The following is a 230686-nucleotide window of genomic DNA, read 5'->3' on the forward strand; positions in this document are numbered from 1 at the left end:
GGTGGGGCGGTGTGGGCTTGCAGGACCGCAGGCGCCATGGATGGCGCCTACGAGCCCCCATGGACGGGTTTACGGCGTGTCCTGCAAGCCCACACCGCCCCGCCATCCCACGGAATGCCGCTCTTGATCTTGCTTCGGCTTCGGCTTCTGCAGGTGCAGGGCTGCAAGCCCTGCCGAACACCCACCTACTTCCGCGGCAGGTAGGTCACCAGCGAAAGGTCATGCCGGCTCTCCGGCACCAGCGCCACGTACTGCAGATCCAGCAGGCCGCGTGTGGGATGCATCAGCTTCTTCGCGCCCTCGTCGAAACGACGGACGTCGTGCTCCGGCCACCACAGGCGGAACGTCTCGCTCTGCGCCGAGATGTCCTCGGCCAGCGCCAGGAACGGCGCCTTGTCCGGCGCCTGCGCCATGGCCGCGCGGAACCCGGCCAGCAGGCCGCGGCTCATCTCTTCCCAGTTGAGGATGCGCTCGCGGTAGGGGGCATACAGGAACATCAGCCACAGCGTGTTGCGCTGGTTCGGCGGGAACTGGCTGTAATCCACGAACAGATCGGCGATGGCCGCGTTCCAGGCCAGGATGTCGAACCGCGTGTTGCGTACATAGGCCGGAAGCGGCTGCATCGCCTCCACCAGCTGGCGCAGGCCGTCGGTCACGCTCTCGTCCGGCGACTCCAGCGGGACACCGTAACCGGACAGCGCAAAGGCATAGGCGCGTTCGTCATCACTCAGGCGCAGCACCTTGGCCAGGCGCTCCAGCACCTCCGGCGAGGCGCGCACTTCGCGCCCCTGCTCGATCCAGGTGTACCAGCTGACGCTGACCCCGATGGCCAGCGCCACTTCCTCGCGCTTCAGCCCGGGGGTGCGCCGGCGCCCGGCCGGCAGGCCGAGCGTGGCGGGATCGACACGGGCACGGCAGGCTTTCAGGAAGCCGCCAAGTTCCTTGCGTTCACTCTCGCTGCGCATCATCGCTACCGCCGCACTGGTTATCTGCTAGCCCGCGAAAAGCAGCCAAGCATGGCTTGGCTCTACAGAAAGCCGATTCAGCCGCCCTCCGTTGCGGAAGGCGGTGACCTCCACGCAGGCGCGTGGATCAGGCATCGATGCGCTTGGAACCCACCGCCAGGCCGGCCTTCAGGCTGGCCTCGACGAACTCGTCCAGATCGCCGTCAAGCACCTTCTGCGTATCCGAACGCTCGATGCCGGTGCGCAGGTCCTTGATACGACTCTGGTCGAGCACGTAGTTGCGGATCTGGCTGCCCCAGCCGATGTCGGACTTGGTCGCTTCCACGGCGTCCTTTTCGGCGTTGCGCTTCTGGATCTCCAGCTCGTACAGCTTGGCGGCCAGCATCTTCATCGCGTTGTCGCGGTTCTGGTGCTGGCTGCGGCCGGTCTGGCAGGCCACGACGATGTTGGTCGGGATGTGGGTGATACGCACCGCCGACTCGGTCTTGTTCACGTGCTGGCCACCGGCACCGGACGAGCGGTACACGTCGGTACGCAGGTCGGCCGGGTTGATGGTGATATCGATGTTGTCATCGATTTCCGGCGACACGAACACCGAGGTGAAGCTGGTGTGGCGGCGATTGTCCGAATCGAACGGCGACTTGCGCACCAGGCGGTGCACGCCGGTCTCGGTCTTCAGCCAGCCATAGGCGTAATCACCTTCCACGCGCAGCGTGGCCGACTTGATGCCGGCGACGTCGCCACCCGACACTTCCATCAGCTCGGTCTTCCAGCCGCGCGACTCGCACCAGCGCAGGTACATGCGCAGCAGGATTTCCGCCCAATCCTGGGCTTCGGTGCCACCGGCACCGGCCTGGATGTCGACGAAGGCCGCCGCATTGTCCATTTCGCCGGAGAACATGCGCTGGAACTCCAGCTTCTCCACGTGGGCCTGGTGCTTGTCCAGATCGGCAACCACGGCCAGGGCGGTATCTTCGTCCTGTTCGGATTCAGCCAGTTCCAGCAGTTCGGTCGCGTCGGTCAGGCCGTCCAGCACCGAGGCGATGCCGCCCACGGTCTTTTCCAGGCTGGAGCGCTCGCGGCCCAGGTTCTGCGCGTACTCGGCGTTGTTCCAGACGTCGGGGCTTTCCAGCTCCCGCGTTACTTCTTCAAGACGCTCTTTCTTGGCGTCGTAGTCAAAGATACCCCCTGAGCGACACCACACGATCGGTCAGATCGGTGATGCGCTGGCGGACAGGATTCAATTCGATCATGTCGGCGGTTATGCACTAAATAGATGACTGCCAATGATACCGCAGGCGCCGGGCCTCCGGCGAGGCAGGCCGGGGGCTGGGGCCAGCACTGGACATCCCGCCACACGATCCCGGTAGACTTCCCCACCACCGCGGGAACAGGGGCCACGCGGGCCATCCCAACCAAGGAGCACCATTTCAATGACGATCATCCGTTCCACCCTGTGCCTGGCCGCCTGCCTGCTGGCCGCCAATGCCTCGGCCATCGACCTGAAGGGCCTGTCCAGCACCGGCCTGAAGGCCGGCAAGGCCCTGACCCTGTCCGACGCGGAAGTCTCGGCGGCCGCCGACCAGGCCTGCACCTACATGGACAAGGAAAACCAGGTGGTGTCCGGCAACGATCCGTATGCCCAGCGCCTGGCCAAGATCACCCAGGGCCTGGCCAACGAAGACGGGCTGAACCTCAACTTCAAGGTCTACCGCACCGCCGACGTCAACGCCTGGGCGATGGCCAACGGCTGCGTGCGCGTCTACACCGGCCTGATGGACATGGCCAGCGACGACGAAGTGCGTGGCGTGATCGGCCACGAAATTGGCCATGTGAAGCTCGGTCATAGCAAGACCAAGATGCGCACCGCCCTGCTCGCCTCGGCCGGCCGTGAAGGCCTGGCGGCCTCCGGCAACGGCAACCTGACCCAGCTCAGCCAGGGCCAGCTCGGTGAACTGGCCGAAGGCTTCGTCAACGCCCAGTTCTCGCAGAAGGAAGAGAGCGCGGCCGACGAGTACGGCTACCAGTTCATGAAGCGCCACAACTACGATCCGGCAGCCCTGGCCAGCATGTTCCGCAAGCTGTCCAGCGACGGCGGCCTGATGTCCTCGCACCCGGGTTCGGAAGCCCGCGCCGGGCGCATCGACGCGATGATCAAGAAGGACAAGAAGTAAGCCACGGGCGGGCGGACTTCCGGGTCCGCCCGTTCACACGCCTGCCAAGGCCTGCCGCAGCAACGGCAACTGTCGCCTGCTGCATGGCACTTTGACGCCATCAGCCATGTGCAGCAGGGCTTCCCCGCCGTCCAGCGGCTCGATCGAGCGCAGCTGGGCGCGGTGGATCAACCAGCTGCGGTGCGGGCGCAGGAACTCCGCCGGGTCCAGGCGCTGCTCCAGCGCCGCCATGGTGGTCCGCAACGGGTAGTCGTGACCGCGCACCCGCAGGTTCACGTAGTTCCCGGCCGCCTGGGCGTATTCCACATCGCCGGTGGCCACCAGGAACTCCTTGCCCAGCTTGCGCACCAGGAAATGCTGCGGACGCTCGACCGGCTCCACCGGCGGGCCTTCATCGGGCGGGGCCAGCAGGTGGGCCTCGCCCTGCCGCTGGCGGCCGAACCAGGCCACCGCGTGCACCGCAATCACCAGCAGGCTGTAGGTCTGCACGTCCTTGAAGAACTCGTAGAACCACTGCGCCGGCCAGGCGCCGTAGGTGTAGTGCTGGCCGGCCAAGGCGAAGGCCACCTTGCGCAGCAGCACCATGGCACTGACGTGCAGCAGCCACCAGGCGATGCCACCCATCACGTAGAAACCGATCCGGCGCCGCCAGGTGTCGGCATGCAGCGGCCAGCGGCGCGCGGCCGCATGCAGCAACGCCAGCAGGCCCAGGCTGGCCAGCGCACTGCTGAACTCCTCGATCGAGGTCGCCGCCACCGGAAAGGGCTGGCCGTCACGCAACGCCCGCATCCACTGCGCCAGAACGTTGCCCGCCGCGGTGCCCAGGAACAGCAGTGACCAGAACGCGGCGGCAAGCCGAGGCCGCCGCGACCACTGCGACCGCGCTGCAACAGGGGCGGTCGAGGCCGCCGGATCTCCATTTTCCATGCCGCCATTGTTGCCCATCCGGCCGCGCGCGCATCCGCCATTGGTCCCAGCATCCCCACCACTGGCCCCTGCGCACCCGCCACTGCGCCCCATCCGCTGGCAGCCCGGCGCTGGCAGGCGGAGGGTGCAGCTTCCTCCTGAAGGCCGCCCCCATGCACCGTCGCCATGACCTGGACACCCTGCGCGTCGCCGCCTTCGGGCTGCTGATCCTCTACCACGTCGCCATGGCCTACGTGGCCGGCTGGGATTTCCATCTCAAGAGCGCCTACACCGCCGAGTGGCTGCAATGGCCGATGATCGCGATGAACCGATGGCGCATGCCCCTGCTCTTCGCCATCAGCGGCATCGCACTGGGCCTCTCCCTGCCCGACCGGGGGCGGCTGCGGCACACCCTGCGTCGCTGTTGGCGCCTGCAGTTGCCCCTGCTGTTCGGCATCGTCGCCGTCGTCTCCCTGCAGGTGTACTGCGAAGCGCTGGACAAGGGCGACGTGGCGCCGGGCCTGTTCCGGTTCCTCTGGCGCTACTGGCAATTCCGCCCTTGGCCGGGCGGGCACTTCAGTGGCGCCGAATACGGCTTCACCTGGAACCACCTCTGGTACCTGGCCTACCTGCTGCCCTACACCGTCCTGGCCGTGGCGCTGGCCAGCCTGCTGCGACCGCTGCGCAGGGCACTGCCACGCTTGCAGCCGAGTGACCGCCTGCTGGGCAGCCTGCTGCTGGTGCTGCCGGTCGCCTGGCTGGGCTGGGCACTGCTGGTACTGATGCCACGCTGGCCGCCCACCCACGCTCTATTGAACGACGTCTACGTGCACGCCGAATCGCTGCCCCTGTTCCTCGGCGGCTTCCTCGCGGCACGCTGGCAACGCGGTTGGCATCTGCTGGTGCGCGGGCGCCGCCTGACCCTCGGCCTGGCCTTGCTGGGGCTGTGCCTGGAACTGGGCATCCGTGCACTGGCCCGGCTGCCGCATGTGGGCGACCTCGACGCCTGGGTGCTGGCACTGCCGTGGGCCCAGACCGAGCGCATCGGCCGCGCCCTTTATACGTGGTGCATGCTGCTGGCCCTGTTCGGCTGGGCGCGGGTGCTGCTGTCCCGCCCCTGGCCCGGCCTGGACTACTGCCGGGAGGCTGTTTTCAGCTGGTACATCCTGCACCAGACCGTGCTGATCGTGCTCCTGTATGCGTTGCGGCCGCTGCAGCTGGGTCCGTGGCTGGAGCCTGCGCTGCTTGTGGCCGGCACCGTCAGCGGTTGCCTGCTCATCCACGAGCTGCTGATCCGCCGCGTACGCTGGCTGCGCCCCCTGTTCGGCCTGCGTGCCGGATCGTCAGCGCTGCCCACGGCACGCGTTGCGCCGGTGTAGTGCCGAGTCCACACTCGGCTGCTCTGGCCGTGAGCCGAGCATCGGCTCGGCTCTACATAAATCGCCAGCGCTGCCCGTACCCCGTGTTGCACCGCTGTAGTGCCGAGTCCACACTCGGCTGCTCTGGCCATGAGCCGAGCATCGGCTCGGCTCTACATAAATCGCCAGCGCTGCCGGTACCCCGCGTTGCGCCGCTGTGGTGCCGAGTCCACACTCGGCTGCTCTGGCCGTGAGCCGAGCATCGGCTCGGCTCTACCTGGCCTGACTACCCACGGACGATGAGGACAACGGATGTTCCAGACGCAATGGCACCTGTGGTTGCAGCACACCTTCGACAGCGGCTGGGTGCTGTCGCTGATGCAGTTCATCAGCCTGCTGGGCTACGAGATGGCCTATACCGCGCTGATCCTGGTGTGCGCCTTCGGGGCACGCCTGCGCGCCGGCCTGTGCGTGATGCTGGCGGTACTGCTGATGGCCTGCGCCACGCATGCGATCAAGCAGAGCGCCGCCCTTCCCCGCCCTACCGATGTGGATGCAGCAGTACTCGACAAGGGCGAGCCATCGCATCCATTCGTGGTGGATGGCGGAGGCCACACCTTCTGGGCACTGCCGGACGCGCAGGCCACCGCAATGCTGCGGGCACAGCCCGACGCCGACTACGGCTTCAACAGCGGCCATGTCGGCGTGGCGACGGCCGCCTGCGCGGGGCTGCTGCTGGCCTTCGGCATCCGCCGTCGCTGGCTGCGATGGACACTGGCGCTGGGCTGGCCACTGCTGATGGCACTCTCGCGCATGTACCTGGGCCGGCACTTCCTGGCCGACGTACTGGCAGGCTGGTTGATCGGCCTCGGCGTGGCCATGCTGGCCTGGCAGTTGATGCCAGGGTTGCACGGGAATCGGCGCTGGCAGCTGCCGGTACTGCTGGGCCTCGGCGCAACCCTGGCCTGGGCCTCGCTGTGGACACCGCTCGTGCCGCTGGACGAAGCCGCGCGCCTGCTGGCGCTTGGCCTGCTGGTGGCGTGGCTGCAGTGGCGCGGCTGGCCAGCCGATCCGCGCGGCATCGTGCAACGGGTGCTGCGCGTGCTGGGCGTTGTGCTGGTCTACCTGCTGGCGCGGCCCATCATCGAGTGGCTCGCGCAGAGGATTCCGTTGCCGGATGCACCGATCACCGAGTTGCTGTGGCATACCGTCGGCACACTGCTGATCCTCGGTGGCGGCGTTGCGCTGGCACGGTGGATTCCGCGGCAGACGCAGCCCGGAGCATCACGATGACCGCGTCCCCTCGCCCCCTGATCCAGCTCACCGACGATGTACTGAGCCATGGAACCGTCTTCCGCTTTCCAGCGGCATGGCCTTATGAAGCGTTGGTCGACCTCATGCTGTTCGACAACCCTGATGAGGCACGACCCCATGGGCTGATGGTCAGCACGGGACAGAAAGCCGGACTCATCCTGGTCCTGCTCCCGCCGGAATCCGCGCATCCGCACCTGCGCGGCGTGCGTACCGAATGGCTCGTCGCGCAATGGGCGCATTGGATATACCCGGAGTGCCCGGTCGAGCAGGTCCAGGTCCTCCGCCGCTATCCCGCGCCGGTTCCGCACGCACCCGCGATGCCGGACGGCACCCGGTAGATCCACGCCCTGCGCGGATCGACCGTTCCTACCCCGTGCGACAGCCACGCGTGGCGTGGCGCTACCGCACCTCGAACTCGCCCACCAGCACGGTCTCGGCACGGTCCTTCAGCCGCAGGGTGACTGCCTGGTCTTTCTGCTGCGGCGTACCCCAGTGGGTGGTCAGGCGCAGCATCAGGGTGGTGGCGCCGGTCACCAGCTGCTGGCGGCTGCCGAAGTAGTTGGCCTCCACCTTGTACTTGCCCGGCTTGGCATCGCGCAGCGAGAACTGCTCGGGACCATAGCCGCCGGTGAAGTCCTGGGACATCTGGCCGCCCTGGTAGGTCAGGCGGTTGCCGTAGTAGGCGCGCTCGCCGTTGGGGTCGGTCACCCACAGGTCCATGTCACTGTTGTCGGCATCCCAGGCCAGCACCACCCGCAGGTCCAGCGGCATGGCCTGCAGCAGGCGCGGGTCGATGCCCCGGGTGTCCAGCTTCGGCCGGCTGCGCGATACCAGGTTGGTCAGTTCATCCAGCGCGATCAGGGCGATCCCATCGAAGCGGCCATCCCACGGGCGTACGACAACCTGGTACAGCGGTTCCAGCGCCTGCTGCGGCTTGCCGGCCGCCGCCAGCGCCAGGCCCAGATCGCGGAAGCTCTGCGGCTCCTCCTGCCCCATCGCCAGCACCTGCTCGAACACCGGCACGGCCAGTGCCGGCGCGTCGGCCTGCAGCAACCGGTAGCCGAGCACGCGCAGCAGATAGCGGTTGTCCAGATCCATCTCGGCCAGGTTGGAGAGCACGCGCAGAGCCAGCTCACGCTGGTTCTGCTGCAGCAGCAGGTCTGCCACGTCCAGGAAGAACGCGCTGCTGTCGGCATTCGCGGCGCGCTCGGCCAGGTAGCGGTCGTACAGCTGGGCGGGCGGACCCTGCCGCAGGCGGCGGGCCACCGGCGAGTCCGGCTGCCACGCTGCCAGCTGGATGCCGAGCTGACCGCCGTTGGCGGGCGAGGGTGCTGCCTCCGCAGCCGATGCACTCGCACCCGTGGCATCCAGTGATGCGGCCTCCGCCGACGGGGCCTGCCGGCGCGCACGCGCGGCCTCCATCCGCGACTCGGCAGCCATCATCGGCGCGGGCGGCGGCGGTGCCGCGGGTGCTGGCGCGGCAAGCAGCCCCATCGGCGCACTGGCCGCTGCATCGTTGGTCAGGATCTCCTTGGCTGCAGACGGCGGCGCCTGCTTCGGCCAGCTGCGGTTCCACCACTGCTGGCGCTCCTTCCACTGCGCGGCAACCTTGTCGAGGCGGCGGCGATCCTCGGCCGCACGATCGGCGACCTGGCGGGCATATCCACGGTCATAGTCGGCGCGCAGCGCGCCGGCGGGGCGGATCGCATAGCGCAGGTAGTCCTGCAGTGTCTCCAGAACGATCAGCGACGTGTCCGGCCCGACCATCCCGAACTGCTGGGACAGACGGTGCATCGCCTCGCGGTTGCTGCGCGCGTCCACCGCCAACTGCTGCAGGCGCGCCTGCGCCCACAGCCCGGCCAGCAGATCACCTTCATCACTGCGGCGGGTGGGCGGCAGCGCCTGCCACTCACCACCGGCAACCCGCACGCGCATCGGCACGCCGTCGGCGGCGAGGCGCGCATGCACCCACAGCCAGCCCTGCGCTTCACTGCGGCGATCGATCACCACATCCTGCACACCACGCCCGGCGTCGATCTGGATGTCCAGCGGTGCGGACAGCAGTTCGCGGGCGGCGGCATCCACGTCCGTACCCACGGGCACGAAACGCCCACCATGCGCCTCGCTCCAACCCCGCAGGCGGGTGCTGTCGGTGCGGGCGCCAGCGCTGCTGATTGCGAACAGGCGCTGGCCCGCAGCCAGAGCCGGCAGCGTCTCCGGCCCGTAGGTCAGCAGGCCGTCGCTGAGCAGCAGATATTCCTTTACGGTCGGCTGCGGCTGCCATCCGGCCAGCGCACTGGCGCCATCCGGGCGAACCGCCTGCAGTGCCGCGCGCAGCGCACTCCAGTTGCCACCCTGGATACGGAAGCGACGCACCGGCTCGGCGCGGTCGCGCAGCACGGTCAGCGCGACCGTGCCATTGCCCATGGCAGCGAAGTACCGATCCAGCAATGCGAACTCGCGGGTGCGGTCGCGCTGTCCGGACGATCCCGAACCGTCCCACAGCAGGCCAACCTCGCCTGGCACGGTGCGCGGCGCGCGGCTTACCGGCACCGGCAGCTGCGCCAGCAGGTAGTGGCCCTCCTCCCACTTCGCCACCTGCACGTCTGCCCGGCGTGCTGCGGGCAGGTTCCATTGAAGCTGCGCCGGCAACTGCGCCCCCTTGCCCCGCCACTGCAACCGGCCCGCGTCGATGCGGAACGGGGCGGTTCCTGCTGTGACTTCGCCCGGCGCCTGCAGCTTCAGCTCAACCGATGCGGCGCTGGCCGCGAACTGCAACGGCAGCGTCCACCGCCAACCTTGCTTGGAGAAGGCCAGCGGCTCACGCAGCACGAGCTGCACGCGACGACTGCCACCGGCCGGCAACGGATAGATGCGCAGGCGGAACTGGTTGCCGGCTGTCTGCTCAAGCAGACCCGGGTCAACCCCGCGACGGGCGATCTCCTCGAAGACCTGGCGGCCACGATCCTTGGGTACGGGCACTGCATCGCGCAGCTCGCCATTGATGTCCAATGCAAAGCCGCTGATCTGCTGGCCGTCGGCCAACGGGAACTGCAGCTCGCCTTCCATCGCGCGCCGGTTCGGGTTGTGGAACTGCAGGGTGATGCGGGTCTGGGCGATGCCGGCGCGGACCTCACCCTCGATGCTGGCCTGACGCAGCTCAATGGGCTGCTCGGCACCCGCAACCTGCAGCAGGGGGGCTGGAGCAAGCGGCCGGACGGCGGGGCGAGACTGAGCGTAGGCAGACCCGGCCAGGGTGCCGAGCAACAGGGCCAGCACGCAGGGGGCGCGGCGGAGGACGAGGGGCATTGGACGGCTCCAGCGGGAGGATGGATGGTTCAACGCCTGGGTGGGGGGAATGGGGTTGCTGGGGAGGCAGTGGGCGCGTATGCCCCTTTTCAGGACCGCCGCCTGCCTTGACCTGATTCAGAATCGCCTCCCGTCCAGTCATCCTTGCAGCGCCATGCGACGCCCCCCTGCGTCACGCAACATCAGATCTGGCCGTCTTCCAGCTGCTCCAGCACAACAGACCACCACGCGTCTTCCACGAGTGCAGCAGGGTCAAGCGTGGTCCATTCCGCCGCCATCGTGCTGATTGCAGCATCACGATTGAACCGTTGCTCTGCTGGACGCGCTTGGAACTCGCCTCGCCTAAAGGCCTCAAGCCTAGCCTGCATCTCTGACTGGGAGTAGACAACGGGACCGGAATTACCTGACCTGGCCTGCTCCTGAAATGCCTCATACAACGACAGAAACCCGAGGAAGCTGGACAAGCGACTATTGACGAACTGATGCATGCCATCACCCGCCGCAATCACCTTCCCGTCTGCTGATAGGCAGAGCAGAAGCTTCCCTCCCCACGGCTCGTGCGCGACGACGAGAAGCCCCTCCCCGCCGCATTCGGCCCTCTGCGGCGTCTCGAACTGCACAAGGGGCATTTCGCCGGGCAGTTTTGAAGGCAACCCGAGGCGCAACATCAGCTCGCTGGACAAAGGATCAAGACCAAAGTCGCTCAGTACTTTGGCACTTACCTCCAGAGAACCCGCATCGTAGATGCGAGGGAAGGAATTTCCAGTCACGTCCAGACCTCACAGGCAGGAAGACGCTGTCCGATAAATGGATGAACCACGCGTCGGAGAAAGCTCTCGATTCGATCATCAGTCAGATGGGCAGTCATCATCTACCCGCAGCTTCCCGCAATTCGTCCACCACATCAGTGAAGAACGCCAAGATGGGCTGAGGTAGGGAGAGCATCCTTCCCACGGTGACTCCGTCATCACAATCGATGCGAAGCTCGCTTCCCCTCATTGTCAGGGAGGTGACGCGGGCTTGGTATCGAGGACTCGGGATGACGACATGAAGGCCTTCGTTTTTACGAACAATGCGCAGCGACCTGGGAGCATCCCCTTCGAACACGCGGGTGATGTAGCACGTTCTTATCAGGCCGTTCTCGCAGGCCACATCAATCTTGTCATCGGCAGCGCCTGCTGTCAGGCCCGAGTTCTGCGAAAACGCAGACACAAGTCCGAAAATCAGATGGTCGAAGACACTCATTGCAGATACGAGATAGTCGACAGGCTTGTCCTTGACGCCGAACGTCAACCTCAGTGCGCCACCCGGCTGGTCGACCACCACATCTGCAACAGGAACCAGGGCGCGATCTCCTCCCGGATTCTGATCGACAAAGAAGCTTGAACTGGTGCACATATAGTAGAGCGCAGGGACAGCTCCCAGGCGGATCTCTTCCCATCGAGGATCATATGAGAATACAGATGTACTTGGATAAATCACCCTCTGCACGCGCTTTCCGACAAGGTCCATGATCGATCTGATCTCTGCTTGCTTGACCCACATTCGATGAACTGATTCAACGGCGATGTCACGATATTGAAAGAACAGTATCTCGACCAAGCCTGCTTCGTTGCAACTATAGCGCTGCGGCACCGTCCGTGCGGTCGGCTGGGCCGTAGCTCCAACCGCCCTCTTTCACTGACCATCGAGCAAGGGTGCGCTCCTATCGTAAATATTCCTGAGGCAAGGGCATCGGGCCAGCTTGCCACATGTTGTTCATACTGCCGGAAAAGCTTCCGGTGAATCATAGCGACACTTCACCGGATTACGCAGATCGAGAGTCTGCCACGGCATACCGCGGACGCAGCCTTCCCGTTCCTCATAGGAAAGATGACCTACATCCGGCAGGACCTTGCGGGCTACATGCCCAGCATTTTGGCTGCTGGAGCAACGCGCGCCCCCAGCAGTTCCGGGTCGCAGCCAGTCGTCCGACAACATCGCAGCTTTGATGCAGCGATTGCCTGGGGATGCATTTCCTCGGCAATCCGGCCCAGCGCATTACATAGTGGACCGCATGCGTTGAAATTACCCCCAAAGCAAGCGCTATCGCCGCCTTTTACATCCCCTCAAACACCAAAGGCAACGGCCCATACCCCGGCCCCATTACCTCACGAATTGCATCCCCCGACAAGCGCTCTAAAAGTTCAAAGAGATCGGCTGCAGCATATTTCATTCCACCCATTCGGGCACTGATGCAGTAGATAGGATACTCCCCATCGTTCGATTCACGCATATCCCACACAAAGTACTCGCCATTCTCACTCGCGGCAAACGGAAACAGATCACACACCTGACTGCTCCTGCCATCTGGCTCAAATTCGAAGTAGCCCTCCGCCACAGCCTCCTCCATGAAACCCCTCACCCTCAGCCCTTGATCAAAAACGGAGTCCTGATGATCCCCAATGGCAGAATAAATTATCAATAATTTCCCAAAACGACCGTAACCAAAGGAACTGGCAAACCTGCAGAATGAATCAGGCAAATATCTCCCCGCAATCACCGAAGCCCTTGCCTGCTCCAGCGGCGTTACGAATCTAGAATCACCCCTGATCTCAATATTCATTTTTCACCTGACGCTTCTTCATCCAGGGAAAAGGACGCCTACTGCGTCTGTTTGCACCTGACCACCCGCCATCTCAGCCGGTCATAGCCGTGAGTTGCACTCGACGTTTTCGACGGTTAGCGCAAGGTGCACCGGCAAGAGATCCGTAGACACTCACGAGCCGCATCGCGCGTAGCGCCGTTCGAACTCTACAGCGGGCAAGTCGCCAGCGGAAGTATGCCGGCGGATGGGGTTGTAGAACATCTCAATGTGTTTGAGTACGTCAGACTCAGCTTCGTCCCGGGCCGGGCAGATCCGTCGCTTGATCCATTGCTTCTTCAGCGCACTGAAGAAGCTCTCGGCCACTCCATTGTCGTGAGAGTTTCCTTGCCGGCTCATGCCCGGAACACTGCCAAGCTGCTTCAGCAGCGATAGCCAATCGCTGCTGGTGAACTAGCTGCCCTGATCGGAGTGAATGTTCAAGCCCGCAGCAGGCATCCGCATTGATACCGCCGATACAAGCGCTTGCAACACAGTTGGGTCCAGAGGGTGAGAGGTCACGGTTGGCGACCTTTTCAACCACTCCGGGTGGCCCGCCTCGATGTCGCGGCTTCCTTCCGTAGCCAATCTCCGCCCTCATGTCCTCCGCTCCATCAGGCGTCGAACTCGGTGGCGACTGCAGCGCTCGCCAGTCTCCCGTAGTTCACGGGTGATCTTGCGGAAGCCGTAGACCGTCCCGCTTGCCAGCCAGGCGTGGATGATCAAACTGCGGATACGATCATTTTCGCGACGACGCGACCTGTCTGGATTGCCCGCCCATGCGCAGTGTCCATTACGGCTAACGCCAAGGACTCGACACATTGCAGTCAACCTGAATTGCTTCAGATACTCACGCACGTGCTAACACGTTCCTACGGGAAGAACCCTTCAATCTGTCGTATTCGCCCTACTTTCAGCACGCCTCGCAGTATGCGCTGCTGGGGAATTTTGTCTGCCTTTCAGGACGGGCTAGGCCGCGTCCGGCAAGGCTTTCGGCTCGATTCCGAGTTATGCGACAATGCCGAATGCGTCACCGGGATTGGCGGATTTGACCCCAACCCCTTGGCATGTCGTGTAACCGGGCGTAATCCTTGCCGGGCCACCGAAAAAAGGTGGTCGGGGCTCGAAATCCCGGGAACACGACTGTAGTTAGCGCTTGCCAGCCGGCACCACCTCACGTGGTGCCGGCTGGCAATCCGTCGGCCGGCTATGGCGGGCGGTGCGTGGGGGCCTCGTGCCCGCCCGGGCCTAGTCGTGTTCCGGATTTCGAACCACGCATCGTCCGCCACCTTTATCGGTGGCGGCTTCTGCCTGCACGTTAGGAGCCACACCATGAGCAAGCCCTACTCCGCTGCCCCCACGTCCATCCGTGAAGCGGCCGCTTCCGATCCCGCCCTCGATCCCAACAGTCTCATTGCCATCCTGCACAGCATTGGTGCCGGTGGTGCGTCCGATGGCCGACCCTGGCCTGAGCGCCAGTTGGTGCCGGGACGGAGAATTGCCTTGGCAGATGCCGATTGCGCGTTGGCGGGCCAACGCGTGGTGCAAGAGATTCTGCTGGCTGCGGAACGCGCCCGCCAGAATGGTGATCCTGATCAGTATGTCGGTGATCGTGTGATGGAAGGTCTGGCGATGGCTTGCCTCGCGCTGACCGTTTTCATCCAGGAACGCGTGCGGCCGGCTACCTGACGAGCTGATCGTATGAGCTCGCGAACAAGTGAGTGGTGCAGTCGAGCAAGCTCGACTGCGTTGCTGGGGTTGCTGATACTGCTGACCCTGGCGTCGGTCGAGGCTCGGCCTGTGCCTGCGCATTGAGACGATGCGGATTCTGCACACCAGGGAGTTCGAGATTCTGCAGAGCCATGCGTAGGCATTCGTCAGTGCCAAAGCCCATGAAGGGTATGCGCTGGAATCGGGTGAGACGCCAAAGGCGTGGTTCCAGGTTCGTCACCGCGGGCGGACTGTGCTGGTGGCCGAGCATGCGCCAGGTGGGCTGGTGATTCGAGTGCCGGCGGGGGCGGAGCCGCTGGCGCCGGATGTTCTACGGTTGCGTGAGCATTTCCGGATATGGGTGGTGCATTCGAGGCCTTTGGTGGAGAAGTAGTCGCCTCGAGAATATTTCAAAGGCCAGTAACTCCTTCACGGATCAGCTCCAAAGATCTACTTCTTCCTGGCAATCTTTGCCACGAAAAGCGCATGCAGTCCGTTAGCAAGATAGGCTCCCTTTGCGCCGTCACATTTCCGCGCGGCATCTGGCCACGCGATGAATCTCCGATCTGTCCTGGTACCGCGCTGACCACTTTCAGCATCAACTTCAACCACCCTTTCCCCATGTAACTTGGCCGCATTCAAAACGATCTCTACGAACTTCTCGGTGCGCTGGTCACCCACGGGAATTGAAGCCCTTAGCTCTCCGTTGATCAGGGAATTCGGCAGGAAGTCCGCAGTCCTTGCCTTTAGGAGGCTCATGAGGCCTGAACCAACCAAGGCATAAATCCAACCATTGCCCGATGGATGAGGCTTGACGTAACGCACATGGAAGTCATCTTGGGAAACCAATGAGGAATCCACGATAGTTACATGAGCACCCTTACATTCATCGATCCGACTTCTGAATATCGGCTGCCCGGTCTCTGACTGCTCGCCCATGCTTACGAATCTAGTCGACGGATGAATCGCAAGCAACGCCTCAGCAAAATTCACCTCATCAAGAGCTGTCATAAATACACACTGTTGAATCAATTTCGAACCAGCCACTGGTTACCCCACTCAGGCCCTGCAGTGCGTGTATTGGTCGAGTCTACCAATGCCAAGCGATTCAAGCGTTGGCCCGGCACCCTTGACGCCCTGGTCGTGCAAAGCACACCAGCCTAGCCCCCCCCCCAGTACCTACTCAAGAACTTCCGCTATGTACTCCGCAAACTGCGGCATGGACGATGTACAGCTTCTTTCGGGGCATGCCGGCACAGTCTCTCCGCTGAGGTCAACGTAGGCGCGCTTTCCGCCAAGCCCCCGATAGAAGCGAGTGTTACCGGCGCACACCCAATCGCTAGCGCCCAAATAACAGATCGTCACACTGCCCCTTTATCGCTGCAGAAATAAAATCGTCGAATGTATCGGCGATCTTAGTGACACTTTCAAACTCGGGCTCAATACCGTACACGACCGCACCAGAATTCCGTCCCAAGCCAACGAACTGATAGTCCCCGCCGACAGCCATTAATATCGGCAGGTGCTCATCCCAGAATTTTCGAATATCTTCGACATCAGCATCACTGATTGCGGAGCCTAGACTCATCTTCTCAAACTCATTCCAGGAGAAAGCGCCGACCGAACCGCCTGCGAACTCATCTATTGAAACAAACCACCTTGACTCATCCTCATTCGTGAGCGAAATGAAATTCAACATAAATTCCAAGTATGAACTTGGAATACCGGGATTCACCGAATCATCGAGAACCGGCGATGCCGCATGGCCATCACTTCTCCTGACCAAAATCCAGCCGTTTCCCACCAGATAATTCACGAAGTTCGAATACAGAACTTTCACATCAACACCTGCGGCAAGCCAGTATTTTTTCCAATCTACATCCGGAGAGGATGCGCGGCGACTGCATCTCACGTAAGCCTTTCCCCCGCACCAGCCCAACAGGTACACCTGCGCATCCAAATGGTCAGGCGGCGATCGTCGGCACACCCTTGCGCAGTGCGCGCGTCAGTTTAGTAAACCACTACGTTCGACGTCGCAATGCATTTCAAACGAGTGGGCCGAAAGCTTAGCATGCAGGCGCCTGTCGATCTCGGGGTGAACAGCAAACGGCGATGAACGCGACTGGCAACGTCAAAACTGTCGGACAATTTCCTCCAGACAATATCGAATCCCCAGCAAATGGCTCGCGCCTGCCATCAGACCAATCCCGCCTCACAACTGGATACTCGCGGTCGTTAAACCCGTCGCTCGCATCAAAATAGAAGGCCCATGTCCGATGCAAATCCCACTCATTTCCCTGCGCCAGCGATAGATCGTTCCGATGGCGCGGACAGGGTGCGAAAACCACGCTATCCGGCCTGACGGACAACCTCCATGAGGAACCCGAAAAAGGATTCTGAGAAGGGCTCGAATTCGCCGGTGTTGTAGTCGAACCTTAGAACTGGATACTCCCCATCCTTCAGGCCACCGCGTGTATCGAAGTAGAAGGCCTCATCGGAATCCGGAGCAAAAATGGGAAGAATTCCTGAGGGAGAAAATCCATCCTCCCCGACCAAGCGAGCATTGTAGATCAGATCATCATCTGCCACATCTCGATTTTCCGGCTCTGCAAGGCCGAACACCGGGTCTGGACCGATAAAAAGGTTCCCATACTCAGCAAGCCAGGATCTATAGGAAGCCGGCAGAGGCAGTCCAAGCTCTCTCTCCGCATCCTCAATGAGATCTGGAGATGCAACACGACCGGGAAAAACCCTAACGCGCGATGACCCTGCGATCATCTCATCAAGACGTTCAAACATTTGTTGTTCCTCATTGCCTGCATGCAATTATATCTGCCGCCCTGGCCTTCCAGTATGAAGTCCGGAAGGCATCAAATTGACCAGAGAGAACGGAAGGGGTGCCGTCGGTATTCATTCGGAAACTAGGGTAGCGCGGCAATGTCTGCCTTTTATTATTTGGATTACGCGGAAAGGGAATGTGGAGAATCGACGTGTGCTTCTTATGTGTCGATTCCTTGATCTCGGCGAGAGACCCCCTTCGGCCGTTCATGCCCGGCGCCTCTGTCATGGTCAGGTGATGCAACTGCACGGGCCTCCCATCCTTACCGATAGGCGCAAACCCTTCCGACATTCGCTCCACATTGGTGCCGTACTTGTACTCACCTGTTGACTGATCCGTCCACCTCACTTTTCGATCGGGGTTGAAGAGGTCATCATTCTGATAGACCGTTCGCCCATCACTCGCCGTAGTTTTCCTATAAGCTAGGCCCAGAGGGTCACAGTACGTCTGCGAGTTGAAGGAAAACTCGTAGATGCCGGGACCCGCATCCAATCCCAGAGGATCTTGCGAAATGAAACTGCCAATTTGAGGATCGAAGTACCTGTTCCGATTGTGACAGAACCCCGTCTCTTCATCCCGATACTGACCTTGCAGTCTCAGGTTGAGGTCCAGGCTTCCAACCTCCGTATGCTCCTGCCCCCCCCACCCTCCATAGCATATGCTCCAAAGTACTGTTCCCGTTGCGCTTATGGCACGATTTGGCGCACCACTCAGCTCTGTGCCGTAGAAGTGAACGGTGCTGCGTACAGAAGATAGCGGCCCGCCTTCTGACAATATAGCGGTTACGCTAGGCTCGCATATGGATGGGGTTGAATGGGTTGTGTCGGCGGCAGCTGCAAGTCCGATCCGACCGTCTGAAGTTTGACATGCAGGCAACAAGATAGGCGGAGGGACTGCGGTTTTCCCTCCTAAGGTTGACGCCCCCAAGCGACCCATTCCCCCGTCATTACCGGTGCTGGGAGCACGCGAAGCGGCAGGATCCGAGGCCTTAATCTGTGAACTGGAAGATGTCGCAGACGTGCTCTTCTTCGGGAGGCGACTGATAGCACCGGACCTTTCCAGCGTGGCCGCGCCCTTGCTCGCCTCTTGAGTTGTCGGCAGAAGCCCGGCCAACGGCACAAACGTCCCCGGGTAGTACACATACTCCCGCACCCGCTCATGCAGCTTTTCCAGCCGCCGCTGCCGACGCCTTACCTCCACCAGGCTCGCCACATTACCCACCCAGACCGGCGCCGCCTCTTCGGAATCGTTGGCCTGCTGTACCTCACCCAGCAACGCATCTCCATCCCAGAAGAACCACGTCGTCTGCGTCGGATTGCGCTTGAACACCCGCCGTCCCAGCGGGTCGTAGCCGTAGTACGTTGACTGCCCGTTGCGGCGGCTCTCGGCCAACCGATGGTTGGCATCCCAGATCAGCGTCAGGTCTTCCGGCGCATCTCCATGCGGTACGCCCTTGCGCACCAGGTCGCCTGCCCGGTCAAACACGTAATGCATGCCCTGGTAGGAGCCCTCGCGCGTCCAGGTGGTCAGGTCGTCATCATCGCCGCCCACCACCTTGCGCGCCTGCACCTGCTTCACCTCGGTGCGCAGCCGGTCGCCCGCCGGGTCGTTGAAGTAGCGCTCCACTTTCCCCTTGGGGTCGATGTGCTGCAACAGGCGCCCGATCGCGTCGTAGCGGTACTCGTCCACGCCCTGTGCGCTGTCGCTGCGCCGGGTCAGGTTGCCACTGCGGTCATAGTCATAACGCGTTTCGAACAGCGGCGCGGCATCCTTCAGTACCGACTGCGAGGTCAGCAGGTTGCGGCTGTCATAGGTGAAGTCGCGCTGTAGATGCGGGCTCAGCTGCTCGCGCGTTGTGCGACCTAGCGCGTCGCGCTCAATGGAGATCGGCGACTCGTCATTGATCGCCACCGACACCGTCTGGTCCCGCAGGTCGTAGCCAAACGCCACGCGGTTACCCGCCGAGGTCTCGCGCAGGACCTCATTTCCCACTTCATCGTAGCCATAGCCGACACGGAAGCCATCCTGCAGCTCTTCCAGCAGCTGGCCCAGCGGGTCATAACGGCGCTTGACCGTGCGCGCCGGATTGCGCAGCTCGACAATCTGCCCCTGCACGTCGTAGACAAAGTGCTCCTGCACCTGCTGGCCGGGATGACGTACATCCGGCAGCGTCTTGCGGGTGATGCGCCCAAGCTTGTCGGTGGTAAAGGCGATGCGCTGGCCCAGCGGATCCAGGGTCGCCGTCAGCCGCCCGGCAGCATCGTAGCTGTAACGCCGTGATTGCCCCCAGTAGTCCACTTCCTCGACGATGCGGCCCAGCGCATCGCGTACAAGCTGGTAGGTCTCGCCGCGCTGGTTGACGACCGCGATGAGCTGTTCTTCGGTGTCATAGCGGTACTCAACGCTGTGGCCATCGGCCTGCAGGCGCTTGCCGATCTGTCCGATGCCCACGTACTGCAGCCGCGTCTGCGCGCCCACTTCATCGGTGTAGCGGACCAGCTGATCTTCGGCATCGTACTCGCAGCGCACACCGGCGCCATCGGGGCCAGCGGTGGCCAGCAGGCGTCCCTTGGCGTCGTACTCGTAGCGGCTGGCCTGTCCCAACGGATCCACCTGGCGCAGCAGGTTGCCGAGCGGATCGTGCTCGAAGCGGCTCTCATGGCCGAGCGCATCTATGACGGCAGCCACCAGCCCATGACGGTCATAGCGCAGGCGTGTGACTGCCTGCCGCGCGTTGGTCTGCGACTCCAACTGTCCCCGTGCGTCGTACTCGAAGCGTGTCGTTGCACCCAGTGGATCGGTCTGGCTGACCAGCAGGCCCCGGCCGTCATACGCCTGTTGCCAATCGACACCATCCGGCGTCCGCAGCGACACCATATGGTCGTCCAGGTCGTACTCCATCTGGATCGACGTGCCATCGGCGCGGGTCAGGCACACCAGGTTGCCCTGCGCATCATAGGCAAACGCCGTACGCAGCCCCTCCGGATCGGTCACCGCCACGGTCCGCCCAAAGTCGTCGTACTCGAACAGTGTCACGCCATCCAGCGGATCGATCTCGCACAGAGGCAGCTGGTTCTCGTCGAACTTGACCACGCTCAGATGGCCCAGCGAGTCGGTCACCCGGGTTTCGCGCAGCAGCGCGTCGTACTCGAAGTGGTAGTCGTACAGGCCGCCATCGCCCCACGAGTGCACTACCCTGCCCTGTGGGTCGAACGCGTAGTGGAATGACAGGCCGACGCGGTCGGTGTGCCGCACCAGGCGATGCTGTTCGTACGCGAAGGTGCGCGGCGCACCCAGCGCATCGACAGCCGCCAACAGATCACCCTCGCCACTGTAGCGGTAGCTCACCAGCGGATGCACCAGGCCGGTGGCCGGGTCATGCAGCGCCATCCGATCGATGCGGCCGTGGCGTGCCTCCACCTCGATGAAGCGCCCCTGCAGGTCGCCGACGCCACTTTCAACAATGCGCACCAGATGGCCGTCGCGGCGCTCGAACCGCCAGTGGTTGCCGTGGGCATCCTCGATGCGCTCGATCGGCCACGACTGCGGATTCGGCAGCGCGCTGACGCCTGCCGGCAGTTCGCCGCCAAACATATATTTCAGGCCGCTCTTGAAGCGCACCTGCCATTGCCCGCGCCGCCGCAGCAGGCGCGCGCCGTCGACGAAATCGAGGATCGCCCCGGCCTCGCCGTCGGCCGGTGGCAGCTCGGGGAAGAACGCAGCCTGGTCCGGGCCGGACAGCCACACGCTGCCGTCGTCCAGCAGTTCCAGGCGGATATCGGCCGGCGTCTGCCAGCCGGCACCGCACAGGCCCGGCTCACCCGCCCGGCGCGAGCCGTAGCTGCGCTGCCAGGCGAAGGACAGCCGCCCCGGAATGTCGAAATCCTGGTGGCTGACCACTACACTGCCATCGCGGATATCCACCGGCTCGGCACGCAGCACCTTGCACTTGAGGAAGCTCGAGGGCAGATGGCCCCATTTGCCACGCCGCCAGTTGGCAAAGGCATCCATCTTCTTGCGGAAAAAGGCGCTCTTGCGCAGCTTGCCCAGCCCGGCAAACGCGGCGCGGAACGCCAGCGCAGTCCAGGACACCGTGGGCGGCCCACCGATGGTGACGCTGGTGGGGATGGCCACGTTCAGGCCGGTGGGCAGCGACATCGCGCGCAGCGGCTTCTTCGGCTTCTTCACCCGGAACGGGTTGATCATGCCAGCCAGGTTGCAGTCCAGCACCGGCATGGCCAGCCGCGAGAACGGCTCGCCATCGGCCGACACCGTGCGGCTGCCCATGAAGATCTCTTCACCGTCGAACTGCGGTCCCATCGGCGCAGCCAGCGGCGGGCCCCACACGCCCAGCGGAATGTGGATGTCCAGGCCACCGGTACCGGCAGTGCCGCGGTGCACGCCATTGACCTTGATGGTCGACCCGATGAACGGGATGTAGTCGAACGGATCCAGCACCAGGCCGATGTGCGGCGTCGGCAGCGGGCACGGCGGCACCGCGTACATGTGGATGTCGATGCCCAGCTGCGGATCGAAATGCTTGGCGGCGATGCTCACGGCAACACTCCTTGTTGCTTTACAAGGCGCGGAACAACGCGCGCAGGAACGCCTTTACTTCGTCACGGTACTCGGCGCTGATCCAGGTCACGACGATGATGCCCAGCACGATGGCTACCAGCATCACCACGGTCTTGTTCGACTTCATGCAACAGCAACTCCTGTAACGGTCGTCCCGGCGGGTGCGGCCACGGGCGGCTGCAGCAGGCCCGATGGGTCGGGCAGCGGCTGCATCGCCGGCGGCTCGCTCCACACCGGAATGTCATGGTCGAGCGGGTGCTCGATGGCTGGCAGGCCATTCCAGCCCGGGTCGAGGAAATCGCGACCGACAGCCACGATCTTGCGGAAAAACTCATCGCCACCCTGGATCAGGTGCTCGCGCTCCTGCTGGGCACGGTGGAAACCACGCTCCAGCGTGGCATCCAGCTCGGCGTCGATCGCATCCAGTGCCGGGCGTGGCGGCTGCGGCCCGAGCGCACGCCCCTGCGCGTCGGCCTTCTCCAGCAGGCCGGTACTGGCCTGCAGGTAGTCGGCGGCCACCTGCTGCAGTGATTCGCAGCGGCGCGCATCCTGCAGCTGCAGCAGGTCCCACAGCGCCTGCGGCAGCGTCGTGGCCTTGCGGTCGGCCGGTGCCAGTGGCTTGGCGATGCGGATGGCCTCCAGCAACTGGGTACGCGCGGCCTCGCGCTGGCCGGCCTGCAACTGGCACCACCCGGCCATGCGCTGGCCTTCCAGCGCGAACATCGGGTGCGGAATGCTCGCCGCCGACGTTGATGCCTGCAGGTAGGTCTGTGCGGCGCGCTCGGGCTGCTTGGCGGCCAGCCAGCAGCCGGCCTCGCCGAACCAGCTCTGCATCACCAGCTCCGGTGCAGCCGGGTTGCCGCTCATGCGCGCGCCCTCGGCCGCGCTTCGCGCCTGCCGGTAACTGTTGATCGCCTGCCCGTGGTCGCCATGCTTCAGCCACGCGCCGGCCACCATCATCTGCACCACCGACTGCTGGTCCTGCCAGCCATGCCGCTGCGCCAGCCCCTGCGCGCGCCCGGCGCGGGCAACGACCTGCGAGGGGCTGCCGCGCTCAAGCAGCAGCATCAGGTCGGCAAGCAGCTGCCGGTACAGCACTTCCGGGCCACGGCCGCCGGACTGCGCTGCGGTGTCGCGGGCGATGCCGAACATGTCGACCGGGGCGCTGACCACACGCGCCAGCGCGCCGTGACGGTCCAGCAGCGACTGCCAACGCGGATCTTCTTCGGTATCCACCAGCACCAGGCGCAGGCGTTTGCCGGGGCCGGCGGCCAGCGCCGCGTCCACCCAGCGTTCGAAACCCTCGCCCGGCACGCTACGCTCCGGCTCAAGCACCGCCGCCAGCAGGCGCAGGTGCTCACCGTGGTGGTCGATGAAACTCTCCAGCACCTGCACGACGCCATGCGCGCTGTCCGGGTGGGCCTCATGCGGGCCCCGCCACCCAAGCGGCACCTGCTGCGAACGCAGATCGTCCTGGCTGGCCAGATAGCGGTCCAGCAGATCCTGCTTCACCTGGCGGCTGTAGCGGAAGCCCAGTTCATAGGCGGTATCGATGCGCAGGAAGTAATCCGGCGTATCGCGACCCGCGTCGTTGCGCTGCATTTCGAAGAACGCGGCCAGCAAGCGGCTGGCGGCGGCCGGCAGGCGCCAGACCAGCAGCCGCCGGCTGCTGTCGGCGCTTGCGTCCAGCCAGGCATCGCGCAGTGCGTTCAGGCCACGCAGCATGGGGGTGTCCTGCATCGTGCTTCTCCCTTGCGGCTCAGCAGTTGAGCTTGATCTCGCTGCCGTTGACCGAAACACCACCGGCGTCGATCACCACCTCCGAACCGCCGGCGGTGATCTTGATCGCGCTGTCGGTGATCTCGATGACCGAACCGCCGACCTTGCTGGTGAGCTTGACCGCCGACTCCAGGCTCATCGCCCCGTCCGAGCCCTGGCTGTGGGTGCCGGTGGCATCCTGGCTGAAGTTGCCGGTGACATCGATGACGCGCTCGCCGACGTTGCTGTCGTCGACCTTGCCCTGCACCTTGCGCTTGTCCTGTCCGGTGATCGTCACTTCACGAGCGGCCTGCAGGGTCTCGGTGACCAGCCCACCCACGGTGCGGCTGGAGGTGGAGGTCACGGTTTCGGCCCAGGTGCCGGTGCGCTGGCTGGTGTAGTTGCCGGTCAGCGTGGTCTTGAAATCACCGGTGATGGTTTCGGTGTAGCCGGCAGCGGAGATCGTCTTGGTTTCGCCCGCTTCGTATTTCTCGGTGAGCGCACCAGTGACATTGGTGGTACGGGTGCCGGTAACGCCGAGCGTATCGGTGCCGGTAACGGTGATGCCGCGGTTGCCGCCGACAGTGATGTCCTGGTTGGCGCCAACGCCCATGGTGTGGTTCACCGCCACCGTGGTCGACTTGTTGTTCTTGATGCTGGCGTTCTGGTCGTTGAGCACGGTGGTGACCATGTCACGCTGGGCGCGCATGTTCAGCAGCTCGCCGCCGGCACCATCGTGCATGGTGATTTCGTTCCAGCCTGCACCCTTGACGGTCTTCGACTTCAGGCCGCTGACCTCCATGCCGAACGGCGGCATGTTGTCTTCGTTGTAGACGCGCCCGGTGATGATCGGCCGGTCCGGATCACCGTCGAGGAAATCGACGATCACTTCCTGGCCCACGCGCGGCGGTGAGACGCCACCCATGTCGGCGCCGGCCCAGGGGCTGGCGCTGCGGATCCAGCACGAGGCGTTCTCGCGGCGGTCCAGCTGGCGGTCCCAGTGGAACTGCACCTTTACCCGGCCATAGCGGTCGGCATGCAGTTCCTCGCCCGGCGGGCCGACCACGGTGGCGGTCTGCGGGCCCGGCATGCGCGGCCAGGGGGTGAGCCGCAGCGGGCGGTACGGAATGCGCCGGCGCAGCACTTCGGCCTGCACTTCCACGCTGGGCGCTTCGGCACTGCCGAAATCGGCGGCAAAATTGTTGTGGCCTTCGCGCTGCACGCTGACCACGAAGAAGCTGCGATCGGTGTCGTCGCGGCCGATGAAATCCGGATGGCGTTCCAGGTCGAAGCACCCGCCCGCCTCCATCTCGCCGGCATTGCCCGCGCACTCGAACAGCTTGGTCGGCCAGGTCACTTCTTCGTTGCGCACGGCGGCCAGCGCCGTGCCGATACGGCTGTTCATGAAGCGCGCTGCACCGTCGTAACGGTACTGCTCCAACGGCGGCAGCAGGCCCATCGGCACCTGGTTGCCCTGGTTGCCATCCAGTCGCTCGCCCGGCTGCTTGAAATCGAAGCTGCGCAGCGTCTGCACGCTCGGGCCGACCCGGCGCCGCGCACCCCAGCGATGCAGGCCCGTGCTGGCCAGGGTGCCCTGGTCGGACACGTAGGCAATCGGCTGCGGCTCGCCGTGGGCAGTGCTCAGCGTCGAATCGTCGCTGATCACCATCTCGTGGCCTTCATCGTCGTGGACGAAGCTGTAGTACAGGCCAGCGTCTTCCAGCAGGCGGCTGACGAAGGCGAAGTCCGATTCGTTGTACTGCACGCAGTACGGCAGCGGCGCAAGCTTGCCGGGGTTGAGGTCGTAGCGGTACCGCGCCAGCTGCGCATAGCCCTCGAAGACTTCCTCGATGATCTGCAGTGCAGTGCGATCCTGGAAGATGCGGCAGTTGCAGGTGTAGTCGAGGAAGGCGAACCACGGCGCCAGTTCGGCGCGGTAGGCGCTGAACTGTGCCTGCTGCCCGGTGCTGGCGAACTCGCGCACATACCCATGCACGCTGCGGTCGCCGAATTCATCCCCCAGCTGCAGGCGCAGCGGCTGGCCGACCAGCTGCTTCAGCTCCAGCCGTGGCTGGATGGAAAGCAGGTCGATGCGGTAGGTGAACGGGCTGGAGACCGAGGCGATGCCATCGAAGCGCTTGACCAGGAAGGTATCCGGGTCCAAAGCGGTTTCGACGCGGATCAGGCGTCGGTCCTGGTGCAGGCGCTGCAGTGCGGCGCCGGGGAGCAGTGATTCGGCGTACATCGGGCGTTCCGTCGTCCCATGTTGGTCGTGGCCCGACTGTGCCATCCAGACGTGACGGGCGCCAGCTTTTTGACGGTCACATGGTCATATAACGAGATGAATTCATTAAGGTTTTCCGTCGTAATGTGCTTCGCGTCACATATATTCCGTCACAGAGCGGCTGGTCAGCCCTGCACCTGCGCGGCACCATAGCGTCCGGTTTTCCCCCATAAGGATGTGCATGCGCCCGTTGTTCCTGTCCGTGCTGTTGGCTGTTTCGTTGCCTGCCGCCGCTGCCCCGACCTCGCCTTTCCCGTTCACCCACAACGACTGGACGCTGTCGTGCGACAACACGCGTACCTGCCGCGCAGCGGGCTACCAGTCCGATGAGGGCGACGGCCCGGCGGTGTCGGTGCTGCTGACCCGCGCGGCCGGCCCGCAGCAGCGCGTGCAGGGCCAATTGATGCTGGGCCAGTACGATGAGGACGCGCCGAAGCTGGCGCCAGGCGCGAACGTCCATCTGCAGATCAACGGCACCGACCTGGGCCGCCTGGCACTGAAGGAAGGCACCGGCGCACTGACGCCGGCACAGACCGATGCGCTGCTGGCGGCACTTACCCGCACCAGCCGCATCGAGGTGGTGGGCGGGGCCAACCAGCGCTGGACGCTGTCCGACAGCGGCGCGTCGGCGGTGCTGCTGAAGATGGACGAGTTCCAGGGCCGCCTCGGCACCCCGGGTGCACTGGTGCGCAAGGGCAATGGCAGCGAGGACAAGGTGCTGCCGGCGCTGGCACCGCCGCTGGTGACACTGCCGAAGCTGCCCGCTACGCGCCCTGCCGACACCGCGATGGCACAGACGCAGGCCACGGCGTTGCGCCGTGCTCTGCGCGCGGCGACGCCGGCCGATGACTGCGCGGCCATCAGCCCGGAAGGCCACCCCATGATCGATGAGCCGGAGGAGCTGACGATCACCCGCCTGTCCGGCGACAAGGTGCTGGTGTCCACGCTGTGCTGGCGCGCGGCCTACAACGAGGGCTACGGCTTCTGGGTGGCCAATGACAAGGCGCCGTTCAATCCGGTGCTCGTCACCACGTCAGGCAGCGACAGCGATGGCCGGGTCATCAGTGCCGCCCATAAGGGCCGCGGCCTGGGTGACTGCTGGCACACCACGGACTGGAGCTGGGACGGCAAGCGCTTCGTGAAGACCGGCGAAGCCACCTCGGGCCTGTGCCGCCTGGTGGCAGCCGGCGGCGCCTGGGACATGCCGACCGTGGTCAGCAAGGTCCAGCCCTGAACGAGTGACAGAAGGTGCGCGGCCTGTGCATCGGCATGGGCCGCACTCCAGGTTCAGGCCGGCAGGCAATGCTCGATGATGAGCTGGATCGCCGCACCGCCGCGGTAGTCATCGCAGGCCAGACGGTAGGCCAGGTGCACGTGCCGTCCCGGTGCATTGCCGTGCCAGCCGCCAAAGTGGATGGCGTTGACCGTGCCCGGCAGGCCGGGCAGGCGCAGTTCCAGCTTCAGGTGGCGCTCTTTCAGCACGCGCCAGTTGGCCACTTCGAAGTGGCCATCGAACATCGGCTCGGGGAAGCCCTGCCCCCACGGACCGGCCAGGCGCAGGGCATCGGCATGGCGATGGTCGAGCTCGTGCACGGCCAGTTCGCCATCGCTGAGCACATGCTGCTGCAGCGCGGCCGGGTCCAGCACTTCCTGCACGATGGCGACGAAAGCCGCCTCGAACGCCGGCAGATGCTCCAGCCGCATGCTCAGCCCGGCCGCCATGGCGTGCCCACCGAAGCGTTCGACCAGGCCGGGATGACGCGCGTCGACCAGCGCCAGCGCATCACGGATATGCAGGCCCGGGATGGAACGCGCCGAGCCACGCAGGGTGTCCGCTCCCGGTTCGGCCGGAGCGAAGGCGATCACCGGACGGTGCAGGCGATCCTTCATCTTCGATGCGACCAGGCCGACCACGCCGGGATGCCAGTCGGCATCGAACAGGCAGGCGGCCACCGGACGCTCGCCTTCGGACTGCAGTACCACGCGCGACAACGCCTGTTCGGCATCGTCGGTCATCGACTGCTGCACCGCGCGGCGTTCGGCGTTGATCTGCTCCAGGGTCTGGGCGATGTCGCGTGCTTGGCGCGGGTCTTCGGTCAGCAGCAACGCAATGCCCAGGGCCATGTCCTCCAGGCGACCGGCAGCGTTCAGGCGTGGGCCGAGCGCAAAACCAATGTCGGTGGCGGTCAGTCGCGCGCTGTCGCGGCCACTGGCTTCGATCAGCGCCTTCAGGCCGACGCAGCCGTGCCCGGCGCGCAGGCGACGCAGGCCAGCACTGACCAGGGCGCGGTTGTTGGCATCCAGGACCACCAGGTCGGCCACGGTGCCCACGGCCACCAGATCCAGCAGCGTGGTCAGGTCCGGGCCCTTGCCATCGGCGAACACACCGGCCTCGCGCATCTGCCGGCGCAGGGCCATCAGCACGTAGAAGATGACGCCGACACCGGCCAGCGATTTGCTGGGGAAGTCATCACCTTCCAGGTTCGGGTCGACGATGACATCGGCCGGCGGCAACTGCGGCCCGGGCAGATGGTGGTCGGTCACCAGCACCTGCCAACCCCGCGCCTTGGCCGCGTTGACGCCCGCATGGCAGGCAATGCCATGGTCGACGGTGACCAGCAGGTCCGGCTGCAGGGCAGCCAGTTCCTCGACCAGCGAAGGCGACAGTCCATAGCCGTGCACCATGCGGTTGGGCACGGCATGGAACACGTGCTGCGCGCCGAGCATGCGCAGGCCGCGCACACCGACCGCACACGCGGTGGCGCCATCGCAATCGAAATCGCCCACCACCAGGATGCGCTTGTCGTTGGCGATGGCCTCGACCAGCAGCGCGACCGCCGCGTCGATGCCGGTCAGCAGCTCCGGCGCGTGCAGGTTGCCCAGCCGCGGCAGCGCCAGTTCCGGCGTGGTCGCGCCACGGCTGGCATACAGGCGGGCCAGCAGCGGCAGCGTGTCGTCGGGCCACGCACCGGGCTGCACCGGCTCGCGGCGGCGGATCATCGGCGTATCGGACACGGGAGGCGCACCATCGGCGGCAAGGGACATCGGCATCGCCGGGTTGCGGAAGACGCCGCCATGATAACGCGGGGCTACATACGGGGTCAGAGCCCTCTGCAGGCAGAGGAATCTGACCCCACCCCGACATTTGGATTATTCGGCCACATCTTCCATGCTTGCCGGCCCCGAAACGGACTTCCACACATGCGCCACACCTTGCTTCCCGCCCTGCTGGGCCTCGCCCTCGCCCAGACCGCCCACGCGGCTACGCCCGAGCCGAAGGCCGGTGTGAAGTTCGAGCACAACGACTGGTCGCTGGCCTGCGACAACACCCGCACCTGCCGTGCCGCGGGCTACAGCCCGGAAGAACCCGCCAACGTGCTGAGCCTGATGCTGGAACGCGCGGGCGGCCCGAATGCACCGGTCATCGCGCGCCTGCGCAATGGCGAGGGCGATGACCCGGCGCCGACCGGTGCGCTGCGCCTGCGCCTGAATGGCAAGGACCTGGGCCCGGTGCAGGACACCGGCGAAGCGGAAAAGGTGCTGTTGAAGCAGGCGCAGACCGATGCGCTGGTCGCCGCCCTGCCCCGCCAGGCGCGCATCGAGATCATCGATGGCAAGGGCAAGGCGTGGCCGATCTCCGACAGCGGCGCCACCGCAGTACTGCTGAAGATGGACGAGGCGCAGGGCCGGCTGGGTACGCCCGGCGCGCTGGTGCGTCGCGGCGACAAGGCCGAAGCGAGCGTGCCGGCGGCACTGCCGGTGCCGGTGATCGTGCACGGCAAGCTGGTGGCACCGCGCAGCACGGATGCGGCGCTGGGCAAGGTGCCGGCACTGCGCAAGGCGATGATTGCCAGCCTGCCCACGGCGGACGAGTGCACGCGCCTGAGTGATGGCGAGCAGGATGAGATCGAGATCCAGCGGCTAGATGGCAGCCACGTGCTGGCCAGCACCAGCTGCTTCATGGGTGCCTACAACTTCAGCAGTGGCTACTGGGTGGTGCAGGACAAGGCACCTTACCAGGCGCGCTTCGTGACCTCCGACGCGGAGGACTTCGACCGCGACGACGCCATGCTGCGCGGGCGCTTCCGCGGCCGCGGCATCGGCGACTGTTTCTCGGGCCACGACTGGGCATGGGATGGAGCGCGCTTCGTGAAGAGCAGCGAGTTCACCACCGGACAGTGCCGCGGCGTGGCGGGCGGGCATTGGCAGCTGCCGACCGTGGTCAGCACGGTGAAATGAAAACAGCCGAGCATGGCTCGGCTCTACAGTAGATCCACGCCATGCGTGGATGACCCCAGTAGATCCACGCCATGCGTGGATGACCCCAGTAGATCCACGCCATGCGTGGATGGCCCCGCTCAGTCGTGCAACTGGCGGGGCTTCTTCCAGAACTGCCAGCGCTGGCGCTTGTCCAGCTGGAACTGCAGGCCGTCCTCGAAATCCAGCACCAGGCGCTGCAGCTCACCGCGCTGCAGTGCCACCAGCAGCGGACGGATGGCATCGTTGCCCAGCTGCTGCAGCGAGCGCAGCTGGCGCAGGTCGACCAGGGCATCAACGGACTGGTCGCCATCCACCGATACGCCCGCGGCCAGTGCCAGGCCCTGCAGCAGGGCATCGCGGCTGCGCACCTGCACGTGCGGGGTGGTCACCGACACCGGCATCACGCCGCCGCCCCAGAACCACAGGGAATTGATCGGCTGCTGGCCCTGCGCCGCGCGCTGCTGGTTCCAGGAATGGTGGTGCAGCAGCACCTGCGCTTCGGTCATCAGCGCACGCCAGCGGCGGCCGGCCTCGCCTTCGGGCAGGTGCGAGAACAGGTCATCGCCCAGCACCTCGTCGGGGCTGTCGAAGGACGGCAGTTCGGTATCGATGGGCAGGCGCAGGTACCAGCGCGCCGGGTCCGGCGCATCCAGCACGAAGCCCGCATCGGCAAACAACGGCTGCAGCACCGGCAGCAGGGCCAGGCTGTCGGCCAGGGTCGGCCGTAGCGTTTCGCCATGCCCCATCATCCGCGCACCGTGCATGTCCGGGACCATGCAGGCCGGATCGGCACGCAGCCAGCAGGCACCGGCGGCATCGCCGACATCACGCTGGCGGGTCAATGCAGCGACCGGCCACTGCGGCGCGGCCACGGTGAAATGACGCTGCAGCTGGGGGCGTTCGCCCGCCTCCTGCTGCACGGCGGTGGCGCGGCCCAGGGCGCGCGCCACCTCGTCAGGCAAGGCAGCCGCTGCAAAGCGGCTGCGTGCCGGCAACAACAGGGTCGCCGTTGCCACCCGGTCAGGCCACGTAGCTGACGCTGACGATCTCGTACTCGCGCTGGCCGGCCGGGGCGTCGATCACGATCGAATCCCCTTCCAGCTTGCCGATCATCGCGCGGGCCACCGGCGAGGAAATGGCAATCAGGCCCAGCTTGATGTCCGCTTCCAGGTCACCGACGATCTGGTACTTCTTCTCTTCGTCGGTTTCCACGTCGGCCAGGGTCACGCTCGCACCGAACACTACCTTGGAGCCGGCGTTGAGCTTGCTCACGTCGATGATCTCGGCGTGCGACAGCTCACCTTCCAGCTGCTTGATGCGGCCTTCGATGAAGCCCTGTTCCTCGCGCGCGGCGTGGTACTCGGCGTTCTCCTTCAGGTCGCCGTGTTCACGTGCTTCGGCGATCGCGGCGATCACCTTCGGGCGCTTGACCGACTTCAGGTGATCCAGTTCGTCGCGCAGCTTCTGCGCGCCCTTCATCGTGATGGGGGCTCTCATGCATTCAACTCCTTGTGCAGCTCCTGCAGCGACCAGACGGGGCCGGTGCCGCGGAATTCCAGTGAATCCACCAGCGCCTTGGCGCCGGCAATGGTGGTCGAGTAGGTGACGCGGTGCTGCAGCGCCTCGCGACGGATCGAGAACGAGTCGTTGATCGCGGCACGGCCTTCGGTCGTGTTGACGATGTAGACGATCTCGCCGTTCTTGATCGAATCGACGATGTGCGGACGGCCTTCGACCACCTTGTTGATGATCTCGCAATCCATGCCGTGCTGCTGCAGCCACGCAGCGGTGCCACGGGTGGCGACCAGGCTGTAGCCACGCGCCAGCAGGGCCTTGGCCACCGGCAGCACGCGCTTCTTGTCCGGGTCACGCACCGAGACGAAGGCCTTGCCAACCGGCGGGGCCTTGATGCCGCCCGCTTCCTGCGCACGCGCGAAGGCGGCGTTGAAGGTACGGCCGACGCCCATCACTTCGCCGGTGGAACGCATTTCCGGCCCGAGGATCGGGTCGACGCCCTGGAACTTGGCGAACGGGAAGATCGCCTCCTTCACCGAGTAATAGTCCGGCACGATCTCTTCGGTCGCGCCCTGCTCGGCCAGGGTCTTGCCGGCCATGCAGCGCGCGGCGATCTTGGCCAGCGCCATGCCGGTGGCCTTGGACACGAACGGCACGGTACGCGAGGCGCGCGGGTTCACTTCCAGCAGATAGATGGTGTCATCACCGTCGTCGTTGGTCTGGATCGCGAACTGGGTGTTCATCAGGCCGACCACGTTCAGGGCCTTGGCCAGTTCCACCACCTGGCGGCGCAGCTCGGCCTGGGTCTTGGCCGACAGCGAGTACGGCGGCAGCGAGCAGGACGAGTCACCCGAGTGCACGCCGGCTTCTTCGATGTGCTCCATCACGCCACCGATCAGGACGTTGCCATCCTTGTCGGCGATGATGTCCACGTCCACTTCCACGGCGTTGTCCAGGAAGCGGTCCAGCAGCACCGGCGAATCGTTGGACACCTTCACCGCGTCGCGCACGTAGCGGGCCAGGTCGGATTCGCCGTAGACGATTTCCATCGCGCGGCCGCCCAGCACGTAGCTCGGGCGCACCACCAGCGGGTAGCCGATCTCGCGGGCCAGCAGCAGGGCTTCCTGGTCGTTGCGGGCGATGCGGTTCGGCGGCTGCTTCAGCTTCAGCGAATCAACCAGCTGCTGGAAGCGCTCGCGGTCTTCGGCCAGATCGATGGAATCCGGGCTGGTGCCGATCACCGGCACGCCGTTGGCTTCCAGCGCGCGCGCCAGCTTCAGCGGGGTCTGGCCGCCGTACTGCACGATCACGCCCTTCGGCTGTTCCAGCTCGACGATTTCCAGCACGTCTTCCAGGGTCAGCGGTTCGAAATACAGGCGGTCGGAGGTGTCGTAGTCGGTCGACACGGTTTCCGGGTTGCAGTTGACCATGATGGTTTCATAGCCATCCTCGCGCAGGGCCAGTGCCGCGTGCACGCAGCAGTAGTCGAACTCGATGCCCTGGCCGATGCGGTTCGGGCCACCGCCCAGGATCATGATCTTGTCGCGGTTGGTCGGTGCGGCCTCGCACTCGTCCTCGTAGGTCGAGTACAGGTAGGCGGTACCGGTAGAGAATTCACCGGCGCACGAGTCCACGCGCTTGTAGACCGGGCGCACCTTGTGGGCACGACGCAGCGCGCGGATGGCCGCTTCGTTGGTGCCGGTCAGCTGGGCCAGGCGGGCGTCGGAGAAGCCGGCGCGCTTGAGCTTGCGCAGGCGCGCAGCATCCAGCGCATCGATGCCACCGGCAGCGACTTCAGCTTCGGCCGCGATGATTTCCTCGATCTGGTCCAGGAACCAGTGGTCGATGAAGGACAGCGCGTAGATCTCTTCCACGCTCATGCCGGCGCGGAACGCATCGGCCACGTAGAACAGACGCTCCGGGCCCGGGGCCTTCAGTTCGCGGCGCAGGGTCTGCAGGTCGTCTTCGCTGGACAGGTCCAGGCCGGTCGGGTCGAAGCCGACCTTGCCGGTTTCCAGGCCACGCAGGGCCTTCTGCATCGACTCCTGGAACGTGCGACCCATCGCCATCACCTCGCCCACCGACTTCATCTGGGTGGTCAGGCGGGCATCGGCGGCCGGGAACTTCTCGAAGGCGAAGCGCGGAATCTTGGTGACGACGTAGTCGATGGACGGCTCGAACGAAGCCGGGGTCAGGCCGCCGGTGATTTCGTTCTTCAGTTCGTCCAGGGTGTAACCCACGGCCAGCTTGGCGGCGACCTTGGCGATCGGGAAGCCGGTGGCCTTGGAGGCCAGCGCCGAGGAACGCGACACGCGCGGGTTCATTTCGATGACGACCACGCGGCCGGTGGTCGGGTTGATGCCGAACTGCACGTTCGAGCCACCGGTGTCGACGCCGATCTTGCGCAGCACGGCGATGGAGGCATCGCGCAGGCGCTGGTATTCCTTGTCGGTCAAGGTCTGCGCCGGGGCCACGGTGATCGAGTCACCGGTGTGCACGCCCATCGGGTCCAGGTTCTCGATCGAACAGACGATGATGCAGTTGTCCGCGGTATCGCGGACCACTTCCATCTCGAACTCCTTCCAGCCCAGCACCGACTCTTCGACCAGCACTTCGGTGGTCGGCGACAGTTCCAGGCCGCGGCTGACGATGTCAACCAGTTCTTCGCGGTTGTAGGCGATGCCGCCACCGCTGCCGCCCAGGGTGAAGCTCGGGCGGATGATGGTCGGGTAGCCGACGCGGGTCTGGATTTCCAGCGCTTCGTCCAGGGTGTGGGCGACGGCGGCGGTCGGGCACTCCAGGCCGATCTCACCCATGGCGACGCGGAACAGCTCGCGGTCTTCAGCCATGCGGATCGCTTCGCGCTTGGCGCCGATCAGTTCGACGTTGTACTTCTCCAGCACGCCGTTGTCGGCCAGGTCCAGCGCGCAGTTCAGCGCGGTCTGGCCCCCCATGGTCGGCAGCAGAGCATCGGGCTTTTCCTTGGCGATGATCTTCTCGACCGTCTGCCAGTTGATCGGCTCGATGTAGACGGCGTCGGCCATCTCCGGGTCGGTCATGATGGTGGCCGGGTTGCTGTTGACCAGCACCACGCGGTAACCCTCGTCACGCAGGGCCTTGCAGGCCTGGGCGCCGGAGTAGTCGAACTCGCAGGCCTGGCCGATGACGATCGGGCCAGCACCGATGATGAGGATGGTCTTGAGGTCAGTGCGCTTGGGCATTTTCTTCTCTAAGTCAGTACAGCGTGACAAGGGGGGTGATCGCACGCTGTCGATCAGGAATCTTGATCCGCAGCGCCGCGCCAGGGGCAGCAGCGATGCGGCGGCTTACGGTCCATCGCGACGCCACCGGCGGGCCGGCGGCGTACTGATCACGCCTTGCTCTGTTCCATCAGGGCCACGAAACGGTCGAACAGCGGACCGACGTCGGTCGGGCCGGGCGACGCTTCCGGGTGACCCTGGAACGAGAACGCCGGCACGTCGGTGCGGGCGATGCCCTGGTTGGTGCCGTCGAACAGCGAACGGTGGGTCACGCGCAGGGTCGCCGGCAGGGTCGATTCATCAACCGCGAAGCCGTGGTTCTGCGAGGTGATCATCACCCGGCCGTTGTCCAGGTCCTGCACCGGGTGGTTGGCACCGTGGTGGCCGTGGCCCATCTTCATGGTCTTGGCGCCCGAGGCCAGGCCCAGCAGCTGGTGGCCCAGGCAGATGCCGAGGGTCGGGATCTTCACATCGATGAAGGTCTTGATCGCTTCGATGGCGTAGTCGCACGGTTCCGGGTCACCCGGGCCGTTGGACAGGAACACGCCGTCCGGCTTCAGCGCCAGCACTTCAGCGGCCGGGGTCTGCGCCGGCACCACGGTCACTTCGCAGCCGCGCTCGGCCAGCATGCGCAGGATGTTGGTCTTCACGCCGAAATCGTAGGCCACGACCTTGAACTTGGCCGGCACGCTGACGAACGCGTTGGCGTCCAGGTCCAACTGGCCTTCGGTCCAGGTGTAGGTCTTCTCGGTAGTGACGACCTTGGCCAGATCCATGCCCTTCAGCCCCGGGAACTTGCGGGCGGCTTCCAATGCCTTTTCCACGTCGATGTCGCCCGCCATCAGCGCACCGTTCTGCGCGCCCTTCTCGCGCAGGATGCGGGTCAGCTTGCGGGTGTCGATGCCGGCGATGGCGACCACGCCACGCTGGATCAGCCAGTCCTGCAGCGACACCTGGCTGCGCCAGTTGCTGGGACGGCGCGGCACGTCGCGCACGATCAGGCCGGCCGACCACACCTTGGACGCTTCATTGTCCTGGTCGGTCATGCCGGTGTTGCCGATATGCGGATAGGTCAGCGTGACCATCTGCCGGGCGTAGGACGGGTCGGTCAACACTTCCTGGTAACCGGTCATGGCGGTGTTGAACACCACCTCACCGACGGACAGGCCGGGCGCGCCTACGGATTCGCCCTCGAATACGGTGCCGTCTTCGAGGACGAGGATTGCGGCTTGGGTCACGGAAATCTCACTTTGGCTACCGAGGGGGCTGCCGAAGTCACGCCTGCGCTTCACGGAAATCCGGTTGCAAAAAAGCGCGGACGTACGGTCTGGGACCGGTCCGGCTTTCGTGATTCGGCGAGTGCGAATTGTAGCGCTGCCGGGGCGCTCGCGCCAGCGGTTATATCGCTTCATGAACAGGCGATTGCGTATTCATTTCAATCCGGCGGCGTATGCAGCGCCCGCCGGTAGCGCCGGGCCATGCCCGGCGGAACTGACACCGACGCCGGGCATGGCCCGGCGCTACCGTTTAACGGGGGCCGTCCAGCAGGTCCCGCACCCGGTAGCTGCCCGGCGCGCGGCCGTGCACCTGGCGGGCGGCAAACAGCGCGCCGCGGGCGAAGATGTCGCGGTTGGTGGCCCGGTGCACCAGCTCGATGCGCTCGCCCAGGCCGGTGAACTGCACCAGGTGCTCGCCGACGATGTCGCCCGCACGCAGGCTGGCGTAGTGCGGCTCCGCCCCGCCCCGCTGCGCGGCCGCACCCAAGGTCAATGCCGTGCCTGACGGCGCATCCTTCTTCTGCGTGTGGTGCGACTCGACCACGTCGCAGTCCCAGCCGGCCAGTGCCTGTGCGGCGCGTTCCACCAGTTCGTCCAGCACGGCCACGCCGAGGCTGAAGTTCGACGCCCAGACCAGCGGGATCGCGCCTGCGGCGGCCTCCAGTGCCTGCCGCTGCACCGCGGAAATGCCGGTGGTGCCGGACACCAGGCCCGCACCGCGCTCCACGCACAGCGCCAGCATCGGGTCGAAGCCCTCGGGCAGGCTGAAATCGATGGCCACGTCGAACGCCGGCGCGCCCGGCAGCTCGCTGGCGGCAAAGTACGGCACGCCATCGATCACACGCTGCGCCGGCGCACGGCCGGTCACCGCCGCCACGACCTGCAGGGTTTCGGGATGTTCGGCGGCCAGGCGCAGCAGGGCCTGGCCCATGCGCCCGGAAGCGCCATGGATGAGCAATCGAAGGGGAGTCTGGTTCATGCACGCAGGCTAGCGGCAGCGCGGTCGATCCGGCAAGCACCATCACTGCTACGCTGCATGCCCTTTCAGGCAATGGAACGCATTCCCATCATGCAGATCAGCGAACAACTGGTCCTGGTCACCGGTGCAGGACGCGGCCTGGGCACGCACATCGCCCGCGCATTCGCCGCACAGGGCGCGCGCGTGGTCATCAACTACCAGCACAGCGAGGCCCCGGCGCGCATGCTGGCAAGGGAACTGGGCGGGCAGGCCGTCGCCCTGCAGGCCGACGTCACCGATCGCGACCAGATCGCCGCCCTGCTGCAGCAGGCGCAGGCGCATTTCGGCCAGGGCGTGACCACCGTGGTGAACAACGCACTGGCCGCGTTCTCGTTCAACGGCGATGCGCGCGACAAGGCCGCTGACATCGGCTGGCCGGCATTCCAGGCGCAGTTCGAAGGCAGCGTGCGCGGCGCACTGAACTGTGTGCAGGCCGCGCTGCCGGGCATGCAGGCGCAGCGCTTCGGGCGGATCATCAACATCGGCACCAACCTGTTCCAGAACCCGGTGGTGCCGTACCACGATTACACCGCGGCCAAGGCAGCCCTGCTTTCGCTCACCCGCACCCTGGCCGGCGACCTGGGCCCGCACGGCATCACCGTGAACATGCTGTCCGGCGGCCTGCTGCGCAGCACCGATGCCAGCGCCGCCACGCCCGAAGCGGTGTTCGACTACATCGCCGCCAATACCCCGCTACGCAGCGTCACCACCCCGGCCGAGTTTTCCGATGCGGTGCTGTTCTTCGCCAGCCCGTGGGCACGCGCGGTCACCGGGCAGAACCTGGTGGTCGATGGCGGGCTGGTCAGGGACTGAGCGGCGCTACCGGCAGGCAGTCCGGTAGATCCACGCCCTGCGTGGATGAATCACGTGTCGCATTCGCCAATTGACGGTAGTGCCCTGCCCCTCAACGCTGTCCGGCACCTTCCCGACCAGGACAGCGCCCATGAAATCTTCGACAGTCTTCAGCAAATGTGCGCGGAAGACGGGCTTTGCCGGGACCACCACCACCCGCTACCGGCTGCTGGAAGGCGCCTCGCTGGTCGTGAACCACCAGGCCGCGACACCCAGCAGGGGCTTCTATGTGAATGCCGGACTCTATTTCCCGGAACTGCTCGAGCAGGCCCTCACGCCCACCGATCTCGAAACGGCGTTCAGGTATCGCAGCACCATCCCCACGCCACATGTCGACTGGCGGATCGAAGAGACCCCCGGCCTGCGCCGGGCCTTCATCCAGCAGGATCTTGATGACCTGCTCGCCGCCGGCGATCGCGCCCAGCTGCAGTGCCTGCTGCTGGGCGCCCTCGGCGATGTCGTGGGCTTCGTGGCAGCCCATGGGAACCGGGAATCAGTGAGGCGGCTGTCGCAGCACGGAGGCTTCCGGGCGATCATCCGCAAAGAGGTATAGATCCACGCCATGCGTGGATGACGTTCCCGTAGATCCACGCCACGCGTGGATGACATCCCAGTAGATCCACGCCCTGCGTGGATGACATTCCAGTAGATCCACGCCATGCGTGGATGGGCGCCAACCAACGCAGTCGAGCAAGCTCGACTCTACCGCTTTGTCGGTCCGCAGCTGTCGCAGCCACCACACGCCCCGCCACCGCCGCTGGCCGGCGGAGCCACCTTACGCCCCAGCGCCTGCATCCAGGCGGCGCGGCCGGGCTTGAGCAGGGCCAGCGCCAGCGTGCCACGCAGCTTGCGCGCCGTGCCGGGGAACTGCTTTTTCAGCACCACCCACGCGCTGACCAGCACCGCCACCGCGATGATGAGGTACTGGACCAGCAGGCCGGCGTCCATCAGCCGCCTCCCAGCGCCACGGTCACCTGGTAGGTGATCAGCGCCGCCACGTAGGCTGCCGCGAACAGGTACAGCGCCGAGAAGCCCATCGTCTTCCACGAATTGGTTTCGCGCTTGATGGTGGCCAGGGTGGAAATGCACATCGGTGCGTAGATGAACCACACCATCAGCGCCAGGCCGGTGGCCAGCGACCAGCCATCGGCCACCACTGGCGACAGCGCCGAGATGGCCGCATCATCGTCCGCCGCCGACAGCGCATAGACCGTGGCCAGCGAGGACACCGCCACTTCGCGCGCGGCCAGGCCCGGGATCAGCGCGATGCAGATCTGCCAGTTGAAGCCCAGCGGCGCGAAGATCGCGGTCATCGCATGGCCGATCTGGCCGGCATAGCTGTAGTCGATGGCCGGCATGGTGGCGTCGGCCGGGGCGCCCGGGAAGGTCAGCAGGACCCACAGCAGGATGGTCAGGGCCAGGATGATGCCGCCCACCCGGCGCAGGAAGATCATGCCGCGCTCGTACAGGCCCACGGCCAGGTCGCGCACGTGCGGCAGGCGGTAGGACGGCAGTTCCAGCATCAGCGGGTGCTCGCTCTTGTCGCGGCGCCACTTCTTCATCACCCACGACATCACCAGCGCACTGAGGATGCCGGCCACGTACAGGCCGAACAGCACCAGGCCCTGCTGGTTGAAGATGCCGACCTTGCCGGCCGGGATGAACGCGCCGATCAGCAGCGCATACACGGGCAGGCGTGCCGAGCAGGTCATCAGCGGCGCCACCAGGATGGTCGCCAGGCGATCGCGCGGGTCCTGGATGCTGCGGGTGGCCATGATGCCGGGCACCGCACAGGCGAAGCTGGACAGCAGCGGGATGAACGAACGGCCCGACAGGCCGGCGCCGGCCATCATGCGATCGAGCAGGAAGGCCGCGCGCGGCAGGTAGCCCGACTCCTCCAATGCAAGGATGAAGGCGAACAGGATCAGGATCTGCGGCAGGAACACCACCACGCCACCGAGGCCGGCGATGATGCCGTCGGTCAGCAGGCTGGTCAGCGGGCCTTCCGGCAGCACGCCGCCAACGAACTCGCCCAGCCAGCCGAACCCGGCTTCGATGCCGTCCATCAGCGGCGTCGCCCAGGCGAACACCGCCTGGAAGATCAGGAACATGACCACCACCAGGGTGATCAGGCCGAACACCGGGTGCAGCAGCCAGCGGTCCAGCGTGTCATCGATCTTCGCGGTGCGCGCCGGCATGGTGACGGCGGCCGAAAGAATGCTGCGCACCTTGGCGTGGTAATCGATGCCGCCCTCGACGCCGGCCAGCGGCGCATCCAGGTGCGGCACCATCGCATCGAGGCGATCGACCAGCGCTTTGGCGCCCTGCTTGCGCACGGCTACGGTTTCCACCACCGGCACGCCGATCTCGCGTTCCAGCGCGGCCACGTCGATGCGGATGCCACGGCGCTGGGCCGCATCGACCATGTTCAGCGCGATCACCATCGGCTTGCCCAGCTCACGCAGCTCCAGCGCGAAGCGCAGGTGCAGGCGCAGGTTGGTGGCGTCGATCACGCACAGCAGCACATCCGGTGCAGCCTCGCCCGGGTAGAAGCCCCGGCACAGGTCGCGGGTGATCGCCTCGTCCAGGCTGGCCGGCTGCAGGCTGTAGGCGCCGGGCAGGTCGAGCACGGCGAACTCGCGGCCGGACGGCGCACGCAGGCGGCCTTCCTTGCGCTCGACGGTGACGCCGGTGTAGTTGGCGACCTTCTGCCGGCTGCCGGTCAGCTGGTTGAACAGCGCGGTCTTGCCGCTGTTGGGGTTGCCGACCAGCGCGATGCGCAGCGGGGCGGCGTTGACGGCAGCATTCATGCACGGAACTCCGGACGGGCGGTGTCGATGACGATCCGCTTGGCCTCACTGATACGCAGCGCGAAACGGGTGAACCCGACCTGCACCAGCAGCGGCTCGCCGCCGACCGGCCCCTTGGCCACCAGGCGCACTTCCTCGCCCTTGACGAAGCCCAGCTCGCGCAGTCGCCGGGCGATGGCATCGTTGGCGTGCAGGTCCTGCACGGAATCGACCACGGCCGGGGTATGCAGGGGCAGTTCGGACAGCGTCATCTAGCGCGATCTCAGCTGGATGTAAATGGTTCTCGATTCTAACATTCCCGCGTCGCGTCATGGCCCATGACCAATGGCCCGCTATGATCCATACAGGTATGGAGTAACCCCGGATTCCCATGAACGATGCTTTGCTGATCGAGCGCGATGGCGCCGTCCTGACCCTCTGGCTGAACCGGCCGGAGCTGCACAATGCCTTCGATGCCAGCCTGATCGCCCGGCTGACCGCTGCCCTGGAGGCCGCCGGCCGCGACCCCGCAGTGCGGGTGGTGGTCCTGGCCGGCCACGGCGCGTCCTTCTCGGCGGGTGCCGACCTGCAGTGGATGCGCGGCATGGCCGCGGCCAGCGAGGCCGAGAACCGCGAGGATTCGCTGGCGCTGGCGCGGCTGATGCGCACCCTGGACGAGCTGCCCAAGCCGACCCTGGCCCGGGTCCATGGCGCGGCCTTTGGCGGCGGCGTCGGCCTGGTCGCCTGCTGCGACATCGCCATCGCCACCAGCGCGGCCCGGTTCGGCCTGACCGAGAGCCGCCTGGGCCTGCTGCCGGCGGTGATCTCGCCCTATGTGATCGAGGCCATCGGCCCGCGCCAGGCCCGCCGCTGGTTTGCCACCGGCGAGCACTTCGACGCGGAAACCGCCCTGCGCATCGGCCTGGTCCACCAGCTGGTCGAGCCCGAGCGCCTGGACGACGCCGTGCAGCGCCAGCTGGCCCTGCTGGACAAGGCCGGCCCGATCGCCTCGGCTTCGGCCAAGGAGCTGGTGCGCCAGGTCCGCGACAGCCACGACCGTGACACCCTCGACCGCGACAATGCCGCCCTGATCGCACGCCTGCGCGTGTCGGCCGAGGGCCAGGAGGGCCTCGGCGCCTTCCTCGACAAGCGTGCCCCGCACTGGGTGACGGAGGCCTGATCTGCCCCGACGGCAACTACGTCGTGGCCGTCTGCCACCCCTTCGACTGATTCCCGCGCAGGAACGTGGCCGCTTTCGCGGCCGACCTGCGTATCCCTGTTGGCAGCCCGGTGGAGACCGCGCTGCCCCCGTTCTCCAGGAACCCTCGTGATCGCACCCGCTTCCGCCCCTGCCGCCCGCCCCACCCTGCCCGCCACGGAGGTGCGTCGATGAGCGATTTCGTCCGCATCGTCGAAGTGGGCCCGCGTGACGGCCTGCAGAACGAAAAGCAGGCGGTGGCCACCGCCGACAAGATCGCGCTGATCAATCGCCTGTCCGCCACCGGCCTGCGCACCATCGAAGCGACCAGCTTCGTCAGCCCGCGCTGGGTGCCGCAGCTGGCCGATGCGGCCGAGGTCTACGCCGGCATCGACCGCCGCGCCGGCATCGCCTACCCGGTGCTGGTGCCCAACGAGCAGGGCTATGACCGGGCGCGTGCCGTCGGCGTGCAGGAAGTGGCGGTGTTCACCGCCGCCTCCGAGGCCTTCAACCGCACCAATACCAATGCCGGCATCGACGAGTCGCTGGCCCGCTTCGCGCCCATCCTCCAGCGCGCCGCCGAGGACGGCGTGCGTGTGCGTGGCTACGTCTCCACCGTGCTCGGCTGCCCCTACCAGGGCGACGTGCCGCTGGCCGACGTGGTGCGCGTTGCGCGCGCCCTGCATGACATGGGCTGCTACGAAATTTCGCTGGGCGACACCATCGGCGTCGGCACCCCGCACAAGGCGCGGGCCATGCTGAAGGCGGTCGCTGCCGAGATCCCGATGGACGCACTGGCCGTGCACTTCCACGACACCTATGGCCAGGCCATCGCCAACATCGCCAGCTGCCTGGAAGAAGGCGTACGGGTGGTCGACAGCGCGGTGTCCGGCGCGGGCGGCTGCCCGTATGCCAAGGGTGCCAGCGGCAACGTCGCCAGCGAGGACGTGGTCTACCTGCTGCAGGGCCTGGGCCTGGAGTGCGGCGTGGACCTGCCGGCCCTGGCTGAAACCGGCCGTTGGCTGGCCGGGTTGCTCGGCCGTGCCACTGCCAGCCGGGTCGGGCAGGCCCTGGCGGCGACATGAACGACAGCGGCCCGCGCGACGTTCCGGTTTACGGCGAACCATCCGCCGTGACCGACGACGCGCTGGCCGCACTGCAGGCCGCGCTGGCAGGCGCCCCGCCCGCCGCCCAGGCCCGCCTGCTGCGGCAGGCGATGGAGGCACTGATCGACGCCCGCCTGCGCATGGGCGAAGCACAGGAACGCTACGCCGCCCTGTTCGATTCGGTGCCCGACCCGGTCAGCATCCTCAGCGCCGACGGCGTGGTGCTGGACGTCAACCGCGCCGGCGTCCACGCCTACGACCGCCCGCGCGAGGCCATCGTCGGCCAGCCGATCGAACTGCTCAATCCCGACCTGCCCAGCGACCACCTGCAGCCGGTCTGGGAAGCACTGAACCGCGGTGACACCTACGTCATCGAAGTGACCAACATGCGCGGCGATGGCAGCCGCTTCCCGGTGGAAGTGCACTCGGCCGGCTTCCAGGACCATGGCCAGCCCTGCATCGTGGCCGTGGCGCGCGACCTGAGCGGGCGCTGGCGTGCCGAATCGCGCTACCGCCTGCTGATGGAATCGATCGACAAGGGCGTGATCCTGTTCGACCGCAACCTGCGGGTGATCTCGGCCAACCCGGCCGCGCACCGCATCCTGGGCATCACCAGCAACGGCAATGCGTTTGACGCCCTGCTCGACCCCGAGGCCTGGCTGATCGTCGACGAGCACGGCAATACCCTCACCCAGGCGCAGTGGCCGACCATCCGCTGCTTCCAGGCCGGGCGGGTCATCCGCAGCACCATCATCGGCCTGTACCACCGCCCGCGCGGGCGCATGCTGTGGCTGTCGACCACCAACGTGCCAGTGTTCGGCACCGGCTGCGACCAGGCCGACCATGTCTATTCGATGTTCAGCGACATCACCGAGCTCAAGCGCAACAACCTGCTGTTCGCGCGCGCGCAGTCGCTGGCCCACATCGGCGGCTGGGAATGGGACCGCAGCCTGCAGCGCCTGTACCTGACCGACGAGGCGCGGCGCATCGTCGGCCAGCCCGACGACCTGCAGGACATGACCGACCTGCTCGACTGCCTGCGCAGTGATGACCGCACCTCCCTGCAGCAGGCGCTGGCCGACACCATCGAGCACCGCAGCAGCTTCGGCCTGGAACTGCAGGGCCAGCGCCGCGACGGGCATTCGTTCTGGATCCGGATGATCGGCGAGGTGTCCACCGGCGATGTCGATGCCGCCCGCATCACCGGCACCGTGCAGGACATCACCGAACGCAAGCAGGCCGAAGAGACCCTGCGCGTGCAGGCGCGCACCGACCCGCTGACCGGCATCATGAACCGCGATGCGGTGCTCACCGATCTGGGCGTACGCATGGGCAGCCCCGGCCACGACCGGGTGGCGGTGCTGTACATCGACCTGGACCGCTTCAAGGTCGTCAACGACCTGCTCGGCCACAACGCCGGCGACGAGCTGTTGATCGAAGCGACCCGGCGCATCGCCACGGCCATCGGCACCGAAGGTCTGCTCGCCCGTTTCGGTGGCGACGAGTTCCTGGTGATCTGCGACCTGCGCGACCAGCCCGACCAGGCCGAGCAGCTGGCCGAGCGCATCACCGCCGCGTTCTCCTCCCCCTTCCAGCTGGGCAGCGATGAATTCCAGGTCACCGCCAGCATCGGCATCGCCAAGGCCCCCGGCGATGGCGACCGCCCGCAGCAGCTGATCCAGAACGCCGACACCGCCATGTACGAGTGCAAGCGTCGCACCCGCAACGGCTGGCACGTGTTCTCGCAGGAGCTGGCCGAGCGCCAGAACGACCGACTGCAGATCGAGAGCCGCCTGCACAAGGCGCTGGACGGCGACGAGTTCCGGCTGGTCTACCAGCCGCAGATCAACCTGCGCACCGGGACCATCACCGGCTGCGAGGCCCTGATGCGCTGGCACAACGGCCAGCTTGGGCAGATGCGGCCGGACCTGTTCATCCGCCACGCCGAGCACACCGGCGACATCGTGCGGATCGGCCAGTGGGCGCTGCGCGAGGCGTGCCGCCAGATACGCCAATGGCAGGACGATGGCCTGGAGACGATGCGGGTGGCGGTCAACGTCTCCTGGCGGCAGTTCGTCGGCGAGGACCTGGCCCGCTGGGTACGGCAGGTGCTGGACGAGTTCGAGCTGCCCGGCACGGTGCTGGAACTGGAGTTCACCGAGCGGGTGCTGATCGAGGACGCGCCGGACACCCTGCGCACCTTCGCCCGCCTGCGCGAGATGGGCGTGATGCTGACCATCGACGATTTCGGCGAGGGCTACAGCGCGCTGAACTACCTGCGGCGGCTGCCGATCCATGGCCTGAAACTGAGCCAGCTGTTCGTCGAGGGCATCCCGCGCAACCGCTCGGACGTGGCCGTGTGCGAGGCGGTCTGCGCGATCGCCCGCAGCCTGGGCCTGGGCGTGGTGGCCGAAGGCGTGGAAACCGAGGCCCAGCGCCAGTGCCTGCTGGGGCTGGGGGTGACCATCGGCCAGGGCTTCCTGTTCGCCCCGGGCCTGCCCCCCGATGAGTTCAAGCGGCGCCTGCGCGGGCGCGAGCCGCCGGAGATGGCCCGGGACCTCGCCGGGTAGAGCCAGGCCATGCCTGGCTGCGGGGCACCGGGGCGCATACCGCTTTGCAGCGGCGCACAACGGCGCGCGCCGTGGCTTCCGTTAGAATCGGCGGTTCTCGAACCTGCAGGACCGTTCAATGCAGCTGTCTTCCGTACGTGCCGTGATCACCGGCGGCGTTTCCGGCCTCGGCCTGGCCGTGGCCCAGCACCTGGTCGCCAACGGCGGCAAGGTCGCCCTGTTCGACCTCAATGACGACAAGGGCGCGGCCGCCGTGGCCGGGCTTGGCGCCGACGCGGCCCGCTATTTCAACGTCAATGTCAGCGATGAGGCGGCCGTTGCCGCAGCCATCGACCAGGCCCACGATTTCCTCGGCGGCCTGAACGTGGCGATGAACTGCGCCGGCATCCTCGGCGCCGGCCGCGTGCTGGGCAAAGAGGGTCCGATGCCGCTGGCCGGCTTCCAGGGCACGGTCATGGTCAACCTGGTCGGCAGCTTCAACGTCGCCAAGGCCGCGGCCAACCGCATGCAGCACAACGACGCTGGCGAAGACGGCGAGCGCGGCGTGATCATCAACACCGCCAGCATCGCCGCCTACGAAGGCCAGATCGGCCAGGCCGCCTATGCCGCCAGCAAGGGCGGCGTGGTGTCGATGACCCTGCCGATGGCCCGCGAGCTCTCGCGCTTCGGCATCCGCGTCAACACCATTGCCCCGGGCGTGTTCTGGACGCCGATGGTCGATGGCATGCCCGAGGCCGTGCAGCAGTCGCTGGCCGCGTCCATCCCGTTCCCGTCGCGCCTGGGCAAGCCGGACGACTTCGCCAGCCTGGTCGGCTTCATTCTCGGCAACACCTATCTCAACGGCGAGACCATCCGCCTGGACGGCGCTACCCGCCTCGCTCCGAAGTGATTCCCCCGGGCGCCGGGACGGCGCCCACCCCCAACGACCAACAACATCATGAAAGCCAACGACATCAAGAAGGGCAACGTCGTCGAGTACAACAACGGCGTGTACCAGATCCGCGACATCGAACGCAGCTCGCCGCAGGGCCGCGGCGGCAACGTCCGCTTCCGCTTCATCATGTACAGCGTGCCGGGTGGCAACAAGCTCGACGCCAGCTTCGATGCCGACGACAACCTGGTCGAAGTCGAACTGCTGCGCCGCCAGTCCACCTATTCGTACAAGGACGGCGATGCGTTCGTGTTCCTCGATGACGAGGACTACACCCCCTACACCCTCGACGCCGACGTGATCGGCGACGACGCCGGCTACATCACCGACGGCCTGACCGGCATCTACGTGCAGGTCATCGACGAGCAGCCGGTGGCGATCCAGCTGCCCGCCTCGGTGGTGCTGGAAGTGATTGAAACCCCGCCGGAACTGAAGGGCGGCACCGCCACCAAGCGCCCGAAGCCGGCCAAGCTGAACACCGGCATTGAAATCATGGTGCCGGAGTACATCGCCAACGGCGAGCGCGTGCTGGTGAACACCGCCACCGGCGAATTCGCTGGCCGCGCCGACTAAGCACCACGCGCCGGGCATGGCCCGGCGCTGACGCCTTCTGTAGAGCCGAGCCCATGCTCGGCTGCTTCTGTTGATGCATCGCGGCGAAGCGCAGCCGAGCATGGGCTCGGCTCTACAGAACCGCGCTTATCTGCCGCCGAAATTGCCGCAACCGTGGTACTGGCGAGCACCGACGGTCAGCATGGCTTTGGCTTCGAACGATTCGCCGCTCATGCTGTCCTGGCAGGTGGTGCGCTGGAAGCTCAGCTTGATGTCGGTGCCATCGGCAGCCTTGCCCGCCCAGCCATCCGCACCCGCAGTGGGCGCGGCCACCTCGAAACGGCGCTCGCCGTAGTCCACGTCCACCTGCAGGCCCGGCGCATCGCCGTCGACCACGGCCAGCCAGCCGGGCTCGTTGCCGGTGGCGCGAAATGCGGCCTTGCCCGCGCTGCCATCGCCTTCGATGCCCTGCTGGGCCTGGCACTCGCGATCGGGCTCACCCTTCAGGCTCAACAGGCCATCATCGCTGCCCTTGGCCCAGAAGCTGTTGCCCTTGCCATCGCTGTACTTCGCCCCGGACGCCACCCGTTCCGCGTGCAGCGCGAAGCGGCGTTCACCGATCGTCACCGTCGCCGCGTCCTCGCCCACGAAGCGCGCCTGGACATCCAGGTCGCCGCAGCGGTAAGCGGTTTCGCTGGCGGCTGCGGCCTCCGTCGCCGGCTCGGGCACGGGTGGCGGCAGATCGGCGGCGGTCGCCGCTGCGGGAGGTGCCGCCGCAGGCTGGCAGGCGGTGAGGAGGATGCCCAGGGAGGCTGCCAACAGGCCGGGAACTACACGCATGGCTCGACTCCTTGTCGATACTGCTGAGGACACCTGACCGTACCACCTTGGCACCGGCAGGGCCTGAAAGCCGCCTGACCGCAGCCGCTTCGCGCCCGGATCAGGGAACGGCCACGCCCGCGACCGGTGCGGCGGCCTGCTCGCGCAGCCGCCGGCCGAGGGCCGCGAGGTTGGCGTCGATGTCATCCAGTTCCTGCTGCTGCCCGGCAGGCAGCTGCACGCGCAGCTGCTGGCGCAGCGACTGCCAGGCGGGCACGGCCGCTGCACTGGCGGTGGCCACGGCCCCGGCTACCACGGCCTGCTCTTCGGCCAGCGGCACCCCATAGCCGCCATCGGCCAGCAGCCGGCCCGGCCGCAACCACTGCCCGCTCTGTTCCAGCAGGCCGCGCAGCTGCGCGGTGGCCTCGCTTTCCGGCGCGGCCAGCAGGCGCCGCTTCAGGGTGTCCCGCGCCCGCAGCTCAGCACGGCGCTTTGCGGCCTGTTCCAGCAGCAGCAACCCGGCGCTGGCACGCACATCCCCCTGCAGCAGCCACGGCGCACGCTGCCGCGCGGGCAGCTTCAGCCAAGCCTGCACATCGTACGCCGGCAGGGAGTTCTGCGCGGCAGCAACCGCAAACAACTGCTGGTAATGGTCGCGTGCCGATGCGAAGTAATAGCCCTGGGCCTGCGCGCCAGCACGGTCGTCCAGCACCCGCTCATCCAGCGCATCCAGCCGCACCAGTCGCCGGCGCAACCCGCGCGGGGTCAGCTGGGCCAGGCCGGCCTCGCCCAGCCGCGGCACCCCGGCCTGCAGCAGCTTGGCGGTTTCCACCGCACAGTTGTTGCTGACGAAGTAATAGCGCCCGTCATAGCTCCAGTGCACCTGTGCGGTGCGCTCGAGCAGGCTGGCGATTTCGCTGCGATCAAGCGCCAGCGGCAGCGATTGCAGCCCGCGCAGTTCGACCTTGGTGTACTCGTCCACCACCTGCTGCAACGGCAACACGAACAAGCGCGACGGATAGCCGCCAGTCAGCCCCCGCCAGTTGGAAATCTGCACGTCGCCGACGAAGGCGCGGAAGGACAGGACGCGGTGATACTCCAGATCCAGCCGGCAATCCGGCCCCGGCACGCGGCCCGGGCGGCAGATGACCAGGCGCAGCATGCTGTGGCCCCAGCGGCTCATCGGCTGCGCACTGCCCTCGGCGAACAGGTAATCCACGGCGAAGACGCGGGCAGGATCCAGCTGCAGCAACGACGCCGCGCCCTCCTCCGCCTCAGCCTGCAGCAGCGGCACCGTGCCGTCGCACTGCACCGTCGGCAAGGAGGGCGGCGTGCCGAAATGCTGCTGGTACCACTGCGCCAAGGCGGGACGGCGGCAGGCGAATTCGGCGTCGAGCACGAAACGCTCGGCATTCACCGCCAGGTATTCAGCCGGGTCCGTCAGTTCGTAGCGATCCGGGCTGCGGTCGCTGAAGTGGTTGTCGCCGCGCCCCAGGTGCCACGGCCTGCGCTGCCAACCGGCCAGATCACGCCAGCGCGCGCTGTGCGACCAGTTCGCGCCGCCGCGGTCTGCTACATGGGTGAGTTCATGGACCAGCGCGCTGCGACGCGCACGGCGCGCCCCCGCCCCGCTGTCATCCAGCAGATCCAGGCGCAGCGCAATGCGTCCGGCGAATGCGCGGCCGTGCACCTGCACCGGCAGGTCATCGCGCCACGACACCCGCACCTGCGCAGGCAGCGCGCGCAGCAGGCCATCCGGCAGCAGTGCCTGCACATCGTCCAGCGTCTGCCGGGCCAGCTGCTGCTGCGGCTCGCTCAGTCCGGCGGGATCAAGCTGCAGGCGATCGGCCGCATGCGCGGCGTGCGCGATCAGCAATAGAGCCACGCCCTGCGTGGCTGCGTTCCGTGCAGATGTCATGGCGTTGCCGGCCAGCGGCCGGCACTACCGGAAGGCCGGTTCAGCGGGCCAGCAGCGCGCGGGCCAGCTGCAGATCGCTCTGCTGCTGGGCAGCGGCATCCTGCTCGCGCAGGTGCACCAGCGCCGCCTGCAGGCGCGCACCGCGGATCTGGCCGTCGCTGGCCACGAATGCGGCAGCATCATCGCGCGCAGCCAGCACCACCTTGTCATCACCCGAGCTGCTGCCCGAGGAACCGGAAGACGCACCGGTGGCCGAACCCGCCGAGGTGCCAGCGAAGCTGGAAGCGAAGCCGGCCAGCGGCAGGGACAGCAGGGCGAGCAGCAGGAGCGGACGGGTCATCGTGGTCAGGCCATCAGTGGAGTTGCAGGGAGCGTAATGGTTGCGTGAAGTCTTTGCCTGCATCATGCGTCGAACAGCTTGCCTGGATTCAGCCGCGCTTCGGGATCGAAGGCGCGCTTGACCGCCTTCATCAGCGCAATTTCCGCCGGGCCGCGCGTGCTGTCCAGGTAGCCCTTCTTGACCAGGCCGATGCCATGTTCGGCCGAAATGCTGCCATCGAAGCGGGCCAGCACCTGCGCCAGCAGCTTGGTCACGTGCTCGCACTGGGTTACGAAATCGGCGTCACTGGTGTCGTCCGGCTTCAGTACGTTGATGTGCAGGTTGCCATCGCCGATGTGGCCGAACCAGACAACATCGAAGTGCGGATACGCCTGCCCGATCAGTGCCTGGGTCTCGGCCAGGAACGCCGGCATCGCCGAGATCCGCACCGAGACATCGTTCTTGTACGGCTTGTAGCGGGCCACCGCTTCGGTGATGCCCTCGCGCAGGCGCCACAGCTGCGCCGCCTGTGCATCGCTGGCGCTGATCACACCGTCGCTGACCCAGCCGTTGCCCATGCAGTCCTCGAAGGCCGCCATGGCCGCCGCTTCATGCGCCTCATCGTTGGCGGCGAATTCGGTGACCACGTAATACGGGTGCACCTCGTCGAACGGGGCCTGCGCGCCGTGGGCCAGCACATGCTCGAGCGCGCGCTCGGTGAAGAATTCGAAGGCCTGCAGCTGCAGGCGTGCGCGGAAGGCCGCAAACACCTGCATCAGCACGTCGAAGCTCGGCACCGCCAGCAGCATCACGTTGCTGGCCGGCGGCGGATCGGTCAGCTTCACCGTGGCCTCGACGATCACGCCCAGCGTGCCCTCGGACCCGATCATCAGCTGGCGGAAATCGTAGCCGCTGGAATTCTTGATGAGGCCCTTGTTGAGTTCCAGCAGTTCGCCACTGGCGGTGACCACCTTCAACCCGGCGATCCACTCGCGGGTGTTGCCGTAGCGGATCACGCGGATGCCGCCGGCATTGGTGGCGATGTTGCCGCCGATGGAGCACGAGCCGCGCGCGGCGAAATCCACCGGGTAGATCAGGCCGTGGTCCAGCGCGGCGTTGTGCAGCGCCTCCAGCGGCATGCCCGCCTGCACCACCAGGGTGCGGTCGACCGCATCGTAGGCCAGCGCCTTGTTCATCCGCTCCAGGCTCAGCACCAGCTCGCCGTTCGCCGCCACGGCGCCGCCGGACAGGCCGGTGCGGCCGCCGGAAGGCACCACCGCCACGCCTTCCGCCGCGCTCCAGCGCATCAGGGCCTGCACCTCCTCCACCGATGCCGGCAGGGCGATGGCCAGTGGCGCCGGGGTCCAGCGCCGGGTCCAGTCACGGCCGTAATGCTCCAGGTCGGCAGGGTCGGTCTTCAGCTTCAGGCCGGGACAGGCCTGCTGCAGCGAGGCGATGCGGGAATCGGTCATGACGGTCCAGCGCGGTGCGTGAAGAACGGGCAAGCGTGCCAGCGCCGCGGGCCAGCGTCCAGCCCCGGCAATCACCCGGAATGGCTACGGATGCAACTATTTCCGCACTGCACCATGGCCGCGCCGATCTGGCATAGTGGTCAGCCCCTGTCCCACTGGCCGTGCCGTACCATGTCGCCGAAGAAGACCTCGTTCCCGAAGCAGGATATCCGCGTGCTGTTGCTGGAGGGGGTCAGCCAGACCGCCGTGGAGGTGTTCAGCGCCGCCGGCTACAGCCAGATCGAAGCGCACAGCAAGGCGCTGCCGGAGGACGAACTGAAGGCGCGCATCGCCGAGGCGCACATCGTCGGCATCCGCTCGCGCACCCAGCTCAGCGCCGAGGTGCTGGCCGAGGCCAAGCGCCTGATCGCGGTGGGCTGCTTCTGCATCGGCACCAACCAGGTCGACCTGGACGCGGCCGAGCTGGCCGGCATCCCGGTGTTCAACGCGCCCTATTCCAATACCCGCAGCGTGGCCGAGCTGGTCATCGCTGAGGCCATCATGCTGACCCGTGGCATTCCGCAGAAGAACGCCGAATGCCACCGCGGCGGCTGGTCGAAGTCGGCCAGCGGCAGCCACGAGGTGCGTGGCAAGACGCTGGGCATCATCGGCTACGGCCACATCGGCACCCAGGTCGGCGTGCTGGCCGAATCGCTGGGCATGCAGGTGATCTTCCACGACGTGGAAACCAAGCTGTCGCTGGGCAATGCCCGTGCCGCCGCCAGCCTGGACGACCTGCTGGCGCGCGCCGACATCGTCACCCTGCACGTGCCGGAAACCCCGTCCACGCAGTGGATGATCGGCGCCACCGAGCTGGCGAAGATGCGCCGCGGCGCGCATGTGATCAATGCCGCGCGCGGGACCGTGGTCGATATCGACGCACTGGACGCGGCCCTTGCCAGTGGCCACATCGGCGGCGCGGCCCTGGACGTGTTCCCGGTCGAGCCCAAGGGCAATGGCGATATCTTCGAATCGCCGCTGACCCGCCACGACAACGTCATCCTGACCCCGCACGTGGGCGGCAGCACCCTGGAAGCGCAGGACAACATCGGCATTGAAGTGGCGGCCAAGCTGGTGCGCTACAGCGACAACGGCAGCACCCTGTCGGCGGTCAACTTCCCGGAAGTGACCCTGCCCGAACACGCCGACAGCCTGCGCCTGCTGCACATCCACCAGAACGTGCCCGGCGTGCTGTCCAAGGTCAACGAGATCTTCTCGCGGCACAACGTCAACATCGACGGCCAGTTCCTGCGCACCGACCCGAAGGTGGGCTACGTGGTGATCGACATCACCGCCAGCGAGGAACAGGCCGGTGCCGTGCGTGACGAGCTGGCGGCCATTCCGGGCACTCTGCGCACCCGCATTCTGTATTGATGAAGGCGTCGCCGGGCATGGCCCGGCCCGCTCGACGGTAGCGCCGGGCCGTGCCCGGCGGGAATGCATCCGACACCGCGCCATCCACGCATGGCGTGGATCTACTGCAGTAGAGCCACGCCATGCGTGGCTGCCCCTGTCAGCGCGCCAGCCAGCGGCGGGCCATGCGCTGCATTGATGCGTCCGATTCCGGATCTTCGGCAACCTCGGCCACCGGGCGCCAGGCCAGATCGAGCGATTCCTCGCTGAGCACGAACGCCTCGCCGCCCACGGCACGGATCACGAAACGCACGTCGTAGTGCCAGTGCCCCGGCACGTCGGTGCGCTCGGGAATCCAGTGCTTGTCCAGGTCGAAGATGGCCGGGTCATCCAGCACCAGGCCGGCCAGGCCGGATTCCTCTTCCGCTTCCTTCAGCGCCACCCGCCCCAGGTCGCGGTCGCCATCGGCATGGCCGCCCAGCTGCAGCCAACGCTGCAGCTTGCGATGGTGGGTCAGCAGCAGGCGCTGGCCGTCGGCACTGACCAGCCAGCAGCTGGCCGTGAAGTGCCCGGCCAGACGTTCACGACAGAAAGGATCCTGCGGATCGTCAATCAATGTGCTGAATTCGGCAGCCAGCGCGTCGTGGGATGGCTCCCGGCGGGCGTAGTCATGCAGCAGGCCACGCAGCTGAACATCAAGCGCGGCAAGGGATTCGGCAGGTTGATTCATGAATGCGGGACAATCGGAAAAATACTGCCCATTATCGCCGGTCATTGTTGCGATTGCGCTTGTGCGGTGGCTTCAGCTTTGGCTAAGGTACAGCGGGCCGTTCGCGCGGCCTTCACCATTCCAGGCCGCCGGCAACGCATCGGCGGCCCCAATCCGATCATCAGGAAAGTTTTGCATGCTGAAAGCACTGTTGAGGGTCAAGCCGGTTCAACCGGCCGGGCACGTCGATGCTGGCGAACCCATCGAAGGCAGCCTGGACGGCGAAGCCACGTTGAAACGGACCCTCACGGCGAAACACCTCATCATGCTCGGCATCGGTGCGGTGATCGGCGCAGGCATCTTCGTGCTGACCGGCCAGGCCGCGGCCAATCACGCCGGCCCGGCGGTCATGCTCTCGTTCGTCATCGCCGGCTTCGCCTGTGCGCTGGCGGGCCTGTGCTACGCCGAGTTCGCGGCGATGATGCCGGTCTCCGGCAGCGCCTACTCGTACTCCTACGCCACCCTCGGCGAAGGCATGGCCTGGTTCATCGGCTGGTGCCTGGTGCTGGAATACCTGTTTGCCTCGGCCTCGGTCGCAGTGGGCTGGTCGGCCTACCTGATCAGCTTCCTCACCAGCACCCTGAACATGCCGTTCCCGGACGCGCTCAGTGCAGCGCCGATCGCCTGGACCGGCAGCGAGTTCGTCGCCTCCGGCAAGCTGTTCAACCTGCCGGCGGTGCTGATCATCGCGGCGGTGTCGGGCTTGCTGTATGTCGGCGTCACCCAGTCCGCCTTCGTCAACGCGATCATCGTGGCCATCAAGGTCACCGTCATCTGCCTGTTCATCGGCATCGGCGCGGCGCATATCGATCCGGGCAACTGGCACCCCTTCATCCCTGAAAACACCGGGCCGGGCGAGTTCGGCTGGAGCGGCATCTTCCGCGCCGCCACCATCGTGTTCTTCGCCTACATCGGCTTCGACGCGGTTTCCACCGCCGCCGGCGAAACCAAGGACCCGCAGCGCAACATGCCGATCGGCCTGCTCGGCTCGCTGGCCGTGTGCACCATCGTCTACATCATCGTCTGCGCGGTGCTGACCGGCATGATGCCGTACCACCTGCTGGGCACCGACAAGCCGGTCGCCACCGCGCTGGAAGGCTACCCGCAGCTGGCCTGGCTGAAGACCGCCGTCGAGATCGGCGCCATCGCCGGCCTGTCCTCGGTGATCCTGGTGATGATGATGGGCCAGACCCGCATCGCCTACACGATCTCGCGCGACGGCCTGCTGCCGAAGTTCTTCGGCAAGGTCCACGCCCGCTTCCGCACCCCGTACTGGGCCACGATCGTGGTCGGCGTGATCGCCGCTGCACTGGCCGGCCTGGTGCCGCTGAACGTGCTGGGTGAACTGGTCTCGATGGGCACCCTGCTGGCCTTCGCCACCGTCTGCATCGGCGTGCTGGTCCTGCGCTACAGCAAGCCGGACCTGCACCGCCCGTTCCGCGTGCCGGCGGTGTGGATCATCTGCCCGCTGGGCGCGGCCACCTGCCTGTTCCTGTTCTGGCAGGCGTTCGTGGTGCATTGGCACCTGTTCGTCGGCTGGACCGTGCTGGGCCTGCTGATCTACCTCGGCTACGGCATCCGCAACAGCAAGCTGGCCAAGTCTCCCTGATGTGCCTACGGGCCGGCCTCGCGCCGGCCCGTCCGTTTCTCCCCGCGCGCCATCCGCGGCGCGCTTCGAAAAGATCGACACACATGTTCAAGCAACTGTGGGCCACCAAGCACCCGCATGCCGCCCATGAAGACGCCAACGGCCTGAGCCTGCGCCGCCACCTCGGCCCCTGGGGCCTGACCGCGCTGGGCATCGGCGCGGTCATCGGCGGCGGCATCTTCGTCATCACCGGCCAGGCCGCGGCCAACCATGCCGGCCCGGCCATCATGCTGTCCTTCGTGCTGGCCGCGGTCTGCTGCGCCTTCTGCGCGCTGGCCTATGCCGAGTTCGCCTCGATGGTGCCGGTGTCCGGCAGCGCCTACACCTACACCTACGCCACCTTCGGCGAGCTCTCGGCCTGGTTCATCGGCTGGATGCTGGTGCTCGAGTACGGCGTATCGGCCTCGGCGGTGGCGGTCAGCTGGACCGGCTACTTCCTCAGCCTGCTCAGCCAGTTCGACATCCACCTGCCAGCGGCGCTGGTCAGTGCGCCACTGGACGCGCAGCTGCGCCCCACCGGCGCAATCGCCAACCTGCCCGCCGCCATTCTGGTACTGCTGCTGACCTGGCTGTGCTACGTCGGCATCAGCAAGTCCTCGGCGATGAACATGGCGATGGTCGTGCTGAAGACCGGCCTGATCGTGCTGGTCATCGTGGTCGGCTGGAAGTACATGGACACCAGCAACTGGACCCCGTTCATCCCGGCCAACGAAGGCCCGGGCAAGTACGGGATGGAAGGCGTGCTGCGCGGCGCGGCCATGGTGTTCTTCGCCTACATCGGCTTCGAGGCGGTGTCGGTGGCGGCGCAGGAATCGAAGAACCCGCAGCGCGACATGCCGATCGGCATGATGCTGTCGCTGGTGATCTGCACGGTGCTTTACATCGCCATGGCGGCGGTCATGACCGGCCTGGTGCCGTACCAGCTGCTGGGCACCGACGAACCGGTGGTGACCGCCGTGGCGGCGCACCCGCAGCTGGGCTGGCTGCGCTGGGTGGTCGAGGCCGGCGCCCTGGTCGGCCTGTCCTCGGTGGTGCTGGTGATGATCATCGGCCAGCCTCGCATCTTCATGATCATGGGGCGCGACGGCCTGCTGCCGCCGGTGTTCACCAAGATCCACCCGAAGTACCGCACCCCGCACATCAACACGGTCATCACCGGCATCGGCATCGCCCTGCTGGCGGCGCTGTTCCCGCTGGACATCCTGGGTGAACTGACCTCGATGGGCACCCTGATCGCGTTTGCAGCCGTGTGCGCGGGCGTGCTGATCCTGCGCCGCACCCAGCCGGACCTGCCGCGTCCGTTCCGCATGCCGATGGCATGGCTGATCTGCACCCTGGGCGTGCTGAGCTGCCTGGCGCTGCTGTCGGCGATGACGATGCACAACTGGATGCTGATGGGTGTGTGGACGTTCGTCGGCTTCGTGATCTATTTCTGCTACGGCTTCAAGCACAGCCGCCTGCGGGGCCAGTAAGGGTTTTCTGTATTGCAGGGCCTGCGGCCCTGCACCCGCTGGAGCCGGAGCAACGTCCAGAGCAACAGCTGGGTTGAGGGTTTGGCGGGGAGGCATGGGTTCGCGGGGGACGCCGTGAATCCATCCCTGGAGGCTTGGCCGCGGCATCCATGCCGCGGACACCCCCGCGAACCCATGCCTCCCCACCCCTGACACTCTCCCGGCACGTCCGGTAGATCCACGCCATGCGTGGATGAAGTCCATCTGGGGAATGAATCTTCTGTAGAGCGGAGCCATGCTCCGCTCCGAGCAAGCGCAGCGCCGCGACCCGCTTCTGCCTTTCCTTCTTCACTCCGTGGCTGGCGCGCACGGAGCCTGTCCGAGGCCGGGCGGGTGGGTTGCGCGGGGGGCCCTGCGCTATGGATACCGCCCAGTAGATCCACGCCATGCGTGGATGAATTCGTCCGGGGAATGAATTCTCTCCGGTCGATGGGTTCCCTGTAGAGCGGAGCCATGCTCCGCTCCGAGCAAGCGCAGCGCCGCGACCCGCTTCTGCCTTTCCTTCTTCACTCCGTGGCTGGCGCGCACGGAGCCTGTCCGAGGCCGGCCGGGGTGGGCTGGCGGGACCGCAGGCGCCATGGATGGGTTCACGGCGTGTCCCGCCAGCCCACCCCGGCCGGCCAACCCAGGGACTCAACCCGAACAACCCGCCACGAGGGGCTCAGCCGTTGGCCGAATCCAGTAAAATCGACCGCATGAACGCCCCCACCTTCCCCTACGACACCGCGCGCCTGAGCGAACTGGCCCAGCTGCTGATCGACAACGTCCGCGAACTGGCCCACGCCGGCTGGACTCCGGCCACCAGCAGCAACTTCTCCCACCGCCTGGACGACCGCCACGCCGCAATCACGGTCTCGGGCAAGGACAAGGGCCGCCTCATCGAGGACGACATCATGGTGGTGGATTTCGACGGCCTGGCCGTCGGCCGCCCGCTGCGCCCGTCCGCCGAGACCCTGCTGCACACCCAGCTGTACCGCCGCTTCCCGGAGATCGGCTGCGTGCTGCACACCCATTCACCAGTGCAGACCATCGCCTCGCGCCTGTACGCGCCGCAGGGCCACATCCGCATCGAAGGCTACGAGCTGCTGAAGGCCTTCGCCGGCAACAGCACCCACGAAATGGCCATCGACGTGCCGGTGTTCGCCAACACCCAGGACATGAACGTGCTCTCGGCGCAGGTCGATGCCCTGCTCGACACCCAGCCCCTGTGGGGCTACCTGATCGACGGCCACGGCCTGTATGCCTGGGGCCGCGACATGGCCGAAGCGCGCCGCCACATGGAAGCCTTCGAGTTCCTGTTCCACTGCGAGCTGGAACTGCGCAAGCTGCGCGGCTGAACCGGCGCCGGGGTGCAGATTCCAATCCGGAATCTGCCACCCTTCACCACCCTGTTACCCTGTCTTCCCCCCGAGACGTTCAAGCTGCCGCCATGAGCCGACTGCGCATCTACGACGACACCCATCCCGAATCACCGCTGCTGGATTCCCAGGACGGCGCGATCATCGCGGCCGAACTGCAGAAGATCGGCGTCACCTTCGAGCGCTGGCAGGCCACCGCGCCGGTCGCGCCGGGCGCCAGCCAGGACGAAGTGTTCGCCGCCTACCGTGCGGACATCGACCGCCTGGTCGCCGAGCGCGGCTTCAAGAGCGTGGACGTGGCGTCGATCGCCCCGGACAACCCGAACCGCGCCGAACTGCGGAAGAAGTTCCTCGACGAACACTTCCACAAGGAAGACGAGGTGCGCTTCTTCGTCGCAGGCTCGGGCCTGTTCACCCTGCACGTGGGTGACAAGGTCTACGAGATCGAGTGCGTGAAGGATGACCTGATCGCCGTGCCCGACGGCACCACCCACTGGTTCGACATGGGCGATGAGCCGAGCTTCGTGGCCATCCGCTTCTTCACCGAGCCGGACGGCTGGGTCGGTCACTTCACCGGCACCGACATTGCGCAGAAATTCCCCCGTTACGTTCCCACCCAGGCGTCCTGATCCATGCAGCCCCGCGTCATCCTGACCGACATCGAAGGCACCACCAGCAGTATCTCATTCGTCAAGAACGTGCTGTTCCCTTATGCCCGCCAGGCCCTGCCGGCCTTCGTGGCCGAACACGGCCAGCAGCCGGAGGTGCGCCGCTGGCTGGATGCGGTGGCCACCGAGATCGGTGGCGCCTGCCAGGACAGCCTGGTGGCCGAGACGCTGCAGGGCTGGATCGACCAGGACCGCAAGCACACGGCGCTGAAGGCCCTGCAGGGCCTGATCTGGGATGCCGGTTACCGTCGCGGTGATTACACCGCTCACTTCTACCCGGAAGTGGCGCCGGTGCTGAAGGGCTGGCATGCCTCGGGCCTGCCGCTGTACGTGTACTCCTCCGGCTCGGTGCCGGCGCAGAAGCTGTTCTTCGGCTTCAGCGATGCAGGCGATCTGAGCCCGCTGGTGTCGGGCTGGTTCGATACCGAGATCGGCGGCAAGCGCGAGGCGGACAGCTATCGCAACATCGTGCAGGCGATCGGCGTGCCGGCCGGTGAGATCCTGTTCCTGTCGGACGTGGTGGAAGAACTGGATGCCGCCCGCGAGGCTGGCCTGCAGACGCGCCTGATCGACCGCCTGGATGACTACCCGATGCCGCGCACCGGCCAGGCCGCCAACGGCCACGACCGCGTCGAGAATTTCCAGCAGATCCAGCTGTAACCCGTAAGGCGTGCGGACCAACGGTCCGCACCCACCACCAACGGTCCGCACCCACCCGACCACGCTCAACGATCGTTGAGGGTCTTGATCTTCAGCGCTTCGCGCAGCGTCGCCAGGTCCACCGGGCCGCGTACGGCGATGTCACGGGTCTCGCCCGGCAACAGGTCCAGCAGGTTGTCTTCCACCTGCACGTCCAGCGCGCCAAAGTCGATCCACGCCGCGCGCACGTAGGCCGCGCTCTGCAGGCGCAACCGGTAGTGGTCACCGTCGATGGCCAGCACCGCCTTCAAAGCCTGCCGCGGCAGTACCTGGTCCTTGGCCTCCACGAAGCCGACCACCTGGCGTGCACTCACCTTGCCCTCCTGCAGCAGCTCGAACACCGCCACGGTGCGCTTGGGGTCTGCGCCTGCCAGCAGTTCGGCATCGGCGAAGTCACCCACGCGGGTGACGCCCGCCGCGGCCAGGCTCACCGGCACCTCGTGGCGGCGCAGTACCTTGCCATCCACGTCCATCACCCGCAGCCGGCAGCTCGCCTGCACCGCCGCACCATCGTTGATCAGGCGCACCCGCGTGCTGCCTTCATCACGCAGCGCTGCCACGGTCACCGGCGCGAAGAAGCGCCGTGCCGCGAAATGCAGCGCCTTCCAGCGCCCGTAGTAATCGACGCTGGACCACGATGCGCCCGGCCACACGTCGTTGAGCTGCCAGTACAGCGAACCCATCGTGTACGGCCGCGATGCGCGGTGGTGCAATGCCGCCAGGGCAATGCCATCGGCCTGCATCACCTGGCTGAGGTAGACGAAATCCTCGAAGTCCTTCGGCGTGCCATAGCCCAGCGCGATGTAGTGCAGCAGCCGGCTGTTGCCCTCGCCTGCCATGAACTTCTGGTGGGCACGGATCACCGGACTGTCGATGCCCTGCTCGTCGCGGCTCGCGATCTGGTCCACCGTCGCCACCGCCGGCCAGGCCTGCAGGCCGTACTCGGACATGAAGCGCGGGGTCTCGTGCAGATACGCCTGCACCGGCAGCGCCGGATTGCCCCAGACCTGCCAGTAGTGCTTGTCGCCGCGGGTGGAATCGTTGGCCTTTTCGTCCAGGTCGTTGCTGGGCGAGCTGGACCAGTACGGCACGCCCAGGCCCTCCTCACCCACGACCTGGCGCAGATCATGGCCGAACAGGTCCACATAGCCCTGCCACACCTTCGCTGCGAATGCCGGGTCGGCCGCCTTCAGGTCACGGCCGTGGCCCCAGTCCTTCCAGGCGGTTTCTTCCTCGTTGTTGCCACACCACAGCACGATGCTGGGGTGGTGCCGCAGGCGGCGCACGTTGTCGCGAGCCTCGGCCACCACGCTGGCGCGGAACGCGGGATCGTAGCCGGGCTGCATGCCGCCGCCGAACATGAAGTCCTGCCAGACCAGCAGGCCCAGCTCGTCGGCGATGTCGAAGAACGCGTCGTCCTCGTAGTAGCCACCGCCCCAGTTGCGCAGCATGTTCATGTTGGCGTCGCGCGCGGCGGTCAGCACCTGGCGCAGCCGCGCGGGATCAACGCGGGCGGGGAACGCATCGAACGGAATGACGTTGGCGCCCTTGGCGAAGATCTCCACGCCGTTGATGACAAAGGCAAAACCCTGGCCACCCTTGCCATCTTCCTCGCGGCGCAGCTCGACGGTGCGCAGGCCGATGCGCTGGTCGCGCGCCAGTTCAGCGGAACGTCCGCCCTCCAGGCGTGCCTGCACGCTGTAACGGTCCTGCGCGCCATGGCCCACCGGCCACCAGCGCCGCGGATCAGCCAGTTCAACGGGAATCTCGACAGTGTTCGCGCCCGGCTTCAGCAGCACCGAACGCTGCAGCTGGGCCACGCTGCGGCCCTCGGGGTCGCGCACGTCCACATCCACCACGGCTGAACCGGCGGCATTGCCCTGCTCCACCTGCAGCAGCACCGCCAACTTCGCCTGCCGGCTGTCCAGTGCATCGGTGCGCACGGCCAGGTCAGTCAGCCGGTGCGTATCCCAGGCCTGCAGATCCACGCCACGCCAGACCCCGGCGGTGACATAGCGCGGGCCCCAGTCCCATCCGAAGTGATAGGCCGGCTTGCGCGCGAAGTTGCCGACCATCGCATCCTTCGGCTCATCACCATAGGGCGAGGGATAGTTGCCGGCGATCCTGTGCGGCATCGCCTGTACGCCGGGCAGCAGCGTGCGGATGGGCGAGCGGAACACGATCAGCAGTTCATTGCCCGTGGCCTGCAGGCGCCCTTCCACGCGCGCGTGCCAGGTGCGGTGTGCATTGTCCGCGCGCAGCAGCGGCTTGCCGTTGAGGGTGACCTCGGCGTAGGTGTCCAGCCCGTCGAAGCGCAGTTCGGCATTGGGCTTGGCCAGGGTCGCCGCATCCACGTCGAAGCGTGCGCGGTACTCCCAGCTGGCCAGGCCGATCCATTGCAGCTCCGCCTCGGCCGCGCCCACGTAAGGATCGCGGATCAGGTCGTGGGCGAGCAGGTCGGTGTGCACGCTGCCAGGCACCGTGGCCGCACGCCACTGCTGAAGCCCGGGGTGGGCGGCACCCTGGGCATCGCCCGGCAGCAGGCGGAATTCCCACTGCGCCTGCAGCGGCGCGGCAGCGGCAGGGAATGCAGCCGCCACGACCAGCAGCAGGAGCAGACGGACAACGAGGGAAAGACGATGCACGTGATGCTCCTGGTGTTCCGCCGGGCGTGGCCCGGCGCTACCCATTTCCATGCGTCATGCGTTCGGCGAAACGTGCCTCAACGAACGACGTTCAACACTTCGTAGCACGCGCCCATGGTGTGGTAATCCACCTTGCCGGCCGGGCTCTTCTCATCGCTGTACTTGCGATTGTCGGCATCGAGGATGCGGAACCAGGCGCCGTACTGGTGGTCGACGAAGTCCTCCCACGAATACGCCCAGATGCGCTCGTACCACTGCCAGTAGCGGTCATCGCCGGTGCGCTTGGCCATCAGCGCCGCGGTGGCCAGCGTCTCAGCCTGCACCCAGAAGTACTTGTCGTCGTCGCAGACGAAGCTGTCGCCGCCGATCGGCGCGCCGTCCATGCCCGGCTGGCGGCGCGACTCCGGCGCGAAGCCGTAGTACAGGCCACCGCGTGCCTCGTCCCAGCTGCGCTCGACGGCCACGTCGAACAGATGCTGCGCGGTCGGCACCAGCCAGTCGGCCTGCACGTGGCGGTCAAGGATCAGCAGCAGCTTGGCCCACTCGGTCTGGTGGCCGGGCTGGAAACCCCACGGGCGGAACAGGTGCTTGGGATTGTCCAGGTTGTAATCCCAGTCGATCTCCCAGTTCACGTCATAGTGTTCCCAGACCAGCCCGCCGGCCTTGGCGGCCTGGCGGCGGGTCATGTTGTCGGCCAGCTGCAGCGCGCGCTCGACATAGCGCTGCTCGCCACTGGCCTCGAAGGCGGCCAGCATCGCCTCGCACATGTGCATGTTGGCGTTCTGCCCGCGGTAGCCGGTGAAGTTCCACTGGCCATCGGCTTCGTCCTTGTACAGGCCGTGCTGCGGCTCCCAGAAGCGTGCTTCCAGCAGCTGCCAGGTTTCGTCCATCCACGTGCGGGCCTGCTCGACACCGGCCTTCAGCGCACAGCTGTAGGCCAGCAGCACGAAGGCCACGCCGTAGCAGTGGTTCATGTCGTCCTCGACCTTGCCGTCGCGCAGGGTCCAGGCATAGCCGCCGGTGGCCGGGTTGCGGTGTACCTCGCGCAGGTAGCGCACGCCGTGCTCGACCGCCTCGCGGTACTCGGCATTGCCGAATTCGCGGTAGGCCATCGCATAGTTGAAGACAAAACGCGTGCTGCTCACCAGGTGGCGGTGGCTGGTATCGTAGATGCTGCCGTCATCACGGAAGTAGTGGAAGAAACCGCCGTTCGGATCGATGCAGCGCGGGTGGTAGAACGCCATCGTGTCGGCGATGTGTGCACGCAGGAACGCGGGCGAACGGAAATCGGGCGAGGTGCTCATGCGGGAAGGTCCTGTGCCTGCAGCAGCTGCTGCACTTCATCGAGCGAGGGCATCGCGGCGAACGCGCCCTTGCGGGTAACGGCCAGTGCGCCGACCGCAGCGCCGAAGCGCAACGTGGCAGCGATGGCCTGCGGGTCCTGGCAGAACGCGGCGAAGCCCGCACCGGCCCCGCCCCGCTCCAGCAGGCCGACCAGCACGCCACCGACGAACGCATCGCCGGCGGCGGTGGTATCGACCGTGGCCACGTTGAAGCTGGTGACCTGGCCCTGCTGCTCACGGGTGTACCAGTGCAGCGTGGCGGCGCCATCGGTGACGATGACCCAGCGTGCCTGCGCAGCCAGCAGGCGCTGCAGGACGATCTGGTCGCCCTCGGCACCGTGCGGCGCGGCCAGGAAGTCCAGTTCCTCGCGCGAGAGCTTGACCAGATCGGCGCGCTCCAGCGCCTGCCACAGCCACGGCGTCGGATCGACATCGGCCGGCCACAGCGCCGGGCGCAGGTTGAGGTCCAGGCTGACCACCGCGCCGGCGGCGCGGGCGCGGTCCATGCCGGCGAAGGTCGCCTCGGCAATGGCCGCTTCGGTCAGGCTGTTGGAACAGACGTGGAAGCACTGCGCGTTGTCCAGGCACGCGGCCTGGAAATCGCTGTCACGGAACAGCAGGTCCGCCGCCGGCGGGCGGTAGAAGCTGAAGCTGCGCTCACCTGCGGCATCCAGCGCGACGAAGGCCAGCGCGGTCTTGGCCGCATCGGTACGCACGATGTAGTCGGTACCCACGCCGTGCTCGACCAGGCTCTCGGCCAGGAAGTCACCGAACATGTCGCGGCCGAGCATGCCCACGAACTGGGTCTTCGCACCCAGCCGCGCCGCGGCCACGGCCACGTTGGCCGGCGCACCGCCGGCGTACTGCAGGAACGCGCGCGGGGTGTCGGCCGAAGCCGGCGGCTGCGCTAGTAGATCGATCAAAATTTCGCCGAAGCAGACAATGGCACCCATTCTGGACTCAGCCTCCCTGCGTTGCGGAGGCCGGCGTACGCGCGCCGACCAGACCGTAGAAAATGATGTAGCCGTAGCACAGCAGCGGCAGGATGAAGCTGGCCTGGACCCCGATGTGGTCAGCCAGGACGCCCTGCAGGTACGGCACCACGGCACCGCCGACGATGGCCATGATCAGCAGGCTGGAGCCCTTGTTGGTCAGCGGACCCAGGCGCTCGATGCTGAGCGCGAAGATGGTCGGGAACATGATCGAGTTGAACAGGCCGATCGCCACCACCGAGTACAGCGCGACGCTGCCGGAGGTCATCATCGTCGTTGCCAGCAGGCCCACGTTGACCAGCGCGAAGATCGCCAGCAGGCGGCTGGGCGAGAAGCGCGCCAGCAGGGCCGAGCCGGCAAAGCGGCCGACCATCGCCATCGTCCAGTAGGCCGACACGTAGTGGGTCGCCTGCTGTTCGCTGAAACCGCCGATGCTCGGCATCGACAGGTAGTTGACCAGGAAGCTGCCGATCGACACTTCCGCACCGACGTAGAAGAAGATGCCCAGCACGCCCAGCAGCAGGTGGCGCTTGCGCAGTGCATCGAAGTAGCTGTGGTGATGGCCCTGGTCGGCCTGTTCGGTCGCATCGCTCAGCGCCGGCAGGCGGAACAGGAACACGAACAGCGCCAGCAGCACCAGCGCCACCGCCAGGCCCACGTACGGGCCCTGCACGGCCTGTGCTTCGGCGGTGCGGTAGGCCAGCTGTTCGGCAACCGGCAGCGCTTTCAGTTCATCGGCGCTCTTGACCGTGTTGGACAGGATCAGCATGCCGCCGAAGATCGGCGCGATGGCCGTGCCCAGCGAATTCAGCGCCTGGGCCAGGGTCAGGCGGCTGGAGCTGGTCTGTTCCGGACCCAGCAGCGCCACATAGGGGTTGGCGGCGACCTGCAGCACGGTGATGCCGGTAGCCAGCACGAACAACGCACCCAGGAACGCGCCATATTCGCGCAGCTCTGCCGCCGGCCAGAAGCCCAGCGCGCCGATGCCGGCGATCACCAGGCCGGCCACGATGCCCTTCTTGTAGCCCAGCGCCGCCACCAGGCGGCCTGCCGGCAGCGACATCAGGAAGTAGGTGCCGAAGAAGGTGAACTGCACCAGCATCGCCTTGGCATAGTTCAGCTCGAACACCGCCTTCAGGTGCGGGATCAGGATGTCATTGAGGCAGGTAAGAAAGCCCCACATGAAGAAGATGGTGGTGACCACGGCCAGTGCCTTGCCGTTGGTGACGGCCGGTGCGTTGCCGGGGGAACCCGATGGGCGGGGCGTTGCGGAGATCGGCATGCGGTTCGCGCCTCGATGCGCGGAAGGTCGTTGTTGCGTGGAAGGAGTGTGCGTTGAAGGGAATCAGTTGGGTCGGGCGGCGCTGCTTTCGCGGATGCGCAGCTGCACCGGGGCGACGGTGCGCCGTGGCGGTGCATCCGGATCGTCCAGGCGCTGCAGCAGCAGTGCGGCCGCCTGCCGGCCGCGCTCGCGCGGGTCGGCGGTGAGGGTGGTCAGCGGCGGCACCGCCACGGAGGCTTCGGAAATGTCATCGAAGCCGGTGACTGCGAAATCGCCACCGGGGCGGATGCCGCGCGAGTTCAGGCCCAGCATCAGCCCCAGCGCGACGGTGTCGTTGTAGCAGACTGCTGCACTCGGCCGGTGGCCATCGACGAACAGTTCGTCGGTGCGCGCAGCGGCTTCCAGGCGGTTCGGCGCCGATTCGATCATCCAGCCTGGCGGGAGCGTCAGCCCGGCCTCGGCGAGGGCCTGCTGGAAACCGGCGCGACGCTGGTGGCACGAGCTGGAATCGGCATGGCCGCCGAAGAACGCGATCTGGCGATGGCCGCGCTCGATCAGGTGCCGGGTGGCCAGGTAAGCGCCGTGCTGGTTGTCCAGGGTCAGGAAGTCCCAGTCGGCACCGTCCAGTTCGCGGTTGAACAGCAGCACGTTGGCGTTGGCGCCCAGCGCCTGGCGTACCAGGGTGGCATCGCTGCCCTCGGCCGGCGACAGGATCAGGCCAGCCGGGGTGTGTTCCATCAGTGTGGACAGCACGGCCTGCTGGCGCTCGGGCGATTCGCCGGTGCTGCCCAGCAGGGTGACGTAGCCGCGCCCGCCCAGCGCCTCGTCCACCCCGGAGGCGAATTCGGCGAAGAACGGGTTGGACAGATCGTTGATGACCAGCGCGATGCTCGACGAGGTGCGCCGGCGCAGATTGGCCGCGGCACGGTTGTAGACATAACGCTGGCGGCGCAGTTCGGCCTCGACCTTGGCCCGGGTATCGACGTTGACCAGCGGGCTGCCGCGCAGCACCAGCGACACGGTCGCGCGCGAAACGCCGATGGCACGGGCGATGTCGGTCACCGTCACCGCCTTGCCGGAACGCTTGCTGGAACTGCCGCCGTTGTCGTTCATCGTCTTCCCGGACTCCGCTTGAGCCTCAAGCCTAATGGATCGTGACGCTGTCGTGCCGTGCCGTTCGCTGGGTTGCCTCGAACGGCACAGCACCGATCATCGCAGCTGGCTGCCTGGTGCAGCGCACCAGGAGACCGGCAGATCGGCCACCGCGGTGCCCCAGCCCTGCGTCGGCGCCTGGCCGTCCAGGGCGAAACGCACGCGCGGGCCCTGCTGCAGGCGGTTCCAGTCCAGCCACACCGGCGCATGGGCCTGGCCATCGACCTGCACGCCCTGCACGTACTGCAGGCGGCGGCCGTCGGCGCCCGGTGCGTCGATGCGCAGGGTGCGGCCGTTGCCCATGTCCACTTCCACCTTGGCAAAGCGCGGCGTGTGCAGCAGGAACTCACCGCTGCCCGGCACCGCCGGGTACACACCGATGGCGCTGAACAGGTACCAGGCCGACATCGTGCCCAGGTCATCGTTGCCGGTCACGCCGTTGGGCGCATTGGTGAACAGCTGCTGCGCGGCACGCACCACGGCGGCGGTCTTCCACGGCTGGCCGATCAGCGTGTACAGCCACGGCGAGTGCAGGTCCGGCTCGTTGTTGGGGTTGTAGCGGAACTGGTTGTAATAGCTGTACGGGCCGACCACCCACTCCTTGCGGGCGGCGTTGAGCGGGTCGGCCTGCAGCGCGTCCATCGCGAAGAACGCATCCAGGCGGCGGCCGGCCTGTTCGCGGCCATCCATCGCTTCCACCAGGCCCGGCACGTCCTGCTGCGCCAGCCACTGGTACTGCCACGCGGTGCCTTCATGGAACCCGTGGTGCGAGCGCGGGCTGTAATGGCCGTCGGCCGGGGTGTACCACTGGCCGTCTTCGGTGCGCGGGCGCGGGAAACCGGTGAAGCCGGTTTCGGCATCACGCACCTGCGGGTCCCACACCTTGCGCCAGTTGCGGCCGCGCTCGCGCAGCGTCACCGCATCCTGGGCATGGCCCAGGCCATCGGCCATCTGCGACAGCGCGCAATCGGCAACGGCGTACTCCAGCGTTGCCGAACCGCCGTGGTGCGGATCGACGTCCATGCCCTTGGACGGGAACGCGCGGTCATAGACCACGTAGCCCTTGTCCAGGTAGGTCGGGTTGCCCGAGCGGCCGGCCATGCGCGAGTTCAGCGGCGGCGTACCGAAGGCGTTGCGGCGCAGCGCATCCCAAGCCTGCGATTCACGGCGCTTGAGCGCACCGAAGCGCCACAGGTCGACCATGAAGGGCGTGACCGGGTCGCCGGTCATGATGTTGGTTTCGAAGTTGGCGTAGCCCCAGCGCGGCAGCCAGCCGCCCTGCTCGTCGATGGCCAGCAGGGTGCGGCCGATGTCGCGGGCCACGTCCGGGCGGGTCAGCGCCAGCCACTGGTTCTGCGCACGGTAGGTATCCCACAGCGAGAAGTACTCGTAGTAGGTCCAGCCATCGGCGCGGTGGATGCCATCGTCGTAACCCCGGTAGCGGCCATCGGCATCGCTGCCGGTCAGCGGCTGCAGCAGCGCGTGGTACATCGCGCTGTAGAAGACCGTGCGGTCATCGCCGTTGCCGCCCTGCACGCGCACCCGCGCCAGCTGCTCGCGCCAGGCCTGCTGGGACAGCGAACGCATCCTGTCGAAACCGATCAGCGCCCCACCCTGCATGCCCTCGGCGCGCAGGTTGGTACGTGCGCCTTCTGCATCGACGTGCGAGATCGCACTCACCGCAGTGACCGACTGGCCCTTGGCCAGGTCGAAGGTGAGCCAGGCGCCATTCGGCTTCTGCTCGCCTTCCATGCTGTGCCGCGCGTTGGGCAGGCCACCGGTTTCGCCCCAGGTGCCATGCGCCTTGAACGGACGGTCGAACTCGACGCGGAACCAGGTGGTGTACTGGTGGCCACCGCAGAAGCTCTTGGTGACCAGCTTGCCTTCCACCACGCGGTCGCCGACCACATCGACCACGCTGCCGATGACCGAGTGGCGCTCGTTGGCCTGGCCGACGTTGATCATGACGTGGCCATCGCCACTGCGCTGGCTGAAGGTGTAGCGCTCGGCTGCGGCGCGGGTACGTGCGGTGGCTTCGGCGTCGATGCCGCCGTAGCTGGTCAGCCGCACCTTGTAGTAGCCGGCCTGGCCGACCTCGCCATCATGCGTGTAGGCCGAGGCGTAGGCCTTGTGGTCGAACTGCTTGGGGTTGCCGGTATCGAAATCGCCGCCCGGGCCGATGCTGCCGGTGACCGGCAGGATCGAGACCTGGCCGCCCTGCTCCCAGCAGCCGGCGCCGGACAGGAACGAATGGCCGAAGCCGCGGATCTTTTCGTCGTCGTAGCGCCAGCCGGAATAGTGGCTGCCGATCGGGCTGACCTGGATCAGGCCGAACGGGGCCGAGGCGCCGGGGAAGGTGTTGCCGTCATCCTTGCTGCCGATGAAGGTATTGACCTCACGCTCCAGCGCGGCCGGTGCAGCCTGCAGCCAGGGCGTGACGGCCAATGCCAGCAGGCAGGCGACGCGCGCCAGTGGGCGATGGGACAGGGCCGGCGAGCGGCGGGCAGACAGACGGCGGGACAACCTGGTCACGGACAGGACTCCTTGGCGGCAGGGCGGCAGCGGGGCGCCGGCCACGGTGGGCCGAACTCCTCGTTTCCATCGGTACAAATCCGCACCCCGGCGGATTTAGATCGATTGAAGTAAAGCAGGCAGCGCCCATCCATGCATTCTGCGCCGCAGCAAAGAGGGGGGATTTCGTGGCAGGGCTTGCAGCCCTGCACCTGCTGCGAGCCAGGGCAACGTCAACTTCAAAGGCCTGCATCCCGTGGGTTGGCGGGGTGGGTCCGGTTGAGGGGGACGCCGTAAATACGTCCATGTAGGCTCGGTCGCGGCATCCATGCCGCTCACGCCCCCTCAACCGGCCCCACCCCGCCTTCGACAGTTTCCCGCGGCTGTCGGAAGCTGCTGCTGATGGTGGTGGGTGCCGACCGTTGGTCGGCACGAGGTTGGATATCGATATCTGACAGACGTGCCGACCAACGGTCGGCACCCACCAACAGCCGCGTGAACCTGTCGGAGGCGGGGCGGTGTGGGCTGGCAGGACCGTTGGCGCCATGGATGGCGCCATCGAGCCCCCAGGGGTGAGGGCGCTTTGCTTGCGAAGCACCGCTTCGCAAGCGCCCGAACGCACAGCCGCCAGCGGGTGGGCCGGACCCCGGAGGGGGGTTTACGGCGTGTCCTGCCAGCCCACACCGCCCCGCCCAACCAGCAGCAACCCAGAGCCGCTTTTGATGTTGACGTTGTTTGAAGCTGGTGCAGGGCTGCAAGCCCTGCCGAACCCCCTCCCCTTTTTGCGCATGTAAACGATTCCAGCGCATTTCAGCGAATCATCATTCGGCAGACACGTCACTGCAATATTGCGCAGCAGCATGCGCAACCCCTCCAGCCATGCTAAAAATCGCCCCGCCATCGCTTAGATCGATCCAAGCGGATTCAGGGGATGGCCCGGCGTTGGAGACCGGAACAAGTACGTACCCGAGCACCAGCGCGCCGCACCAGGCAGCCGCGCGGCTCAAGCAAAATCGGCATCACACATTAGATCGATTCAAGTTCCGCGTCAGTCACCGGATCAATCCAGGAGAGAGGGAGAGATGGCAATCAAGCATTCAACTCGTACGCACGGCCGCGACACGTTGTCGCTCGCCGTCGCGCTGGCACTGGCCGCAGCCGTCGCGCCCCTCGGCGCCGCTGCCCAGCAGGCCACCGCACAGCCGACCACCGGCAGCAGTGATGCCACCACCCTGGACAGCGTCCAGGTCACCGGCTACCGCTACGCCATCGAGAAGAGCCTGCAGCAGAAGCGCGACGCCAATGCCGTGGTTGAAGTGATCACCGCCGAAGACGTTGGCAAGTTCCCTGACAAGAACGTCGCCGATTCGCTGCAGCGCGTGCCAGGCGTGGTCATCACCCGCGACGGCGGCGAAGGCAAGAGCGTCAGCGTGCGTGGCCTCGATCCGGATCTCACCCTGACCCAGTTGAACGGCAACTACATCGCCACCTCCGAAACCAATGACGAGGCCAGCCGTTCGTTCAACTACACCCTGCTGCCGTCGAACATGCTGTCCAGCGCAGAGCTGTTCAAGTCGCCGGAAGCACGCATCGACGAAGGCGGCATCGGCGGCACGGTCATCCTGCACACCCGCCGCCCGCTGGAGATGGAATCCAACTCCGGCTACGTCACCCTGGAAGGCGTCTCGTCCGATACCCACCAGGACGTCGACCCGCAGGCGTCGGCGCTGTACTCCTGGCACAGCAAGGACGAGCGCTTCGGCGTGCTGGTCGGCGTGACCCAGCAGAAGCGCACCAGCCGCACCATGGAAGTGAGCACCGAGAACTACCAGTGGTACGGCACCGACGTCGACGCGCGTGATGTCAACGGCAACGCCCTCACCCAGGGCGGCATCAACTACTGGTGGGGCAACTCCGGCTTCAACGACCAGTTCGGCCACAACTACAGCGACTTCTTCATGCCCACCTCGGTGAACTTCGCCGTGAAGGAAGAGAAGCGCGAGCGCAAGGGCGGCCAGCTGACGTTCCAGTTCAAGCCGATCGACAACCTGACCCTGACCGCCAACTACTTCCGCTTCCAGCTGGACGGCGATTATTCGCAGAACATGCTGAAGGTTCCCGAATGGAACATGGCGCGCTACAACGGTGACGGCAACTGGGCCGGCGGGCGCCTGCTCAACGGCCTGACCTTCGATCCCAGCGGCACGGTGGTCACCGGTGCGCAGTTCGAGAAGCTGCCGGGCAAGGCCTACTACTGCAGCGAAGACGAAGCCGCCGCCGCCGGCCTGGCCCCGGGTGGCTGGGGACCGGACGACTGCACCATTCCGACCCCGCAGCTGACCGGTGGCTACAGCCGCGAAAAGGCGCTGTCGCAGACGGCCGACCTGACCATCGACTGGGACATCAGCCCGCTGTGGAAGGCCTCCTTCAGCGGTGGCCGCACCTGGTCCGAGGGTGGCCCGTCGATGAACTTCCGCATGTCGGCCAAGCCGCGCCGCCGCGTCAACGGCGTATGGGAGTCCGGCAACCAGTACACCGCATGGGACCTGACCGGCACGCCGACGCTGACCGTCTCGCCGAACCTGCAGGAGGTGCTGATGAATGGCATCGCCGAGGTCGACACCGGCTCGACCGATTCGTCGTGGATGCAGACCGAAGTCAAGCAGAACCACTTCCAGGCCGACGTCACCAAGATGTTCGAAAGCGGCTGGCTGGACTCGATCCAGTTCGGCGCCAAGTACCGTGACGGCAAGGTCCACCGCAACACCGGCAACACCTACTGGGTGTGCCAGGGCGCCGACCCGACCGACTACGACAGCCGCTACCAGGCGGGCTGCGACAACACGGCCGGCATCGCCCAGCCGGGCTTCTTCCTGTCCAACCCGATCAGCGGCATCGCCGGTGGCTTCAACGCGAACGTGTTCCCGGGCATCAACTTCCCGGCCTACATCGACCACCTGAACAATACCTACGGCCAGTCGTACAACCGCGTCGAGGACGACTTCGTCTACAACGTCAACGAGAAGATCTACTCGGGCTACTTCCAGGCCAACTTCCGTACCGAACGCCTGCGCGGCAACGTCGGCGTGCGCGTGGTGCGTACCGAGCAGTTCGCCCAGTCCAGCGATTCCATCGAACGCTTCAACGACTACTTCCTGGACAACGCCTCCGGCGCACCGATGTCCTGCGATGATCCGGCGGCAGCGGCCTACCCCACCTACGGCTGCGAAAGTGGTTTCGTGCGCCTGCCCGACAACCTGGCCCGCGAGAAGAGCTTCGAGCTGATCGGCTCGGACCGCACCTATACCGACGTGCTGCCCAGCTTCAACATCGCCTGGGACATCACCGACAACCTGGTCCTGCGTGGCGCAGCGTCGAAGGTCGTGGCTCGCCCGAGCTACACCAGCATCGCCGCACCGGGCAGCCTGAGCTACTACAGCCCGGAGTACGTCAATGACCGCCGCGTTGCGGGCGGCGCACCGACCGAAGGCTGGGCAGGCAGCGGCAGCAACAAGAACCTCGAAGCCTTCAAGGCCACCCAGTACGACCTCGGCGTGGAGTGGTACTTCATGCCGGGCGCGGTCGCCGGCGTCGGCCTGTTCCGCAAGGACATCAGCAACTTCACCGTGCCGATCGTGCGTGACGTGCAGATGGAAGTCGGCGGCGAGATGGTGACGGTGCAGAACTACAGCACCCAGGCCAACGGCCGTGACGCAGTGTCGCAGGGCGTGGAAGTGTACGGCCAGTACACCTTCGATTTCGGCCTGGGCGTGCAGGCCAACTACACCTACAACGACACCAACCTGGCCTCGATCGAGCTCAATGGTGAGAACCTCGGCGCATCGCCGCTGGTGGGCAGCGCCAAGAACCAGGCCAACCTGACGGTGTTCTACGAAACCGACCGGTTCCTGGCCCGTGCGTCGTACAACCGTCGTGGTGAGGTGGTCGGCGGCCTGGTCAATGGCATGACCCAGTACACCGAACCGTACGACCAGCTGGATCTGAACGTGGCCTACAACTTCACCGAAGCGCTGACCTTCACCGCCTCGGTGCTAAACGCCACCAAGTCCGAGCAGCGCATCTACCTGGGCAACGACACCCAGTCCCGCCTGATCTCCAACCTGTACTCGGGCCGACAGATCTACTTCGGCGCCACCTACAAGTTCTAAGGTTCCAAACAACGGTCCTCCACGGCAGCCACGCTTTTACAGGTGGCTGCCGTTCTTTGTTGTGCTCGACCGCGCGCAGGCCATGTAGAGCCGAGCCCATGCTCGGCTTGGCAAGCACTACGTGTTGGACAGCAGTCTTGACTCACTCTGCTTCAGCGGTAGAGGCCTGCAGAAAGAAATGGCCATTCCGAATCAGATATCTGCGTTTGAACGCGCCGCCCTGCCCCGTGTCGGCCCACGAAATGGTCAGCTCGTCAGCGAGCAGGACAACCGACGAGAAGTCGAACTCGCTACCTGCGCACCCCGTCTCCTGACTCGCAAGCGACAACGATTGAAGGCAACTGCTGACCAACGTTCTGATGCGCTCAACAGGCACCAGTTGGCCCACATCGTAGACACTCAGGTAGATCTCGCGCCCAGCCCCACAGAACCCCATTGGACTCGCAGCTCGCGAATCAAAGACGTGATAGATGAGCCGAAAATGGCGATTCCCGATGACGTACGGGCGGCTATCGACAAATGCCCCCCGCGCTTCGGGATCAAGCGCCACGCCGGGCACGGAGGTGCCTGCCGGGTTGGAAGCATCCGCAGCGAACCACACCCACGGCGCAGGAGACGCGCGGCCGGCACCGCTCGCACTGATGGGCATCAGAATGACCAACAACAGAAACAGGTAATGCATGCAGTGGCGTTCATCGTCGAGGAGCCATTGTCTCCAGTGTCGGCAATGCCCCCCATTGCCACCACGCGCAAGTCCCGCCGGCATGGGTTTTCAATCACATACGGGCTGTGCCACCGGATCGGCGCAGGCCGGATGCGACACACAGCGCGTCCAATGCTCTTCGTGTAGAGCCGAGCCCATGCTCGGCTGCTGTTGTTCTGCGCATAAAGCAGCCGAGCATCGGCTCGGCTCTACAGAAAACCGGGTTACCGCGCGGCGTCCAGCGCCTTGCGCAATGCCGCCACCGTCGCGGTGCTGGTCTGGCTCCAATCCGGGTCAAGCCCGCGTAGCACTGGGTTCTGGAACTGCATGTCCGAGCGACGCAGGCCCTTGGCCGAGGCGTGCAGTTCGGTGCAGCCGGTCTGCCGGGCCACGGTAGCCACGTTGGACGGGACCAGGCCCGCGCCCGCCATCACACTGATGCGGCCCGCGGCCTGGTCCACCAGCGAGGCCAGCACCTTGCTGCCCGCCTCGGCGCTGACCTGCCCGCCCGACGTCAGCAGCCGCTGGCAACCCAGGCCGACCACCTGCTCCAGCGCCGCGGACAGATCACGGGTGGCATCGAACGCGCGGTGGAAAGTGACCTGCAGCGGCCCGGCGGCCTGCACCAGCTCACGGCACAACGGCAGGTCGATATCGCCCTGCGCATCCAGTGCGCCGACCACCACGCCATCGCAGCCGAGCGCGCGGCACTGGGCGATGTCACGCAGCATCAGCTCGGTTTCCAATGCGTCGTAATGGAAATCGCCGGCACGCGGGCGCACCAGCACGAACAGCGGAATGGTCAGCCGCTCGCGGGCCATGGCGATGCTGGCAAACGACGGCGTGGTGCCGCCCTCGGCCAGGTTGTCGAACAGTTCGATGCGGTCTGCACCACCGGCCTGCGCGGCAAGCGCCGAGGCCACCGAGTTGCTGGCGATTTCCAACCCCAGGCGCGCGCTCACGCCTGGGTGCTCGTGTAGATCGACGGCGAATCGCGCAGGTCATCCTGGCGCTGCGCATCGCACACCGCGTAGACGAAGCCGCGATGCAGCGCGTACGCGCCCACTTCGCCCTGCTTGTTCATTGCCAGGAAGCAGACCTGCAGCGTTTTGCTGGCCTCAGGGCGCTTGCGCACCACCCGATCGATCGCCTCGCGGCAGGCCTGTGCAGGCGTGCGTCCCTGGCGCATCAGCTCGACCACCAGGAACGACGCAGCATTGCGGATCATCTCTTCACCCACGCCCGAGGCCGTGGCTGCGCCCACCTCGTTGTCCACGTACAGGCCGGCACCGATGATCGGGCTGTCGCCGACCCGGCCGTGCAGCTTCCAGGCCATGCCGCTGGTGGTGCAGGCACCGGCGAGGTTGCCCCTGGCGTCCAGCGCCAGCATGCCGATGGTGTCGTGGTTGTCACTGTTGCCGGGGAGGGCGCGGCGTTCGGCGTTGATCTGCGGCTGGTACTTCTCGGTCTTCAGCCACTCGCGCCAGGCCGCCTCGGCCTGCGGGGTGAGCAGGTGCTGGCGCTCGAAGCCCTGCTGCACCGCGAACTGCTGCGCGCCCTCGCCCACCAGCAGCACGTGCGGGCTGTTCTCCATCACTTTGCGGGCCACCGACACCGGGTGCAGGATGTCCACCAACGCGGCAACCGCACCGCAGCGGCCGTCGCCATCCATGATGCTGGCGTCCAGGCTCAGCACGCCGTCGCGATCAGGATTGCCGCAATGGCCGACGGTGGGGTTGCACAGCTCGCTCTCGGCCCAGCGTGCGCCGGCTTCCACCGCATCCAGTGCACTGCCGCCGCTGCCCAGCACTTTCCACGCCGCCTGGTTGGCGGGGACGCCGAAATCCCAGGTTGAAACGACCTTCGCTCCGCCCTGCGTGCGTGCCTGTACGCCCGGCATTGCCGCCATGCCTGCGGCCAGTGCTCCGGCCTGCAGGAACTGCCTGCGATCCACCATGTTCGCCTCCGTCGTCCGATCCGCCGCCGGCAGGCTGCCAGCCGCCTTCTTGGTTGCTATGCCGGCCTGCGCGCCGCGTGCCAGACGGCTGCGCCCAGCACGCCCAGCTGGCCGTGCTCGACGCGCCACACCGGCACCTGCCGCAGCACGTCGGTCAATACACCCTTGTTGAGGAAGCGCTCGCGGAAGCGGCCATCGGCAAGGAAATCCTGCACGTGGGCAGAGATGCCACCGGCCAGGTACACCGAGCGCGCACCCACGGCGATGGCCGCATCACCGGCCAGGCTGCCCAGCCACGCGCAGAAGACCTGCAGGGTTTCCACCGCCAGTGCATCCTCGCCGCTGCGGGCCGCACCGATCAGGGCCTCGGTGCTGGTCCACTGCGGCGTCACGCCCCGCAGCTCGCACAGGCACGGGTAAAGGTTCATCAGGCCACTGCCGGACAGCACGCGCTCGTTGTCCACATGCGGCCAGCGCTGCAGCAGCTTGCCCAGCACCTGCAGCTCCAGCGCATTGCCGGCGCCCAGTGCGGCGTGGCCGATCTCGCTGGCCAGCACCGGGCGCTCGCCATCGGCAAAGCGCAGCGCAGCGCCCAGGCCGGTGCCCGCGCCCAGCACCAGGGCGGGGAACGCCTGCGCCGGGTCCGCATCACCGTTCAACGGCACCAGCGTGTCGGCCTGCAGGTAGGGAATGGCCAGCGCCACTGCCTCGAAATCGTTGATCAGCTGCAGTTCCTGCAGGCCGGACTGCGCCCGCGTGGTGGACAGCGAGACCGTCCACGGCAGGTTGGCGTTGATCAGCACATCGCCATCGAGCAGCCCGGCGATGGCCACCACGGCCGTACCGACCGGCTGCGCCAGGCTGGCGGTGAAATCGGCCAGGATCGCGGCCAGGCTCGGATGATCGGCACAGGCGTAGGTGCGGTAGCTGCCAAGCCGCGGGGTCTGCCCCGGCATGGTCTCGGCCAGCGCCAGGCGGGCAAAGGTGCCGCCGACATCGGCCACCACCAGGCTGCGCGAGTCACCACCGCGGATGGCACTGTTGCCAGCGGTGTTGCTGGCCAGATCGGGAATAACCGGGGACGCTGCTGCAACGTTCACACTGGCCTGCTTGAATCGATTGAATCGTGTCGATTCTCAGGCATTGACCGCGCTTTGCCAACGCTGCTTTGCCAACGCTGTGGGACCGGGTGCAGTCGATCCTGCACCCGGCCCGAGCCCCATCAGGGCTGCGCCGCCTGCAGGCTGTAACGGGTGGTGGCGGTGAACACCGCACCGTCAGGCTGGGTCGAGCGTACCTCCACCTTATGGCTGCCCACCTCGAGGTTGGTCGGCAGGGCACCACGCCACAGGTGCGGCGATGCGGTGGCCTCCGGCGAACGATCATAGCCGCGCAGCGCGTCGGCCGTGTCATCAGCCACGTTCTCGACCAGCAGGCGCGGATCCGGCTGGCTGACCTGCTTCATCGGCTGCCACGCGCCGCCGTCGACACGGAACTCGACCACGCTGGTGTCCTCGCCCATGTAGACGTTGGCGTACACGCCCCACGCCGGGTAGGCGCCCTGGCGCAGCACCTTCGGCGCATGCAGGCCGATCTGGTCGCTGACCGGGGCACCGGCCACGCGGTACTGCAGGCGGTAGCTGCCGTTGCCGGCCACGTCCAGCAGCGCGTAGCCCTTCGGCGTGCCATCGCTCATGGTGCTGTCCGGCACGCCCGCCGCGTTCTTCACGCCCGACCAGAACGCGCCGCAGTTGGCACCGACGTTGTACTCATGCAGTGGCTTCTCACCCTGCCAGCCCTCGGCCTTGCCGTGGTAGACGTGCTGCTGGGTGTGGCTGTGGCCGCTCAGCACCAGCACGTTGCGGAAATCCTTCAGCAGGTCGAACAGGCGCTGGCGATCGGCGTGGCGGAACGTCTCGCGACCGGGTGCGGCATCGAACAACGGGATGTGCATGCCCAGCACCAGCAGGCGGTCCTTGTGCAGGCCCTTCAGGTAGCTGGCGAGGAAGGCGAACTGGTCTTCGCGCAGGCCACCGACGTACTTCGGCTTGGCGTTGGGGTCGTACACCACGTCATCCAGGAACACGAAGCTGGCGCCGCCCTCCTCCACCGCATAGGTGTCCGGGCCGTAGATGTTGCGCCAGCTGTCCAGCGAGTGGTCGTCGTTGGCGGCGTCGAAATCCAGGTCATGGTTGCCCGGCACATGGAACCACGGCACGTCCAGCTGGGTGGTGACCTTGTTGATGGCCGGGTACAGGGCCAGATCGTCGTTGACGATGTCGCCCAGGGTGGTGCCCAGGCGCGCCTTCGTCTGGCCCACCAGTGGTGCCACGATGGACTGCTGGTAGTAACCGATGTCCTTCAGGGTGGCCGTCTGCGAATCGGTGAACACCAGCATCTGGAAGCCGCGGCGGCTGTCATGGCGGTCGGACTGCAGGGCGAAATCCCAGCCGCGGTCCGCTGCCCCGGTGGCGGCGATGCCACCGTACTTCAGCGCCGGCGATCCATCCGGACGGTAGTGGCGCCAGAACGTGGGCAGGCCATCGGCCGCCTTCGGGAACGAGTACGCATCCGGCTTGATCACGAACACCGTCTGCCCGTCGCGAACCGGCAGGCTGTAGCTGCCATCGGCGGCGGTCTTGACGATGGTTTCGCCATTGGAGACCTGCACCCCGGCCAGGCCCGGGTCGGTCGCGCCGCGGCCGGGCTTGCCGTCGCGTTCAAGATAGACCTTGCCGCTGACCACCGTGTCGGCGGCCCAGGCCGGCGAAGTCAGCAACAGGCAGCACAGCCAGGCGGCGGGCAGTTTCATGGGGGCGGTCCGGGGAAGAAAGACCGCCCATTGTAGATTCCGTTGATGACATCGCGCACGCGGTGTCGCCCGGTAGGTGCGGACCGTTGGTCCGCACGCCCCCCTCAACGATGGCGCATTTCCAGTACCGCCCGCGCATCATCCAGCGACAGCCCCCGCGCGCGCAGCAGCACCAGCAGGTGGTACAGCAGGTCGGCCGACTCGCCCAGCAGGGCCTCGTCATCCTGGGCGACGGCAGCCAGCGCGGTTTCCACGCCCTCCTCGCCCACCTTCTGCGCGATGCGGCGGATACCACCTTCGAACAACGACGTGGTGTAGCTGCCTTGCGGGCGCTGTGCTTCGCGCACTGCCACCAGCTGGCCCAGGCCGCCCAGGAAGTCCTTCGGCGCGCCATCGAAGCAGCTTTCGGCACCGGTGTGGCAGGTCGGGCCAGCCGGGCGGGCCAGCACCAGCACGGTGTCGGCATCGCAGTCCACGCTGATCGACTGCACCGCCAGCACGTGGCCGGACTGCTCGCCCTTGGTCCACAGGCGCTGCTTGCTGCGGCTGTAGAAGGTCATGTGCCCGGTCACCTGGGTGATGTGCAGCGACTCGGCGTTGACATAGCCCAGCATCAGCACCTGCAGGGTGTCGGCATCCTGCACCACGGCTGGCAGCAGGCCATCGCCCTTGGCCCAGTCCAGCGATTCCAGCGCCTGCGGCGACGGGCGTACTTCAATAGACATCTCGAACCTCGATCTGCTGTTCGCGCAGGTAGCGCTTCAAATCCGCAATGGCAATGGCACCGCTGTGGAAGACGCTGGCGGCCAGCGCACCGTCCACGTCGGCCTGGTCGAAGGCCTGCGCGAAGTGCTCCATCGCACCGGCACCGCCGGAGGCGATGAGCGGGACGTTGCACACGGCCCGCGCCTGGCGCAGCTGTTCAACATCGTAGCCACGGCGCACGCCATCGCTGTCCATGCAGTTCAGTACGATCTCGCCGGCGCCGCGGCGCTGCGCCTCGGCAATCCAGTCCAGGGTGCGCAGCGGCACGGCCTGGGTCTTGCTCGGGTCGCCGGTGAAGCGGCGCACGCGCCACTGGCCATCAGCCTCGCGCACCGAGTCGACGCCGACCACCACGCACTGCACGCCGAATTCACCGGCCAGCTCGCTGATCAGCTCGGGGCGCCCCAGTGCGGGCGAATTGATCGATACCTTGTCCGCACCGGCGAACAGCACGCGGCGCGCGGTTTCAACGCTGTCGATGCCGCCGGCCACGCAGAACGGGATGTCGATCAGGCGCGCGATGCGCTCGATCCAGGCCACGTCCACCGAGCGTGCCTCGGGGCTGGCGCCGATGTCATAGAACACCAGCTCGTCGGCCCCCTGGTCGCGGTAACGCTGGGCCAGCTCGGCGATGTCGCCCATGTCGACGTGGTCGCGGAACCGCACGCCCTTGACCACGCGGCCATCGCGCACGTCCAGGCAGGGAATGATGCGACGGCTCAACATGCCAGTGCCTCGCCCAGGTCCATGCGCTGTTCCAGCAGCGCCTTGCCGAGGATGGCACCGCCACAGCCGGCGGCCCGTGCTTCGGCCACGTCGGCTACGTCGCGGATGCCACCGGAGGCCTGCACCGCCACGCCCGGCAGCAGCGCCGACAGGTGCGTGTAGAGGCTGATGTTGGGGCCGGCCAGCATGCCGTCGCGGGCGATGTCGGTGCACAGCAGGTGGCGCATGCCTGCCCGCGCGTAGCGCTGGGCCAGGTCGTCGAGGGTCACCCCGGCATTCTCGGTCCAGCCGTGTACCGGCAGCTGCCACTGGCCCTGCGCGTCCTGGCGGGCATCCAGGGCAACGGTGATGCGCTCGGCGCCGAACTCGTCCAGCCAGCCCAGCACTTCATCGGGGCGGCGCACGGCCAGCGAGCCGACCACCACGCGGTTGGCGCCGGCATCGAGGATGCGTGCCACGTCGTCACGGCCACGCACGCCGCCACCGGTCTGCACCTGCAGGGGCGTGTGCTGGCGGATCGCCGCCAGCAGCGGCGCCAGGGTGTAGCCACCGGCACGCGCAGCGTCCAGGTCGACCAGGTGCATCCACTGCGCACCCTGCGCGGCAAAGGCCTGCGCACGCGGCAGCGGGTCGTCGCCGTAGGAGGTTTCCTGCGCGTAGTCGCCCTGGCGCAGCCGCACCACGCGGCCTTCGCGGATATCCAGTGCGGGGTAGACGGTGAAACTCATGCAGCAGTGCCCTCGAGGAAATTGCGCAGCATCAGCGAACCGGTATCGCCGGAACGCTCGGGGTGGAACTGGGCGCCGAAGTAGCGGCCCTGCTCGATCACGGCAGTGAACAGGCCACCATGGTCACAGGCGGCCACGGTATGGGCGTTCAGCGGCGCGGCGTAGCTGTGCACGAAATAGGCACTGGATCGGTCCGGCACGCCCCGCAGCAGCAGCGAGGGGCGCAGCGCCAGCAGCCGGTTCCAGCCCATGTGCGGCACGCGGATGCCACAGGCCGGCACCAGCTTGCGGACCACGCCGGGAATCAACCCCAGGGTGTCCACGCCGGCTTCCTCTGAACGTTCGAACAGCAGCTGCATGCCCAGGCAGATACCCATCAGCGGCACCTCCAGGCGGCGCAGCGGCTCGACCAGCCCCTGTGCATGCAGGCGCTGCATGCCCGGTGCGGCCGCACCGACGCCGGGCAGGATCACCCGCTGTGCGCCGGCCAGGCCATCGGCATCGCGCACCAGGCGCACGCTCGCGCCCAGCCGCTCGAGTGCGTACCGCACCGAACCGAGATTGGCGCCGCCGGCATCGATCAGAGCGACTTCAGTCACAGCGCCCCCTTGGTGGTCGGCAGCGCGGTGCCCTGCCGGGCCAGGGCCGGGCGCAGTGCGCGCGCCAGCGCCTTGAAGCAGGCTTCCACCTTGTGGTGATCGTTGTCCCCACGCACCTGCAGGTTGAGATTCAGCCCGCTTGCATCGCACAGCGAACGGAAGAAGTGCGGCACCAGCTCGGTCGGCATGTCGCCCACCCGCTCGCGCTTGAACTCGCCTTCGAACACGAAATACGGCCGGCCGCTGAAATCCAGCGCGGCGCTGGCCAGCGTCTCGTCCATCGGCAGGGTGAAGCCGTAGCGGCCGATGCCACGCTTGTCACCGAGCGCCTCGCGCAGCGCCTGGCCCAGGGCCAGCCCGGTGTCTTCGATGGTGTGGTGCTCGTCGATGTGCAGGTCGCCCTCGGCCTGGATGTCCAGGGCGAAGCCGCCGTGCTTGCCGATCTGTTCCAGCATGTGGTCGAAGAACGGCAGGCCCGTGGAGATGTGGGCATCGCCAGCACGGTCCAGGTCCAGTTCGACGCGGATCTTCGTTTCCTTCGTGTTGCGCTGGACCACGGCGGTACGCGGTGCGTCGGCCAGCGTATGGGCGATGCCCGCCCAGTCCCACTCGCCGCCGAACTGCTCGGTGCGCAGCTGGAAGCCGCGGATGTTGAGGTTGTCGGCGAACTGCAGATCGGTGATGCGGTCGCCGACCATGCCCGAACGCGCCCAGTCGATGCTGCGGTCCTGCAGGTAAGCGGTCATCAGGCCGATGCCCGGCTTGCGGGTGGGCGCGTTGTCCTGCGGCCAGCTGCAGTCCACCAGCACGTCACGGAAGCGGATGCCCTGGCTTTCGAAGATCTGCAGCATCAGGTCATTGGGGCCGTCGAAACTGGCGCGCGGATAGCTTTCGCTGCCCAGGCCGTCCTGGTTGGTGACGATCACGAACTGGTAACCGGCGTCGCGCAGCTTCAGCAGCGCCGGGATCACGTGCGGCACGAAGCGCAGCTTCTCGTAGGCGTCGATCTGGAAGTCGGCCGGCTCTTCGATGAGGGTACCGTCGCGGTCGATGAACAGGATGGGGGTCATGCAGCAGCCCTCCGGGCCGACAGGGCCGCGAGCACGCGGTCGTTCTCTTCGGGGCTGCCGATGCTGATGCGCAGCGCATCGCCCAGCTGAGGCGCGGCGCGCTGGTCACGCACCACCACTCCGGCAGCCAGCAGCGCATCGAAGGCGGCCTGCGCATCGGCGAAGCGGACCAGCAGGTAGTTGCCGGACGAGCGGTACACGCGGCGCACGCCGGGCAGACCCGGCAGGGCGGCGGACAGGCGCTCGCGCTCGGCGATGACCGTGGCCACGCGTTCGGCGGTACGCACAAGGGCAGCCGGTTGCAGCGCCTGCACGGCCAGCTCGGCGCACGGCGTCGGCACCGGGTACGGCGCCTGGCAACGGCGCAGCACGGCGATCAGCTCCGGCGCGGCAATGAGGGTGCCGATGCGTGCCGCAGCCAGTGCGTGCGCTTTGGACAAGGTACGCAGCACCGCGAGGTTGGCATGCGCGTCCAGCAGCGTGGTCGCCGAGGCACGCTGCGCGTATTCGACATAGGCCTCGTCAACCACCACCAGCGCCTGCCCACGAAGTGCAGTCGCCACGCGTTCGATCTCGGCCAGGCTGATATCGCTGCCCGCCGGGTTGGAGGGCGCGCACAGGAAGACCAGCCTCGCACCCTGCTGCCGTGCCGTGCGGATGACCGCATCGAGATCGGCGCGCAGGCCGTCCTCGCCATCGACCAGCGGCACGTCGATCAATGGCGCGCCCTGCAGGCGCGCGCAGACGGCATACATGCCGAACACCGGCGAGGTCACCAGCACGCCATCGCGACCCGGCACGCACAGGGTGCGCACCAGCAGATCGATGGCCTCGTCGCTGCCACGGCCGACCAGCAACTGCTGCGGCTGCACGCCATACAGCGCTGCCAGGCCTTCGCGCAGCGCCAGCGGCTGCGGCTCGGGGTAGCGCCGGCTGCTGCCGGCAGGATCAGCCGGGTTGGCCCAGGCCGATTCATTGGCGTTCAACCAGACCTCACCCTGCACCGCGGCGCTGCGTGCCGAACTGTAGCCGGCAAACGCCTGCAGGTCCGGGCGCACCAGCGCCAGCACGTCATCGATGCCGGCGCTCATGCCGCGGCCTCCATGCGCAGGGCCACCGCACGTTCGTGTGCGTCAAGGCCTTCGGCGCTGGCGATGATGCGCGCGCAACCGCCGATCGCGGCCAGGCCAGCGGCGCTGGCGCTCTGCACGCTGATCAGATTCTGGAAGCTGGCGACGCTGACGCCGCTGTAGGCGCGTGCGGCACCGGCAGTGGGCAGCACGTGGTTGGTGCCGCTGCAGTAGTCGCCCAGTGCCTCGGGGGTGTAATCGCCAAGGAACACCGAGCCAGCGGCCTGCACCTGGCCCAGCCAGTCGCGCGGCTCGCGCAGGGCCAGGATCAGGTGCTCGGGGGAGTAGCGGTTGCTGATCGCGAAGGCATCTGCCAGCGCATCCACCTGGATCAGGCGCGAGGCCGACAAGGCTTGGCGTGCGATGTCCTGGCGCGGCAGCAGTGCGACCTGGCGCTCCACTTCCGCCTCGACCGCAGCGACCATCGCGGCATCGTCGGTCAGCAGCAGCACCTGCGAATCCGGGCCGTGCTCGGCCTGTGACAGCAGGTCAGCCGCTACGAACGCCGGATTGGCACCGGCATCGGCGATGACCAGCACTTCCGAAGGACCGGCCGGCATGTCGATGGCGGCGGCGCCGTCCTGTGCGACCTGCTGCTTGGCTTCGGTGACGAAGCTGTTGCCCGGCCCGAACAGCTTGTCGCAGGCCGGAATACTGGCCGTACCGTAGGCCATCGCAGCGATGGCCTGGGCACCGCCCAGCTTGAACACGCGCTGCACGCCGGTCAGGCGCGCAGCCACCAGCACCGCCGGATCGGCCGTGCCATCGGTGCGCGGCGGCGTGCACAGCACCACCTGCGGGCAGCCGGCCAGTTGCGCCGGCACGCCCAGCATCAGCGCGGTGGACGGCAGCGGCGCACTGCCGGCCGGCACGTACAGGCCGACGCGGCCGATCGGCCGCAGCATGCGTTCGCAGACGACGCCGGGCGCGGTTTCCACCGAATAGCCCTTGCCCATGCCCGCTTCGTGGAAGCGCGTGATGCGCTCGGCGGCTTCGACCATGGCCTGGCGCAGCTCGGCCGGAACGGCGGCCTCGGCGGCGGCAAATTCGGCATCGCTGACTTCAAACGATGTCAGTTCGACCCGATCGAAACGGGCGGTGATGGCGCGCAGCGCCTCGTCACCCTGCGCGCGCACCTGTGCGATCAGCGCAGCCACGGCATCCCGGGTCTGCTGTGCCACCGTCTGCACCGGGCGGGTCAGCGCCGCGCTGCGCGCGGCTTCATCAAGTTGCGACCAGATCAGACGATTCATGCCAGCGACCGCTCCACGCTCAATACCATCAGGCCCTGTGCGCCGGCGCGCTCCAGTTCTTCCATGCGCTGCCAGGTCAACGGGCCCGGGCACATGGTCTGCAGGCGCAGTGCACCGCCATCTGCAGGCAAACGCACCAACGGTTCGGCATCGGCCAGCAGCTGCGCCAACGCATCCACGCGGTCTTCGCTGGCACGGAACATCAGCAGCTTGCGGTCCTGCTTCTGCACCACGCCGTCCAGGCGCCGCAGCAGCATGCTGCGCAGCCCGGCACGTGCGTCGTCGGGCACGCGCACCGCACCGGCCAGCACGGCTTCACTGTCCAGCAGGTTGTGCACCGGGGTGAGCTGGTTGGCACGCAGGGTGGCGCCGCTGGACACGAGGTCGCAGATCAGCTCGGCGGTGCCCAGGCGCGGGGCGATTTCCACCGAACCGGAGAGCTCGACCACCTGTGCGTCCACGCCCTGATCGGCCAGCCACTGCTTGAGGATCGCCGGATAGCTGGTGGCGATGCGCGTGCCGGCCAGCTGCGCCGGGCCTTCCCACTGCCATTCCTCGGGCACGGCCAGCATCAGCCGGCACTGGCCGAAGCCGAGCCCGCGCAGGGCCTGATAGGCGTCGGGCAGGCCGATCTGGCGGCGCGCGGCGGCCTGTTCGTCCAGTTCGTTGCGGCCGACGATGCCAAGGTCGCAGACGCCATCGGCGATCAGGCCGGGGATGTCGTCGTCGCGCACCAGCAGCAGGTCCACCGGCAGCGATTCGCCGTAGCAGAACAGCTTGTCGCGGCTTTCGCGCCAGCTCAGGCCGCAGGCGCTGAGCAGGTTGCGGGCGGGTTCGGCCAGACGGCCACTCTTCTGGATGGCGATACGCAGCCGGTCTCGCGCCGGCGCTGCCTGGGTTGCACTCATGGGGGAGGTCTCGAAGTTCGGTACGGGGCGCGGGTCAGCGCGAAGCAAGGCGGTCGATGGCAGCCGCATAGCCTCGATGGCCATGCTCAAGCGTGCGTGCGACCCGTCCGGTGGTGGTCACGCTGACGCCGGTGCGTTCGTGGATCTCGCGGTAAGGCACGCCCTGCTGCAGCAGCGGCACCACTTTCCAGCGGTCGGCCATGGCTTCCAGCTCGGCCGGGGTGCAGAGGTCACGCAGGAAGGCCTCGACCTGGGCCGGTTCGCGCAGGGCAGCGAAGGCCTGGGCCAAGGCTTCCAGGTCGGCCTGCGGATCTTTGGCGGTGATGTCGGGGCGGGCTTTCACGGGCGGATTTCTTGCATCAATGTAATAGCGTGTTAGTACATTAGCGCATTCTTGCGCAGTGCGTCAAATCGAGGGATCCCTCTACCCACGGTAGTGCCGGCCGCTGGCCGGCAGCCTCAAAGGCAAAAGCTGGGCTACTGAGGCTTAGCGGGCCGGATCCGGCTTTTGTAGAGTCGAGCCATGCTCGACTGCCTTCCCGGAAACGAAAACGCCCACCGGGAGGTGGGCGTTCTACGTTGAAATCACGCCGCTGGCGGCGCTCAGGGCTGGCAGCGGACCTCCGCCTGCAGCGCGCCGCGCCGCAGGCACTCCCCGAACAGGCTGCCCTGCCGGCTCGGCAGGGGCTGGATGTTCTCCAACGCCCCTGCGCCTGCAGGACACGCCCCCGAGGCCAAGGCCCGCAAGTCCGCCTCAAGCTGCGCGCGGTCGATCACATGGCAACGATCGGCCTGCAACCGGTACTGCGCCTTCCCGATCCGGGCGCTGTGCAGCGCGGGATCACTCTGGCAACCCGCCAGCAGGAGCACGCTCAGCGCCCCTGCGGCGGCCCGTATCACGCCATGACCTTCGACTGCTCCAGCTCGACCTGCAGGGTGCTGGCCAGTTCATCGCGGGAAACTTCGAACTGCTGCTCGCGCACCAGGTCCTTCACCGCGACCACGCCACGGGCGAGTTCGTCTTCGCCAGCCAGGACCACGAAGCGGATGCCGGCCTTGGCCGCGTACTGGAACTGCTTGCCGATCTTCTTCGGCTCCATCTGCACTTCGGTGTTGATGCCACCACTGCGCAGGCGGCGGGCAATGTCCAGCGACTGCGCCATTCCCTGCTCGTCCATCAATGCCACCAGTGCCTGCACGCTGCTGGCTTCGATGCCATCGATCAGGCCGGCTTCGCGCAGCTGCCAGAACAGGCGCGACAGGCCGATGGAGATGCCCACGCCCGGCAGCTTGGACTTGCTGTAGTGGCTGGCCAGATCTTCATAACGGCCGCCCGAACAGATCGAGCCGATCTGCGGGTGGTCGGTCAGCGTGGTCTCGTAGACGGTGCCGGTGTAGTAATCCAGGCCACGGGCGATGGAGAAGTTCAGGCAGTACGCGGTTTCCGGCACGCCCAGCGCCTGCACCAGCTGCAGCACTTCGCGCAGCTCGGCAACGCCATTGCGCAGGGTTTCCGACGAGGCGCCACCGGCTTCCAGCGCAGCCAGCTGCGCCAGCGCATCCTCATGGCCCTTCGAACGCACAGCAACGAACGCCAGGATCTTCTCGACCTGCTCGGCCGGAATGTCAAAGCCCTCGCCCACCAGCGTCTCGCGCACGTAATCGGCGCCGCGCTTGTCCAGCTTGTCCACCTCGCGCAGCACGGCCAGCTGGCGCTCGCCTTCGGCCACGCCCAGGCTTTCGAAGAAACCACGCATCAGCTTGCGGTTGTTCAACTGGATGCTGAAATCACCGATGCGCAGCTCGGAGAACACGGCGTGGATGACGGCCAGCACTTCAGCGTCATAGCGCACGCTCAGGCTGTCCTTGCCGATCACGTCGATGTCGCACTGGTAGAACTCGCGGAAACGGCCGCGCTGGGCACGCTCGCCACGGTACACGCGCTGCATCTGGTAGCGGCGGAACGGGAAGGTCAGCTCGTGCTCGTGCTCGGCCACGTAACGCGCCAACGGCACGGTCAGGTCGAAGCGCAGCGCCATCTCCGGCAGCGAACGGTCGCCCGATTCGGCAGCATTGGCCAGCGCGCCGGTGGACTGCACGAAGTACACCTGGCGCTCGGTTTCGCCACCGGACTTGGTCAGCAGCACGTCGGACAGCTCGAACACCGGCGTTTCCACCGGCAGGAACCCGAAGCGCTCGTAGTTTCGGCGGATGACGTCCAGCATGCGCTGGAACGCAATCTGCTCGCGCGGCAACAGTTCAAGGGTGCCGGGCGGGGTACGGGGCTTGATCACGGGCGGAACTCCTGCAGGAACGGGGACGTGGGAGGGGGCGACATTCTACCGCCCCGCATGGCTCAGCCGCCGATCAGGGGCCATAAGGCCGCATGAAGTATCATAAAGCCCTCTCCCGCCCGTGATACGCCCCCGCACCATGTCCCGGCCTTCCGGCGCCCCGTCCGCCGCCCACGACGCCGCCGCGCCGTCCTGCACCACGCTGGACTGCCTGCACTGCTCGGTCCGCCACCTGGCGGTCTGCTCGGCGCTGTCGCCCGATGAAGTGCAGGCGCTGGAACAGGTGACGGTGTCGCAGCAGGTGGCCATCGGTGCCACCCTGGCCCGCACCGGCGAAGAGCGCCAGCATGTCTATACATTGACGGCCGGCGCGCTGCGGCTGGTGCGCACGCTGGCCGATGGCCGCCGCCAGATCAACGGTTTCGTGCTGCCCGGCGACTACCTGGGCCTGAGCGGCAGCGACCACCACCGCCACGATATCGAGGCCATCGCCGACAGCCGCGTCTGCCGCGTGGCCCTGCCGCAGATGAAGGCGCTGCGCGGCCGCTACCCGCACCTGGAGCGCAAGCTGCTGCAGCGCGCCTGCCAGGAACTGGATGCCGCGCAGGACGCCGCGCTGGCACTGGCCCGCCTGCAGCCGGCGGAAAAGCTGGCCGACTTCCTGCTGCGCCTGGCTGCACGCGAGGCCAAGCTGGGTGGCGATGGCCTGCGCGTGTCGCTGCCGATGGGCCGCGGCGATATCGCCGACCACCTGGGCCTGACCATGGAAACGGTCAGCCGCACGTTCACCAAGCTGCGCCAGCAGGGCCTGATCGCCCTGCCCCATCTGAGCGTGGTGGAGATCCTCGACGAGGACGGGCTGCGCGAGCTGGCGGGCGAAGGCCTGGCCTGACCGTTTCGCAGTTGACGGCGTTGCCGGCCAGCGGCCGGCATTACCCGCCGGGCGTGGCCCGGCGCTACCGACGCAACAACACCTCGCGCAAAGCGTCGTAATCGGCCGCCAACGGTTCGGCATGCGCCGGCCGCTGCAGCAGTGCCGCCAGCGCCGGCGGCACCGCCACGGCTTCGCCGATCAGCGGCTCCACCACTGCCTCGAACTTGGCCGGGTGCGCGGTGGACACGACCGCCCAGTCCCCCTTGGCACCGCGCGCCCGCAGATCCTGCAACACCTTCACCGCAGTGGCGGTGTGTGGGCAGAACAGTTCGCCGCTGCTGGCATGCGCACTGGCAATGGTCGCGCGGATGGTCACATCGTCCACCGCGAATGCCCGGAACGCGGCACGCAGTTCGGCATCGTCATCGGCATACAGCCAGCGCAGGCGCTCGAAGTTGCTCGGCGCCCCCACATCCATCGCGTTGGCGACGGTCGCGACGCTGGCCTGCGGCTGGTACGCGCCGCCATTGAAGTACGCCGGCAGCACCGCATTGGCATTGGTGGCCAGCACGATCTGCCCGATCGGCACGCCCAGCGCACGCGCCAGCACGGCCGCCATCGCATTGCCCAGGTTGCCGGTCGGCACCACCAGGTTGAGGCGACGCCGCGTGCGCGCGTGATGGGTCAGCGCAGCATGCGCGTAGTAACTCATCTGCGGCAGCAGCCGGCCCAGGCTGATGCTGTTGGCCGAACTCAGCGGCACCTGTGCCTGCAGGTCCGTATCGGCCAGCGCCTGCTTGACCATCGCCTGGCAGTCGTCGAACGAACCGGCCACGCGCAGCGCCTGGATGTTGTCGCCGAAACAGCCCAGCTGGTGCGCCTGCCGCGGTGAAACACGGCCATCGGGATACAGCACCACCACGCGCACGCCCGGCTGTCGATGGAACGCCGCCGCCACGGCAGCACCGGTATCGCCCGACGTCGCCACGACGATGGTCAGGTCACGGGCCTTGCCCGCCTGCAGGCGCGACAGCGTGCCGGCCAGGAAGCGCGCCCCGATGTCCTTGAAGGCGGCGGTCGGGCCATGGAACAGCTCCAGAACATGGTCGCCGTCGCGCCCCAGCGGACGCAGCGGCACCGGAAAATCGAAGGCGTCGCGGCAGATCTCCGGCAATGCCGCCTGCAGCGGGTCGCCTTCGAAGAACGGCGCCAGCAGCGCGGTCGCAGTGTCGGCCAAGGTCGCACCGGCATGCAGGTCGCGCGGCGCGGGCAGCACGTCAGGCACGTACAAGCCGCCATCCGGCGCCAGGCCGGCGGCAATGGCGGCGCTCAGCCCAACAGCGGGCGCGTGACCACGGGTCGAAACGAATTGCATGAGCTCGGTATCCAGCAAGGGGGAAGGATTCAGCACAGTCGCGCTCCAGCAGCGTCCAGCGGGGAAACCCAGGCATCGCTGTCGAAGCCGGCGGCGGCGAAGGCCGCACGAACGGGCGCCACTGCGGCATGGGCCTGGTCAGCCTCTTCAAACCACGCAAACACACTCGGGCCGGCACCGGAGATGCCCGCGCCCATCGCATTGGCTGCCAGCGCAGCATCGCGCGCGGCCTCGAAGCCAGCGATCAGCGCGGCCCTGCGCGGCTCCACCAGCACATCGCGCAGGCCGGCACGCACCAGGGCTGCATCGCCGCGATGGCAGCCACTGAGCACCAGCGCCAGGTTGGCGCTCTGCGCCACGAACTCGCCCAGCGCATAACTGCCCTGCAGCGCCGCCCGCGCACGCCGCGTCTCGAGCACGGCATGCGGATGCACCAGCAGGCTGTGCCAGCGGGCCGGCACCGGAATCGGCACCAGACGATCGGCCGTACACAGCGCCAGCCCGCCCAGCAGCAGCGGCCCGACGTTGTCGCCGTGGCGGCCGCCGCTGGCCACCGCCTCGCCATCCAGTGCGTGCGGATACAGCGCCTCGCGTGGCAGCGGCGCGTCCAGCAACGCGTTGGCGGCCACCAGTGCGGCCACGCACGAGGCCGCCGAACCGCCCATGCCGGAGCCGAACGGGATGCCCTTGTCGATCTCGATGGCAAAGCCATGGGAAAGACCGAGCCCTTCGCGCAGGGAGATCAGCGCCGCGCCGGCCGTATTGCCCGGCGCGTCCAGCGGCAGGTCCACAACGCTGCCGCGGATGGCGTCGATGCGCACGGCCGGTTCATCAATGCGGCGCACCGTCACGGTATCGCCGATACCGGCGATCGCATGGCCGAGGATGTCGAAGCCCACCGCCACGTTGGCCACCGACGCGGGGGCGAATGCGCGAGCAATCACAGCCGCGCCCCCTCGCCGGCCGCCACGCGCAGCAGGTCGGCGAACACACCGGCGGCAGTGACTTCCGGCCCGGCGCCCGGTCCCTGCACCACCAGCGGGTTGTCGCAGTAACGGCGCGTGCGGAACTGCACGACGTTGTCGGTCAGGCGCAGGTTGGCGAAGGTGTGGTTCGCCGGCAGCTCCTGCAACCCCACCGACGCACCGTCTGCGCCGAGCCGGGCGACATAGCGCAGCACCGCACCACGCGCCCGCGCCTCGTCCAGCCGCTGCAGCAGGCTGGCATCGGATTCGCCCAGGCGGGCCATGAAGTCATCCACGCTGCCATCGCGCAGCAGCGCCGGCACCAGGCTTTCCACCTGCACCTGCTCCAGGCTGAGCGCATGGCCGGCCTCGCGGGCAAGGATCACCAGCTTGCGGGCCACGTCCACGCCGGACAGATCGTCGCGCGGGTCCGGCTCGGTGTAGCCCATCGATCGCGCCTGCGCCACCAGCGCGGAGAACGGCTGGCTGCCATCGAAGCGGTTGAACAGCCAGGCCAGCGTGCCGGAGAAGATGCCTTCCACGGCGAGCACTTCATCGCCGGTGTCGACCAGGTCGCGCAGCGTGGTGATCACCGGCAGCCCGGCACCGACGGTGGCCTCGTAGCGGAAGCGCGCGCCACTGGCGGCGGCAGCGGCATGGATGCGCTGGTAGCGCGACAGCGGGCCCGAACCCGCCTGTTTGTTGGGAGTGACCACATGAATGCCAGCCGCCAGCCAGCCCTCGTAGCGCTCGGCCACTTGGGCGCTGCCACTGCAGTCGATCACCACCGCATGCGGCAGGTGTGCGGCCAGCAGGTGTTCGGTGAACGCGTCCAGGTCGCTGGCCTGGCCATCGCCGTGCAGCGCCTGCCGCCAGTCGGCGTGCAGGACATCGGCTTCCAGGCGCATGCGCGAGCGCGAGGCCAGCGCACGCAGGCGCAGATCGACGTTGGCCTTGGCCAGCAGCTGCGGGCGCGCGGCCAGCAACTGGTCCAGCAGCGCGGCGCCGACATTGCCCGGCCCGATCACCCCCACCGCGAACGTCTGCGGCGACAGCCAGAAGCCGGCATGCGCGGCACGCAGGGCACGCGTTGCATCGACACTGGCCACGGCCACCGAGATGTTGCGCTCGGACGAGCCCTGGGCGATCGCCAGGATGTTCACCTGGGCACGGCCGAGGGCCTCGAACAGGCGCGCGGCCACGCCGGGCTGACCGGCCATGCCATCACCGACGGCAGCCAGCACGCTGACGCCCTCGCCGACCTGCACGCGCTGCACCTGGCCCACCGCCAGTTCGTGGGCAAAGGCCTGCAGCAGCGCCTCACGGCCACGTGCAGCTTCACCGGCCCGCACCACGCAGCAGATCGAATGTTCGGACGAACCCTGCGAGATCATCACCACCGACACCTGCGCCTGGCGCAGTGCCGAGAACACCCGCTCGGCCGTGCCGGGCACGCCCATCAGGCCGGTGCCTTCCAGATTCAGCAGGGCCAGGTCCGGGCTCAGGGTCAGGCCCTTCACCGGCCCGCGCGGCGAGCGCTGGGCGCTGATGCGCGTGCCCGGGTGCGCCGGGTGGAAGGTGTTGCGGATGAAGATCGGCAGGCCGAGGCGGATGGCGGGCGACATTGTCTGCGGGTGCACGACCTTGGCCCCGAAGTAGGCCAGCTCGCAGGCCTCGTCGTAGCTCAGCGCCTCCAGCTGGACCGCCTCGGGTACCAGCCGCGGGTCGGCCGAGAGGACGCCGTCGACGTCGGTCCAGATATGCAGCTCATCGGCGTTGAACAGCGCGGCGAAGATCGCGCCGGAGTAGTCGCTGCCGTTGCGGCCCAGCGTGGTGATGCGATCCTCGCGGTCACGGGCGACGAAGCCGGTGGCGACCACGCGCGACTGCGGGTGCTGCAGGCGCCATTTCGCCAGGCGGTCGGCACTGGCCTCCCAGTCCACGTCCACGCCCAGCTCGCCGTGCCCGACCACCAGCACATCGCGCGCGTCCAGCACTGCACAGTCCTCGCCGAGCGCCTGCAGGTGCGTGCCCAGCAACTGCGCGGAAAACACTTCGCCCAGCCCCTGCACGCGGTCCAGCACCTCGCACGGCAGTTCGCCGATCACCGCCAGCGCACCCAGCACTTCGGCCAGCTGGTCGAACCGCACGTCGATCCATTCAACGGTCTCGCCCACCTGCTCACCGAGCAGGGCCACGGCGGCACCACGGTGGCGCGCGCGCAGCGCATGCCAGGCTTCGCGCCAGCCGGCGTCACCACGCGCCGCCAGCTGGGCCAGCTCGATCAGCGCATCGGTGACACCCTTCATCGCCGAAACGACGGTGACCTGCAGCGGCTCGGCCCGCGCCAGCAGCAGGCCGGCCACATGGCGGTAGCGTTCGGCGCTGGCCACCGAGGTGCCACCGAACTTGTGCACGACAGTGGACGGTGCGGCCAGGTCGGCCGGGGCAGCGGGATGGGCGGGGGCGTGGGAAGACATGCAGACCTCGGTAGGAGGCCCCGTCGCACGCAGGTGTTGGGTCTCCCCGTCACCTGGATGGTGCGGGGCCGTTGTTTTCGGGAGTTACACGAAGACGACGGGCCGCACCAGGGCAGTGGTGGCGGTGGTGGTAATAATGGTGGTGATGGTGACCTGCGCAGTCGAACCGCCCGCGGTGGCGGGGGCAATCAGGCTGGCGAGGGCGGCATCGAAGACCATGGCGCACAGAAAACACCGTGCGCCGGGGGGCTGTCAAGTGCTGCGATGCAAAAATCGTTTGTTTCGATCATCGCCCAACGTGCAGCCATTTGGTTGCAATTGAGACAAAGCACGCATCAGAGCGCTTGACGCTGGCAATCAGCCGGCATGTTCGGCGATTGCACGTGGTGCGCGGTGGGCGTGCGCGCACAGCAGGACGCCGGCAACCAGGAACACGATCGCCAGCGCCTCCAGCAGGCTCGGCCACCGCCACTGCCACGCAAAGGCATAGAGCAGCGCGAACAGCGTTTCGAACACGATCATCTGCCCGGTCAGGGTCAGCGGCAGCAGGCGGCTGGCGCGGTTCCAGAACGCGTTGCCGATGATCGAAGCGATGACCGCAACGCCGGCACTGATCACCCAGAACAGGGTCCACTGCGCAGGCGTGTGGCCCGCGGTCTGGCCGATGAACGCCATCGGCACCAGCAGCAGCGACAGGCCACCGGTGGTGACGCCGGTCAGCAGCGACCAGTCATGGCTGGACAGATCGGCGCGGCGGGCCAGCCAGCGGCTGTTGCCGACCGAGTACAACGCCCAGGAGAACAGCGCACCGAAGGCGCACAGCAGGCCGATCAGGCGCTGCCGCCAGGGCGTGGCCAGATGCTCGGACATCAACGACTCCCAGCCCACCAGGGCCACGCCCAGCACGCACAAGCCCAACGCGGGCAGCAATTGTTTGAGCGGCACGGCGCCCTTTTCGCGCACGCCCACCAGGGTCACCACCACCGGTATCAGGCCGACGATGAGCGAGGCGGCCGCGCCACCGGCCCACTGCACGGCCGTGGCCAGCAGCAGGAAGTAGACCAGGTTGCCGGCCAGGCTGAGCCAGAGCAGGCCGATCCATTCGGCGCGCCCCAGTTGCGGCGCCAGCCGCCTCCAGCGCGGCAGCAGCAGGATCACCGCGATCAGTCCGTAGACCAGGTAGCGGCCGGCGGACAGTTGCAGCGCGTTGAAGGAGTGGAGCACAGCGGGGGCGAGGAAGACCACGCCCCACAGCGCGCCAGCGGCAACGCCATTGGCGATGCCCAGGGCCATCGGGTTGTTGCGCATGTCAGTTGCTTCGGGGGGAGGGAACTGGCCGCGCAGTGTAGGCGGCGACCGGCACGGCGTCTTGACCGAGGCTACTGCCCAATCTGTTCGTAGAGTCGAGCTTGCTCGACTGGCTCATCCGCGAAGCGCAGTCGAGCAAGCTCGACTCTACAAAAGTGCGTCACCGCGCCGCCAGGCGCTTGGGGTCAGGCCGGTCTCGCGGCGCAGCGCACGGGTCAGTGCACTCTGCTCGGAATAGCCCGCTGCCAGCGCGATATCGCTGATCGTCGCCGCGCTGGTCAGCAACGCATGCTTGGCCCAGCGCAGCCGGCCCGCGCTGAGCCAGGCCTGCGGGCTGACCCCGAATTCGCGCTGGAACAGTGCATGCAGCCGGCTTTCGCTGACGCCGACAAAGGCCGCCATGCGCGCCACCGGCCACCCCTGCCCGGGCTCGGCATGCACGGCCGCGCACAGCCCCTGCAGCCGCGCACCACTGCCGGCCGGGGCAAACACGCGCAGCAATTCGGGCAGCAGTCCCGGCATGGCACCACCGCCGTTCACCTGGGCCAGGCGCTGGCGCAGCGACAGCGGCAGGTGCAGCCAGCGCTGGCGCCACAGGTGCTCCTGGGTCAGGTCATCGAGCACGCCCGGGCCACAATCGACGATCACGAAACCGTTCGGCCCGTGCGCCATCTGGTCGTGCGCCTCGCCGGCGGCCACGAACGCGCCCTGCAGCAGATCCAGCCGGCCGCCTCGACCTTCCAGCTCGAACTGCAGCTCGCCCTGCAGCGGCAGGACCCACTGTGCGTAGTCGTGGCGGTCCAGGCCCGTTGACTGGCCGTAGTGCCGCAGGTGGAAGATGGCGCCCATGGCGCTAGTGTGCGCATGTAACACTCGGCGTGCAAAGCGCTGCTATAGTCGGCCTGTCATCCAAAGCAGGGAATGCAGGACATGACCCATTCATACGCACCCGCAGTGCTCGCCGCCACTCTCGGCCTGGCGTTTGCAGCCTCGGCCCAGGCCCAGGAACGCGTGCCACCCGCTCCGCACTGCATGGATGCCGTTGGCGTCCAGGAAGTCGAGCAGGCCTCCCCCCGCTCCATCGCGTTGCGCGCGGCCTCCGGCCAGGCCTATCGCATCGACTTCAGTGAAGATTGCCCGGGGGTCCGCTCTGCCACGACACTGAAGCTGGACGCACCTGCAGGCTGGGCCTGCGGTCGCCCCAGCGAGCGCGTGGTGGTCGACGGCCGCAGCTGCGCCGTCAGCGCGGTCACTCCGGTAGAGGATCGTGACTATGCCAGCGTTGCCCGCGAAAGCGACCGCCTGCTCACCGCCACCCTGCCCGCACTGACCATCAGCGAGCGCAAGGAAGTCCGGCGCGGTTTCGGCGGCTCTCCGTCCTACTGCTTCGCCATCCGCAACGTGCGCTCCTGGTCGTCCGATCAGCAGGGCCTTCTGGTCGAAACCAATCCCCGCCGCAACGGCGGCAACCGGTACTACCGCGTCGACCTTGGCAGCCACTGCCGCCAGCTCGACCGCACGCCGGAAGTGAGCTTCACCTCCGGCATGCAGAATGGACTGATCTGTGGCAACCCCGGTGACCGCATCGTCGCCGCCGAGTTCGTGCAGGGCGACCTGCGCCGGGATGAGTTGGCGCCCCTTCCGCAGTACACCCGCCAGAGCTGCACGATCCAGGCGGTTTACCCGGCCTCCAGCCAGGCGTCCAACTAACCTCCCGTACCGAGGAAGTCAAACGGCTTGCTCGGTACGAACCGGGACAGCGCATCACCGGCGAAGGTGTTGCGCTGGTCCGGGCCGAGGTCGAGCTTGAGGACCTGGCCGCCAAAATCGACCTTGTTCAGATCCACCCAGAACGTATTGGGCGTCAGCGCCGATTCGAAGAAATACAGGCGGCGTTTGTGGTCGGCCACCGTGCGCCAGCGGGTGGACGAGATGTTCGGCTGATCCGGCGTGGTGATGCCGAAGGGAACCGACACGTTGCGGATCACACTGAACACGCTGGCCAGCGCCTCCACCGGGTCTTCGGCCTTGGGAATGGCGTTGATGTAGAACGACGCGCGCGCGAAGCGATCTGCCGAGCGATTGGTGCCCGGCAGCATCACCGTACCGCCGATCTCCTTCCAGTACGCATTGAGCGCCAGCTGCTGGTCGAAGATCGGCGAGTTGGTCATGACCTGGTAGCGGCGGTCATGGTGGATGACCTGGCGGCCACCGATGTATTCGACGATGGCACTGTCGCCGCTCGCATCGGACAGCGACAGATGCAGGGTGGCCTGGCGGTCCTCGCCCGGCACCTTGTCGGTGACGATGGCGAACGGCTCGCGCTCCAGTGCAGCCACCGCCTCGGCCACGCTGCCGAAGTTGTCCAGCACGTACTGCGCCCACAGCGAGATCGCCAGCCCCGGCTTGTTGCCGCGCTGCTGCGGGTACTCCGATTCGACCAGCCACAGCAGGTTGGCGACCAGGCCCTTTTCGTTCATGCCGTCGGTGGTGGACACGTCGTAGCCGGTGGCGACCACGCTGCCGTAGCGCGCGGTCCATTTCGCCGATTTCGGCCCGGCCTGGCCGGTGCGTTCGATGCCACGCGGCAGGACATAGAGGTTGGTGGCCACGTCCACCTTCCAGTCCATCGAGCGGGCGGTGATCACATCGCCGTTGTCGCCCAGATAGACCGCGCGCGTGCAGGCCAATGTTGGCACCGTTGCTGCCGCCAGCACCATGGCCAGCGCCGCCCTGCCCTGCCACTTCATCCGCTTCATGACGTGCTCCCTTCCCCAGGAAGCCCGATGGGAACCCGCTACGGGTGACAGCGAAGTGAAGCTCGACGCTACCCGGCGCTGAGCACCGGCCGCACGATGGCGCTCAACAGATCCACCGCGGTCGGCACGGCAGGATCGCCCTCCACGGTGCGCGAGAACCCGGACCAGTCACTGGTGGCCAGTTGGCGCAGCTTCAACGCATCGACCGGCAACGCACGCATCGACCAGTACGGGAACTGGCGCTGGCCCAGTCGCCCGCGTGCCAGTTCGACGATGTCCACATGGCTGCCGGCCTGCAGGATGCGCTCGTACACCGAGTCGATGCCATCGGGCGGGCCTTCGATGTACTGCAGGAAACGCTGTCCATCGTGCAGCAACACGCCCGTCACCCCGGCCATCCGGTTGAACCGGGTGGCATCGTTCACCAACGTCTGCAGGCGTTCGGCGGAAAGATCCGGCCGGGCCTGGCTGACGTAGGCAATGGCGCGTAGTGGCATGAAGCATCCTTGGCAACGTGAGTCGCCACGGTAGCAGCTACGGACGAGCCCGTCTCAGTTCGTTCCGGCACTCCCTGAAGAATTCAGTTAACGGCCAATGCGGGTGTCGGCGCGGCGTGGCAGCACCGCTTCGAACACCACCTGGCCCTGCTCGTTGCGCGCACTCAGGCGTCCGCCATGAGCAGCAACGAACTGGTCGACGATGTACAGGCCAAGGCCGAGGCCCTTGCTCTGGTGGAAGCTGGCCTTGAACGGCTCGAACAAGCGCGGCAGCAGCGCTTCCTCGATATGCCCGGCATTGCGCACGCGCAGCGTCACCACGCGCGTATCGCTGCCATCGACGGCAACGCGCACCACGTCATTGCCACCATGGGTGATGGCATTGCCCACCAGGTTGGCCACCACCTGCCCAAGGCGATCCATGTCGCCGTGCAGCGTGGCATCACCGCTTGCATCGAAGGCGATGCGATCGCTGCCGTGTGCGCTGCCGGCCTCGGCGATCACGGCACGGGCCAGTTCCTCCATGTCGCAGGCACTGGCTTCCAGGCGCAGGCCACCACTACGGATGCGCGAGAAATCCAGCAGCTGCTCGACCATGCGCGCCATGCGCACGGTGCTGGCCTCCAGGTGCTGCAGGGTCTGCTGCGCGCTGGTGTTGCCCGGCGGCAGCTCCAGCGACAGCTTGTCGGCGCACAACAGGATGGCCGACAGCGGCGTGCGCAGGTCATGGGTCAGCACCGCCGCCATCGTCTCGTTCAACTTCAATGCGCGCTCCAGCGCGTCGTTGCGCGACTTCAGCAGCTGGCGCTGCTGGTAGAGCTCGATGAAGACATTGACCTTGCTCAGGATCACCTGCGGCGCCACCGGCTTGTGCAGGAAATCAACCGCACCGCTTTCGTAGCCCTTGAACGCACGCACCGGGTCATCCGGCGAAGCAGTCAGGAAGATGATCGGCACATCGCGGCTGCGCTGCGAGCCACGCATCAGCTCGGCAAGGGTGAAGCCGTCGATCTCCGGCATGTGCACGTCCAGCAGCGCCAGCGCCACCTCGTGTTCCAGCAGCAGTTCCAGCGCCTGCGCGCCCGAACCAGCCAGCAGCAGGTTGACGCCCTCGCGGCGCAGCAGCGCCTGCATGGCCACCAGGTTCTGCGGCACGTCATCGACGATCAGCAGGTTGACCGGGGTCTGCGACTGCGCAGGGTCCGGTGGCAGCAGGTTCATGCAAACAACTCCTTCAAGCGACGGCACATCAATTCAAGAGGCAGCACGGCGTCAGCGCCGGCGTGCTGCAGGGCGGAGGCCGGCATCATCGATGCCTCAGCCTCCTCGGGGCATTGCAGCCAGGCGCGGCCACCGGCGGATCGCACCGCAGCCACGCCTTCACTGCCATCGCTGCTGGCGCCGGTCAGCAGCACCGCCAGCAGCTGCGGCCCGAAAATGGCCGCGGCGGACTCAAACAGCGGATCGATGGCCGGGCGCGAAAACAGCACCGGTTCATCCATCGACAGCGCGATGGTCTGCGCGTCTTCCACCAGCAGGTGGTAGTCAGGTGCGGCGAAGGTCACCGTCGCGGGCTGCAACGGCTGCTTGTCCTCCGCCTCGCGCACGTCCAGCGCGCAGTACGGCGCCAGCACCTCGGCGATGCGGCTGCTGCGGTCGCGCGGCAGGTGCAGCACCACCAGCACCGGTATCGGCAGGCCGGCCGGCAACGCGCCCAGCAGCGCCTGCAGTGCCGCCACGCCACCGGCAGAGGCACCGACCACCAGCAGGTGCGGGCGCGGGGCGGCCATCACACCACCTTCCGGTACAGCCGGTGCTCGCGCGAGCAGGCTTCGAACGCATCATGGTGGCGACCGAACTGCAGCGACTCCTTGCTGCCCAGGCCGAGGAAGCCGCGATGCACCAGCGCCTCGCGGAACAGGCCCACCGCGCGGTCCTGCAGGTCGCGGTTGAAATAGATCAGCACGTTGCGGCAGGACACCAGGTGCACTTCGGAAAACACCGTGTCGGTGGCCAGGCTGTGGTCGGCAAATACCACGTTGCGGCGCAGCTGGCGGTCGAACACCGCACCGTCGTAGGCAGTCGCGTAATAGTCCGACAGCGAGCCGGTGCCACCGGCGGCCAGGTAGTTGCGGCTGAACTGCGCCAGGCGGTCGATGCTGTAGGCACCGGCTTCGGCCGTGGCCAGCGCCGCCGGATTGATGTCGGTGGCGTAGACGATGCTGCGCTCCAGCAGTCCTTCCTCGTGCAGCAGGATGGCCAGCGACCAGACCTCTTCACCGGTACTGCAGCCGGCCACCCACAGCTTCACCGACGGGTAGGTGCGCAGCACCGGCACCACCTGCTCGCGCAGCTGCTTGAAGTAGGCCGGGTCGCGGAACATCTCCGAAACCTGCACGGTGAAGAACTGCATCGCCTGGGCGAACAGGTCCGGCTCGTGCAGCAGGCGGTGCTGCAGGTCGACCAGGCGCTCGCAGTCGTAGCGCTGCATCGCCTGGCGGATGCGCCGCCGCAGCGAAGACACCGCATAGCTGCGGAAATCGTAGTGGTAGCGCTGGTACAGCGCCTCCAGCAGGACCTTCAGCTCCAGGTCGAACAGCGCCTGTTCGTTCATTGGCGCGAGCACCAGACCCGGCACAGCGACACCAGCTTGTCCACGTCGATGGGCTTGGCGATGTAGTCGTTGGCACCGGCCTGCAGGCAGCGCTCGCGGTCATCGGGCATGGCCTTGGCGGTCAGCGCAATGATCGGCAGGTCCTGCAGGTGGCGCTGTGCCCGGATCTCGCGCATGGCGGTCAGGCCATCCTTCTCCGGCATCATGATGTCCATCAGCACCAGGTCGACCTCGCGCTGGGCCAGGCGGTCGACCGCCTCCTGCCCGTTGCGCGCGATCTCCAGCGTCACGCCCAGCGGTTCGAGCACGCTGGACAGGGCGAAGATGTTGCGCACGTCGTCCTCGGCCAACAGCACGGTGCGGCCATCGAGCACGGTGTCGCGGCGGCGGGCCTCGCGCAGCAGGCGCTGCTGGTCGCTCGGCAGGCTGGCCTCGACGCTGTGCAGGAACAGCGTCACCTCGTCGAGCAGGCGTTCGGGCGAACGCGCGCCCTTGATGATGATGCTCTTGGAATAGCGGCGCAGGCGCTGCTCTTCCTCACGGCTGAGCGCGCGGCCGGTGTAGACGATCACCGGCGGGAAGCCGACCTCATCGTTGCCGGCCATGTGTTCCAGCAGGTCGTAACCGCTGCCATCGGGCAGCGACAGGTCCATCACCATGCAGTCGAACGTGACCGTGCTCAGCTGCTCCACTGCGGCGGCCAGGGTACCTACCGCGACGATCTGCAGCTGGTCGCGGCCCAGCAGCAGTTCCAGGTTGCGGCGCAGGTCGCTGTCATCCTCGACGATCAGCAGGCGGCGCACATCGCGCTGGCTGGTCTGTTCCAGCTGCTCGATGGCTGCGGCCAGCCGCTCGCGGGTGGCCGGCTTCACCGCATAACCAATCGCGCCGAGCTCGCGTGCGACCTGGCTGCGGTCCATGGCCGAAACCACATGCACCGGAATATGGCGGGTTTCCGGGTTGCGCTTGAGGCGTTCGAGCACGCTCAGCCCGGATACGTCCGGCAGGCCGATATCCAGCAGGATGCCGTTCGGCCGCAGTTCGCTGGCCAGCGTCAACGCCTCTTCCGCCGTCGTTGCCACCACGCAGTCGAAATCAAGTTCGTGCGCCAGCGACACCAGCGCCTCGGCGAAGCTGGCATCGTCTTCCACCGCCAGGATCAGGCGCCCGGCGCGCTGGCGACGGCCGCGATCATCGGCGACGCTGCCGCTGGCACTGGTCATCGCCGGCGCGGCGGCCATGGCCAGTGGCGCGGCAGCGGCCACGTTCTGCACCGACGCCATCGGCACCGGCACCCTCTCGCCCGGCTCTGCCGGCACTTCGCTGGCCGGTGCGCCCTGCAGCGGCAGTTCCAGGATGAAGCAGCTGCCGCGGCCCGGCTCGCTGTCCACCTGGATGTCGCCCCCCATGCGCACGGCCAGGTCGCGCGAGATCGACAGGCCCAGCCCGGTGCCACCGTAGCGGCGACGGGTGCTGCCGTCGGCCTGGCGGAACGCTTCGAAGATCACCTGCAGCTGGTCACGGGCGATGCCGATACCCGAATCGCAGACTTCAAAGCGGATGCGTCCATTGCCGGCGGCACGCACGTGCAGGCTGACCTTGCCGTGTTCGGTAAACTTCAGCGCGTTGGCCAGCAGGTTCTTCAGGATCTGCTGCATGCGCTGGTTGTCGGCCACCAGCTGCGTGGGCGCCAGCGCATCGGCTTCGATCTGCAGGGCCAGGCCCTTCTGCCGGGCCATCGGCTCGAACGTCTCGCGCAGGCGCTGCAGCACGCTGTCGACCACCACCACTTCGTCGGCCAGTTCGACATGGCCGGCTTCGATGCGCGACAGGTCGAGGATGTCGTTGATCAGCGCCAGCAGGTCGTTGTTGGACGACAGGATCGCGCGGGCGTATTTGACCTGCTCCTCGGTCAGCGTGCCGTCCTTGTTGTCGGCCAGCAGCTTGGCCAGGATCAGCGAACTGTTCAGCGGCGTGCGCAGTTCGTGCGACATGTTGGCCAGGAACTCGGACTTGTAGCGCGAGGTCGCGGCCAGCTCGTTGCTGTTGCGTACCAGCTGGCCCTGCGCCACCAGCAGCGCCTGCTTCTGCGCCTCCAGTTCGTGGGTGCGCTCTTCCAGCTGCACGTTGCTCTGTTCCAGTTCGGCCTGCTGTTGCTCCAGGTGGCCCTGCGACTGCATCAGGCTGCGGCTCTGCTCTTCCAGCTCCTCATTGGCCACGCGCAGCTCTTCCTGCTGCGCCTGCAGTTCCTCGCCCTGCCGCTGCGATTCTTCCAGCAGCACCACCAGCTGCGCGCGCAGCAACGAGGCGCGCAATGCCATGCCGAGCGTCTCGCCACAACGTTCCAGCAGCTCCGCATCGAGGGTGCGCTGGCCCGCTGCCTGCGAACGGCCCAGCTCGACCACGCCCACCACTGTGCCGTCGCTGCTGATCGGCGCCAGGATGCGCTCGCGCACCGTCACCTGGCCCAGGCTGGATTGCAGCTGCAACGCATGCTGGTCGTCGCCCTGCACGTGGCGGATCTGCTGGTCGCGTGCGGTCTGGCCAAGCAGGCCTTCCTGAAGCGTGACCGAGGACGGCAGCCCGCTGGGCAGGGAGACGCCGCCGGTCAACTGCAGCCGGCCACCCTCGATGCGATACATCACGCCCACGTCGGCCTGCAGCTGGCCGGCCAGGCTGGTCATCGCCGCATCGGCAATCTGCTCCGGGCCCAGGTCGCCGCGCAGGCTCATCGACACGGCGTTTTCCGCTTCCTGCAGCCACAGCGCCCGCATGGCCTCGCGCCGCGCGGTAATGGCGCGCGAGACAATCAGCGCGATCATCAGGAAACCGACGCCGCCAATGGTGCGGTTGACGAAGGAGAACGAGGAGTTGGTGCTGGCCGGGGCGACGTTGTAGCCGATGGCCAACAGGCCGCAGGCGATCACCGCCACCACGAACGGTGCCCGCGCACTGCGCTGGAACACGGTGACGCCAATAGCCATGAAGTACAGCAGCCACACCGCATAGCCCAGCGGAACCACCAGCTCCATTCCGATGGTCGCAGCCAGCAGCACGGCGGCAGCCACCCAGATCCAGCGGTCACGCGTTGTTGCACCAGGACGCATGCGGTTCGGTTCCAGAGCACGAAAGGTCGATGATGTTACTCCCTGTCGCATTCAGCCGCATACGACCAATGGCACACGCACCGCGTGCACAAATCCTTCACGCTCGCCTGCCTACGGTCGCATCCCTTACAGGGGTATAACTGATTTCTACGTGGACGCTCTTGCTTCTACGCCTTCCGTGCTGACGGACACGTCCCGCCAACTACGATTGCTGATCGACAGCGTTCGTGACCATGCCCTGTACCTGCTTGACCCCCAGGGCATCGTCTGCAGCTGGAACCCGGGCGCCGAACGGATCAAGGGCTACCGTGCCGACGAAGTCATCGGCACCCACTTCAGCCGCTTCTACCTGGCCGATGAACGCGATGCCGGAGAACCGCAGCGGCTGCTTCACCTGGCTGCACAGAACGGCCACGTGGCCAGCGAGGGCTGGCGGGTACGCCGCGACGGCTCATCGTTCAGGGCCAGCATCGTCATTGAAGCGGTGCGCGAGAACGGCGAGCTGCTGGGCTTCGTCAAGATCACCCGCGACATCACCGAGCACTGGCAGGCCCAGCGCCTGCTGCGCGACGCCCAGCGGGCCCTGCGCCAGACCCAGCAGTTCGAGACCGTGGGCCGGCTCAGCCGCGGCCTCTCCCACGAGTTCAACAACCTGCTGACCACGGTTGGCAACGCACTGGACCTGTTGTCGCTGCGGCTTGGCAGCGATGCCCGCGCCGCCGAGCTGCTGGCCACCGCACAGGCCGCGACCGACCGTGGCTCGCTGCTGACCCGGCAGCTGCTGGCCTTCAGCACCGGCCAGACGCTGATCCGCGAGCCGCTGGACATCAACCAGCAGATCCGAGAATGGCTGCCCGGCCTGCGCAGCGCCTGCCCAACCGGCGTAACCGTGGAAGCCGACCTGGCCCCGGGCCTGCCCCTGCTCAGCACCGACCCGCTGCAGCTGCAGACCGCGCTTGCCAACCTGGTGGCCAACGCCGCCGAAGCCACCCTCGACGGTGGCCGCGTCCTGGTGGCCACCGCGCTGGAGCACCGCCTGGATCCGGACGCGGACACCGCGCTGCAGCGTCGATATGTGACACTAAGCGTCTGCGACGAGGGCCATGGCATGGCCCCGGACATCGCTGAACGGGCCACCGAGCCCTTCTTTACGACCAAGGACATCGGCAAGGGCAGCGGTCTGGGCCTGAGCCAGGTGTTCGGTTTTACTACCCAGAGCGGCGGCTTCGTTGATGTGTCCACCACGCCCGGTGTCGGCACCACGGTCAGCCTGCTGCTACCCGCAATGGAGGACCCTGCCCATGACTGATGACACGCTCCGCGTATTGATGGTGGAGGACCAGTCCGATCTGCGCGAGATGATCGGCCTGGCGCTGCGCGATTTCGGCATCGATGTGGCAACCACGTCCGACGGCCACGAAGCGGTCGCCCTGATGCAGGGCGGGGAGCGCTTCGACGTGGTGTTCAGCGACGTCAGCATGCCCAATGGCATGTCCGGCATCGAGCTGAGCGAACACGTGGCGCGCGACCAGCCGCACGCGCGGATGATCCTGTCGTCCGGCTATGCACGCTCGCAGCTGCCGCCGCTGCCCGACCAGGTGGAGTTCCTGCCCAAGCCTTACCGGCTGCGCCAGCTGGTGGAGTTGCTGCAACAGAGCTGAAGCATCCACGCATGGCGTGGATCTACTGGGCGATCACGCATGGCGTGGATCTACTGGGCGACCACGCATGGCCCGGGATCACCCCCCGAAGGTCTGCTGGTTCAGGTCCACCCAGCCGGTCCACATCAGCTGGATGCCGATGCACAGCAGCACGAACGCTACCAGCTGCTGCATGACCACCGCACCGGTCGGCCCCAGCCGGGCAACCAGCACGATCGAATTGCGCAGGATCAGGTAGATCACCGACACCACCAGCAGTGCCCCGCCCACGGCAACAACCACGCCGGACAGCAGGTGCAGCGGCGTCACTGATTCGACATGGGTGCCCAGGGTGATACAGGCGGCAATCGTGCCCGGCCCGGTGGTGAGCGGGAACGTGAGAGGAAAGAAGCTCTTGCGCTGCAGCTCGTGGTCGGCCATCGCCGAGGCCTGCTCTTCCGCCGCGCTGGGCGGATCGTCCACGCGCGCCCCCAGCATGCGCCACCCCGCAGCCGCCACCAGCAGGCCGCCACCGATGCGCACCACTGGCAGCGAGATGCCGAACAGCGACAGCACGTAAGTGCCGACCAGCATCGCCACCACGATCACGATGAAACTGTTGAAGGCAATCTGCCGGGCCAGGCGCTTGGCCACCTGCCGCCGGCCGCCCACGGTCGACACGAAGATCGACGCCGTGCTGAGCGGATTGATGATCGGCAACAGCGTGACCGGCACCAGGATCAGCTCACCGGCCACCGTAGCAAGCACATCGGGCAAAGGCATCATGCGCTCCGCTGGAATCGGGCCCTGCAGGGTCGAGCATGCTCGACTCTACAAAGGCCGGCCAAGCGTTACCAGTACTGGGTGACCAGGATCAGGGCGATGACCGCCGCGACCCCCGCCACGATCCACAGACCGTGCCGCTGGCGAAAACTGGGCTTGGGAGTGCCTGGGGTATTCATTGCACGCATCCAGAGTGGGGAATGTGCATCCACCCTGCTGCAGCGCTCGTGCAATGCACGTGCATGCAGCGCAGCCGCGACGTGAGGCCTCAGCCGACTTCGTCGCGCTCGCGGTCCACCCGCAGGCGGCTGACCCGCCAGCCCCCGTGCGAATTGAAGCGCCCGGTGTCACCGGTCAAGCCGTAGCGCAGGGCCAGCCAACCGGCCCGCACCGCCCCTACATGCCACTCGCGGACTTTCCTGTACGCATACCGAAAACGACGCGCTTGCATGGGCACACCCCAAGTGTGATGTTCATCACGAATTTCGGACAATAGCGCGAATTCATTTCCGCCGGAAGACAGCCCCGCCCTGCCGCCTTCAGCGCTTCCGGCGGCGCCATACCCGGTCGGCGACATGCACCAGGCCGAGCAGGCAGGCGAACACCAGCGCTACCTCACCGATGGCGAGCAACAGGTCCACGGGATACTCCGGCCGACGGGAATGCAGGCAGGCTACTGCCGTGGAAAAGACGGCCAACCTGTACTGCAGGGTCACCGTAAGCGCAAACAGGGTTCCCGTTCTGCAGTGTGATGCGCATTTCCGGCAATCGGGTGCGGATGAATGCGGGGACGGGCGGCGGAGCGTGGATGAGTCCGCCAGAACCGCGCAGATTTTTCCCGCTTCAGCGGGCCCTCCTGGCACGCGTAAACGGGCGGCCGGACTCCGCAGATCGGCGCACGGATGAAGTGCGAACGGGAATCTCAGCGAGCAAGGCCGCGCATCTTTTCATGGCGCGCGACAAGATCCTCGATCTCCATCGCATACAGCGCCGGAATGGTGGCAGCCAGAACGTCCACCTCGCCATCCGTAACGAGCACCGACTCACCCTGACGATTCACTCCCCATATCCGCCCGGCGTCACCGAGGACTTTGAAAACTGGCGCAATGCCTTCGATGCCAAAGTCATGGAGTTGTTCTGCCGCTGTGGCAATGCTCGCCCACCGGGGCAGATCTTCTGTGTCGAAGCCAAGCAGGACAACGCCACGCCAGAGTGTCCATGCAGCACAAACACTCCCTTCCTCCGGCTCGGGCCATGTTTCGTCGCGAGCTACGACAAGCAGTCCGTTGCTCCTGCCTGAGAAAGCGACGAACTCAACGGGCAATGGTGCGCCGACCAGGGCCTTGACGGCTTCCACCTCATCATCCGTCGGAGATCGGGCCGCAATCGCTTCGAAATCCGAACCATCCAGCGGGGATAGCGCAGACCATATCTGGCTGTGAAACGCTTCAATCGATCCCATCATCGCCTCACCGATGTCGCAGTCACTGGGAAACCAGCAGGGGCGTGACGGTACCCCGGGAAGGAAAACAGCGTGAAGACCGGGTCGTGTTACCTGATGCGAGCTACTGACTGCCGCGGAGGTTCGCCAAGTACGCATTGGTGACCCCGGCCCGATTCGAACGGGCGACCTTCCCCTTAGGAGGGGGACGCTCTATCCAGCTGAGCTACGGGGCCATTGGCAGCACGCAAGGATACCGCTTCTTGCTGAATGGACCAAGCCACGGGCAGCCGCCGAAACGGCCAACGCCGCTATCCTGTCCGCCCCACCCCGTTCCCGCACCGCCGCCACATGATGATCCTCTGGGAGAGCCTGTCCGCCATCGGCGACAGCCGCGCCCTGTTTCCCCTTGCCTTCGTCCTGGCACTGTTCGTACCGTCCACGCATCGCCGCCTGCAGTGGCGCTGGGCAGTGGCCATCGCCGTGGTGGCCAGCGCCACGCTGGCCAGCAAGATCGCCTTCATGGGCTGGGGGCTGGGCGTGGAGTCGCTGGATTTCACCGGCATCTCCGGCCATGCCGCGATGTCCAGCTCGCTCTATCCAGTGGTGTTCTGGCTGCTCGCCAGCGGCCGCAGCCCGCGCCCCTGGGCGTGGGCCATCGCGGGTGCTGCACTCGCCGTGGCGATCGCCTGGTCCAGAGTTCCGCTTGGGGCGCATTCGCTGTCGGAGATCATCATCGGACTCGGCCTGGGCATGACCGCATCCGCCTGCGTGCTGCGTGGCATTCGGGTGCCGGCGGGCGTGGTCGCCGCGCGCACCCACGCTGCGTTGCTGGCCATTGTCGCTGGCGTGACCGTGCCGATACTGATGGCTGACCTGCACACACATGACATGGTGAAGGCCACGGCGAAGGCGCTGTCCGGGCGCGAGCGGGCGCTGGAACGTGACGACCTGCGCAGTTATTCGTCGCCAATCAAACGCGATGAATGAGATGGCGTGCCCTAAACCTTGACAGCCAAGGTTCATCCACCGAACATACGGGTGGAATTTTCCCTGACGGAGCAGGCCTCCCCATGTTCAAGAAGACGATCGCAGTTGTGGCACTGGCGGCCTTTTCCGCCTCCCCTATGATGAGTTTCGCGCAGGAAGCGCAGGCTACCACCGGCGCAGAAACCTCCTCGGAAGCAGCCGCCGCTGAAGTCGCCGGCGCAGAAGCTGCGGGCGTCTCGACCGCTGCAGTGGTTGGTACCACCGTGATTGCTGTTGCTGCGGCTGCCGTGGCTTACAGCGTTGGTGGCGACAGCACCAGCGGCAGCAACGATGGCGGCGGCGGCACCGATCCGGGTGGCCCGGGCCCGGGCGGCCCCGGCACCGGCGGCACGGGTGGTACCGGTGGCACGGGTGGTACGGGCGGCACCGGCGGCTGATCGGCGCACTGCGTACCACACAGGCCCTCGCCGGGCGCGACCCGGCGGGGGTTTTTTATGCCTGCCAGAATCCCATTCTCATGAACAACACCACCCATCGTCTTCTTGCCGCTGCACTCACCGCACTGGCACTTTCCGGCTGCGCGCTTGCACCGGGCCAGCACCTGCGCCGCGGCGACGTTGCCGTTGACCGCCACAGCGGTGACGGGCAGCTGGAAATCGTCACCATCACTCCGAAGCTGATCGCCCAGGAGAATGCCGCGCGGGGGCAGAAATCGCTGCCGAACGCACTGTTCGACTACCAGCCGGAACCCTACAAGGTCGGCATCGGCGACATTCTCTATGTCACCGTCTGGGATCACCCGGAGCTGACCGTGCCGGCAGGCTCGCAGCAGGCAGGCGCGCTCGCCGGTCGCCTGGTGCAGAGCGATGGCACGTTGTTCTACCCCTATATCGGCAAAATCAAGGCCTCGGGCAAGTCGCCGATGGAAATCCGCGAAGAGATCAGCCGCCGCCTGGCCCAGTACGTGGAATCGCCGCAGGTGGACGTGTCCGTCCTGACCTACGGCAGCCAGCGCGTCTGGGTTACCGGTGCCGCCGAGCGGTCCTCGCCCATCGCACTGGGCACCTCGCCACTGACCCTGGCCGACGCCATCAGCCAGGCGGGACTGAACAGTGCCCAGGCCGACCTGTCGGGCATCCAGCTCAGCCGTGACGGCACCACCTACACCATCAACCTGGAATCCCTGGCCCGCCAGTTCGGCGGCCGCCAGCTGTTCCTCAAGGATGGCGACTCCATCTTCGTGCCCTACCTGGATCGCAAGGAGATCTTCGTGGTGGGCGAGGTGAACCTGCCGGGCGCCTACAGCTTCCGCACCGGCGATGTCTCGCTGAACCAGGCACTGGGCCGTGCACGCGGCCTCCTGCAGCAGACCGCCAACGGCAACGCCGTGTACGTCATCCGCGGCAGCACCGACCTGCTGCAGGAGCCGTCCATGGTCTACCAGCTGGAGGCGCGCTCGCCCACCGCATTCGCCGCCGGCAGCCAGTTCCACCTGCAGCCGGGCGACGTGGTGTTCGTCGGTGCCGCCGGCGTCAGCCGCTGGAACCGCTTCGTGAACCAGCTGCTGCCGTTCACCAGCATCCTGTACAACGCAGCGCGTACCGGAACCGAAGTCAGGGACAACTGATATGGCGCGCATGGACGCCGCCAGCCAGCGGCCGGCACACCGCGCGCTTGCCGCGCTGCTTCCCGCCGTCGTCGCCGCCCTGCTGTTCACCGGCTGCACCACCGGCAGCCGGTCCACGGCAGAAACCTTCCGGCTGATCACCCATCGCCCGGCCCAGGCTACCGCCGAGGGCGTGGCCAGCAACCGCTTCCCGCAGATGCAGGTGGACACACCTGACATCGTGGCCGTCGCCGTGCTGGGCTACGTCGATGGTGGCCGCCAGCAGTGGTATGCCGGCGCGCACGCCGTGTTCGAGCTGGACCGCCACGGCCTGCTGCTGGGAGGCAGCGGGCTGGGGCAGCAGTGGCGCGCGCGCATCGACGGCCCCTCGCCGTTCGACGACCTGCGCAGCGTGACCACGCCGGTGAAGGTACAGCGCCGCTATGACTGGGTTCCTGCGTACCAGGTCGACGTGGCCGTGACCGGCACCCTGAGCCGTGGCGCACTGGAGGAAGTGAACATCCTCGGCACGCGCCGCACCCTGCAGCGTTACGACGAACAACTGCAGGGCGGCATGCACGGCCGCAACGTCTACTGGGCCGATCCGGCCACCGGCTTCATCTGGAAGAGCCGCCAGCATCTGGCGCCCGGCCGTGTCGCGGAGCTGACCCAGCTCAAACCCTATCGCCCGGCCAAGGACTGAGCCATGACGTTTCGACTTTCCGGCCCGGTGATCATCGCCGCGTTGTTTGCAGCCAGCGCCGCCCAGGCAACCGAGGTGCGCATCGAAGGCGCGGCCGCGGCGGCCGGCACGCGTGAGCTGCCGGCCAACGCGCGCCTCGCCGACGCCCTGCTGCTGGCCCGCCCAAGCGCTGACGCCTACCTGCTGGGCACCAGCTTCGAGCGCCCGCAGGCCATGGAAGACCAGGTGCGTCTTCGCGCCGGCCTGCAGTACGGTGCCGGGCAGCTGGCAGAGGCCAGCGACACACAGCTCTCGGCCTTGGCACGGACGCTGCAGGGGTGGCTCGACGCACATCCGGCCACCGGGCGCATGCCCATCGCCAGTTCCGCGCGCCTGATCCAGGTCCAGCCCGCGAACAATCCGGTGCTCGCCAACGGCGATACGCTGCGCTTCCCGCAGCAGCCGCGCACGATCACCGTGATGGGCGCGGTCGGGCAGGCCTGCGTCCTGCCCCACGTCCCGCAGCGCGATGCACGCGACTACCTGCGTGACTGCCGGCCCAGCGCCCTCGCCGACCGCAATGACATCTTCGTGATCCAGCCCGACGGGCGGGTCCAGCAGCTGGGCATCGCCCTGTGGAATCGCGCCGATCCCCAGGCCATTGCTGCCGGCGGCACGCTGTTCGTGCCGCTGCGCGCCCCGCTCCTCAAGCGCCTCGATCCGCTGTTCAACAGCGACTTCGCCGCGTTCATCGCCACCCAGCCTGTCAGCCCGTGATGACCCAGCCCTGCACGCGCGCGCGCCTGGCGCGCCCCGCCCGTTTCGCGCTGAGCGCGCTTGCCCTGTCACTGTCCTGCGCACTGCATGCCCAGGAAGCGCCGCCGCCCACTGCCAACGAGTGGGGTGGCATCGGCCTGCTGCAGACGCCGACCGCACGGATGGCTGATGATGGCGACCTGAGCTTCACCGCGTCCTACAACTCGCCGTACGCGCGCTACAACCTGACGCTGCAGCCGTTCCCGTGGCTGGAGACCTCCTTCCGCTACATCAACGTCAACAACCTGTATTACGGGCGCAGCTACGCCGGCAACCAGCACTACAAGGACAAGTCGATCGACTTCAAGCTGCGGCTGTGGGAAGAGTCGCGCATGCTGCCGGAAGTGGCCTTCGGCGTGCGTGATCTCGGTGGCACCGGCTTCTTCTCCAGTGAGTACCTGGTCGCCAACAAGAATTTCGGTCCCATCGATGCATCGATCGGCCTGGCCACCGGCTACATCGGCAACCGTGGCGACTTCTCCAACCCGCTCGGCCTGATCGATGATCGATTCAAGGATCGGCGTCCAATTGGCACCAGCATCATCTCCCAGGCCGGCAAATTCGGCCTCAGCAACATGTTCAAGGGCCCGGTCGGCATCTTCGGCGGCATCACCTACCAGACGCCGATGGACGAACTGCTGCTGAAGGTCGAGTACGACGGCAACGACTATCGCCGCGAACCCCGCAACAACAACCTGCGCCAGCGTACGCCCATCAACGTGGGCTTGGTCTATGTCCCCAGCCCGAACGTCGAGCTGACCGCCGCCTGGGAGCGCGGTGACGCGGCGATGTTCTCGCTCACCCTGCGCGGCAACCCGGGCAACACGCCTGCCGCACCGAAGCCGTTCGACCCGCCGCCGCAGCGACTACTGCCCGCGACCGCCGTCGCCGAGCAGCGCGCAGCCGTCGCCAGCAGCGACGCCTCCGGTGCCGGCGACGCACCCGCCACCAGCACCGACTGGGCCGCGGTCACCGCCGAACTGCAGCGCAATGCCGGCTTCCGTGTCGAGCGTATTTCGCGCCGCGGCGACGAGCTGTACATCGACGGGTACCAGACCCGCTACCTGCATGCCGCCAAGGGCCTGGGGCGCGCCACGCGCATCCTTGCCAATGCGACCGGCGATGACTACGACTGGTTCACCCTGCGCACCACCCGCGTGGGCATGCCGATCGCCGATCTGTCGATCAACCGCGAAGCGTTCGCCGGCTACCTCGATGGCACGGTCAGCGAAGACGTCCTGCGCCGGAGCACGGAACTGCAGGCACCCGACGCGCGCGCGCGGGAGACGCTGTACAAGCCCAAGCGCAGCCCCTTCGGCGGCGGTTTCAACGTCGGCTACCGGCAGAACCTGGGCGGCCCCGATGGCTTCATCCTGTACCAGGTCGCAGCCAACTACACCGGCAGCCTGTTCCTGCGCGACAACATCTGGCTGACCGGCACCGTCAGCGCCGATATCACCAACAACTACCACAAGTTCAAGTACAACGCGCCCAGCCGCCTGCCGCGCGTGCGCACCGACATCCGCCAGTACCTGACCACCTCCGACGTGATGCTGCCCAACCTGCAGGCCAATATCGCCGGGCGACTGGCGCCGGACCTGTATGGCATTGCCTACGCCGGTTACCTGGAGTGGATGTATGCCGGCGTCGGCGGCGAACTGCTGTATCGCCCCAGTGGCGAGCGCTGGGCGGTGGGCGCCAACCTCAACCGGGTGCAGCAGCGCGACTACGACCAGCACTTTGGCCTGCGCGACTATCGCATCACCACCGGCCATGCCACGTTCTACTATGCGTTCGACGCCCAGCAGCGCGTCATCGGCTCGCTGTCGGTCGGCCAGTACCTGGCCGGCGACAAGGGTGCCACCCTGGACCTGGCCCGCGTGTTCGACAACGGCGTGACCATGGGCGCCTATGCGACCAAGACCAATGTCTCGGCACGCGACTTCGGCGAAGGCAGCTTCGACAAGGGCATCTACTTCAGCATTCCGCTCGACGGCTTCCTGCCACGCTCCACGCGCGGCCGTGCAGCCTTCAACTGGAACCCGCTGATCCGCGACGGTGGCGCCATGCTCGGCCGCAAGTATGGCCTGTACGGCATGACCGGTGACCGCGACGAGCGCTTCTTCTACGACAACCTGCGCAACGTCGGCGAATGAAAAAAGCCGGGGGCCTGACGGCTCCCGGCTTTCTGCCTGAAGCGCGCCTTCAGCAGGCGCGGGCACTCATAGGTAGCGGACCCAGCTCTTCACGCCTTCATCCATCAGCGTGTAGACGTGTTCGAATGCCGCCCGTTGCTGGCGATACGGATCGGGAATCTCGCGGTCGGACTGCCACTTGCCCAGCAGGAAGGTCTTGCCCGACGCCTCCGGCGCGATCTCGATGATGCGATGGACGTGCTTGCGTTCCATCACCAGCACCAGATCCGAGGCCCCCAGGATGCTGCGGTCGATCTGCCGCGCACGATGGCTGCTGCCATCCAGGCCATGCTCGGTCAACAGCGCCTGCGCGGTCGCATCCACGCCATGGTTGACCAGGGCCCCCAGGCCGGCCGAGGACACCGTGATGCCCTTGCCCTGCACTGCCTCACGCAGCATCACTTCAGCCGACGGACTACGGCAGATGTTGCCGACACACACAACCAGAATATTCTTGAACACGGACAACGGCTTCCATCAGTTCTTCGGTACATGAAACGCAGCGCCCGGCCGCTGCTGCAGACCGGGCGCTTCCACGCGGGCACGGCCGGCACATCGCCGGCGACAGCCTCGGTGCCTAGTATGCCGATTTCTGGCCCAGTACCTTGAAGGCCGTCATCACAATGATGCGCACATCCAGGGTCGGACTCCAGCGGCGGATGTAATCGATGTCGTACTGCACGCGCTTCTTCATCGAGCGCAGTTCGGGGGTTTCCCCGCGCAGCCCGTGCACCTGCGCCCAGCCGGTGATGCCCGGCTTCACGTAGTGGCGGTGCATGTAACGGTCGATCAGCCGCTCGTAATGGTTGTTGTGCTGCACGGCGTGCGGCCGCGGTCCCACCACCGACATGCTGCCACCCAGCACATTGAAGAACTGCGGCAGCTCATCCAGGCTGCTGCGGCGCAGGAAGGCGCCAAAGCGGGTGACACGCGGATCGTTGCGGGTGGCCTGGGTGATCTTGTCCGAGGAACCTTCCGCATGAACCCGCATCGAGCGGAACTTCAGCATCGAGAATTCCTTGCCCCCCAGGCCATGGCGGCGCTGGCGGAACAGCACCGGGCCAGGCGAGCTCAGCTTCACACCGATCGCCAGCACCGCAAACACCGGCGCCAGTGCAATCACTGCCAGCCCGGCGACAAGGATGTCCTCAACGCGCTTGGCCAGGCGGAAATTGTGGTCCGACAGCCCCTGGCGCACACCGATCATCGGCACGTTGCCGACCTGGTGCACGCCCGGATTCAGCGTGCCCCAGCCGGTGGTGTCAGGAATGAGCCGCACCGGCACCGGGAAGCGCTCGATCTGCTTCAGCATCGCCTTCATGTCACCGGCGTCGCCCGGGGTCATCGACACCCACAACTGGTCGAATTCACCGCGATGCTGGTCCATGTAGCGCGGCAGGTCACCCAGCGCACCCAGGCAGCGCGGCGCGTCGCCACCGCGACGGACCGCCAGATCGCCCTTGGCGGAGAAGTAGCCGATCACTTCCTTGCCCAGCTCGGGCTTGCCGCGCAGCAGGCGGTGCAGCTTCAGCCCGGAAGAGCGCAGGCCGACCAGCAGCACGCGCTCGCGATCCAGGCCGCGCGAACGCAGTCGATGCAACTGCACCCGCAGCGCCACGCGCGTGCCGATCATCAGCATCAGTCCCGCACCGAACCAGCCGAGCAGCCAGCGCGTAGGCACGGAACCTGCCATGTCGACAAGCACCGCATAGACCGAGAACAGCGCGAAGGACGCGGACCAGGCCAGGAACAGCACCCACAGATCGGTGATCAGGCCGCGCGCGCGCCAGTTGCGGTACACGGGCGCGATCATGAAACAGACCATCGCACTCAGCAGCAGCGCGCCGAATACGACACGCTGGGATGGGCCCGGCACGGCCGAACCATAAAACATGAGATGAGAGAGAACGGCGGTGAGCGGGACGACCGCAAGGTCGCCCAGGCGCAATGCCAGTTCAAGTGCAGCGCGGGCCTCTACGCGGCGGCGCGCCCGGCTGGGGTGGCTGGAAAGGCCTTCTACGGATCCATGTAGCACAAAACATCTCCTCAGACGATTCCGCGGATCCGGACATGATCCCCAGCAGCACCGATCTCCCCAGCCGGTGCACACATTTGATTGCGGTTTGATTGACTTCGTGCCGATTGTGTCCGAACTCCGTCACAAAAGATAGCCGCCATCTGGCAATCATTTGACGCGATCCGCAAAGTAAGCGAGACATAGGGCACTGATTTCTATCACTTTCGCCTCGCCAGGCCCGTCCTGAAATCGTGACGCAGGCCCGTCAAGCCTTTGGCGTCCCCACCCCGCACTGCACCAAGCCCGGCCACATCCCTCTGCTACCATCGCCGGCTCAGTCCGCCGCGTCCCCCACCTGCCCGCGGCGGCACCAACTACGTAACGAAATACAGGAGTCTGCATGTCTTCCGAGCTGCTCAAGTCCCTTGGTCTGGACGCGATCAACGCTGGCACCTACCTGGGCAACGGGGAATGGTCCAGCGCCACCGGCGGTGAGCTGATCACCCCGGTCAACCCGACCACCGGCGAGCCGATCGCGCAGGTCCGCGCCACCACCGAGGCCGAGTACGAGACGGTCATCACCCGTGCGCAGGAGGCCTACAAGACCTGGCGCACCACCCCGGCCCCGCGCCGCGGCGAAGCCGTGCGCCTGTGCGGCGAAGCGCTGCGCAAGAACAAGGACGCCCTGGGTTCGCTGGTTGCCCTGGAAATGGGCAAGAGCAAGCCCGAAGGCGACGGCGAAGTGCAGGAGATGATCGACATCGCCGATTTCGCCGTGGGCCAGAGCCGCATGCTGTACGGCTACACCATGCATTCGGAGCGCCCCGGCCACCGCATGTACGAGCAGTACCACCCGCTGGGCCTGGTCGGCATCATCTCGGCCTTCAACTTCCCGGTCGCGGTGTGGAGCTGGAATGCCTTCCTGGCCGCCATCTGCGGCGACATCTGCATCTGGAAGCCGTCCAACAAGACCCCGCTGACCGCCATCGCCTCCATGCGCATCTGCAACGACGCGCTGCGCGAAGCTGGCCTCCCGGACATCTTCTTCCTGGTCAACGACGCCGGCACCGCCCTGTCGGAGAAGCTGGTGGACGACCGTCGCGTGCCGCTGATCAGCTTCACCGGCTCGACCCAGGTCGGCCGCACGGTCAATGAGAAGGTCGCCCGCCGCCTGGGCCGCTGCCTGCTGGAACTGGGCGGCAACAACGCCATCATCCTGGACGAGACCGCCGACCTGAAGCTGGCCGTGCCGGGCATCGTGTTTGGCGCGGTCGGTACCGCCGGCCAGCGCTGCACCACCACCCGCCGCCTGATCGTGCACCGCTCCATCTACGCCGACGTGCTGGCCACGCTGGTCAAGGCCTACAAGCAGGTGGAAGGCAAGATCGGCGACCCGACCGATGCCGCCAACCTGATGGGCCCGCTGAACAGCGACGGCGCCGTGCAGCAGTTCCTCGATGCCATCGCCCAGGCCAAGGCCGCCGGCGGCACCATCGAAACCGGTGGCACCCGCATCGATCGTGCCGGCAACTTCGTGCTGCCGGCCATCGTGTCGGGCCTGAAGAACAGCGACGCGGTGGTCCAGCACGAAACCTTCGCGCCGATCCTGTATGTCATGCCGTACGACAGCATCGATGAGGCCATCGACATGCAGAACGGCGTGCCGCAGGGCCTGTCGTCCTCGATCTTCACCCAGAACCTGAAGACCGCCGAGAAGTTCCTCTCGGCTGCCGGCAGCGACTGCGGCATCGCCAACATCAACATCGGCACGTCCGGTGCGGAGATCGGTGGCGCCTTCGGTGGCGAGAAGGACACCGGCGGTGGTCGCGAGTCGGGTTCGGATGCATGGAAGGTCTACATGCGCCGCCAGACCAACACCATCAACTATTCGGACTCGCTGCCGCTGGCCCAGGGCATCAAGTTCGACCTGTAATGGCGAACATGCCGGACATGGCTGTGGGTCGGATCCCCGCAGGGGCTCCGACCCTCGACTTCAGCGGCCGCCGCGTGCTCATTGCCGGCGGCAGCAAGGGAATCGGCCGTGAGCTGGCGCTGGCATTTGCCGGCGCCGGTGCAGCGGTGTCGGTCTGCGCCCGCGGCCTGCCCGGGCTGCAGGCACTGCAGGCCGATGCCCAGGCACACGGCACGCCCCTGCACGTATTCACCACCGATCTGGCCGACACCGGCCAGATCGGCGGCTGGCTGCAGGCCTCCGCCGACGCACTCGGCGGCATCGACGTGCTGGTCAACAACGCCACCGGCTACGGCATTGCCGATGACGAAGATGGCTGGGCGGCAAGCCTGCAGATCGACCTGATGGCCGCCGTGCGTGCCTCGCGCCTCGCGCTGCCCTGGCTGCGGGCTTCGGCGGATGCCTGCATTCTCAACCTGTCCTCGATCGCCGCCCAGCAGCCCCGCCCCGGCGGTGCCCCCTATGCGGCGGCCAAGGCCGCGCTCTCCCACTACACCACGTCGCAGGCGCTGGCCCTGGCAGCGGACCGCATCCGGGTCAACGCCATCGCGCCGGGTTCGATCGAGTTTGCCGACGGCCTGTGGGACCGTCGCCGCGTGGAAGATCCCGATCTGTACCACGCGACCCTGGCCCGGATCCCGTTCGGCCGCTTCGGCCACCCACGCGAGATCGCCGATGCCGCGCTGTTCCTGTGTTCGCCGCTGGCGCGCTGGATCACCGGGCATGTGCTCAACGTGGATGGTGGCCAGGTGCTGATGGGCTGAGTCTGTAGAGCCGAGCCCATGCTCGGCTGCTTTTGCGGCAATGGAAAGCAGCAAGGCCAGCCGAGCATGGGCTCGGCTCTACACGATGCTGGCGGCCTGGTCTCGAGCATGGACCGGCACCGCACTGCTGCCCATGGGCTTGGCGGCCCGCAGGCACTATCATGTGCGCACTGCCAAGGAGGACCCCCATGAGCGTGGCACCCCGACAGACAAGTGCCCTGGCCGTCCTCAGCCTGGTGCTGGGCATCGCCAGCTGGACCGTGCTGCCCTTCGTGGCCAGCCTCGTCGCCATCATCACCGGGCACATGGCGCGCGGCGAGATCCGCCGCCGCCCCACCGAGCTGGAAGGCGACGGCCTGGCCCTCACCGGCCTGATCCTGGGCTGGTTGAACGTGATCATGCTGGGCCTGGGCCTGCTGGTCATCGTCCTGTTCTTCGGCGGCCTGGCCTGGCTGGCCGCGATGTCGAACTGACGGCCATGAGCGCGTCGGACAGCACTGAACGCTTCAGCAGCCGGGTCGCCGACTATGTGCGCTACCGCCCGGATTACCCGGCAGCGCTGATGGACTGGCTGCACGGCCCGATGGCAGTGCCCGCCTCTGCCCGGGTTGCCGACATCGGCGCCGGTACCGGCATTTCCAGTCGTGCCCTCCTGGCCGCGGGCCATCCTCTGCTCGCGGTGGAACCCAATGCCGCCATGCGCGCCGCTGCCGAACAGTGGCTGGCGCCGCAGTATCCGCAGTTCAGCGCCGTCGATGGCCGCGCCGAAGCGACCGGGCTGGCCGATGCCAGCGTGGACCTGGTCAGTGCCGCGCAGGCCTTTCACTGGTTCGACACCGTGGCCGTGCGCGCCGAATGGCAGCGCATCCTGCGCCCCGGTGGCATGGCGCTGGTCTACTGGAACTCGCGCCTGCTCGATGCCAGCCCGTTCCTCATCGGCTACGAGCAGCTGCTGCTGGATTACGGCACCGATTACACCGCTGTGGCCGAGCGCTACCAGGACGATGCCACCATGCAGGCCTGGTTCGGCCCCGGCCTGCGCGGGATGATCGAGCTGCCCAATGTGCAGCATCTGGACTTCGACGCCCTGCGCGGACGCCTGCTGTCTTCTTCCTACGCACCGCAGCCGGGACACCCGCGCCATGCGCCGATGCTGGCTGCGCTGCAGGACCTGTTCAACGCCCATGCGGTGGATGGACAGGTCGCCTTTGAATATCGAACCCGAGCCTTCCTCGGCACGCTGGACTGAACCGACGCATGTATTCGCTTGCCCGCCCCTTCCTGTTCTCGCTCGACGCCGAGCGCGCCCACGGCCTCGGCCTGTCCGCACTGGACCTGGCCTACCGCACCGGCACCACGCCGCTGCTGGCCGCACGCATCGCGCCGATGCCGAGCACCGTGTTCGGGCTGACCTTCCCCAATCCGGTCGGCCTGGCCGCCGGCCTGGACAAGAACGGCGAGCACATCGATGCACTGTTCGCGCTGGGCTTCGGCTTCGTCGAGATCGGCACCATCACCCCGCGCCCGCAGGACGGCAATCCCAAGCCGCGCCTGTTCCGGCTGCCGGCACACCAGGCCATCATCAACCGCATGGGTTTCAACAATGCCGGTGTCGATGCGCTGGTGCGCAACGTCGAGCGCGCGCGCAACCGCCGCGGCCTGCTGGGCATCAACATCGGCAAGAACAAGGACACCCCCAACGAGCAGGCAGTCGATGACTACATCACCTGCCTGGACAAGGTGTACCCGTTGGCGGACTACATCACCGTCAACATCTCCTCGCCCAATACCGCCGGGCTGCGCGAACTGCAGGAAGAGACCGCGCTGCGCCTGCTGGTCAGCCAGCTGCGCGACCGCCAGGAAGAACTGGCCGCGCAGCACGGCCGCCGCGTGCCGATGCTGGTGAAGGTGGCCCCGGACCTGAGCGAGCGCGATATCGATGCCGCCGCGCGCGTCCTGGGTGAGCTGCAGGTGGACGGCGTGATCGCCACCAACACCACCATCGATCGCAGCGGCATCGCCGGCGATCCGCTGGCCAGCGAAGCCGGCGGTCTGTCCGGCGCACCGGTGCTGGACCAGTCGACGCTGGTGCTGCGCCGCCTGCGTGCGCGCCTGCCCGAATCGGTGCCGCTGGTGGGCGTGGGCGGCATCCTCTCCGGCGCTGACGCGGTGGCCAAGATGGCTGCCGGCGCCGCCCTGGTGCAGTGCTACAGCGGCCTGATCTATCGCGGCCCGTCGCTGGTGTCCGATTGCGTGGAAGCGATCCGTCGCCGCCGCGAAGCGCCCAGCCGTGGCGCGGTGGCGCCGCTGTGAGCGCGCCCATGGACAGCCACGACACCTCCGCCGCACCGCTGCGCTGGACCCTCACCTCGAATGCCCCGCTGCAGGCGTTGAACACCTTCCACGTGCGCGCCGAGGCGGCGCAGCTGCTGGAACTGCACGACCCCACCCTGCTGCCCGACGTGCTGGCCCTGCCCAGCGTCGCCACTGGCCCGCTGCTGGTGCTGGGCAGCGGCAGCAACGTGCTCATCGCCGACGACCTGCCGGGCACGGTGCTGGTGTTCGGCAACCGCGACATCAGTTTCCTGGAACACCGTGCCGACCACGCAGTGATCCGCGCCGGTGCGGGCGTGTCCTGGCATGGCCTGGTGATGTGGTCGCTGCAGGAGGGCCTGTCCGGCCTGGAAAACCTCGCGCTGATCCCCGGCACCGCCGGTGCCGCACCCATCCAGAACATCGGCGCCTATGGCGCGCAGGTGGGCGAGTTCATCCAGACCGTGGAAGCCTGGGACTGCCAGGAGCAGGCCTGGGTGCGGCTGGACAACGAACAGTGCGGCTTTGCCTACCGCGACAGCGTGTTCAAGCAGCAGCCCGACCGCTACCTGATCACCGCCATCGAACTGAAGCTGCCGCTGCTGCACGACCTGCGCATGGATTACGCCGGCATCCGCGAGGAACTGCAGGCACAAGGCGTGGAGCTGCCCAGCGCGGTGGACGTGGCCAACGCGGTCATCGCCATCCGCCGCCGCAAGCTGCCCGACCCGGACGTGCTCGGCAATGCCGGCAGCTTCTTCAAGAACCCGGTGCTGCCACTGGAACAGGTGGAGGTGCTGCAGCAGCACTTCCCCGAGCTGCCGGTGTTCCCGGCCGAGCGCGATGACCAGCGCAAGGTCTCGGCGGCATGGATGATCGACGCCTGCGGCTGGAAGGGCTTCCGCGACGGCGACGCCGGCGTGGCCCCCAGCCATGCCCTGGTGCTGGTCAACCATGGCAACGCCAGCGGCGCCGAGCTGCTGGCCCTGGCCCGGCGCATTTCCGCATCGGTGCTTGAGAAGTTCGGCGTGCCGATCGAACCGGAGCCGCGCCTGCTCGGCGCCCAGTGGTGAACGCCAGCACCCGGCCGCCGCTCGCCACCCCGGCGCGGGCGGCGCTGCTGATGCTCGCCAGCACGATGGCCTTCGGCCTGATGGCTGTGGCCATCCGCTACGCCACCCGTTACGTGCCGACGCAGGAAGTGGCGTTCTTCCGCAACGCCTTCGGCCTGCTGGCGCTGCTGCCGATGCTGCTGCGCCCGGGCCGCGCACCGCTGAAGACGCAGCAGCTGCCGCGCTACTTCGTGCGCAGCGCGATCGGCCTGGGCTCGATGCTGTGCGCGTTCTGGGCCCTCGGCCACCTGCCACTGGCGCAGGCGGTGTCGCTGTCCTATTCCACGCCGTTGTTCGTCACCATTGCCGCCGTGCTGTGGCTGGGCGAAACCGTGCGCGTGCGCCGCTGGGCTGCCGTCGTGGTGGGCTTCATCGGCGTGCTGGTGATCGTCCGGCCGGGCACTGCGGGATTCTCTGCGGGCAGCCTGATCGCGGTGGCCGCGGCGCTGCTCAGTTCGCTGGTGGCCATCCAGATCAAGCAGCTGACCCGCGTGGACAGCGCCGACACGGTGGTGCTGTACACCTACGTGTTCTGGGTACCGTTGTCGCTGGTGCCGGCGATATTCGTCTGGGTCTGGCCCGCCGGGCTGGCCTGGGTATGGCTGGTGGCGACCGGCGTGATGGGCACGGTCGGCCAGCTGCTGTGGACGCGCGCGTTGCGCCTGGGCGAAGTATCGGCCCTGACCCCGATCAGCTTCCTGCAGCTGCCGCTGGTGACGTTGTGCGGGTGGCTGCTGTTCGACGAGAGCGTGGATCGCTGGACGCTGATCGGTGCGGGCATCATCCTGGCGGCGAATGCGTACATCGCGCACCGTGAGGCGGTGTTGGCACGACGGGCCGCGAGCGTAGCAGCGACGGCGGCGGCCAAGCCGGCTGAGTAGGGGGTTGCTGGGCAGGGCTGCGCCCCGCCCCCGACAGTTCCCTGGTGACGGTTGGTGGGTGCCGACCGTTGGTCGGCACATCTGTCAGATATCGAATGAATTCATCCGTGTCGACCAAGGTCGACACCTACCAAAGCAGAACGCCGTCCCAGTAGATCCACGCCATGCGTGGATGAAATCTGTCAGATATCGAAATTGATTCCGGATCCGACCCCGTGCCGACCAACGGTCGGCACCCACCACCATCAGCAGCAGGCTCCAACAGATCGCAGGAAACTGTCGAAGGCGGGGTGGGTCCGGTTGAGGGAGCGTGCGCCGCATGGGCCCGAGGCATGCCTCGGGCGGGTTGGGCAGGACGCCCAACCCCGGTCTTGCCGTGTGCGCAGGACAGCGCACACGAGCAAGCGGCGACCGAGCTTGCATGGACGTACTTGCAGCGTCCCCCTCAGCCGGACCCACCCCGCCATCCCACGGATAACCCGCTTTTGACGTTGACGTTGGCGTTGACGTTGCATTGAGCGGGTGCAGGGCGCAGCCCTGCCGAACACCCTTACACCGCGCTGTAGGCCCGTTCGGCCGCGCAGAACACATTCCCCGGTGCAAACAGCTCGCCCAGATGATGCAGCGCCTGCCGCCGCTGCTGCGGTGGCCGGTAGTCGCCCCCTGCCCCCATCAGCATCTGCTGGAACTCCACCAGATCCTGCAGGATGCGCACGTGCCGGTACCAGGCAATCCACTGTGGATCGCCCAGGTCATCGCCGTAACCATCGGCAAACCCCTGCGGGCGCTCACGCCCCCAGCGGCCGCCCACCGCCGCACCGACAAACATCAGGTCGCGTTCGCGGGGCGCCAGAGAAAGGCCGTCCCAGTCGATCAGGTGCAGTGCGCCGTCGTGACCCATCAACACGTTTCCCGCATGCAGATCGGTATGGCACAGGTACAACCGCGGCACGCTGTCATGCAACGCCTGCTGCAACTGCCGGGCCCGCGCGTGCAATGCGGCGATGCGCGGTCGCTGCCGCCCCCACATGGCCAGGAAGGCACGGCTCCAACGGTCCTGTGCCACTGGCAGCGCTGCCGGTTGCTGCAGCCACTGGCCAACGGTCTGCAGCGCGGACGCATCCAGCACCCTGTGTGGCAGCCCTTCCGCCAACGTGGCGGGTACCTTTGCATCGTGCAGCTGGCGCAGCACTTCCCCCAGCCGGCGCCACTGCGCCGCGCTCAGCGGTGCCTCGAAACCGGATTGCCCTTCGATATAGGGGAACAGGGTGAACTGCAGGCCCCAGCGCGTAACCGAGGCCCCCCCGGTCAGTGCCGGCCACGGCGCCACCACTTCTTCGATGCCCAGCGGGCCGCGCATCCAGTGCAGGCCCTCCCACACCACCGCGCCCACCTCGTAGCTGCGGCACTTCAACCACCACTGGCTGCCGCGTGCGTCGATACGGAACACGCCTGCATTGGCGTCGGCACCCACCGCACGCGGCACCACGGCGGTGGCCGTGACGCCGTAGGACTGTTGCAGGACTTCGCCGATCTGCTGCGCCGAAGCGAATGGCATGGTTGAGCGCGTACCGTGGGGTTGGATCCAGTGTCGCATCAAGCCCAGTGAACGCGCAGGCAATCCGGTCACAACATCAACATGCATCCCTCGCCAGGGGCATCGGAGGAAGCGCTGGAAGCCAAGACGCGTTTCATCGGCGGTCGCCCCATAGCGATCAAGGAACGGTTTCACCGAGCGGGCGTTCCCGAAGCTGTCCACCACGCTGAGAATCGCCGTGGGTGACCATGCAGTGCTCGCCCTGCTGCCGCTGCCGCAGCAGCGCAGCACAGGCATGCGCCGCGCTCAGCCCAGCCGCATCGACAATTCCACATCCTCGGCGAACGGCAACGACAGGTAGCCGCTGCCCGGCGCACGCACGCGCTGCAGGTAGGCCGGGCTATCGTCGGCATTGTCGGCCACAATCAGCGCCCCCGGGCGCAGGTGCGGCTGCAGCAGGTCCAGCACCTCGGCATACAGCACCTTGGCGCCATCCAGCAGCACCAGATCGATCGGCGCGGGCAGGTCCTGCGCCAGCGTCTGCAGGGCATCGCCGGCACGCAGGTCCACCAGGTCATCCAGTCCGGCCTCACGCAGGTGCGCGGCGGCGCGCTGCAGCTTGCCCGGTTCGAATTCGGTGGTGACCAGGCGGCCGCCGCCGTTGTCGCGCAGCGCTGCGGCCAGGTGGATGGTGGAAATACCGAACGAGGTACCAAATTCAACGATGTGGCGCGCGCCACTGCTCCGCGCCAGCAGGTACAGCAGCTTCCCGGTGTCGGCCGACACCGGCAGCCACAGGTCCTTCAGCAGCTCGCCATACAGCCGGGTGTACTCGCCGCGGCTGCCCAGCAGGCGCTGCCGTTCGGCCGGCGGCACCGCAGTCAGGGCCGGGCTGAGGGCGCTGTCGGCTTCATCGAACAGGCGCTGCAGCAGCGGCGCCACGGGGGAGGATGTCAGGGTGGTCATGCAGGGCTTCCAGAGAGGGGTCAATGACGTTTCACGGGCGCCAGCCGGCGGCTAGAATGCGAGTAATCCGTCGCAAACAAGATTAGGCGCCCTCCCCTGGGCTGACTATTCGCATTGGAACCGACTCATGTCCGAGCGCCGTCCGCCGCAGATTTCCTCGAGAAAACAGCCTCGCCAGGCTCGTTCCAACGACCTGGTCGGAGCCATCCTGCAGGCCGCTGCTCAGGTTCTGCGCGATGAAGGCGCGCCCCGTTTCACCACCGCGCGGGTAGCCGAGCGGGCCGGCGTCAGCATCGGGTCGCTGTACCAGTACTTCCCCAACAAGGCGGCGATCCTGTTCCGGCTGCAACACGATGAGTGGCAGCAGACCAGCGCGATGCTGCGCGACATTCTGCAGCGCACCGACGGCCCGCCGCTGCAGCGTCTGCGCGCGCTGGTACAGGCGTTCATCCAGTCCGAATGCGATGAGGCGCAGATGCGCGGGGCGCTGGTTGACGCCGCGCCGCTCTACCGCGATGCGCCGGAAGCCGAGCAGGCCCGCAATGGCGCCGACGCGGCCATGCTCGCATTCATGACCGAAACACTCCCCGATGCCAGCGCAGCGCAACGGCAACTGGCGGTCGATCTGATCCACACCACGCTGGGTGCCACCGGCCGCGAGTTTTCCAGCGTGCCGCGTACGGCGGTGGAGATCAGCACCTACGCCGATGCGGTCGCTGACATGTTCTGCGCCTATCTGCAGCAGCTTGGCGCGCGGTGAGCGCGCCGTGACTCAGCGCGCGTAGAACCCGAGGAACATCGCCACCGCCGACTCGGCGACCTTGCGCCTTTCGGCGGGCCCCAACGGTGGCTGGCCCATGGTCACCTGCGGCCAGAACGCGAAGCCCTTCACCAGGCCCTGCAACTGGTGGTCGGCGAATTCCGGATCGACCTCCCGCAGCCGTCCATCGGCGACGGCCGCGCGGATCCACGCGCTCACCCCCCCTTCCTTCTCGCCCATGCGGCAGACGATGGCCTGCGCGCGCTCCGGCGAGTGGATGATCTCGGCCATCGCCACGCGGGCCAGATCGATGAAGTTGGCATCGCCCAGCAGTTCCAGCTTCTGCCCCAGCAACTGCAGGAGCTGCACGTCCAGCGGCAGATCGGCGCGGTAGGGAAGCACGACAGCGGCCATGCTGCTTTCCCAGAGTTCTTCCAGGATGTGGCCGAAGAGTTCTTCCTTGCTGGGGAAATGGTTGTAGACGGTGCGCTTGGAGACGCCTGCGGCTGTGGCGATGCGGTCCATGCTGGTCGCCTCGTAGCCGGCGCTGCGGAACTCCTCCACCGCCGCGCGCACGATGGCTTCGCGTTTGCGGTCGGTCAGGCGTTGCGGGGCACGGGACATGGCGGGAACCAGGAAACTTAACGGATGCGCACATTTTACACCGTGCGGTGTACTTTTCTGAAACTGGAAACTACACTGTGCAGTGTACCCAGCGGACGTCACCGATGAAGCGCCTGCTCCTTGTCCTCCTGTTCGGAACCCTTGCCGTGACTGCCTATACCTTCTGCAAGTCCTGGTCCCTCCCCGACTTCCCCGATTCACCGCAGTACAGCGATGGCAAGTTCCGCAACGCCCTGCCGAAGCCGGCAATGGGCCTGCGCGCCGGCGCCGAGCTGTGGTGGACGTTCCTCTTCAACCGGCCCAAGGGCACCGTGCCGACGGCGCCCATCCCGGTGCAGGCACTGGACCGTGCGGCGCTGGATGCCGCGCCGGATCGCAGCCTGTTCCGGCTTGGCCACTCCACCCTCCTGTTGAAGCTGCGCGGCCAGTACTGGCTGACCGACCCGGTGTTCTCCGAGCGTGCCTCGCCGGTGCAGTGGATGGGCCCGGCCCGCTTCCATGCGCCGCCGATCAGCATCGAGGACCTGCCGCCGATCGCCGGGGTGATCCTCTCGCACAACCATTACGACCATCTCGACCATGCTGCGGTCATGCAGCTGGCCGGCAAGACCGCTCGCTTCATCGCGCCGCTGGGCGTGGGCGACCAGCTGATTGCCTGGGGCGTGGATGCGGCCAAGGTCGAACAGCTGGACTGGTGGCAGTCGACCGAGGCCAACGGCCTGCGCCTGACCGCCACCCCGGGCCAGCACTTCTCCGGTCGCGGCCTCGGCGACAGTGACCGCAGCCTGTGGGCATCGTGGGTCATCCAGGATGACGACTTCCGCATCTTCTTCAGCGGCGATACCGGCTACTTCGATGGCTTCAAGGCGATCGGCGAGAAGTACGGTCCGTTCGACCTGACGATGATCGAGACGGGTGCCTACGACAAGCGTTGGGCGTTCGTGCACATGCAGCCCGAACAGACCCTGCAGGCGCACCTGGACCTGCGTGGCAAGTGGCTCCTGCCGATCCACAACGGCACCTTCGATCTTGCCCTGCACGAATGGCAGCAGCCGTTCGAGCGGATCACCGCACTGGCGGCGGCCAGGAACGTCGCTGTGACCACGCCGATCATGGGCGAGGCCTTGGACATGCAGGCGCCGCACGCCGGCTCACGCTGGTGGGAGCAGGTGCAGCGGTAACGCGGTGGGCGCCGATCCAGGCCGGCGCTACGCCTTCGGCTGCAGCCTGCGCCCTTCCCGCGCAAGATTGAGCTGCAGCGCGGCGGCGGCGAGTTCGGTCATCTCCGTGGTGACCTTCGCGCTGCCCCGCGCCCGCAGCCAACCGAGAATGTCGTCGAGATGCCAGATCGAGGTCGACCCCTCATGGACCGGAGACGGAAACGACTGCGGGTTGGCGAGCATCAGCTTGCGCATGTTCTGCCGCGACATTCCCAGCAGGTCTGCAACGTCGGTGAGCCCCACCAGGTCGGGGCTCACTTCGACCAGCTCGGCACCAGGCACCGCCCGCTGCGCGTCATCCAGCGCCGAACGCAGGGCAGCCCCTGCGCTGCCCGCCTCGCGGCAGAACGCCAGCGCCAGTCGTCCAGGCAGACCGATGCCCACAAGTGCATCGTCACACCCGGCTTCAGCCAGGCGCTGCTCGAGGACATCGATTTCATCGCAGGTATCCGGCAAGCGGTACTTCAGCGTGAAGTTGAATTCCATGATTGACCACCTCGCTTCTGACGAAGCCTGAGTTCATTGCTCACGACTGCAGTTCTCGACTACGCGCCGCAAGGCCCTTGCATGATTGCCTGCACTGCGGGGCGTGCTCCAGATGCTGACGATGCAGAACTCTCCGCATCGGCAATCGGTGTCGTTGAACGGGCAATACATCCGGCCCCACGCATGGCCGCCCGCCACGCGAAGCCTCCACCCTCGATCCTCCGCGAACTGCAATGCCGCTTCGATGTCCTTGTCGGGATGACGCGCTCGAGACATTCCCTGTTCTCCACAGTCTGCACACGGCATGGACAAGTTGTCAACTGACAACCCAATGAAATCCAACACCCGATCTGACGATAGCCGGTCCCATCCACGCGTCCAGAGCCACACACGTCAGCGCGACGGGATGGCCCCGCCTGGAGATTCGTTGACCCACGTCGCTGACACCCCGAAGAGCTATTGCAGCGCGTCATGTAACCGCTTACATCCCTTGCTAGCGTATCCCTCGCCCGCTTACGGCCGAACCCGCGAGGTTGCCCGCAATGACGTTGTGCGCCGAACGCTCCAAGGTCTCCCGCCCTCTTTTCCTGTGCCGTCCCGCCACTGCCCTGCTGCTCGCCGCGCTCGCAGCGTCCGCCCAAGCCCAGACCCTTCCCCCGCGCAGCCAATGGCAGGCCAGCAGTTCTTCGCAGCAGGTGCCGGCAATGGCCATCGGCCACCTGATCGACGGCGACCCGAAGACCGTCACCGGCGGCGCCTTCAGCCCCGGCCATTGGTTCCAGATCGACCTGGGCGCACCCGCACTGCTGGCGGGCACGCGCCTGACCTGGGATGTCTCCAATCCTGAGGGCTACTCGCTGCAGACCTCGGTGGACGGCACGCAGTGGCAAACCGCATACGCCATGGCCGACTCGCTGGGTGATGTGGAAACCCTGTACTTTTCGCCACGGCACGCGCGCTACCTGCGGCTGGCCAGCCCGCAACGCACGTCCGACTGGGGCGTCTCCATCTTCGAGATGGAGCCGCTGGACGCCACGCTCAGTGCACGCATCGGCGGTCTCGATGCAACGCAGGCAGCAGCACTCTGGCAAGGCGGCAGCGCCGTGGCGATCCCTCGTGGGAAAGGCGGCTCCCCTGTGCTCGAGATCACGCTGCCGCAGGCCCAATCCACCGCCGGCCTGGTGATCGACTGGGCCGATGGCGCGCGCGGCCCTGCCCGCCTGCAGGCGCAGGATGCACACGGCCAATGGCAGGAACTCGCACATGATGCGCAGGCAGCCCACCATCGGCAGAGCTGGCTGGCCGCCGGCACAGCGCAATCCCTGCGCGCGTTCCGGCTGAGCGTGGACGGCGCTGCACCTCAGATTACGCGTCTACGGCTGCTCGGCCCGAAAGCCGTGATGACGCCGATGAAGCGGTACCAAATCGCCGCCAGCGGCGCGCAGCGCGCGTTGTTCCCCGCCTCGCTGCAGATGCAGCAGACCTACTGGACCGCGGTCGGCATCCACGGGGGAAGGCAGAAATCCATCTTCAACGAGCATGGCAATCTGGAGGCATTCAAGGGCGCGCCGCTGGTGCAGCCCCTCTGGCGCGATGCCGATGGCCATACCGCGGGCGCCGCCGGCCAGTCGATGCAGCATGCCCTGCGCGATGGCTGGAAGCCGATGCCGTCCGTCACCTGGGTGCCGCAGCCTGGCCTGGAGCTGCGCAGTGAAGTGTTCGCCATCAAACGCGATGGGCAGCCGGTGACCTTCCTGCGCCATCGCCTGCACAACACCGGCAGCACCCCGATCGACGGCACGCTGAGCCTGGTCGTGCGCCCGATGCAGATGAATCCACCGTGGCAGAACGGTGGGCTCTCGCCGATCCGTGAGGTGGCCGTCGACGGACACACCGTGCGCGTCAACGGCCGCACGCTGCTGCGGTCGCTCACGCCGGTAGCGGCGTCCGGCGTGGCACCTTTCGGCAAGGACGGCGCAACGGAGATCACCGCCACCCTCGCTGCTGGCCAACTGCCCGCCGCGCAGCAGACGCAGGATGACCAGGGCCTTGCCGCAGCCGCCCTCAACTACCACGTCTCGCTGGCACCCGGCGCGAGCGATGCCATCGTGGTGGCATTCCCCTTGGGTACGGCCGCGGCGGATGCGAATGGCGTGCTGCCCGAGGCACCAGCGCTGGACCTGGCCACGCTTCCGCGCGATGCCAATGCGGCGTTCGAGACCCTGGCCACGAAGGCATCGGCAGACTGGCAGGCACGGCTGGGCACGGTCGGCCTGCGCCTGCCCGATCCCTCCCTGGTCGACATGCTGCGCGCACAGGCCGCCTACATGCTGATCAACCAGACCGGTCCGGCCATGCAGCCCGGGCCGCGCAACTACAACCGATCCTTCATCCGCGACGGCATGGCCACTTCGGCAGTGCTGCTGCGCATGGGCGAAGCAGCCGTCGCACGCGACTACCTGGCCTGGTACAGCACGCACGGCGTGCATGCCAATGGCCTGGTCTCGCCCATTCTCAACGACGATGGCAGCGTCAACACCGGCTTCGGTTCGGACATCGAGTACGACAGCCAGGGCCAGTACGTTGCACTGGTTGCCGATGTCGCGCGCCTGGATGGTGGGCCGGAATCGGTGCGTGAGTACCTGCCGAAAGTGAAAGCAGCGCTGCGCTTCCTGCAGGAACTGCGCGAGCGCACGCTGGTGCCGGGCTACAAGGCCGACCAACCCGCGCCGGAACGTTTCGCCGGCATCCTTGCGCCGTCGATCAGCCACGAGGGCTACCCCTCGCCTACCCACAGCTACTGGGACGACTACTGGGGCCTGAAGGGGTGGCACGACGGTGCATGGCTGGCCGAAGCACTGGGCGATCATGAAACAGCCGCGTGGGCACGCGAGCAGTACAGGCTGCTGTACGACGCGCTGCATGCCTCGATCCGCGCGACGATGGCGTGGAAGGGCATCGACTTCATTCCATCTTCGGCCGACCTCGGTGATGGCGATCCCACCGGCGTATCGATCGCGCTGGACCCGACCGGGGCGCAGAGCGTGCTGCCTGCCGAAGCATTGAGGACCACGTTCGCGCGCTATCTGGACGACGTGCGCAAGCGCAACCAGCCCGGCGCGCTGTACGCCTATACGCCCTATGAAATCCGCAACGTGTTGAGCTATGTGCATCTGGGCCAACCCGAAGCGGCCGATGAACTGCTGCAGGGACTGCTGCACGATCGGCGCCCGCTTGAGTGGCAGGTATTGGCCGAAGTCGTGCATTCCCGCCTTCGCTTCCCGCGCTACCTGGGCGACATGCCGCACACCTGGATTGGTGCCGAGTACGGTCGCACGCTGTTTGGCATGCTGATGCGCGAAGACGACGATGCGCTCTCATTGCTGCCGGGCACGCCGCCGTCGTGGGTGGCCGGTGACGGGTTGGCGGTGGAGCGCCTGCCAACGGCTTACGGCACGCTGCAGATGCAGGCGCGGCAACGCGACGGAGTGCTGACGATCACGCTGGCTGAGGGGCTGCACCGCGGGACGGCAGTGAAGGTCTGGTGGCCGGAGCGCACGATGCCGAAGACGGTGCGTGTGGATGGGCGTAGCGTTTCCGACTTCGATGCCGAGGGTGTGCGGCTGGCGAAACCGTTCAGGACACTGGAGGCTCGTTGGTAGAGCAGCCGAGCATGGCTCGGCTCTACAGAAGGCAGACACCGCCAGTAGATCCACGCCATGCGTGGATGCTCTTATAGCGTCACAGCGTCGGCAACCCCGGTGGATTGGTCTGCGATTGCGGCACGGCTTCCTCGGCCAGGTTCCAGCGTGCCAGCGCCTGCGCATAGGTACCGCTGCGGATCTGTGTGTTCAACGCGGCGGTGATCGCATCGGCCAGCCCACTGCCCTTGCGCGTGGTCGCCGAAATCGCCGCAGCATCCGGCCAGCCGCCGGGGAACAGGCCCACCCGCCGCACCTTGCCATCACGTGCCGAGTAGGCACCCGTGGCGTTCGGCTCGAACGACACATCGGCACGGCCGGTGATCACCGCCAACCGCCCCACCACCGCATCATCGAAGTACTGGTACTCCACGGGCTTCAGGCCCGCCGCGATGTTCTGCTGGTCCCAGTGCCGCAGGATCTGGTCCTGGTTGGTGCTGGCGCCGACCACCACCTTCAGCCCGGCCACGTCGGCCGGCCTCTCGATCTTGCGGATCGGCCCATCGGCGCGCGTGTAGATGCCCAGCAGGTCGAAGCGGTAGCTGGAGAAGTCGAACTTCTTCTTCCGCTCTTCAGTGACCGTCACATTGGACAGCACCGCATCGTACTTGCCTGATTCCAGCCCCAGCGGCCAGTCGGCCCACGCCACTGGAACCAGCACCAGCTTCAAGCCCAGGCCATCGGCAATCAGCTTGGCGATGTCCGGCTCCACGCCCACCACCTGCTTGCTGTCAGCACCATAGTCAGCCAGCGGTAGTTGTGCCGGATGGGTCGCGACGGTCAGCGTGCCGGGGGTTACGAAACGGTAGCCGGCGGGAATCAGCGACTGCGCCTTCGGGTCGGGCGTGCCAACCAGTGCAGGCGCATCGGCACCGGCCAGCGTCACGCTGGCGCCGGGCGCGGCGGCCGGCGCCTGCACGCGCGAATAGACGATGCCGGCAATGCCGATGACCAGCACGGCGCCGATCAACAGGGTGCTGCGCGAGGGACGGCGCGATGCTGCAGGGCTCATGGTGCTCCTTGGGGAATTACAGGGTCTTGGCCAGGAAATCGGCGGTACGCTGCTGGCGCGGCCGTTCAAACAGCGCCTCGGGATTGCCCTGCTCGATCACCCGGCCCTGGTCCATCATCACCACGGTATCGGCGACACGGCGGGCGAAGCTCAGTTCATGGGTGACGATCACCAGGGTGGTGCCCGAGCGGGCCAGCTCTTCGATCACGCTCAGCACTTCGGCCACCAGCTCCGGGTCCAGCGCCGAGGTCGGTTCATCGAACAGCAGTACCTTCGGCTGCAGCGCCAGCGCGCGGGCAATGGCGATGCGCTGCTGCTGGCCACCGGACAGCTGTCGTGGGAAAGCGTCCGCCTTGTCAGCCAGGCCAACGCGCTGCAGCAGATCACGCGCCTGCTGTTCGGCCTGCGCACGCGGCAGGCCACGCACCGCGATCGGTGCCTCGATGATGTTCTCCAGCGCCGTCAGGTGCGGGAACAGGTTGAAACCCTGGAACACCATGCCGACCTCGGCACGACGGCGGCGGATCTCGCGCTCGGGCAGTTCGTACAGGGTGTCACCGTCGCGGCGATAGCCGATCAGCTGGCCACCGACCGTCACGAAGCCACTGTCGGCGCGTTCCAGGTGATTGATCAGCCGCAGCAGGGTCGATTTTCCCGCACCGGAAGGACCGATCAGCACGGTCACGCTGCCGGCGCGCAGCTCCAGGTTCACGTCTTCCAGCACGGGCTGCTCACCGAAGGCCTTGCCCACGCCCTGCAGCACGACCGATGCGCCCTGCCCGGCCTCGACCTGGGCGGCGATGCGCGGGCGGCTGGCCACGGGCGCGACGCTCTGCACAACGGGCCGTGGCGGTGAAGAGACGCGGGAGACACTGCGCTCACGCTGCAGCTGGCCGCGCGCAAAGCGCTGCTCCACGCGCCGCTGCAGCAGCGAAAGCACGGTGAGGATGACCAGGTACCAGACCGTGGCCACCATCAGCAGCGGCACCACCTCCAGGTTGCGGCGGTAGATCACCTGCACGGTGTAGAACAGTTCGGGCAACGCCAGCACGTAGACCACCGAGGTGCTCTTGGCCAGCCCGATCACATCATTGAAGGCCGCCGGCAGGATCGAGCGCATCGCCTGCGGCAGGATGATGCGGCGGACCTGGCGGCCGCGCGGCAGGCCCAGCGCGGCCGCAGCTTCGTACTGGCCATGGTCGACCGAGAGGATGCCGCCACGGATCACTTCGGCCGAGAACGCCGCCTGGTTCAAGGTCAGGCCCAGTACCGCGGCAGTGAACACCCCGATCAGCTGGGTGGTCGGGTACGAGAACAGGCTGATGCCGGTGAATGGCACGCCCAGTTCAATGGTGCTGTACAGGTAGCCGAGGTTGTTCAGCAGCAGCAACAGCACCAGCAGCGGGATCGAGCGGAACAGCCACACATAGCCCCACGACACCGCCGACAGCAACGGCGAGCCTGACACCCGCGCCAGCGCCAGCAGCGTACCCAGCGCGAAGCCCAGGCCCGTGCCCAGCGCAGTCAGCAACAGCGTGCGACCAAGCCCTTCCAGCACCGGGCGCGCGAAGAACCATTTGGCGAACGTGCCCCAGCCCCAGCGCGGGTTGCCCAGCACCGACTGCAGCGCGATCAGGATCAATGCCAGCGCCAGCACCGTGCCGACGGTCTGCAGCGGATGGCGCGCCGGAACGATCTTCAACGCCGTTGAGGGTGCGGAGGCCGGACGGGCAGCGATGCCGTCCAGCGCAGTCGAGGGCGTGCTCATGCATGGACTCCGTGCCGCACGGCCGCGTCGGCGTGCGGCAATGGTGCCGCCGCGTGCAGGTGCTTCTCGAACGGCAGATGGGCGATGGTTTCCGGGTCCGCCTGCAGATCGAACAGCGCGGTGTAGCCATGGCCCAGGTACAGGCCCGCTGCCTCGGGTTGGCGGAAGCCGGTGGTGAGGAACACGCGGCGATAGCCTTGGCGTGCGGCCTGGTCTTCCAGTTCCTGCAGCACGCGGCGGGCGATGCCCTGGCGGCGCAGGCCGGGCAGCGTCCAGATGCGCTTGAATTCAGCGGTGTGCGCATCGCGGTGCGGCATGAAGGCGCCGCCGGAGATCGCCACGCCATCGCGCAGCAGCAGCAGGAACGCGCCCACCGGCGCGGCGAAGGCCTGTGCCGGATAGCGCTGCAGTTCTTCGCGGGCACTGCCGCCAATGCGACGTCGCACGTCGGCATAACGGCTGTCGTATTCCTGTTCCAGGCCATCGAACAGGGGCCGCGCCAGCGGGTCATCCACTGAGGTGTAGAGGAAACGCTCGTTGTCGTACAGCACGCTCATGCCGCGTCCTCCACCAGGTAGTGCTCGGCCAGGCGTGCCCACAGGCTGGCGGCGGGCGCGATCGCAGCGTCGTTGAACACATAGCGAGGGCTGTGCAGCGGCGCACTGTCACCGTTGCCGACGAACACGAAACTGCCCGGACGCGCCTGCAGCAGGAAAGCGAAATCCTCGCTGGCGGTGCGCGGTGCGAATTCGGGAACGACCTGCCCAGCGCCGAACGCCTGCAGCGCCACCTCGCGGATGTAGGCGGTCTGCTGCGGGTGGTTGATGACGCTGGGGAAGCCGCGCGGGAACTCGATCTCGGCACGTCCACCAAACGCTGCGGCGGTCTGCTCGGCGATGTCGGCCACCCGGCGGCGCAGGGTATCGCGCACCTCCGGCAGGTAGGCGCGTACGGTCAGCGTCAGTTCCACCACATCGGGAATCACGTTGGCCGCCTGCCCGCCGTGGATCGAGCCCACGGTGACCACGCCCATCTGTCGCGGGTCCACGTTGCGTGACACCACGCTCTGCAGCGCGGTGATGATATGCGCCGCCACCAGGATCGGGTCGACGCTGCCCTGCGGCTCGGCGCCGTGGCCGCCCTTGCCGATCACCTTCAACCGCGCCCAGTCCACCGACGCCATCGCTGGTCCATCAACGAAACCAAAGTGACCCACGGGCACGCCCGGCCAGTTGTGCAGGCCATAGATGGCATCCACCGGGAAACGCTCGAACAGCCCGTCCTCGATCATTTTCGAGGCACCCGAGCCGGTCTCTTCGGCCGGCTGGAACACCAGCTGCAGGGTGCCATCGATGCGCCCGTGGTGGGCCAGGTAATGCGCGGCCGACAGCAGGATGGCGGTGTGGCCATCATGCCCGCAGGCGTGCATGAGGCCTTCGTTCTGGCTGGCATAGGCCAGGCCGGAGTCTTCCCGGATCGGCAGCGCATCGATGTCCGCACGCAGGCCCAGCCGGCGGCTGCCTTGCCCGCGCTGCAGCGTGCCCACCACGCCGGTGCCGCCGATGCCGGTGGTCACCGCATAGCCCCACTGCTGCAGCAGCTCGGCCACGCGGGCGCTGGTGCGGTGTTCTTCGAACGCCAGTTCGGGGTGGCGATGCAGGTCGTGCCGCAAGGCGATGGCCGCTTCGGCGCGTGCCGCGATTTCGGGCAGTACGCCTGTTGCCGGCGAGTTCGGCCGGGCGTGGCCCGGCGCTACCGATGTATCTCCGCTCATCGCCTTACCCCACCTTCCGCGCCGGCTCGGCGTCGGTCGCATGGCGGCTGGCCTTGCGCGGCAGGCCGAGATGGTCACGCAGGGTCTGCCCTTCCAGTTCGCGCTGGTGGTAGCCGCGCGCCTGCAGGATCGGCAGCACCAGCCGCACGAAGTCATCCAGCCCTTCGCGCTGTGCCGCGAAACCCAGGATGAACCCATCGCTGGCACCCCCGTCGAACCAGCGGATCAGTTCGTCGGCCACGTGCTGCGGGGTGCCGATGAAGTTCGGCCGCGGGCTGACCGCCTGCAGCGCCACCTGGCGCAGGGTCAGGCCCTGCTCGCGCGCGTCCTGCTTGATGCGGTCGGTGGTGGAGCGGAAGGAGTTGCTGCCAATGTCGCCCAGTTCGGGGAACGGCGCATCCGGATCGTACCGGCTGAAATCATGGTGGTCGAAGAAGCGGCCCAGGTAAGCCAGTGCGTCCTCCAGGCTCGCCAGCGCTGCGATGGCCTGATACTTGGCCTCGGCCTCGGCCGCCGTGTGGCCGACGATCGGGCCGATGCCCGGGAAGATCTTCACGTCGTTGCCGCTGCGCCCGTGGGCGATGGCGGAGTTCTTGACCTTCTGGGTGAACGCCCGCGTCTCGTCCAGGGAGGGTGAATGGGTGAACACCGCATCGGCGTACTTGCCGGCCAAGGCGATGCCATCGTCGGACGAGCCGGCCTGGAAGATCACCGGCTGCCCCTGCGGCGAGCGCTGGATGTTCAACGGGCCTTCCACCTGGAAGAACTTTCCCTTGTGGTCCAGGCGCCGGAATTTTTCCGGCGCGAAGAACGTACCGCTGTCGCGCTCGCGCACGAACGCATCGTCGTCCCAGGAATCCCACAGGCCCTGCACCACCTCCAGGTACTCATCGGCAATCTGGTAGCGCAGCGCGTGTTCCGGGTGCGGGCGGCCGTAGTTGCGGCCCGAGCCTTCCAGCGGCGAGGTCACCACGTTCCATCCCGCGCGGCCGCCACTGAGCAGATCCAGCGAGGCGAACTGGCGGGCCACGGTGAACGGGTCGCTGTAGGAGGTCGACAGCGTGCCGGCCAACCCGATCTTCTTCGTGGCCGTGGCCAGCGCCGACAGCAGCGAGATCGGTTCGAAGCGGTTGAGGAAGTGCGGGATCGACTTTTCGTTGATGTACAGGCCATCGGCCACGAAACCGAAAGCGATGCCGTTGTCCTCGGCGGTGCGCGCGATGTCGATGTAGAACTGCAGGTTGACGCTGGCGTCGGCCGGGTTGGAAGGGTGTTTCCAGGCATGCATGTGGCTGCCGGGGCCCTGCAGCATGATGCCGAACGGAATGTGGCGCGGGGTGGTGCTCATGGGCGTCGCTCCTGCAGGTCAGGCCACCGCCGCGCGCGGCGCGGGCGACAGCAGTTCAAGGGAAGTCAGGCGGGCATCCAGGTCGGCCACGGGGGCATCGAGGATGAATTCACCCACGCCGAAGCGCCGGTGCAGTGCGTCCAGTTCGCCGCGGACGTGCGCGGCATCGCCGGACAGCACGCTGGGCCGGGTTTCCTCGATGCGAAAGTCGCTCACCCCGACCTGCCGCGCGTACTCGGCCGCGGCCTCGGGGCTGGGCAGGTTCACCGTCTGCCCCGGGCCGAGGTGCAGCTTGTAGACGCGCAGCGCACCGATATGGCGTGCAGCGGCTTCGCTGGTCGGTGCGGCGAAGGCCACGGTGGCCAGCAGCGGCGCCTGCGCCGACAGCGCGCGGTAGGCATTGAAGGCGGCCTCGATATGGGAGGGGTCGCCATCGAAGTGCGCGGCATACACGAAACGCCAACCGAGCTCGGCCGCCTGTCGCGCGCTCTGCGGGCTGGCGCCCAGCAGGAACCTCTCTGCTGCGGCCTGCGGCAGCGGCCGCGCCTGCGCGTCATCGCGCGTTCCCGACAGGTACCCTTCCAGGTCGCGCAGCTGCTGGGCGAAATCCGCGAAAGCCGGCCGGCCCGCCGCCAGCGCGGCTGTGGACGCGGGCAGACCGCCCGGCGCCTTGCCCACGCCCAGGTCCACGCGGCCCGGTGCCAGTGCCGCCAGCAGGTTGAAGTTCTCGGCCACCTTGTACGGCGCGTAGTGGCGCAGCATCACCCCGCCGCTGCCGATACGGATGCGCCGGGTCTGCGCCAGCACCCAGGCTGCCAGCACTTCCGGCGCCGGGCTGGCCAGGGCGGGTGCGGCGTGGTGTTCGGCAAACCAGTAGCGGTGGTAACCCAGCTGCTCGGCGCGCTGCGCCAGCTGCAGGCTGTTGCGCAGCGCCTGCTCGGGCGTGCCACCGTCGGCCACGGGGCTCTTGTCCAATACGCTGGTCAGGTAGCTCATGTGCGCGTCCTCCCTCAGGGATGGGCCACGGGAATGCCAAGCAGGCCGTTCAGCGCTGCCAGGATCGGTTCGGCACCGGAGACGTACTGCCGCTCGTGGTGCGCGCCAGTGGCGTGCTCGCTGTGAACACCCTGCGGCAGCACCAGCTTGGGCAACGACTGGTCCTGTTCGCCGATCTCCGCGATCACCTCGCGTCGCGGCCGGGCAAAGCCAATGCGGCGCACGTCCAGCTGGGCGTCCAGGCCACCGATGCTCGACAGCGCGCCTTCCAGCAGCAGGCTGTGCCGGCAGAAGAACCGCTGCCCCGGCAACTGGCCGTCCTCGAACTCGCGGTCGAGCAGGAACAGGATGGGTTTGGGCGTTGCGTCTACAGCCACGGTATCGTCCTCATCAGGTCCGGCAATGCATTGCCGCTTCGTATTCGATGCTAGAGAAGACCGGCGCTGCCTCTGCGCCATCGCGCGACAATCGGCGGTCACATCCGGCCACGCAGATGCGCCTTGGCCATAAGCAGAATGCTGCCGGTTATGCCGCGCGTTCGGCGCTCACGCGATCCGCCGCAACGGCGCCGGCGCAACGACCGCCTGCACGGCCAGATGACCGGCTGCACGCTCGGCCGCCAGCTCGATGCGCACCTGCAGCGCCGTGCTGCTGACCTGCCCACCCGCGAAGTCGGCCGGCGTGGCATACACCCCGATCGGCAGCGTGTGCGCCTGCAGGAAGCTGAACAACGGACGCAGCTGGTGGTCGATCACCAGGGCATGGCGCTCGCTGCCGCCGGTGGCGGCCAACAACACCGGCGTATCCACCAGCGCGTCCAGCTCGATGAAATCCACCAGGTGCTTGAACAGCCCCGGGTAGGAACCGCGATACACCGGCGCAGCCACCACCAGCAGATCGGCCGACTCCACCGTGGCCAGCGCCTGTTCCACCTCCGGCGACGCTTCCGCACGCGACAGCGACTGCCCCAGCGAGCGCGCGATCGGCGCCAGCTCGACCAGCGTCACGCTGGCATGCAGGCGCTGCTGCAGTGCCTCCAGCAGGTGCCGCACCAGCAGCAGCGTCCGCGACGTCGCCGAGCTCGTCGGCGAACCAATCAATGCAACCACGTTCAATGCAGATGACATGCAATGCTCCCTTCAATCAGAACCGGTAATTGACCCGCCCGTACCAGAACGCACCTACCGTGCTCAGCACATCGCCGGTGTCCCAGGTGGTCTCGATGCTGGCTACGTCGGTAGCGCTGCGCGCGTACTCGGGCACCTTGCGGGTGCGCTTGTCGAACACGTTGTTGATGCCCAGCGCCGCACTCCAGCCGCTGCCCAGTTCGACCCCACCGGACAGATTGGTCACCAGCACCGGCGGCTGCTTGTATTCCACGCCGTTGTTCAGGCGCTTGATCGGGCCGAAGTAGGTGAAGTCCAGGTTCGAGCGCCAGCGCCCGTTCTGCCAGCCCAGCCCCGCCACCTGCGTGTAGCTGGGCGTGCGGAAGCGCAGCGCGTACTCGCTGGATTTCGTCAGCAGGTTGATGTTCGGCAGCCCCTGCAGCGCGCCAGGAATGGCGCTGACCTTCTGGATGGTGGTGCGGCCGACGTTGGCCGCGTAGGTCCAGCGCAGCTTGCCCCACGCCGTGTCCTGGTTCGCTTCCAGGGTCAGTTCCACGCCGCGAGTGCGGGTATCGCCCACGTTGGTGAAGTAGCTGGCATAGAAGGCATCACCCGGCAGGATGCTGATGCCGGCCGTGCCCAGCAGGGTATCGATGGTGTTCTTCTGCGCAGCGGTCAGCACCGTACCGCTGTTGTCGGTGATGCGTGCCGGGTCCTGCGCGTTGTAGCCGATCTGGCTGGACTGGCCCAGCTGTCCACGGATGTCGATCTGGTAGGCGTCCACCGCCAGGTGGAACGCCTGGCTCGGGTCCCAGGTCACACCGAGGCTGTAGTTGGTCGCTTTCTCCGGCTTCAATGGCGTTGCGCCGAGGGCGATGGCCGCCGGTGATGAAACCTGCGCCACCAGCGTAGTACCGCACGGGCAACTGCCAGTGGCCTGGTAGAACTGCGCGCCCAGGCTGGGCGCATGGAAGCCGTTGCTGACCGTTGCGCGCACGCCCAGCGCATCGGTGAAGTCGAAGCGCGTGGTCAGGCGCCCGGTCGACACGCTGCCGAAATCCGAATGATCTTCCCAGCGTGCGGCCGCATCCAGGTACCAGCGCGAGGTGATGTTGCTGGCCGCCCCCACGTAGACCGCTTTGCTGTTGCGGGTGGCTTTCACCGCGTCGGCGGTGGAGTAGCCGACGAAGGCGGCGGCACCGAAACCAGTGTAGGACTCCCACTGCCCTGCGCCGCGCTCGTACTGCTCGTGCTGGTATTCGGCACCGGCGCTCACCTCCAGTGGCGAAGCGAACGCTGCCACCTCGAAGCCGCGGCGCAGGTCGAGGTTGGCGATGCCCTGCTGGTAATCCAGCTTGCCGTCATAGAAATCAGTGGGCGAACCCGGATACGGTAGTGAGAAGTTGGCCGAGTTGCGCGTATACGTGCGTACCGTGCTGCGGTTGCCGGTCAGGCTGGCGTCGTAATCCCAGCCCGCCAGCTGGCCCTTCACCCCGGCACTGCCGGTGTACTGCTTCTCCTTGGTTTCCAGCACCGGCAGGAATCCATCGGGCCAGACGCTCAGCACGCTCGGCGCCTTGTAGGTGGTGAAGATGGTGGCCGGCAAGCGGAAGTTCTGGATCGCCTGTGCACTGCGGTCGCTGGCTGTGGCGGTGGCGTAGAACTGCGCGTTCTCACCCAGGCCATGGCCGGCGTTCACCGCAAAGGCCTTCAGCGAGTACGAAGGCGAGCTGAGAATAGTGTTGGCCTCGGCATCACGCGTAGCCTCGGCTGGGTTCGGCGTCGCCCCGGCCGGAAGCTGGTTGTTCGGCCGCAGCGCCACCAGGTTGCCGTTGGCATCCACCGCCGGGTAGCTCAGGTAGCCGTCGATGTAGCGCCGCGTGCGGATGGCGTGGTGCTGGCGCGTGGTTTCCCCGGACAGGTTCACGAAGCCATCCTCACCCCACGGCAGGCCGACGTTTGCACGCACGCTGGTGCGGGTGCCGTCGCCATCGATGCTTTGCCCGCTTTCCACCGAGACATCGCCACCGTGCGCCTGCGACTTCAGGATCACGTTGACCACGCCGGTGATCGCGTCGGAGCCGTAGATGGCCGAGGCGCCGTCGCGCAGCACTTCCACATGGTCGATGGCCGCCACCGGAATCAGCGCGAGGTCGGCCCAGGCATGGCCGGGATAGCCGCCACCGTTGGCACCGCTGACATAGGCACTGGCGTTGCGGCGCTTGCCGTTCACCAGCACCAGCGTGTAGCCCGGCGACAGGTTGCGCAGCTGGTAGCCGCGGATCAGGCTTTCCTGGTCGCTCTGGTAGCCACCGATCTGGCTCAGCGACGGCAGGCTGCGCTGCAGTGCTTCGAGCAGGTTCGCCTGGCCGGTGGCCGCCAGGTCTTCCGCCGAGATCACGTCGATGGGCGTGGAGCTGTTCTTGACGGTGCGCGTGCTGCTCCGCGACCCGGTCACCACGACGGCATCCAGCGTGGACGCGGCGAGGTTGGCGGACGTGGCCGTCGCTGCGTCTGCGGGGCCATCCGCTTCGGCGGCATGGGTGGAGGCTGCGGCCAGCGTGGCTGCAATCAGGACAGCGAGGGTGTTCAGGACAGGCGAATGGGCGGCAGGCATGGGGGCTCGTGGGGGTGGGCCGGAGACACACCTCCATTCAAAGACCCCGGCCAGCGCCGCAACAGCGGATATCGCGTCACCCAGCCGTCATATCCGGCCAGCCACATGACCGCTGGTAATGACCTTACGCAACGCTGGGCGCCACGCCGCCCGATGCCATGTCCATGGGATGGCGACGGACGACGGGGGGATGAGTGATGTCGGCGGTCGGCGGTCGGCGGTCGGCGGTCGGCGGTCGGCGGTCGGCGGTCGGCGGTCGGCGGGGTAGAGTCGACTGTTAGTCGACTATCGCGCGCAGCGCGGGCTTCCAAACGGTGTCGCCAACAGCAGTCGACTAGCAGTCGACTCTACCCAGTCGGGTACACCAAGCCAGACGAACGCCCCCGCGCACATGCTCCACTGGCATCACCACATGCCCGCGCGCCGCTGCGCCCACCGCAACCACCTCGGTAGCATCAGGCCATGAGCATCGACCCGACCGCGCCCACCGTCGCCATCGTGGCCTGCCACGGACAGGGGCTGTTCGAGCTCGGCTGCGCGGTCGGCCTGTTCGCGCCCATCCGCCCGGAACTGGGCGTGGCCTGGTACCGCACCCAGCTCTGCGCCGGCGAACCTGGTGCGCTGCGCATGCTCGGCAGTGCACAGGTGCAGCTGCCCTGCACGCTCGATGCCGTCGATGACGCCGACATCATCGTCATCCCCGGCTGGCGCGAGCCCAGTGAGCGCCCGCCACAGGCGCTGCTTGATGCGCTCATCCGCGCCCATGCGCGAGGCGCGCGCATCGCGTCCATCTGCTCGGGCGCGTTCGTGCTGGCCTGGGCAGGCCTGCTCGATGGCCGCCAGGCCACCACGCACTGGCGGCTGACCGAGGCGCTGGCGCGTGATTTCCCACGCATCCACGTGCGCGAGGATGTGCTTTACGTCGATACCGGCGACATCATCACTTCCGCAGGCTCGGCCACCGGCATGGACATGATGCTGCACATGGTGCGCAAGGATTACGGCGCGCGCGTGGCCAATCTGGTGGCCGAACGCCTGGTGCTGGCGCCATGGCGTGATGCCGAGCGCAGCCAGCGCGTCAGCCGGGCCATTCCCAATGGCGAGCCCACGCGGCTGGCCAGGCTGATGGAATGGATGCGCCACAACCTGCGCGAGACCCATTCGCTGGCCAGCCTGGCCGAACAGGCTGCGCTGAGCCAACGCACGCTGCAGCGGCAGTTCCTTGAAGCCACCGGCCTGTCCCCCATCGACTGGCTCATCCGCGAGCGCGTGGCGTTTGCCCGCGAACTGCTGGAATCCACCGACCGCCCGCTGCAGTGGGTGGCCGAACAGGCCGGGTTCGGCTCACAGGAATCCTTCCGTCGGCATTTCCGCGGGCTGGTCGATGCCAGCCCGACGGAATACCGCAGCCAGCACCGCGGTGCGCTCAGTGCGGACCGGCTGGTCGGCTGCTGAGTGCCTCCTCAACCGGCTTTCCACGGCGCCACCACCGCTGCAAGATAGGGGATGGCCCTGCACTGCCGATGGAACGGTGATGACTGACAGCCCCTACCGGAACTACCGCGTTGGCATCGGCGTGTCGCTGCTGTTGGCCGCGCTCATCGCCACCCTCTCGCTCATCGCGGTGGCGACCCCCAACCTGGGCTGGGGCGTCGTGGGGCTGGCCACTGTGGCGATCTGGGTCGGTGGCCCGTTGCTGCTGGTCCTGCTGCTGGCGTGGCTGCGCTACATGGTGCGGCAGCGCGGGCGCGTGCCCGGCCGCGTACACGCGTGGATGTTCCTGCCCACCGTCGCTGCCGCGCTCATCATTCCGTTCTGGGAGTCCGTACAGCACAGCTGGGCCAACATGGTGGGCGGGTCGCGTGACCCTGTTGCCGAGCTGCACATCAATCTCAGCGGTCAGCCGCTGTGGCTGGACACCTCGCCGTATGCGTCCACCGGCTCCGGCACTGGCCCGGACCTGCCCATGCAAGGCGATACACCCGAGCGCTTCGTGGCCTTCCATCGCTATCCCAACGCGCAGTCCGATGTGGACCGCGCGTTTCCGTACCAGGACGCGCGCCTGAAGCGCTCCGTGGAACACTACCGGTACGCCACGCCATCCGGCGATCGCGCCGTCACCGAGGTGCCACTGGTCCGCCGGCCGTATCCGGACACCACACGCTTCAACGCCGGATGGCGCAGCACAGGCACACCCGAGCTGGTACACATCTACTACCACTACAGCGATCATGTGGAGGTCGTACCCACGCTCGCGCGCCTCAGCGGATCGGCTGCCGACGATCTGCAGCGCAGCCGCTTCGAGGGCCTGGTGCTGTTCAGTATCCACAACTATGGCCACGCGCCCATCGTGCGGATGGAGGCCGATGGCATCGCACTCGACATCGGTGACAAAGCCATCGAGAACATCCCGGCGGTGCCCGCGGATTGCACCGCCTATGGCTATCCGGCCGGCGTCGCGCTGCTGCCACTCGACCAGCCGCTGCAGGTGCGCTGGCAGACCGTCGATGCACCCACGCGGTGGCACGGCGCGCGTGTGCAGGTGCCTGCGTTCCGGCAGGCGCAGCCGTTGCAGGGCCAATCCACGTTGCAGCACGTTCTGCTGTACGTACTGCCTGACGGCACGCTGGCCGCCGAACGCTATGCCGAAGTGTTCGACGGCGACACGCAGCGCGGCATCAAGGCCACCGGCCTGCCGGCCAGTGCTGCCGCCTTTGCGCGCTGCGGCAGCGCCCGCGCTGGCTACAGCGAGCGTGCCGGCGCCGTGCTGGCTGACTGATCCGCAGCGCTGGCGGTCCCAGCCGAGCGCTCGTGCAGCGCGCACATTCCGCCGGGCTTGGCCCGGCGCTACCGCGTCCTTGCGCGCGGTGCCAAAGTCGGTAGTGCCGGCCGCTGGCCGGCAAACCGCCGCAGGTGAAGATGGCCCTACCAATTCGTTCACTGACGCAACACCGGCGCCAACGCACGATCAGGTCGCCCATCCCGGGCCTTACGCATAGGTGTTCTGCAATGGACAAGAATCGTACCGAAGGTGCCAAGAACCAGGTCAAGGGCACCGTCAAGGAAGTGGCCGGCAAGGTCACCGGCAACAAGACCCAGGAACTTGAGGGCAAGGCACAGAAGGACGTGGGCAAGGTGCAGAGCGCGGTGGGTAAGGCCAAGGACGACGCACGTCATTGAGTGCCGTCGCAGCCGCCGCAGCCACAGGGCGCGGCGGCCAGGTGCCCTCTCCGGAGGGAATCGCCGGCAGGTTCATCCTCGCCCAGCATTGAGAATCCACGCGCGGTGACTCTGTCGACCACACAACGCATCCTGCTCGTCGAAGACGATACGGCCATCCGCGAACTCACCGAAGATGTTCTCACTGACGGCGGGTATGAGGTCATCGCTGTCTGCGATGCGGAGAAGGCGGTCCATGCACTTGCCGCAGCTGAGTCGTTCGACCTGCTGATTTCCGATATCCGCTTGCCCGGCATGAACAGCTGCGAGCTTGCACGCCATGCGATGGCCCTGGACCCCGCCCTGCGCGTACTCCTGGTCACCGGTTACGCAGGCCAGCGCGCAGGCGATCCGCAGTCCGTGCCCAAGGACATTCCCCTTCTGCTCAAACCATTTTCGTTACGGCAGCTTCTGCAGTCGGTGCACAATACGATCTGAGATCGCCTGCCAGCAGCCGGTCCACACGGCGCTCGAGTTCTGCAGCCGAGAACGGCTTGGTCAGTATCTCCATCCCCTGTTCAAGGTGTTCACCCCCTACCGCTGCAAAAGCGGCATAGCCGGTAATGAACAGCACAGGCAACGCCGGCCGCGTCTGCCGCCCCGCGTCAGCCACCTGGCGGCCATTCAAGGTGCCCGTCAGGCCGACATCGGTCACCAGCAGGTCGAAGGGCTGCCCCGTCGCCAGCAGCGCCAGCGCCTCGCTGCCATTGGCTGCTTCGGTCACGCGATGGCCTTGGGCGCACAGGACATCCCGCACCAGGGCACGAATGGATGCCTCATCCTCGACAAGCAACACCGCGCGACCAGACATCACTGGCGTGCTCTCAGTGTCGTACAGCGGCTGGACATCAACCGACGGCGGACCATTGAACTGGGGAAGATACAGGTGAATGGTGGTCCCCTGCCCTGGCGTCGACTCGACGTCCACCTGTCCGCCCGATTGCCGGGTGAACCCATAGATCATCGACAGGCCCAGCCCGGTGCCCTGCCCGATCGGCTTGGTGGTGAAGAACGGCTCGAACACTTTGTCCAGCACGCTCGCATCCATGCCCGTGCCGGTATCGCATACGGACAGGCGCACATAGGTCCCTGCGGGCAGTCCAAGCTGTTCACTGCGCGGTCCCGCCAGCGCCTCGACCTCAGTGGAGATGACCAGCGTTCCACCCTCGGGCATGGCGTCGCGGGCATTGATGCACAGATTGAGCAGGGCGTTCTCCAACTGTGGGGCATCCACCAGCACGTCGTCACCCCCATCCTGCAACCGCGTTTCGATTTCGATCGAGGGCCCGATGGAGCGGCTGAGGATGTCCAGCATGCCGCTCACCAGCGACGAAACCTGCACGGAGGACGGGGCCAGAGTCTGTCGTCGCGAGAACGCCAGCAGGCGTTGGGTCAGCGCGGCGGCCCGATCGGCGCCACCGCGGGCCATCTCGAGATAACGCTCCAGACCCTCCGTGCGCCCCTGGCCAATCCGCAGTTCCAGCAGCTCCAGGCCCATCGAAACAGCAGTCAGCATGTTGTTGAAGTCGTGCGCGATGCCGCCGGTCAACTGGCCCAGCGATTCCATCTTCTGGCTTTGACGCAGGCGCTCTTCCATGGCCATCAGTTCGGCCGTGCGTGCCTGTACCCGCTCTTCCAGGGTCAGGGTCAGCTGCTGCAACCGCTGCTGCGCGATACGACGATCCGTAATGTCGGCCGCGGCCCCGAACCACTCCTTCACCCGCCCCTGCTCATCCAGCAATGGCACCGCACGCATCTGCAGCCAGCGCACCGCGCCATCATCCAGCAGGGTGCGGTGCTCAACTTCCAGCGCCGATCCCGTATCGCGCGCAGCTTCAATGGCAGCGTCCACAGCTTCCCGATCGCCAGGATGGATCAAGCGCTCGCGCCAGGTGCCTGATGGGTCGTGCAGGTCTATCGCCTCGCCCTGGCCATAGATCAGGTCCACCTGCTGCCAGTCTGAAGAAATGGAGTACAACGACTGGGTCGCCGCAGAAACCAGCGCCCCCAGGCGTCGCTCGCTCTGCACCAGCGCTTCGGAAGCGTGCCGCTCGGCCGTGCGGTCGCGGAACACCACGACATAGCCCACCGCTTCTCCCTCGTGGCCACGCAGCACCGTCATCGAGCCATGCGCCCAGAAGCGGCCACCGTCGCGCCGGCGCAGCCAGCGCTCACCGCTCAATCCGCCTCTCTGCTGCGCCTGCTCCATGTTGTAGCGGAAGCGCCCGGCCTGCCGGTCATCGTCCAGGTACAGCACTTCACCATGCTGGCCCAGCACCTGGCTTTCGTGCCAGCCGAGAATTTCCTCGGCACCGCGGTTCCACAGCGTCACCAGGCCGTCCATGTCGAAGGCGATGATCGCGTAGTCGCGCGCACTGTCCATGATCTGCCGGTGCCGCGCCTCGGTCAGCGAAAGATGCCGTTCCAATGCCACCTGCGGCGTCAGGTCCAGGCCCTGCACGAAAATGCCGTTGACCCGGCCCGCGTCGTCCTTGCACGGCTGGAACACCACATCGACGATATGGCACGGGCCACTGCCAGCCTGCGCGATGCCACTGTCATAGGCCACCTTGCGGCCGATGTATGGCTCACCCGTGCGATAGACCTCATCCAGAAGATGCAGATAGCCCTGGTCCAGCACTTCCGGCAACGCCTCCACGATGGGCCGGCCAAGCACCTCGCGGTGACCGATCAGGCTGGCGTATCCCGGGTTGACCAGCTCGATCCGGTGCTCCGGCCCGGTCAGGAATGCCATGAACAGCGGGGATTTCTCGAACAGCGCGATCAGCCGCTCGTTCTCGCGCGCCAGCCGATCCTGGGCCACCACCATCCCGGTTACTTCCTTTGTCACGCAGAAGGCACCCGCTACCTGCTCATCCTCGCCATGAAGCGGGGAAAACGAAAACGTCCACCAGGTATCTTCCGGCGCACCGTAGCGGTTCATCGCCACCGGCACATTTTCAAAGCGCGAGCCCTGCCCGGCGAAGGCCCGCTCGATCGGCTCACGCACCGCAGGCCAAGCATCGGCCCACAGGCTGCGCAGCGGCGCGCCCATCGCGTGGTCCAGGCGCGGCCCGAGGATGGGCGCGTAGGCGTCGTTGAACAGGAAGATCAGTTCAGGCCCCCAGACCAGGTACATGCTTTCGGGGGAGTTGAGCATCAGTTCCACCGCACAGCGCAGCGAAGCGGGCCACTGGGCGACAGGGCCAAGGGGCGTCGCCGACCAGTCGTGGTCGCGCACACGCTCAGCCGCAGCGCCGGCTGCACGGGGAAACACAGGGAAATGGGGTTGCACTTCAATTCCTGGTGGAAAGCGGGAGTCGCAGCACCCCAGGGGCATCCCGCCCGCTGCAGAAAGTGAGACTGTCCAGGCCAATCTACGACATCCGGGCCGGAGGCGCTGTCAACGCAGGCTCAAGGATGGCCAAGCCGCTCAGTGTGTGAGCAAAGCCTCACAGCCCCGGCAGTAGCGCTCCGTATAGTGACGAGCGTCACATAAGAACCCCTTCCATGCTCCGTGCGTTTGCCTATTCCAGCCACATGTCGGCTGGTCTTTCCGACGAAAAGATCCGCAGCATCATCTCCCAGTCGGCCTCATTCAACCGCGTTGCGGGCGTCACTGGAGCATTGCTGATCAGTGGGCCGCAGTTCTTCCAGTACCTCGAAGGGCCACCGGACGGGCTGGATACCGTCATGCGCCGCATCCATGAAAGCCGCTCGCACCACGCCATCGTGCAGGTGCTGGATGCGCGCATAGAGACGCGCGCCGTGCCCTATTGGGCGATGACCCGGGTCGAAACCGGGCAGACCGTGGTGTCCGGCCTGGTCAATGCGCAGTGGGACGAATTCGGCCAACGCGCTGCCATCGCCAGCCCGGGCATGGGCCTGCTGGCCGCGCTGCTGCGCCCGCACTTCCCCGCGCTGGGCTGAGTGGCTGTCTGAGTCGCTGGCCCGCCGACCCAGAATGGGCGCGCTATGCGTGGGGCAGCTCCCAGAAATCCACCAGCGGCCCCAGCCCGGGCACCGCACGACGATCGTCGCGCACTGTGGGGAAGTGACGCTTCCACTTGCCGGCGGCAATGGCATGCAGGGCTGACACGTCCACGCTGCGGCAGACCATCGACCACGTGCGGAAGTAGCGCTCGCTGACCGCCTGGTCAAACTGCACCACCACGTTGCCGTGCCGGGTGGCGGCCTCTATGCAGCTGAACACCTGGTAGATGGCTTCTTCCGGGCCTTCCAGATACTGGAAGAACCGGTGCCCATCAAACAGCAGGATGCCGGTAACGGACAGCGACTGGTTGCGCGCCATGGCGTCGATGTGCAGTTCGTCGATCGAATCGGCGCCCAGCGGGCACGACACGGTGCTCTGGTAGGCCAGCGCATGCAGAGGCAGGGCAGACATGGGTACTTCCGGGAATGAGGAAAGCGTGGCGCAGACTCCTGCGCCGGGGTCGCTTGAGAAGCGTGCGACACATTAACCAGCCGCTCGTGCGGATGGCGTGACCAATAACCGCCACGATGCCCGCCCTCAATGCGATGAGACGTACACCGCGTCCACCGGCGCCGGCGGCAGCGCAAAGCTGCGCCGCATCCGCGCCACCTCGGCCGCCGGTGGCAACCCGAACAGGCGCTTGAACTCGCGATTGAACTGCGACGGGCTGGCATAGCCCACGCCCAATGCGGCCGCCTCGGCGGTCATGCCCTGCCGCAGCATCAGCAGCCGCGCCTGGTGCAGCCGGGTGGACTTCACATACTGCATCGGCGAGGTACCGGTGATGGCACGGAAGTGGTCGTGGAAGGTCGGCACGCTCATCTCCGCCTCCATCGCCAGCGCCTCCACATCCAGCGCCGTCGCGTAGGCCGCATGGATATGCCGCAGCACTCTGCCGATGCGCCCGAAGCGCCCGCGCATCGCCAGCGCCTCACGCATCGCACCGCCCTGGGCCCCGGTCAGAACACGGAAATACAGCTCCCGCACCAGCGCCGGGCCCAGCACCACTGCTTCCAGCGGATCGCCCAGCGCTTCCAGCAGGCGCAGCACGGTCGCCTGCATCGCCGCCTGCATCGGGCTGGCCATCATGCTCTGCGCCGATGCCGGGGCATGGGCCGCGTGCGCCTCCAGCTCCAGCATCAGGTCCGCGGCCAGCTGCAGGTCCAGGTGCAGGTAGATCGCCAGCAGCGGCGCGTCGGCCGTCGCCTCGGTTTCCATGGTGAACGGCACCGGCACCGACACCGCCAGGTAGTGCTGCGCGTCGTACTGGTACACCTGCCCGCCCAGGTAACCGCGCTTCACGCCCTGGCAGACGATCACGATGCCCGGGTCGTACAGCACGGGCGTCCGCGCCAGCGGTCGGTTCGAGCGCAGCAGGCGCACGCCTGGCAGGGCGGTCAGCGTGTAGCCCTCGTCCGTGGCGAGGGCCTGCAACAGGCCCACCATGCGCGCCTGCATCGTCTGTTCCGCAGAAGGCATGGACAGCTCATAGGAATAGGCAAGAATGGCCGAAGCCTAGGCCTGGGATGCTCGTAGTGCAAGCACTAACGTGCAAGCTCCCAACCGAGAGCCCCCCATGACCACGTCCCGCCTCTTCCTCATCACCGGCGTCAGCAGCGGCTTCGGCCGTGCGCTGGCCGAGCACGCCCTGCTGGCCGGCAATCGCGTCGTCGGCACCGTGCGCAACGAAACCGCTCGTCATGACTTCGAAGCGCTCGCCCCGGGCCGCGCGTTCGGCCGCCTGCTCGAGGTCACCGATGCCGACGCCATCACTGCCCTGGTCACCCACATCGAAGCCGACATCGGCGCCATCGACGTGCTGGTCAACAACGCCGGCTACGGCCACGAAGGCGTGCTTGAGGAATCGACCCTCGCCGAGCTGCGCCAGCAGTTCGAAGTGAACGTGTTCGGCCCTGCCGCACTCATCAAGGCCGTGCTGCCGCACATGCGCGCGCGCCGTCGCGGCCACATCCTCAACATCACCTCGATGGGCGGCTTCATCACTCTGCCCGGCATTGCCTGGTACTGCGGCAGCAAGTTCGCGCTGGAAGGCATCAGCGAAGTGCTGGCCAAGGAAGTCGCTGGTTTCGGCATCCATGTCACCGCCGTCGCGCCCGGTTCGTTCCGCACTGATTGGGCCGGCCGCTCGATGGTGCGCTCGCCCCGCGCCATCGAGGATTACGACGCGCTGTTCGATCCCATCCGCAGCGGGCGCGAAGCCAAGAGCGGCCAGCAGCTGGGCGATCCGGCCAAGGCCGCGCAGGCCATGCTGCAGCTGATCGACAGCCCCACGCCGCCCGCACACCTGCTGCTGGGCAGCGATGCCGTGCAGCTGGTGCGCGGCAAGCTGCAGGAACTGGGCACCAGCATTGACCAGTGGGAAGCCCTGAGCCGTTCCACCGACGGCTGAGCCGCTGCGCTCGCCGGGCATGGCCCGGCGCTACCGGGGCATGACCCTGCTGGTGGGTGCCGACCGTTGGTCGGCACAAGATCAGATCCACCGGCTTCCGCGTGAAGACCGCGCGCACGGTTCCCCTGCACCCTCGGTTGTAACCTGAGCCCCTACCAGCCGCCAGGGAGACGCAGGCGTGAATGCATCGATCCGGCAGGTGAACCTGCAGCGGCTGATCCTCGCGCTTGCCACGCTGTCGGCGCTGGTCATGCTGGGCAATACGCTGTGGGCCAGCTACCAGGTGCAGCGCCAGCAGCTCATCGAAAAGAGCCTGGAAGCCAACCGGGTCTACGCGCACTCGCTGGCCCAGTCCACCCAGCATTTCGTGCTGAACGCGCAGCAGCAGCTCGCGGTCGGGGCCGAGCGCCTCAGCCGCGGGCTCGACCAGCCAGCGGCACACGATGATGAAGTGGAACGCATCAAGCTGCAGACCGATGCCTTCAACAGCGTCATCGCGGTGGATGCCCAGGGCGTGGTGGTGGGCACCTCACCCGCCCTGCCGGAACTGCAGGGCAAGGCGCTCACCAGCGCCGCCAACCGCAAGGCGCTGCAGCAGCGGCTGCCGATGGTCAGCGATCCGTTCATCGCCCACACCGGCAATCTGGTCGTCACCCTCTCCCACCCGGTATTCGATGCCGACGGCGGTTACGCGGGCTACATCACCGCCTCCATCCACCTGCGCGACCCGAACGTCCTGCATTCCCTGCTCGGCACGCACCCCTACGAGGATGGCTCGTACCTGTACGTGGTCAGCCGCGATGGCACCCTGCTCTACCACCCCGAACCGGACCGGGTCGGCCAGCCCGCCACCCGCAACGCCGCCGTCGAAGCGCTCAGCCAGGGAAGCGCCGGTGCCCTGCATTCGCACAACAGCCGCGGCGTGCACATGCTGGCCGGTTTCGCACCGGTGCCCGCCGCCGGCTGGGGCATCGTCGCCCAGCGCCCCATCGATGCCGCCACCGCACCCATGGGCAGCCTGTTCGCCACCGTGCTGCGCAACGCCGCACCGCTGGGCCTGTTGTCGCTGCTGCTGATCTGGCTGTGCTCGCGCCGCATCGCCTCGCCACTGCAGCAGCTCGCGCAGCACGCGCAGGAAGGCGATGTCGGCGCCGCCATTTCCCAGGTCAAGGCGGTCAATTCCTGGTACTTCGAGGCCGAGCAGCTGAAGCAGGCCGTGCTGGTCAGTTTCCGCAACCTCAGCGATCGCATCGGCAAGCTCGACCTGGCCGCACTCACCGATCCCCTCACCCAGCTGCTCAACCGGCGCGGGCTGGAACGCGCGCTCAGCGCCCTCACCGCCTCCGGCGTGCCATTCGGCGTCATCACCCTCGATGTGGACCACTTCAAGGACGTCAACGACCGCCACGGCCACGACGCCGGTGACCAGGTCATCGCCGGCGTCGCCCAGAGCATGCGCGCCAATGCCCGCCCGCAGGACGTGCTGTGCCGCCTCGGTGGCGAGGAATTCCTGGTGCTGCTGCCCGAGGTCAGCGCCGATACCGCGCTGCAGGTGGCCGAACGCCTGCGCACCGCCATCGAAGCCCAGGCCTTCGCCAAGGTCGGGCACGTCACGATTTCTGCCGGGGTCAGCCACTACCCGGAAACCCAGTCCAACGCCGATCTGGCCATCCGTCAGGCCGACAAGGCCCTGTACCGCGCCAAGCACGGCGGCCGCAACCGGAGCGTGCTCTACCGCAAGCGCAGCTACCGGCCTGAGCCTTCCTCTTGACGTGTTGCTTGCCGCATCTACACGGTACCGACGCAATGCATCTGCAACGCTGCAATCGCTCCCTGCATGCAGCATTGCAACGACCTGGCTCCCGCGCTCCCGTTCAACCGGTTAAAGCACATGGCCCCTACCCGTTCCGAAGAACGCATGTCGACACTGGGCAGCCTGGATGCCCTGGACGACGTTGTCAGCAGTTCGCTGGACCGCCTCACTGAACTGGCCACGCGCCTGTTCCAGACCGAGGTTGCTTTCGTGTCGCTTGTGGAAACCAACCGGCAGCGCATGATTGCCCGGCAGGGCCTGGAGCCGGGCGAGATGCAGATCGAGCACTCCATCTGCGCCCACACCATCCGGTCCGCCGACGGCCTGGTGGTTGCAGACCTGCGCGCAGACCCACGCTTTGCTGGCAATCCACTTGTAGTGGACCCGCCTCACCTGCGCTTCTATGCTGGCGCGCCGCTGGTGGCCAAGAACGGTGTCGCCATCGGCGCGCTGTGCGTCATGGATCCTGCTACCCGCGCGTTCAGCCCCGATGATCGCCGGCAACTGCAGACGCTGGCCATTGCGGTCATGAACGAGCTTGAGCTGCGCGTTCTGACCGGCCGTCGCGATCCTGTCAGCGGTTTGCCCAATCGCCATCAGTTCACCCTCGACTACGCCGCCTGGTCGGCACGTGCACCAGGGCGTACCTGCTTTGCCGTGCTGGTGGACGTGCTGGATCTGCCGCGCGCCAACGAAGCCGGCCAGGTGCTGGGCATGGCACCGCTGGAAGCGCTCATCCGCCGTGCCGGCGCACGCATCAAGGTAGCGCTGGAAGGCGTCTGCGAGGTCTATCACGTAGGCGTGACCCGCTTCGCTTTCGTGCTGCAGCTGCCCGACCGCGATGCTGCCGAGCGGCTGGTCACCGAGCTGCATGGCCGCCTGACCCGCTCCATGCTGGCCGCCGCCGTACCGATGGCTCCGCTGTTCCATGCTGGCCTGTGCGAAGTGCAACTGGGCCGCGACAGCGCCGATGATGTTCTGCGCCACATGCTGATCGGCCTGCATTCTGCCCACAGCGCTGGCGCACCGTTCTGCTGGTACTCGGCCAAGCGCGATGCCGGTTTGAAGCGTGGTTATCGCCTGGCAACCGACGCGGAAAGCGGCCTGCGCAATGACGAATTCCATCTGGTCTACCAGCCCCGGTACCGCGCCTCGGATCTGGTACCCGTGGCCGCCGAAGTGCTGCTGCGCTGGCAGCATCCGGATCTGGGCGCGGTAAGCCCCGCCGAATTCATTCCCGTGTTTGAACGTACCGCCCTGATGGAAGTCGTGACCGATTGGGTACTGGACCATGCACTTACGCAGTTGGCCCAGTGGCGGCGTGACGGTCTTTCGCTGGTGCTTTCCATCAACCTGTCGCCACGCGACGTAGCGCGTGCGGGCATGGCTGACAGCCTCATTACCCGCATCCAGATGCACGGCCTGTCGTGCCACGATATTGAAATTGAAATTACCGAAGGCGAATGGCTGCGCGCCGACTCGCCTCCCGGTGAACAGCTCAAGCTGCTGGCCGCCGCAGGCGTGCGCATCGCCGTGGATGATTTCGGCAGCGGCTACAGCAACTTCGGCTACCTCACCGATCTGCCCATCAGCACCATCAAGCTGGACAAGTCGATGATTGACGACCTGCCCACCGACGCCCGCGCGCAACTCAAGGTGCAGGCCGTCATCAGCCTGGCCCACGGCCTGGGCTACAACACCGTGGCGGAAGGCGCTGAAACAGCCGAACAGGTCGCCTTGCTGCGGGCCTATGGCTGCGATGAAATCCAGGGCTTCGCACTGTCACGCCCGGTCGATGCCAGCGCTCTGGCCGCGCTGCAGACGGTGCCGTACGTTCCGGCGTGAGCCACACGCCCGGCTGAACGCCATTCAGGAAATTCATCTTCCGCGTACACCGTTCCTGGCGGCAACGCGTCATGATGGTGCCGCAGCAGCAATGCCCCTTCCACTGGAATTCCTTTGCAGCCGTCTTCCCCCTCGGCCGGATCACCGGCCTCGCCGTCGCGTTCCTTCTTTGAATACCTGGCCGTACGGGCCGGTGAGCAGTGGTTTGCCGTGGATGTGCAGGCCACGGTGGAGATACGCGGCCCGGAAACCTTTGACCGCCCCGGCAGCGAAGGCCGCCTGACACTGGCCGTGCGCGAAAAGGCGCTGCGCGTGGTCGATCTGCGCAGGCTCAGCGGGCTGACACCGTTTACCTACACCTGCCCGGCCATGGCGCTGGTGCGCGCCGGGGTGGATGTGATCGGCCTGGCCGTGGATGAAGTGGGCGACATCGAGAGCGTGCCGCGCAAGCAGCTGCGGGCCGACAACCCACTGGGGTATGTGTTCTGCAGCCAGAGCATCGCCATGCCCGACAAGCGCGAGATTCCGCTGATCGACCCGATGTTGTTGATCTCCGCGTAACCAGACATCGCCCATGTAGCGCCGAGCCCACGCTCGGCTGCTCCGATGTAGAGCCGAGCCCACGCTCGGCTGCTTCTGCGGGCCCCGCCCAGTAGTGCCAGCCCATGGCTGGCAGCACATACCCCGTCCGGCATCACGGAGCGCGTGGCCCCCACGGTAGCGCCGGGCCATGCCCGGCGATCCACACACCCCCAAAGAGCACGGCAAGACCGCGTGAGCATCCCTCAACATTCCTGCTGTAGGGTGGCGCCATCTGGCTTCTCTGCGGTGCGACTGCTTCGCCCCCGTGTCTAGCCCCTCACCGGCACGACACATGCACCCGTCACCCACATTCCAGATCCTCAGGATCCGTCCGTTACTGCGCCTCGATGGGACCGTCGATCGCGTGGAGGTCCTTCACTGCAAATGCCACACCTGCGGTAACGATTCGCGCTATTCCGAGCCGGGCGGCTTTCGACACGTTGAATCGGATATCGAGCTGACCTGCCCCGCGTGCAGTGCCACCGGCGTGTTCACCAACGCCGAGCTGTTCGCAGCGTGGGTAGAACAGGTGCGGCGCGACCGCATGCTGGTCCTGGCGGGCATCGACCCCGAAAAACTCTACGGGCCCTAGCCGAAGCGGTATCGCCGGGCCGTGCCCGGCGAGTGGAGCGGCTGCATGACGCATCCGGCACGCCAAACCGGCCGGATGCGTCACGCTGGCCTTTGCTATTCGCTATCCACGCAATCAGTTGAAATGTTTCATACAACTATTCGTAAGCGCAAAACGTCACACGCTGCTTGCCTTCGCGAGCTGTTTACGTCCCCCGGCGTCGCCTCTGCCATTGAGGCGGCGAGCTAGCGTCTCCTCCTGTCGCATATGCCATCTGAGTTGCATGCAACAATTCCCGCATCGCACTCGATGCATCCGAAATCTTCGGATTTTTCTCATTGAATTGAACGTGCAGGCGTAGACAACATGGCGCGCCACCGAAAAAGGGTGGCCGGGTCTGCAAACCCGTTTCAGAGATACGCCTGTAGTTTGCGCTTGCCCGCCGGTACCGCCCGGAAACCGGTACCGGCGGGCAATCCGTCGGCCTTTATGGCGGGCGGTGCGTGGGGGTCTTCGCACCCACCGGTCTATGGCGTTTCTCTACCCGGTTTGCAGCCACGCACCGTCCGCCACCCCGCTTCCGCGCGGTGGCGCTGTTAAGTACAGCCACGGAAGCTACTGCCATGACCACTCGCAAGAACCCGCCGCTCCATGCTGTTGGCACCGTCACCGACGACGAAAACCCCACCTCCGATCTCAGCACCTTCCAGGGCTGCCTTACCCGCATCCGGGATGGTGAAGGATCCGATGGAATGCTCTGGCCGGAGGAAAACCTGTCCGACGGCCGACGTCAGTCCCTCGCGCGCATCGACCGCGCGGCCACGGGCATCCTCACTGCGGTGGAGATGCTGCACGCCGCCAACCGCTGCAAGACCATGGCCACGCCCCGCCGGCATCTGGATGAGGGCGTGGTGGAGGGCTTGTTCTTTGCGTGTCGCGAGCTTGCCGAACTGGTGTGCAGGGAAGTCAGACCGGCCTGATCTCGTCGGGCCATGCCCGGCGGAAAATCAAAACCACCGCGCTGCGCGCTCGCGGGGCACGGCCCCGCGCTACCACCACCCCGCCCGGTAGCGCCGGGCCATGCCCGGCGGAAAATCAAAACCACCGCGCTGCGCGCTCGCGGGGCACGGCCCCGCGCTACCACCACCCCGCCCGGTAGCGCCGGGCCATGCCCGGCGGAAAATCAAAACCACCGCGCTGCGCGCCACCACCGCGCAACCGCTCCCGGTAGCGCCGGGCCATGCCCGGCGGGCAATCAAACGTCCCGTGCAACCACGCCTAGCGCGCGGTCCAACCGCCATCCATCGGAAGCGCCGTGCCCGTCATCTGCGCGGCGGCGTCCGATGCCAGAAACACCACCATGTCGCCCAGCTGTTCCGGCGTCACGAACTGCAACGACGGCTGCTTCTCGGCCAACAGCTCACGCGCGGCGGATTCCTGGTCCGTTCCTTCCCGCTCCGCCAGCGCGGTGATCTGCTTCTCCACCAGCGGCGTCCGAACCCACCCCGGGCAGATGGCGTTGGCCGTGATGCCCGTGCCCGCGTTTTCCAGCGCGGTCACCTTGGTAAACCCGACCACGCCATGCTTGGCCGCCACATAGGCGGACTTGTTCACCGAACCCACCAACCCGTGCGCCGACGCGATATTGATGATGCGACCCCATCCCTGCTGCTTCATGTGCGGCAAGGCCGCCGCCGTTGCATGGAATACCGCAGACAGATTCAGCGCCAGGATGGCATCCCACTTATCGATGGGGAATTCCTCGATGGACGCGGTGTGCTGGATGCCCGCGTTGTTCGCGAGAATGTCGATGCGGCCCATCGTGGCAACGGAACGGGCGATCATCTCCCGCACCGCCTCGCCACGCGAAAGATCGGCGCCGTCATGCGCGACCCGCACCCCAAACTCGGCTTCCAGGCTGGAGCGGATGCGTTCAATCTCCGTCGCATCGCCGAAGCCATTCAGCACAATGTCGGCCCCCTGGCGCGCCAGCGCCGTGGCAATGCCAAGACCGATACCGCTGGTAGAGCCGGTAACTACCGCGACCTTTCCAGAGAACATGGGGAAGATTCCTTAGAACGGAGGCCCAAGTGTAGATCCACGCCATGCGTGGATGCTCCACCTCTCGGCACAAGCTCACCCTGCCAGTGTAGATCCACGCCACGCGTGGATGCTCCACCTCTCGGCACAAGCCTAGGCTGGCCGTATAGTCAGCCCATCCAGCCAAGGACGGTCCGATGAACCTGCGCCACGCCCTGCTGCCCGCTGCCCTGACCGTACTGCTTTCCCCCGTGGCCAGCCTTGCGGCACAACCGCAGGCCACCAGCACACCCCTGACCACCGGCAGCGTGCGCCTGGATATTGCCAGCGGTCGCGTCGAGGGGGACATCTGCGTGACCCACCTGCCAGCCGATTCACGGGGCTCGTTCGCACTCAACGCCGGCCTGAATGTTGCGCGGGTCACCGATGGTGACGGCAAAGACGTGGCCTTTGGTGGTTGGTACGAACCCGGCGTGGACGGCGAGGCACGTGTCTACACCCTGGCCGAACCCACCGCCAAGCTCTGCGTGCAGTATGTCGGCGCGTTTCCGCGCTACCCGAAGCACGATGCTATTGACGACTTCAAAGGCATGATGGCCTTCAACGGGGACAGCGCCCGCTTCACCGAGCAGTCCGCATGGCTGCCACTGGCCTTCAATCCCAAGACCCGTGTGCGCAGCCGCGAGAGCCGTTACGACCTGCAGGTAGACTGCAACGGCTGTCGGTTCCTGTATCTCAACGGCAGCCCGGCCATCGAAGGCGCACAAGGCCGCTTCCGCAGCGATATCGCCCGGCCGATTCTGCTGTTCGGCGGCAGCGGCCCGATCAGCCGCACCGCACAGGTCACCCTGCTCAACGAGAGCCTGCCCGCGGCCAAGGTCGATGCGCTGTCCAATACGGTACAGAAAGTGGCCGACGTCTATACGCGCTACATGGGCGTATCGCCGGCCGAGCGCCCCACCTTCCTGCGCATGGTCACGCTTGACCAGGTGCAGCGCGACCGCCGTGGCAACGAGTGGGGCTTTGCCGCCTGGCCGACCATTGCGATGAGCGGCAGCATCGGCAACGTGGCCGACTCGCTTCTGGCGGGCGGCGAACCGGCCGAGCGGCGCGTGCAGTACATCGCACACGAAATGGGCCACTACTACTTCGGCACCTTGAACCAACCGCAGGGCCCCTACTATTGGTTCCTGCTCGAATCCAGCGCCGAGTTCCTGTCGATCAAGGCGCTGCGCGAGGTCAGTGGCGATGCCGCCGCGGATCGCTACGTCGCGCGGCTGCAATCGTCCATCGACAAACAGGACAAGCCCCTACCGGCATTGGACAGCATCGATGCCAGCGCCAATCTGGGCGAGCTGTATCGCTACGTCTACGCGCCCTTGCTGCTGCTCTCGCTGGAACAACAGGTGGGCGAAGCGAAGATGCAGGCCTTCATGCGCGGCCTGCTGGCTGCGCCCTCCCCCAAGGATTGGGCCGAGCTGCAGAGGATTGCGATGAAGGCCGGCATCGACGCCAAGACCTGGAAACAGTGGCAAGCCAGCTGCGTGTCAGGCGGCGCGCCACGCTGTAGATCCACGCCACGCGTGGACGCTCCCCCTCAGCGCCCCATCACTTCAAGTGCTCAACCAGCCGCTGGCCCACTTCCAGCGCCGACGCCGGGTTCTGCCCGGTGATCAGCTCGCGATCCACCACCACATGGCCGGTCCACGGCGTGGTGTTACTGCTGAACTTCGCACCTGCTTGCTGCAACGCGGTCTGCGGGTAGAACTTCATTTCGCCGCCGCCTAGCATCGGCTTGGCCTGCTCTTCTTCCTGGTTGCTGATCACCGTCATCTGATAGCCGCTGTAGATCCACTTTGGCGCGGCCGGCATGCCACCCGCTTCCAGCTTCGATACGAAACCGTTGGCATCCGGCAGCGTGGACAGCAGTGCGATCGGCCCGTGGCAGACCAGCGCGGTGGTCTTGTTGCGCTGGTGGAAGTCGGCCAGCAAGCGGCCCAGCGCCGGGCTTTTCAGCAGATCCTGCATCGGCGCGTGGCCACCGGGGATATACACCGCATCGAAGCGCGCGTAGCCCTGCTGCTCGACGCGCGCCAGGCTGACCACCGGCGAGGCCGTCGGCGAGGTCAGCGCCAGCTTCTCCAGCAGTTCCTTGTGCAGCTTCAATTGCGCTGCATCGTTGCCGAAGTACGCCGGCGTCACCGAGGACGCATCCACCGTCGGCGCCCGCCCCTGCGGCGTGGCGAAGGTCACCTCATGGCCCGCGTCCAGCAGCAGCTTGACCGGCTGCATCAACTCGTTGAGATAGAAGCCAGTGGACAGCACCTTGCCGTCCTTCAGGTCCAAGTGGTTTTCGTTGGACAGCACCACCAGCACGTTGGCGGCATGCGCGCCGGTCGCGGCGAGGGTCAGGGCCAGCGCTGCGGCCAGCCGGGTCATCAGGTTCATGGGGAGCTTCTCTCGGGGAATGGCCGCCACTTTATTCATCGCCCCAGCGGCGATAAATTGGCCCCATCGCAAAACATCTGTTCCCGGGAGAGCCAAATGAGCCGCAAGTTCGACTACCTGGGCGATGTGGAGGTGTTCCTGGCGGTGGTCGAGCACGGCTCGTTCACCGCCGGCGCGGTGGCGCTGTCCACCACGCCCTCGGTGCTGAGCCGTGCGGTCACCCGCCTGGAAGCGCGGCTGGGCCGGCAGCTGCTGCAGCGGACCACCCGCCGCGTGGGCCTGACCGACGCCGGGCGGCTCTATCTGGAACAGGTGCGCACCGCCTTCGGCTTGCTCGACGACGCCGAGCGCGACGTACAGGGCCAGGACGGTGCGCTGGCCGGCCGCGTGCGCCTGAGCGTGCCCACCACCTATGGCCATTACCGGCTGCCGCCTGTGCTGGCGCGCTTTGCGCAGCAGTACCCGCAGGTGCAGGTGGAACTGAACATCACCAACCGCAATGTGGATCTGGTGGCTGAGGGCTTCGACCTGGCTATTCGGCTGGGGCAGCTGCCGGACAGTGGGCTGGTGGGGCGGAAGCTGGAGGATGCGCCGCTGGTGCTGGTGGCTTCGCCGGAGTACCTGCAGCGCCGGGGTACGCCGCAGACGCTGGAAGATCTGGAGCAGCATCTGTGTTTGCCGTTTGTGATGCCGCGGACTGGGCGGCTGGCGCCGTGGGTGTTTAGGGATGGCGGGCGGGATGTTGATTGGCTGCCGCGTTCGTCGATTGAGACTTCTGACGATGTGCTGGGTGTAGTGTCGCTGGCCGAACAGGGGATTGGGATCTGCCAGAGTTATGAGTTCATCGTGCGGGAGCGGTTGCTGCGTGGGGAGCTTGTGGAGGTGCTGCCGCAGTTGCGGGGGCGGTCGAGGCCGTTCTCGGTGATCTATGCACCGCATCGACGGCAATCGGCGGCGGCGCGGGCGATGATTGAGTTGCTGGTGGGCAATGCGGCTGAGGATCGCGTTGGTTGAAGCCGGGGGGTTGTTAACGGTGTCGGGTTTGAACCGATTTTCGGGCTATGCGGCTGATCGCGCGCCGTTGCTTGGCGAGGCGGACTAAGAACTGTTGCAAAGCAGGCTGTCGCGCTATTCGCTTGTGGCGTGGACGATTGCGCCAGTCGGGATCGCAATCAACATAGCAGCTGCGCGAATGCGTCTTGCGGTGTCGCGTGCCGCACGAATGCCACGTGCAACAATCGTTCTTCGCTCTCGGATTCCGCGATTCCTTCGCGAATTTCTATTGGCATTCGAAGCGGCAGCGTAAACACCATGGCGCGCCACCGACAACGGGTGGCAGCGGGCGTCCAAACCCGAGACAGATAGTTGTTTACGCTTGCCCGTCGGCACCGTCCTTAACCGGTGCCGGCGGGCAATCCGTCGGCCTTTATGGCGGGCGGTGCGTGGGGGTCTTCGGACCCGCCGGTTATTGACAACTGTCTGTCCCGGTTTGGAACCCGCACCGTCCGCCACCTCTTCGCGGTGGCGCTGTTAAGCACAGCCACGGAAGCCGACGCCATGAATGAACCCGACACCTTCTCCTCGTACAACGTTGTTGAGCCCATCAACGACGAGACTCCCCTGCCCGACCTGAACTCCCTACTTGGCATCCTCAAGCGCATGCGTGGCTGCGAGGGTGCAGATGGGCATCCTTGGCCGGAAACCGATGTCTCACCCGGCCGCCGCGTGAGCCTGGCTAGAAGTGAGCGCGCGATGGTTGGCGCATTGACGGTGCTAGAGTTGCTACACGCGGCAGACCGCTGCCGGGTGGCAGCGGAGCCGGAACGGCATTTGGATGAGGGGGTGGTTGATGGGTTGTTCTTGGCTTGCCGAGGGTTGGTTGAGTGGGCGTGCCACGAGGTTAGGCCGGAGTGACTGCGCTCACATTTGACAAGGTCAACGCCATTCGTTGCATCAACGTCCGTTTCCGACAGAAGCGGACTTCCAGGAAGGATCTCCTGCCGTCGCCGAACGCCAGTTGCATGCATCCTCAACGCGTGCCGTCACTTTCTCCCAGGCCTCCGGCCAGCGGCAGGCGCTACCTACGGAGTTGATCAGAGCATCCCTAGGTCAGGCGGTATGAGACACGTGCCATACACACACAGCCGCCTACCCGCTCACTCTGCAGGCCCAACAAACGTATTCAGCGCCATTGCAATCCTCTTGCGTCGCTCAAGCAAGAAAGCCTTGTAGCTTTCCACTTCCAGCAGCGATGCCTCAACCGGGATGCACTGTGCTGCGAACGCCAGCTCGCCAAGCTGGTCCACCAGCGGGGGCAGGTAAACCGCCGGGGCCTTGTCGCTGATCGCGCGATTCGTCTTGCCGCCGATGAATCCCAGATTGGCGATGTCATCCGCCTCGCGGGCAGTGAAGCTGGTCTTCAATACGGCTTTGGGGAAAATGTGATGGAACTGCAAGCGATGCTGGGCGCCCGAATGATCCAGAGCAATGGTCAATTGGCTGAACCAATCTTTCGCACCGGCAGCGCGGAAAGCCAGGAACATCGTCTTGAACAGCGCACTACGCTGGTTGCGCCCTTCCAGCTCCTCTGCGGTAATGTCCAGACGGCCGAACTGCAGCCGCAGCCGGTCGATCAGCTCGCGCACCGCTCCGCCCTGACGAATATTTGCCAAATCCTGATCCAGAATGGTTTCGCTGGAGCCTCGGGAGAAGCGGCCTTTGGCATTGGCCATCAGCGCCCAGTAGCGCAGTTGGCGGGCCTCATCGTTGCTCAGCGCATAGTTGCGGCTATGCCCGAAATACGCCAGCACCACCAGCAGGAAAGGCGACGACAACAGTGCCGGGCTATCGATGCCAAGATTGCTGCGCAGGAAGTTGAGCGCGAATTCCATGCCATTGCAGGCTTCTTTCCATGCCTTCTGCAGCTTCTCCACATTCAGGCTACCCACGATCTGAAAACGTGATTGGCCGGTGGCAAACGCCATCAAATTCTTCAAGTGCAAACCGAGATCAAGGTCAAAGCCCGTCTTGGCGCATGCCTTCTGGAAATCCTGAAACGTCTGTAGCGAGTGCCGCCACTTGGCAGTGATCTGCGCCAGAGCCAAGTCGGAACTGCGCAGCTTGGCTCCCAGTGAATTGACCCGGACGAAGATTTCCGTGACCTCATCATAGGAAAGCGTGCGTTCCAGCACGTCCATCCGATAAACGTACTTGCGGATGCCACGTAGCCGGGCGAGGCGCTGGCTGTACTTCTCGTACCGGGGATCGTCAAAACCACTAATGCCAGCGCGTTTGAGGAAAGGCGCATCGCTGTCGGTCTTGAACACTTCTGACACTTTTACCCAATGCGGCAACTGCTCCAGCTTCCTCGTGGCCACCACGAACGTCATCTTGTTGAAGCGCTTGAGCAGTTCATCCTCGGTCGAGTCCGCCTCATCGCCAATCAGTTCGCTATCGTCATCAGCATCGTTCTCGTCGTCGCCGTTCTCTTCCACTTCGGTCACCACCGCCAACTGGTCGGGATGTTCCAAGTTGAACAGCAAGTCGATAGGCCGGCGGCGACCGCGCACCGATACTGGCTCGCCGCGAATGACGGCAGAGAGCGATGTCAGACGCTGCTGACCATCCAGCAGAAGCCGCGTGCTCTGGTAAGGATTCGTGCTTTGGCTGACCGCGAAATCCTGCAGCGGAACAGCCTCGTCGGTTTCCCAAAGCAGGATTGCGCCCGAAGGGTAGCCGCGATACAGCGAATCCAGCAGATCGCGCACTCGCGTGGAGCGCCACACATACTGGCGCTGCATCTCTGGCAAGCGCAGTTCGCCCCGCTCGATCATTGATACCAGTTCTTCAACGCTTGCTTCGGCCTTGGCCATGTTTTTCCTTCGATCAGGCACCGAGCAGGAAGCGCTCGCGGTGCCACTGTAAATAATGCCGGTGCTCGCTGGCCAGCCAGCGCAACGTCATTCCCGAGTGAATGCCAAGCCCAGGCAGATCGCTTTGAGACAGGCGGGTGCTGGTCAGCAGATGCCCGACATCGTCGAAGCTGATCAGAAAGCGATCGAACAGCGCATCGAGATTGGCCACCAGCAGAAAGCCGTTGAAGGCATCCAACCGCTCGGCATCGTCGGCACATTCGGCCCAGGGTTTGGCATGGCTAGCACGCAGGGCTTCAGGCACCGCGACGCCAGTCACTGCGCAGGAACCGCCCCAGTAGATCAGCAAGGCATCGCGGTAACGCGCCTGCCCCACGCGCTGACGCACCAGGCGTTCGACTTCCGTGCCGCGGGCTTCGGCAGACATCGTCTCGACAACTTGCGCCACGGCCGCGTGGTAGTCACGCACTGCCTGATTCGGCAACGCCTGCGACAGGCTGGCCGTGCGGCGCAGAAGAGCCGCCAAATCGGGCAGAGTCGGCACACAAAACACGTCATCGGCTCCGGCCCAGGGTTGGAAACTGCGCAACAGTTCCGGCAGCAGCGCGGGCGTAGCCGGTTGAAGGCGCAAGCCGAAGCCATCGGCCGATGCCGTCACTACCGCCTGGCTGCGATGGCGAGCCGAAGCCAGTATCACCGCATCGCCAGCGGATGACAGCACGTGCTCGAAGCCGTTGTCGTGGCCGGTTTTTTCGATGAGGGCGCGTTGTAGAGGATTCATTCAACCAACTCTGGGCGCAGTCTTCGGAAACTCATTCCTGCCTCTCCTTTTACAAATCTCTTTTTAAGAGACGATCGGAAGCTGGCGAACCGCGAAGCTGCAAAGCGAGCCAAGGTTCTTGGGCATACTCTTTCGGAGGCGGGGTAGTAGTCGTCACGATGTACTGAAACAAGGGGGCCGATCCAAGTCCTTCCAGTTCATGCACAAGATGAAATAAACCGTGGTACAAAGCGAGCCCAAGGTCGGCTTCACGTGGGCTGTCATGGATCAGGAAAGCCGGAAGCCTCGTGTCACCATCGATACTCATGCACAGGGTCGCGAGATCGAAAGCCACGACTTTCAGCGAATCGATCGCAGATGTCGAACGATCCCCGCCCATCTGGACAACCAGGCTCAGTCCGTTTCCGGTCAATCGGATTTCGCCATTGGCTTCAGGTCCGACTAAGCGTCGGATGATTGGGTCGAACTTCTGGGCAAGCTTCGAGAAAACAGTCGCATTCTGGTTTTGCAGCGTCGCGATCCGCTCCCGCACTTGCTCTATCTCAGTTTGATGCCTAGCCAGGCGGGTTTCGGTAGTTTGCTGCTGTTCGAGCAGCGAGGCCAGGCGCTCGACATCGTCCACGGCCTTGCGTGCGGTATACCACGCCCCATCGCGCTGTTCGCGAAGCTTCAGCAGGTTCTGGTAATGCTCTTCCCTGCGCGTTGCATCCTGTTTCGCCAACGCCAGCTCAGGTCGTAACTGCTTCAGTAGCGATTGGGCTGACTCCAGACGCTCCTGTTCATCCTTGAGCGCTTTTTTGCCGCTCTCCAACCTAGCCTTGCAGGCCTCCAGATCTGGAACCTTGTGTGACAACCCGCATTGGCTCGCCAGCACGCGGTCAATGGGCACCTCGCAGATGGGACAAGGATAATTTTCTGCTTCCTTGAGCGAGTAGGCTAATGTTGGATATTCTCCCTTGATCGCGGATATCGCCCGCTCGATGGCTGGTATCACAGCCTCTTGCCTTCCGATATCGGCCTGGATCCTTGCCACCTCCGCTTGGGCATTTTCGTGCGCCTGCCGCACGGAGTCGGTATCCGGAGTCGCGCCCGCACCATTGGACTGGGCTTCCACTGCCAACCGCTCCTGCGCCGCCCTACGCAGGATTTCGACACCCAGAGTGCCCTGCGCAAGTTCATCGTCCGTAACGCCAAGCCCTTCCAGAAGCTGCTTTCTCAACTTGCGGATTTCCCAGGCGCGATGGCCTATTTCCTGCTCTTGGCTACGGCTCGACTCGCTCATTGCGGCGATGTCGACGCGGAGTGTCTGTTCGGAGGGGTCGATGGCGTTCAACAGGGCTCGCAGTGCCTCCAGCCGCTCAGTTCGATTCAATCCCCTCGCCGGCGACTCCGAGTCGGATAGTGAGGATCGCCATTCAAGAACATGGTCGAATCTGCATTCCTGATCCCTGCTCAACAGCGCCAAGGCAATCTGCCAGGCCTGATGCCCTTGTTTCTTGCCAGCGATCAGATCTCTGACGCCCGGAGTCAGCAGATTCTCTTCGATGGCGTTGAGCAGCGGCGACAGACTCGTGGCCGGCATTTCGCTGAGAACAAGCTCATCAAGATTGCCATCCAGTACCGCGAAATGCCGCCGCCGTATGCCCAAGGGTCGAAGAACAGCCCAACATGCGCCATCCAACACGACTTCCATGCCAACCCATCCGTTAGGAAACGCCGAGCCAATTCCGTCGCGCTGATCTTCGGGAGCAAACTTATCCTCGCCCAAGCAATAGCGCAACAGCCTGCAGAACAAGGTCTTTCCTCCGCCATGGCCGATGCCATTGTCGTCCGGCGTCCACACGATATTCAGGCCTGGACGTAATGAAACATCCCGCAAGGGCAACTCCCCTGGCTTTTCCCATATCACCAGCCGCTTGATCCATAAACGTGGTTCGCGCATCTGTGCCGGCGGAGTAAGGCATAGCTGTTGCTGGAACATGTCAGGCTGCGGCTTCAATCCATCCCCCTATCTCGTCAGGCAATTCGCGAATGACACGATCGAAGTCTTGCCCTCGCGCTTGCAGGAAAACAAGAATCATCTGGGCACGTCCTTCCGCCCATTCGGCAGCAGGTACATCTAGTTCGCCACCTTTGGCCCAAGTCCCCGCTCCAAGATCTTCAATCAGGTAGCCACTGCTTCGGAGGAAGCGCACAGCCCCGCCCCAAGCCTGATTTGCGCGCGGTATGAAGCTCAACACCGCCCCGGGCAGCGGCCTAGCTTCTTCTCCTACCAGGCGTTGCCAATCCAGAGCATCCTGCGCATCCAGCAAAGGCGTCATCAGCCTGGGCTCAAGCGCCAAGACGGCGGCGAGACGTACATGGCGCACCGGCCATGGGGCCTGCGCAGCCTTGAGCAAGGCGGCCAAGGCCACCCCCGTCTCCGCACCTTCATTCTGTTGTGGTCGTGCCCAGATTCCATCAGGCAGGGACGCTCGATCGACGACCTGCCGAGCCGTGGCTTCAGCCTGAACAGGCAATGCGTCTTCTATCTTGAAGCCTCGCTTGAAAGCTTCCAACACCAGATGCTGGGTGCGGTACTGCACGTGATCGCGACGGGTTTCGCCATCGACACTGGCCAATCGAAGGGGCGTGACTGACGTCTCTCTGTACGCTCCGAAATCCCGCAGCTCATTGTTTCGGAGCACGCGGAAGGTTTCGCTGGGGTAGTCGGCCCCCATTACGTCGGCGGGGTCGAGGATATAGCGCAGTTCTTCCTCGGTGAGGCCGTAGAGTTTGGCGTAATAGGCGTCGAGTTCGGCGCGCAGGGTGGCGCGGCGGTCGAGGTCGAAGGTGAAAGGCTGGCCTTCGTAGCCCAAATCTCTGGCCCAAGCGGCAAGGTCGTGGGTGGTGTAGGTCAGTTCCAGTACGCGCGGCACGATGAAAGCGAGGTCGGCCTCGGTGTAGCGGTCTGGCGGCAATACGGGAAGCTGTTTGTAGATGAAGTAATTCATGTGCGTGCCACCTGTCTTGTGCCGCGCCACAAAGTCAAATACCAGCGCAGACAGGTTGGCGAGCAGCGCAGCGAATCGTGCACGGTTTCCCCCGTCGGGGAATAGCATCAATGGCATCTGATTGCCAACGCCAGCCAACGGCACCACCGACGCGATGACCGTCCGCTCATTAGTCGCATTGGTGATATCCCGCCACCCCATCAACCACTGCGGGCAGGCAACCTGCAGCCAGTGTTCGGCTAGGGCGAGCACGGCGTGCTCGTCCGCCAAGGGCGTCTCCGATGCAGGCAGATGGCCGTAGTCGGCGGCGAGCGCCAGCAGAGCGCTCTCGGCTTCATGATCAATGGTGTACCAGGCCGTAGTGTTGCTGGAGCCATGCGTGTAGAGCTGCGCCTTGGCTTCGCATTTGGCGGGCAGGCAATCGTCATTCAAGGGTTGCAGGCTTTCCGAGCTGTTGCTCACGAGGCCCAGCGATGTGGGTGCGATTGTCTGCGCATAGGGCTGGCGGGCTACAAAGGCTCTCCAGGCGGGGTACGCACCCATGCTTGGATTGACGCTGCGCTGTGCCATGAGGTGCGAACCGAACAACAAATGGGTCACGCTGAGCACGGTCTCCTGTGCATTGCCGTCCTTAAGGGCTTTCAGCAATCCTTCGGGCAAACGGGCAACACGCAGCCAGACTTCGCGGGACTCAACCCAGTAGCGTGGGGTGACAGAGAATGCCGGGTCGGCCTTCTCGACCGGCGAGACGTCGCGGCTGTTGCCGTCTAACGAGTAGGTGGCCCAGCGGTGGTCGAACTGGTGGATGAGCTTTGCTTCGTACAGTGGCAATCGATCCGGACCGGGCTCTGCCTTGAACAAATGACTGGCGCTGGTCATGTTGAAGAGGCCTTGCGAGAAGGTAATGCCCCACGGGTTCTGCGCGGGCTCCACCACCCTGGCGTACTTGCCCTCACCTTCAACCACGGCATCGCGCATCAGCACCGGAGCGGCTCCGTAGAGCTTTTTGGTCAGTTCCGCATCGCGTTCGCTGCGGAAAACCGGGCAGGTGAGCGTGTTGGGGTTGATGAGGCGGAACTCGTCGGGCGTGAGGGTGAAGCGACGGCGCGGGTCGGCCAGTTGGCTGACTTGGGTGGCGAAGCAGACGAACTCGGCCTGCTCCGCGGCCCCCAAGGTGAGCAGGCAGAACTTCATGCGGCTGTCGACAGCTAGGAACAGCTTTTCGCGGTTCTCGATGTCGTACAGGCTGATCAGCCGCCGGTTCTGCGTGATATGGCCAAAGTATGCCTTGGTGCTGTCGTCTGTGGCGATGCCGGTGGGCACGATAAAACCCGCTCGACCGCTGTCGGCATGGATCTGCAGGATTGTTTCGGCAAACAAGGGATAGGTGTTGAGCTTGCCAACGGCCGTCAGCGGAAAGCGTCCCGACTCCCGGTAGAAATTGTTTGCAGCTGCGATCCGCTGGCTTTCCTTGACAAACTCATCCCACAGACGCGGATCGGTTTCAGGCAGCGCAGCAATGGCTTGCTTGCGTGCATCGCCCGCCAGTTTCGCGATGTGCTGAGCACGCGTGGCGAAGAACTCTTCTTCGCCCATCTGCGACACCTCCCAAGGCGGATTGCCCAGCACGCAGTCGAAGCCACCTTGCGCGAACACCTGCGGGAAGGCCAGCGGCCAATGGAACACGCGGGCTTGTTCGCAGGCCGTGCGTGCGGCGGCGATGGGGGCGGCGTGCTCGGTCTGGGTGCGTTGCGGGTCGGTCAGCAGCGCATGCAGGGTGATGCTAGTGGGCACGGTGTCGGCGGTGTCCTCCGCCTTGGGCAGCAGGTAGGCGCCCACAAGCACATCGGCGGCGCGGGCTAACGGGCTGCGGGCGGATTCTTCCAGAAAGCCCCGCCAGGCATTTTCCTTGGCCACCACTTGTTCAGGCCTGTCGGCGGGCAGGGATTCTATGGCGCGTAAGGCTTCGAGACCGCTGCCGTTGTCCTCGCCCAGCAGCATCTGCCTGCCTTGCAGATCCTTGGAAATCTGCTTGAGGCCGGCGGCGTTGACCTTAGCCAGTTCTTTACACACATCCTTGTCGTCGCCACTCAAAGGCTTGAAGGCTTCCTTCGCGATGCCTTGTTCCAGAACGTTCAGGTCGGTCAGGCCCAGAAGGGCGTCGCCCACTTGCAGGTGGTGGTCGAGAAAACCCAGCGGCCGGCCTTCCTCGTAGCCTTCCAACCACAGTGCCATGCGCGCCAGTTCGATGGCCATGGGGTTGCGATCCACCCCATATATGCAGCGGGCCACCACTTCGCGCAGGGCGTGGCGGTAGTCGAGTGGCTGGATGGCACCTTCCTGTCCGCCTTCGAGGCTGCGCAACTGAGCCAGCTTTTCCGCCAAGCGGCGGGCGGCGGCCAGCAAGAAGTGGCCGCTGCCGCAAGCCGGATCAACGACGCGGATGGCCAGCAGTGCCTCGGTGGGATTGGCCGGACGGGCCGCCAGGCGCTCTTCGATGACAGGATCGAGTGCACTCCTAATCAGTTCCTGCACCAGGCTGTCGGGAGTGTAGTAGCTGCCGGTGAGCTTGCGGGCGTTGCCTGCGGTGCTGCCCTCCTCGGTGCGGCCGACGAAGCCAAACGTGCGCGCCGGTAGGTCGATGGCGGGCACCAGTTCCAGCAGGCTTTCATAGACGCTGCCCAGTTCTTCCGGCCCCATGTTGCGGTAGTCCACCGGGGTGAGACTGCCCCCCTTGCCTTGCCCGACGACGGCCCAGCGCAGGTGCTGCATGGCGGTGAGCAGATGGGAGTTGTCCAAGCTGGCGTTATCCAGAGCAGGGCATTGCTCCGGTGCGAATAGGCCACCCAGCGCGGGCAGCGCCAGGCGGGGCTCACCTTGCGCCAGGCCACGAAACACGATGCGGATGGTTTGCCATTGGTCGTCATGACGCGTGCGGGCGCGACGCTTGAGGCAGAGTTCGCGCAGGCGGGCCAGTGAGTAGCCTTCGGCATAGTCGAGGCGGGCAGCCTGTGCTTCGTCGCTGTCTGCCTGGGGGTGCAGCACGCCGCGTTCCTCGACCGTGAAGACAAAGATAAGGCGGTAGATCAGGCGCAGCAGTTGCTGAAAGAAGTCGTCCTTGCTGAGCGAACCGTCGTTCAGAGCGTTGCGCAGGGCTTGGTTGGCGGAGTGTTGCAGAAAGCCGTGGCCGAGTGTCAGCAGAGCTTGTTCGACACCATTGCGCAGACCATCGCGCACGCGGGTGCCTTCCTCCTGGCCCTCGTTGCGCCATTGTTCCCAGATGCACACCGCAGCCTCTCGGCCGAGGCAGGATGCGCGGCTGGCGTGCAGCAGACGCCAGACATTGGCGAATTCGGCATAACGCTGCCCACCAAGCAGGTCGGCCAGATCCACTTCGAGAAAGCTGGGACGGGTGAGCGAGGCAGCGTCGCGCAGCAGGCGCAGTTGTTTGCCGTTGCTGACGATGCCCCATTGCAGCGGTTCACTGGCGTTGAGCAATTCCTGCATGGCCTGGAACGGGGCCTTCTTACTGTTGCCGCCGCCCTGCACGGCAAAGCATGCGTCGGCCTCGTCCAGCCCCAGAGTGTGCGGGGCTACCAGTACGGGCAGGCTGCCAGCCATTAGGCTGATGGGATAGCGCAGTTCGCCCACTTGCTGTGTTGCCGTAGCTTGCAAGGTCGCGTAGCCAAACGAATCGCGCAGAAGTTCGCGGATGAAGGCGGTGGTGAGCTGCGCAGCATCGATGTCGGCGCGCCCAATCTGCGCGGCGAAATGCCGCCATTGAGCGCAGGCAATCTGGAAGGCGCGGCTGTATTCGTCCTTGAGCTTGACGCCCTTGGGGGTGCCGTAGTCGGCCTCTAGTTGTGCGTTAGCGCGGCCCTGAGCGGCTTTTTCCAGCTGATCGGGCAGGAACAGCCCACCTTCAAGCTTGAGGGTGGGCAGGTTCAGCGTGGCCTGGGCCTTGCGGATGCGTTTCACGGTTGTTCTTCTCCAGGCCGAAGCTTATAGCGAGTCAGGCAGCAGCACGTACACACCCATCACATCCACTGGTAGGCAGGGGCTGACGCTGTACTGGCCCACGTCACGGGTGGCCTCGCGCACGCGCTGGTGGTCGGCCAGCAGGGCATCAGCCCGCTCTTGGGCTACCGCTTGTAGCTGCTGCGGATGCGCGGCGAGGAAGTCGAGCGCGGTGCGAATCTCGCGCTTTGCCGCCTCCGGCGGCAGATTTCCGCTCGGCGCGCATTCGAGCAGGCGACTCACGCCATCGTCGACCAGCCATTGGGGAGCATTGCGGCCCTGCACAGCCAGAGCAACGGTTTCCTCCGCCATCATCTGGAAGGGCTCGCGACGGCGTACGTAGCTGAGCTGGTGGCGCAGGCGCAGTAGATAAAGGGTGGTGACGACCTCTACGTCGTTGGTAAGAGTGGCAGCACAACGGGCGGCCAGCGGACGTTCACCTCCAAGTGCGTCTTCCAGCAGGTACTGAGCCAGCAGCCCAACCAACGGGTGACTGCGATGCAGTCCGTTGAGTTCGATGAGCTGGGGTTCGTCGATACCGTCGTCGGTCAAGCGTTGGCGCAGGATTTCGGGGAGGTGCTGCGGTAAGAAGCGTGCAGACTGCTTGCGGCCGATCTCCAGCGGTGACCCCAGCCGCACGCAAGCGCTCTGCAGAAAGCGCGACACGTCAGCATGGGTGCCCAAAGCCTTCTGCTGTTTGTGCCATTCGGGTAGCACCTCGTCTGGCTTGATGCGACGCTGGGCGAACACGGTGCGATTGGCCTTGGCTTTTTCCAGCGCGTCGCGCCATTGGGCCTGTAGAGGAGCGAGCATCTGCTCCGACTCACCAAAGTCGAATGCGACCTGCGGCGATGCGGCACGACCGTCGCTGCGCTTTATCAATGCCGACCTGACCAAGGCCTGATTGATGCGGGCTTCGTCCTCGGGCATGGGAACGAGCACGCCGAGCTCCTTCTGAATGGCCTCGGCCTTCTTGAGGATGACGTTAAGCACGAAGCCATCCACCGGGTTGTCTTGCCCGTAGAGCATGGTGCAGCGCACTTCATCGGCATGCTGCCCGAATCGATCGACGCGGCCTTCGCGTTGTTCGTGGCGAGTGGGGTTCCAGGCCAGATCGTAGTGGACGACAGCAGTGAACAGATGTTGCAGGTTGATGCCTTCGGAGAGGCAGTCGGTCGCAACTAGGATGCGTTGCTCAGCATCCTCCAGCTCATCCACACGCTCTCGGCGCTCTTCGGGAGTGAGTTCGCCGGTGACGGCATCGACGGTAGCTTTGGGGAAAGCGGCCTTGAGGTGTTCGGCCACGTAGTGGGCGGTGGCGATGTAGCGGCAGAACACCACCGGGTGATAGTCATCCTTCACTAGGAGGTCAATATGCCGGATGAGCGCAGCCAGCTTTGGATCACCGGCCTTGCCAGAAAGACGTTGCGCGTCCGCGATCAAGGCCTGCAGACGCGGCGCAGCGTCCTGCACCTGGGCAGGCGGCTCCAGGTCACTGGCGGAGAGGTCGTCGGCTTCGCCATCGTGCAGGCGCTCGTCGCTGAGAAGCGCCTCATCCGGCACAGTGCCTTCCAGCCGTGTGGTCAACGCCTTGACGGCAGCTGCGGGCGACGATGCCACGCAGCGCAGCAATGCCAGAGTGGCGTACCAAATGAGGCGCGCGCTGCCTTGTTGTTCTTGCTGCTCAACGGTTTCAGCCAGTTCGCGGCAGTAGTCCTGCACTGCGTCGAAGAACGCGCCCCATTCGCCGCTGAGTTGATAGGTAAGCTCGGTTTTCATGCGGCGGGGAAAACCTCGTCCGTCATGGGTCTCCGCCTGCCATTCAACGATGTCTTTGCGGCGGCGCTGGACGAAGTGGCGGGCCAGTTCCTGACGCAGTGGGTCGGAGGCCGTCATTCGGCCTTGCAAGGCCGCAAAGCGCGGATCGAGCAGCGACAGCAAGTTGTAGAAGGCGGTCTCGTCACCAGAGTGAGGGGTCGCGGTCAGCAGAATCAGGTGTCGCTGCGTGTCACGGGCAAGGCGTTGCAGCAACTCGAAGCGCAATTGCTTGCCTGCACCGCTGCTGGCGCAGGTGTGGGCCTCGTCAACGATGATGCATTCGGGGGCGGTAGCGAGAAACTGTTCGCGGTGGCGTTCGCTCTTGATGTAGTCCAGGCTGACGACCACCACGGAATGATGGTCGAACAGGCTCACTCCATGCGGAAGATCACGTTCGATGCGGGAGGCCGAAGACGAAGTCAACGCCACGGCCTGAAGGTTGAAGCGGGTTTCCAACTCACTTTGCCACTGCTCGACAAGGTGCGGCGGGCAGAGAATGGCCAGGCGGGCGATTTCGCCACGATCCATGAGCTCTCGTACGATCAGGCCGGCTTCGACGGTCTTGCCGATGCCCACGTCATCAGCGATCAGCAGGCGCACAGTGGACAGGCGCAGTGCCATCAGCAACGGTACAAGTTGGTAGCCGCGAGGCTCCACCGCGATATTGCCAAAGGATCGGAACGGGCCCGCGCCTGCGCGCAGGGTCAGGCGCAAGGCATCGCGTAGCAACAGCGCGGCGGCATGGTTGCCGGCGCGTGCAGGATCGGGCCAGTCGAAGGTGGCGGGTTCGACGGGATGCAGTTCCAACTCGGGGATCAGGGCGATGCTTTCGTCATCGGCGCCGCTCAATGGGCGCAGACGCAGCCAGTCGCGGCGGGAGCCGCTCTGCACTACCCATTCGCGGCCTCGGGCGCGCACCAGGTTGCCGGGCAGAAAGTCGTGTTCGAGGATCGTCATGCGCCTTTATTCCTTGGAACCGAACACATCGGCGTGCGCGGCGAATTGTTGTGGCCAGCGTGAAGCGTCCGAAAGATCGAGCACCTGCCAGCCTTTGTCCTGCAATACGCTGGTGGTCTGATCATCCACAGCGGACAGAAACACCAAAGCACGAGATGCCTTGTACTGGGCCGCCGCAGTGGCTACGCCATTGTTGACGGACACGTTGACCGCATCAGGTTGCGCGCCCCCGGCCTGGCGGAGTGCGGACAGCCAGGCGTCGAGGGGCTCGTTTGCTGTTGTTGAGATAACGGTAGTCGGGCTGCTCGTTACGGGCTGCACCTGGGCATTGGCCAGCGCAACCAACAGCTTCAGCGCATCCGCATTGCGGCGGTTGATGTGTTCGTGATCCGGCTGGTTGAAGTAGGACAGCAAGCACTGATAGCAGCCGGCTTCACACTGATGATTGCCAAGTGCATCGGTCTGTTCCAGCGACGGCAGATCTTCCAGCGTCCAAATGCCGCTCTGCGGTTTGCGATAGTGAATCAGTTGCAGGGCATTGCTGGCTACGAGAGCAAGGTCGTCGCGATTGTTTGCCAGGCGAGTGAGCACACCTGCACCGCCTTCCGCAGCTTCGTAGAACAGCAAGGCGCGGCGCTCGTCGGACTTCGGCAGTGGCTCGACCACCAGTTCGGATTCCTCGATCTGGAAGGTCATTTCGATGCCGCGCTTGAGCGCGGCCTGCAAAGTGGCCATGGCCTCCAGAGGCAAGGCATGTACGGGAGCGAAGATCAGCAGATTGCGATGATCTTCCACAAAGGGAACGATGCGTTGGTTGGGCACCTTCTCCAGCAAAGCATCGTCACTGCCCTTGTCGTCCTCCGCATCCGGTGCATCCTGCTTGCTCCAGGTGCCCGTGATAGGGTTGATGTAGAAGCCCAGTTGCTCCTTGTCCTTGCGCCTGCGCCAGCCGCGATTGATGCGCCAGATTTGCGCAGCGGGCGCGTAGGTGAGCTCGCCTAGCACGTCCTCGCCTTGCTGGATCGTAGCCTTCTGCTGCTGGATACGGCCATCGGGGCCGGGCAGGAAGCGGTAGGTGGTTTGCAGCTCGAAGCCCTGACGCTGGCGTTCCTCGTCGTTGATGGAAATGCGCTCGGTGGCCACGGTCTCCACGGTTTCGATGCGGTAGAGCTCGCGCACCCAATCGTGCTCGGTGAGCAAGGCGTCGCAGTTCTCGCAGCGATTGACCAGCGGCTGTTCGCCGCCCGGCTCGCCGAGATGACCGTAGCCGCATTGGCTGCACACCAACGAGGCAATGGTGGCCAACTGGCTGTTGCCGGAAATGTGGTCTGTATTGCCTACGTTGAGTTTGGCACGCACCACGCGGTACATGCGACCCTGGTGATAAATGAGGCTGCGGGGGCCGAATTCGGACAGGGCCAGGAAGCGCGGCCGGCTGACCATGCTGCCTTCGTCATCCTTGCCATTGACGGCTTGGCCGCCACGGGCGGGAATCCAGGCCATCAGCGGCAGGCGCGGGAAGTTGTAGCCTGGCAAAAAGCCTTGGCTGGCCAAGTAGCGATAGGTGTAGAAATCATTGTTCTGGCCGTTGCCGGACTTGAGCAATACGGCGTACTGGCGCGCGGCGTCGCCGTAGCGGCGCTGGGCATTTTGGCGCTCCATGTGCGAGGCGGTATGGCTCTTGACGATGCGATCGGCCATATCCATTTGCTGGCGGGTGGCATCGAACAGCACGCGCCAGCGCTCCAGCGCCCCAGAGAACGCCTGCGCCGCGTTGTCGATGACCTGACGCACATAGTCAGGCGTGAACCAGGCGCTGCCTTCAAGCTCGCCCTCAAGCTGGTTGATGACCCGGTCGGCACTGGCCAAGGCCCGCTGCTGGACAGCCTGCGCCCGCAGTGCTTCGTGCAAGGGCTGTTCCAGTGGTTTACCGGGCTGGTCGAGATCCAGCATCGGCGCAATGCTGTCGTCCAGCGGCACCTGGGTACTGGCAAGCCAGACCGCTTGCAGGTGGCTGTCGATGAGATCACGGTTGCTCAGATCGAGGGTTGGCGCGCGCACGACGCCATGCACCATTTGCTCAGCATTGTGGAAGAACCACTGGTCATGCGGACTGAGCGCCGCGCAATAGGTGATGACCAGCGCCTGCTGACCCGAGCGACCGGCACGGCCGCTGCGCTGGGCGTAGTTGGCGGGGGTCGGCGGCACATTACGCAAGTACACGGTGTTGAGCGCGGAGATATCCACGCCCAGCTCCATCGTGGGGGAGCAGAACATCACCGGCAGCCGCTCCAACGGCGCTTCGTGGGCCGGGTTCTGCGCCCAATCCTGCCTGTCTTTTTCGGTGTAACGAAAGCGCTGCTCCAGCAGTTGCCGGCGTGGCGCATCCACCTGGGCCGTGTGTTCCTGGGCCTCGAAGTCGAACAGCGGATGCGAGGGCTGGCGCAGCAGGTCGGCAATGCCGAGATACAGGGTGCGGAAATACTGATTGATTCGATTGCTATCAGTTTGCGGCTGATCGGCAATCAGGCACCAGTCCAGAGCAGCCGCGTTCAAGCGCCAGCCTGCGAGCTGGGCGTCGATAGGTTGGCGCTGCACATAGCCATAGTCCTTGGCGGACTCCAGCAGCGCTTCGATCAGCTTAGTCCACTCGACATCTTTCCATTGCGCGACCTCGCTGGCGCAGGCGCTGTTGCGCCAGAAGGCGGCCGTCTTTATTTGCCGTAGCAGACGGGAGCGTGGACCACCTGTCACCAAGTCGGTGCGCGGCTTGCCCTTGTATTCCGGGCGCTTGCCGAGGATGAGATAGCGGCCGGTATCGAGTTTCTCGTCGGGAGCGAAGGCCCAACGCTCATTCAAGTAGGTGTGGGCACTGGTGCGTGCCTTGTCCTGCTCGACCGGGTCGAGGTAACGACTTTCCAGGCACAGATGGCGGCGCAAGGCGTCGAACAGTAGTTCGAACAAAACTGTCCGCTGCACTGCCGTCAATTTGGTCAAGGTGCTGTTTGCAGCAAAGATGCTGGCGTCAGCGCAAAAGGCATCTAGGTCTCGATACCGAATCTGCAATAGGCCGAGTTGATCCAGATTCGGATTATTGAAGCGCCAGCCACGCCGCAGATCACGCAGTAGCCGGTAAGCGATGATGAAGCGCAATGTGCGTTGCGCTTCTTGTCGGGCCAGTCCCATGAGCTTGGGGGTGCGCAGATACTCCACCAAGGTCGCTTCATCGACCCCTTGAAAGCCGAGGGCCTTGAATACGCTTTCGGCCAAGTGTTCTTCATCGAGTTGGCCGCCGCTGCCTTGCAGTGCGCCGATCAAGCCGGCACGCAGCGTCAGCAGGAAAATGAAGTCGTTGAAATGTCCCGCCTGCAGAGCGGCATCCTGGCGGTTGTCGGTAAACCCAAGCAACTTGCGTGGGTCAGGCTGCCCTGGCGCAGGTTCGGAAAGTGCAAACAATTGCTGCAAGGCCGCCAGGGCAATCATGGTCGTGGCCGAAGAGCGGCCTTCGCCGGACAGGCTGGAGAGGCGGTTGGCATCCTTGCCGTGGGCTTCGTGTGTCGTGCCGCAGTTCAGGCAGAAGCGGAACTTTCCCGGAATGAACCAGAACTCCGTCCCCGAGCCCGATTGCCCTTTGGCATCTACCGTGACCATATAGGGAACGGCATTCTTGTAGGCTGGCTTGATTTTGGGTTCGTTACGGCTGAGGTCGATCCAGGTTTCCGGCAGGTCTTCGAGCAGGCCGCCGTATTGCTGCCCGGGCACCAGAGGACACAGAAAGCCATAGCTGGCGTCGTCTTCTGCCGCGATATCGTCGATCTCACGTGAGCTGAAGCTGAGCGGTTGCTGTGCGTGCCAGACAGGTAGGTACTCCTGGCCGCAATCGCGGCAGAAGTGCGTCGGGTAAAGCAGCACATTCTCTTGCTGTCGCCCCGGCGCGAAACGCTGAGCATCGAGCGTGACATGGCGCTTACCTCGCGCCTCCAGCGTGGTGAGCACCTTGCCGGGACCGCTGATGAACTGGTGCAGCTTGAACGCGAAAGGCGGCCTGCCCTGGGGCGTGCGCACATCATGGGCAGCCACTAGAAAGCGCTGCAGGGCGGTGCGAGCGGCTTCCGGCTGGCAACCCGCGTCTTCGGCGAGACGGCGGCTGGCCTCTTCCAACATCATGGGTCTCGCCCGCCTGGGAGGCTCGTCGGCAGGTAGTTCGATACCCAGGTTCAATTCCACCCAGATGGATAACGGGTCATTGCGAAAGGCGTCGAAGTCAGCCCAGATATCCTGCTTTCGCGTAACGGCCGCCGGTAGTTCTGTACGGATGGCGTTGACGTCCTTGAGCGGGTTGGTGACGCGCTCCAAGGTCTCGCCGATGACGTCATGCTCGCTGATCTGGGTGCCAAAAAGTTTGCTAGCCACATCGGCCACCACGCGGTTGCGGTCGGCTTGGCTACCTGTGCTGGACATGGTGGCCGAGGTACCGATGCAGACCAGTTGCTCGGCTTTCAAGCGCTCTCGCAGGCGCCGCACTAGCAAGGCAACGTCCGCCCCTTGACGGCCACGATAGGTATGCAACTCATCCAGCACCAGGAACTCAAGTCCCTCGCAGTGTTCCACCACACGCCGATCCACTTCGTCGAAGCGCGTGAGGATGTACTCCAGCATCATGAAGTTAGTGAGCAGGATATCGGGCGGGTCATCCGCGATGGCGCTGCGTTCCGCCTTGCTTTCCTGGCCGGTGTAGCGCTTGAGGGTGAAGGGACGACGCTCTGGCGCATAGCCATGCAGAAACTTGTCGAGTTCTTCCAGCTGGCTGTTGGCCAGAGCATTCATCGGATAGATGACAATGGCCCTGGTACGTGCTTTGCCATCGGATTGTTTGGCCTTGAGAATGCGGTCGATGATCGGGATGAAAAAGGACAGGGACTTCCCCGACCCCGTTCCGGTCGTGACCACATAGCTTTGGCGTTCCTGGCCTTTGGCCAAGGCTTCCATCTGGTGCTTGTAAAGATGCAGGGGTTCTGGCGAACCTTCAGACTTCCCGACCTGGAAGATCTCTGCGCAAGCAGCATGCAAAATCCCCTGTGCCGCCAGGTTCTGCACCGTGCCTTGGCGTTGGTAATTCGGGTTGATCTGCACCAGCGGCTCAGGCCAATAGCGACCTTGCGCATATTGATGTTCGACCTCGGCTTGGATATCAGGCGCAGCGATGCGAACGAAACTGCGGGAAAAGCTGCCGTATCGTTCGATGAGCTGGTCGCGGAACTGGAAAACGTTATCCATGGAGAGTCCTCACTGATCCATCTTGTGGCCAACCGCCAGAACCACTGCACTGACGGAAGTGCCTGCTGCGATGCGCTTCCTCTTCGTACGCCGCACCCCGTCCCTACCCTTCAGCCGGCCAGATGACTCTATGCATACCAATGCCGCGCTATGGCACGGACCTATAAGGGCTTCGGCTGACCGCGCAGTGTAAATGCGGTAATCATAGCCATTAAATGCGGCAGTTCCCACGCAAATGCCCCATTAGCGGCGTCGTCTGCCCCCCACTCTGAACCTTGGCCCGGTCGCAGGTGGCCAGCATGACTGACTGGGGATGATCGGCGGCAATCAGCTCAAGCGTGCGTCATGCAGGAGCACTTGACAAACAACAAGGGCGCCTCTCGGCGCCCTCGTTCTTTCAACTCATTCCCACTCAATAGTAGCCGGCGGCTTCCCCGAGATGTCATAAACAACCCTCGAAACCCCCCGCAACTCATTGATGATCCGGTTGCTCACCGTACCCAGGAACTCATACGGCAGATGCGCCCAGTGCGCGGTCATGAAGTCAATCGTCTCCACCGCACGCAGCGCAATCACCCACTCATAAGCGCGCGCATCACCCACCACGCCCACCGACTTCACCGGCAGGAACACGGCAAACGCCTGGCTGGTCTTGTCGTACAGGTCCGCCTTGCGCAGCTCATCAATGAAGATGGCATCGGCCTTGGCCAGCAGCTCGGCGTACTCGCGCTTCACTTCACCCAGGATACGCACGCCCAGGCCCGGGCCCGGGAACGGATGGCGGTAGACCATGGTGCGCGGCAGGCCGAGCTCGACGCCCAGGCGGCGCACTTCGTCCTTGAACAGCTCGCGCAGCGGCTCCACCAGGCCCAGCTTCATGTGCTCCGGCAGGCCGCCCACGTTGTGGTGGCTCTTGATCACATGCGCCTTGCCGGTCTTGCTGCCGGCCGACTCGATCACGTCCGGGTAGATGGTGCCCTGCGCCAGCCACTTGGCGTTCTTCAGCTTGTTCGATTCTTCATCGAAGATCTCAACGAACAGGTTGCCGATGATCTTGCGCTTGGCTTCCGGGTCGCTCACGCCTTCCAGCGCGCTGAAGTAACGGTCGGCGGCATTCACGCGCACGACCTTCACGCCCATGTGCTCGGCAAACATCGCCATCACCTGGTCGCCTTCCTGCCAGCGCAGCAGGCCGGTATCCACGAACACGCAGGTCAGCTTTTCACCGATGGCTTTGTGCAGCAACGCAGCCACCACGGACGAATCGACGCCGCCGGACAGGCCCAGGATCACTTCGTCATCGCCCACCTGCTCGCGAACGCGGGCGATCTGGTCGTCGATGATGTTGGCGGCGGTCCACAGGGTCTGGCAGCCGCACACATCCACCACGAAGCGGCGCAGCAGCGCCTGGCCCTGCAGGGTGTGGGTCACTTCCGGGTGGAACTGCACGCCGTACCAGCGCTTTTCTTCGTTGGCCATGGCGGCCACCGGAATACGGTCGGTGGTGGCGGTAATGGTGAAGCCCGGCGGCGCGACGGAGACGTGGTCGCCGTGGCTCATCCAGACATTCAGCTTCGGCTCGCCGCCGTGGTCGCTCAGGCCCTTGAACAGTGCATCGGGGTTGATCACGTTCACTTCGGCGTGGCCGAACTCGCGCTGGTCAGCGGCTTCGGTGGCACCGCCCAGCTGGGCGGCCAGAGTCTGCATGCCGTAGCAGATGCCGAAGATCGGCAGGCCGCTGTCGAACACTTCCTGCGGCGCGGCCGGCGCACCCGGCAGCGTGGTCGATTCCGGGCCACCGGACAGGATGATGCCCTTGGCGCCGAACGCGGCGATCTCGGCCGGGTTGTGGTCCCACGCCCAGATTTCGCAGTAGACGCCCAGCTCGCGGATGCGGCGGGCGATCAGCTGCGTGTACTGCGCGCCGAAATCGAGGATCAGGATCTTGTCGTTATGGATGTTGGTCATTCGGGCGCTCAGGGGTGGGTGTTACAGAGAAGGTGCGCAGCACGCTGGCGGACAGTTCGCGCCGCAATTCATCAGCCACCGGGTCCGGCGCGGTCCATCGCACGCCGATGAAGCCATCGGCACGCTGCTCGCGCCGTGGGTAGGGATCGCCCCACATGCAGGTCTGCAACCGGTCTGCGTCGGCGCTGCTGGTTTGGCAGGCAATCAGCCGCGCATCGGTCATATCGACCAGCTCCTCGTCAAACCAGCGGCTTCCGCTGCGCTCGAACTTCGGGTGCTGCGCCGACCAGCCCAGCAGGCGATCACTCTCATCACGCAGTGACAGAATTACCTCTGGGGTGTACTCACCCTGCCAGCAAACCAGCACGCCGTTGAAACTGGATGCGCGCGGCGGCACAAGGCGCCATTGCAGCGCCCCCTGCGGCTCAAGCCGCCAGCCTTGCGGCAGGTCGAAGGTCAGGTTCGGGCAGGACACCCGATTTGCAGGGGCAGCCGCGACGGCTGCGGGTGGCTCGGCAGCGCCGGAGCAACCCGCAACCAGCAGGACCATGCCAAGCAGACTCCCGCCACGGAACCGGTCGGCACGCCGGCCGGCAGTGCGGGGGTGGCTCACGGGACCGGGGCGGGTCGTCATCAGGCGCGGTAGTTCGGCGGTTCCTTCGTGATCGTCACGTCGTGGACGTGGCTCTCACGCTGGCCGGCGCCGCTGATCTTGACGAACTTGGGCTTGGTGCGCATGTCGTCGATGGTGGCGCAACCCACGTAGCCCATGGTGGCGCGCAGGCCGCCCATCAGCTGGTGGATGATGCCGCCCACCGGGCCGCGGTACGGCACGCGGCCTTCGATGCCTTCCGGCACCAGCTTGTCGGCGGTGGCGGCGTCCTGGAAGTAGCGGTCCTTGGACCCCTTTTCCATGGCGGCCAACGAACCCATGCCGCGGTAGCTCTTGTACGAACGGCCCTGGTACAGCTCGGTCTCGCCCGGCGATTCTTCGGTACCGGCCAGCAGGCCACCGACCATGATGGTCGAGGCACCGGCGGCCAGCGCCTTGCCGATGTCACCCGAGTAACGGATGCCACCGTCGGCGATGAGCGGGATGCGGTCCTGCAGGGCCTCGGCCACCAGATCGATGGCGGTCACCTGCGGCACGCCGACGCCGGCGACGACGCGGGTGGTGCAGATCGAGCCCGGGCCGATACCGACCTTCACTGCGTCCGCGCCGCTGTCCAGCAGCGCCAGTGCGGCTTCGCCGGTGCAGATGTTGCCACCGATGACCTGCACGTGCGGGAAGTTCTTCTTGACCCAGGCAACGCGGTCCAGCACGCCATGCGAGTGGCCGTGCGCGGTATCGACCACGATCACGTCCACGCCGGCGGCAACCAGCGCTTCCACGCGGCGATCGGTGTCACCACCCACGCCGACGGCAGCGCCGACCAGCAGGCGGGTCGACAGATCCTTGGCAGCGTTGGGGAAGTCGGTGTTCTTCTGGATGTCCTTGACGGTGATCAGGCCACGCAGGGCGAAATCATCGTTGACCACCAGCACCTTTTCGATGCGGTTGCGGTGCAGCAGCTGCAGCACTTCATCAGACGCGGCGCCTTCCTTGACCGTGATCAGGCGATCCTTCTTGGTCATGATGTGGCGGACCGGATCGTCCAGCTCGGTCTCGAAGCGCATGTCGCGGTGGGTCACGATGCCGGCCAGCAGGCCGTCGCTGCCCACCACCGGCACGCCGGAGATGTTGTGCGCCTGGGTCAGGGCCAGCACGTCGCGGATGGTGGTTTCCGGGCCGACGGTGATCGGGTCGCGGATGACGCCGGCCTCGAACTTCTTGACCTTGGCCACTTCCGCGGCCTGCTGTTCCAGGCTGAGATTCTTGTGGATGATGCCCATGCCACCCAGCTGTGCCATGGCGATGGCCAGGCGGGCTTCAGTGACGGTATCCATGGCCGCAGACAGGATCGGAAGCTTGAGCTTCAGGTCTCGGGTCAACCGCGTTTCGAGGTTGACGTCCTTGGGCAGGATGGTCGAGTGGGCGGGGACGAGCGAGACGTCGTCGTAAGTGAGTGCTTCAGCCTGGATGCGCAGCATCGGCATACCCGAGATGTGGGGAAGCGCGACATTTTACCCCTTTTTCACGCCCCGTGGGAGGGGGTGGATGCGACGCAGTGTCGCGCGGGCGGTGATTGGTTCAGGGGGCGGGTACCGCCCTGGTTGCATGAATCCATTGGTGGGTCATGGGACTGCTTTTGGCGGGTCACAGGCCTGCCCTTGGTGGGTCATGGGACTGCTTTTGGTGGGTGCATAGGACTGCCTTTGGTGGGTGCGGACCGTTGGTCCGCACAATCCTTCAGACCCCGATACCCCAGCAGAATCCCCTTCTCCTGAGGATGTGCCGACCAACGGTCGGCACCCACCAGGAGCCAGCCAGCCCGGCCTGTTTTTGGTAGGTGCGGACCGTTGGTCCGCACAATCCTTCAGACACCGATACCCCAGCAGGATCCCCCTCTCCTGAGGATGTGCCGACCAACGGTCGGCACCCACCAGGAGCCAGCCAGCCCGGCCTGTTTTTGGTAGGTGCGGACCGTTGGTCCGCACAATCCTTCAGACACCGATACCCCAGCAGGATCCCCCTCTCCTGAGGATGTGCCGACCAACGGTCGGCACCCACCAGAAGCCAGCCAGCCCGGCCTGTTTTTGGTAGGTGCGGACCGTTGGTCCGCACAATCCATCAGGCACCGATACCCCACCCGAAGCCGGGAATCAGCTCAGCGCTTCGGCCGCTTCCAGGGTGTTCTGCATCAGCGTGGCCACGGTCATCGGGCCGACGCCACCCGGCACGGGGGTAATCCAGCTCGCCCGTTCGGCCGCCGCTTCAAACCCGACATCGCCCACCAGGCGGCCGTCGTCCAACCGGTTGATGCCGACGTCGATCACCACGGCGCCCGGCTTCACCCACTCGCCCGGCACGATGCCCGGGCGGCCCACCGCCACCACCAGGATGTCGGCGTTGCGCACGGCCTGCTCCAGCACGTCCTTCGGGGTGAACTTGTGGCAGCTGGTCACGGTGCAGCCGGCGATCAGCAGTTCCAGGCCCATCGGCCGGCCGACATGGTTGCTCACGCCCACGATGGTGGCGTTGCGGCCGCGCACCGGCTGGTCGGTGTGGCCCAGCAGCGTGGTGATGCCGCGCGGGGTGCACGGGCGCAGGCCGAATTCACGCAGGGCCAAGTGGCCGACGTTTTCCGGGTGGAAGCCGTCCACGTCCTTGCGCGGGTCGATGCGCTGGATCAGGCGGCGCGCGTCGGGAATGCCCGGCAGCGGCAGCTGGATCAGGATGCCGTTGATCTTGGGGTCGGCATTGAGCTGGTCGATCAGGTCGAGCAGCTCGGCCTCGCTGGTGCCAGCGGGCAGATCGTAGTCATGGGCTTCGATGCCGACCTTTTCAGCCGCGCGGCGCTTGTTGCGCACGTACACGGTCGAGGCCGGGTCGCCCCCCACCAGCACCACGGCCAGGCCGGGGCGGCTGCCACCGGCGGCCACCCGGGCGTCGACGCGCACCTTCAGGCTGTCGAGCAGGTCCTCGGCAATACGGCGGCCATCGAGGATGCGGGCAGGAAGCTGGGGGGCGGAGTCAGTCATCGAATGCGGGGGCAGGCGGCGGCGGGGACGCTATTGTCCCTGATTCAGGCCCCCTCGCCCACCGGCGCGAAGGCCGGACATGCCCGGTAGTGCCGGCCGCTGGCCGGCAACCTCATGAACGCGGCAATGCCGGCCAGCGGCCGGCACTACCAGAACCGGTCAATCCTCTTCTTCTTCCGGCACCTGGTCCGCATTCAACGTGCGGGCCTTGCGCTTGGGCGCGGTGAACGGGGTCGGCGTCGGCACGCCCGGCAGCGCGCTGCCGAACACCATGTGCGCACCGGCACGCAGGCTGCCGCCGGCCATTTCCAGCTCGAACCGCTCGGCATCGCGCTCGCGGATCTGCTCGGCGATCTCCTGCGCGTCGTCTTCGTCCGCACCCAGCTCCATCAGCGCGGCCTGGCCGAACATCAGCGCCGATTCAAACGTCTCGCGGATCTGGAAATCAACGCCGGCATGGATCAACCGCAGCGAGTGCTCGCGGTCGAACGAGCGCACCAGCAGCTTGGCCTGCGGGAATTCATGCGCCACCAGTTCAACGATGCGATCGGCGTCCTCGGCATTGTTCACGCACACCGCGATCGCCCGCGCGGTACCGGCGCCGGAGGCATGCAGCACGTCCAGGCGGGTGCCATCGCCGTAATAGATCTTGAACCCGAAGCGCTCGGCGTTGTGGATCATCTCCACGTCGTTGTCGATGATGGTCACGTCCACGTCGCGGGCCAGCAGCGACTGGCTGGCCACCTGGCCGAAGCGGCCGAAGCCGATCATCAGCACGCTGCCGGAGAGGCCATCGGCGGTGTCCACGCCTTCCAGGCTCACTTCCGGCTTCGGTGCCACGCGCTTGTAGACCAGCACCACCAACGGGGTCAGGGCCATCGACAGCACCACCACGGCGGTGAAGTTGGCATTGATGTCCATGTCGATGACGCCGGCACTGGCGGCGGCGGAGAACAGCACGAAGGCGAATTCGCCGCCCTGCGCCATCAGCACGCCACGGTCCATGGCCTGTGCGTGATCGCTGCCCATCAGGCGGGCCACCACGTAGATGCACAGCGCCTTGGCCGCCATCAGCGCCAGCACCAGGCCGACGATCATCGGCCAGTTGCCGGCAACCACGCCCAGGTCCAGCGCCATGCCCACGCTGAGGAAGAACAGGCCCAGCAGGATGCCGCGGAACGGTTCGATGTCCGCTTCGATCTGGTGGCGGAAGGTGGATTCGCTCAGCAGCACGCCGGCGAGGAAGGCGCCCATCGCCATCGACAGGCCGGACAGCTGCATCAGCAGCGCCGCACCCAGCACCACCAGCAGCGCGGCGGCGGTCATCACTTCGCGCGCCTTCGATTCGGCAAGCAGGCGGAACAGCGGGTTGAGCAGGAAGCGGCCGACCAGCACCAGGCCGACGATGGCGCCGACGCCGATCGCCACCGACAACCAGCGCGAGCCTTCGCCATCGGCACTGCCCGCGCTCGGCGCCATCCAGGCCACCAGGGCCAGCAGCGGCACGATCAAGAGGTCTTCGAACAGCAGGATGGAGACGATCTTCTGCCCCGACGGCAGCGCGATGTCGCCGCGCTCGGCGAGCAGCTGCATCACCACTGCGGTGGAGGTGAGCACGAAGCCGGTGGCGCCGATGAAGGCAACCTGCCACGGCAGGCCGAACAGCTTGGCGATGGTGGTCAGCACCAGCGCGCAGGTGGCGATCTGCAGCGTCCCCAGCCCGAAGATTTCCTTGCGCAGGCTCCACAGGTGCGAGGGCCGCATTTCCAGGCCGATGACGAACAGGAACATCACCACGCCCAGCTCGGCCGTATGCAGGATCGCCTGCGGGTCGGAGAACCAGCCCAGGCCGAACGGCCCAATGGCCAGGCCGGCGGCGAAGTAACCCAGCACCGAACCCAGGCCGAGCCTGCGGAACAAGGGCACCATCACCACCGCCGCGCCCAACAGGGCCACGACCTTGACCAGCTCGCTGTTCGCTGCTTCTACCGCCATGCGGTGTTTCCCCGAAAACCGAAATCGGCCTCAACGATAGAGCATGTTTTCTGACGGCAATAGCATCGACGTTGCGTTTAGTTGTGCCGAAAATGGAACGATGCCGCAATTAGCTGCCGCCTTTGTTCCGGAATCATCGGCATTCATCGATGCGTGGCGCGGATTGATCAGGGTTTGCCATGCCCGGCACTGATGCCACTGTCACACGTTCAGCCCAAACTTGGATCGATGACGGGTAGCAACCCAAGGTCTGCGAGCGCCATTTCCACCTGATTGGTCTGCTTCACTGCTGCGGCGTTTCCCAAGTCCAAGATCTGCGTGGAGAGGATGAGGGAGCCTTTCCCCCTCGCCTCCACGCGCGCAGCCTCCGGCACGTCCTCAAGAGTCAGCGGCCGATTGACGTAGCCCATCCACCCAAGGAACTCGCGATGCGGGAAGACAGCTCGATCCACGCTGTAAAGCAACAGCTGCCCGTCGATGAGCTGCTGGACGTTGGTTTGGACAAACGTTACGCGTTCGTCACCGGCAAGTGCGTTCAACAATGCCCACGCCACACGGGCGGGCTCCGCGTAGACTTTTTCCACACGATGCAGCTGAAGGCGCCACTGCCCTTGATCGGGGAAATAAGTCAGCGCCACGGCACCGCGCTGCTTCCAGTCTTTGTCGTTGCTGGCGTTAGTCAGCAAGGCGCCGCTGCTGCCGGACGACGGCTGGTTGGGAAACTCTTCAGCCAGGGCTTGCTCGTCTGCTAGCAGCCGCGCAAGAAACGCCTGGCGATCCGCCAGTGGCACGTAAGCGTCTTTCGGCCCACGGGGGTTAGCCCACCACTGCGCAAACAACGGGTCTACCTGGGCCAATCGCGCCGTGACCCCTTTCAAGTCGTCCCAGACCTGTTCGGCAGTCCGGGGGGAGGAAGGTAGGCGGCATGCAAACGTGAGGTTCATGGAAAACGACCAACGATGTAGGGGGTGAAGCGGGCAACAGTTGCGGGGATGCCAGCCTGGACGAACCAAAGTTCGGTGATCTACTGCACGCACCCTCACGCGCACCATTAGTAGATCCACGCCACGCGTGGATGGAAAACTCCAAGCGGATCACCCTCCGCTGCAGAACGCGGCGTAATCGATATACCCCGGGAACGGCACACCCGGCGCACAAACCGGGCACTGGGGATCAGGCCCGATGCCGGTCTCGCGGAAGCGCATGCCCAGCGCATCGAAGCGCAGCAGCCGGCCCACCAGCGGCTCACCGATGCCCAGCAGCAGCTTCAGCACCTCGGTGGCCTGCAGCACCCCGGCCAGGCCAGGCAGCACGCCCAGCACGCCCGCCTCGGAGCAGTTCGGCGCGAACTCCGGCGGCGGCGGCTCGGGGAACAGGCAGCGGTAGCACGGCGCCACGCCACGCTGGCGGCCGGCGTCAAACACGCTTACCTGGCCGTCAAAGCGCTCGATGGCGGCATAGACCATGGGCTTGGCGTGCTTGATGCAGGCGTCGTTGAGCAGGTAGCGCAGCGGGAAGTTGTCCGAGCCGTCCAGCACCACGTCCACGCCGTCCAGCAGGCGATCGACATTCTCCGAGGTCACCCGCTCGGGCACGGCCTCGACCTCGATGGACGGGTTCAACGCCAGCAGCCGCTCGCGCGCCGAATCGACCTTCAGCTGGCCGACGCTGGCCTCGGTGTGCACGATCTGCCGGTGCAGGTTGCTGCGCTCCACGCGGTCATGGTCGGCAAACCGCAGGCGCCCTACCCCGGCTGCGGCCAGGTAGAACCCAGCCGGTGCGCCCAGGCCACCTGCACCCAGTACCAGCACGCGCGACTGCTGCAGGCGGCGCTGGCCGGCCTCACCCACCTGCGGCAGCAGCAGGTGGCGCGAGTAGCGGTCGTAGAAATCGCGGTCGGCGGCGTCCAGCATCGGCTGCACCAGCGGCAGCGCCTGCTCGCGCCAGGCCACGGTGCCGCCGGCCACGGAGGCGACGTCCGGGTAGCCCGCCGCCAGCAGCGCCAGTGCGGCGTCGGCCGAGCGCTTGCCGCTCTGGCAGATCAGCAGGATTTCCTGGCCCGGGGCGGGCAGGTGCGCGGCCGGATCGGCCAGCAGGTCGTCCTTGGCCACGCCACGCGCGCCCTCGGCCATGCCACCGGCGCGCTCATGCGCCTGGCGCACATCGATCAGCACCGCACCGTGGGCCACACGCGCGCGTGCCTGTTCCGGGGAAAGCTCTGGAATGCTCATGGCCGCATTATCACGCACGTGGCGGCCACCCGCCTTGACCAGAATCTGTAGAGCCGAGCCCGTGCTCGGCTGGCGCGCGCAGCGCGCCCGCGGCAATACGCGAAAGGCAGCCGAGCATGGGCTCGGCTCTACACGGTAGCGCCGGGCCATGCCCGGCGAGCGCAGCGGCGCGCACGGATCCGCCGGGCACGGCCCGGCGCTACCAACAAAAAGGCGGCCCTGCGGCCGCCTTTCGTGGATCACTTGCCCTTGACGTGCTTCATCAAGCGCCGCTTGGCCTTGACCTGCCGCTCGGTGAGGACGTTCTTCTTGCCCTCGTACGGGTTGGTACCCTCGCGGAAAATGAAGCTCACCGGCGTGCCGATCAGCTTGAAGCGCTTGCGGAAGAAGTTCTCCAGGTAGCGCTTGTACGATTCCTGCAGCTCCTTCAGGCGGGTGCCGTGCACGATGAAGGTCGGCGGGTTCGCGCCAGCCGGGTGCACGTAGCGCAGCTTGGAGACGTGGCCGCGGATGGTCGGCGGCGGGTTGGTCTCGTAGGCCATTTCCAGCGCCTTGTTCACTTCGCTGGTGGTGAAGGTCTTGTTGGCCGATTCGTGGGCGCGGTGCACCGCACGGAACAGCTCGCGCAGGCCCGAGCCATGCTTGGCGGAAATGCGCACCGACTCGGCCCACGGCACGAAGCCCAGGCGCAGCGACAGCATCGTTTCCGCCTGTTCGCGCTGGTACTCGGTCAGGCCATCCCACTTGTTGATGGCGATGACCAGCGCACGGCCGGCATCCAGCACCGCGCCCAGCACGGTGGCGTCCTGGTCGGTCACGCCTTCGGTGGCGTCCAGCATCAGCACGGCCACCTGGCACTGCTCGATGGACTGCATGGTCTTGACCACCGAGAACTTCTCGACGACCTCATCCACGCGCGAACGACGGCGCAGGCCAGCGGTATCGATCAGGCGGTATTCGCGGCCATCACGCTCCAGGTCCACGGCGATGGAATCGCGGGTGGTACCCGGCACGTCCGAGGCGATCATGCGCTCTTCGCCGAGGATGCGGTTGACCAGCGTCGACTTGCCCACGTTGGGGCGGCCGACGAAGGCGATGCGGATGCGGTTCGGATCGTTGTCCAGCTCTTCGCCACTGCCTTCTTCGGGCAGGCGCTGGATCACTTCATCCATCAGGTCGTCCAGACCCTGGCGATGGGCGGCCGACACGGTCAGCATTTCGCTGAAGCCGTAACGGGCGAATTCCGAGCGGACGGTGTCCTCGTCGGTGCCGTCGATCTTGTTGATCAGCAGCAGCGTCGGGCGCGACAGCTTGCGCAGCCAGGCCAGGATCTCGTCGTCCATCGCCGAGGTGCCCTCGCGGGCATCGACGACGAACAGGATCAGATCGGCTTCGGCCGCAGCAGCGCGGGCCTGGCGCGTGGTGGCGCCAGCCAGGCCTTCCTCTTCCTCGGCAATACCGCCGGTGTCCACGACGAGGAAATGGTTGTCCTCGTCCAGACGGCAGACGCCGTAGTTGCGGTCGCGGGTGACGCCGGGCTGGTCATGGACCAGGGCGTCACGCGTGCGGGTCAAAGCATTGAAGATGGTCGACTTGCCGACATTCGGCCGTCCAACCAGGGCGACCAAAGGCAGCATCGCGATTACTCCGTATTAATTTGCCAACCGGAATGCGGTCAGCTTGCCATCAACATTCTGCACCAGCAGCACCCCGTCGACGACGACTGGCTGGGCCAGGAGGGCATCACCGCCGCTCTTGGCCCGCGCCGCCATCGCGCCGTCGGAGGCCTGCAGCCAATGCAGGTATCCCTTGTAGTCACCGACGACCACGTAATCACCCTGCAGCGCAGGACCGGTCAGCGAACGACGCGCCAGGCCGGTCTGCGACCACATCGCGGTGCCGCTGGTCTTGTCCAGGCCGAACACGCCGCCCTTGGGGTCGGTAACGAACACATTGCCCGAAGACACCGCCACGCCGCCGGCACCGCCGTGGTCGCGCGCCCACAGCGGGCGACCGGTCGGGCCTTCGATGGCCATGGTCTGGTTCTTGAAGCTGCTCACGAAGAGCGTATTGCCTTCCAGCACCGGTGCGCCGTCGACGTCGGCCATGCGGTCCAGCTCGGTGCGGCCTTCAGGGCTGCCCACGGTCTGGTCCCACAGGGTGCGGCCGTCCTGCATGGCCAGAGCGGCGACAGCGCCGTCATCCTTGCCGATGAACAGCACGCCCGGGCCGGTGACCACCGGCGCGTTGCCGCGCACGGTCAGCGCCGGCAGCTCGCTGGGGTTGAACCACTTCTGGGTGCCGTTGGAGGCTTCGAACGCGGTGACGCGGCCATCATTGCTGCGCACGAAAACCAGGCCCTGCGACACGGCCGGGGCCGAGATCACTTCGCCCGGCACGCGGGCGCGCCACTTCTCGCTGCCATCGTTGATGTCCAGCGCGATCACCTGGCCATCGAGGGTACCGATGACCACCAGGTTCTCGCCGACACCCGGGCCGCCGGACAGGCGCAGCTTGGCCTTCTTCTTTTCCTTCTGCGGCTCCCAGGTCCAGACCTTCTTGCCGGTCTGCAGGTCGATGGCATGCACACCACCAGTGATCGCCGCGGCGAACACGTGGCCATTGGCCACCGCCGGGCCCTGGCGCACGCCGATGCGGCGCTCGCCCTTGCCCAGGTTGACCGACCAGGCCTTGTTGACCTTCAGGGTCGGCTCGAACTTGACCAGTTCCGCCGGCTCCTGCGCCTTCTTGGCGGCGGCATCCTTACCGGCGAACCAGCCCTTCATGGTGCTGCAGCCGGTCAGTGCCATGCCCAGCAGCAGGACGGAGGCGACGCGCGTAATCATGACCTTCTGACTCATCAAACCGACTCCGCAGGGGCGGCGACGGTGCCGCCAGCGTCCATAACCTTGGTTTCCAGCACGCGCCGCTGCGGTGCTGCCACGTCCAGCGTCTTAAGCGCCTTCTCATACTGTTCACGGGCCGCATCGCGCTTGCCCTGCGCCAGCAGTGCATCGCCCTGGATTTCCAGGCTGCCGCTGTCCGTCGCGCTGCCAAGCAGCTTGATCGCCTCATCGCTCTTGCCGGTAGCCACCAGCAGGCGGGCCACGCGCTGGTCAACAACGCGCTGCAGGTCGCCTTCGACCTTCACGCCGCGCAGGGTGGCCAGTGCTTCTTCGTTCTTGCCGGCATCGACCTGGGCCTTGGCCAGCTGCAGGGCCGCCAGGTCGCCATAGATGCTGTTCGGGCCAGCCTCCAGCGCCTTGACCGCCTTGGCAGCGTCGTCCAGCTTGTTGTCCTGCAGGCCGACCAGCGCCTTCTGGTACTCGACGTTGGCCGAGGCCAGCTTGCCGCCCTGGTTGGTCTGGTACCACTGCCAGCCGGCAATGGCGCCGATGGCGATCGCTACGCCACCGATGATGCTGGCGCCATTCTTCCGCAGCCAGCTGCGGACACGTTCACTTTGTTCGTGCTCGTCGAGCAGATCGTCGATCGCCATGCGTACTCTCGCCCCGCCCGTAGGGAGGGACCATTGGGATTATCGAAGGTGGTGAAACCGCGTCTCAGTGTGAAACCGGGACAACGGAGCCTTCAGAGGATACCTGAAAGCGGGCCACGTTGGCTCGCTGGTAGGGGGTCAGATCGACGATAGCGCCGTTCTGCTGAACCTGGACCGCCGAGGCATTGCCCAGGGTCACGCGGCTCACCTGGCCCGGGGTGAAGCTGCGGGTCTCGCCGGCCTTGATGAGCGCCTTCTCGACGGAGCCGCCATCCGGACCGGCAATATCGACCCAGCTGTCGCCACTGAACTGCATGTCCAGGTTGGCGGTGGCCGCAGCGGCCGGGGCCGGGCGCGGCACCGGGGCCAGCGACGCCACGTACGGCGTGGCCGCCGGCTTGGCAGCAACTGCCGCCGGCTCGCTACGCGCTGCCAACTCGCTGCCGACGGTGGCCGGGGCGACCGGCACGGCGGCCGGGATCGCGTCCAGCGAGGCCGTGTTCGGCGCGGACGGGGTGTTGTCGAAGTGGCCGCGGGTGGCAAACCACACCGGCACCGCCAGCACCGCGGTGATGCCGACATACAGCATGCGCCGGCCGAGGTTCTCGGCGATGCGGCGGGCACGCGGGGTATGGGTATGGCTGACCAGGGTGGGCGGAACCACCGCGCCGACCTGGGCCTGCTCCATCAGCTGGCTGATATCCACGTTCAGCAGGCGCGCATAGCTGCGCAGCTGGCCGCGGACGAACACCGGGGCGCCGAGCTTCTGCCACTGTTCTTCTTCAAGCGACCTGACCACCTGGACCGGCATGCGCAGGCGCTGGCCGACATCATCAAGGGTCAGTCCGGCCGCCTCTCGGGCCTGGCGCAGGCGGGTGCCGCAGCCGGCCGCAGTATCGAGAGCGCTCACAGTCTGGTCATCAATCACAATGCATCAACCCTGGAGGTTAGGAGCCCGCGTCCTGCGGAAATTCCTGTCGAATCCGCTGCAGGTAACGATCGGATGCCGCCTGATCGCCCAGTCGCGCCTCGATTTCAGACGCAAGTTGTAACACGGAACGTGTGGCCGGTGCAGCCGCAATCCTACGTTCGGCGAAGGCGCGCGCCTCGAAAAACTGGCCACGGCGGAAGTTGAGCTGCGCCATCGCCTCGAGGGCGACCGGGTTGGCAGGCACCATCACCAGCGCCGCACGCAGGTCGCGCTCGGCGCGTTCCACCTGGCCGGCGTCAAGCGCGCAGCGGCCGGCATTGGCCATCGCGCCGCCTGCGGAGGCATTGCCCGGCAGCTGCAGGGAACGGTCGAACCACAGCAGCGATTCGGCGGCACTGCCGTGCTGGCACAGCCAGGCGCCGTAATTGTTGAGTACGTCAGCGCGCTGCGGGGCCAGCTCGGTGGCGCGGCGGAAGCCCTCGCCGGCCTTCTCCGAGCGGCCACGGCGCTCGTCGATGCCGGCCATCAGCATCACCGCGTCCACGCCCTTGGGCCGGGCCTTCAGGGCCTGGCGCACCTTGCGCTCGGCCTCGTCGAGGTTGCCCACCTGCATGTCGCGGGCGGCCAGGGCCAACTGGTCCTGGTAACGGAATTCCTCGCGCACACCGGGCGAATCGCGCACGTGGCGCTCCGGGGCGATGTCACCGCCACGGGTGTATTCGTCGGGAAGCTGGGACTTGACGGTCTTGCTGCAGCCACTGGCCGAAACGGACAGCACCCCTGCAATCAGGACTGGCCAGAGGCGGTCACGCGGCCGCATCGCTCCCCTTCCCTGCCTGCAACGTCTTGTTGAACTCTGCCTGGCGGCGGGTACGGTCCATCACCTGGCCCTTGAGCTGGCCGCAGGCGGCATCGATATCGTCGCCACGGGTGCGGCGGACCATCGTCAGCACGTTGCTGTCGAGCAGGATCTTCTGGAAGGCGCGGATGTGCGCTTCTTCCGAACGCTCGTAGCGGGTGCCGGGGAACGGATTGAACGGGATCAGGTTGACCTTGCCCGAATCCTTGGCCTGCACCGCGTTGTCGAACTGGCGCATCAGGCGGGCCAGCTCGCGGGCATGCTCGGGCTTGTCGTTGATGCCCTTCATCAGGGTGTATTCGAAGGTGACCGATTCGCGGCGCTTGTTGGCGCGCAGGTAGCGTGCGCACGAAGCCATCAGCTCGGCGATCGGGTACTTCTTGTTGAGCGGAACAAGGGTCTCGCGCAGCGCATCGTTCGGCGCGTGCAGCGACACCGCCAGCGACACGTCGCTTTCGGTGGACAGGCGGTCGATCTGCGGCACCAGGCCGGAGGTCGACAGGGTCACGCGCTTGTTGGCCAAGCCGTAGCCCAGATCATCGCGCATCACGCTCATGGCGCGCACGACGTTGTCGAAATTCATCAGCGGCTCGCCCATGCCCATCATCACCACGTTGGTGAGGCGGCGCATCTGGTGCGGCACGTTGCCCAGGTGGCGTGCGGCAACCCACACCTGGCCGATGATCTCGGCGGTGGTCAGGTTGCGGTTGAAGCCCTGGGTGGCGGTGGAGCAGAACGTGCAGTTCAGGCCGCAACCGACCTGCGAAGACACGCACAGCGTGCCGCGGGTCTTGTCCGGGATGTACACGGTCTCGATGGCGTTCTTGCCATCCACGCCCATCGCCAGCAGCCACTTGTGGGTGCCGTCGGCGGAGGGCTTGTCGAACACGATGTTCGGAACCAGCACCTCGGCATGGGCCTGCAGCTTGGCGCGCAGGACCTTGCCGAGGTCGGTCATTTCATCGAAATCGGTGACGTAGCGATGGTGGATCCACTTCATCACCTGATGGGCACGGAACTTCTTCTCGCCGAGAACCTCGACGAAAAACTTCTCCAGGCCCGCGCGATCGAGGTCGAGCAGGTTCTGCTTGCCAGCCGTGGGTGCCGACTTCGGCAGCGGCTGGATGGCGGGGGACTGTACGACCTCGTTCACGGCATTACTCTCAGCGCGAGACGACTTCGGTGGCGGCGAAGAAGTAGGCGATTTCAATCGCGGCATTCTCGACCGAGTCCGAGCCGTGGGCGGCATTGGCATCGATGGATTCGGCGAAGTCGGCGCGGATGGTGCCCGCAGCGGCTTCCTTCGGGTTGGTGGCGCCCAGCAGGTCGCGGTGGGCCAGGACGGCGTTCTCGCCTTCCAGGGCCTGGATCATCACCGGGCCGGAGATCATGAACTCGACCAGCGCGTTGAAGAACGGACGCTCGCGGTGCACGGCGTAGAAGCCTTCGGCTTCACGGCGCGACAGCTGCTTGTACTTGGCGGCCACGACCTTCAGGCCGGCCTTCTCGAAGCGGGCGTAGATTTCGCCGATGACGTTCTTGGCAACGGCGTCCGGCTTGATGATCGAAAGGGTGCGCTCCAGCGCCATGGGATGTCTCCAATGGAATCGGGCCGCTGATGGCCCGAAGGGTAACATGAAAAAAACCCGCGTCGGGACGCGGGCTTAGCCTGATAAACGTAGGCGAATTGTAAGAGATAACGCGGCTGGGTGGTAGAGGGCCCTGCGGCCCCCCTGTAGAGCCGAGCCCATGCTCGGTTGGCGTTTGGGCCGAAGATCAGCCGAGCATGGGCTCGGCTCGACAGGTTCAGGCCCGCCCATTCACCCACCTGAGCGGATTCTGACCGCCCCGCCGGTTTTGCTGCACTGCAAAATGCCGTACGCCCCCGTCTGGTCCTAGTATCAAACAATCGTTTGATTAAGGTCCGCCGCCCCATGGCCAAGCCCGCCCACTTCTCGACCAAGGACCGGATCCTCGGGGCCGCCGAGGAGCTGTTCGCCCTGCATGGCTTCGCCGGCACCTCGCTGCGCCAGGTCACCAGCCAGGCCGACGTCAACATCGCGGCGGTCAACTACCACTTCGGCTCCAAGGAAAACCTGGTCAACGAGGTGTTCCGCCGGCGCATGGACGAGATGACCAGCGTGCGCCTGGCCCAGCTCGAACGCGCCCGCAGCGAACACCCCGGCCAGCTGCGCCCGGTGCTGGCCGCCTTCGTCGAGCCCGCCCTGGCCATGGCCCAGGACCGGCAGAGCGGTGGTGCCTTCGTGCGGGTGATCGCCCGCGCCTACGCCGAAAAGAACGACAACCTGCGCAAGTTCCTGTCCGACCACTACGGCCACGTGCTGCGCGCGTTCGGCAAGGCCATCGCCGAGTGCGTGCCGGGCCTGAGCAAGGAAGAACTGTACTGGCGCCTGGATTTCCTCGCCGGTTCGCTCACCTATGCCATGGCCGATTTCGGCCTGATCAAGCGACCCGCAGGTGTCACCGAAGCGGCGCATCGTGCCCATGCCGCCCATGAACTGATCCATTTCGCCGAAGCCGGGTTCCGCGCCGCCGCACGCGGCAGCGCCCTGCCCGCTTCTCCGTGATTCCACCGGGTGTGACCCACCCAGTAACTGCTGACCAACAAAGGCCCTACACCATGTCCAATTCCCTGCTAGTCCGCCGCGCCGCCGTGCTGGGTGCCGGCGTCATGGGTGCCCAGATCGCCGCCCACCTCACCAATGCTGGCGTCGACACCGTGCTGTTCGACCTGCCCGCGAAGGAAGGTCCGGCCGACGGCATCGTGCTGAAGGCGATCGCCAACCTAAGCAAGCTGAGCCCGGCGCCGCTGGCCAGCAAGTCGCTGGCCGAAGCCATCACCCCGGCCAACTACGAGTCGAGCCTGGACCAGCTGAAGGACTGCGACCTGATCATCGAGGCCATCGCCGAGCGCATGGACTGGAAGCAGGACCTGTACAAGAAGATCGCCCCGTTCGTGGCCGACCACGCGGTGCTGGCCTCCAACACTTCGGGCCTGGGCATCAACAAGCTGGCCGACGTGCTGCCCGAGCAGCTGCGCCACCGCTTCTGCGGCGTGCACTTCTTCAACCCGCCGCGCTACATGCACCTGGCCGAACTGATCCCGGCCAGCACCACCGACGCCGCCGTGCTGGAAGGCCTGGAAGAATTCCTGGTCACCACCCTGGGCAAGGGCGTGGTGTACGCCAAGGACACCCCGAACTTCATCGGCAACCGCATCGGCGTGTTCTCGATCCTGTCCACCATCCACCACACCCAGCAGTTCGGCCTGGGCTTCGATGAAGTGGACGGCCTGACCGGCCCGCTGGTCGGCCGCCCGAAGTCGGCCACCTACCGCACTTCCGACGTGGTCGGCCTGGACACCATGTCCCACGTCATCAAGACCATGGGCGACACCCTGCCCAACGACCCGTGGCATGAATTCTTCAAGTCGCCGAAGTGGCTGGATGCGCTGATCGCCAAGGGCGCGCTGGGCCAGAAGACCGGCGCCGGTATCTTCCGCAAGGTCGGCAAGGACATCGTCGTGCTGGACCTGGAAAAGCAGGATTACCGCCCGGCCGACCGCACTGCCGCACCGGAAGTGGTCGAGATCCTGAAGATCAGGAACCCGGCCGAGAAGTTCGCCAAGCTGCGCGAAAGCCAGCACCCGCAGGCGCAGTTCCTGTGGGCGACCTTCCGCGATCTGTTCCACTACAGCGCCTACCACCTGGCCGACATCGCCGAGACCGCGCGCGACGTCGACCTCGCCATCCGCTGGGGCTACGGCTGGTCGCTGGGCCCGTTCGAAACCTGGCAGGCTGCCGGCTGGAAGCAGGTCGCGCAGTGGATCGCCGATGACATCGTCGCCGGCAAGAGCATGAGCAGCGCCCCGCTGCCGGACTGGGTGTTTGATGGCCGCGACGGCGTGCATGCCGCCGAAGGCAGCTACAGCCCGTCGCGCAACGCCAAGCTGCCGCGCTCGTCGCTGCCGGTGTACCAGCGCCAGCGTTTCCCGGATCCGCTGCTGGGCGAGAAGTTCGCCTCGGGCGAGACCGTGTTCGAGAACGACGGCCTGCGCATGTGGCATGACGGCGACGGCATTGCCGTGGTCAGCTTCAAGACCAAGATGAACACCGTCTCCGACCAGGTGCTGGACGGCCTGCAGGAATGCGTCAGCCGCGCCGAGAAGGACTTCCAGGGCCTGGTGATCTGGCAGCAGAAGGAACCCTTCTCCGCCGGTGCCGACCTGGCCGGTGCCCTCGGCCTGCTGCAGGCCGGCAAGGTCGACCAGTTCGAAGAAATGGTCGCCAACTTCCAGCGCACCAGCCAGCGCATCAAGTACTCGCTGGTGCCGGTGGTGGCTGCCGTGCGCGGCCTGGCCCTGGGTGGCGGCTGCGAGTTCCAGATGCACAGCGCCAAGACTGTCGCCTTCCTGGAAAGCTACATCGGCCTGGTCGAGGCCGGCGTCGGCCTGCTGCCGGCCGGTGGCGGCCTGAAGGAACTGGCCGTGCGCGCCTCGCAGGCGGCCGGTCCGGGCGGTGACGTGTTCGCCGAACTGAAGAAGACCTTCGAGACCGTGGCGATGGCCAAGGTGTCCAACTCGGCGGTCAACGCCCAGGAACTGGGCCTGCTGCGCAGCACCGACAAGGTGGTGTTCAACAGCTATGAAGCGCTGTACATCGCCAAGGCCGAAGCCCGTGCGCTGGCCGAAGCCGGTTACCGCCCGCCGCTGCCGGCACGCCGCATCCAGGTTGCCGGTGACGTGGGTATCGCCACCTTCAAGATGATGCTGGTCAACATGCTGGAAGGCCGTTTCATCAGCCCGTACGACTACGAGATCGCCGAGCGCATCGCCACCGTGCTGTGCGGCGGCAAGGTCGACCGCGGCACCCTGGTGGACGAAGAGTGGCTGCTGACCCTGGAGCGCAAGCACTTCGTCGAACTGGCCCAGCAGGAAAAGACCCAGGCCCGCATCGCGCACATGCTGAAGACCGGCAAGCCGCTGCGGAACTGATCGCCCCCCCTGCTTCTGGTGGGTGCTGACCGTTGGTCGGCACTCATCTGCCCCTGGTAGGTGCCGACCGTTGGTCGGCACTCCGGCTAAAAAATTCGAGAGATCACCGCAATGACCAAGCAAATCCAGGACGCCTACATCGTCGCCGCCACCCGTACCCCGGTCGGCAAGGCGCCCAAGGGCATGTTCCGCAACACCCGCCCCGATGACATGCTTGCGCACGTGCTGCGCAGCGTCGTCGCCCAGGCCCCGGGCGTGGACGTCAACCGCATCGATGACGCGATCATCGGCTGCGCCATGCCGGAAGCCGAGCAGGGCATGAACGTGGCCCGCATCGGCGTGCTGCTGGCCGGCCTGCCGAACACGATTGCCGCGCAGACCGTGAACCGCTTCTGCTCCTCCGGCCTGCAGGCCGTGGCGCAGGCCGCCGACGCGATCCGCCTGGGCAACGCCGACCTGATGCTGGCCGGTGGCACCGAGTCGATGTCGATGGTGCCGATGATGGGCAACAAGATCGCGATGGCCCCGAGCGTGTTCGACAACGACCACGTCGCCATCGCCTACGGCATGGGCATCACCGCCGAGAAGGTGGCCGAGGAGTGGAAGGTCTCGCGCGAAGACCAGGACGCCTTTGCCCTGGCCTCGCACCAGAAGGCCATGGCCGCCATCCAGAACGGCGAGTTCAAGGATGAGATCAGCCCGTACGAGATCGTCTCGCACCTGCCGGACCTGGCCGATGGCCAGCGCATCATCACCCGCAACAAGGTGGCCGACACCGACGAAGGCCCGCGCCCGGATTCCTCGGCCGAAGGCCTGGCCAAGCTGCGCCCGGTGTTCCGCAACGGCCAGTTCGGCGGCACGGTCACTGCTGGCAACTCCTCGCAGATGAGCGATGGCGCCGGCGCCGTGCTGCTGGCGTCGGAGCAGGCAATCAAGGATTACGGCCTGACCCCGCTTGCCCGCTTCGTCAGCTTCTCGGTGGCCGGCGTGCGCCCGGAAGTGATGGGCATCGGCCCGATCGCCGCGATCCCGAAGGCACTGAAGCAGGCCGGCCTGACCCAGGACCAGCTGGACTGGATCGAGCTCAACGAAGCCTTCGCCGCGCAGTCGCTGGCGGTGATCCGCGATTGCGGCCTGGACCCGAGCAAGGTCAACCCGCTGGGCGGCGCGATTGCCTTGGGTCACCCGCTGGGCGCGACCGGCGCGATCCGTACCGCAACCCTGCTGCACGGCCTGCGTCGTCGCCAGCAGAAGTACGGCATGGTGACGATGTGCATCGGCACCGGCATGGGCGCGGCGGGTATTTTCGAGGCGCTGTAAGGTTCAGAGCGTTGCCTCGTTGGGCTTCATGGCGTGGGCCGGGTCGGCAGGACTGCCCGGGACACGCCGTGAACCCATCCATGGGGGCTCGATGGCGCCATCCATGGCGCCAACGGTCCCGGGCAGCCCTGCCGACCCGTCCCTTCCAGCCTCCCCGCGGCGGAGGGGTGAGCAAAGGCAAGGTCAATAGCTGGGGTCGGATCCCTTTGCGCAGCAAAGGGCTCTGACCCAAAAAGAAAAAGGCAGCCATTGGCTGCCTTTTTTTTGCTCTTGCTCTTGCCCTTGATTCCGCCCTTCCCGTCCGCGCCGCACGGAAACTGTCGAGAGGGGGCGGATGGCCCTCTCCAAGACCGTTGGCGCCATGGATGGCGCCATCGAGCACCATGGAGGGGCTTTGGCGTGTCTTGGAGAGGGCCATCCGCCCCCTCCCCCACATATCAAACAAGGCGCAAAACGGAGCGCTCCAACACCCTCACTCTTCCGCCAGCATCTCCGTCAGCTTCGCGCGCGCCGGCTTCGCCAGCTTCTTGTTCTCCAGCGCGAAACGGATCGTCGCTTCGACCAGGCCCAGGTGGGTACCGCAGTCAAAACGGGTGCCTTCGAAGCGGTATGCATCCACTTCGTCGGTCGCCAGCAGCGAAGCGATCGCATCGGTCAGCTGGATCTCGCCGCCGGCACCGGTGCCGGTGGATTCCAGCAGCTCGAAGATCTTCGGGCTCAGCACGTAACGGCCGACCACCGCAAGATCGCTCGGCGCGTCCTCGGGCTTCGGCTTCTCCACGATCTGCGAAATACGGCCCTTGCGGCCATCGAACGCTTCGGTCGCCACGATGCCGTAGCTGGCGGTGTTCTCGTGTGGCACGTCTTCCACTGCGATCACGCTCGCACCGCTGGCCTCGTTGAGGTCAGCCATCTGCTTCAGCGCGCCGTCGCCACGGTTCCAGATCAGATCGTCGGGCAGCAGCACCGCAAACGGTTCGTCACCGATCACCGACTTCGCACACAGCACGGCATGGCCCAGGCCCAGCGCCTCGGCCTGGGTGACGAAGATCGCACGCACACCCTCAGGCAGCACGTGGCGGATCATCTCCAGCTGCTCGTGCTTGCCCGCACGCTCCAGCTTCTGCTCCAGCTCGTAGGCCTTGTCGAAATAATCGGCAACGGCGTGCTTGTAGCGGTTGGTGATGAAGATCAGGGTGTCGCAACCGGCCTCGATGGCCTCGTCAACAGCGTATTGGATAAGCGGACGATCGATGATCGGCAGCATCTCCTTCGGAACCGTCTTGGTTGCCGGCAAAAAGCGCGTCCCGAGCCCTGCCACTGGAAAAACCGCCTTACGAATTCGCTTGCTCATTTAGTACCTGTTGGCCTCGCGTGCCGGAAAGGGAACAACTTTAGCGGAGGAGATGTAAGCGTCCTGTTCAATCGGAGAGAACTCCGGCATCGTCGCGAACAGCACTTCCCGGATCGTATCAGTGTCGTACTCGGCGATAGCGTCACGCAGTCTCGGCACGTTGCCCAGCACGATGTCGCGCGAGAACGTGCGCACGCCGGCTTCCAGCACCTTGGGGTGCGAGGTCGGCCGGTAATCCTCGTCCGAATAGAACAGGGTCTCGTGCAGCTTCTCGCCCGGGCGCAGGCCGGTGTAGATGATCGGAATGTCCTTGTACGGCTGCTTGCCGGCCAGGCGGATCATCTGTTCGGCCAGCACGCGGATCGGTACCGGCTCGCCCATGTCCAGGGTGTAGATGGCACCGTGCGACGCCGAGGCCGCTGCCTGCAGGATCAGCTGGCAGGCTTCGGGGATCGTCATGAAGTAGCGGGTCACTTCCGGATCGGTCACCGTGATCGGGCCGCCGCGCAGGATCTGTTCGCGGAACAGCGGCACCACGCTGCCGGCCGAATCGAGCACGTTGCCGAAGCGCACGGTGACGAAACGGGTATGCGTGGACTTCTGGTCCAGGCTCTGGCAGATCATCTCGGCGTAGCGCTTGCTGGCGCCCAGTGCATTGACCGGGTCGACGGCCTTGTCGGTGGAGATGAAAACGAAATGCTCGACGCGGGCTTCCATGCACGCACGCGCGACGTTTTCGGTAGCCAGGATGTTGTTGCGCACCGCTTCGCGCAGCTGGCGCTCGAGCACCGGCACATGCTTGTAGGCGGCTGCATGGAAGGCGGTATCGACCGGGTGCAGCGACAGCGCGTGGCGCATCACCGCCGGGTCACCGCAGTCGCCCAGTACAGCTTCGATCTGCACGTCAGGGAAGCTGCGGCGCAGTTCGGCCTCGATGGTCAGCAGCAGCAGCTCGCTCATTTCCAGCAGCACGATGCGGCCGGCGCCGTGGCGCGCGCACTGGCGGCACAGTTCCGAACCGATCGAGCCGCCGGCACCGGTGACCATCACCGTGCGCCCGCCCAGCCAGCCGCGGATCAGGTTCCAGTCCGGCATGATCGGCTTGCGGCCGAGCAGGTCCTCGATGGCCACTTCCTTCAGCTGGCCCGGCAGCGACTGGCCCTGCAGGATGTCGCTGAGCTTGGGCACGGTGCGGAACGGAATGCCGGTGCTTTCGCAGATGGCAACCACGCGCTGCATGCCCACCGCGTCCAGCGAGGGAATGGCGATGACCAGCAGCTTGGCCGCAGTTTCGCGGGCCACGGCCGGGGCGTCATCGAGGGTGCCCAGGATCGGCAGGCTCTGCAGCTTGGCGCCGCGCAGGTGCGGGGCGTCGTCCAGCAGGCCGACCGGCTCGAAGTTGCCGGAGCGGCGCAGGTCGCGCACCAGGGTCTCGGCCGCCTGTCCGGCGCCCAGGATGAGCACGCGCCGCGCGGTCGAATCGGACTGCAGCGCCTGGTAGTCCTTCCACGCCCGGTACAGCAGGCGCGGCGCGCCCAGCAGCGCCGACAGCGCGAAGGGATAGATCACCAGCACCGACAGCGGAACGCCGTTGAAGCGCTTCCAGGCCAGCACCAGGACGATGGCGACCAGGCCGATGAAGCTGGCCTTGAAGATGTTCAGCAGGTCGCTGACGCTGGCGAACCGCCACAGGCCACGGTACAGGCCGACCCGCCAGAACACGATGCCCTGCAGCGCCAGCACCAGCGTCGTATCGACGTTCCACAGGGGCAGCGACGGGGCGTCAGGCAGGATGGAGTAACGGCCGGCATGCAGCAGCTGCCAACAGGCCCAGACCATGAACAGGTCATGGCAGACGATGGCCGTGCGAGGCAACAGGCCAAGGATTCTGTCCCGCCAGGGTGAAGACATATTTCGAGTAATTCCTTATCGGTGGCGCAATCCATTGCGCAGGAGGAGCCAAAGCAGGGCCAGCGCGGAAATCCACGCGACCGCTACGACAGCCTCCCACCTCGGCTGCAATCTGGTGCAAACATTGAACACTGTAATACTGAACAGGCCTACAACAAAGTACATCCCTGTCACCTGGGCGTGGCTGGCTCCTGCCTGCACCGCGCGCTGGTAGACATGCTGGGTGTGGGGTTCCATCCAGCGCTGTCCTGAAAGGATGCGCGCCAACAGCGTGAAGCCCGCGTCCACGAGGAACGGGGAAATGGGCACCAGCAGCAGCAACCAGTTGATTTCCGTACGCAGCGCGGCCACCGCCAGCACGACGGAAACGGCATAGCCAAGCGCGCCACTTCCGACATCGCCCATGAAAATGCGCGCCTTCGGGAAATTGAACGGCAGGAAACCAAGGCAGGCCAGGCCCAGGGCGATGGCAACCAGCGACCAGGGCCAGGGCAGCACGGCGGCGAAGCCCAGCGCGGCCAGTACCGCCTGGCTGCTGGCGATGCCGTTGATCCCATCCATGAAGTTCCAGATATTGATCAGCGAGGCGGTGAAGACCAGCACCAGCAGGGCCAGCAGCCAGCTGCCACCATGCACCTTGACCAGCGCGGCCAGCAGGCCGGCGGCGATGAAGTGCACCAGCAGGCGGCGCAGGGCCGGCAGCGGACGATGGTCATCCCACCAGCCGATGCCCGCCACCAGCAGCAGGCCGAGGCTGGCCACGCCAAGGCTGGCAGCGGCGGCCGGCCACGCCCACATGGCCGCCACGGCGGCCACCAGCAGGCTGATGACGATGGCGATGCCACCGCCGCGCGGGGTCGCCACGCTGTGGCTGCGGCGTTCGCCGGGCTGATCCAGCAACTGCTGGCGCAGCGCGTAGCCGCGTGCCGCCCAGGTCAGCGCGGCGCTGAGCAGGGCCAGCCCCAGCAGCGCGGCCATCACCTGCCAGACCATGACTCAGAGCACCGCGTAGTTCAGCAGCGGCTTGACCGTGCCCCACTCCTTGCAGCTCGGGCACTGCCAGTGGTGGGTACGCGCGCCGAAACCGCAGCGGGTGCAGCGGTAGGCGGGGTTGCGCACCAGCAACTGGTCGGTGATGTGCTTGAGGTCGTGCAGGGTGGCGGTGGAATCGGCACCTTCAGCCAGGGTCAGGTCGATCAGCGCCGATTCGCCGCGCACCGACGGGCGATCCTTCAACTGGCGGCCGAGGTAGGCACGGGCGGGTGCCACGCCCTCCTGCTCTTCCATCAGGCGGGTCAGCGCCAGCACCGGGGCGATGCCGCGGTAGTGCTCGGTCATTTCCGACAGGAAGGCACGCGCGCCGCCAAGGTCACCCACCTTGCGGTAGTTCTCCATCAGCGCCGGCAGCAGCTCGGGCAGGTACTCGGGATCATTGCGCGCGGCGCGCTCGAAGGCGCGCACGGCGGCCTCGGCGTTGCCGGCATCGGTTTCCAGGCGGCCTTCGATGATGCCGGCGCGCACCGACATGGCATCGGCCTGGTAGGCCCGGGCAATGGCCGCCCTCGCCTCTTCCAGCTTGCCGGCGCCACGGAAGCGCTCGGCCAGCTCGCACTCGAACTGCCCGATCAGCTTGCCCATCGGCTCGCCGGTGACATCCTCGAAGCGGGTGGCGTTGTCGATGGCCTTTTCCCAGTCGCGCTCGGCCTGGTAGATGCCGATCAGGTGCTTGAGCGCCTGCGGTGCGCGCTGGTCCAGCTGGGCCAGTTCGGTGAACACGGTTTCGGCACGGTCCAGCAGGCCGGACTTCATGTAGTCCTCGCCCAGCGCCAGCAGCGCCTGCACGCGCTGGGCGTCGCTCAGGTCGTTGCGGTTGACCAGGCCCTGGTGCAGGCGGATCGCGCGATCCACTTCGCCACGGCGGCGGAACAGGTGGCCCAGCGCGACCTGGGTCTCGAAGGTTTCCTTGTCCAGCTCGGCGATGTGCAGGAACAGTTCGATGGCCTTGTCCGGCTGCTCGTTGAGCAGGTAGTTCAGGCCACGGAAATAGGTGCTGGACAGGTGGCTGACCTGGTTGTCGCCATGGCGTTGCCCGCCGCGCCGCCCGATGACCCAGCCGGCCAGCGCCGCCAGGGGAACGAACAGGAAGAACCAGAACCACTCGGTGACGAAATCCATCTTCGATCAGCGTCCATCAAAAGATTGGGAGGGGGAAACCGGGGCCACGGGGGTGGCGACCGACTTGTTGGCACGGCGCAGCTGGGCGTAGAGCGGAATGACCACGCTCACCAGCACCAGGCCAGCACCGACGATGACGCCGATCAGCAGCGAAGCGATGATCGCCACGCCGATCGAGGTCTTGAGCTGGGTGAACACCAGGTTGATGGTCATCTCGTCCATGTTCATGGCACCGATGATCAACCCGAGAAGCAGCACCGCCAGCAGGACCAGCAGACGAAAAACCTTCATGCGACAGCTCCAGTGGCAGGAGGTCGTAGCTTATCCGACTCGCCGCGGTATTCGCACGCGGTGACGCGACGGGACACTCAGGCCGGATCGGCGTCCAGCGGCAGCACGCTGCTGACCCGCTCACGCAGTTCCTTGCCTGGCTTGAAATGGGGAACGTGCTTGCCCGGCAGGGCCACCGATTCGCCGGTCTTGGGGTTGCGGCCCAGGCGCGGCGGACGGTAGTGCAGCGAGAAGCTGCCAAAGCCACGGATTTCGATGCGATCCCCGGCAGAGAGGGAACCGCCCATCATTTCCAGCAACGACTTCACCGCCAGATCGACATCATCGGCCTTCAGGTGCGCCTGGCGGCGCGCGAGGATTTCGATCAGTTCGGATTTGGTCATTGCCGGCTCACATCAAGGGTCACTCACCCTGAAACGGCCCGGGCAACAATGCCCGGGCCGTCCAGGAAACAACGTACAGCGTAAGGCCGATTACTCGGACTTGTTGCCGCTCAGCTGTGCACGCAGCAGCGCGCCCAGCTGGGTGGTGCCGCTGGCAGCCGAAGAGGACTGGTATTCCTCCAGCACTTCGCGCATTTCAGCGTCGTCCTTGGCCTTGATCGACAGCTGCAGGGTACGGCCCTTGCGGTCCATGCCCACGAACTTGGCTTCGACCTTGTCGCCGACCTTCAGGTGCTGGGTGGCGTCGTCAACGCGCTCGTTGGCGATGTCGCGTGCCGAGACGTAACCTTCGATGCCGTCAGCCAGCTCGATGATCGCGCCCTTGGCGTCGACTTCCTTCACCACGCCTTCGACCTTGGAGCCCTTCGGATTGGCAGCCATGTACTGGCCGAACGGATCCTGCTCCAGCTGCTTCACGCCCAGGGAGATGCGCTCGCGCTCCGGATCGACAGCCAGGACGACGGCGTCCAGGGTATCGCCCTTCTTGAAGTTGCGAACGATGTCTTCGCCAGTGGTCGCCCAGCTGATGTCGGACAGGTGAACCAGGCCGTCGATGCCGCCGTCCAGGCCGATGAAGATGCCGAAGTCGGTGATCGACTTGATCTGGCCCGACACCTTGTCACCCTTCTTGTGGGTGGCAGCGAAGGTTTCCCACGGATTGGCGGCAACCTGCTTCATGCCCAGCGAGATGCGGCGACGCTCTTCGTCGACGTCCAGCACCATCACTTCGACTTCGTCACCAACCTGCACAACCTTGGACGGGTTGACGTTCTTGTTGGTCCAATCCATCTCGGAGACGTGCACCAGGCCTTCGACGCCCGGCTCGATCTCGACGAACGCGCCGTAATCGGTGACGTTGGAGACCTTGCCGAAGACGCGGCTGTTGGCCGGGTAACGACGGGCGATGTTATCCCACGGATCTTCGCCCAGCTGCTTCAGGCCCAGCGAAACGCGGTTGCGCTCGCGGTCGAACTTCAGCACGCGCACGTCCAGCTCGTCGCCGACGTTCACGACTTCGGACGGATGGCGCACGCGCTTCCATGCCATGTCGGTGATGTGCAGCAGGCCGTCGATGCCGCCCAGGTCCACGAATGCGCCGTAGTCGGTCAGGTTCTTGACGACACCCTTCAGGATCGCGCCTTCCTGCAGCTTGTCCATCAGCTGCTCGCGCTCTTCCGAGTGCTCGCTTTCGACGACAGCGCGGCGCGAAACCACGACGTTGTTACGCTTGCGGTCCAGCTTGATGAGCTTGAACTCGAGTTCCTTGCCTTCCAGGTAGGCCGGATCGCGCACCGGGCGCACATCGACCAGGGAACCCGGCAGGAAGGCGCGGACATCCTTGATGTCCACGGTGAAACCACCCTTGACCTTGCCGCTGATGCGGCCGGTGATGGTTTCGTTCTTTTCCAACGCTTCTTCCAGCTCGTCCCACACCATCGCGCGCTTGGCCTTCTCGCGCGACAGGACGGTTTCGCCGAAGCCGTTCTCGATGGAGTCGAGGGCGACCTTGACGATGTCGCCTTCGGCGACGTCGATTTCGCCAGCGTCGTTACGGAACTGTTCGATCGGCACGATGCCTTCGGACTTCAGGCCAGCGTTGATCACCACGACGTCGCCGCGGACTTCAACAACGGTACCGCTGACGATGGCGCCCGGCTTCAGCTTGGCCAGGTTGGCCTGGCTGGCTTCAAACAGTTCGGCAAATGATTCGGTCATTAGATTTACTCTGTTGGACACATGGGCCGGTTGGCTTCCTTTCGGGGACATGCCCCACTGAAGACCGTTACCGCCCGCCTGTTGGTCGACCCCGGAAAAGCAGGTCGTGTGTAGTAGGAAAACCGCCACGCATCATTGCGCGACGGAGCTGGTACAGCACTGCTATGCGCGACCACCGCCGATGTTGCTGGCAGTGCTCCCGCGCGAACGGATCAGGCAGCCGGAACCGGAAGCAGATCCATCACTCGGGCAACGACATCATCGATGCCGATGCCTGTGGTGTCGATGAGGACAGCATCGTCTGCCGGCTTCAGGGGCGCCACGGTACGCTGAGCATCACGGGCGTCGCGGGCCATGATCTCGCGCAGGAGGTCATCAAAGTTAACAGAAACCCCCTTGTCTTTCAACTGCTTATGCCGGCGCTCGGCGCGCTCCTCGGCACTGGCGGTCAGGAAGACCTTGTAGGGGGCGTCCTTGAAGATCACCGTGCCCATGTCGCGGCCGTCGGCGACCAGGCCCGGCAGCTCCCTGAATGCGCGCTGGCGCTCCTTCAGTGCGGCACGGACCTCGGGAATGGCGGCAATGGCCGAGGCCAGCGCACCGGTGGTCTCCAGGCGCAGCTCGTCGGTGGCATCGGTGCCGTTGACCATGACCCGCATCGACTCACCCTGTTCAACAAACTGAACGTGGGTGTCGAAGGTGCAGCGCACCAGGGCCGAGGCATCGGAGGTATCGATATCGGCCCAGCTCGCAGCCACCCCCACCGCCCGGTACAACGCGCCCGAATCCAGGTAGTGCCAGCCCAGGCGGCGCGCCACGATGCGGCTGATGGTACCCTTGCCGGCCCCCGAAGGGCCGTCGATGGTCAGGACGGGAGCGAGTGGATTCATGGGGGTCCTAGCGCGTGTGAAGGGGCCATTCTAGCCCCTGCCCAAGCCCCCGCGCAGGAACTTTCGCGCAACCACTTGAAACGACGACAAAAAGCCCGGTAGAATGGCGGGCTTGAACGAGCGCCAACTGCCGATTGTCTTGCGCATATCGCGGCCACGCTCCACCCGAACAACTACTGTTTACGCCGAGGTATGCCATGAAAATCCTGTCCTCCCTGAAGTCGGCGAAGGCCCGTCACCGCGACTGCAAGGTCGTCCGTCGTCGTGGCAAGATCTTCGTCATCTGCAAGTCGAACCCGCGTTTCAAGGCGCGTCAGCGCTGAGCCTCACGGCCTTCGGGCCGCGGCTGGTCCCACGCGGGACCGACCCGATGCAAAGAACCGCCTTCGGGCGGTTTTTTGTTGCATGCAGCTTTTTTTCCCGCCGTTTTTTGCTGTAATCGCCTTTCTTGACCACTGGGGAGTAGATCGAGATGAAGCGTTACCTGAGCACACTGGCCGTCCTGGCCGTCCTGGCCACCCTGGCCGCCGCCACGCCGGCGCTGGCCGATACCCTGCTGGTCGACCGCGCCAATGAAAAACCGGCCGGTGCCCTGCCCGTCCGCGGCCAGAGCATGCAGCAGGTGCAGTCGCAGTTCGGTGCGCCGAGCGAGCAGCTGCAGCCGCGCGGCGGGCAGAAGCGCCAGTGGCCGACCATCAACCGCTGGGTCTACCCGCAGTTCACCGTCTACTTCGAGAAGCAGAAGGTGATCGACGTGGTGGCCAACAAGGCGGATCCGAACGAGATCGGCCCGAAGCCGCCGATCCGCTGAACCCCCTACCCGCCGCTGGCGGGCCTGTGTAGCGAGACCATGAACCAGACCCTTCGTTTTCCTGCCGAATGGGAAGCCCAGAGCGGCGTCCTGATTGCCTGGCCCACCGCCGACACCGACTGGGCCGATCGCCTGGGCCAGGTGGAGGAAACCTACATCGCGCTGGTCGCGGCCATCACCCGCTTCCAGCCGGTGCTGATCTGCGTGGCCGACGACGATGTGGAGACCTATGCCGAAATGCGACTGCGCTCCAACCGCATCGACATGGACCGGGTCCGCTTCACGACGGCGGCCTATGACGATACCTGGCTGCGCGACTCCGGCCCGATCACCCTGCGCCGCGCCGACGGCAGCTTCCAGCTGCTGGACTTCCGCTTCACCGGCTGGGGCGGCAAGTTCGACGCCACCCTGGACGACCAGCTGGTAGGCGCGCTCGACCAGGCCGGCGTGTTCAACAACGCACCGGTGCGCAGCATCCCGTTCGCGCTGGAAGGCGGCGGTATCGAGACCGACGGTGAAGGTACCCTGCTGACTACCTGGAAGTGCCTGCACGAGCGCCACCCGGACCGCGACCGCGCCAGCCTGAGCGCCGACCTGGCCGATTGGCTGCAGCAGGACCGCGTGCTGTGGCTGGACCATGGTTACCTGGAGGGCGACGACACCGACGCCCACATCGATACCCTCGCCCGTTTCGCTTCGCCAGACAGCATCGTCTACCAGGCCTGCGACGACGAGAGCGACTCGCACTACGCCGAACTGCAGGCGATGGGCAACGAGCTGGCCGCGCTGCGCACCAGGGATGGGCAGCCGTACCGCCTGTTCCCGCTGCCGTGGGCACAGCCGGTGATCGACGAAGGCCGCCGCCTGGCCGCGTCGTACGCCAACTACCTGATCGTCAATGGCGCGGTGCTGATGCCCGCCTATGGCGACCCGGCCGACGACCTGGCCCGCGACGTGCTGGCCCAGGCCCACCCGGGCCGCGAGATCGTGCAGGTGCCGTGCCGCTCGCTGATCTGGCAGAACGGCAGCCTGCACTGCATCACCATGCAGCTGCCGGCAGGGCTGTTGAAGGCGTAACGGATGCCGCCGGGCCCCGCCCGGCGCTCTCCTTGTAGAGTCGAGCCATGCTCGACTGGCTTTTTGTAGAGCCGAGCCCACGCTCGGCTGGCGCGCTCGCGCAATCGAAGCAGACCACAGCCGAGCATGGGCTCGGCTCTACAACACCGGCCATTCAGCGGCCGACACGCCGCGGCATGCCATCCGCGCTAACATGCAGGTTTTCCCCCGCAGGAACGCCCCCGCATGAACTCGCGCAGCCCCCTTACCGTCGCCCTGATCCAGGAGCGCAACCACGGTGATGCCGCCGCCAACCTGGCGGTGATCGAAGCACGCGTGGCCGAGGCGGCTGCGCGGGGCGCGAAACTGGTGCTGCTGCAGGAACTGCACAACGGCCCGTACTTCTGCCAGCACGAGTCGGTCGATGAATTCGACCTGGCCGAGCCGATTCCCGGCCCGAGCACCGAGCGCCTGGGCGCACTGGCGAAGAAGCATGGCGTGGTGCTGGTCGGTTCGCTGTTCGAACGCCGCGCCGCTGGCCTGTACCACAACACCGCCGTGGTCTTCGAGAAGGACGGCACCCTGCTGGGCAAGTACCGCAAGATGCACATCCCGGACGATCCGGGCTTCTACGAGAAGTTCTACTTCACCCCGGGCGACATCGGTTTCACCCCGATCGATACCTCGGTCGGCCGCCTTGGCGTGCTGGTGTGCTGGGACCAGTGGTACCCGGAAGCGGCGCGCCTGATGGCGCTGGCCGGCGCCGAACTGCTGCTCTACCCCACCGCCATCGGCTGGGACCCGGACGACGTGCAGGACGAGAAGACCCGCCAGCGCGACGCGTGGGTGCTGAGCCACCGCGGCCATGCCGTGGCCAACGGCCTGCCGGTGCTGAGCTGCAACCGCGTCGGCCATGAAGCATCGCCGCTGGGCGCGTCGGGCATCCAGTTCTGGGGCAACAGCCACGTGCTGGGCCCGCAGGGCGAGTTCCTGGCCGAGGCCGGCACCGACGCCACCGTACTGGTGTGCGACGTGGACCTGCAGCGCAGCGAACACGTGCGCCGCATCTGGCCGTTCCTGCGCGACCGTCGCATCGATGCGTACGGTGACCTGCTCAAGCGCTACATCGACTGAGCCGGAGCACTGCCATGGCCGTCCTCATCCGTGATGCCGGCCCGGCCGACATCGCCGCGATCACCGCGATCTACGCGGTGGAAGTGACCGACTTCGTCAACACCTACGAGTACGACATCCCCGACCAGGATGAGATGCTGCGCCGCATGCGCGACATCATCGACCGTGGCTTCCCCTACCTGGTCGCCGAGATCGACGGCCAGGTGGCGGGGTATGCCTACGCCAACACCTACCGCACCCGCGTGGCCTACCAGTGGACCGTGGAGAACTCGGTCTACGTCGACGCCGCCTACCAGGGCAAGGGCGTGGGCACCGGCCTGCTGCAGGCGCTGATCGATGCCTGCGTGGCGCGCGGCTACCGGCAGATGGTGGCGGTGATCGGCGAACCGACCAATACCGCTTCGATCAAGCTGCACGAACGCTTCGGCTTCCACCTGGTGGGCGTGTTCAAGGGCCTGGGCCGCAAGCACGGCCGCTGGCTGGACACCGTGCAGATGCAGCGCGCGCTCGGCGATGGCGCCGACACCGCACCTTCCAATGAATGAATCCATGACTGAAACCCTTCCCGAAACCGGCGACGATCTGTTCGCCGGCCAGCCGGTGCGCGTCGTTGAACGCGACGGCGTGCGTTACACCCTGCTGGGCACCGCCCACGTTTCCCACGCCAGCGTCGAGGCGGTGGAAAAGGCCATCGACAGCGGCCGCTTCGATGCGGTGGCCGTCGAGCTGGACCCGCAGCGCCTGCAGGCGCTGAGCGACCCGGACACGCTGGCCAAGCTGGACCTGGTGGAAGTGATCCGCAAGGGCCGCGTGGCGCTGTTCGCCGCCAACCTGGCCCTGTCGGCCTACCAGCGCCGCCTGGCCGAACAGCTGGGCATCGAGCCGGGTGCCGAGCTGAAGCGCGCGGTGGACCTTGCGCGTGAGCGCGGCCTGCCGGTGCACCTGATCGACCGCGAAGTCGGCCTGACCTTCCGCCGCGCCTCGCAGCGCCTGGGCTTCTTCGGCAAGCTGAAGCTGGTGGCCGGCCTCGGCGCGGGCCTGTTCTCCTCGGAAGAAGTGGGCGAGAACGAGATCGAGAAGCTCAAGCAGGGCGACATGCTGGAATCGAGCTTCGGTGAATTCGCCACCGAAAGCCCGGCGCTGTACGAGACCATCATCGGCGAGCGCGATCGCTACATGGCCACGCGCCTGCGCGAGGAACACAACCCGCAGCTGCGCGAGGTGCTGGCGGTGGTCGGCGCCGGCCACCTGGCCGGGCTGGCGCGCTACCTGGAAACCGACACCGCCGAACCGGCACCGCTGCGCGCGGAACTGGAAGCCGTGCCGAAGAAGCGCAACATCCCGTGGTTGACCCTGATCATCCTGGCCATCGTGATCACCGGCGTTGCCGTGGGCTTCTACCGTGGCGGCCTGGGCGTGGGCACCGAACTGCTGGCGACGTGGGCGATGTACACCGGCGGCCTGGCCGGCATCGGCTGCCTGCTGGCCGGCAGCCACCCGCTGAGCATCCTGACCGCGATCGCGGTGGCGCCGTTCAAGCCGTTCCGCCTGAGCATTCCCACCGGTGCGTTCTCGGCGCTGGTGGAAGCGCGCCTGCGCAAGCCGGCCTACGAGGACTTCCTCAAGCTGCGCGACGATGCGCAGAGCCTGAAGGGCTGGTACCGCAACCGCGTCACGCGGGTGGTGCTGACCTTCATGCTGACCAACCTGGGCAGCATGCTGGGCCTGTGGCTGACCGCCGGCAAGGTTTGGGGCAAGGTCGCGGGTTGATTGCAGCACCCCGCCGGGCGTGGCCCGGCGCTACCGGTCACGCAATCCGTAGCGCCCGAGCCCATGCTCGGGCGGCGCCGCAAGGCGGCAAAAGGTAGAGGCCAACCTTGGTTGGCACCGCCCGGCCCAGCGGCTTCGGTAGCGCCCGAGCCCATGCTCGGGCGGCGCCGCAAGGCGGCAAAAGGTAGAGGCCAACCTTGGTTGGCAACGCCCTGCACGGCAGGAAAAAAAAAGGGGAGACCGCCCCACTACGACCGGTCTCCCCCCACCACAACACGTTGTCGTGCCCGATAGTCGAGCAAGCTCGACGCTATGCGGCCGTTGCGGCCGCCTTGTCCAGGCCGCGCGCGCGCCGGATCAGGCGTGTCACCGCACTGCGCAGGTCATCCAGCACCGCGTAGATGGTCGGCAGGAACAGCAGGCTGACTACGGTGGAGAACGCCAGGCCGCCGGCAATCGCGCGCGCCATCGGTGCGTACTCCGGGCCATCGCCGAACATCTGCGTATTGGTGAGCGAGATCGGCACCATCGCCAGGATCGCCGTTCCCATCGTCATCATGATCGGCCGCAGGCGCTCGCGTGAGCCCTCCACCAGCGCCTGGGTGCGGCCCATGCCGCCGCGCCGCAGGTTGTTGATGTGCTCGATCATCACGATGCCGTTGTTCACCACCACGCCCATCAGCACCAGGATGCCGATGAAGGACATGATGCCGAACGAGGTACCGGTGACCCAGAACAGCCAGAACACGCCGAAGATCGAGAACAGCACGCCACTCATGATGGCCGCCGGGAACAGCAGCGACTCGAACACCGCCGCCATCACCACGTAGATCATCACCAGGGCGATGAGCAGGTTGAACACCATCTGCTGCATCGCCTCGTTGTCGTTGCCGTAGTCACCGCCATCGAAGGTGAAGCCATAGCCGGCGGGGAAGCTCATCGGCTTGAGCACCGCTTCGATCGCCTTGCGGCCATCGGGCGCGGTGATCTTCTCGGCCAGGTTGGCCTTGATGGTGAGGGTGGTCTGGCGGTTGGTACGGCCGATCTGGGTGGCCGACGAACCCACATCGACGCTGACCAGGCTCAGCAGCGGCACGCTGCGGCCATCGCCGGTGCGCACGCTGTAGCTGGCCAGGTCTTCCGGGCTGCTCTGCTCGGCACCGGCGAAGCGCACCCACACCGGCACTTCGTTGTCGCCACGACGGAACTCGCGCAGCGGTGCACCGCGCAGGGCCAGGCCGACGAAGCTGGCCACCTGCTCGGCATTGAAGCCGAACGCTGCGGCGCGCTCGCGATCGACATGCACCTTCAGTTCACCGCCCTTCTCGCCGTTGTCGATGCGCACGTCGCGCAGCTCCGGGCGCTGGGCCAGCAGCGGCAGCACTTCCTGGCCGATCTCCTGCAGCATGCTGCTGGAATCACCCACCAGCTGGACCTGCACGCCCTGGTTGCCACCGCCATCGCCGCCCTGGTTGCCGATGAAGTAATCGGCGCGCGCCGACTTCGGCAGGCCCTTGCGGATCTCTTCCTGCAGCGCCTTGATGTCCTTGGCGTACTTCTCGTCGATGGTGACGGTGGTCGAACCACCTTCCTGTTCGCTGTACCAGGAATAGACCTGCTGCACGTGCAGGCGCTCGCGGTTCTGTTCGACCCAGGCTTCAACACGGCCGACTTCCTCGGACATCTGCCGGTAGGTGTAGGCGCCCTTCCACATGTACCCGATGAAGACGTCCTTGCCGCCACCGCCGCCGAACATGTCGACCTTGGTCAACTTCATCGGCACCAGGCTGACCAGCACCACCAGCACGATGCCGAGCAGGCTCCAGCCGCGATGGCGCAGCGACCAGTCCAGCAGGCGGGCATAGTGGCGCTGCAGCCGCGCGATCACGCCGGTCTGCGAATGCAGCAGCTTGGGCGTGGCCATGCGCGCGGACAGCATCGGGATCAGGCTGACCGCCACCAGCCACGAGGCCAGCAGCGAGACCGAGATGGTGATCGCGATCTGCGCCATGAAGATGCTGATGTTGTTGGTTTCGCCGAACAGGTTGGGCACGAACACGATGCAGTGGCACAGGGTGCCGGCACTGAGCGCGATGGCCACGTTGCGGGTGCCGATGATGGAGGCCAGGCGCGGCTGCCCCGGCATGCGCTCGCGTTCCTGGTAGATGCTTTCCACCACCACCACGGCGTTGTCCACCAGCATGCCGACGGCCAGCAGCAGGCCCATCATGGTCAGGATGTTCAGCGTCACCCCGGCGAAGTACATGAAGCCCAGGGTGATGGTGAAGCAGATCGGGATCGCCAGGGTCACCATCAGCGTGGACGGCCAGTGGCGCAGGAAGAAGAACAGCACCGTGACCGACAGGATCAGGCCGACCGCACCGGCTTCGGCCAGTTCCAGCAGCGAGGAGGTAACCGCCTTGCCCTGGTTGTCGATCACCTTGATCTGCACGTCACGCATCGAGTCCTGTGCGCGGATCGCCTCGACTTCGGCCAGGGCAGCGCGCGAGACATCCACCAGGTTGGCGCTGCGCTCCTTGAAGATGTCCAGGCCGATGGCCGGGTTGCCGTCCAGGCGGCGCCCGTAGTTCATGCGCGCCGGCTTCAGGCGCACCTCGGCGATGTCCCCCAGGCGCAGGCCCTTGGCGTTGATCACCAGGTCACGCATTTCCTGCAGGTCGGTGATCTCGCCCACCGGCTGCACGCGCACGCGCTGGCCGTTGTCGTTGATCTGCCCGGCCGAGATCGAGAAATTCAGCGTGCGCAGGCGGTCGCTGAGTTCGTTGATGCTCAGGCCATGCGCGCTGAGCCGGTCCGGATCGATGGCGATCTCGACCTCGTTCGGCGGCGCACCGGTGATGTCCACGCGCGCCACGCCCGGGATGCGCTCGATGCGCCGCTTGAACTCGCGGTCGAGCATGTCATAGGCGGCGGTCAGGTCGGTGGCGCTGGCCAGGCGTACCTTCAGCACCGGCTGGTCGCTGCTGGACCACTTGAACACGTTGTAGCGCTGCAGGTCGTCGGGCAGGTCGCTGCGGATGGCATCGATGCGCTCGCGTGCATCGGAGGCCGCGATGGCGATGTCACGGTCCCAGTCGCTGAACTCGATGAAGATCGAGGCGGCTTCGGACGTGGCCTGCGAGCGCATGCGCTTGATGCCGGTCATCGTCGCCAGCGATTCCTCCACCGGGCGGATGATGGTCCGCTCCACCTCTTCCGGGGTCGAGCCGGTATAGGGAATCTGCACGAACAGGAACGGCGCGGAGATGTCCGGCAGCGCCTCCAGCGGCAGCCGGAACGAGGCGATCAGGCCCACCACCACCAGCGACACGAAACACATGATGGTGGTGACCGGGCGGCGGATGGAGAACTCGGCGACGCTCATGCCGGTTCCTCCGCGCCGCCGCTGGGGCCAGCCTCGGCAGCGTGCAGACCTTCGCCGGCATGCTTGCGGCCGCGTTCACGGTAGTAGGCATCGCCACGGCGGTCCATCAGGTCGTACACCACCGGGATGACCAGCAGGGTCAGCAGAGTCGACACCAGCAGGCCGCCGATGACGGTGATCGCCATCGGTGCGCGCACCTCGGCGCCCTCGCCCATCGCCACCGCCAGCGGCAGGAAGCCGAACAGGGTGCACAGGGTGGTCATGATGATCGGCCGCAGGCGCGAACGCGCACCTTCCACCAGCGCCTCGTGCTTGGCCACACCAGCCTCGCGCAGCTGGTTGACCTTGTCGATCAGGATGATCGCGTTCTTGGTGACCAGCCCGACCAGCAGGATCAGGCCGATGAACACCACCACCGAAATGGGCTTGCCGGTCATCAGCAGCGCCAGGATCGCGCCGACCAGGGCCAGCGGGATGGTGAACAGGATGACGAACGGGTGCAGCAGCGATTCGAACTGCGAGGCCATCACCAGGTAGACCAGGAAGATGGCCAGGCCGAAGGCGAAGATCAGCGACTTGGCAGCCTGTGCCAGCTCCTCGCCCTGGCCGCCGATGTGCAGGCCGACGCCGGCGCCGAGCGGCTGCTCGGCCACCATCTGCTGCACCTCGCGCATGGCCGCGCCCAGGTCGATGTCGCGCAGGTTGGCCGACACCACGGCCACGCGGGTCTGGTCAGCGCGATGGATCTCGCTGGGGCCGGTGGTGGCGACCACATCGGCCACCGCATCCAGGGTGACCGGACGACTGCTGCCCGGGTTCACGATCAGGCGGCGGATGCTGTCCACGCTGGCACGGTCCCCCTCCTGCGCACGCACCAGCACATCGATCTTGCGATCGCGGAAGCTGTAGCGGGTGGCCACGTCGCCACGCACCTTCTTCACCACCACATCGGCGATCTGGCGGGTGGTCAGGCCCAGTGCACCGGCGCGTTCCTGGTCGAAGCGGATCTGGATTTCCGGGAAACCCTCTTCCACCGTCGACTTCACATCGGCGTAGTGCGCGTTGCTGCGCAGCAGGGCTGCCAGGCGCTGGCCGGCCTGCTCCAGGGTGGCCATGTCCTGCCCGCGCAGCTCGATTTCCAGTGGCGTGGAGAAGCTGAACAACGCCGGGCGCGCGAAGTCGACCTGGGCACCGGGGTGCTGGCCCATGGTGTCACGCAGGCGCTCGGTGATCTCCGCTTCGGTGCGTGCGTTGCCGCCGCCTTCCATCACCACGGTCAGCTTGCCGATGTTTTCGCCGCTCTCGGTCGGGCTGGCATCCAGCCGCGTGCCGCTGCCGCTGACGCCGTACAGCGAAGCCACGCCTTCACCCTGGCCGTGTGCCAGCTGCAGCTCGCGCACCAGCGCATCGGTCTGCTTCAGCGGCGTGCCGGCAGGCAGCTTCACCGTCATTTCGAAGCGGTCCTGGGCCAGCTGCGGAATCAGATCGGCACCGAGCATCGGCACCAGGGCCATGGTGCCGACAAAGGCCAGCGCGGCCAGGCCCAGCACCTTGCCGGGATGGGCAAGCGCATTGGGCAGCAGGCGCAGGTAGCCACGCTCGGCACCGGCATAGGGCTTCATCGCGATGTCGCTGGCCTTGCGCATGACCGGCCCGACCACGGCGACCACGCCGCGCCACAGGCGCACCACCAGCCAGGCCAGGGCGAAGAAGCTCCAGCGCACGCTGGCCACGACGCCACGACGGCCCAGCGCGACCGGCTTCTGCCAGCGGCTCTGCGGGTGCCACGGTTCGGCAGCGGCTTCTTCCGGGAAGGCCAGCGGCGGCCGGCCCTTCAGCGAGCTCAGCATCGGGATCAGGGTCATCGACACCAGCAGCGAGATCGCGATGGCAATGGCCACGGTCAGCGCCTGGTCGCGGAACAGCTGGCCGGCGATGCCATCGACGAACACCAACGGCAGGAACACCGCGATGGTGGTCAGGGTGGACGCCACCACCGCCATGCTCACTTCGCGGGTACCGACGATGGCCGCCTGCAGGATGCCCAGGCCACGCTCGCGCGCCTTGGCGATGCTTTCCAGCACCACGATCGAATCGTCCACCACCAGGCCGGTGGCCAGCGCCAGGCCGCCCAGCGACATCACGTTCAAGCTCAGGCCGAGCTGGCCCATGAAGAAGAACGTGGCGATGATCGAGACCGGCAGCGACAGGCTGATCACGAAGGTGGACCAGCCATCGCGCAGGAACAGGAAGATGATCAGGATGGCCAGCAGGCCGCCGATCACCGCGTCCTTCTTGACGTCACTGATGGCGTGTTCGATGAAGCGCGACTGGTCCTCGATGGTGGTCAGTTCGGCATCGCCGGGGAAGGTGGACTTGATCTGTTCCAGGCGCTTGCGCAGCGCTTCGGCGGTGGCCACGGTATTCGCGTCGCCTTCCTTGTAGATCGCCAGCTCGACCGACTCCTTGCCACCCAGGCGGATGATCGCCTCGCGCTCCTTGTAGCCCTGGCGCACGGTTGCCACATCCTTCAGGCGTACCGGCACGCCGTTGGCAACGACGCTGGAGCCGCCGCCGGAGGAGGCGCTCTGCGCCGCCGACGCCGCAGCGACGGCCGCTGCAGAACCGGTGGACGCAGCGATGTTGAACATCTGCTGCAGGGCCGAATCGGCCGCGCTGCCGTTGGACGACTGGGTGGTGACCAGCAGGTTGCGGATCTCTTCCAGATCGGCGAACTGGTTGACGGTGCGCACCAGGAAGCGCTGCGAGCCCTCCTCCAGGCGCCCGCCGGAAATGTTGATGTTCTCTTCCCTCAACCGCTTGATGACGGTGTCGATGGGCAGGTTGAGCTGGGCCAGCTTCTGCTGGTCGATGTCCACCTGGATCTCGTCTTCCAGGCCACCGCCGACCTTCACTGCAGCCACGCCGGTCACCGGCTCCAGCTTCTTCTTCAGGTCTTCGTCGGCATAGCGGCGCAGGCCGGTCAGTTCGCGGATGGCGTCCTCATCGCTGGTCGGCGCCGCCTTGGTGGACAGCACCAGGCGCATGATCGGCTCGGTGGACGGGTTGAAGCGCAGCAGCACCGGGGCCTTGGCCTCCAGTGGCAGGTTCAGCGCTTCCATCTTGTCGCGCACCTCCAGGCTGGCCTGGTCCATGTTGGTGCCCCAGGCGAACTCGAGCACCACATCGCTCTGCCCGGTACGCGAAACCGACTTCAGCTTGCGCAGGTTCTTGACCACGCCCACGGCTTCTTCCACCGGCTGGGTGATCAGGCTTTCGATTTCGGTCGGTGCCGCACCGGTGTATTCGGTGCGCACGGTCAAGGTGGGATAGCTCAGGTCGGGCAGCAGGTTGACCTTGAGGTTGCCCAGCGCGATCAGGCCGAACAGCAGCAGCGTGACCGTGCACATGGCGATGGTGACGCGGCGGCGGGTGGCGAATTCCACCAGGCCGCCGCGCAGGCCGGCAGCGGCGCCATCGCCGCCCGGCGAGGCACCGTGGTCGTGTCCCGGGGCGCTCATTGCTGGCTCCCGGCCTTGTCTGCGGATTTACCGGCGGCCACGGTGGCCGGCTTGGCCTTGGCAGCCTTGGGATCGGCGATGACCTGCACGGCGGTGCCGTCGCGCAGGGCGACCTTGCCGGCGGTGACAATCCTGTCGCCGGCGGCCAGGCCTTCGCGGATCTCCACCCACGGACCTTCGGCATAGCCCAGCTTCACCGGTACGCGCGCCACCTTGCCTTCGCGCACGCGGAACACCGCCGGCTCGCCGTCGTCGAGGATGGCCAGGCGCGGCACCACCAGGGCGTCGGCGCGCTGGTCGTAGTCGATGCGGATGCGTCCGAACATGCCGGGTTGCAGCGCGTGCTCGGTGCCGCTGAAGGCGCTGACCACGCGGAACGTGCCGCTGCCCGAATCGACCACCGGCGCGATGCGGTCGACGGTGCCGGTGAAAGTCTTGCCCGGCAGCGCATCGGCCGAGAGCACGACCGGCTGGCCGGCGCGCAGCGTCGCCAGTTCGCGCTCGGGCACGTTGAGGGTGGCTTCCAGCTGGGAGTTGTCGACGATGCGGAAGATCGGCGTGTTGATCTGCACGAAGTTGCCGGTCTTGATCGAGCGCGAGGCGATCACCCCGGAGATCGGCGCCACCACCGTGGTGTAGGACAGTTCCAGCGTCGCCAGGCGGTACTGCGCGCGCATGTTTTCCAGGTCGTAGCGCAGCTGGTCGACGTCGGAGGCACTGACCATCTGCTGGCCGACCAGCTTCTGTGCACGCTGGTAGTTGTTCTCCAGCTTGCGCATCTGCGCTTCGCTCTGCGCCACGGCCAGGCGCGCACGGTCGGGGTCCAGGCGCACCAGCGGCTGGCCGGCGGTCACCCGCTGGCCCTCCTCGACCAGCACCGCCAGCGCCACGCCGGAGGTCTTGGCCACCACCTGCGATTCGGCGCGCGGTTCCAGCGCAGCGGTGCCGGTGTAGCTGGCTGCCACGGCGCGGTGGCTGGCCGCGGCCACTTCCACCGGGACCGCGTCGACCTTCTTCTCGTCCTTGGTTTCGGCCGCCTTGGCTTCGGAATTGGGGCCCGCGGCGCAACCGCCCAGCAGCAGGGAGGTGGAGATCAGCAGGGCGGCGGCACAGAGTCCAGTGCGGCGGCCGGGCAGGAAGGTTGGGTGCGACATCGTCAGATCCCTGGAGGATGCGTGGGCAGGTGTGGTAGCAAAGTAATGCACCACTTCACGGCAACACCATATCCCAAAGGTCATGGTGCCTTCACGCCGCTGGTCGGCCCGCCCCCATTTCAGCTAGATGAAACCTGAGGCTATACTCGGGTCGTTCCGTACCCCACGCCGGAACGACCAGACCCGAATCCCCGGATAACGACATCATGCGCCCGCAGCCGCTCGCCGCTTGTCTCGCTCTGGCCGTCCTCCTGCCCCTCGGGGCCGCCGCACAGCCCGCTCCTGCTCCTGCAGCACCCGCCCCGGCTCCGGCCCAGGCCACCCCGCCCGCTGCCGCCGCTCCGGCCGGCAACTTCGATAATGGCCGGGTGCTGGCCTACACCTGCCAGGGCTGCCACGGCATCACCGGTTACAAGAATGCCTACCCCAGTTACCGGGTACCGAAGATCGGTGGCCAGACCCAGCAGTACCTGACCCAGGCCCTGACCGAGTACCGCCAGGGCAAGCGCCGGCATCCGACGATGCAGGCGCAGTCGATGAGTTTCAGCGAACAGGAGATCGCCGATCTCGCTGTTTACCTGTCCACCGTCAAGTAAGGCCCGCCCATGTCGAAAGCCGCGCATACGATGCGTCACGCCATCGCCCTGTCCGTTGCCCTGCTGCTGGCGGCCTGCTCGCAGTCGCAGGTGGAAAGCAGTGAAAAATCGGCCGGCGACCCTGGCCACGCCAGTGGCGAACACGGTTCGTCGTCCTCGGCCGGCCTGCCGCCAGGCCGCGAGGCAGCCGGTGAAGCCCGCGCCAAGGTGAAGGGCAAGGCGACCAACCAGAGCTGCATTGATTGCCATGGTGCCGACGGCAACGCGCCGATCGACCCGACCTACCCCAAGCTGGGTGGCCAGTACGGCGATTACCTGGCCCATGCCCTGCAGGCCTACCGGGCCGGCGACCGCCAGCATGCATTGATGACGCCGCAGGCGAAGGACCTGAGCGACCAGGACATCGCCGACCTGGCGGCGTACTTCGGCAGCCGGCCGAGCCAGCTGCGGGATCTGCACGGGGTGAAGTGACCCCGGCATTCCGGTGGGTGCGGACCGTTGGTGGTGGGTGCGAACCGTTGGTGGTGGGTGCGGACCGTTGGTGGTGGGTGCGGACCGTTGGTCCGCACTGACGGACCCATCCACGCATGGCGTGGATCTACCCGGCGTCGGCGTCGGTAGGTGCGGACCGTTGGTCCGCACGAATCCCGCGCAATCAGCCTTCCAGCTCTTCCCAGCGCGCGTAGGCGGCATCCAGCTCGGCCTGCACCTTGGCCAGCTGCTGGGTGTGCGCGGTCACTTCGGCACTGCTGCGGGTGTAGAACGACGGGTCGTTCATCGCCGCGGTCAGTCCTTCGACATCGCCTTCCAGCTTCTCGATGGTCTTGGGCAGCTGTTCCAGCTCGCGTGCTTCCTTGTAGGCCAGCTTGCGCTTGGGTGCAGCCGGCGCCGCAGCCGCCGTAGCGGCCGGTGCAGCAGCGGCCGGCTTGGTGGCGGGCGCAGCGGCAGGCGCGGCCACGCTGGCCGCATAGCGCTGCCAGTCGGTGTAGCCGCCCACGTATTCGCCAATCACGCCATCGCCTTCCATCACCAGCGTGGAGGTCACCACGTTGTCGATGAAGTCACGATCATGGCTGACCAGCAGCAGGGTGCCGGTGTATTCACCCAGCAGCTCTTCCAGCAGCTCCAGGGTTTCCACGTCCAGGTCGTTGGTCGGTTCGTCCATCACCAGCAGGTTGGATGGCTGTGCGAACAGCTTGGCCAGCAGCAGGCGGTTGCGTTCACCACCGGACAGGCGGGTGATCGGCGCGCGCGCACGCTCGGGGGTGAACATGAAGTCCTGCAGGTAGGCATGCACGTGCTTGCGCTTGCCGTTGAACTCGAGGAAATCGCGGCCTTCGGCCACGTTCTCGATCGCGCTCCAGTCTTCGCGCAGCACCGCACGGTACTGGTCGAAATAGGCGATCTGCAGGTTGGTACCGGCGTTGACTTCGCCCTTGGCCGGCTGCAGTTCGCCCAGCAGCAGCTTCAGCAGCGTGGTCTTGCCGCTGCCGTTGGGGCCGATCAGGCCGATACGGTCGCCACGCAGGATGGTGGTGGTGAAGTCGCGGACCATGGTGCGCTCGCCGAAGGCGAACGAAACATCCTTGACGTCGATGACCTTCTTGCCGGAGCTGACGCCCTGCGCCGCTTCCATCTTGACGTTGCCGCTGAGGTCGCGGCGCTGCGAACGCTCGTTGCGCATCGCCTTCAGGCGGCGAACGCGGCCTTCATCGCGGGTGCGGCGCGCCTTGATGCCCTGCCGGATCCAGACTTCTTCCTGCGCCAGCAGCTTGTCGAAGCGGGCGTTTTCCTGGGCCTGCGCATTGAGGCGTTCCTCCCGGCGGCGCTCGTAGTTGGCCCAGTCGCCCGGCCAGCTGGTGACCTGGCCGCGGTCGATCTCGACGATGCGGGTGGCCAGTGCGCGCAGGAAGCGGCGGTCATGGGTGACGAACACCACGCTGCCGCTCCAGCCCTTCAGGAACGCTTCGAGCCAGTCGATGGCTTCGATGTCGAGGTGGTTGGTCGGTTCGTCCAGCAGCAGCACATCGGGGCTGGACACCAGCGCGCGGGCCAGCAGCACGCGGCGCTTCATGCCGCCGGACAGGCGACCGAACTCGGCCTCGCCATCCAGGTCGAGCTTGGTGAGGGTTTCGCTGACGCGCTGGTCCAGGCCCCAGCCGTTGGCGGCGTCGATCTTGGCCTGCACGTTGCCCAGGGCTTCGCCATCGAAGACCTCGGCATGGCTGAGGTGGTGGAACTCGGCCAGCCACTGGCCCAGTTCGCCCAGGCCATCGGCCACGACGTCGAACACCGAGCCGGCAGCGCCATGCGGCACTTCCTGCTCCAGGCGGGTCACGCGGACGCCCTGCTGCACGCGCACTTCGCCGTCATCGGGCTTGTGGTCGCCGGACAGCAGCTTGAGCAGGGTGGATTTGCCGGCGCCGTTGCGGCCGATCAGGGCGATGCGTTCGCCCGGCTCGATCGACAGTTCGGCCTTTTCCAGCAACAACGGGCCGCCGACGCTGAAGTCGACGTTCTGTAGGGTAATCAGAGGCATCCCGCCATTGTACCGGTTGCCGGGCCTGCCTGGCGGCGACCGGACCGGTCGAGTCCAGCGTGCTCTACTGCCCGCCCTGCCCCGGCGGCCTCACCCGGCGCCCATGCAGCGACGGATCAGGCTGCCGCTTTGATCTTCCTGACCGCTGGGGTCAATGCAAAGCAGTCTTCCAATGGCTCCCCCTCGAGCGCCCAGTACTCGATCAGATCGCGGTGCTGGTGACGGTCCCGGGAGAGCGCAGCAAGCACGGCGGCGATGCTGCCATCCGCAGGTCCCACGCCCGAAGACAGCAGATCGTTGCTCACATCAAGCGCCAGGAGCATCAATTCATCCCTGACGTCAGGCGGATAGCCGCCGGTGTGATACGCCGTCATGTATCGATCCAGCCACGCCCTGGTTCGATACTCCTCAGGGAGTTCGCAGGCCCAGTCCTGGGTAAATTCATTTCCCGGCGGCAGGCCAAGATCGATACGGATCCTGTCTACCGGGCGCATCTGCCATTCCATTGTTTCGCCTGCCGCGCAAAGGTTGGAGAGGGAAGAAGGTGTTTTCCCTGCAACGCGAAGTCGTTGACCAGTACCTCAAGCCACCCAGGGAACACATCAGTCTCACGATGGTAAAGCAGCTTTCAGGATCCAATCACTGCTTCATTGCCTCCGGGTACCGCTGGGCCACCTCCCCCAGCAACGCCTGCAGGCCCGGCAGCCATTGCTTGCCCGGGTGGCGTACCAGCCACAACGTGCGTTGCAGGGCGGGCAGCGGGGTCTCCAGCACGCGCAGGCGGCCCAGGGCCAGCGGCTCTTCCAGCGCGTGACGCGACAGGCAGGCCACGCCGAGGCCGGCGATGGCGGCCTGCTTGATGGCTTCGGTATTGCCCAGCTGCAGGGTCTGGGCGAAGCCGTGCAGGTGTGGCAGCAACGCCTGTTCCACCGCTTCACGGGTGCCGGAACCTGGCTCGCGCAGCAGCCAGCGGGCGCCGCGCAGTTCGTCCAGTGACCAGCGCGCGGGCGCGTCGGCGGCAGCCACGATCACCAGCGGGTCCTGCTGCCACGGGGTCACCTGCAGGCCACGCTCGTGGCACGGGCCCTCGATCAGGCCGGCGTCCACGTCCAGGCGCTGCACGGCGGCGACCACGCCCGCGCTGTTGTCGATGCGAAGGTCGACCTCGGCCTGGGGGGCCTGCCGCAACAGCGCGGCAATGCGCGGCGGCAGCAGGTAATTGCCGATGGTGGTACTGGCGGCCAGCACCAGCCGCAGCGGCGCGCCCTGGCCGGGATCGCCACCGGCAGCGAGCTGGCGTTCCAGATCGGCGGCGTTGACCAGCAGCGCACGGGCCGGTTCCAGCAGGGCGCGGCCATGGCCGTTAAGGGCCAGGCGGCGACCAATGCGGTCGAACAGCGGCGTGCCGAAATGGGCCTCCAGTTCCTGCAGGGCGGCGCTGCTGGCCGACTGTGAAAGCGCGATCGCCTGGCCGGCGGCGGTGGTGCTGCCATGGTCGGCAATGGCCACGAAGACCTGCAGCTGGCGCAGCGTCAAGCGCATGGCGGTTACCTGCTAGATAGGTAGGTTTCAAGCATATTATTCGTTTTACGGGTCGCTCGGGCACGCGCAGTCTGTACGCATCTCCTCGGCCCCTGTCCCGCCATGAACGCCTCCACCCTGTCCCCCTGGTCCCTGCCCGCCCTGCGCCAGCGCTGGCAGCCGCGCCTGCCCGGCCTGCTGCTGGTGGGCCTGGTGGCGGCGGCATCACTGTCTCTGGCCGAGCTGCCCTGGCTGCAGGCCCATGGCCTGAGTGCACTGACCGTGGCCATCGTCGCCGGCATCGTGGTCGGCAATACGTTCTACCCGCGGCTGGCGCCGGGCAGCGCAGCCGGTGTCGGCTTTTCCAAGCACTGGCTGCTGCGCGCCGGCATCGTGCTGTATGGCCTGCGCCTGACCTTCCAGGACATCGGCCATGTGGGCGTGGCCGGCGTGGCGATG

General features: G+C 66.3%; 189 protein-coding genes, 1 tRNA gene and 2 pseudogenes (1 of these 192 cut by a window edge). 68 read left to right on the top strand and 124 right to left on the bottom strand.

Annotated elements, in window-relative coordinates; all coding sequences use genetic code 11:
* Positions 1-185 precede the first annotated feature (185 nt).
* Both QMZ26_RS02635 and prfB read right to left on the bottom strand, forming a co-directional pair.
* Entirely contained in the window at positions 186-968 is a 783-nt protein-coding gene (locus QMZ26_RS02635) for a helix-turn-helix transcriptional regulator (RefSeq protein ID WP_079221759.1), read from the bottom strand.
* 124 nt (positions 969-1092) lie between these two features.
* Positions 1093-2218, bottom strand: a protein-coding gene (gene prfB, locus QMZ26_RS02640; protein ID WP_108746618.1) for a peptide chain release factor 2 whose coding sequence is annotated in 2 segments (ribosomal slippage) — positions 1093-2142 and positions 2144-2218 — 1125 coding nt in all. Because the reading frame shifts where the segments join, the coding sequence is not laid out codon by codon here.
* A 180-nt stretch (positions 2219-2398) separates the two neighbouring features.
* Here prfB and QMZ26_RS02645 point away from each other — a divergent pair.
* Complete coding sequence (locus QMZ26_RS02645) at positions 2399-3139, top strand: M48 family metallopeptidase (protein ID WP_079221758.1); 741 nt, start codon at positions 2399-2401, stop codon at positions 3137-3139.
* A gap of 33 nt (positions 3140-3172) precedes the next feature.
* Here the strand turns inward: QMZ26_RS02645 and QMZ26_RS02650 are convergent, their stop codons facing one another.
* Complete coding sequence (locus QMZ26_RS02650) at positions 3173-4084, bottom strand: LytTR family DNA-binding domain-containing protein (RefSeq protein ID WP_283220490.1); 912 nt, start codon at positions 4082-4084, stop codon at positions 3173-3175.
* A gap of 134 nt (positions 4085-4218) precedes the next feature.
* Between QMZ26_RS02650 and QMZ26_RS02655 the strand changes: the two genes are divergently transcribed.
* From QMZ26_RS02655 to imm45, 3 genes are all read left to right on the top strand, one after another.
* Positions 4219-5424 (top strand): acyltransferase family protein, encoded by a 1206-nt coding sequence (locus QMZ26_RS02655; RefSeq protein WP_283220491.1) that lies wholly within the window; start codon positions 4219-4221, stop codon positions 5422-5424.
* Between the two features lie 291 nt (positions 5425-5715).
* Positions 5716-6696 (top strand): phosphatase PAP2 family protein, encoded by a 981-nt coding sequence (locus tag QMZ26_RS02660; protein ID WP_283220492.1) that lies wholly within the window; start codon positions 5716-5718, stop codon positions 6694-6696.
* Positions 6693-7055 carry an Imm45 family immunity protein gene (gene imm45 / locus QMZ26_RS02665; RefSeq protein WP_283220493.1) on the top strand — a complete coding sequence of 121 codons (363 nt, stop codon included), beginning with the start codon at positions 6693-6695 and terminating at the stop codon, positions 7053-7055. Before QMZ26_RS02660 ends, imm45 begins: the two co-directional genes overlap by 4 nt.
* 61 nt (positions 7056-7116) lie before the next feature.
* Here the strand turns inward: imm45 and QMZ26_RS02670 are convergent, their stop codons facing one another.
* The 5 genes and pseudogenes from QMZ26_RS02670 to QMZ26_RS02690 form a co-directional block, all read right to left on the bottom strand.
* A complete protein-coding gene (locus QMZ26_RS02670; RefSeq protein ID WP_283220494.1) occupies positions 7117-10026 on the bottom strand; it encodes a VIT domain-containing protein in 2910 nt (969 codons plus the stop codon).
* 182 nt (positions 10027-10208) lie between these two features.
* Complete coding sequence (locus QMZ26_RS02675) at positions 10209-10796, bottom strand: SUKH-4 family immunity protein (protein WP_283220495.1); 588 nt, start codon at positions 10794-10796, stop codon at positions 10209-10211.
* 97 nt (positions 10797-10893) lie between these two features.
* Positions 10894-11628, bottom strand: a complete 735-nt coding sequence (locus QMZ26_RS02680; RefSeq protein ID WP_283220496.1) for a hypothetical protein — start codon at positions 11626-11628, stop codon at positions 10894-10896.
* Between the two features lie 496 nt (positions 11629-12124).
* A complete protein-coding gene (locus QMZ26_RS02685) occupies positions 12125-12631 on the bottom strand; it encodes an SMI1/KNR4 family protein (protein WP_283220497.1) in 507 nt (168 codons plus the stop codon).
* A 153-nt stretch (positions 12632-12784) separates the two neighbouring features.
* Positions 12785-13507: pseudogene (locus QMZ26_RS02690) on the bottom strand (IS3 family transposase); the annotation flags it as partial.
* Between the two features lie 474 nt (positions 13508-13981).
* On the opposite strand from QMZ26_RS02690, the gene QMZ26_RS02695 reads away from it, so the two are divergent.
* Positions 13982-14338 carry a hypothetical protein gene (locus tag QMZ26_RS02695; protein ID WP_283220498.1) on the top strand — a complete coding sequence of 119 codons (357 nt, stop codon included), beginning with the start codon at positions 13982-13984 and terminating at the stop codon, positions 14336-14338.
* Positions 14339-14809: 471 nt separating this feature from the next.
* On the opposite strand, the gene QMZ26_RS02700 is transcribed toward QMZ26_RS02695, so the two are convergent.
* The 7 genes from QMZ26_RS02700 to tssI form a co-directional block, all read right to left on the bottom strand.
* Entirely contained in the window at positions 14810-15370 is a 561-nt protein-coding gene (locus tag QMZ26_RS02700; RefSeq protein WP_283220499.1) for a hypothetical protein, read from the bottom strand.
* 328 nt (positions 15371-15698) lie between these two features.
* A complete protein-coding gene (locus QMZ26_RS02705; protein ID WP_283220500.1) occupies positions 15699-16307 on the bottom strand; it encodes an SMI1/KNR4 family protein in 609 nt (202 codons plus the stop codon).
* A 401-nt stretch (positions 16308-16708) separates the two neighbouring features.
* Complete coding sequence (locus tag QMZ26_RS02710; RefSeq protein ID WP_283220501.1) at positions 16709-17158, bottom strand: SMI1/KNR4 family protein; 450 nt, start codon at positions 17156-17158, stop codon at positions 16709-16711.
* A gap of 10 nt (positions 17159-17168) precedes the next feature.
* The gene (locus QMZ26_RS02715) at positions 17169-21755 is read right to left on the bottom strand and encodes an HNH/ENDO VII family nuclease (protein ID WP_283220502.1); all 4587 of its coding nucleotides are present in this window, start codon (positions 21753-21755) and stop codon (positions 17169-17171) included.
* 19 nt (positions 21756-21774) lie between these two features.
* Positions 21775-21903, bottom strand: coding sequence for a hypothetical protein (locus tag QMZ26_RS02720; RefSeq protein WP_006441023.1), 129 nt, complete (start codon positions 21901-21903; stop codon positions 21775-21777).
* A complete protein-coding gene (locus tag QMZ26_RS02725) occupies positions 21900-23516 on the bottom strand; it encodes a hypothetical protein (protein ID WP_283220503.1) in 1617 nt (538 codons plus the stop codon). The genes QMZ26_RS02720 and QMZ26_RS02725 overlap by 4 nt, the downstream gene beginning before the upstream one ends.
* Positions 23517-23535: 19 nt before the next feature.
* Positions 23536-25779 carry a type VI secretion system tip protein TssI/VgrG gene (gene tssI / locus QMZ26_RS02730; protein WP_283220504.1) on the bottom strand — a complete coding sequence of 748 codons (2244 nt, stop codon included), beginning with the start codon at positions 25777-25779 and terminating at the stop codon, positions 23536-23538.
* 220 nt (positions 25780-25999) lie between these two features.
* Here tssI and QMZ26_RS02735 point away from each other — a divergent pair, with 220 nt between their 5' ends.
* Positions 26000-27052 carry a DUF1176 domain-containing protein gene (locus QMZ26_RS02735; RefSeq protein WP_283220505.1) on the top strand — a complete coding sequence of 351 codons (1053 nt, stop codon included), beginning with the start codon at positions 26000-26002 and terminating at the stop codon, positions 27050-27052.
* A 53-nt stretch (positions 27053-27105) separates the two neighbouring features.
* Here QMZ26_RS02735 and recJ read toward each other — a convergent pair whose 3' ends face one another.
* Positions 27106-28863 carry a single-stranded-DNA-specific exonuclease RecJ gene (gene recJ, locus QMZ26_RS02740; RefSeq protein WP_283220506.1) on the bottom strand — a complete coding sequence of 586 codons (1758 nt, stop codon included), beginning with the start codon at positions 28861-28863 and terminating at the stop codon, positions 27106-27108.
* Positions 28864-29019: 156 nt separating this feature from the next.
* Here recJ and QMZ26_RS02745 point away from each other — a divergent pair, with 156 nt between their 5' ends.
* On the top strand, positions 29020-30057 hold the full coding sequence (locus QMZ26_RS02745) for a DUF1176 domain-containing protein (protein ID WP_283220507.1): 1038 nt from the start codon (positions 29020-29022) through the stop codon (positions 30055-30057).
* A gap of 119 nt (positions 30058-30176) precedes the next feature.
* On the opposite strand, the gene QMZ26_RS02750 is transcribed toward QMZ26_RS02745, so the two are convergent.
* The 5 genes from QMZ26_RS02750 to dapB form a co-directional block, all read right to left on the bottom strand.
* Positions 30177-31094, bottom strand: coding sequence for a phosphoglycerate mutase (locus tag QMZ26_RS02750; RefSeq protein WP_283220508.1), 918 nt, complete (start codon positions 31092-31094; stop codon positions 30177-30179).
* A gap of 4 nt (positions 31095-31098) precedes the next feature.
* On the bottom strand, positions 31099-31575 hold the full coding sequence (greA, locus tag QMZ26_RS02755) for a transcription elongation factor GreA (protein WP_079221743.1): 477 nt from the start codon (positions 31573-31575) through the stop codon (positions 31099-31101).
* Positions 31572-34814: a carbamoyl-phosphate synthase large subunit gene (gene carB / locus QMZ26_RS02760; RefSeq protein ID WP_283220509.1), complete on the bottom strand. Its 3243-nt coding sequence runs from the start codon at positions 34812-34814 to the stop codon at positions 31572-31574. Before carB ends, greA begins: the two co-directional genes overlap by 4 nt.
* Before the next feature lie 149 nt (positions 34815-34963).
* Complete coding sequence (gene carA / locus QMZ26_RS02765) at positions 34964-36091, bottom strand: glutamine-hydrolyzing carbamoyl-phosphate synthase small subunit (RefSeq protein WP_283220510.1); 1128 nt, start codon at positions 36089-36091, stop codon at positions 34964-34966.
* A gap of 289 nt (positions 36092-36380) precedes the next feature.
* Complete coding sequence (dapB, locus tag QMZ26_RS02770; RefSeq protein ID WP_283220511.1) at positions 36381-37109, bottom strand: 4-hydroxy-tetrahydrodipicolinate reductase; 729 nt, start codon at positions 37107-37109, stop codon at positions 36381-36383.
* Between the two features lie 72 nt (positions 37110-37181).
* On the opposite strand from dapB, the gene QMZ26_RS02775 reads away from it, so the two are divergent.
* The gene (locus tag QMZ26_RS02775; protein ID WP_283220627.1) at positions 37182-37961 is read left to right on the top strand and encodes a 3-oxoacyl-ACP reductase; all 780 of its coding nucleotides are present in this window, start codon (positions 37182-37184) and stop codon (positions 37959-37961) included.
* 130 nt (positions 37962-38091) lie between these two features.
* On the top strand, positions 38092-38553 hold the full coding sequence (locus QMZ26_RS02780) for a DUF4304 domain-containing protein (protein ID WP_283220512.1): 462 nt from the start codon (positions 38092-38094) through the stop codon (positions 38551-38553).
* Positions 38554-38702: 149 nt separating this feature from the next.
* Here the strand turns inward: QMZ26_RS02780 and QMZ26_RS02785 are convergent, their stop codons facing one another.
* From QMZ26_RS02785 to QMZ26_RS02795, 3 genes are read right to left on the bottom strand one after another with little or no spacing between them, the layout of a single operon-like run.
* Positions 38703-38948 carry a DUF6587 family protein gene (locus QMZ26_RS02785; RefSeq protein ID WP_200734181.1) on the bottom strand — a complete coding sequence of 82 codons (246 nt, stop codon included), beginning with the start codon at positions 38946-38948 and terminating at the stop codon, positions 38703-38705.
* Positions 38948-40810 (bottom strand): ferrous iron transport protein B, encoded by a 1863-nt coding sequence (gene feoB / locus QMZ26_RS02790; protein WP_108746599.1) that lies wholly within the window; start codon positions 40808-40810, stop codon positions 38948-38950. The genes QMZ26_RS02785 and feoB overlap by 1 nt, the downstream gene beginning before the upstream one ends.
* The gene (locus tag QMZ26_RS02795) at positions 40807-41061 is read right to left on the bottom strand and encodes a FeoA family protein (RefSeq protein ID WP_283220513.1); all 255 of its coding nucleotides are present in this window, start codon (positions 41059-41061) and stop codon (positions 40807-40809) included. The genes feoB and QMZ26_RS02795 overlap by 4 nt, the downstream gene beginning before the upstream one ends.
* Positions 41062-41180: 119 nt before the next feature.
* Between QMZ26_RS02795 and QMZ26_RS02800 the strand changes: the two genes are divergently transcribed.
* From QMZ26_RS02800 to yeiP, 5 genes are all read left to right on the top strand, one after another.
* Entirely contained in the window at positions 41181-41969 is a 789-nt protein-coding gene (locus tag QMZ26_RS02800; RefSeq protein ID WP_079221734.1) for an enoyl-CoA hydratase/isomerase family protein, read from the top strand.
* A gap of 209 nt (positions 41970-42178) precedes the next feature.
* The gene (locus QMZ26_RS02805; protein ID WP_283220514.1) at positions 42179-43072 is read left to right on the top strand and encodes a hydroxymethylglutaryl-CoA lyase; all 894 of its coding nucleotides are present in this window, start codon (positions 42179-42181) and stop codon (positions 43070-43072) included.
* Positions 43069-45663, top strand: coding sequence for an EAL domain-containing protein (locus tag QMZ26_RS02810; protein WP_283220515.1), 2595 nt, complete (start codon positions 43069-43071; stop codon positions 45661-45663). The genes QMZ26_RS02805 and QMZ26_RS02810 overlap by 4 nt, the downstream gene beginning before the upstream one ends.
* A 118-nt stretch (positions 45664-45781) precedes the next feature.
* Positions 45782-46552: an SDR family NAD(P)-dependent oxidoreductase gene (locus QMZ26_RS02815; RefSeq protein ID WP_079221731.1), complete on the top strand. Its 771-nt coding sequence runs from the start codon at positions 45782-45784 to the stop codon at positions 46550-46552.
* Between the two features lie 48 nt (positions 46553-46600).
* Positions 46601-47167, top strand: coding sequence for an elongation factor P-like protein YeiP (gene yeiP / locus QMZ26_RS02820; protein WP_079221730.1), 567 nt, complete (start codon positions 46601-46603; stop codon positions 47165-47167).
* A gap of 126 nt (positions 47168-47293) precedes the next feature.
* On the opposite strand, the gene QMZ26_RS02825 is transcribed toward yeiP, so the two are convergent.
* The 4 genes from QMZ26_RS02825 to QMZ26_RS02840 form a co-directional block, all read right to left on the bottom strand.
* On the bottom strand, positions 47294-47986 hold the full coding sequence (locus QMZ26_RS02825; RefSeq protein WP_283220516.1) for an MliC family protein: 693 nt from the start codon (positions 47984-47986) through the stop codon (positions 47294-47296).
* A 100-nt stretch (positions 47987-48086) separates the two neighbouring features.
* Entirely contained in the window at positions 48087-49883 is a 1797-nt protein-coding gene (locus QMZ26_RS02830; RefSeq protein ID WP_283220517.1) for a DUF4105 domain-containing protein, read from the bottom strand.
* 40 nt (positions 49884-49923) lie between these two features.
* Entirely contained in the window at positions 49924-50223 is a 300-nt protein-coding gene (locus tag QMZ26_RS02835) for a DUF2388 domain-containing protein (RefSeq protein ID WP_079225213.1), read from the bottom strand.
* Between the two features lie 62 nt (positions 50224-50285).
* On the bottom strand, positions 50286-51674 hold the full coding sequence (locus tag QMZ26_RS02840; RefSeq protein WP_283220518.1) for an FAD-binding oxidoreductase: 1389 nt from the start codon (positions 51672-51674) through the stop codon (positions 50286-50288).
* Between the two features lie 171 nt (positions 51675-51845).
* On the opposite strand from QMZ26_RS02840, the gene serA reads away from it, so the two are divergent.
* Positions 51846-53087, top strand: coding sequence for a phosphoglycerate dehydrogenase (serA, locus tag QMZ26_RS02845; protein WP_079221726.1), 1242 nt, complete (start codon positions 51846-51848; stop codon positions 53085-53087).
* Positions 53088-53226: 139 nt separating this feature from the next.
* On the opposite strand, the gene QMZ26_RS02850 is transcribed toward serA, so the two are convergent.
* Positions 53227-53841 (bottom strand): NUDIX hydrolase, encoded by a 615-nt coding sequence (locus QMZ26_RS02850; RefSeq protein WP_108759339.1) that lies wholly within the window; start codon positions 53839-53841, stop codon positions 53227-53229.
* Positions 53842-53971: 130 nt separating this feature from the next.
* Between QMZ26_RS02850 and QMZ26_RS02855 the strand changes: the two genes are divergently transcribed.
* The 5 genes from QMZ26_RS02855 (at position 53972) to mtnC (ending at position 59680) form a co-directional block, all read left to right on the top strand.
* Positions 53972-55444, top strand: coding sequence for an amino acid permease (locus QMZ26_RS02855; RefSeq protein WP_108746592.1), 1473 nt, complete (start codon positions 53972-53974; stop codon positions 55442-55444).
* Positions 55445-55527: 83 nt separating this feature from the next.
* Positions 55528-56955 (top strand): amino acid permease, encoded by a 1428-nt coding sequence (locus QMZ26_RS02860; protein ID WP_283220519.1) that lies wholly within the window; start codon positions 55528-55530, stop codon positions 56953-56955.
* A gap of 734 nt (positions 56956-57689) precedes the next feature.
* Complete coding sequence (locus tag QMZ26_RS02865; RefSeq protein WP_108770673.1) at positions 57690-58331, top strand: methylthioribulose 1-phosphate dehydratase; 642 nt, start codon at positions 57690-57692, stop codon at positions 58329-58331.
* Positions 58332-58423: 92 nt separating this feature from the next.
* Positions 58424-58981, top strand: coding sequence for an acireductone dioxygenase (locus QMZ26_RS02870; protein WP_079221721.1), 558 nt, complete (start codon positions 58424-58426; stop codon positions 58979-58981).
* Between the two features lie 3 nt (positions 58982-58984).
* Positions 58985-59680 (top strand): acireductone synthase, encoded by a 696-nt coding sequence (gene mtnC, locus QMZ26_RS02875; protein ID WP_079221720.1) that lies wholly within the window; start codon positions 58985-58987, stop codon positions 59678-59680.
* Between the two features lie 65 nt (positions 59681-59745).
* Here mtnC and QMZ26_RS02880 read toward each other — a convergent pair whose 3' ends face one another.
* From QMZ26_RS02880 to QMZ26_RS02910, 7 genes are all read right to left on the bottom strand, one after another.
* Positions 59746-62364, bottom strand: coding sequence for a glycoside hydrolase family 2 protein (locus QMZ26_RS02880; protein WP_283220520.1), 2619 nt, complete (start codon positions 62362-62364; stop codon positions 59746-59748).
* A gap of 77 nt (positions 62365-62441) precedes the next feature.
* The gene (locus QMZ26_RS02885; RefSeq protein ID WP_283220521.1) at positions 62442-63668 is read right to left on the bottom strand and encodes an AGE family epimerase/isomerase; all 1227 of its coding nucleotides are present in this window, start codon (positions 63666-63668) and stop codon (positions 62442-62444) included.
* Positions 63665-64660 carry a carbohydrate kinase gene (locus QMZ26_RS02890; protein ID WP_079221717.1) on the bottom strand — a complete coding sequence of 332 codons (996 nt, stop codon included), beginning with the start codon at positions 64658-64660 and terminating at the stop codon, positions 63665-63667. Before QMZ26_RS02890 ends, QMZ26_RS02885 begins: the two co-directional genes overlap by 4 nt.
* 7 nt (positions 64661-64667) lie before the next feature.
* Positions 64668-65981: an L-fucose:H+ symporter permease gene (gene fucP, locus QMZ26_RS02895; protein ID WP_283220522.1), complete on the bottom strand. Its 1314-nt coding sequence runs from the start codon at positions 65979-65981 to the stop codon at positions 64668-64670.
* A 63-nt stretch (positions 65982-66044) separates the two neighbouring features.
* Positions 66045-67094 carry a LacI family DNA-binding transcriptional regulator gene (locus QMZ26_RS02900; RefSeq protein WP_079221715.1) on the bottom strand — a complete coding sequence of 350 codons (1050 nt, stop codon included), beginning with the start codon at positions 67092-67094 and terminating at the stop codon, positions 66045-66047.
* Between the two features lie 96 nt (positions 67095-67190).
* Positions 67191-69644: a GH92 family glycosyl hydrolase gene (locus tag QMZ26_RS02905; RefSeq protein WP_283220628.1), complete on the bottom strand. Its 2454-nt coding sequence runs from the start codon at positions 69642-69644 to the stop codon at positions 67191-67193.
* Positions 69645-70302: 658 nt separating this feature from the next.
* Positions 70303-70506, bottom strand: a complete 204-nt coding sequence (locus QMZ26_RS02910; protein ID WP_283220523.1) for a hypothetical protein — start codon at positions 70504-70506, stop codon at positions 70303-70305.
* A 220-nt stretch (positions 70507-70726) separates the two neighbouring features.
* Between QMZ26_RS02910 and QMZ26_RS02915 the strand changes: the two genes are divergently transcribed.
* On the top strand, positions 70727-73813 hold the full coding sequence (locus QMZ26_RS02915) for a TonB-dependent receptor (RefSeq protein ID WP_283220524.1): 3087 nt from the start codon (positions 70727-70729) through the stop codon (positions 73811-73813).
* Positions 73814-73955: 142 nt separating this feature from the next.
* Here QMZ26_RS02915 and QMZ26_RS02920 read toward each other — a convergent pair whose 3' ends face one another.
* The 16 genes from QMZ26_RS02920 to hisS all read right to left on the bottom strand — a co-directional run bounded on the left by QMZ26_RS02920 (position 73956) and on the right by hisS (position 88758).
* Positions 73956-74495 carry a hypothetical protein gene (locus QMZ26_RS02920; RefSeq protein ID WP_283220525.1) on the bottom strand — a complete coding sequence of 180 codons (540 nt, stop codon included), beginning with the start codon at positions 74493-74495 and terminating at the stop codon, positions 73956-73958.
* Positions 74496-74740: 245 nt separating this feature from the next.
* Positions 74741-75478: a copper homeostasis protein CutC gene (locus QMZ26_RS02925; RefSeq protein WP_283220526.1), complete on the bottom strand. Its 738-nt coding sequence runs from the start codon at positions 75476-75478 to the stop codon at positions 74741-74743.
* Positions 75475-76473: a N(4)-(beta-N-acetylglucosaminyl)-L-asparaginase gene (locus tag QMZ26_RS02930; protein ID WP_283220527.1), complete on the bottom strand. Its 999-nt coding sequence runs from the start codon at positions 76471-76473 to the stop codon at positions 75475-75477. Before QMZ26_RS02930 ends, QMZ26_RS02925 begins: the two co-directional genes overlap by 4 nt.
* A 56-nt stretch (positions 76474-76529) precedes the next feature.
* A complete protein-coding gene (locus QMZ26_RS02935) occupies positions 76530-77537 on the bottom strand; it encodes a glucokinase (protein WP_192851844.1) in 1008 nt (335 codons plus the stop codon).
* A gap of 158 nt (positions 77538-77695) precedes the next feature.
* Complete coding sequence (locus QMZ26_RS02940) at positions 77696-79285, bottom strand: calcineurin-like phosphoesterase family protein (RefSeq protein WP_283220528.1); 1590 nt, start codon at positions 79283-79285, stop codon at positions 77696-77698.
* Between the two features lie 104 nt (positions 79286-79389).
* Positions 79390-80010, bottom strand: a complete 621-nt coding sequence (gene hisIE / locus QMZ26_RS02945) for a bifunctional phosphoribosyl-AMP cyclohydrolase/phosphoribosyl-ATP diphosphatase HisIE (protein ID WP_079221709.1) — start codon at positions 80008-80010, stop codon at positions 79390-79392.
* A complete protein-coding gene (gene hisF, locus QMZ26_RS02950; RefSeq protein ID WP_108746585.1) occupies positions 80000-80776 on the bottom strand; it encodes an imidazole glycerol phosphate synthase subunit HisF in 777 nt (258 codons plus the stop codon). Before hisF ends, hisIE begins: the two co-directional genes overlap by 11 nt.
* Positions 80770-81504: a 1-(5-phosphoribosyl)-5-[(5-phosphoribosylamino)methylideneamino]imidazole-4-carboxamide isomerase gene (gene hisA / locus QMZ26_RS02955; protein WP_108759351.1), complete on the bottom strand. Its 735-nt coding sequence runs from the start codon at positions 81502-81504 to the stop codon at positions 80770-80772. Before hisA ends, hisF begins: the two co-directional genes overlap by 7 nt.
* The gene (hisH, locus tag QMZ26_RS02960; protein WP_200731762.1) at positions 81501-82103 is read right to left on the bottom strand and encodes an imidazole glycerol phosphate synthase subunit HisH; all 603 of its coding nucleotides are present in this window, start codon (positions 82101-82103) and stop codon (positions 81501-81503) included. The genes hisA and hisH overlap by 4 nt, the downstream gene beginning before the upstream one ends.
* On the bottom strand, positions 82100-83173 hold the full coding sequence (gene hisB / locus QMZ26_RS02965; protein WP_283220529.1) for a bifunctional histidinol-phosphatase/imidazoleglycerol-phosphate dehydratase HisB: 1074 nt from the start codon (positions 83171-83173) through the stop codon (positions 82100-82102). Before hisB ends, hisH begins: the two co-directional genes overlap by 4 nt.
* Entirely contained in the window at positions 83170-84264 is a 1095-nt protein-coding gene (gene hisC, locus QMZ26_RS02970) for a histidinol-phosphate transaminase (protein WP_283220530.1), read from the bottom strand. Before hisC ends, hisB begins: the two co-directional genes overlap by 4 nt.
* Positions 84261-85556: a histidinol dehydrogenase gene (hisD, locus tag QMZ26_RS02975; protein WP_283220531.1), complete on the bottom strand. Its 1296-nt coding sequence runs from the start codon at positions 85554-85556 to the stop codon at positions 84261-84263. Before hisD ends, hisC begins: the two co-directional genes overlap by 4 nt.
* The gene (hisG, locus tag QMZ26_RS02980) at positions 85553-86464 is read right to left on the bottom strand and encodes an ATP phosphoribosyltransferase (protein ID WP_200731766.1); all 912 of its coding nucleotides are present in this window, start codon (positions 86462-86464) and stop codon (positions 85553-85555) included. The genes hisD and hisG overlap by 4 nt, the downstream gene beginning before the upstream one ends.
* Positions 86465-86498: 34 nt before the next feature.
* The gene (locus tag QMZ26_RS02985) at positions 86499-86807 is read right to left on the bottom strand and encodes a YerC/YecD family TrpR-related protein (RefSeq protein ID WP_079221701.1); all 309 of its coding nucleotides are present in this window, start codon (positions 86805-86807) and stop codon (positions 86499-86501) included.
* A 260-nt stretch (positions 86808-87067) separates the two neighbouring features.
* Positions 87068-87334 carry a hypothetical protein gene (locus QMZ26_RS02990; protein ID WP_283220532.1) on the bottom strand — a complete coding sequence of 89 codons (267 nt, stop codon included), beginning with the start codon at positions 87332-87334 and terminating at the stop codon, positions 87068-87070.
* A 26-nt stretch (positions 87335-87360) separates the two neighbouring features.
* Entirely contained in the window at positions 87361-88758 is a 1398-nt protein-coding gene (gene hisS, locus QMZ26_RS02995; RefSeq protein WP_283220533.1) for a histidine--tRNA ligase, read from the bottom strand.
* Between the two features lie 139 nt (positions 88759-88897).
* Here hisS and QMZ26_RS03000 point away from each other — a divergent pair, with 139 nt between their 5' ends.
* The gene (locus QMZ26_RS03000) at positions 88898-89650 is read left to right on the top strand and encodes a helix-turn-helix domain-containing protein (RefSeq protein WP_283220534.1); all 753 of its coding nucleotides are present in this window, start codon (positions 88898-88900) and stop codon (positions 89648-89650) included.
* Between the two features lie 64 nt (positions 89651-89714).
* Here QMZ26_RS03000 and thrC read toward each other — a convergent pair whose 3' ends face one another.
* The 6 genes from thrC to QMZ26_RS03030 form a co-directional block, all read right to left on the bottom strand.
* On the bottom strand, positions 89715-91007 hold the full coding sequence (gene thrC, locus QMZ26_RS03005; protein WP_283220535.1) for a threonine synthase: 1293 nt from the start codon (positions 91005-91007) through the stop codon (positions 89715-89717).
* Between the two features lie 29 nt (positions 91008-91036).
* A complete protein-coding gene (locus tag QMZ26_RS03010) occupies positions 91037-91951 on the bottom strand; it encodes a homoserine kinase (protein WP_200731771.1) in 915 nt (304 codons plus the stop codon).
* Positions 91948-94452 (bottom strand): bifunctional aspartate kinase/homoserine dehydrogenase I, encoded by a 2505-nt coding sequence (gene thrA / locus QMZ26_RS03015; RefSeq protein ID WP_283220536.1) that lies wholly within the window; start codon positions 94450-94452, stop codon positions 91948-91950. The genes QMZ26_RS03010 and thrA overlap by 4 nt, the downstream gene beginning before the upstream one ends.
* 84 nt (positions 94453-94536) lie before the next feature.
* Positions 94537-94671: a hypothetical protein gene (locus QMZ26_RS03020; protein ID WP_265349649.1), complete on the bottom strand. Its 135-nt coding sequence runs from the start codon at positions 94669-94671 to the stop codon at positions 94537-94539.
* Between the two features lie 138 nt (positions 94672-94809).
* Entirely contained in the window at positions 94810-95760 is a 951-nt protein-coding gene (locus tag QMZ26_RS03025) for a DMT family transporter (RefSeq protein WP_283220537.1), read from the bottom strand.
* Positions 95761-95907: 147 nt separating this feature from the next.
* Positions 95908-96609, bottom strand: a complete 702-nt coding sequence (locus QMZ26_RS03030) for an AraC family transcriptional regulator (RefSeq protein WP_283220538.1) — start codon at positions 96607-96609, stop codon at positions 95908-95910.
* Between the two features lie 81 nt (positions 96610-96690).
* Here QMZ26_RS03030 and QMZ26_RS03035 point away from each other — a divergent pair, with 81 nt between their 5' ends.
* Positions 96691-97470 carry a DUF6491 family protein gene (locus tag QMZ26_RS03035; protein WP_200731775.1) on the top strand — a complete coding sequence of 260 codons (780 nt, stop codon included), beginning with the start codon at positions 96691-96693 and terminating at the stop codon, positions 97468-97470.
* On the opposite strand, the gene QMZ26_RS03040 is transcribed toward QMZ26_RS03035, so the two are convergent.
* The 6 genes from QMZ26_RS03040 to QMZ26_RS03065 all read right to left on the bottom strand — a co-directional run bounded on the left by QMZ26_RS03040 (position 97467) and on the right by QMZ26_RS03065 (position 104737).
* On the bottom strand, positions 97467-98519 hold the full coding sequence (locus QMZ26_RS03040; protein ID WP_283220539.1) for a linear amide C-N hydrolase: 1053 nt from the start codon (positions 98517-98519) through the stop codon (positions 97467-97469). The genes QMZ26_RS03035 and QMZ26_RS03040 overlap by 4 nt on opposite strands.
* A gap of 68 nt (positions 98520-98587) precedes the next feature.
* Positions 98588-99016, bottom strand: a complete 429-nt coding sequence (locus QMZ26_RS03045) for a BLUF domain-containing protein (RefSeq protein ID WP_200731777.1) — start codon at positions 99014-99016, stop codon at positions 98588-98590.
* A gap of 87 nt (positions 99017-99103) precedes the next feature.
* Entirely contained in the window at positions 99104-100237 is a 1134-nt protein-coding gene (locus QMZ26_RS03050; RefSeq protein WP_200731778.1) for a hybrid sensor histidine kinase/response regulator, read from the bottom strand.
* On the bottom strand, positions 100234-100806 hold the full coding sequence (locus QMZ26_RS03055) for a chemotaxis protein CheB (RefSeq protein WP_200731779.1): 573 nt from the start codon (positions 100804-100806) through the stop codon (positions 100234-100236). The genes QMZ26_RS03050 and QMZ26_RS03055 overlap by 4 nt, the downstream gene beginning before the upstream one ends.
* On the bottom strand, positions 100806-101630 hold the full coding sequence (locus tag QMZ26_RS03060) for a CheR family methyltransferase (protein ID WP_108759365.1): 825 nt from the start codon (positions 101628-101630) through the stop codon (positions 100806-100808). The genes QMZ26_RS03055 and QMZ26_RS03060 overlap by 1 nt, the downstream gene beginning before the upstream one ends.
* Complete coding sequence (locus tag QMZ26_RS03065; RefSeq protein WP_283220540.1) at positions 101627-104737, bottom strand: response regulator; 3111 nt, start codon at positions 104735-104737, stop codon at positions 101627-101629. The genes QMZ26_RS03060 and QMZ26_RS03065 overlap by 4 nt, the downstream gene beginning before the upstream one ends.
* Positions 104738-104915: 178 nt before the next feature.
* On the opposite strand from QMZ26_RS03065, the gene QMZ26_RS03070 reads away from it, so the two are divergent.
* Complete coding sequence (locus tag QMZ26_RS03070; protein ID WP_283220629.1) at positions 104916-106046, top strand: PAS domain-containing sensor histidine kinase; 1131 nt, start codon at positions 104916-104918, stop codon at positions 106044-106046.
* Complete coding sequence (locus QMZ26_RS03075) at positions 106039-106398, top strand: response regulator (protein ID WP_108746572.1); 360 nt, start codon at positions 106039-106041, stop codon at positions 106396-106398. Before QMZ26_RS03070 ends, QMZ26_RS03075 begins: the two co-directional genes overlap by 8 nt.
* A 78-nt stretch (positions 106399-106476) precedes the next feature.
* On the opposite strand, the gene QMZ26_RS03080 is transcribed toward QMZ26_RS03075, so the two are convergent.
* The 5 genes from QMZ26_RS03080 to QMZ26_RS03100 all read right to left on the bottom strand — a co-directional run bounded on the left by QMZ26_RS03080 (position 106477) and on the right by QMZ26_RS03100 (position 108837).
* Positions 106477-107160 (bottom strand): MarC family protein, encoded by a 684-nt coding sequence (locus QMZ26_RS03080; RefSeq protein WP_079225204.1) that lies wholly within the window; start codon positions 107158-107160, stop codon positions 106477-106479.
* 68 nt (positions 107161-107228) lie between these two features.
* Positions 107229-107339 carry a DUF3827 domain-containing protein gene (locus tag QMZ26_RS03085; protein ID WP_216822010.1) on the bottom strand — a complete coding sequence of 37 codons (111 nt, stop codon included), beginning with the start codon at positions 107337-107339 and terminating at the stop codon, positions 107229-107231.
* 89 nt (positions 107340-107428) lie between these two features.
* On the bottom strand, positions 107429-107551 hold the full coding sequence (locus tag QMZ26_RS03090; RefSeq protein ID WP_267911364.1) for a hypothetical protein: 123 nt from the start codon (positions 107549-107551) through the stop codon (positions 107429-107431).
* Between the two features lie 531 nt (positions 107552-108082).
* Positions 108083-108625 (bottom strand): hypothetical protein, encoded by a 543-nt coding sequence (locus tag QMZ26_RS03095; protein ID WP_283220541.1) that lies wholly within the window; start codon positions 108623-108625, stop codon positions 108083-108085.
* Between the two features lie 135 nt (positions 108626-108760).
* A tRNA-Arg gene (locus QMZ26_RS03100) sits at positions 108761-108837 on the bottom strand.
* A gap of 115 nt (positions 108838-108952) precedes the next feature.
* On the opposite strand from QMZ26_RS03100, the gene QMZ26_RS03105 reads away from it, so the two are divergent.
* The 6 genes from QMZ26_RS03105 (at position 108953) to QMZ26_RS03130 (ending at position 114851) form a co-directional block, all read left to right on the top strand.
* Positions 108953-109591 (top strand): phosphatase PAP2 family protein, encoded by a 639-nt coding sequence (locus QMZ26_RS03105; protein ID WP_283220542.1) that lies wholly within the window; start codon positions 108953-108955, stop codon positions 109589-109591.
* Between the two features lie 83 nt (positions 109592-109674).
* Entirely contained in the window at positions 109675-110028 is a 354-nt protein-coding gene (locus QMZ26_RS03110) for a hypothetical protein (protein WP_283220543.1), read from the top strand.
* Positions 110029-110108: 80 nt separating this feature from the next.
* Positions 110109-111218 (top strand): polysaccharide biosynthesis/export family protein, encoded by a 1110-nt coding sequence (locus QMZ26_RS03115; RefSeq protein ID WP_283220544.1) that lies wholly within the window; start codon positions 110109-110111, stop codon positions 111216-111218.
* A 10-nt stretch (positions 111219-111228) separates the two neighbouring features.
* Positions 111229-111900, top strand: coding sequence for a YjbF family lipoprotein (locus QMZ26_RS03120; RefSeq protein ID WP_283220545.1), 672 nt, complete (start codon positions 111229-111231; stop codon positions 111898-111900).
* Between the two features lie 3 nt (positions 111901-111903).
* Entirely contained in the window at positions 111904-112656 is a 753-nt protein-coding gene (locus QMZ26_RS03125) for a capsule biosynthesis GfcC family protein (protein ID WP_283220546.1), read from the top strand.
* Positions 112656-114851, top strand: coding sequence for a YjbH domain-containing protein (locus QMZ26_RS03130; RefSeq protein ID WP_283220547.1), 2196 nt, complete (start codon positions 112656-112658; stop codon positions 114849-114851). Before QMZ26_RS03125 ends, QMZ26_RS03130 begins: the two co-directional genes overlap by 1 nt.
* Before the next feature lie 66 nt (positions 114852-114917).
* On the opposite strand, the gene QMZ26_RS03135 is transcribed toward QMZ26_RS03130, so the two are convergent.
* Together QMZ26_RS03135 and QMZ26_RS03140 are read right to left on the bottom strand one after the other, a co-directional pair.
* Positions 114918-115352, bottom strand: coding sequence for a low molecular weight protein-tyrosine-phosphatase (locus QMZ26_RS03135; RefSeq protein WP_079225201.1), 435 nt, complete (start codon positions 115350-115352; stop codon positions 114918-114920).
* A gap of 115 nt (positions 115353-115467) precedes the next feature.
* Positions 115468-116925, bottom strand: a complete 1458-nt coding sequence (locus QMZ26_RS03140; RefSeq protein WP_283220548.1) for an undecaprenyl-phosphate glucose phosphotransferase — start codon at positions 116923-116925, stop codon at positions 115468-115470.
* 382 nt (positions 116926-117307) lie between these two features.
* Between QMZ26_RS03140 and QMZ26_RS03145 the strand changes: the two genes are divergently transcribed.
* From QMZ26_RS03145 to QMZ26_RS03175, 7 genes are all read left to right on the top strand, one after another.
* The gene (locus tag QMZ26_RS03145; protein ID WP_283220549.1) at positions 117308-118840 is read left to right on the top strand and encodes an aldehyde dehydrogenase family protein; all 1533 of its coding nucleotides are present in this window, start codon (positions 117308-117310) and stop codon (positions 118838-118840) included.
* A gap of 17 nt (positions 118841-118857) precedes the next feature.
* Positions 118858-119643, top strand: coding sequence for an SDR family oxidoreductase (locus tag QMZ26_RS03150; RefSeq protein WP_283220550.1), 786 nt, complete (start codon positions 118858-118860; stop codon positions 119641-119643).
* Between the two features lie 188 nt (positions 119644-119831).
* Complete coding sequence (locus QMZ26_RS03155) at positions 119832-120116, top strand: DUF4190 domain-containing protein (RefSeq protein WP_108746562.1); 285 nt, start codon at positions 119832-119834, stop codon at positions 120114-120116.
* A gap of 5 nt (positions 120117-120121) precedes the next feature.
* A complete protein-coding gene (locus QMZ26_RS03160) occupies positions 120122-120892 on the top strand; it encodes a class I SAM-dependent methyltransferase (protein WP_283220551.1) in 771 nt (256 codons plus the stop codon).
* Between the two features lie 8 nt (positions 120893-120900).
* Positions 120901-121956 (top strand): quinone-dependent dihydroorotate dehydrogenase, encoded by a 1056-nt coding sequence (locus QMZ26_RS03165; RefSeq protein ID WP_283220552.1) that lies wholly within the window; start codon positions 120901-120903, stop codon positions 121954-121956.
* Positions 121957-121964: 8 nt separating this feature from the next.
* Positions 121965-123029 (top strand): UDP-N-acetylmuramate dehydrogenase, encoded by a 1065-nt coding sequence (gene murB, locus QMZ26_RS03170; RefSeq protein WP_283220553.1) that lies wholly within the window; start codon positions 121965-121967, stop codon positions 123027-123029.
* 50 nt (positions 123030-123079) lie between these two features.
* Positions 123080-123949, top strand: a complete 870-nt coding sequence (locus QMZ26_RS03175; protein ID WP_283220630.1) for a DMT family transporter — start codon at positions 123080-123082, stop codon at positions 123947-123949.
* 550 nt (positions 123950-124499) lie between these two features.
* Here QMZ26_RS03175 and QMZ26_RS03180 read toward each other — a convergent pair.
* Together QMZ26_RS03180 and QMZ26_RS03185 are read right to left on the bottom strand one after the other, a co-directional pair.
* A complete protein-coding gene (locus tag QMZ26_RS03180) occupies positions 124500-125507 on the bottom strand; it encodes an aminoglycoside phosphotransferase family protein (protein WP_283220554.1) in 1008 nt (335 codons plus the stop codon).
* Between the two features lie 285 nt (positions 125508-125792).
* Positions 125793-126452, bottom strand: coding sequence for a class I SAM-dependent methyltransferase (locus tag QMZ26_RS03185; protein WP_200732699.1), 660 nt, complete (start codon positions 126450-126452; stop codon positions 125793-125795).
* Positions 126453-126579: 127 nt separating this feature from the next.
* On the opposite strand from QMZ26_RS03185, the gene QMZ26_RS03190 reads away from it, so the two are divergent.
* Positions 126580-127212: a TetR family transcriptional regulator gene (locus QMZ26_RS03190; RefSeq protein WP_200732700.1), complete on the top strand. Its 633-nt coding sequence runs from the start codon at positions 126580-126582 to the stop codon at positions 127210-127212.
* A gap of 12 nt (positions 127213-127224) precedes the next feature.
* Here QMZ26_RS03190 and QMZ26_RS03195 read toward each other — a convergent pair whose 3' ends face one another.
* Positions 127225-127836, bottom strand: coding sequence for a TetR/AcrR family transcriptional regulator (locus tag QMZ26_RS03195; protein WP_200732701.1), 612 nt, complete (start codon positions 127834-127836; stop codon positions 127225-127227).
* A 104-nt stretch (positions 127837-127940) separates the two neighbouring features.
* Here QMZ26_RS03195 and QMZ26_RS03200 point away from each other — a divergent pair, with 104 nt between their 5' ends.
* Positions 127941-129017 (top strand): MBL fold metallo-hydrolase, encoded by a 1077-nt coding sequence (locus QMZ26_RS03200; protein ID WP_200732702.1) that lies wholly within the window; start codon positions 127941-127943, stop codon positions 129015-129017.
* Positions 129018-129044: 27 nt separating this feature from the next.
* Here QMZ26_RS03200 and QMZ26_RS03205 read toward each other — a convergent pair whose 3' ends face one another.
* Both QMZ26_RS03205 and QMZ26_RS03210 read right to left on the bottom strand, forming a co-directional pair.
* Entirely contained in the window at positions 129045-129542 is a 498-nt protein-coding gene (locus tag QMZ26_RS03205; RefSeq protein WP_283220555.1) for a DNA-binding protein, read from the bottom strand.
* A 33-nt stretch (positions 129543-129575) separates the two neighbouring features.
* Entirely contained in the window at positions 129576-129818 is a 243-nt protein-coding gene (locus QMZ26_RS03210; RefSeq protein ID WP_267911383.1) for a hypothetical protein, read from the bottom strand.
* A gap of 266 nt (positions 129819-130084) precedes the next feature.
* Between QMZ26_RS03210 and QMZ26_RS03215 the strand changes: the two genes are divergently transcribed.
* On the top strand, positions 130085-133204 hold the full coding sequence (locus QMZ26_RS03215) for a discoidin domain-containing protein (RefSeq protein WP_283220556.1): 3120 nt from the start codon (positions 130085-130087) through the stop codon (positions 133202-133204).
* A gap of 79 nt (positions 133205-133283) precedes the next feature.
* Here QMZ26_RS03215 and QMZ26_RS03220 read toward each other — a convergent pair whose 3' ends face one another.
* From QMZ26_RS03220 to QMZ26_RS03260, 9 genes are all read right to left on the bottom strand, one after another.
* On the bottom strand, positions 133284-134255 hold the full coding sequence (locus QMZ26_RS03220) for an ABC transporter substrate-binding protein (RefSeq protein ID WP_283220557.1): 972 nt from the start codon (positions 134253-134255) through the stop codon (positions 133284-133286).
* A 16-nt stretch (positions 134256-134271) separates the two neighbouring features.
* Positions 134272-136023, bottom strand: coding sequence for an amino acid ABC transporter permease/ATP-binding protein (locus tag QMZ26_RS03225; RefSeq protein WP_283220558.1), 1752 nt, complete (start codon positions 136021-136023; stop codon positions 134272-134274).
* Entirely contained in the window at positions 136020-136571 is a 552-nt protein-coding gene (locus tag QMZ26_RS03230; RefSeq protein ID WP_283220631.1) for a GNAT family N-acetyltransferase, read from the bottom strand. The genes QMZ26_RS03225 and QMZ26_RS03230 overlap by 4 nt, the downstream gene beginning before the upstream one ends.
* A 5-nt stretch (positions 136572-136576) precedes the next feature.
* Positions 136577-137797, bottom strand: coding sequence for a M20 aminoacylase family protein (locus QMZ26_RS03235; RefSeq protein WP_283220559.1), 1221 nt, complete (start codon positions 137795-137797; stop codon positions 136577-136579).
* A 4-nt stretch (positions 137798-137801) separates the two neighbouring features.
* On the bottom strand, positions 137802-139145 hold the full coding sequence (locus QMZ26_RS03240) for an LLM class flavin-dependent oxidoreductase (RefSeq protein WP_283220560.1): 1344 nt from the start codon (positions 139143-139145) through the stop codon (positions 137802-137804).
* 18 nt (positions 139146-139163) lie between these two features.
* Positions 139164-140141, bottom strand: coding sequence for an MsnO8 family LLM class oxidoreductase (locus QMZ26_RS03245; RefSeq protein ID WP_283220561.1), 978 nt, complete (start codon positions 140139-140141; stop codon positions 139164-139166).
* A 14-nt stretch (positions 140142-140155) separates the two neighbouring features.
* Positions 140156-140518, bottom strand: coding sequence for a DUF3088 family protein (locus QMZ26_RS03250; protein WP_079221655.1), 363 nt, complete (start codon positions 140516-140518; stop codon positions 140156-140158).
* Between the two features lie 168 nt (positions 140519-140686).
* Positions 140687-141268 carry an FMN reductase gene (msuE, locus tag QMZ26_RS03255; RefSeq protein WP_283220562.1) on the bottom strand — a complete coding sequence of 194 codons (582 nt, stop codon included), beginning with the start codon at positions 141266-141268 and terminating at the stop codon, positions 140687-140689.
* A 16-nt stretch (positions 141269-141284) separates the two neighbouring features.
* The gene (locus tag QMZ26_RS03260) at positions 141285-143864 is read right to left on the bottom strand and encodes a TonB-dependent receptor (RefSeq protein WP_283220563.1); all 2580 of its coding nucleotides are present in this window, start codon (positions 143862-143864) and stop codon (positions 141285-141287) included.
* A gap of 462 nt (positions 143865-144326) precedes the next feature.
* Between QMZ26_RS03260 and QMZ26_RS03265 the strand changes: the two genes are divergently transcribed.
* The 4 genes from QMZ26_RS03265 (at position 144327) to QMZ26_RS03280 (ending at position 147521) form a co-directional block, all read left to right on the top strand.
* A complete protein-coding gene (locus QMZ26_RS03265; RefSeq protein ID WP_283220564.1) occupies positions 144327-145319 on the top strand; it encodes a helix-turn-helix domain-containing protein in 993 nt (330 codons plus the stop codon).
* A 79-nt stretch (positions 145320-145398) separates the two neighbouring features.
* Entirely contained in the window at positions 145399-146643 is a 1245-nt protein-coding gene (locus QMZ26_RS03270) for a hypothetical protein (protein WP_283220565.1), read from the top strand.
* Positions 146644-146873: 230 nt separating this feature from the next.
* On the top strand, positions 146874-147044 hold the full coding sequence (locus tag QMZ26_RS03275; protein WP_200732715.1) for a CsbD family protein: 171 nt from the start codon (positions 146874-146876) through the stop codon (positions 147042-147044).
* A gap of 132 nt (positions 147045-147176) precedes the next feature.
* Positions 147177-147521 (top strand): response regulator, encoded by a 345-nt coding sequence (locus QMZ26_RS03280; RefSeq protein ID WP_283220632.1) that lies wholly within the window; start codon positions 147177-147179, stop codon positions 147519-147521.
* On the opposite strand, the gene QMZ26_RS03285 is transcribed toward QMZ26_RS03280, so the two are convergent.
* Positions 147469-150243 (bottom strand): PAS domain S-box protein, encoded by a 2775-nt coding sequence (locus QMZ26_RS03285; protein WP_283220566.1) that lies wholly within the window; start codon positions 150241-150243, stop codon positions 147469-147471. The genes QMZ26_RS03280 and QMZ26_RS03285 overlap by 53 nt on opposite strands.
* Positions 150244-150593: 350 nt before the next feature.
* Here QMZ26_RS03285 and QMZ26_RS03290 point away from each other — a divergent pair, with 350 nt between their 5' ends.
* Positions 150594-151013: a BLUF domain-containing protein gene (locus tag QMZ26_RS03290; protein WP_283220567.1), complete on the top strand. Its 420-nt coding sequence runs from the start codon at positions 150594-150596 to the stop codon at positions 151011-151013.
* A gap of 43 nt (positions 151014-151056) precedes the next feature.
* Here the strand turns inward: QMZ26_RS03290 and QMZ26_RS03295 are convergent, their stop codons facing one another.
* Complete coding sequence (locus QMZ26_RS03295; protein ID WP_283220568.1) at positions 151057-151488, bottom strand: BLUF domain-containing protein; 432 nt, start codon at positions 151486-151488, stop codon at positions 151057-151059.
* A gap of 126 nt (positions 151489-151614) precedes the next feature.
* Positions 151615-152556, bottom strand: coding sequence for an AraC family transcriptional regulator (locus QMZ26_RS03300; RefSeq protein ID WP_283220569.1), 942 nt, complete (start codon positions 152554-152556; stop codon positions 151615-151617).
* A 97-nt stretch (positions 152557-152653) separates the two neighbouring features.
* Here QMZ26_RS03300 and QMZ26_RS03305 point away from each other — a divergent pair, with 97 nt between their 5' ends.
* The 6 genes from QMZ26_RS03305 to QMZ26_RS03330 all read left to right on the top strand — a co-directional run bounded on the left by QMZ26_RS03305 (position 152654) and on the right by QMZ26_RS03330 (position 159278).
* Positions 152654-153487, top strand: coding sequence for an oxidoreductase (locus tag QMZ26_RS03305; protein ID WP_283220570.1), 834 nt, complete (start codon positions 152654-152656; stop codon positions 153485-153487).
* 178 nt (positions 153488-153665) lie between these two features.
* A complete protein-coding gene (locus QMZ26_RS03310) occupies positions 153666-155258 on the top strand; it encodes a sensor domain-containing diguanylate cyclase (RefSeq protein WP_283220571.1) in 1593 nt (530 codons plus the stop codon).
* 120 nt (positions 155259-155378) lie between these two features.
* Positions 155379-157145 carry a GGDEF and EAL domain-containing protein gene (locus QMZ26_RS03315; protein ID WP_283220572.1) on the top strand — a complete coding sequence of 589 codons (1767 nt, stop codon included), beginning with the start codon at positions 155379-155381 and terminating at the stop codon, positions 157143-157145.
* Between the two features lie 114 nt (positions 157146-157259).
* Complete coding sequence (locus tag QMZ26_RS03320) at positions 157260-157706, top strand: chemotaxis protein CheW (protein WP_283220573.1); 447 nt, start codon at positions 157260-157262, stop codon at positions 157704-157706.
* Between the two features lie 313 nt (positions 157707-158019).
* Positions 158020-158319: a hypothetical protein gene (locus QMZ26_RS03325; RefSeq protein WP_283220574.1), complete on the top strand. Its 300-nt coding sequence runs from the start codon at positions 158020-158022 to the stop codon at positions 158317-158319.
* Positions 158320-158921: 602 nt separating this feature from the next.
* A complete protein-coding gene (locus QMZ26_RS03330; protein WP_108746537.1) occupies positions 158922-159278 on the top strand; it encodes a hypothetical protein in 357 nt (118 codons plus the stop codon).
* A gap of 298 nt (positions 159279-159576) precedes the next feature.
* On the opposite strand, the gene QMZ26_RS03335 is transcribed toward QMZ26_RS03330, so the two are convergent.
* Complete coding sequence (locus QMZ26_RS03335) at positions 159577-160359, bottom strand: 3-hydroxybutyrate dehydrogenase (RefSeq protein WP_283220575.1); 783 nt, start codon at positions 160357-160359, stop codon at positions 159577-159579.
* A gap of 176 nt (positions 160360-160535) precedes the next feature.
* Here QMZ26_RS03335 and QMZ26_RS03340 point away from each other — a divergent pair, with 176 nt between their 5' ends.
* Positions 160536-162011, top strand: coding sequence for a hypothetical protein (locus QMZ26_RS03340; RefSeq protein ID WP_283220576.1), 1476 nt, complete (start codon positions 160536-160538; stop codon positions 162009-162011).
* On the opposite strand, the gene QMZ26_RS03345 is transcribed toward QMZ26_RS03340, so the two are convergent.
* The gene (locus QMZ26_RS03345; RefSeq protein ID WP_283220577.1) at positions 161947-162786 is read right to left on the bottom strand and encodes a type 1 glutamine amidotransferase domain-containing protein; all 840 of its coding nucleotides are present in this window, start codon (positions 162784-162786) and stop codon (positions 161947-161949) included. The genes QMZ26_RS03340 and QMZ26_RS03345 overlap by 65 nt on opposite strands.
* Positions 162787-162882: 96 nt before the next feature.
* Here QMZ26_RS03345 and QMZ26_RS03350 point away from each other — a divergent pair, with 96 nt between their 5' ends.
* Both QMZ26_RS03350 and QMZ26_RS03355 read left to right on the top strand, forming a co-directional pair.
* Entirely contained in the window at positions 162883-163800 is a 918-nt protein-coding gene (locus QMZ26_RS03350; protein WP_283220578.1) for a LysR family transcriptional regulator, read from the top strand.
* Positions 163801-164343: 543 nt separating this feature from the next.
* Entirely contained in the window at positions 164344-164700 is a 357-nt protein-coding gene (locus QMZ26_RS03355; protein WP_283220579.1) for a hypothetical protein, read from the top strand.
* Between the two features lie 242 nt (positions 164701-164942).
* Here the strand turns inward: QMZ26_RS03355 and QMZ26_RS03360 are convergent, their stop codons facing one another.
* The 11 genes from QMZ26_RS03360 to QMZ26_RS03410 form a co-directional block, all read right to left on the bottom strand.
* Positions 164943-166658, bottom strand: coding sequence for a DUF262 domain-containing protein (locus QMZ26_RS03360; protein ID WP_053494846.1), 1716 nt, complete (start codon positions 166656-166658; stop codon positions 164943-164945).
* A 13-nt stretch (positions 166659-166671) separates the two neighbouring features.
* Positions 166672-167439 (bottom strand): HNH endonuclease, encoded by a 768-nt coding sequence (locus QMZ26_RS03365; protein WP_283220580.1) that lies wholly within the window; start codon positions 167437-167439, stop codon positions 166672-166674.
* Positions 167440-167488: 49 nt separating this feature from the next.
* Complete coding sequence (locus tag QMZ26_RS03370) at positions 167489-169420, bottom strand: chromosome segregation protein SMC (protein WP_283220581.1); 1932 nt, start codon at positions 169418-169420, stop codon at positions 167489-167491.
* Position 169421: 1 nt separating this feature from the next.
* Positions 169422-174410: an N-6 DNA methylase gene (locus QMZ26_RS03375; RefSeq protein ID WP_283220582.1), complete on the bottom strand. Its 4989-nt coding sequence runs from the start codon at positions 174408-174410 to the stop codon at positions 169422-169424.
* Between the two features lie 24 nt (positions 174411-174434).
* Complete coding sequence (locus tag QMZ26_RS03380) at positions 174435-177224, bottom strand: helicase-related protein (RefSeq protein WP_164077647.1); 2790 nt, start codon at positions 177222-177224, stop codon at positions 174435-174437.
* Positions 177225-177230: 6 nt separating this feature from the next.
* On the bottom strand, positions 177231-182501 hold the full coding sequence (locus tag QMZ26_RS03385) for a DEAD/DEAH box helicase (RefSeq protein ID WP_283220583.1): 5271 nt from the start codon (positions 182499-182501) through the stop codon (positions 177231-177233).
* A gap of 402 nt (positions 182502-182903) precedes the next feature.
* Positions 182904-184469: a glutamine-hydrolyzing GMP synthase gene (guaA, locus tag QMZ26_RS03390; RefSeq protein ID WP_054171531.1), complete on the bottom strand. Its 1566-nt coding sequence runs from the start codon at positions 184467-184469 to the stop codon at positions 182904-182906.
* Positions 184453-185019 carry a hypothetical protein gene (locus tag QMZ26_RS03395; RefSeq protein WP_283220584.1) on the bottom strand — a complete coding sequence of 189 codons (567 nt, stop codon included), beginning with the start codon at positions 185017-185019 and terminating at the stop codon, positions 184453-184455. The genes guaA and QMZ26_RS03395 overlap by 17 nt, the downstream gene beginning before the upstream one ends.
* Positions 185020-185102: 83 nt before the next feature.
* Positions 185103-186560 carry an IMP dehydrogenase gene (guaB, locus tag QMZ26_RS03400; protein ID WP_283220585.1) on the bottom strand — a complete coding sequence of 486 codons (1458 nt, stop codon included), beginning with the start codon at positions 186558-186560 and terminating at the stop codon, positions 185103-185105.
* Between the two features lie 672 nt (positions 186561-187232).
* Positions 187233-188111, bottom strand: coding sequence for a bifunctional methylenetetrahydrofolate dehydrogenase/methenyltetrahydrofolate cyclohydrolase FolD (folD, locus tag QMZ26_RS03405; protein WP_079221628.1), 879 nt, complete (start codon positions 188109-188111; stop codon positions 187233-187235).
* Positions 188112-188270: 159 nt separating this feature from the next.
* The gene (locus tag QMZ26_RS03410; protein ID WP_283220586.1) at positions 188271-190106 is read right to left on the bottom strand and encodes a monovalent cation:proton antiporter-2 (CPA2) family protein; all 1836 of its coding nucleotides are present in this window, start codon (positions 190104-190106) and stop codon (positions 188271-188273) included.
* A 43-nt stretch (positions 190107-190149) separates the two neighbouring features.
* Here QMZ26_RS03410 and QMZ26_RS03415 point away from each other — a divergent pair, with 43 nt between their 5' ends.
* Positions 190150-190299, top strand: a complete 150-nt coding sequence (locus QMZ26_RS03415) for a hypothetical protein (protein ID WP_283220587.1) — start codon at positions 190150-190152, stop codon at positions 190297-190299.
* Positions 190300-190315: 16 nt separating this feature from the next.
* Here QMZ26_RS03415 and QMZ26_RS03420 read toward each other — a convergent pair whose 3' ends face one another.
* From QMZ26_RS03420 to ndk, 9 genes are all read right to left on the bottom strand, one after another.
* Positions 190316-191050, bottom strand: a complete 735-nt coding sequence (locus tag QMZ26_RS03420) for an Imm52 family immunity protein (RefSeq protein ID WP_283220588.1) — start codon at positions 191048-191050, stop codon at positions 190316-190318.
* A gap of 150 nt (positions 191051-191200) precedes the next feature.
* Positions 191201-192337, bottom strand: coding sequence for a molybdopterin-synthase adenylyltransferase MoeB (gene moeB, locus QMZ26_RS03425; RefSeq protein ID WP_283220589.1), 1137 nt, complete (start codon positions 192335-192337; stop codon positions 191201-191203).
* A gap of 239 nt (positions 192338-192576) precedes the next feature.
* The gene (gene der, locus QMZ26_RS03430) at positions 192577-193974 is read right to left on the bottom strand and encodes a ribosome biogenesis GTPase Der (RefSeq protein ID WP_108768625.1); all 1398 of its coding nucleotides are present in this window, start codon (positions 193972-193974) and stop codon (positions 192577-192579) included.
* 15 nt (positions 193975-193989) lie between these two features.
* Positions 193990-195198, bottom strand: coding sequence for an outer membrane protein assembly factor BamB (bamB, locus tag QMZ26_RS03435; RefSeq protein ID WP_108746524.1), 1209 nt, complete (start codon positions 195196-195198; stop codon positions 193990-193992).
* On the bottom strand, positions 195198-195836 hold the full coding sequence (locus tag QMZ26_RS03440; protein WP_079221623.1) for a tetratricopeptide repeat protein: 639 nt from the start codon (positions 195834-195836) through the stop codon (positions 195198-195200). Before QMZ26_RS03440 ends, bamB begins: the two co-directional genes overlap by 1 nt.
* Positions 195837-195900: 64 nt before the next feature.
* Entirely contained in the window at positions 195901-196764 is an 864-nt protein-coding gene (locus QMZ26_RS03445; RefSeq protein ID WP_283220590.1) for a RodZ domain-containing protein, read from the bottom strand.
* A gap of 19 nt (positions 196765-196783) precedes the next feature.
* On the bottom strand, positions 196784-197587 hold the full coding sequence (locus tag QMZ26_RS03450) for a type IV pilus biogenesis/stability protein PilW (RefSeq protein ID WP_345782655.1): 804 nt from the start codon (positions 197585-197587) through the stop codon (positions 196784-196786).
* On the bottom strand, positions 197574-198779 hold the full coding sequence (gene rlmN, locus QMZ26_RS03455; protein WP_079221620.1) for a 23S rRNA (adenine(2503)-C(2))-methyltransferase RlmN: 1206 nt from the start codon (positions 198777-198779) through the stop codon (positions 197574-197576). Before rlmN ends, QMZ26_RS03450 begins: the two co-directional genes overlap by 14 nt.
* A gap of 10 nt (positions 198780-198789) precedes the next feature.
* Positions 198790-199215, bottom strand: a complete 426-nt coding sequence (gene ndk / locus QMZ26_RS03460) for a nucleoside-diphosphate kinase (RefSeq protein ID WP_008265389.1) — start codon at positions 199213-199215, stop codon at positions 198790-198792.
* Between the two features lie 345 nt (positions 199216-199560).
* Between ndk and QMZ26_RS03465 the strand changes: the two genes are divergently transcribed.
* The 3 genes from QMZ26_RS03465 (at position 199561) to QMZ26_RS03475 (ending at position 203960) form a co-directional block, all read left to right on the top strand.
* Entirely contained in the window at positions 199561-200214 is a 654-nt protein-coding gene (locus QMZ26_RS03465) for a TetR family transcriptional regulator (protein ID WP_079221619.1), read from the top strand.
* Positions 200215-200267: 53 nt separating this feature from the next.
* The gene (locus tag QMZ26_RS03470; protein WP_283220592.1) at positions 200268-202640 is read left to right on the top strand and encodes a 3-hydroxyacyl-CoA dehydrogenase/enoyl-CoA hydratase family protein; all 2373 of its coding nucleotides are present in this window, start codon (positions 200268-200270) and stop codon (positions 202638-202640) included.
* A 111-nt stretch (positions 202641-202751) separates the two neighbouring features.
* On the top strand, positions 202752-203960 hold the full coding sequence (locus QMZ26_RS03475) for an acetyl-CoA C-acyltransferase (RefSeq protein WP_005416236.1): 1209 nt from the start codon (positions 202752-202754) through the stop codon (positions 203958-203960).
* Between the two features lie 472 nt (positions 203961-204432).
* Here QMZ26_RS03475 and galU read toward each other — a convergent pair whose 3' ends face one another.
* From galU to cmk, 8 genes are all read right to left on the bottom strand, one after another.
* Positions 204433-205314, bottom strand: coding sequence for a UTP--glucose-1-phosphate uridylyltransferase GalU (gene galU / locus QMZ26_RS03480; protein ID WP_079221617.1), 882 nt, complete (start codon positions 205312-205314; stop codon positions 204433-204435).
* The gene (locus QMZ26_RS03485; protein ID WP_079221616.1) at positions 205315-207225 is read right to left on the bottom strand and encodes a nucleoside-diphosphate sugar epimerase/dehydratase; all 1911 of its coding nucleotides are present in this window, start codon (positions 207223-207225) and stop codon (positions 205315-205317) included.
* A 15-nt stretch (positions 207226-207240) separates the two neighbouring features.
* On the bottom strand, positions 207241-208218 hold the full coding sequence (locus QMZ26_RS03490; protein ID WP_283220593.1) for a glycosyltransferase family 4 protein: 978 nt from the start codon (positions 208216-208218) through the stop codon (positions 207241-207243).
* 3 nt (positions 208219-208221) lie between these two features.
* Entirely contained in the window at positions 208222-209400 is a 1179-nt protein-coding gene (lapB, locus tag QMZ26_RS03495) for a lipopolysaccharide assembly protein LapB (RefSeq protein ID WP_108746518.1), read from the bottom strand.
* Positions 209401-209406: 6 nt separating this feature from the next.
* Positions 209407-209691, bottom strand: coding sequence for a LapA family protein (locus QMZ26_RS03500; protein WP_053511270.1), 285 nt, complete (start codon positions 209689-209691; stop codon positions 209407-209409).
* A 77-nt stretch (positions 209692-209768) separates the two neighbouring features.
* On the bottom strand, positions 209769-210074 hold the full coding sequence (locus QMZ26_RS03505; protein ID WP_005409286.1) for an integration host factor subunit beta: 306 nt from the start codon (positions 210072-210074) through the stop codon (positions 209769-209771).
* 90 nt (positions 210075-210164) lie between these two features.
* Positions 210165-211850, bottom strand: coding sequence for a 30S ribosomal protein S1 (gene rpsA, locus QMZ26_RS03510; protein ID WP_012510790.1), 1686 nt, complete (start codon positions 211848-211850; stop codon positions 210165-210167).
* Positions 211851-212062: 212 nt separating this feature from the next.
* On the bottom strand, positions 212063-212740 hold the full coding sequence (gene cmk, locus QMZ26_RS03515; protein ID WP_079221613.1) for a (d)CMP kinase: 678 nt from the start codon (positions 212738-212740) through the stop codon (positions 212063-212065).
* Positions 212741-212937: 197 nt separating this feature from the next.
* Between cmk and ykgO the strand changes: the two genes are divergently transcribed.
* The 6 genes from ykgO to QMZ26_RS03545 all read left to right on the top strand — a co-directional run bounded on the left by ykgO (position 212938) and on the right by QMZ26_RS03545 (position 217511).
* A complete protein-coding gene (ykgO, locus tag QMZ26_RS03520; RefSeq protein WP_054656844.1) occupies positions 212938-213063 on the top strand; it encodes a type B 50S ribosomal protein L36 in 126 nt (41 codons plus the stop codon).
* A gap of 149 nt (positions 213064-213212) precedes the next feature.
* Positions 213213-213551 carry a hypothetical protein gene (locus QMZ26_RS03525; protein WP_283220594.1) on the top strand — a complete coding sequence of 113 codons (339 nt, stop codon included), beginning with the start codon at positions 213213-213215 and terminating at the stop codon, positions 213549-213551.
* Between the two features lie 39 nt (positions 213552-213590).
* Positions 213591-214628 (top strand): agmatine deiminase family protein, encoded by a 1038-nt coding sequence (locus QMZ26_RS03530; protein WP_283220595.1) that lies wholly within the window; start codon positions 213591-213593, stop codon positions 214626-214628.
* A gap of 225 nt (positions 214629-214853) precedes the next feature.
* Positions 214854-215741 carry a carbon-nitrogen hydrolase gene (locus tag QMZ26_RS03535; protein ID WP_283220596.1) on the top strand — a complete coding sequence of 296 codons (888 nt, stop codon included), beginning with the start codon at positions 214854-214856 and terminating at the stop codon, positions 215739-215741.
* 14 nt (positions 215742-215755) lie between these two features.
* Positions 215756-216286, top strand: coding sequence for a GNAT family N-acetyltransferase (locus QMZ26_RS03540; protein ID WP_079221609.1), 531 nt, complete (start codon positions 215756-215758; stop codon positions 216284-216286).
* Positions 216279-217511 (top strand): TraB/GumN family protein, encoded by a 1233-nt coding sequence (locus tag QMZ26_RS03545; protein WP_079221608.1) that lies wholly within the window; start codon positions 216279-216281, stop codon positions 217509-217511. Before QMZ26_RS03540 ends, QMZ26_RS03545 begins: the two co-directional genes overlap by 8 nt.
* 310 nt (positions 217512-217821) lie before the next feature.
* Here the strand turns inward: QMZ26_RS03545 and QMZ26_RS03550 are convergent, their stop codons facing one another.
* From QMZ26_RS03550 to QMZ26_RS03560, 3 genes and pseudogenes are all read right to left on the bottom strand, one after another.
* Entirely contained in the window at positions 217822-220896 is a 3075-nt protein-coding gene (locus tag QMZ26_RS03550) for an efflux RND transporter permease subunit (protein ID WP_079221607.1), read from the bottom strand.
* Positions 220893-224351, bottom strand: a pseudogene (locus tag QMZ26_RS03555) (efflux RND transporter permease subunit); the annotation flags it as partial. The gene QMZ26_RS03550 and the pseudogene QMZ26_RS03555, both read right to left, overlap by 4 nt.
* 62 nt (positions 224352-224413) lie before the next feature.
* Complete coding sequence (locus tag QMZ26_RS03560; protein WP_283220598.1) at positions 224414-225571, bottom strand: efflux RND transporter periplasmic adaptor subunit; 1158 nt, start codon at positions 225569-225571, stop codon at positions 224414-224416.
* A 206-nt stretch (positions 225572-225777) separates the two neighbouring features.
* Between QMZ26_RS03560 and QMZ26_RS03565 the strand changes: the two genes are divergently transcribed.
* The gene (locus QMZ26_RS03565) at positions 225778-226167 is read left to right on the top strand and encodes a c-type cytochrome (protein ID WP_108746511.1); all 390 of its coding nucleotides are present in this window, start codon (positions 225778-225780) and stop codon (positions 226165-226167) included.
* Between the two features lie 9 nt (positions 226168-226176).
* Entirely contained in the window at positions 226177-226638 is a 462-nt protein-coding gene (locus QMZ26_RS03570; protein WP_079221603.1) for a cytochrome c, read from the top strand.
* A 184-nt stretch (positions 226639-226822) separates the two neighbouring features.
* Here QMZ26_RS03570 and QMZ26_RS03575 read toward each other — a convergent pair whose 3' ends face one another.
* The 3 genes from QMZ26_RS03575 to QMZ26_RS03585 all read right to left on the bottom strand — a co-directional run bounded on the left by QMZ26_RS03575 (position 226823) and on the right by QMZ26_RS03585 (position 230248).
* Positions 226823-228706 (bottom strand): ATP-binding cassette domain-containing protein, encoded by a 1884-nt coding sequence (locus tag QMZ26_RS03575; protein ID WP_283220599.1) that lies wholly within the window; start codon positions 228704-228706, stop codon positions 226823-226825.
* A 116-nt stretch (positions 228707-228822) separates the two neighbouring features.
* A complete protein-coding gene (locus QMZ26_RS03580) occupies positions 228823-229200 on the bottom strand; it encodes a hypothetical protein (protein WP_200733489.1) in 378 nt (125 codons plus the stop codon).
* Positions 229201-229345: 145 nt separating this feature from the next.
* On the bottom strand, positions 229346-230248 hold the full coding sequence (locus QMZ26_RS03585; protein WP_200733490.1) for a LysR family transcriptional regulator: 903 nt from the start codon (positions 230246-230248) through the stop codon (positions 229346-229348).
* 102 nt (positions 230249-230350) lie between these two features.
* Here QMZ26_RS03585 and QMZ26_RS03590 point away from each other — a divergent pair, with 102 nt between their 5' ends.
* Positions 230351-230686 carry the 5' portion of a YeiH family protein gene (locus QMZ26_RS03590; protein ID WP_200733491.1) on the top strand. It continues 744 nt past the right edge of the window, so only the first 336 of its 1080 coding nucleotides appear in the window; its start codon is at positions 230351-230353; its stop codon lies beyond the right edge, outside the window.

Source organism: Stenotrophomonas sp. PFBMAA-4, assembly GCF_030053215.1.
GTDB lineage: Bacteria > Pseudomonadota > Gammaproteobacteria > Xanthomonadales > Xanthomonadaceae > Stenotrophomonas.

Coding starts and splice junctions, on each gene's coding strand:
- QMZ26_RS02635 (WP_079221759.1), bottom strand. CDS start 968: ATGATGCGCAGCGAGAGTGAACGCAAGGAACTTGGCGGCTTCCTGAAA.
- QMZ26_RS02645 (WP_079221758.1), top strand. CDS start 2,399: ATGACGATCATCCGTTCCACCCTGTGCCTGGCCGCCTGCCTGCTGGCC.
- QMZ26_RS02650 (WP_283220490.1), bottom strand. CDS start 4,084: ATGGGCAACAATGGCGGCATGGAAAATGGAGATCCGGCGGCCTCGACC.
- QMZ26_RS02655 (WP_283220491.1), top strand. CDS start 4,219: ATGCACCGTCGCCATGACCTGGACACCCTGCGCGTCGCCGCCTTCGGG.
- QMZ26_RS02660 (WP_283220492.1), top strand. CDS start 5,716: ATGTTCCAGACGCAATGGCACCTGTGGTTGCAGCACACCTTCGACAGC.
- imm45 (WP_283220493.1), top strand. CDS start 6,693: ATGACCGCGTCCCCTCGCCCCCTGATCCAGCTCACCGACGATGTACTG.
- QMZ26_RS02670 (WP_283220494.1), bottom strand. CDS start 10,026: ATGCCCCTCGTCCTCCGCCGCGCCCCCTGCGTGCTGGCCCTGTTGCTC.
- QMZ26_RS02685 (WP_283220497.1), bottom strand. CDS start 12,631: ATGAATATTGAGATCAGGGGTGATTCTAGATTCGTAACGCCGCTGGAG.
- QMZ26_RS02695 (WP_283220498.1), top strand. CDS start 13,982: ATGAGCAAGCCCTACTCCGCTGCCCCCACGTCCATCCGTGAAGCGGCC.
- QMZ26_RS02700 (WP_283220499.1), bottom strand. CDS start 15,370: ATGACAGCTCTTGATGAGGTGAATTTTGCTGAGGCGTTGCTTGCGATT.
- QMZ26_RS02710 (WP_283220501.1), bottom strand. CDS start 17,158: ATGTTTGAACGTCTTGATGAGATGATCGCAGGGTCATCGCGCGTTAGG.
- QMZ26_RS02720 (WP_006441023.1), bottom strand. CDS start 21,903: ATGAAGTCGAACAAGACCGTGGTGATGCTGGTAGCCATCGTGCTGGGC.
- QMZ26_RS02725 (WP_283220503.1), bottom strand. CDS start 23,516: ATGCAGGACACCCCCATGCTGCGTGGCCTGAACGCACTGCGCGATGCC.
- tssI (WP_283220504.1), bottom strand. CDS start 25,779: ATGTACGCCGAATCACTGCTCCCCGGCGCCGCACTGCAGCGCCTGCAC.
- QMZ26_RS02735 (WP_283220505.1), top strand. CDS start 26,000: ATGCGCCCGTTGTTCCTGTCCGTGCTGTTGGCTGTTTCGTTGCCTGCC.
- recJ (WP_283220506.1), bottom strand. CDS start 28,863: ATGTCCCTTGCCGCCGATGGTGCGCCTCCCGTGTCCGATACGCCGATG.
- QMZ26_RS02745 (WP_283220507.1), top strand. CDS start 29,020: ATGCGCCACACCTTGCTTCCCGCCCTGCTGGGCCTCGCCCTCGCCCAG.
- greA (WP_079221743.1), bottom strand. CDS start 31,575: ATGAGAGCCCCCATCACGATGAAGGGCGCGCAGAAGCTGCGCGACGAA.
- carB (WP_283220509.1), bottom strand. CDS start 34,814: ATGCCCAAGCGCACTGACCTCAAGACCATCCTCATCATCGGTGCTGGC.
- dapB (WP_283220511.1), bottom strand. CDS start 37,109: ATGAACCAGACTCCCCTTCGATTGCTCATCCATGGCGCTTCCGGGCGC.
- QMZ26_RS02775 (WP_283220627.1), top strand. CDS start 37,182: ATGGAACGCATTCCCATCATGCAGATCAGCGAACAACTGGTCCTGGTC.
- QMZ26_RS02780 (WP_283220512.1), top strand. CDS start 38,092: ATGAAATCTTCGACAGTCTTCAGCAAATGTGCGCGGAAGACGGGCTTT.
- QMZ26_RS02785 (WP_200734181.1), bottom strand. CDS start 38,948: ATGGACGCCGGCCTGCTGGTCCAGTACCTCATCATCGCGGTGGCGGTG.
- feoB (WP_108746599.1), bottom strand. CDS start 40,810: ATGAATGCTGCCGTCAACGCCGCCCCGCTGCGCATCGCGCTGGTCGGC.
- QMZ26_RS02795 (WP_283220513.1), bottom strand. CDS start 41,061: ATGACGCTGTCCGAACTGCCCCTGCATACCCCGGCCGTGGTCGATTCC.
- QMZ26_RS02800 (WP_079221734.1), top strand. CDS start 41,181: ATGAACGATGCTTTGCTGATCGAGCGCGATGGCGCCGTCCTGACCCTC.
- QMZ26_RS02805 (WP_283220514.1), top strand. CDS start 42,179: ATGAGCGATTTCGTCCGCATCGTCGAAGTGGGCCCGCGTGACGGCCTG.
- QMZ26_RS02810 (WP_283220515.1), top strand. CDS start 43,069: ATGAACGACAGCGGCCCGCGCGACGTTCCGGTTTACGGCGAACCATCC.
- QMZ26_RS02815 (WP_079221731.1), top strand. CDS start 45,782: ATGCAGCTGTCTTCCGTACGTGCCGTGATCACCGGCGGCGTTTCCGGC.
- yeiP (WP_079221730.1), top strand. CDS start 46,601: ATGAAAGCCAACGACATCAAGAAGGGCAACGTCGTCGAGTACAACAAC.
- QMZ26_RS02825 (WP_283220516.1), bottom strand. CDS start 47,986: ATGCGTGTAGTTCCCGGCCTGTTGGCAGCCTCCCTGGGCATCCTCCTC.
- QMZ26_RS02830 (WP_283220517.1), bottom strand. CDS start 49,883: ATGACATCTGCACGGAACGCAGCCACGCAGGGCGTGGCTCTATTGCTG.
- QMZ26_RS02835 (WP_079225213.1), bottom strand. CDS start 50,223: ATGACCCGTCCGCTCCTGCTGCTCGCCCTGCTGTCCCTGCCGCTGGCC.
- QMZ26_RS02840 (WP_283220518.1), bottom strand. CDS start 51,674: ATGACCGATTCCCGCATCGCCTCGCTGCAGCAGGCCTGTCCCGGCCTG.
- serA (WP_079221726.1), top strand. CDS start 51,846: ATGTCGCCGAAGAAGACCTCGTTCCCGAAGCAGGATATCCGCGTGCTG.
- QMZ26_RS02850 (WP_108759339.1), bottom strand. CDS start 53,841: ATGACCGGCGATAATGGGCAGTATTTTTCCGATTGTCCCGCATTCATG.
- QMZ26_RS02855 (WP_108746592.1), top strand. CDS start 53,972: ATGCTGAAAGCACTGTTGAGGGTCAAGCCGGTTCAACCGGCCGGGCAC.
- QMZ26_RS02860 (WP_283220519.1), top strand. CDS start 55,528: ATGTTCAAGCAACTGTGGGCCACCAAGCACCCGCATGCCGCCCATGAA.
- QMZ26_RS02865 (WP_108770673.1), top strand. CDS start 57,690: ATGAACGCCCCCACCTTCCCCTACGACACCGCGCGCCTGAGCGAACTG.
- QMZ26_RS02870 (WP_079221721.1), top strand. CDS start 58,424: ATGAGCCGACTGCGCATCTACGACGACACCCATCCCGAATCACCGCTG.
- mtnC (WP_079221720.1), top strand. CDS start 58,985: ATGCAGCCCCGCGTCATCCTGACCGACATCGAAGGCACCACCAGCAGT.
- QMZ26_RS02885 (WP_283220521.1), bottom strand. CDS start 63,668: ATGAGCACCTCGCCCGATTTCCGTTCGCCCGCGTTCCTGCGTGCACAC.
- QMZ26_RS02890 (WP_079221717.1), bottom strand. CDS start 64,660: ATGGGTGCCATTGTCTGCTTCGGCGAAATTTTGATCGATCTACTAGCG.
- fucP (WP_283220522.1), bottom strand. CDS start 65,981: ATGCCGATCTCCGCAACGCCCCGCCCATCGGGTTCCCCCGGCAACGCA.
- QMZ26_RS02900 (WP_079221715.1), bottom strand. CDS start 67,094: ATGAACGACAACGGCGGCAGTTCCAGCAAGCGTTCCGGCAAGGCGGTG.
- QMZ26_RS02910 (WP_283220523.1), bottom strand. CDS start 70,506: ATGCTGCTGCGCAATATTGCAGTGACGTGTCTGCCGAATGATGATTCG.
- QMZ26_RS02915 (WP_283220524.1), top strand. CDS start 70,727: ATGGCAATCAAGCATTCAACTCGTACGCACGGCCGCGACACGTTGTCG.
- QMZ26_RS02920 (WP_283220525.1), bottom strand. CDS start 74,495: ATGCATTACCTGTTTCTGTTGTTGGTCATTCTGATGCCCATCAGTGCG.
- QMZ26_RS02930 (WP_283220527.1), bottom strand. CDS start 76,473: ATGGTGGATCGCAGGCAGTTCCTGCAGGCCGGAGCACTGGCCGCAGGC.
- QMZ26_RS02940 (WP_283220528.1), bottom strand. CDS start 79,285: ATGAAACTGCCCGCCGCCTGGCTGTGCTGCCTGTTGCTGACTTCGCCG.
- hisIE (WP_079221709.1), bottom strand. CDS start 80,010: ATGTCTATTGAAGTACGCCCGTCGCCGCAGGCGCTGGAATCGCTGGAC.
- hisF (WP_108746585.1), bottom strand. CDS start 80,776: ATGTTGAGCCGTCGCATCATTCCCTGCCTGGACGTGCGCGATGGCCGC.
- hisA (WP_108759351.1), bottom strand. CDS start 81,504: ATGAGTTTCACCGTCTACCCCGCACTGGATATCCGCGAAGGCCGCGTG.
- hisB (WP_283220529.1), bottom strand. CDS start 83,173: ATGACCCCCATCCTGTTCATCGACCGCGACGGTACCCTCATCGAAGAG.
- hisC (WP_283220530.1), bottom strand. CDS start 84,264: ATGAGCGCCGGCATCGATGACGTGCTGGCGCTGGTGCGCCCGGACCTG.
- hisD (WP_283220531.1), bottom strand. CDS start 85,556: ATGAATCGTCTGATCTGGTCGCAACTTGATGAAGCCGCGCGCAGCGCG.
- hisG (WP_200731766.1), bottom strand. CDS start 86,464: ATGAGTGCAACCCAGGCAGCGCCGGCGCGAGACCGGCTGCGTATCGCC.
- QMZ26_RS03000 (WP_283220534.1), top strand. CDS start 88,898: ATGTCCCGGCCTTCCGGCGCCCCGTCCGCCGCCCACGACGCCGCCGCG.
- thrC (WP_283220535.1), bottom strand. CDS start 91,007: ATGCAATTCGTTTCGACCCGTGGTCACGCGCCCGCTGTTGGGCTGAGC.
- thrA (WP_283220536.1), bottom strand. CDS start 94,452: ATGTCTTCCCACGCCCCCGCCCATCCCGCTGCCCCGGCCGACCTGGCC.
- QMZ26_RS03020 (WP_265349649.1), bottom strand. CDS start 94,671: ATGGTCTTCGATGCCGCCCTCGCCAGCCTGATTGCCCCCGCCACCGCG.
- QMZ26_RS03025 (WP_283220537.1), bottom strand. CDS start 95,760: ATGCGCAACAACCCGATGGCCCTGGGCATCGCCAATGGCGTTGCCGCT.
- QMZ26_RS03030 (WP_283220538.1), bottom strand. CDS start 96,609: ATGGGCGCCATCTTCCACCTGCGGCACTACGGCCAGTCAACGGGCCTG.
- QMZ26_RS03035 (WP_200731775.1), top strand. CDS start 96,691: ATGACCCATTCATACGCACCCGCAGTGCTCGCCGCCACTCTCGGCCTG.
- QMZ26_RS03040 (WP_283220539.1), bottom strand. CDS start 98,519: ATGAAGCGGATGAAGTGGCAGGGCAGGGCGGCGCTGGCCATGGTGCTG.
- QMZ26_RS03045 (WP_200731777.1), bottom strand. CDS start 99,016: ATGCCACTACGCGCCATTGCCTACGTCAGCCAGGCCCGGCCGGATCTT.
- QMZ26_RS03050 (WP_200731778.1), bottom strand. CDS start 100,237: ATGAACCTGCTGCCACCGGACCCTGCGCAGTCGCAGACCCCGGTCAAC.
- QMZ26_RS03055 (WP_200731779.1), bottom strand. CDS start 100,806: ATGGCCGCCCCGCGCCCGCACCTGCTGGTGGTCGGTGCCTCTGCCGGT.
- QMZ26_RS03060 (WP_108759365.1), bottom strand. CDS start 101,630: ATGAACGAACAGGCGCTGTTCGACCTGGAGCTGAAGGTCCTGCTGGAG.
- QMZ26_RS03065 (WP_283220540.1), bottom strand. CDS start 104,737: ATGCGTCCTGGTGCAACAACGCGTGACCGCTGGATCTGGGTGGCTGCC.
- QMZ26_RS03075 (WP_108746572.1), top strand. CDS start 106,039: ATGACTGATGACACGCTCCGCGTATTGATGGTGGAGGACCAGTCCGAT.
- QMZ26_RS03080 (WP_079225204.1), bottom strand. CDS start 107,160: ATGCCTTTGCCCGATGTGCTTGCTACGGTGGCCGGTGAGCTGATCCTG.
- QMZ26_RS03085 (WP_216822010.1), bottom strand. CDS start 107,339: ATGAATACCCCAGGCACTCCCAAGCCCAGTTTTCGCCAGCGGCACGGT.
- QMZ26_RS03095 (WP_283220541.1), bottom strand. CDS start 108,625: ATGATGGGATCGATTGAAGCGTTTCACAGCCAGATATGGTCTGCGCTA.
- QMZ26_RS03105 (WP_283220542.1), top strand. CDS start 108,953: ATGATGATCCTCTGGGAGAGCCTGTCCGCCATCGGCGACAGCCGCGCC.
- QMZ26_RS03110 (WP_283220543.1), top strand. CDS start 109,675: ATGTTCAAGAAGACGATCGCAGTTGTGGCACTGGCGGCCTTTTCCGCC.
- QMZ26_RS03115 (WP_283220544.1), top strand. CDS start 110,109: ATGAACAACACCACCCATCGTCTTCTTGCCGCTGCACTCACCGCACTG.
- QMZ26_RS03120 (WP_283220545.1), top strand. CDS start 111,229: ATGGACGCCGCCAGCCAGCGGCCGGCACACCGCGCGCTTGCCGCGCTG.
- QMZ26_RS03125 (WP_283220546.1), top strand. CDS start 111,904: ATGACGTTTCGACTTTCCGGCCCGGTGATCATCGCCGCGTTGTTTGCA.
- QMZ26_RS03130 (WP_283220547.1), top strand. CDS start 112,656: ATGACCCAGCCCTGCACGCGCGCGCGCCTGGCGCGCCCCGCCCGTTTC.
- QMZ26_RS03145 (WP_283220549.1), top strand. CDS start 117,308: ATGTCTTCCGAGCTGCTCAAGTCCCTTGGTCTGGACGCGATCAACGCT.
- QMZ26_RS03150 (WP_283220550.1), top strand. CDS start 118,858: ATGGCTGTGGGTCGGATCCCCGCAGGGGCTCCGACCCTCGACTTCAGC.
- QMZ26_RS03155 (WP_108746562.1), top strand. CDS start 119,832: ATGAGCGTGGCACCCCGACAGACAAGTGCCCTGGCCGTCCTCAGCCTG.
- QMZ26_RS03160 (WP_283220551.1), top strand. CDS start 120,122: ATGAGCGCGTCGGACAGCACTGAACGCTTCAGCAGCCGGGTCGCCGAC.
- QMZ26_RS03165 (WP_283220552.1), top strand. CDS start 120,901: ATGTATTCGCTTGCCCGCCCCTTCCTGTTCTCGCTCGACGCCGAGCGC.
- murB (WP_283220553.1), top strand. CDS start 121,965: ATGGACAGCCACGACACCTCCGCCGCACCGCTGCGCTGGACCCTCACC.
- QMZ26_RS03175 (WP_283220630.1), top strand. CDS start 123,080: ATGCTCGCCAGCACGATGGCCTTCGGCCTGATGGCTGTGGCCATCCGC.
- QMZ26_RS03180 (WP_283220554.1), bottom strand. CDS start 125,507: ATGCCATTCGCTTCGGCGCAGCAGATCGGCGAAGTCCTGCAACAGTCC.
- QMZ26_RS03185 (WP_200732699.1), bottom strand. CDS start 126,452: ATGACCACCCTGACATCCTCCCCCGTGGCGCCGCTGCTGCAGCGCCTG.
- QMZ26_RS03190 (WP_200732700.1), top strand. CDS start 126,580: ATGTCCGAGCGCCGTCCGCCGCAGATTTCCTCGAGAAAACAGCCTCGC.
- QMZ26_RS03195 (WP_200732701.1), bottom strand. CDS start 127,836: ATGTCCCGTGCCCCGCAACGCCTGACCGACCGCAAACGCGAAGCCATC.
- QMZ26_RS03200 (WP_200732702.1), top strand. CDS start 127,941: ATGAAGCGCCTGCTCCTTGTCCTCCTGTTCGGAACCCTTGCCGTGACT.
- QMZ26_RS03205 (WP_283220555.1), bottom strand. CDS start 129,542: ATGGAATTCAACTTCACGCTGAAGTACCGCTTGCCGGATACCTGCGAT.
- QMZ26_RS03210 (WP_267911383.1), bottom strand. CDS start 129,818: ATGTCTCGAGCGCGTCATCCCGACAAGGACATCGAAGCGGCATTGCAG.
- QMZ26_RS03215 (WP_283220556.1), top strand. CDS start 130,085: ATGACGTTGTGCGCCGAACGCTCCAAGGTCTCCCGCCCTCTTTTCCTG.
- QMZ26_RS03220 (WP_283220557.1), bottom strand. CDS start 134,255: ATGAGCCCTGCAGCATCGCGCCGTCCCTCGCGCAGCACCCTGTTGATC.
- QMZ26_RS03225 (WP_283220558.1), bottom strand. CDS start 136,023: ATGAGCACGCCCTCGACTGCGCTGGACGGCATCGCTGCCCGTCCGGCC.
- QMZ26_RS03235 (WP_283220559.1), bottom strand. CDS start 137,797: ATGAGCGGAGATACATCGGTAGCGCCGGGCCACGCCCGGCCGAACTCG.
- QMZ26_RS03240 (WP_283220560.1), bottom strand. CDS start 139,145: ATGAGCACCACCCCGCGCCACATTCCGTTCGGCATCATGCTGCAGGGC.
- QMZ26_RS03245 (WP_283220561.1), bottom strand. CDS start 140,141: ATGAGCTACCTGACCAGCGTATTGGACAAGAGCCCCGTGGCCGACGGT.
- msuE (WP_283220562.1), bottom strand. CDS start 141,268: ATGTCATCTGCATTGAACGTGGTTGCATTGATTGGTTCGCCGACGAGC.
- QMZ26_RS03260 (WP_283220563.1), bottom strand. CDS start 143,864: ATGCCTGCCGCCCATTCGCCTGTCCTGAACACCCTCGCTGTCCTGATT.
- QMZ26_RS03265 (WP_283220564.1), top strand. CDS start 144,327: ATGAGCATCGACCCGACCGCGCCCACCGTCGCCATCGTGGCCTGCCAC.
- QMZ26_RS03270 (WP_283220565.1), top strand. CDS start 145,399: ATGACTGACAGCCCCTACCGGAACTACCGCGTTGGCATCGGCGTGTCG.
- QMZ26_RS03275 (WP_200732715.1), top strand. CDS start 146,874: ATGGACAAGAATCGTACCGAAGGTGCCAAGAACCAGGTCAAGGGCACC.
- QMZ26_RS03285 (WP_283220566.1), bottom strand. CDS start 150,243: ATGCTCAACTCCCCCGAAAGCATGTACCTGGTCTGGGGGCCTGAACTG.
- QMZ26_RS03290 (WP_283220567.1), top strand. CDS start 150,594: ATGCTCCGTGCGTTTGCCTATTCCAGCCACATGTCGGCTGGTCTTTCC.
- QMZ26_RS03295 (WP_283220568.1), bottom strand. CDS start 151,488: ATGTCTGCCCTGCCTCTGCATGCGCTGGCCTACCAGAGCACCGTGTCG.
- QMZ26_RS03300 (WP_283220569.1), bottom strand. CDS start 152,556: ATGCCTTCTGCGGAACAGACGATGCAGGCGCGCATGGTGGGCCTGTTG.
- QMZ26_RS03305 (WP_283220570.1), top strand. CDS start 152,654: ATGACCACGTCCCGCCTCTTCCTCATCACCGGCGTCAGCAGCGGCTTC.
- QMZ26_RS03315 (WP_283220572.1), top strand. CDS start 155,379: ATGGCCCCTACCCGTTCCGAAGAACGCATGTCGACACTGGGCAGCCTG.
- QMZ26_RS03325 (WP_283220574.1), top strand. CDS start 158,020: ATGCACCCGTCACCCACATTCCAGATCCTCAGGATCCGTCCGTTACTG.
- QMZ26_RS03330 (WP_108746537.1), top strand. CDS start 158,922: ATGACCACTCGCAAGAACCCGCCGCTCCATGCTGTTGGCACCGTCACC.
- QMZ26_RS03335 (WP_283220575.1), bottom strand. CDS start 160,359: ATGTTCTCTGGAAAGGTCGCGGTAGTTACCGGCTCTACCAGCGGTATC.
- QMZ26_RS03340 (WP_283220576.1), top strand. CDS start 160,536: ATGAACCTGCGCCACGCCCTGCTGCCCGCTGCCCTGACCGTACTGCTT.
- QMZ26_RS03345 (WP_283220577.1), bottom strand. CDS start 162,786: ATGAACCTGATGACCCGGCTGGCCGCAGCGCTGGCCCTGACCCTCGCC.
- QMZ26_RS03350 (WP_283220578.1), top strand. CDS start 162,883: ATGAGCCGCAAGTTCGACTACCTGGGCGATGTGGAGGTGTTCCTGGCG.
- QMZ26_RS03355 (WP_283220579.1), top strand. CDS start 164,344: ATGAATGAACCCGACACCTTCTCCTCGTACAACGTTGTTGAGCCCATC.
- QMZ26_RS03360 (WP_053494846.1), bottom strand. CDS start 166,658: ATGGCCAAGGCCGAAGCAAGCGTTGAAGAACTGGTATCAATGATCGAG.
- QMZ26_RS03365 (WP_283220580.1), bottom strand. CDS start 167,439: ATGAATCCTCTACAACGCGCCCTCATCGAAAAAACCGGCCACGACAAC.
- QMZ26_RS03370 (WP_283220581.1), bottom strand. CDS start 169,420: ATGTTCCAGCAACAGCTATGCCTTACTCCGCCGGCACAGATGCGCGAA.
- QMZ26_RS03380 (WP_164077647.1), bottom strand. CDS start 177,224: ATGACGATCCTCGAACACGACTTTCTGCCCGGCAACCTGGTGCGCGCC.
- QMZ26_RS03385 (WP_283220583.1), bottom strand. CDS start 182,501: ATGGATAACGTTTTCCAGTTCCGCGACCAGCTCATCGAACGATACGGC.
- guaA (WP_054171531.1), bottom strand. CDS start 184,469: ATGACCAACATCCATAACGACAAGATCCTGATCCTCGATTTCGGCGCG.
- QMZ26_RS03395 (WP_283220584.1), bottom strand. CDS start 185,019: ATGGTCCTGCTGGTTGCGGGTTGCTCCGGCGCTGCCGAGCCACCCGCA.
- guaB (WP_283220585.1), bottom strand. CDS start 186,560: ATGCTGCGCATCCAGGCTGAAGCACTCACTTACGACGACGTCTCGCTC.
- folD (WP_079221628.1), bottom strand. CDS start 188,111: ATGACTGACTCCGCCCCCCAGCTTCCTGCCCGCATCCTCGATGGCCGC.
- QMZ26_RS03410 (WP_283220586.1), bottom strand. CDS start 190,106: ATGGCGGTAGAAGCAGCGAACAGCGAGCTGGTCAAGGTCGTGGCCCTG.
- QMZ26_RS03415 (WP_283220587.1), top strand. CDS start 190,150: ATGTTTTCTGACGGCAATAGCATCGACGTTGCGTTTAGTTGTGCCGAA.
- QMZ26_RS03420 (WP_283220588.1), bottom strand. CDS start 191,050: ATGAACCTCACGTTTGCATGCCGCCTACCTTCCTCCCCCCGGACTGCC.
- moeB (WP_283220589.1), bottom strand. CDS start 192,337: ATGAGCATTCCAGAGCTTTCCCCGGAACAGGCACGCGCGCGTGTGGCC.
- der (WP_108768625.1), bottom strand. CDS start 193,974: ATGCTGCCTTTGGTCGCCCTGGTTGGACGGCCGAATGTCGGCAAGTCG.
- bamB (WP_108746524.1), bottom strand. CDS start 195,198: ATGAGTCAGAAGGTCATGATTACGCGCGTCGCCTCCGTCCTGCTGCTG.
- QMZ26_RS03440 (WP_079221623.1), bottom strand. CDS start 195,836: ATGGCGATCGACGATCTGCTCGACGAGCACGAACAAAGTGAACGTGTC.
- QMZ26_RS03450 (WP_345782655.1), bottom strand. CDS start 197,587: ATGCGGCCGCGTGACCGCCTCTGGCCAGTCCTGATTGCAGGGGTGCTG.
- ndk (WP_008265389.1), bottom strand. CDS start 199,215: ATGGCGCTGGAGCGCACCCTTTCGATCATCAAGCCGGACGCCGTTGCC.
- QMZ26_RS03465 (WP_079221619.1), top strand. CDS start 199,561: ATGGCCAAGCCCGCCCACTTCTCGACCAAGGACCGGATCCTCGGGGCC.
- QMZ26_RS03470 (WP_283220592.1), top strand. CDS start 200,268: ATGTCCAATTCCCTGCTAGTCCGCCGCGCCGCCGTGCTGGGTGCCGGC.
- QMZ26_RS03475 (WP_005416236.1), top strand. CDS start 202,752: ATGACCAAGCAAATCCAGGACGCCTACATCGTCGCCGCCACCCGTACC.
- galU (WP_079221617.1), bottom strand. CDS start 205,314: ATGAGCAAGCGAATTCGTAAGGCGGTTTTTCCAGTGGCAGGGCTCGGG.
- QMZ26_RS03485 (WP_079221616.1), bottom strand. CDS start 207,225: ATGTCTTCACCCTGGCGGGACAGAATCCTTGGCCTGTTGCCTCGCACG.
- QMZ26_RS03490 (WP_283220593.1), bottom strand. CDS start 208,218: ATGGTCTGGCAGGTGATGGCCGCGCTGCTGGGGCTGGCCCTGCTCAGC.
- lapB (WP_108746518.1), bottom strand. CDS start 209,400: ATGGATTTCGTCACCGAGTGGTTCTGGTTCTTCCTGTTCGTTCCCCTG.
- QMZ26_RS03500 (WP_053511270.1), bottom strand. CDS start 209,691: ATGAAGGTTTTTCGTCTGCTGGTCCTGCTGGCGGTGCTGCTTCTCGGG.
- QMZ26_RS03505 (WP_005409286.1), bottom strand. CDS start 210,074: ATGACCAAATCCGAACTGATCGAAATCCTCGCGCGCCGCCAGGCGCAC.
- rpsA (WP_012510790.1), bottom strand. CDS start 211,850: ATGACCGAATCATTTGCCGAACTGTTTGAAGCCAGCCAGGCCAACCTG.
- cmk (WP_079221613.1), bottom strand. CDS start 212,740: ATGAATCCACTCGCTCCCGTCCTGACCATCGACGGCCCTTCGGGGGCC.
- ykgO (WP_054656844.1), top strand. CDS start 212,938: ATGAAAATCCTGTCCTCCCTGAAGTCGGCGAAGGCCCGTCACCGCGAC.
- QMZ26_RS03525 (WP_283220594.1), top strand. CDS start 213,213: ATGAAGCGTTACCTGAGCACACTGGCCGTCCTGGCCGTCCTGGCCACC.
- QMZ26_RS03530 (WP_283220595.1), top strand. CDS start 213,591: ATGAACCAGACCCTTCGTTTTCCTGCCGAATGGGAAGCCCAGAGCGGC.
- QMZ26_RS03535 (WP_283220596.1), top strand. CDS start 214,854: ATGAACTCGCGCAGCCCCCTTACCGTCGCCCTGATCCAGGAGCGCAAC.
- QMZ26_RS03540 (WP_079221609.1), top strand. CDS start 215,756: ATGGCCGTCCTCATCCGTGATGCCGGCCCGGCCGACATCGCCGCGATC.
- QMZ26_RS03545 (WP_079221608.1), top strand. CDS start 216,279: ATGAATGAATCCATGACTGAAACCCTTCCCGAAACCGGCGACGATCTG.
- QMZ26_RS03550 (WP_079221607.1), bottom strand. CDS start 220,896: ATGAGCGTCGCCGAGTTCTCCATCCGCCGCCCGGTCACCACCATCATG.
- QMZ26_RS03560 (WP_283220598.1), bottom strand. CDS start 225,571: ATGTCGCACCCAACCTTCCTGCCCGGCCGCCGCACTGGACTCTGTGCC.
- QMZ26_RS03565 (WP_108746511.1), top strand. CDS start 225,778: ATGCGCCCGCAGCCGCTCGCCGCTTGTCTCGCTCTGGCCGTCCTCCTG.
- QMZ26_RS03570 (WP_079221603.1), top strand. CDS start 226,177: ATGTCGAAAGCCGCGCATACGATGCGTCACGCCATCGCCCTGTCCGTT.
- QMZ26_RS03575 (WP_283220599.1), bottom strand. CDS start 228,706: ATGCCTCTGATTACCCTACAGAACGTCGACTTCAGCGTCGGCGGCCCG.
- QMZ26_RS03580 (WP_200733489.1), bottom strand. CDS start 229,200: ATGCGCCCGGTAGACAGGATCCGTATCGATCTTGGCCTGCCGCCGGGA.
- QMZ26_RS03585 (WP_200733490.1), bottom strand. CDS start 230,248: ATGCGCTTGACGCTGCGCCAGCTGCAGGTCTTCGTGGCCATTGCCGAC.